182 protein-coding genes, 3 tRNA genes and 2 pseudogenes (1 of these 187 only partly in view) are annotated in these 230,686 nt (G+C 71.5%); 97 read left to right on the top strand and 90 right to left on the bottom strand.

Going from position 1 to position 230,686, the window contains the following annotated elements; all coding sequences use genetic code 11:
* Positions 1 to 170: 170 nt before the first annotated feature.
* The gene (locus tag ACN28A_RS25785) at positions 171 to 2,141 is read left to right on the top strand and encodes an ABC transporter ATP-binding protein (RefSeq protein WP_421398980.1); all 1,971 of its coding nucleotides are present in this window, start codon (positions 171 to 173) and stop codon (positions 2,139 to 2,141) included.
* Entirely contained in the window at positions 2,134 to 4,062 is a 1,929-nt protein-coding gene (locus ACN28A_RS25780; RefSeq protein WP_421398978.1) for an ABC transporter ATP-binding protein, read from the top strand. Before ACN28A_RS25785 ends, ACN28A_RS25780 begins: the two co-directional genes overlap by 8 nt.
* Here ACN28A_RS25780 and ACN28A_RS25775 read toward each other — a convergent pair.
* The 5 genes from ACN28A_RS25775 to ACN28A_RS25755 form a co-directional block, all read right to left on the bottom strand.
* On the bottom strand, positions 4,050 to 6,704 hold the full coding sequence (locus ACN28A_RS25775; protein ID WP_421398977.1) for a LuxR C-terminal-related transcriptional regulator: 2,655 nt from the start codon (positions 6,702 to 6,704) through the stop codon (positions 4,050 to 4,052). The two genes, ACN28A_RS25780 and ACN28A_RS25775, sit on opposite strands and share 13 nt — an antisense overlap.
* Positions 6,705 to 7,368: 664 nt before the next feature.
* Positions 7,369 to 8,685: an MFS transporter gene (locus ACN28A_RS25770; RefSeq protein WP_421398975.1), complete on the bottom strand. Its 1,317-nt coding sequence runs from the start codon at positions 8,683 to 8,685 to the stop codon at positions 7,369 to 7,371.
* Between the two features lie 58 nt (positions 8,686 to 8,743).
* Complete coding sequence (locus ACN28A_RS25765; protein ID WP_421398972.1) at positions 8,744 to 9,850, bottom strand: cellulose binding domain-containing protein; 1,107 nt, start codon at positions 9,848 to 9,850, stop codon at positions 8,744 to 8,746.
* Positions 9,851 to 9,987: 137 nt separating this feature from the next.
* Complete coding sequence (locus ACN28A_RS25760; RefSeq protein WP_421398970.1) at positions 9,988 to 10,515, bottom strand: DinB family protein; 528 nt, start codon at positions 10,513 to 10,515, stop codon at positions 9,988 to 9,990.
* Positions 10,516 to 11,258: 743 nt separating this feature from the next.
* On the bottom strand, positions 11,259 to 12,875 hold the full coding sequence (locus ACN28A_RS25755) for a sigma-70 family RNA polymerase sigma factor (RefSeq protein WP_421398967.1): 1,617 nt from the start codon (positions 12,873 to 12,875) through the stop codon (positions 11,259 to 11,261).
* A 716-nt stretch (positions 12,876 to 13,591) separates the two neighbouring features.
* Between ACN28A_RS25755 and ACN28A_RS25750 the strand changes: the two genes are divergently transcribed.
* Positions 13,592 to 14,452 (top strand): alpha/beta fold hydrolase, encoded by an 861-nt coding sequence (locus ACN28A_RS25750; RefSeq protein WP_421398964.1) that lies wholly within the window; start codon positions 13,592 to 13,594, stop codon positions 14,450 to 14,452.
* A gap of 26 nt (positions 14,453 to 14,478) precedes the next feature.
* Here the strand turns inward: ACN28A_RS25750 and ACN28A_RS25745 are convergent, their stop codons facing one another.
* Positions 14,479 to 15,915 (bottom strand): APC family permease, encoded by a 1,437-nt coding sequence (locus tag ACN28A_RS25745; RefSeq protein ID WP_421398963.1) that lies wholly within the window; start codon positions 15,913 to 15,915, stop codon positions 14,479 to 14,481.
* 217 nt (positions 15,916 to 16,132) lie between these two features.
* On the opposite strand from ACN28A_RS25745, the gene ACN28A_RS25740 reads away from it, so the two are divergent.
* From ACN28A_RS25740 to ACN28A_RS25705, 8 genes are all read left to right on the top strand, one after another.
* Positions 16,133 to 16,552, top strand: a complete 420-nt coding sequence (locus ACN28A_RS25740) for a universal stress protein (protein WP_421398960.1) — start codon at positions 16,133 to 16,135, stop codon at positions 16,550 to 16,552.
* Positions 16,553 to 16,645: 93 nt separating this feature from the next.
* On the top strand, positions 16,646 to 16,900 hold the full coding sequence (locus ACN28A_RS25735; RefSeq protein ID WP_421398957.1) for a hypothetical protein: 255 nt from the start codon (positions 16,646 to 16,648) through the stop codon (positions 16,898 to 16,900).
* 102 nt (positions 16,901 to 17,002) lie between these two features.
* A complete protein-coding gene (locus tag ACN28A_RS25730; RefSeq protein ID WP_421398954.1) occupies positions 17,003 to 17,455 on the top strand; it encodes a hypothetical protein in 453 nt (150 codons plus the stop codon).
* 223 nt (positions 17,456 to 17,678) lie between these two features.
* Positions 17,679 to 20,186, top strand: a complete 2,508-nt coding sequence (locus tag ACN28A_RS25725) for a hypothetical protein (RefSeq protein WP_421398951.1) — start codon at positions 17,679 to 17,681, stop codon at positions 20,184 to 20,186.
* 164 nt (positions 20,187 to 20,350) lie between these two features.
* The gene (locus tag ACN28A_RS25720) at positions 20,351 to 20,554 is read left to right on the top strand and encodes a hypothetical protein (protein ID WP_421398948.1); all 204 of its coding nucleotides are present in this window, start codon (positions 20,351 to 20,353) and stop codon (positions 20,552 to 20,554) included.
* Positions 20,555 to 20,828: 274 nt separating this feature from the next.
* Positions 20,829 to 21,578, top strand: coding sequence for a hypothetical protein (locus tag ACN28A_RS25715; RefSeq protein ID WP_421398946.1), 750 nt, complete (start codon positions 20,829 to 20,831; stop codon positions 21,576 to 21,578).
* Between the two features lie 63 nt (positions 21,579 to 21,641).
* Positions 21,642 to 22,853 carry a DUF2254 domain-containing protein gene (locus tag ACN28A_RS25710; RefSeq protein ID WP_421398943.1) on the top strand — a complete coding sequence of 404 codons (1,212 nt, stop codon included), beginning with the start codon at positions 21,642 to 21,644 and terminating at the stop codon, positions 22,851 to 22,853.
* Between the two features lie 52 nt (positions 22,854 to 22,905).
* Positions 22,906 to 23,421 (top strand): putative immunity protein, encoded by a 516-nt coding sequence (locus tag ACN28A_RS25705; RefSeq protein ID WP_421398941.1) that lies wholly within the window; start codon positions 22,906 to 22,908, stop codon positions 23,419 to 23,421.
* Between the two features lie 105 nt (positions 23,422 to 23,526).
* Here the strand turns inward: ACN28A_RS25705 and ACN28A_RS25700 are convergent, their stop codons facing one another.
* Both ACN28A_RS25700 and ACN28A_RS25695 read right to left on the bottom strand, forming a co-directional pair.
* A complete protein-coding gene (locus ACN28A_RS25700) occupies positions 23,527 to 25,236 on the bottom strand; it encodes a glycoside hydrolase family 5 protein (RefSeq protein ID WP_421398938.1) in 1,710 nt (569 codons plus the stop codon).
* A 39-nt stretch (positions 25,237 to 25,275) separates the two neighbouring features.
* On the bottom strand, positions 25,276 to 26,571 hold the full coding sequence (locus tag ACN28A_RS25695; protein ID WP_421398935.1) for a cellulose binding domain-containing protein: 1,296 nt from the start codon (positions 26,569 to 26,571) through the stop codon (positions 25,276 to 25,278).
* Between the two features lie 183 nt (positions 26,572 to 26,754).
* On the opposite strand from ACN28A_RS25695, the gene ACN28A_RS25690 reads away from it, so the two are divergent.
* Positions 26,755 to 27,345 (top strand): DinB family protein, encoded by a 591-nt coding sequence (locus ACN28A_RS25690; RefSeq protein ID WP_421398933.1) that lies wholly within the window; start codon positions 26,755 to 26,757, stop codon positions 27,343 to 27,345.
* Between the two features lie 143 nt (positions 27,346 to 27,488).
* Here ACN28A_RS25690 and ACN28A_RS25685 read toward each other — a convergent pair whose 3' ends face one another.
* The 5 genes from ACN28A_RS25685 to ACN28A_RS25665 form a co-directional block, all read right to left on the bottom strand.
* On the bottom strand, positions 27,489 to 28,067 hold the full coding sequence (locus tag ACN28A_RS25685) for a dihydrofolate reductase family protein (RefSeq protein ID WP_421398930.1): 579 nt from the start codon (positions 28,065 to 28,067) through the stop codon (positions 27,489 to 27,491).
* Positions 28,064 to 29,266: an RNA polymerase sigma factor gene (locus ACN28A_RS25680; RefSeq protein WP_421398928.1), complete on the bottom strand. Its 1,203-nt coding sequence runs from the start codon at positions 29,264 to 29,266 to the stop codon at positions 28,064 to 28,066. Before ACN28A_RS25680 ends, ACN28A_RS25685 begins: the two co-directional genes overlap by 4 nt.
* A 16-nt stretch (positions 29,267 to 29,282) precedes the next feature.
* Positions 29,283 to 29,636 carry a YciI family protein gene (locus tag ACN28A_RS25675; RefSeq protein ID WP_421398926.1) on the bottom strand — a complete coding sequence of 118 codons (354 nt, stop codon included), beginning with the start codon at positions 29,634 to 29,636 and terminating at the stop codon, positions 29,283 to 29,285.
* Between the two features lie 47 nt (positions 29,637 to 29,683).
* Positions 29,684 to 30,100: a DUF6069 family protein gene (locus ACN28A_RS25670; protein WP_421398923.1), complete on the bottom strand. Its 417-nt coding sequence runs from the start codon at positions 30,098 to 30,100 to the stop codon at positions 29,684 to 29,686.
* A 227-nt stretch (positions 30,101 to 30,327) separates the two neighbouring features.
* Positions 30,328 to 32,787, bottom strand: coding sequence for an ATP-binding protein (locus tag ACN28A_RS25665; protein ID WP_421398921.1), 2,460 nt, complete (start codon positions 32,785 to 32,787; stop codon positions 30,328 to 30,330).
* Between the two features lie 207 nt (positions 32,788 to 32,994).
* Between ACN28A_RS25665 and ACN28A_RS25660 the strand changes: the two genes are divergently transcribed.
* On the top strand, positions 32,995 to 33,498 hold the full coding sequence (locus tag ACN28A_RS25660; RefSeq protein ID WP_421398919.1) for a hypothetical protein: 504 nt from the start codon (positions 32,995 to 32,997) through the stop codon (positions 33,496 to 33,498).
* Between the two features lie 134 nt (positions 33,499 to 33,632).
* Here the strand turns inward: ACN28A_RS25660 and ACN28A_RS25655 are convergent, their stop codons facing one another.
* From ACN28A_RS25655 to ACN28A_RS25575, 17 genes are all read right to left on the bottom strand, one after another.
* Complete coding sequence (locus tag ACN28A_RS25655; protein WP_421398916.1) at positions 33,633 to 34,328, bottom strand: hypothetical protein; 696 nt, start codon at positions 34,326 to 34,328, stop codon at positions 33,633 to 33,635.
* Complete coding sequence (locus tag ACN28A_RS25650; RefSeq protein ID WP_421398914.1) at positions 34,325 to 35,293, bottom strand: NAD-dependent epimerase/dehydratase family protein; 969 nt, start codon at positions 35,291 to 35,293, stop codon at positions 34,325 to 34,327. Before ACN28A_RS25650 ends, ACN28A_RS25655 begins: the two co-directional genes overlap by 4 nt.
* Positions 35,290 to 36,714: a nucleotide sugar dehydrogenase gene (locus ACN28A_RS25645; protein ID WP_421398912.1), complete on the bottom strand. Its 1,425-nt coding sequence runs from the start codon at positions 36,712 to 36,714 to the stop codon at positions 35,290 to 35,292. Before ACN28A_RS25645 ends, ACN28A_RS25650 begins: the two co-directional genes overlap by 4 nt.
* A 118-nt stretch (positions 36,715 to 36,832) precedes the next feature.
* Positions 36,833 to 38,011 (bottom strand): endo alpha-1,4 polygalactosaminidase, encoded by a 1,179-nt coding sequence (locus ACN28A_RS25640; protein WP_421398909.1) that lies wholly within the window; start codon positions 38,009 to 38,011, stop codon positions 36,833 to 36,835.
* The gene (locus tag ACN28A_RS25635; protein ID WP_421398907.1) at positions 38,008 to 38,904 is read right to left on the bottom strand and encodes an NAD-dependent epimerase/dehydratase family protein; all 897 of its coding nucleotides are present in this window, start codon (positions 38,902 to 38,904) and stop codon (positions 38,008 to 38,010) included. The genes ACN28A_RS25640 and ACN28A_RS25635 overlap by 4 nt, the downstream gene beginning before the upstream one ends.
* The gene (locus ACN28A_RS25630) at positions 38,901 to 39,716 is read right to left on the bottom strand and encodes a sugar phosphate nucleotidyltransferase (RefSeq protein ID WP_421404648.1); all 816 of its coding nucleotides are present in this window, start codon (positions 39,714 to 39,716) and stop codon (positions 38,901 to 38,903) included. The genes ACN28A_RS25635 and ACN28A_RS25630 overlap by 4 nt, the downstream gene beginning before the upstream one ends.
* Positions 39,717 to 39,775: 59 nt before the next feature.
* Complete coding sequence (locus ACN28A_RS25625; RefSeq protein ID WP_421398904.1) at positions 39,776 to 41,320, bottom strand: hypothetical protein; 1,545 nt, start codon at positions 41,318 to 41,320, stop codon at positions 39,776 to 39,778.
* Positions 41,317 to 43,041 carry a GT4 family glycosyltransferase PelF gene (gene pelF / locus ACN28A_RS25620; RefSeq protein WP_421398901.1) on the bottom strand — a complete coding sequence of 575 codons (1,725 nt, stop codon included), beginning with the start codon at positions 43,039 to 43,041 and terminating at the stop codon, positions 41,317 to 41,319. The genes ACN28A_RS25625 and pelF overlap by 4 nt, the downstream gene beginning before the upstream one ends.
* 48 nt (positions 43,042 to 43,089) lie before the next feature.
* Complete coding sequence (locus ACN28A_RS25615) at positions 43,090 to 45,198, bottom strand: hypothetical protein (protein ID WP_421398899.1); 2,109 nt, start codon at positions 45,196 to 45,198, stop codon at positions 43,090 to 43,092.
* A gap of 621 nt (positions 45,199 to 45,819) precedes the next feature.
* The gene (locus tag ACN28A_RS25610; protein ID WP_421398897.1) at positions 45,820 to 46,701 is read right to left on the bottom strand and encodes a carbohydrate ABC transporter permease; all 882 of its coding nucleotides are present in this window, start codon (positions 46,699 to 46,701) and stop codon (positions 45,820 to 45,822) included.
* A complete protein-coding gene (locus tag ACN28A_RS25605) occupies positions 46,701 to 47,642 on the bottom strand; it encodes a carbohydrate ABC transporter permease (protein WP_421398895.1) in 942 nt (313 codons plus the stop codon). Before ACN28A_RS25605 ends, ACN28A_RS25610 begins: the two co-directional genes overlap by 1 nt.
* 72 nt (positions 47,643 to 47,714) lie before the next feature.
* On the bottom strand, positions 47,715 to 49,058 hold the full coding sequence (locus ACN28A_RS25600) for an ABC transporter substrate-binding protein (protein WP_421398893.1): 1,344 nt from the start codon (positions 49,056 to 49,058) through the stop codon (positions 47,715 to 47,717).
* A 204-nt stretch (positions 49,059 to 49,262) separates the two neighbouring features.
* Positions 49,263 to 51,446 (bottom strand): alpha/beta hydrolase, encoded by a 2,184-nt coding sequence (locus tag ACN28A_RS25595; protein ID WP_421398892.1) that lies wholly within the window; start codon positions 51,444 to 51,446, stop codon positions 49,263 to 49,265.
* A 165-nt stretch (positions 51,447 to 51,611) separates the two neighbouring features.
* The gene (locus ACN28A_RS25590) at positions 51,612 to 52,607 is read right to left on the bottom strand and encodes a LacI family DNA-binding transcriptional regulator (RefSeq protein WP_421398890.1); all 996 of its coding nucleotides are present in this window, start codon (positions 52,605 to 52,607) and stop codon (positions 51,612 to 51,614) included.
* 266 nt (positions 52,608 to 52,873) lie between these two features.
* Entirely contained in the window at positions 52,874 to 54,166 is a 1,293-nt protein-coding gene (locus ACN28A_RS25585) for a serpin family protein (protein ID WP_421398888.1), read from the bottom strand.
* A gap of 120 nt (positions 54,167 to 54,286) precedes the next feature.
* Positions 54,287 to 54,754 (bottom strand): hypothetical protein, encoded by a 468-nt coding sequence (locus tag ACN28A_RS25580; RefSeq protein ID WP_421398886.1) that lies wholly within the window; start codon positions 54,752 to 54,754, stop codon positions 54,287 to 54,289.
* A 51-nt stretch (positions 54,755 to 54,805) separates the two neighbouring features.
* Positions 54,806 to 55,510, bottom strand: a complete 705-nt coding sequence (locus tag ACN28A_RS25575; RefSeq protein ID WP_421398884.1) for an MFS transporter — start codon at positions 55,508 to 55,510, stop codon at positions 54,806 to 54,808.
* 150 nt (positions 55,511 to 55,660) lie between these two features.
* Between ACN28A_RS25575 and ACN28A_RS25570 the strand changes: the two genes are divergently transcribed.
* Together ACN28A_RS25570 and ACN28A_RS25565 are read left to right on the top strand one after the other, a co-directional pair.
* Positions 55,661 to 58,471: an AfsR/SARP family transcriptional regulator gene (locus ACN28A_RS25570; RefSeq protein WP_421398881.1), complete on the top strand. Its 2,811-nt coding sequence runs from the start codon at positions 55,661 to 55,663 to the stop codon at positions 58,469 to 58,471.
* Between the two features lie 131 nt (positions 58,472 to 58,602).
* Positions 58,603 to 59,499, top strand: a complete 897-nt coding sequence (locus ACN28A_RS25565; RefSeq protein ID WP_421398878.1) for a hypothetical protein — start codon at positions 58,603 to 58,605, stop codon at positions 59,497 to 59,499.
* Positions 59,500 to 59,614: 115 nt separating this feature from the next.
* On the opposite strand, the gene ACN28A_RS25560 is transcribed toward ACN28A_RS25565, so the two are convergent.
* Positions 59,615 to 59,833 (bottom strand): hypothetical protein, encoded by a 219-nt coding sequence (locus ACN28A_RS25560; RefSeq protein ID WP_421398876.1) that lies wholly within the window; start codon positions 59,831 to 59,833, stop codon positions 59,615 to 59,617.
* A 417-nt stretch (positions 59,834 to 60,250) separates the two neighbouring features.
* Here ACN28A_RS25560 and ACN28A_RS25555 point away from each other — a divergent pair, with 417 nt between their 5' ends.
* Together ACN28A_RS25555 and ACN28A_RS25550 are read left to right on the top strand one after the other, a co-directional pair.
* A complete protein-coding gene (locus ACN28A_RS25555) occupies positions 60,251 to 60,784 on the top strand; it encodes a SigE family RNA polymerase sigma factor (protein WP_421398874.1) in 534 nt (177 codons plus the stop codon).
* A complete protein-coding gene (locus tag ACN28A_RS25550; protein ID WP_421398871.1) occupies positions 60,774 to 62,183 on the top strand; it encodes a hypothetical protein in 1,410 nt (469 codons plus the stop codon). The genes ACN28A_RS25555 and ACN28A_RS25550 overlap by 11 nt, the downstream gene beginning before the upstream one ends.
* Positions 62,184 to 62,220: 37 nt before the next feature.
* On the opposite strand, the gene ACN28A_RS25545 is transcribed toward ACN28A_RS25550, so the two are convergent.
* Entirely contained in the window at positions 62,221 to 62,352 is a 132-nt protein-coding gene (locus ACN28A_RS25545) for a hypothetical protein (protein WP_421398868.1), read from the bottom strand.
* 608 nt (positions 62,353 to 62,960) lie between these two features.
* Positions 62,961 to 63,605: a GNAT family N-acetyltransferase gene (locus ACN28A_RS25540; protein WP_421398865.1), complete on the bottom strand. Its 645-nt coding sequence runs from the start codon at positions 63,603 to 63,605 to the stop codon at positions 62,961 to 62,963.
* Between the two features lie 243 nt (positions 63,606 to 63,848).
* Between ACN28A_RS25540 and ACN28A_RS25535 the strand changes: the two are divergent.
* Both ACN28A_RS25535 and ACN28A_RS25530 read left to right on the top strand, forming a co-directional pair.
* Positions 63,849 to 64,205, top strand: a pseudogene (locus ACN28A_RS25535) (DUF692 family multinuclear iron-containing protein); the annotation flags it as partial.
* A gap of 127 nt (positions 64,206 to 64,332) precedes the next feature.
* Positions 64,333 to 64,518 (top strand): hypothetical protein, encoded by a 186-nt coding sequence (locus ACN28A_RS25530; RefSeq protein WP_421404891.1) that lies wholly within the window; start codon positions 64,333 to 64,335, stop codon positions 64,516 to 64,518.
* Between the two features lie 87 nt (positions 64,519 to 64,605).
* Here the strand turns inward: ACN28A_RS25530 and ACN28A_RS25525 are convergent, their stop codons facing one another.
* From ACN28A_RS25525 to ACN28A_RS25500, 6 genes are read right to left on the bottom strand one after another with little or no spacing between them, the layout of a single operon-like run.
* Positions 64,606 to 66,423 (bottom strand): ABC transporter ATP-binding protein, encoded by a 1,818-nt coding sequence (locus ACN28A_RS25525; protein WP_421398862.1) that lies wholly within the window; start codon positions 66,421 to 66,423, stop codon positions 64,606 to 64,608.
* Positions 66,420 to 68,258 carry an ABC transporter ATP-binding protein gene (locus ACN28A_RS25520; protein WP_421398859.1) on the bottom strand — a complete coding sequence of 613 codons (1,839 nt, stop codon included), beginning with the start codon at positions 68,256 to 68,258 and terminating at the stop codon, positions 66,420 to 66,422. Before ACN28A_RS25520 ends, ACN28A_RS25525 begins: the two co-directional genes overlap by 4 nt.
* 27 nt (positions 68,259 to 68,285) lie before the next feature.
* Positions 68,286 to 69,614 carry a condensation domain-containing protein gene (locus tag ACN28A_RS25515; protein ID WP_421398857.1) on the bottom strand — a complete coding sequence of 443 codons (1,329 nt, stop codon included), beginning with the start codon at positions 69,612 to 69,614 and terminating at the stop codon, positions 68,286 to 68,288.
* 10 nt (positions 69,615 to 69,624) lie between these two features.
* A complete protein-coding gene (locus ACN28A_RS25510; RefSeq protein WP_421398855.1) occupies positions 69,625 to 69,891 on the bottom strand; it encodes a phosphopantetheine-binding protein in 267 nt (88 codons plus the stop codon).
* Positions 69,888 to 72,998 carry a non-ribosomal peptide synthetase gene (locus ACN28A_RS25505; RefSeq protein WP_421398853.1) on the bottom strand — a complete coding sequence of 1,037 codons (3,111 nt, stop codon included), beginning with the start codon at positions 72,996 to 72,998 and terminating at the stop codon, positions 69,888 to 69,890. The genes ACN28A_RS25510 and ACN28A_RS25505 overlap by 4 nt, the downstream gene beginning before the upstream one ends.
* Positions 72,995 to 74,485: a class I adenylate-forming enzyme family protein gene (locus ACN28A_RS25500; protein ID WP_421398851.1), complete on the bottom strand. Its 1,491-nt coding sequence runs from the start codon at positions 74,483 to 74,485 to the stop codon at positions 72,995 to 72,997. The genes ACN28A_RS25505 and ACN28A_RS25500 overlap by 4 nt, the downstream gene beginning before the upstream one ends.
* A 247-nt stretch (positions 74,486 to 74,732) precedes the next feature.
* Between ACN28A_RS25500 and ACN28A_RS25495 the strand changes: the two genes are divergently transcribed.
* Complete coding sequence (locus ACN28A_RS25495) at positions 74,733 to 75,422, top strand: class I SAM-dependent methyltransferase (protein WP_421398849.1); 690 nt, start codon at positions 74,733 to 74,735, stop codon at positions 75,420 to 75,422.
* A 13-nt stretch (positions 75,423 to 75,435) separates the two neighbouring features.
* Here ACN28A_RS25495 and ACN28A_RS25490 read toward each other — a convergent pair whose 3' ends face one another.
* From ACN28A_RS25490 to ACN28A_RS25475, 4 genes are all read right to left on the bottom strand, one after another.
* On the bottom strand, positions 75,436 to 76,830 hold the full coding sequence (locus ACN28A_RS25490) for a methylaspartate mutase (protein ID WP_421398846.1): 1,395 nt from the start codon (positions 76,828 to 76,830) through the stop codon (positions 75,436 to 75,438).
* Positions 76,827 to 77,240 (bottom strand): cobalamin B12-binding domain-containing protein, encoded by a 414-nt coding sequence (locus ACN28A_RS25485; protein WP_421398843.1) that lies wholly within the window; start codon positions 77,238 to 77,240, stop codon positions 76,827 to 76,829. Before ACN28A_RS25485 ends, ACN28A_RS25490 begins: the two co-directional genes overlap by 4 nt.
* Positions 77,241 to 77,281: 41 nt before the next feature.
* The gene (locus ACN28A_RS25480) at positions 77,282 to 78,574 is read right to left on the bottom strand and encodes a methylaspartate ammonia-lyase (RefSeq protein ID WP_421404646.1); all 1,293 of its coding nucleotides are present in this window, start codon (positions 78,572 to 78,574) and stop codon (positions 77,282 to 77,284) included.
* A gap of 147 nt (positions 78,575 to 78,721) precedes the next feature.
* Positions 78,722 to 81,910 carry a non-ribosomal peptide synthetase gene (locus tag ACN28A_RS25475; RefSeq protein ID WP_421398840.1) on the bottom strand — a complete coding sequence of 1,063 codons (3,189 nt, stop codon included), beginning with the start codon at positions 81,908 to 81,910 and terminating at the stop codon, positions 78,722 to 78,724.
* A gap of 140 nt (positions 81,911 to 82,050) precedes the next feature.
* Between ACN28A_RS25475 and ACN28A_RS25470 the strand changes: the two genes are divergently transcribed.
* From ACN28A_RS25470 to ACN28A_RS25455, 4 genes are read left to right on the top strand one after another with little or no spacing between them, the layout of a single operon-like run.
* On the top strand, positions 82,051 to 85,260 hold the full coding sequence (locus ACN28A_RS25470; RefSeq protein ID WP_421398838.1) for a non-ribosomal peptide synthetase: 3,210 nt from the start codon (positions 82,051 to 82,053) through the stop codon (positions 85,258 to 85,260).
* Positions 85,257 to 86,021, top strand: coding sequence for a thioesterase II family protein (locus ACN28A_RS25465; RefSeq protein WP_421398836.1), 765 nt, complete (start codon positions 85,257 to 85,259; stop codon positions 86,019 to 86,021). Before ACN28A_RS25470 ends, ACN28A_RS25465 begins: the two co-directional genes overlap by 4 nt.
* A gap of 11 nt (positions 86,022 to 86,032) precedes the next feature.
* Positions 86,033 to 86,383 (top strand): acyl carrier protein, encoded by a 351-nt coding sequence (locus tag ACN28A_RS25460; protein WP_421398834.1) that lies wholly within the window; start codon positions 86,033 to 86,035, stop codon positions 86,381 to 86,383.
* 4 nt (positions 86,384 to 86,387) lie between these two features.
* Entirely contained in the window at positions 86,388 to 91,979 is a 5,592-nt protein-coding gene (locus ACN28A_RS25455) for an SDR family NAD(P)-dependent oxidoreductase (RefSeq protein ID WP_421398832.1), read from the top strand.
* 176 nt (positions 91,980 to 92,155) lie between these two features.
* Here the strand turns inward: ACN28A_RS25455 and ACN28A_RS25450 are convergent, their stop codons facing one another.
* From ACN28A_RS25450 to ACN28A_RS25440, 3 genes are all read right to left on the bottom strand, one after another.
* Complete coding sequence (locus ACN28A_RS25450) at positions 92,156 to 93,559, bottom strand: AMP-binding protein (protein ID WP_421398830.1); 1,404 nt, start codon at positions 93,557 to 93,559, stop codon at positions 92,156 to 92,158.
* A gap of 3 nt (positions 93,560 to 93,562) precedes the next feature.
* The gene (locus tag ACN28A_RS25445) at positions 93,563 to 94,123 is read right to left on the bottom strand and encodes a phosphopantetheine-binding protein (RefSeq protein WP_421398828.1); all 561 of its coding nucleotides are present in this window, start codon (positions 94,121 to 94,123) and stop codon (positions 93,563 to 93,565) included.
* 115 nt (positions 94,124 to 94,238) lie between these two features.
* Positions 94,239 to 94,790, bottom strand: coding sequence for a response regulator transcription factor (locus ACN28A_RS25440; RefSeq protein ID WP_421398825.1), 552 nt, complete (start codon positions 94,788 to 94,790; stop codon positions 94,239 to 94,241).
* A 610-nt stretch (positions 94,791 to 95,400) separates the two neighbouring features.
* On the opposite strand from ACN28A_RS25440, the gene ACN28A_RS25435 reads away from it, so the two are divergent.
* The gene (locus ACN28A_RS25435; RefSeq protein ID WP_421398823.1) at positions 95,401 to 96,006 is read left to right on the top strand and encodes a 5' nucleotidase, NT5C type; all 606 of its coding nucleotides are present in this window, start codon (positions 95,401 to 95,403) and stop codon (positions 96,004 to 96,006) included.
* On the opposite strand, the gene ACN28A_RS25430 is transcribed toward ACN28A_RS25435, so the two are convergent.
* Positions 95,963 to 96,976 (bottom strand): GNAT family N-acetyltransferase, encoded by a 1,014-nt coding sequence (locus ACN28A_RS25430; protein WP_421398821.1) that lies wholly within the window; start codon positions 96,974 to 96,976, stop codon positions 95,963 to 95,965. The genes ACN28A_RS25435 and ACN28A_RS25430 overlap by 44 nt on opposite strands.
* 53 nt (positions 96,977 to 97,029) lie before the next feature.
* On the opposite strand from ACN28A_RS25430, the gene ACN28A_RS25425 reads away from it, so the two are divergent.
* Positions 97,030 to 97,980, top strand: coding sequence for a thioesterase domain-containing protein (locus ACN28A_RS25425; protein ID WP_421398818.1), 951 nt, complete (start codon positions 97,030 to 97,032; stop codon positions 97,978 to 97,980).
* Positions 97,981 to 98,026: 46 nt separating this feature from the next.
* Here the strand turns inward: ACN28A_RS25425 and ACN28A_RS25420 are convergent, their stop codons facing one another.
* The 4 genes from ACN28A_RS25420 to ACN28A_RS25405 are packed head-to-tail and all read right to left on the bottom strand — an operon-like array spanning position 98,027 to position 103,177.
* The gene (locus ACN28A_RS25420; RefSeq protein ID WP_421398816.1) at positions 98,027 to 99,718 is read right to left on the bottom strand and encodes a carbamoyltransferase; all 1,692 of its coding nucleotides are present in this window, start codon (positions 99,716 to 99,718) and stop codon (positions 98,027 to 98,029) included.
* Positions 99,708 to 100,595, bottom strand: coding sequence for a PIG-L deacetylase family protein (locus ACN28A_RS25415; RefSeq protein WP_421398814.1), 888 nt, complete (start codon positions 100,593 to 100,595; stop codon positions 99,708 to 99,710). Before ACN28A_RS25415 ends, ACN28A_RS25420 begins: the two co-directional genes overlap by 11 nt.
* Positions 100,592 to 101,818, bottom strand: a complete 1,227-nt coding sequence (locus ACN28A_RS25410; RefSeq protein ID WP_421398811.1) for a glycosyltransferase family 4 protein — start codon at positions 101,816 to 101,818, stop codon at positions 100,592 to 100,594. Before ACN28A_RS25410 ends, ACN28A_RS25415 begins: the two co-directional genes overlap by 4 nt.
* A 30-nt stretch (positions 101,819 to 101,848) precedes the next feature.
* Positions 101,849 to 103,177: a DegT/DnrJ/EryC1/StrS family aminotransferase gene (locus ACN28A_RS25405; protein WP_421398809.1), complete on the bottom strand. Its 1,329-nt coding sequence runs from the start codon at positions 103,175 to 103,177 to the stop codon at positions 101,849 to 101,851.
* A 165-nt stretch (positions 103,178 to 103,342) separates the two neighbouring features.
* Here ACN28A_RS25405 and ACN28A_RS25400 point away from each other — a divergent pair, with 165 nt between their 5' ends.
* Positions 103,343 to 104,533 (top strand): TRM11 family SAM-dependent methyltransferase, encoded by a 1,191-nt coding sequence (locus tag ACN28A_RS25400; RefSeq protein WP_421398807.1) that lies wholly within the window; start codon positions 103,343 to 103,345, stop codon positions 104,531 to 104,533.
* Positions 104,534 to 104,843: 310 nt separating this feature from the next.
* Positions 104,844 to 106,328 carry a GMC oxidoreductase gene (locus ACN28A_RS25395; RefSeq protein WP_421398805.1) on the top strand — a complete coding sequence of 495 codons (1,485 nt, stop codon included), beginning with the start codon at positions 104,844 to 104,846 and terminating at the stop codon, positions 106,326 to 106,328.
* 8 nt (positions 106,329 to 106,336) lie between these two features.
* Here the strand turns inward: ACN28A_RS25395 and ACN28A_RS25390 are convergent, their stop codons facing one another.
* From ACN28A_RS25390 to ACN28A_RS25375, 4 genes are all read right to left on the bottom strand, one after another.
* Positions 106,337 to 107,458 carry a glycosyltransferase gene (locus tag ACN28A_RS25390; RefSeq protein WP_421398802.1) on the bottom strand — a complete coding sequence of 374 codons (1,122 nt, stop codon included), beginning with the start codon at positions 107,456 to 107,458 and terminating at the stop codon, positions 106,337 to 106,339.
* A 2-nt stretch (positions 107,459 to 107,460) separates the two neighbouring features.
* Positions 107,461 to 108,366, bottom strand: coding sequence for an aldo/keto reductase (locus ACN28A_RS25385; RefSeq protein WP_421398801.1), 906 nt, complete (start codon positions 108,364 to 108,366; stop codon positions 107,461 to 107,463).
* Between the two features lie 106 nt (positions 108,367 to 108,472).
* Entirely contained in the window at positions 108,473 to 109,444 is a 972-nt protein-coding gene (locus ACN28A_RS25380; RefSeq protein ID WP_421398799.1) for a hypothetical protein, read from the bottom strand.
* 467 nt (positions 109,445 to 109,911) lie between these two features.
* Positions 109,912 to 110,073, bottom strand: coding sequence for a hypothetical protein (locus tag ACN28A_RS25375; protein WP_421398797.1), 162 nt, complete (start codon positions 110,071 to 110,073; stop codon positions 109,912 to 109,914).
* A gap of 120 nt (positions 110,074 to 110,193) precedes the next feature.
* On the opposite strand from ACN28A_RS25375, the gene ACN28A_RS25370 reads away from it, so the two are divergent.
* From ACN28A_RS25370 to ACN28A_RS25350, 5 genes are all read left to right on the top strand, one after another.
* On the top strand, positions 110,194 to 110,610 hold the full coding sequence (locus ACN28A_RS25370; protein WP_421398795.1) for an SDR family NAD(P)-dependent oxidoreductase: 417 nt from the start codon (positions 110,194 to 110,196) through the stop codon (positions 110,608 to 110,610).
* A gap of 25 nt (positions 110,611 to 110,635) precedes the next feature.
* Complete coding sequence (locus ACN28A_RS25365; RefSeq protein WP_421398793.1) at positions 110,636 to 111,376, top strand: SDR family oxidoreductase; 741 nt, start codon at positions 110,636 to 110,638, stop codon at positions 111,374 to 111,376.
* Positions 111,377 to 111,508: 132 nt separating this feature from the next.
* Positions 111,509 to 112,648, top strand: coding sequence for a PQQ-dependent sugar dehydrogenase (locus tag ACN28A_RS25360; protein WP_421398791.1), 1,140 nt, complete (start codon positions 111,509 to 111,511; stop codon positions 112,646 to 112,648).
* A 136-nt stretch (positions 112,649 to 112,784) separates the two neighbouring features.
* Positions 112,785 to 113,474, top strand: coding sequence for a TetR/AcrR family transcriptional regulator (locus ACN28A_RS25355; protein WP_421398789.1), 690 nt, complete (start codon positions 112,785 to 112,787; stop codon positions 113,472 to 113,474).
* Positions 113,475 to 113,660: 186 nt separating this feature from the next.
* Positions 113,661 to 114,509, top strand: coding sequence for an alpha/beta fold hydrolase (locus tag ACN28A_RS25350; protein ID WP_421398787.1), 849 nt, complete (start codon positions 113,661 to 113,663; stop codon positions 114,507 to 114,509).
* A 94-nt stretch (positions 114,510 to 114,603) separates the two neighbouring features.
* On the opposite strand, the gene ACN28A_RS25345 is transcribed toward ACN28A_RS25350, so the two are convergent.
* Both ACN28A_RS25345 and ACN28A_RS25340 read right to left on the bottom strand, forming a co-directional pair.
* Positions 114,604 to 115,497: a hypothetical protein gene (locus ACN28A_RS25345; RefSeq protein ID WP_421398784.1), complete on the bottom strand. Its 894-nt coding sequence runs from the start codon at positions 115,495 to 115,497 to the stop codon at positions 114,604 to 114,606.
* A 142-nt stretch (positions 115,498 to 115,639) separates the two neighbouring features.
* A complete protein-coding gene (locus ACN28A_RS25340) occupies positions 115,640 to 116,452 on the bottom strand; it encodes an endonuclease/exonuclease/phosphatase family protein (RefSeq protein ID WP_421398782.1) in 813 nt (270 codons plus the stop codon).
* Between the two features lie 318 nt (positions 116,453 to 116,770).
* On the opposite strand from ACN28A_RS25340, the gene ACN28A_RS25335 reads away from it, so the two are divergent.
* Positions 116,771 to 117,526 (top strand): ABC transporter ATP-binding protein, encoded by a 756-nt coding sequence (locus ACN28A_RS25335; RefSeq protein WP_421398780.1) that lies wholly within the window; start codon positions 116,771 to 116,773, stop codon positions 117,524 to 117,526.
* Positions 117,511 to 119,256 carry a hypothetical protein gene (locus ACN28A_RS25330; RefSeq protein WP_421398778.1) on the top strand — a complete coding sequence of 582 codons (1,746 nt, stop codon included), beginning with the start codon at positions 117,511 to 117,513 and terminating at the stop codon, positions 119,254 to 119,256. The genes ACN28A_RS25335 and ACN28A_RS25330 overlap by 16 nt, the downstream gene beginning before the upstream one ends.
* A 46-nt stretch (positions 119,257 to 119,302) precedes the next feature.
* On the opposite strand, the gene ACN28A_RS25325 is transcribed toward ACN28A_RS25330, so the two are convergent.
* Entirely contained in the window at positions 119,303 to 122,158 is a 2,856-nt protein-coding gene (locus tag ACN28A_RS25325; RefSeq protein WP_421398776.1) for a glycosyl hydrolase family 95 catalytic domain-containing protein, read from the bottom strand.
* Positions 122,159 to 122,991: 833 nt separating this feature from the next.
* Between ACN28A_RS25325 and ACN28A_RS25320 the strand changes: the two genes are divergently transcribed.
* From ACN28A_RS25320 to ACN28A_RS25310, 3 genes are all read left to right on the top strand, one after another.
* On the top strand, positions 122,992 to 124,461 hold the full coding sequence (locus tag ACN28A_RS25320; RefSeq protein WP_421398774.1) for an arabinofuranosidase catalytic domain-containing protein: 1,470 nt from the start codon (positions 122,992 to 122,994) through the stop codon (positions 124,459 to 124,461).
* Between the two features lie 117 nt (positions 124,462 to 124,578).
* Positions 124,579 to 126,033, top strand: a complete 1,455-nt coding sequence (locus tag ACN28A_RS25315) for a ricin-type beta-trefoil lectin domain protein (protein WP_421398771.1) — start codon at positions 124,579 to 124,581, stop codon at positions 126,031 to 126,033.
* A gap of 314 nt (positions 126,034 to 126,347) precedes the next feature.
* Positions 126,348 to 128,558 (top strand): alpha/beta hydrolase, encoded by a 2,211-nt coding sequence (locus ACN28A_RS25310; protein WP_421398769.1) that lies wholly within the window; start codon positions 126,348 to 126,350, stop codon positions 128,556 to 128,558.
* Positions 128,559 to 128,767: 209 nt separating this feature from the next.
* Here ACN28A_RS25310 and ACN28A_RS25305 read toward each other — a convergent pair whose 3' ends face one another.
* The 3 genes from ACN28A_RS25305 to ACN28A_RS25295 form a co-directional block, all read right to left on the bottom strand.
* Complete coding sequence (locus ACN28A_RS25305; RefSeq protein ID WP_421398767.1) at positions 128,768 to 131,188, bottom strand: excinuclease ABC subunit UvrA; 2,421 nt, start codon at positions 131,186 to 131,188, stop codon at positions 128,768 to 128,770.
* A gap of 496 nt (positions 131,189 to 131,684) precedes the next feature.
* Entirely contained in the window at positions 131,685 to 131,819 is a 135-nt protein-coding gene (locus tag ACN28A_RS25300) for a hypothetical protein (RefSeq protein ID WP_421398764.1), read from the bottom strand.
* 16 nt (positions 131,820 to 131,835) lie between these two features.
* Entirely contained in the window at positions 131,836 to 132,609 is a 774-nt protein-coding gene (locus ACN28A_RS25295) for an IclR family transcriptional regulator (RefSeq protein WP_421398761.1), read from the bottom strand.
* 175 nt (positions 132,610 to 132,784) lie between these two features.
* Here ACN28A_RS25295 and ACN28A_RS25290 point away from each other — a divergent pair, with 175 nt between their 5' ends.
* From ACN28A_RS25290 to ACN28A_RS25260, 7 genes are all read left to right on the top strand, one after another.
* Positions 132,785 to 133,786, top strand: a complete 1,002-nt coding sequence (locus ACN28A_RS25290) for an amidohydrolase family protein (protein ID WP_421398759.1) — start codon at positions 132,785 to 132,787, stop codon at positions 133,784 to 133,786.
* A gap of 12 nt (positions 133,787 to 133,798) precedes the next feature.
* Positions 133,799 to 134,545, top strand: a complete 747-nt coding sequence (locus ACN28A_RS25285) for an SDR family NAD(P)-dependent oxidoreductase (RefSeq protein ID WP_421398757.1) — start codon at positions 133,799 to 133,801, stop codon at positions 134,543 to 134,545.
* 2 nt (positions 134,546 to 134,547) lie between these two features.
* The gene (locus ACN28A_RS25280) at positions 134,548 to 136,062 is read left to right on the top strand and encodes a class I adenylate-forming enzyme family protein (RefSeq protein ID WP_421398755.1); all 1,515 of its coding nucleotides are present in this window, start codon (positions 134,548 to 134,550) and stop codon (positions 136,060 to 136,062) included.
* Entirely contained in the window at positions 136,029 to 137,171 is a 1,143-nt protein-coding gene (locus tag ACN28A_RS25275; RefSeq protein WP_421398753.1) for an acyl-CoA dehydrogenase family protein, read from the top strand. The genes ACN28A_RS25280 and ACN28A_RS25275 overlap by 34 nt, the downstream gene beginning before the upstream one ends.
* 136 nt (positions 137,172 to 137,307) lie before the next feature.
* Positions 137,308 to 138,627 carry an acyl-CoA dehydrogenase family protein gene (locus ACN28A_RS25270; protein ID WP_421398750.1) on the top strand — a complete coding sequence of 440 codons (1,320 nt, stop codon included), beginning with the start codon at positions 137,308 to 137,310 and terminating at the stop codon, positions 138,625 to 138,627.
* A 12-nt stretch (positions 138,628 to 138,639) separates the two neighbouring features.
* Positions 138,640 to 139,080, top strand: coding sequence for an FAS1-like dehydratase domain-containing protein (locus tag ACN28A_RS25265; RefSeq protein WP_421398748.1), 441 nt, complete (start codon positions 138,640 to 138,642; stop codon positions 139,078 to 139,080).
* On the top strand, positions 139,077 to 139,496 hold the full coding sequence (locus ACN28A_RS25260; RefSeq protein WP_421398746.1) for a MaoC family dehydratase: 420 nt from the start codon (positions 139,077 to 139,079) through the stop codon (positions 139,494 to 139,496). Before ACN28A_RS25265 ends, ACN28A_RS25260 begins: the two co-directional genes overlap by 4 nt.
* Before the next feature lie 103 nt (positions 139,497 to 139,599).
* On the opposite strand, the gene ACN28A_RS25255 is transcribed toward ACN28A_RS25260, so the two are convergent.
* Complete coding sequence (locus ACN28A_RS25255) at positions 139,600 to 141,087, bottom strand: MFS transporter (protein ID WP_421398743.1); 1,488 nt, start codon at positions 141,085 to 141,087, stop codon at positions 139,600 to 139,602.
* Positions 141,084 to 141,926, bottom strand: coding sequence for an IclR family transcriptional regulator (locus tag ACN28A_RS25250; RefSeq protein ID WP_421398740.1), 843 nt, complete (start codon positions 141,924 to 141,926; stop codon positions 141,084 to 141,086). Before ACN28A_RS25250 ends, ACN28A_RS25255 begins: the two co-directional genes overlap by 4 nt.
* A gap of 57 nt (positions 141,927 to 141,983) precedes the next feature.
* On the opposite strand from ACN28A_RS25250, the gene ACN28A_RS25245 reads away from it, so the two are divergent.
* The 13 genes from ACN28A_RS25245 to ACN28A_RS25185 all read left to right on the top strand — a co-directional run bounded on the left by ACN28A_RS25245 (position 141,984) and on the right by ACN28A_RS25185 (position 156,306).
* Entirely contained in the window at positions 141,984 to 143,318 is a 1,335-nt protein-coding gene (locus ACN28A_RS25245; protein WP_421398738.1) for an FAD-dependent oxidoreductase, read from the top strand.
* A gap of 61 nt (positions 143,319 to 143,379) precedes the next feature.
* Positions 143,380 to 144,507, top strand: coding sequence for a cupin domain-containing protein (locus tag ACN28A_RS25240; protein WP_421398736.1), 1,128 nt, complete (start codon positions 143,380 to 143,382; stop codon positions 144,505 to 144,507).
* A 22-nt stretch (positions 144,508 to 144,529) separates the two neighbouring features.
* Positions 144,530 to 145,396: a fumarylacetoacetate hydrolase family protein gene (locus tag ACN28A_RS25235; protein ID WP_421398734.1), complete on the top strand. Its 867-nt coding sequence runs from the start codon at positions 144,530 to 144,532 to the stop codon at positions 145,394 to 145,396.
* Positions 145,397 to 145,606: 210 nt separating this feature from the next.
* Entirely contained in the window at positions 145,607 to 146,563 is a 957-nt protein-coding gene (locus tag ACN28A_RS25230; protein WP_421398732.1) for an ABC transporter substrate-binding protein, read from the top strand.
* A gap of 46 nt (positions 146,564 to 146,609) precedes the next feature.
* Positions 146,610 to 148,112: an aldehyde dehydrogenase family protein gene (locus ACN28A_RS25225; RefSeq protein WP_421398731.1), complete on the top strand. Its 1,503-nt coding sequence runs from the start codon at positions 146,610 to 146,612 to the stop codon at positions 148,110 to 148,112.
* Between the two features lie 5 nt (positions 148,113 to 148,117).
* Positions 148,118 to 148,918: an ABC transporter permease gene (locus ACN28A_RS25220; RefSeq protein ID WP_421398729.1), complete on the top strand. Its 801-nt coding sequence runs from the start codon at positions 148,118 to 148,120 to the stop codon at positions 148,916 to 148,918.
* A gap of 1 nt (position 148,919) precedes the next feature.
* The gene (locus ACN28A_RS25215) at positions 148,920 to 149,870 is read left to right on the top strand and encodes an ABC transporter permease (protein ID WP_421398727.1); all 951 of its coding nucleotides are present in this window, start codon (positions 148,920 to 148,922) and stop codon (positions 149,868 to 149,870) included.
* Between the two features lie 4 nt (positions 149,871 to 149,874).
* Positions 149,875 to 150,684, top strand: a complete 810-nt coding sequence (locus tag ACN28A_RS25210; RefSeq protein ID WP_421398725.1) for an ABC transporter ATP-binding protein — start codon at positions 149,875 to 149,877, stop codon at positions 150,682 to 150,684.
* A 32-nt stretch (positions 150,685 to 150,716) separates the two neighbouring features.
* Entirely contained in the window at positions 150,717 to 152,390 is a 1,674-nt protein-coding gene (locus ACN28A_RS25205; RefSeq protein ID WP_421398724.1) for a thiamine pyrophosphate-binding protein, read from the top strand.
* Between the two features lie 118 nt (positions 152,391 to 152,508).
* On the top strand, positions 152,509 to 153,762 hold the full coding sequence (locus ACN28A_RS25200; protein ID WP_421398722.1) for a flavin-dependent oxidoreductase: 1,254 nt from the start codon (positions 152,509 to 152,511) through the stop codon (positions 153,760 to 153,762).
* Positions 153,759 to 154,892 carry a cupin domain-containing protein gene (locus ACN28A_RS25195; protein ID WP_421398720.1) on the top strand — a complete coding sequence of 378 codons (1,134 nt, stop codon included), beginning with the start codon at positions 153,759 to 153,761 and terminating at the stop codon, positions 154,890 to 154,892. Before ACN28A_RS25200 ends, ACN28A_RS25195 begins: the two co-directional genes overlap by 4 nt.
* On the top strand, positions 154,889 to 155,716 hold the full coding sequence (locus tag ACN28A_RS25190; protein WP_421398718.1) for a fumarylacetoacetate hydrolase family protein: 828 nt from the start codon (positions 154,889 to 154,891) through the stop codon (positions 155,714 to 155,716). Before ACN28A_RS25195 ends, ACN28A_RS25190 begins: the two co-directional genes overlap by 4 nt.
* The gene (locus ACN28A_RS25185; protein WP_421398715.1) at positions 155,713 to 156,306 is read left to right on the top strand and encodes a maleylpyruvate isomerase N-terminal domain-containing protein; all 594 of its coding nucleotides are present in this window, start codon (positions 155,713 to 155,715) and stop codon (positions 156,304 to 156,306) included. The genes ACN28A_RS25190 and ACN28A_RS25185 overlap by 4 nt, the downstream gene beginning before the upstream one ends.
* A 275-nt stretch (positions 156,307 to 156,581) precedes the next feature.
* On the opposite strand, the gene ACN28A_RS25180 is transcribed toward ACN28A_RS25185, so the two are convergent.
* Both ACN28A_RS25180 and ACN28A_RS25175 read right to left on the bottom strand, forming a co-directional pair.
* Positions 156,582 to 163,388 carry a hypothetical protein gene (locus ACN28A_RS25180; protein WP_421398713.1) on the bottom strand — a complete coding sequence of 2,269 codons (6,807 nt, stop codon included), beginning with the start codon at positions 163,386 to 163,388 and terminating at the stop codon, positions 156,582 to 156,584.
* A gap of 74 nt (positions 163,389 to 163,462) precedes the next feature.
* Positions 163,463 to 163,924 (bottom strand): hypothetical protein, encoded by a 462-nt coding sequence (locus ACN28A_RS25175; RefSeq protein ID WP_421398712.1) that lies wholly within the window; start codon positions 163,922 to 163,924, stop codon positions 163,463 to 163,465.
* 471 nt (positions 163,925 to 164,395) lie between these two features.
* Between ACN28A_RS25175 and ACN28A_RS25170 the strand changes: the two genes are divergently transcribed.
* Positions 164,396 to 165,079 carry a response regulator transcription factor gene (locus ACN28A_RS25170; RefSeq protein WP_421398709.1) on the top strand — a complete coding sequence of 228 codons (684 nt, stop codon included), beginning with the start codon at positions 164,396 to 164,398 and terminating at the stop codon, positions 165,077 to 165,079.
* Positions 165,076 to 166,527 carry a HAMP domain-containing sensor histidine kinase gene (locus ACN28A_RS25165; RefSeq protein ID WP_421398707.1) on the top strand — a complete coding sequence of 484 codons (1,452 nt, stop codon included), beginning with the start codon at positions 165,076 to 165,078 and terminating at the stop codon, positions 166,525 to 166,527. Before ACN28A_RS25170 ends, ACN28A_RS25165 begins: the two co-directional genes overlap by 4 nt.
* 320 nt (positions 166,528 to 166,847) lie before the next feature.
* Here ACN28A_RS25165 and ACN28A_RS25160 read toward each other — a convergent pair whose 3' ends face one another.
* Positions 166,848 to 168,998 carry an MMPL family transporter gene (locus ACN28A_RS25160; RefSeq protein ID WP_421398705.1) on the bottom strand — a complete coding sequence of 717 codons (2,151 nt, stop codon included), beginning with the start codon at positions 168,996 to 168,998 and terminating at the stop codon, positions 166,848 to 166,850.
* 259 nt (positions 168,999 to 169,257) lie between these two features.
* On the opposite strand from ACN28A_RS25160, the gene ACN28A_RS25155 reads away from it, so the two are divergent.
* Complete coding sequence (locus ACN28A_RS25155; protein WP_421398702.1) at positions 169,258 to 170,469, top strand: monooxygenase; 1,212 nt, start codon at positions 169,258 to 169,260, stop codon at positions 170,467 to 170,469.
* A gap of 160 nt (positions 170,470 to 170,629) precedes the next feature.
* Here the strand turns inward: ACN28A_RS25155 and ACN28A_RS25150 are convergent, their stop codons facing one another.
* Positions 170,630 to 171,295, bottom strand: a complete 666-nt coding sequence (locus ACN28A_RS25150; protein ID WP_421398700.1) for a response regulator — start codon at positions 171,293 to 171,295, stop codon at positions 170,630 to 170,632.
* Between the two features lie 627 nt (positions 171,296 to 171,922).
* Positions 171,923 to 172,312: a hypothetical protein gene (locus ACN28A_RS25145; protein ID WP_421398698.1), complete on the bottom strand. Its 390-nt coding sequence runs from the start codon at positions 172,310 to 172,312 to the stop codon at positions 171,923 to 171,925.
* A gap of 485 nt (positions 172,313 to 172,797) precedes the next feature.
* Here ACN28A_RS25145 and ACN28A_RS25140 point away from each other — a divergent pair, with 485 nt between their 5' ends.
* Positions 172,798 to 173,091 carry a transposase gene (locus tag ACN28A_RS25140; RefSeq protein ID WP_421404644.1) on the top strand — a complete coding sequence of 98 codons (294 nt, stop codon included), beginning with the start codon at positions 172,798 to 172,800 and terminating at the stop codon, positions 173,089 to 173,091.
* Between the two features lie 188 nt (positions 173,092 to 173,279).
* Here the strand turns inward: ACN28A_RS25140 and ACN28A_RS25135 are convergent, their stop codons facing one another.
* Complete coding sequence (locus ACN28A_RS25135; RefSeq protein WP_421398696.1) at positions 173,280 to 173,579, bottom strand: hypothetical protein; 300 nt, start codon at positions 173,577 to 173,579, stop codon at positions 173,280 to 173,282.
* Between the two features lie 181 nt (positions 173,580 to 173,760).
* On the bottom strand, positions 173,761 to 174,441 hold the full coding sequence (locus ACN28A_RS25130) for a hypothetical protein (protein WP_421398694.1): 681 nt from the start codon (positions 174,439 to 174,441) through the stop codon (positions 173,761 to 173,763).
* Between the two features lie 375 nt (positions 174,442 to 174,816).
* Between ACN28A_RS25130 and ACN28A_RS25125 the strand changes: the two genes are divergently transcribed.
* The 6 genes from ACN28A_RS25125 to ACN28A_RS25100 all read left to right on the top strand — a co-directional run bounded on the left by ACN28A_RS25125 (position 174,817) and on the right by ACN28A_RS25100 (position 180,706).
* Positions 174,817 to 175,308 (top strand): hypothetical protein, encoded by a 492-nt coding sequence (locus ACN28A_RS25125; RefSeq protein ID WP_421398692.1) that lies wholly within the window; start codon positions 174,817 to 174,819, stop codon positions 175,306 to 175,308.
* Positions 175,305 to 176,309, top strand: a complete 1,005-nt coding sequence (locus tag ACN28A_RS25120; protein WP_421398689.1) for a TrmH family RNA methyltransferase — start codon at positions 175,305 to 175,307, stop codon at positions 176,307 to 176,309. The genes ACN28A_RS25125 and ACN28A_RS25120 overlap by 4 nt, the downstream gene beginning before the upstream one ends.
* A gap of 1,318 nt (positions 176,310 to 177,627) precedes the next feature.
* Positions 177,628 to 178,554, top strand: coding sequence for a NucA/NucB deoxyribonuclease domain-containing protein (locus tag ACN28A_RS25115; RefSeq protein WP_421398686.1), 927 nt, complete (start codon positions 177,628 to 177,630; stop codon positions 178,552 to 178,554).
* A 31-nt stretch (positions 178,555 to 178,585) separates the two neighbouring features.
* Entirely contained in the window at positions 178,586 to 179,065 is a 480-nt protein-coding gene (locus tag ACN28A_RS25110; RefSeq protein ID WP_421398684.1) for a hypothetical protein, read from the top strand.
* A gap of 587 nt (positions 179,066 to 179,652) precedes the next feature.
* Positions 179,653 to 179,799: a hypothetical protein gene (locus ACN28A_RS25105; protein ID WP_421398683.1), complete on the top strand. Its 147-nt coding sequence runs from the start codon at positions 179,653 to 179,655 to the stop codon at positions 179,797 to 179,799.
* 463 nt (positions 179,800 to 180,262) lie between these two features.
* Positions 180,263 to 180,706: an integrase core domain-containing protein gene (locus ACN28A_RS25100; RefSeq protein ID WP_421398681.1), complete on the top strand. Its 444-nt coding sequence runs from the start codon at positions 180,263 to 180,265 to the stop codon at positions 180,704 to 180,706.
* A gap of 69 nt (positions 180,707 to 180,775) precedes the next feature.
* On the opposite strand, the gene ACN28A_RS25095 is transcribed toward ACN28A_RS25100, so the two are convergent.
* Entirely contained in the window at positions 180,776 to 181,138 is a 363-nt protein-coding gene (locus ACN28A_RS25095; RefSeq protein WP_421398679.1) for a hypothetical protein, read from the bottom strand.
* 293 nt (positions 181,139 to 181,431) lie between these two features.
* On the opposite strand from ACN28A_RS25095, the gene ACN28A_RS25090 reads away from it, so the two are divergent.
* The 4 genes and pseudogenes from ACN28A_RS25090 to ACN28A_RS25075 all read left to right on the top strand — a co-directional run bounded on the left by ACN28A_RS25090 (position 181,432) and on the right by ACN28A_RS25075 (position 185,638).
* The gene (locus ACN28A_RS25090; RefSeq protein WP_421398676.1) at positions 181,432 to 182,307 is read left to right on the top strand and encodes an NACHT domain-containing protein; all 876 of its coding nucleotides are present in this window, start codon (positions 181,432 to 181,434) and stop codon (positions 182,305 to 182,307) included.
* Positions 182,308 to 182,312: 5 nt separating this feature from the next.
* A pseudogene (locus ACN28A_RS25085) lies at positions 182,313 to 183,710 on the top strand (IS30 family transposase).
* Entirely contained in the window at positions 183,691 to 184,293 is a 603-nt protein-coding gene (locus ACN28A_RS25080; protein ID WP_421398673.1) for an integrase core domain-containing protein, read from the top strand. The pseudogene ACN28A_RS25085 and the gene ACN28A_RS25080 overlap by 20 nt, the downstream one beginning before the upstream one ends.
* Positions 184,294 to 184,468: 175 nt before the next feature.
* Positions 184,469 to 185,638, top strand: a complete 1,170-nt coding sequence (locus tag ACN28A_RS25075) for an epoxide hydrolase family protein (protein ID WP_421398671.1) — start codon at positions 184,469 to 184,471, stop codon at positions 185,636 to 185,638.
* 768 nt (positions 185,639 to 186,406) lie between these two features.
* Here ACN28A_RS25075 and ACN28A_RS25070 read toward each other — a convergent pair.
* The 6 genes from ACN28A_RS25070 to ACN28A_RS25045 all read right to left on the bottom strand — a co-directional run bounded on the left by ACN28A_RS25070 (position 186,407) and on the right by ACN28A_RS25045 (position 190,785).
* Complete coding sequence (locus ACN28A_RS25070; RefSeq protein ID WP_421398669.1) at positions 186,407 to 186,622, bottom strand: hypothetical protein; 216 nt, start codon at positions 186,620 to 186,622, stop codon at positions 186,407 to 186,409.
* A 352-nt stretch (positions 186,623 to 186,974) separates the two neighbouring features.
* Positions 186,975 to 187,049, bottom strand: a tRNA-Val gene (locus tag ACN28A_RS25065).
* 13 nt (positions 187,050 to 187,062) lie between these two features.
* Positions 187,063 to 187,133, bottom strand: a tRNA-Cys gene (locus ACN28A_RS25060).
* A 32-nt stretch (positions 187,134 to 187,165) separates the two neighbouring features.
* Positions 187,166 to 187,238: transfer RNA gene (locus ACN28A_RS25055), tRNA-Gly, on the bottom strand.
* A gap of 197 nt (positions 187,239 to 187,435) precedes the next feature.
* Entirely contained in the window at positions 187,436 to 188,455 is a 1,020-nt protein-coding gene (locus ACN28A_RS25050) for a TAXI family TRAP transporter solute-binding subunit (RefSeq protein ID WP_421398668.1), read from the bottom strand.
* Positions 188,452 to 190,785, bottom strand: a complete 2,334-nt coding sequence (locus ACN28A_RS25045; RefSeq protein ID WP_421398666.1) for a TRAP transporter permease — start codon at positions 190,783 to 190,785, stop codon at positions 188,452 to 188,454. Before ACN28A_RS25045 ends, ACN28A_RS25050 begins: the two co-directional genes overlap by 4 nt.
* 209 nt (positions 190,786 to 190,994) lie before the next feature.
* Here ACN28A_RS25045 and ACN28A_RS25040 point away from each other — a divergent pair, with 209 nt between their 5' ends.
* From ACN28A_RS25040 to ACN28A_RS25025, 4 genes are all read left to right on the top strand, one after another.
* The gene (locus tag ACN28A_RS25040; protein WP_421398665.1) at positions 190,995 to 191,597 is read left to right on the top strand and encodes a TetR/AcrR family transcriptional regulator; all 603 of its coding nucleotides are present in this window, start codon (positions 190,995 to 190,997) and stop codon (positions 191,595 to 191,597) included.
* 93 nt (positions 191,598 to 191,690) lie between these two features.
* Positions 191,691 to 192,272, top strand: a complete 582-nt coding sequence (locus ACN28A_RS25035; RefSeq protein ID WP_421398662.1) for a TIGR03086 family metal-binding protein — start codon at positions 191,691 to 191,693, stop codon at positions 192,270 to 192,272.
* A 241-nt stretch (positions 192,273 to 192,513) separates the two neighbouring features.
* On the top strand, positions 192,514 to 193,479 hold the full coding sequence (locus ACN28A_RS25030) for a carbohydrate ABC transporter permease (protein WP_421398660.1): 966 nt from the start codon (positions 192,514 to 192,516) through the stop codon (positions 193,477 to 193,479).
* The gene (locus ACN28A_RS25025) at positions 193,476 to 194,312 is read left to right on the top strand and encodes a carbohydrate ABC transporter permease (protein ID WP_421398658.1); all 837 of its coding nucleotides are present in this window, start codon (positions 193,476 to 193,478) and stop codon (positions 194,310 to 194,312) included. Before ACN28A_RS25030 ends, ACN28A_RS25025 begins: the two co-directional genes overlap by 4 nt.
* Positions 194,313 to 194,337: 25 nt before the next feature.
* Here the strand turns inward: ACN28A_RS25025 and ACN28A_RS25020 are convergent, their stop codons facing one another.
* Positions 194,338 to 195,300, bottom strand: coding sequence for a PmoA family protein (locus tag ACN28A_RS25020; RefSeq protein ID WP_421398656.1), 963 nt, complete (start codon positions 195,298 to 195,300; stop codon positions 194,338 to 194,340).
* A gap of 599 nt (positions 195,301 to 195,899) precedes the next feature.
* On the opposite strand from ACN28A_RS25020, the gene ACN28A_RS25015 reads away from it, so the two are divergent.
* The 6 genes from ACN28A_RS25015 (at position 195,900) to ACN28A_RS24990 (ending at position 204,495) form a co-directional block, all read left to right on the top strand.
* Positions 195,900 to 196,940: a LacI family DNA-binding transcriptional regulator gene (locus ACN28A_RS25015; protein WP_421398655.1), complete on the top strand. Its 1,041-nt coding sequence runs from the start codon at positions 195,900 to 195,902 to the stop codon at positions 196,938 to 196,940.
* Positions 196,941 to 197,027: 87 nt separating this feature from the next.
* Positions 197,028 to 197,381, top strand: a complete 354-nt coding sequence (locus ACN28A_RS25010; RefSeq protein WP_421398653.1) for an L-rhamnose mutarotase — start codon at positions 197,028 to 197,030, stop codon at positions 197,379 to 197,381.
* Between the two features lies 1 nt (position 197,382).
* Positions 197,383 to 198,546 (top strand): L-rhamnose isomerase, encoded by a 1,164-nt coding sequence (rhaI, locus tag ACN28A_RS25005; protein WP_421398651.1) that lies wholly within the window; start codon positions 197,383 to 197,385, stop codon positions 198,544 to 198,546.
* Between the two features lie 3 nt (positions 198,547 to 198,549).
* Positions 198,550 to 200,613, top strand: coding sequence for a bifunctional aldolase/short-chain dehydrogenase (locus tag ACN28A_RS25000; RefSeq protein ID WP_421398648.1), 2,064 nt, complete (start codon positions 198,550 to 198,552; stop codon positions 200,611 to 200,613).
* Entirely contained in the window at positions 200,610 to 202,109 is a 1,500-nt protein-coding gene (locus ACN28A_RS24995) for a rhamnulokinase (protein ID WP_421398645.1), read from the top strand. Before ACN28A_RS25000 ends, ACN28A_RS24995 begins: the two co-directional genes overlap by 4 nt.
* 166 nt (positions 202,110 to 202,275) lie before the next feature.
* Positions 202,276 to 204,495 (top strand): acyltransferase family protein, encoded by a 2,220-nt coding sequence (locus ACN28A_RS24990; protein WP_421398643.1) that lies wholly within the window; start codon positions 202,276 to 202,278, stop codon positions 204,493 to 204,495.
* A 97-nt stretch (positions 204,496 to 204,592) separates the two neighbouring features.
* Here the strand turns inward: ACN28A_RS24990 and ACN28A_RS24985 are convergent, their stop codons facing one another.
* Together ACN28A_RS24985 and ACN28A_RS24980 are read right to left on the bottom strand one after the other, a co-directional pair.
* Entirely contained in the window at positions 204,593 to 205,027 is a 435-nt protein-coding gene (locus ACN28A_RS24985) for a VOC family protein (RefSeq protein WP_421398641.1), read from the bottom strand.
* Between the two features lie 5 nt (positions 205,028 to 205,032).
* A complete protein-coding gene (locus tag ACN28A_RS24980) occupies positions 205,033 to 205,590 on the bottom strand; it encodes a DinB family protein (RefSeq protein ID WP_421398639.1) in 558 nt (185 codons plus the stop codon).
* 63 nt (positions 205,591 to 205,653) lie between these two features.
* On the opposite strand from ACN28A_RS24980, the gene ACN28A_RS24975 reads away from it, so the two are divergent.
* Together ACN28A_RS24975 and ACN28A_RS24970 are read left to right on the top strand one after the other, a co-directional pair.
* Positions 205,654 to 206,664, top strand: a complete 1,011-nt coding sequence (locus ACN28A_RS24975; protein ID WP_421398636.1) for a helix-turn-helix transcriptional regulator — start codon at positions 205,654 to 205,656, stop codon at positions 206,662 to 206,664.
* 229 nt (positions 206,665 to 206,893) lie between these two features.
* Positions 206,894 to 207,832: an IniB N-terminal domain-containing protein gene (locus ACN28A_RS24970; protein WP_421398633.1), complete on the top strand. Its 939-nt coding sequence runs from the start codon at positions 206,894 to 206,896 to the stop codon at positions 207,830 to 207,832.
* 197 nt (positions 207,833 to 208,029) lie between these two features.
* Here the strand turns inward: ACN28A_RS24970 and ACN28A_RS24965 are convergent, their stop codons facing one another.
* From ACN28A_RS24965 to ACN28A_RS24955, 3 genes are all read right to left on the bottom strand, one after another.
* Positions 208,030 to 209,325 carry an ABC transporter substrate-binding protein gene (locus ACN28A_RS24965; protein ID WP_421398630.1) on the bottom strand — a complete coding sequence of 432 codons (1,296 nt, stop codon included), beginning with the start codon at positions 209,323 to 209,325 and terminating at the stop codon, positions 208,030 to 208,032.
* Between the two features lie 414 nt (positions 209,326 to 209,739).
* On the bottom strand, positions 209,740 to 209,931 hold the full coding sequence (locus tag ACN28A_RS24960) for a VOC family protein (protein WP_421398628.1): 192 nt from the start codon (positions 209,929 to 209,931) through the stop codon (positions 209,740 to 209,742).
* A gap of 275 nt (positions 209,932 to 210,206) precedes the next feature.
* Positions 210,207 to 211,121, bottom strand: a complete 915-nt coding sequence (locus ACN28A_RS24955) for a hypothetical protein (RefSeq protein WP_421398626.1) — start codon at positions 211,119 to 211,121, stop codon at positions 210,207 to 210,209.
* Between the two features lie 221 nt (positions 211,122 to 211,342).
* Between ACN28A_RS24955 and ACN28A_RS24950 the strand changes: the two genes are divergently transcribed.
* Together ACN28A_RS24950 and ACN28A_RS24945 are read left to right on the top strand one after the other, a co-directional pair.
* Complete coding sequence (locus ACN28A_RS24950) at positions 211,343 to 211,999, top strand: class I SAM-dependent methyltransferase (protein ID WP_421398624.1); 657 nt, start codon at positions 211,343 to 211,345, stop codon at positions 211,997 to 211,999.
* Between the two features lie 82 nt (positions 212,000 to 212,081).
* Positions 212,082 to 213,311, top strand: a complete 1,230-nt coding sequence (locus tag ACN28A_RS24945) for a cytochrome P450 (protein ID WP_421398621.1) — start codon at positions 212,082 to 212,084, stop codon at positions 213,309 to 213,311.
* Positions 213,312 to 213,388: 77 nt separating this feature from the next.
* Here ACN28A_RS24945 and ACN28A_RS24940 read toward each other — a convergent pair whose 3' ends face one another.
* On the bottom strand, positions 213,389 to 213,967 hold the full coding sequence (locus ACN28A_RS24940) for a signal peptidase II (protein WP_421398619.1): 579 nt from the start codon (positions 213,965 to 213,967) through the stop codon (positions 213,389 to 213,391).
* 144 nt (positions 213,968 to 214,111) lie between these two features.
* Between ACN28A_RS24940 and ACN28A_RS24935 the strand changes: the two genes are divergently transcribed.
* Positions 214,112 to 215,113 carry an ABC transporter ATP-binding protein gene (locus ACN28A_RS24935; protein WP_421398616.1) on the top strand — a complete coding sequence of 334 codons (1,002 nt, stop codon included), beginning with the start codon at positions 214,112 to 214,114 and terminating at the stop codon, positions 215,111 to 215,113.
* The gene (locus tag ACN28A_RS24930) at positions 215,110 to 215,931 is read left to right on the top strand and encodes an ABC transporter permease (RefSeq protein WP_421398614.1); all 822 of its coding nucleotides are present in this window, start codon (positions 215,110 to 215,112) and stop codon (positions 215,929 to 215,931) included. The genes ACN28A_RS24935 and ACN28A_RS24930 overlap by 4 nt, the downstream gene beginning before the upstream one ends.
* A 43-nt stretch (positions 215,932 to 215,974) precedes the next feature.
* Here the strand turns inward: ACN28A_RS24930 and ACN28A_RS24925 are convergent, their stop codons facing one another.
* From ACN28A_RS24925 to ACN28A_RS24910, 4 genes are all read right to left on the bottom strand, one after another.
* A complete protein-coding gene (locus tag ACN28A_RS24925; protein ID WP_421398612.1) occupies positions 215,975 to 216,622 on the bottom strand; it encodes a response regulator in 648 nt (215 codons plus the stop codon).
* Positions 216,623 to 216,661: 39 nt separating this feature from the next.
* Positions 216,662 to 218,308, bottom strand: coding sequence for a histidine kinase (locus ACN28A_RS24920; RefSeq protein WP_421404642.1), 1,647 nt, complete (start codon positions 218,306 to 218,308; stop codon positions 216,662 to 216,664).
* Positions 218,309 to 218,470: 162 nt separating this feature from the next.
* A complete protein-coding gene (gene bioD, locus ACN28A_RS24915) occupies positions 218,471 to 219,175 on the bottom strand; it encodes a dethiobiotin synthase (RefSeq protein ID WP_421404640.1) in 705 nt (234 codons plus the stop codon).
* A gap of 76 nt (positions 219,176 to 219,251) precedes the next feature.
* Positions 219,252 to 220,388, bottom strand: a complete 1,137-nt coding sequence (locus ACN28A_RS24910) for an 8-amino-7-oxononanoate synthase (RefSeq protein ID WP_421398609.1) — start codon at positions 220,386 to 220,388, stop codon at positions 219,252 to 219,254.
* 332 nt (positions 220,389 to 220,720) lie between these two features.
* Here ACN28A_RS24910 and bioB point away from each other — a divergent pair, with 332 nt between their 5' ends.
* From bioB to ACN28A_RS24865, 9 genes are all read left to right on the top strand, one after another.
* Entirely contained in the window at positions 220,721 to 221,716 is a 996-nt protein-coding gene (gene bioB / locus ACN28A_RS24905) for a biotin synthase BioB (protein ID WP_421398607.1), read from the top strand.
* A 12-nt stretch (positions 221,717 to 221,728) separates the two neighbouring features.
* Positions 221,729 to 221,923 carry a hypothetical protein gene (locus tag ACN28A_RS24900; RefSeq protein WP_421398606.1) on the top strand — a complete coding sequence of 65 codons (195 nt, stop codon included), beginning with the start codon at positions 221,729 to 221,731 and terminating at the stop codon, positions 221,921 to 221,923.
* A gap of 200 nt (positions 221,924 to 222,123) precedes the next feature.
* Positions 222,124 to 223,338, top strand: coding sequence for an ROK family transcriptional regulator (locus ACN28A_RS24895; RefSeq protein ID WP_421398603.1), 1,215 nt, complete (start codon positions 222,124 to 222,126; stop codon positions 223,336 to 223,338).
* Positions 223,339 to 223,378: 40 nt separating this feature from the next.
* Positions 223,379 to 224,083, top strand: coding sequence for a PIG-L deacetylase family protein (locus tag ACN28A_RS24890; protein WP_421398601.1), 705 nt, complete (start codon positions 223,379 to 223,381; stop codon positions 224,081 to 224,083).
* A 32-nt stretch (positions 224,084 to 224,115) separates the two neighbouring features.
* On the top strand, positions 224,116 to 225,039 hold the full coding sequence (locus ACN28A_RS24885) for a hypothetical protein (protein WP_421398598.1): 924 nt from the start codon (positions 224,116 to 224,118) through the stop codon (positions 225,037 to 225,039).
* A gap of 54 nt (positions 225,040 to 225,093) precedes the next feature.
* Positions 225,094 to 226,689, top strand: coding sequence for a beta-N-acetylhexosaminidase (locus tag ACN28A_RS24880; RefSeq protein ID WP_421398595.1), 1,596 nt, complete (start codon positions 225,094 to 225,096; stop codon positions 226,687 to 226,689).
* Positions 226,690 to 226,750: 61 nt separating this feature from the next.
* Positions 226,751 to 228,034, top strand: a complete 1,284-nt coding sequence (locus ACN28A_RS24875; RefSeq protein ID WP_421398592.1) for an extracellular solute-binding protein — start codon at positions 226,751 to 226,753, stop codon at positions 228,032 to 228,034.
* Between the two features lie 9 nt (positions 228,035 to 228,043).
* Positions 228,044 to 229,030 (top strand): carbohydrate ABC transporter permease, encoded by a 987-nt coding sequence (locus ACN28A_RS24870; protein ID WP_421398590.1) that lies wholly within the window; start codon positions 228,044 to 228,046, stop codon positions 229,028 to 229,030.
* The gene (locus ACN28A_RS24865; RefSeq protein WP_421398588.1) at positions 229,027 to 229,899 is read left to right on the top strand and encodes a carbohydrate ABC transporter permease; all 873 of its coding nucleotides are present in this window, start codon (positions 229,027 to 229,029) and stop codon (positions 229,897 to 229,899) included. Before ACN28A_RS24870 ends, ACN28A_RS24865 begins: the two co-directional genes overlap by 4 nt.
* Positions 229,900 to 229,915: 16 nt before the next feature.
* Here ACN28A_RS24865 and ACN28A_RS24860 read toward each other — a convergent pair whose 3' ends face one another.
* Together ACN28A_RS24860 and ACN28A_RS24855 are read right to left on the bottom strand one after the other, a co-directional pair.
* Positions 229,916 to 230,308 carry an integrase gene (locus tag ACN28A_RS24860; RefSeq protein ID WP_421398585.1) on the bottom strand — a complete coding sequence of 131 codons (393 nt, stop codon included), beginning with the start codon at positions 230,306 to 230,308 and terminating at the stop codon, positions 229,916 to 229,918.
* Between the two features lie 264 nt (positions 230,309 to 230,572).
* Positions 230,573 to 230,686, bottom strand: the 3' end of a protein-coding gene (locus ACN28A_RS24855; RefSeq protein WP_421398583.1) for a hypothetical protein. The gene runs 537 nt beyond the window's last position; only the last 114 of its 651 coding nucleotides appear in the window; the start codon falls outside the window, past its right edge; its stop codon occupies positions 230,573 to 230,575.

Here is a 230,686-nt window from a genome sequence, read left to right as displayed (position 1 = left end):
TGTAAGGGGAACGTGCCTGATGGCGGTGGTCACCCCGGCGGGGTGACCACCGCGGCACCACGCGCCCTGCCCGGCAACCGCCGCGCCACCGCCGGCCGACCCGCCCCGGCAGCCGACGAGCCCGCGCCGGACGACCGGAACCGTCTACCTCGCCAAGGAGGGTGTCCCTCGTGTCGACCGCACCGCCCGCCGGCCTGAGTCGCCGCCCCGGCAGCGTCCTGGCGCTCGTCCGCGAGCTGCCGCGCGTGCACGCCCCGCTCACCGTGCTGCTCGGCGGGCTCGTCGCCGGACAGGTCGCCGGCGTCGTACTGCTGCCTCTGGCGATCGGCCGGCTGGTCACGGCGCTGACCGGCGACGGCGGCCCGGCAGCGGCCGAGCAGGCGTGGACCGGGCTCACCCTCCTCGCGTCGGCGCTGGTCCTGGACATCGCCCTGGAGCCGATCCGTGCGATGGTCACCGCGCGGCTGGCCACCGCCGTCGACGGCAGTCTGGCCCAACGCACCGTCGAGGGCGCGCTGCGCCCGGCCGGGATCGCGCACCTGGACGACCCCGGGGTCGCCGACCGGATCGAGCAGGCCCGCGGGGTCGGGATCGGCGCGCACGCTCCCGGGCAGGCCGTCAACGCGCTGGCCGCCCTGGTGCCGCTCCGGCTCACCGGGTTGGCCTCCGCGATCCTGCTGGGCTGGGCCGGGCAGTGGTGGATGCCCGTCGTACTCGGTGCCGCCTGGATCGTCGCCGGCCGCTGGCAGGAGAAGGAGATGGCCCGCGCCGTCGCCGCCAACACCGCCCGTACGGTCCAGCTGCGGCACGCCGCGTACCTGCGGGACCTCGCGGTGACCGCGCCGGCAGCCAAGGAGGTACGGCTGTTCGGCCTGCACCAGTGGCTCGCCGAGCGCTTCACCCGGCAGTGGTGGGACGGCATCGTGGAGATGCGCCGGATGAGCACCGACGGTCGGCGGCACCTGGCGGCCAGCGGACTGCTGCTGGCGGCACACCTGGTCGTGGTGGTGCCACTGGCATACGGGGCCGGCACCGGCGACCCGCCGGTCGGCCAGCTGACCGTCGCCCTCCAGGCGCTGCTGGGCCTGTTCGCCCTCGGGTTCACCGGTGACCTGCAACGGCGGTTGCACCTGGCCAGTGCGGCGGTGCCACCGGCGCTGGCCGTGAGCGCACTCGGCACCCCGGCCCACCCCGACGACGACCGGACCCGCGACGACCGGGCGCACGACGACCGGACCCGCGAGAAGCGGGCGCACGACGACCGGACCCGCGAGAAGCGGGCGCACGACGACCGGACCCGCGAGAAGCGGGCGCACGGCCGGAGACGCGGTGGAGCGGACGCGAGCGGGCTACCCCGCCGCGAGATCCGCTTCGCGGGAGTCTCCTTCGGTTATCCCGGCGACCGCCGCCCGGTCCTGGACGCTCTCGACCTCGTCATCCCGGCCGGGTCCTCGCTGGCGCTGGTCGGCGACAACGGCGCCGGCAAGAGCACCGTCACCAAGCTGCTGGCCGGGCTGTACCGGCCGGACGCCGGCCGGATCCAGCTGGACGGTCGGGACCTGCACGACCACGACCTGGCGAGCTGGCGCCGGCAACTGGCAGTGGTGCTCCAGGACTTCGGCCGGTACCCGTTCTCGGTGCGCGACAACATCGCCTTCGGCGCGGTCGAGGCGCCGGCCGACCAGGAGGCCGTGGTCGAGGCGGCCCGTCTCGGCGGCTTCCTCGGCGTCGAGCAGGGCCTGGCCGACGGCTGGGACACACCGCTGGGCAACGCCTACAAGGGCGGGACGGAGCTGTCCGGCGGGCAGTGGCAGCGGCTGGCGCTGAGCCGGGCACTCTACGCGGTGCGGCACGGTGCCCGGGTCCTCGTGCTGGACGAGCCCACCGCACACCTGGACATCGAGGCGGAGTACGAGCTCTACGCCCGGTTCCTGGAGATCACCGCCGGGATCACCACGATCCTGGTGTCACACCGGTTCGCCACCGTCCGGCTCGCCGAGCGGATCGCCGTACTGCGGGACGGCCGGGTCGGCGAGTACGGCAGCCACGACGAACTGCTGGCCGCCGACGGCCGGTACGCCCAGATGTTCCGGGTGCAGTCCGCGCCCTTCACCGACCCCGCGGGAGGCCGTCGTGGTTAGCTGGCTGGGCGCCGCCCGCCTGGTGGTGGGTGTCGCGGTCCGGGCGGATCCGCGCCGCGCGGTGGCGGTGCTGGTACTCATCCCACTGTTCAACATCGTCGCGGCGGCGCAGGCGCTCGGGCTGCGTGCCATGGTGGACGGCGCGGCCGGCCGCCAGGTCGCCGGGGCGCTGACCGGCGGGCTGGTCCTCGTCGGCGTCACCGTCTTCGTGCACCAGGCGAGCGCGGTCGCCACCGACCTGCGGCAGGTGCTCCAGCAGCGGGTCGGACTGGAGTTCGACCGCCGCCTGATGCGGCTCTGCTCCGGACCCGCCCACCTCGACCACTACCACGATCCGGAGTTCCTGGACACCGCCGAGCTGGTCCGCCAGCGCCGGACCGAGTTCGGCGGGGCGTTCGCGGCGTTGGTGGAGAACGCCGGCCTGTTGGCCCGGTTCGTCGGCGCGGTGACCCTGATGGCGTTCGTCAGTCCGCTGCTGGCCCTGCTGCCGTTGGCGATCGTGCCGCTGGCGCTGGCGATCCGCTGGCAGGCGAACGCCGTCGCCGCTGCCGAGGTGGCCGGTGCCGAGGCCGACCGGCAGCGTGCCGCCCTGCTCACCCTGGCCACCGAGCCGGCCGCCGCGGCCGAGGTCCGGCTGTACCGGCTGGGCGGCGAGATCGCCACCCGGCACCGGGCGGCCTTCGCGGTCTCGGCGCGACGCCGGGAGGCGGCCCGGACCCGGGGCGCCGTGGCGGTGGCCGCCGGTTGGCTGCTGTTCTGCGTCGCGCTGGTGGCCGGGCTCTACCTCGTCACCCGGTCCGTCCTCGCCGGCACCGCCTCGGCCGGCGAGGCCGTGCTGGTCCTGCTGCTCGGTACCCGGCTGGTCGGCGCCACCACCGGACTGAGCTGGCTGATCGGGTGGCTGCGCCGCTCGCTGCACACCGTCGCCCTCTACCAGCGTCTGGCCGGACATCAGCAGGACGGCGCGACCGGCAGACGCATCCCGACCGCGGCCCAACCCGACGACGCGACCGACAGACACGTACCGACCGCTGCCCAGCACGACGCCGCGACCGGCGGGCGGAGCGCGGAGCTGCCCGAGCGCGGTGACCTCGTCCTCGACGGCGTCAGCTTCCGGTACCCGGGCGAGCCGGCACCCGCGCTGGGCCCGATCGACCTGCGGCTGCCGGCCGGCGCCACCGTCGCCGTCGTCGGCGACAACGGTGCCGGCAAGTCGACCCTGGTCGCGCTGCTGGCCGGGCTCTACCCGCCGTCGACCGGGCGGATCAGCTTCGGCGGACGGGACCTGGCAGCGGTGGACCCGGACGTGTGGCGGGGCCGGATCACCGCCGTCTTCCAGGACTTCTGCCGGTTCGAGCTGCTGGCCCGGGAGACGGTCGGGGTCGGCCGGCTCGACGCGATCGACGACCGGGCGGCGGTGGGCAGCGCGCTGGCGGACGCGGGCGCGACCGGCATCGTGGCCGAGCTGCCCGCCGGGCTGGACAGCCGGCTCGGCCGGACCTTCCCGGACGGTACCGACCTGTCGTCCGGGCAGTGGCAGAAGCTCGCGCTCGCCCGGGGGCGGATGCGGACCTCGCCGGCGCTTGTGCTGCTCGACGAGCCGGCGGCCAGTCTCGACCCGGACAGTGAGGCGGAACTGCTGCACAGGTATCTCGCGCCGGCCCGGTCGGGCGCCGCCGCCCCGATCACGCTCGTCGTGTCGCACCGGCTGAGCACGGTACGCGACGCCGACCTGATCGTGGTCCTGCACGAGGGCCGGATCGTCGAGTACGGCACACACGCCGAACTGGTCGGGCAGGCCGGCCGCTACGCGCAGCTGTACGCCCTGCACGCCGCCGCGTACGCCGGCGAGCCGGCGGTGGTGCCGGCCCCGGCGACGCACCGGGACGAGGTGCCGGCCGCCTCGGGTCAGCCCAGGTAGCCCTCCGGGTCGGCCGGTGACTCCCCGACGCCCTCGACCGCTCGACTGAACCAGTCGGCCCGCAGTTCCCGACGGGAACCGATGCCGAGTTTCCGGTACACCCGGGCCAGATGGCTCTCCACGGTCCGCACCGACACGACCAGCCGGGTGGCGATCTCCCGGGTGGGCAGGCCGGCGGCGGCCAGGGCCGCGACCTCGTTCTCCCTGGCCGTGAGGGTCGGCGACGCCAGGTTCGGTGCGGGCAGGCCGAGCGCGGTGCGGAGCCGGCCGGCCAGCGCGACGGCCGCGGCGTAGTCCTGGTTCCGGCCGGGCGAGACCCGGGTGGCGGCCTCGGCCAACCGGCACGCCCGCCGGGGCAGCCCCATCGCGGCGAGCCGGTTGGCCTGGTCGAGCAGGCCCGCGCGGTCGCGCCGGAGCAGCGCCAGTTCGCCGCGCGCCTCGCTCACCAGCCGTCCCGCCTCGACCACCGGCAGGCAGTCGGTTATCCGGGCGGCCAGCCCGGGTGGATGGTCGGCGGGCGGCAACCTCGCCGTCCAGGTGAGGTACTGCAACTCGACGCTGCGGCAACCGGCCGCCCGGGCCGCGGCCGCCGCCTCGTCGAAACACCGGCCGGCGGACCGGGTGTCGCCCCGGGCGGCGGCCACCGCACCGGCTGCCCACGGCCCGAGGCCCGGCAGCACCGCAAGCCGGTCCGGCGGATCCGTCTCCAGCACCCGCTGCGCGTCGTCCGGCCGCCCGGCTCCGGCGAGCGCCACGGCGAGCCAGGCGGACGCCTCCGAGCGGAACGGCCGGAACCCTTCCGCCTGTTGCGCCAGCGCTTCGCGCAACGGTTCGACCGCGGCGGGGTACTCGGCGCGGAGCAGCCGTGCGTACCCGACCAGCAGCGGCCAGTCGACCGCCCGCAGCCGGGTCCCCGGGATCGTTCCCGGCGGCCTCGGCCAGCGCCCGAGGACCGGGTCGGTGAGCGGCGGCGGGGCGCTCCCGTCCCGCCAGAGCCCGATCAGGGACACTGCCGCCGCCGCCAGACCCGCCGGCTCCGCACCCCGGCCGCCGCCGGTGCCCGCCGGCACCGCCGCTGCGGCGGCGGCCGCCTCGTCGGTACGGCCGAGCAGGGCCAGCGCCACCGTCCGGACGATCCGGCACCGTGGTACGGCACAGCCGCCGGCCGGTCCGCGCCCGGGCGTCCGGTCCAGCACGCCGTCGGCGACCCGGAGCGCCTCGGCCGGACGCTGGCCGAGCAGCAGCACCAGCGCGTCGGCGCCGTCGACGACGTCGACCGCCTCGGGGGTGGCGAGCGCGGCGACGGCGCGCAGCGCCCGCAGGTCGGCATGGGCCGCCGCCGGGTCACGCTCGGCCGCGCACCGGTGCAGGGCGAGTGCCGTCGAGAGCAGCACGCGTCCGGTGGCCGACCGGTCGGACGCGGTCGCCTGGTGCAGTACCGACTGCGCCTCGCGGCCGGTGCCGAGCTCGGCGAGCGCGTCGGCGAGTACGACGGTGGCCCGGGCGGACCGGTCCGGCGTGGCGCGGGCCAGCCGCAGTGCCTGTTCAGGACTGTGCGGGAGTAGCCGTCGGGCGGCCTCGGCCAGCACGGCGGCGCTGACCGGCGCGCTGCCGGCGGCGAGTTGCCAGCGGGCCAGCGTCACCGGGTCCGGGCCCGTTCCGCCGACCTCGCGGGCCGTCTCGACGAGCGCCGCCGCGACCCGGCGCCGGCGGGCCGGTGACACCTGGGCCCAGACGACCGCCTGGAGCAGCGGGTGGGCGAACCCGACCCGGACCCCGTCCTCGGTGTCCGTCGTGCGCAACAGGCCCAGGTCCTCCAGTTCCTCGACGGCGTCCGGCGCGACCCGGTCGATCAGCTCGATCGGCAGCTCGTCGCTGACGGCGACCGCGGCCAGCGCGTCCCGGTGGATCGGGGTGAGCCGGTTCGGTTCGGGCAGGAACAGCTCGACCAGGTGCGGCGGCACGCTGAGCGGACCGCGCCACCACCACAGTCCCCGCTCCCGGACCAGCCGACCGCTGGCGGTGCCGTGCCGGACCAGTTCGGTGGCGAGTCGCGGGTTGCCGCCGGTCCACTGGTAGACCAGCTGCACGGTGGTGGTGGCGACCGGGTGCCCGAGCATCGCCCGCATCAGGGCCGCCGTCTCCGCCAGGTCCAGCGGTGGCAGGTCGATCCGGCGCAGGTGCCGGTCCTTCCAGAGCGCCACGACCGCGTCCGGGGTGGCCAGGTCCGTCCGGGCGGTGACCATCAGCCGGACGTGCCCGTCGTGGGCGAGGCTGAGCAGGGTACTCGCCGACCGGTCGTCCATCCACTGCGCGTCCTCCACCACCAGCAGCGGCGTGCGGGACTGTCCACGCCGGACCAGCTCGGCACGGATCCGGGTCGGCATCAGGGCCGGGTCCCCGACGACCGGGAACAGCTGGCAGAACGGCCCGAACGGAATCGGCCGACCCGCCTCGGTGGCGGTGGTACGGGTCACCGCGTACCGATCGGTCGACAGTTGCCGGGTCACGAGTTCGACGAGTGTGGTACGCCCGGTCCCGCGCTCCCCCACCAGCACCGCCCCCCGGTCGGTGGTCACCGCGGTGAGGATCTGCTGTACCAGCTCGGTTCGTGCGACCAGCGGCGTCCGGATGCGGTCCACGGATTGCCCCCTCCCTGCCGCGGACACCGACATCTGCGCGGATGTCGAGGAGTGCCGTCCGGAATGCGGTACGGCTAAGTCAGCTGGCAACACCTCCCGGACGTTCCGGTGCTCTTCCGACGGCGTACGGGAGTGGCGGTCGGGCCGGTGGTGTCGCCGGACCGACGCGTGCCCTCCGGCCGGCCACGCGGGATTGCCGCATTCGAATCTCTTGCCAGCGTCACGGGAAACTCACAGTGTCGTCGGATTCGGCCGACGATGCCAGGCGCGACTGGACCGCGACTGAACGTAGGCTGGACAAACCGGCACACCGGCCCGGTGCGGAGTTCGTGCAGGGTAGCCGGCGGTCCGCGCCCCGGACCCGGTGCCGCACGCGATCCCTCCCCCCGGTGGATCGACTGGTCGAGGACAGATCTGCGGCCGGGCAGGAACCGGCCGGATCCGCCGATGTGTGTCGGGCGCGCCCGGACCGGTCCTGTGGTCCGGTGGCACGGCTGGGCCGCGACCAGTTTCCAGGATTGGTGCCCGCCCGCCGCACCGTCCGGAATTCCGGCCGCGGATGCTGGCGTGCGTGCTGTCCGGCGCCGGGAAAGCGTAACGTCCTTCCTGACTATTGGGATGCTGTCTGTCGGATACCCACCGGCGCCAGCCGGGAGCCAGCGCGCTACCCGGGGGCGGCGGGGGTAGGAGACGCGCCGCTGGCGGTCGCCCGGGCCGCCCACTCCTCGTCGGCGGCCCGCTTCCGGGCCAGCCCGTCCCGGCCGTCGTAGCGGAGGAACGCCGGCAGTGCCGCCGCCAGCGCCACCGTGCCGACCACGCAGAGCAGGCCACCGGAGACGATCGATCCGCCGATGCCGAGGTAGCGGGCGGCGACGCCGGAGCGGAGCTGGCCGAGCAGCGGCCCGGTGAGGTAGGAGAGCATCTCGATGCCGGCCAGCCGGCCACGCAGGTGGTCGGGGATGGTCTGGTTCCAGATGGTCATCCGGAAGATGCCGGAGACCATGTCGGCCGCGCCGGCGAACGCGAGGAAGAGCAGCGCCAGCCAGAGCCAGTCACTCAGGCCGAAGCCGACGATCCCGACGCCCCACAGCCCGGCGGCGAGCACCACCATCAGGCCGTGCCGGTGCACCCGACCGGTCCAGCCGGAGGTCACCGTCGCCAGCAGGGAACCCGCGGCGGGCGCCGCGTAGAGCAACCCGAGCACGGCCGGGCCGCCGAGCTTGCCCGCCATGAACGGGTAGAGCGCCTGCGGCATGCCGAAGAACATGGCGTTGATGTCCACCAGGTAGGTGCCGAGCAGCTCCGGCCGGCTCCGCGCGTAACGCAGGCCGGTCAGCACCGAGCGCAGTGACGGGCGTTCGGCGGCCGGCGGGGGCGGAACGGCCCTGATCAGGTAGAGGCAGACCAGTGAGAACGCGAACGTGCCGAGGTCTATCGCGTACACCCACGGCATGCCTACCGAGGCGATCAGCACTCCGGCGACGGCGGGGCCGCCGAGCTGGGCGACCTGCATCCGCAGCGCGTTGAGCGCGCTGGCCGCCGGGATCTCGTCCAGGGTGACGATGCGCGGGGTGAGCCCTTCGAGCGCCGGGCGCGCGATGCCGTCGATCGCGGCGGTCAGCGCGGCGACCAGGTAGAGCAGCCAGAGGTGTGGCTGGTCGAAGAGCGAGTTGACCAGGAGTACGCCGGCGAGCGCGGTGAACCCGACCTCCGCGCCCAGCACCAGGGCGCGGCGGTCGAGGTAGTCGGCCAGGGCGCCGCCGACGAACGCCATCACCAGCAGGGGTACGAGTTCGCAGACGCCGAGCAGGCCGACCAGCAGCGGGTCGTCGGTGAGCGCGTACACCTGGAACGGGATCGTCACGTAGGTGATGAACGAGCCGAACCCCGAGACACCGCTGGCGGCGAAGAGCAGCCGGAAGTCCCGCGAGGTGCGTAACGGAGTGACGTCGAGCGCCATCCGGCGGAGCAGGCGGTTCACGACCGGTGATGGTGCCGCAGGGGTCCCGGGGTGTCGATCGGGTTTCCCGGCCGATGGATCAGCTGTACGACACCGAGAAGCTGTTAGTGGTGAAGTTCAGCCCGCCCGCCGAGGAGGTGATCTCGTAGCCGAACTGGACGTCACCGACCAGGACGTCGCCGTACCAGCCGGCGTTGCGGATCCAGTTCAGCACGGCGCGGATGTCGACGGTTCCCGAGTTGGTGTTGCCGGTGCGGATGAACGAGAAGACCTCGTTGGCGCCGTTGGAGCCGCGGTAGACCTGCCAGGTGTGTCCACCGACCGACGCGGTGGTCTGCAACGAGCCGAGCGGACCGACCGGGCCGGTCTTGTTCATCCACAGCATGATCTCGTACGCGTGGTTGTCGGCCCAGATGTCGTACGTGCTCGCGTACGCCCCACCGTTCGGTACGGTGACGTTGAAGCTGCTGGTGAGGCTGCCGATCGCGCTCAGGTTCCGGTTGACGTTCCGGGTGGCGTTCGGATAGGACTTCACCCCGCCGGTGTTCGGGTGGTTCGCGGTGACGCCCCAGTTGCTGTAGGAGTTGGCCCAGATGGTCTGGCTTCCCGCGCCGCTGCCCCAGATGTTGTTGTAGAGCGTGTAACCGCCGTTGGTCCAGGTCCCCCACTGCTCGGAGGAGCGCCAGGCGACCGCGCCGGGCTGCGAGGGGGTGGGCGCGGGAGTGCTGGTGGGCGGCTGTGTCGTGCCGGGTGCGCCGGTACAGGGCACCCCGTTGAGGCTGAACGAGGTGGGCGGGGAGTTCGTCCCGGTCCAGCTGCCGTTGAAGCCGGGGGTGACGGTGGCGTTGGTACCCAGTGCGGCGTTCCAGGACGCGTTGGTCACCGTCACCCTGGCACCACTCTGGCTGAACTCGCCACCCCAGCCCTGGGTGACGGTCTGGCCGCTCGGGAAGGTCCACTCCAGCCGCCACCCGTTGAGCGGGTCGCCGAGGTTGGTAAGGGCGACGTTGGCGCTGAAGCCGCCGGACCACTGGTTGACCGTGTAGTTCACCCGGCAGCCGGTGGCGGCGCTTGCCGGCGCGGTCGACACCACCGTCAGGCCGATGCCCAGCAGCGGCGTGGTGGCCAGCGCGAGGCCGGCACGGAGCCGGCGTCGTGGGTTCCCGGGCGAGCGGGTGGATCTCATCTGCGCCTCCTGGTCCTCTCGGGTCGCACCAACCGGCGACGGCCTCAGGAAGTTAGTTTGGTAATCCAACTAACTTCATCCTGCCACCCTTCGGGCGATTGCGACAACCGTCGATGGACCCGAGTCGCCGACCGGGTCTAGCCCATCGACCTGGCCCCGTCGATGGCCTCCCGGATGATGTCGGCATGCCCGGCGTGCTGCGCCGTCTCGCCGATCACGTGCTGGAGGACCCGTCGCGCGCTCCACCGGGTACCCGGCGCGAACCACGGGGCGGCCGGCAGCTCGTGACCGGCATCGAGGTCGGGCAGCGTACGCACCAGCTCGTCGGTGCGCCGCGCGATCTCCTCGTACTCCGCCAGTATGCCGGCCAGGGTCTCCCCGGGCAGCATGCGGAAGCTGGCCGCGTGCTGCGCGTGGGCGGCGGGGTCGTCAGCGGCCGGCATCCCCGACGGTCCCTCCACGATGAACCGGGCCCACTGGCGCTCCATCGCCGCGACGTGCTTGATCAGGCCGCCGACACAGAGTTCGCTGGTTGTGCTGCGGGTGGCGGCCTGCTCGTCGTCGAGCTCGCGGGCGGTGAACCGCAGGAAGAACCGCGCCTTGCCCAGGGCATCCAGCAGGTCGGCCCGCTCGCCGGTCAGGTTGTGCTCGATCGTCGTCACCATGGTCGTCATTCCTGCCTCGAAGTCACCTCGTCGAACTGTCACCTCACACGTTAGAGCCAATAGCGGCCAGTTCCTGGCCGCTATGCGCAGGGTCCCGAGAATCTGCCGACGAGCAGCACCGGATCGACCGCGGGCAGCCGGCCCGTTGACACCTCGCCGGCAGACTGTCGAGCTGGGTGCACAGACGGGGCGCGATCCGGACATTCACCAGATCGGCGGAGTGCGGACCGGGCAGGGCCACGGGATCAGCGGAGCACGCCGGGTGACCTGTCCTGATGCGTGCCGGGAGCCGTCGGGAGCCGGTCCGACCCACCTCGCACCGGCTCCCGACGCCCGCGCCACGGCGCCGACCGGTCCGACGCTCGACTGTAGGCCATCATGTGATCGCTAACATGCTCGTGACAGAATTTGCCACGGCGTCGAACGGAACCAGGTTGACCCGCCACGCGGATATACGGGATATTGCCAGACCTCTTTGAGGTATTCAAGTGCGTGCATCAATCTCCGGGCCTGCACCCGTCCCGGAACGGACAGGAAAGCGCTTTCGAATGCGACTTTCCAGGACCGGCGACGGCAACGCTTTTCACCGCTCCGGATCGCCTCGGCGGCTGGCAGGAATCTCACAATGGTTTTCTGTTATCGGCGAGACCACCGGAGAGTCGGGCTGGCGCCGGGCGCCGGTACGCAGGGAGAAGACCGACGAGGGAGCCGGGCCGGCGACGGCTCGACGGCCGGCGACGGGGTCACCCGGCCTGCGGCGGCCGGGGCCGGAACGAGGCGTCGGCGCGGAATCCGGGATCGTCTGTCGACCGGTCCACCCACAACTGGAAGTTCCGGTGCCGCAGGAACCAGCCGGGATAGTTGGACGACTCGAGCGACACGGAGCCCGGGGCCGTCCCCTCCCGTACGCAGAACGTCGCGTCCTGCCGGAACAGCGGGGTGCCGATGTCCTCGCTCAACCGCACCCGCCAGGACAGATGGCGCAGATAACGCCCGTCCTCGGCCCGGAAGGAGACGCACGTGTCGTCGGCCAGACCGGGGACGGCCTGGAACGTCGCCCGCTGCCGGGCGGCCGGATCGCTTTCGGCGCCGACCCTGGTCAGCGCCCCGAGGCCACCGTCGCCGGTCGTCAGGAAGAGTCCGACCTGGTTGACCGACTCCATCGACACGTTCCCCAGCGGCAGCCGGGGCAGTGCGGTGCCCGACGGCGCGGCGCCGGTCGGCTCCGGGCGAAGCGGGACCCGCGCGGTCGCGGGCGGCGCCGACCTGGGCGGGACGACGCTCGGAGCCGTCGAGGGGGCGACCGGGGGTGTCCTGGTCGGGGCGGCCACGGCCGGCGGCGGCGGGGACGGCGACGACGACCAGGGCGCGGTGCCGACCGTGGCACCGGCCACGACCGTGCCGGCGGCGACCACGGTCACGATGGGATGGCTCACGATCATCTGGCCGAGCTGGCTGAACAGCCCCGCCTTGAGGCCCGCACCGACCGCTCCGGAACCGCCGATCCCGCCGGCCCCGGCAGCCACCGTCGTGACACCGCCGAGCGCGGTGCCCGCCACCGTGCCCTTACCGGTCAGCGACACCGCCAGCGCCGCCGGAACGGGGAGCAGCACGAGACCCACGAGCAGGCGTTCCGGTGCGACCAGGCCGTCGGCGTGCCGTAGGCAGATCGGGCAGGACCGGACGTGCCGGCTGATCCGCTTGCGCCACAGTGGACTCGGCTCGCCGGTCCAGTCGGCCAGCACCTCGGCGAGACGGTCGCAGCCCGGTCTGGCGTCCATCGCGGCGACCAGCGTCCGGCTCAGTTCCAGCTGCTGGCGCATCCGCTGGACGCGTACGCCGGCGTGCGCAGTACCGACGCCGAGCGACGCCGCCAGCTCCGCCCTGCTCAGCCCGCCGTCGACCTCCAGCCACCAGAGCGAGAGCAGCGCCCGGTCCTCGGGGTCGAGCCAACGACTGGCACGTACCACCTGCCGGCGCTGGTCGGACAGGTCCAGGCGGAGCAGCGTCTGGTCTTCGATCCCGGCCGCCTCGTCCGGCTCGCCGATCACCTCGTCCAGGTCGGCCACGCGCTCCGCGGCAACCTGCTGCCGCTGTAGCTGCGAGCTGACCTGCCGCAGGGTGATCGCCACCAGCCAGGGCCGGAAGCTCTCCGGCTCCCGCAGCCCGCGCAGCTCCCGCAGGGCACGCAGCATCGTCTCCTGCACGACGTCGTCCACGTCCGGATGGCCGCTCAGCGCCCTGCGCACGATGGTGTACACCACCGGCAGATACGCCATCGTGAGCTCGTCGAGCGCCTGCCGGTCACCGGCCTGCGCGGCGACGACCAGGCTCGTCTCGTTCCTACGGGTAGCTCGCATGTCCCATCGCTGTCCCAGTTGCCCGCACGGTCGTCACAGCAGCCCGGACGGCACTGGGCCCGGTCGGCGCCACCGGCCGCGGGACGCCCCGGGCGGACGGCGAGGCGGTACCGACCGCGCCACGCGCCGAGCCTGCCCGAGCCGAGCGCCGACGGTGTGGTGGTTGACTGTGGTGGACGTCGGCGTCCCAGTCAAGAAGCAGCCGCGAATTCGGCGGCGACCGCTCGGGGGCCCGACTGGGCGACAGAATCGCGACAATGGGGCGGTCAGCCGCGATCGCCGCGACGGATATCGCACGTTGTCACCGTTCCGGTCGCCGCGAAGAACGGCGGGCGACACACACCTACGGGATGCGCGACACGCTTATCAGCCGCCCGACAATCCTCCTCTTGTGAGCGTCCTCGACCAGCGGCAATGTTATCGCTCACTCGGGCGGCCACCGGTCGGCAGGGATGTGTGACAGGTCCGGGGCTGTCGCCAGCCGGGCGCGAAGGCCCTGATCATGCCGAGCGTCCCCCGGAAATGGGTGTCCATCTCGCGCCGGACGGCGGCCGGGTCACCGGTGACGAGGTTGGTGACGGTGTGCAGGCCGGCATTGTCGACCAGCAGCGTGACGTCCGGGGCGGCGACGGCAGCGGGTCCCGACCCGCATCAGATGCAAGTACTGTGACGGGGGTCATCGCGGCATGCAGGCTCCGCCCGGGTAATGCTGCCGCATGTTCGAGGGTTTCGCCGACGAGCGGATCGACGTCGGAGAGGTGCGACTCCGGGTCCGGTACGCCGGGCAGGGACAGCCGGTGCTGCTCGTGCACGGCCATCCGCGTACCGGATCGACCTGGCACCGGGTCGCGCCGCAGCTGGTGGACCGGGGGTTCGCGGTCGTCTGTCCGGACATGCGCGGCTACGGGCAGTCAAGCAAGGCACCGGTGCTTCCGGACCACTCCCAGCAGTCCAAACGCGCGGTGGCCGGTGACCTGGTCCGGCTGATGGCCGCGTTGGGTCACCCGACGTTCGCCACTGTCGGGCACGACCGCGGCTGCTACGTGGCGCTGCGCCTGGCCCTGGACCATCCCGACGCGGTCAGCCGGCTGGTGGTGATGGACGGCGTACCCATCAGCGAGGCCCTGGCCAGGTGTGATGCCGCCTTCGCCCGGGACTGGTACCACTGGTTTTTCTTCGCCCAGCCGGACAAGCCGGAACGGGCTATCGCCGCCGATCCCGACGCCTGGTACGGCAGCGCCCGGCCGGAGACCATGGGGGTGGAGAACCATCGGGAACTCCGGCAGGCGATCCACGACGAGGCCACGGTGCGGGCGATGCTGGAGGACTACCGGGCCGGCCTCGGCGTCGACCGGGAACACGAGGAGGCCGACCGGCGGGCCGGTCGGGCCGTCGAGTGTCCGACACTCTTCCTCTGGTCGACCCGGGACGACATGGAAGCCCTCTACGGCGACCCGCTCGCCGTCTGGCGGCCCTGGGCGCGGGACCTGCGCGGCGAGCCGGTCGAGTCCGGACACCACGTCGCCGAGGAGAACCCGGACGACCTGGTGGCGGCGCTGCACCGGTTCCTCGGCTGACAACCGTCGACGCCGGACCGTGCCCGCTACGGCTCGCGCCCTGTCCCCCGCCGTGCCTCGTCACCGCGCTCGCCGCGGCCCTGTGCCGAGGACCGGTCCCGGCGCAGCACGAACCGGTCGGTCAGGTAGGTGGCGGCCCAGAGGAGCAGCCCGATGACGAGCAGTACGCCGGCCACCCGGTAGTCCTCGACGGCCCGGCCGGAGAACGGGCTGACCAGGTAGGCGCAGGCGAGCGCACCGATCACCGGGATGGCGGTGGGCGCCCGGAAGTGCGCGTGCTCCACCGGGTCGCGCCGCAGCACCAGTACGGCGACGTTGACGATGGTGAAGACGCTGAGCAGCAGCAGCGACGTCGTACCGCCCAGCGCGGCCAGGTCGGCGAACCAGATCAGTCCGAAGGCCACGAGCGTGGTGAAGACGATGCCGGCCCACGGCGTACGCCTGGTCCGGTGCACCCGGCCGAGGATCCGGGGCAGTACGCCCTCGTTCGCCATGCCGTAGAGCAACCGGCTGGCCATCATCATGTTGATCAGGGCGGAGTTCGCCACGGCGAACATGGTGACGAAGGCGAAGACGGTGAGCGGAAAGGCCGGTGCCCCGGCCGCGACGACCTTCAGCAACGGAGCGTCGCCCTCGCCGAGTTCCTCGGGTGGCACCAGCGCGACCGACGAGATCGACACCAGGATGTAGACCACCCCGGTGATGCAGAGCCCGGTCAGCATGACCTTCGGGAAGATCCGGGCCGGGTCCCTGGTCTCCTCGGCCATGTTCACCGAGTCCTCGAAGCCGACCATGGCGAAGAACGCCAGCGCGGTGGCCGCGGTGACCGCGAGGAATCCGCTCTCGCCCGGTGGCGAGTCGAACTCCAACAGCCGGGACATGTCCCCGTCGCCGCCGCCCAGCGCCCAGGCGCCGATGAAGATGACGATGAGCAGCCCGGTCAGCTCGACGCAGGTCAGCACCACGTTCAGCTTCACGCTCTCGGCGACGCCCCGGAAGTTCACCAGGGCGATCAGCGTCATGAAGGCGATGGCCACCGCCGTGAGCCCGAGACCCTCGCCGACCGACAGGTCGAACGCCTCGACGAAGTTGCTGGCGAACGCCTTCGACGCGCTGGACGCGGAGGTGAGGCCCGAGCACATCACGGTGAAGGTGACCATGAAGGTCAGCAGGTGGATGCCGAACGCCTTGTGCGTGTACAACGCCGCACCCGCCGCCCGGGGATACTTCGTCACCAGTTCCAGATAGCTGAACGCGGTGAGCAGGGCGACCACGAACGCCACCAGGAAGGGCAGCCAGACCGCTCCGCCCACCTCGGCGGCGACCTTACCGGTGAGCGCGTAGATCCCGGTGCCGAGGATGTCGCCGACCACGAACAGCAGCAGCAGGCCGGGGCCAATCACCCGGTTGAGGGTCGGTTCACCTGCCCTGCCGGTCTCCTCGGTCGTCCCGGCGTCCGCCACGGCCCCTCCCCTCGACGTCCGCGGCCGAGATGACGACCCGGTGCGCGGCGTGGTAACTCTCGTCGATGCGCAGAGCCACACGGTATTCGATGAATCGCGCCGGCGCCGTGCGGAGGCGGTCTTGTCCGCGGGCCCGGCGCGGCCCAGCATTGACCCGGGGCGTCGGGTGCGGGTCGGGACCCGCTGCCGTCGCCGAGCCCCGTCATCGGAGGACGACATGCACATCGTGCTAGGAGCCAATCCCGAGGCCGATCAGCCGTGGGTCGCGGACGCCGTCGCAGACCTGGTCCGGCAGAGCGGTGGGTCGGTCGCCGTGGTCGCCGTCGACGAGGTGGAACTCGAACGCCTGACCGCGGTGCCGCGCAGTGTCTTCGTCGAGCGGGCGGAACAGGCCGCTTCGGCTGCCGTGCGGCGGTTGGCCGCCGTCGGGATCGAGGCGAGTCAGACGGTACGCTCCGGCCGGCCGCTGCAACAGATCCTGCAGTTCGCCGACGAGGAGCAGGCGGACCTGATCGTGGTGGGGTCGAGCACCCGGCCGGCGGTGGCCGCACGACTGCTCGGCAGCCTGCCGCTGGCGCTGATCAGGAAGTCGCCCCGGCCGGTCCTGGTGGTCACCCACCCACGGGATCCGCACTGACGGTCCGCGGCGATCCGGTTGCCATCCCGGCCGGCTGGGTAGGAGGGCGTGGTCCGCCCGAACAGGCGGCCGGTCAAAGCGGAGGTGGAGGGCATGACCCAGCGGTCCGACGGAACGGCCGACGCGGAGCGGCAGGAGCACGAGGAGGCGGTCACGACCGACTCGGCCGGGCGGCAGCCGACCGGCGACGACCCGGCTGTCGAGGATCCCGGCGACAGCACCGGGCAGGTGCTCGGGCGGAGCGTGCCCATCCGGCGGGATGTCGCGCAGGCCCCTCCCGGCTCACCGGAGACCGGCGCGGTACGCAACGCGGACGGCAGCCCGAGCGCGGAGAAGCCGTACACCTGACCCCTCCGACCGGGCGCTCGCCGCCCGCACCGGCCGCTGGCTTGGGCCGGGGCAGGACGGGTAAGTGCGGCGGGTCAGCGGGGGCGATCCGACGGAGCAGGTATGGGCGGGCGAAACGCCAGGAACGAGGTCTACCGCGGTATCCGGGCCTCGATCCGCAACAACGGGCAGGCGTACGGCTACTCCGTCTCAATCACCGGCAGCTTCGGGCTTCTCACGACGACGACCGGTACGCCCAGCGGGATCGAGATCATGCTCTTCGGCTTCGGAGCCGCCGCCGCGTTCAGCCTCCTGGAGATCCTCGCCACCAGGGACTTCCACCGGTCCCTGGAGGAAGAATCCGTGATCGTCAGCGCATTCGGCGTCGCGCTGAGCTTCCTGTCCGTCGGCATCACCCTCGGAGTCGCCTGGCTGATCGGCGAACTGCTGCCCGGACCGGAGGCATGGCCGGTGGCCGGGGCGCTCGCCTCGGCGATCTACCTGCTGCTGGCGGGGGTGCAACTGGCCGTCGCGGAGTCCGCCTCCCGAGCGCGGCGGGGGAAGACCCGGGACTGAGGTACCGCACCGATCCGGACTCCGCAGCGCCCCGGGTCCGGTCCTGACACGGCGGGAAAGGGTTACCAGGACGCCGGGGTGTCGTACCAGTGCCACCCGGTGTGCAGGCCGCGCCGCATCCGGCCGGGAACCTTGACACAGGACGCTGCGTTCACCGACCGTTTCCGGCAGCCGCCGTGCACCTGCGCGGCAGCCGGTTGGTCGTACACGGGGGTGGCGAAGCATGCTGTTCGTCCGATCGGGACTGGTCCTGCGTGGCGTCGGCACCATCGGCGGAGGCGTCGCGTTGTTGCTGGTGGTCACCACCACCGGGACGGCCCTGGCCGGTGCCCAGGCCCCGGTGGTCCGCTCGGACGTCGCCGCGTCGAGCGTGTGGAGCGGACAGCGCTTGATCGGCAACGCCGGCTTCGAGGACGACGCCTCTGCCGTCCGTTGGTCGGCGAGCGGTCCGGCCAGCGCCGTCTCCGTGGTCGGCTCACCAGTGCGCAGCGGTGGACGCGCCGCCCGGATCGTGGACACCTCGACGAGCGGAGGCGTCAGCCTGCGCAGTGATCCGCTGACGACCATCCCCGGCGAGGAGGTGACCGCCAGCGGCTGGGCGCAGCGTACGTCCGGGGCCGGCGGATGGTTGTACCTGGAGTTCTGGCGGGCCGGCGGAAGCCGGATCAGCGCGACGGTGGTTCCGGTGCCCGGCGCGAGCGGTTGGCAACGGGTCAGCGCCAACGGGGTCGCCCCGGACGAGGCGACCACGCTCACCGTGCTCCTCTACAGTGCCCAGGCCGAGCAGAGCACGACGGTGTGGGACGACGTGACCGTCGCGAGCGCGGGACCGGTCCGGTCCCGGATCCCCGGCGCCGGTTTCGAGGAGGTCCGGGAGAACCCGGGGCCGACACAGTGGACGGCCGCCGCCCCCGGCGGCTCGGCGACCGTCGTGGCCTCGGGAGCCAGGACCGGAAAACGCGCCCTGCGGATCACCGACAACTCGACGAGCGAACCGGTGTCGGCCCTCAGCCGGCAGGTGCCGGTCGCCGCCGGCACGACAGTCACCGCCAGCGCCTGGGCACGCCGGGACAGCGGCACCGCCGGGGTGCTGTACCTCGAGTACCGCCGCGCCGACGGCAGCCGGATCGAACCGCCTGTCACCGCCTCGGGCGGCGCCGTCAGCGGATGGCAGCGGGTCAGGGTCTCGGCGGCGGCACCCTCCGGGGCGGTCGGCCTCACCGTGCGCCTCTACAGCCTGGCGGCGGCGACCGGCACCACCACCTGGGACGATGTGGAACTGCGGACGAGCGCCGACCCCGGTTACGCCGAGTCGGTCGGCACCGGCACCGTGCTCTTCGTCGGTGACCAGCGGGTCGAGTCCTACCAGGGTGTCACCCGGATGATCCATCCCGGGACGAAGACCGGCGACCCGGCGCTGGCCGGCACCGGCACCGGGGTCGTCCTCGCCGGCGGCACCTGGGACGCCAACCCGCGCGTCTCCGGCACGGTGCTGCCCGCGCCGGACGGTTCCGGCTACCGGATGTGGTACACCGCCGCCGACGCCAACGGTAGATGCGGGTACTGCACCGGTTACGCCGAGAGCGCCGACGGCCTCCGGTGGAACCGGAACGTGGCCAGTGGGCCGGTGCACACCTTCGCCCCGTCGGGGGTGGTGGAGAACCCGAACTACGCCCCCGGCCGGCCGCGCTACTTCATGTTGCACGCGCACGGGCCGGGTGCCCCGGTCGACCGCCACTACTACGCCGCCCAGTCCACCGACGGCATCAACTGGGTTCCGATGAACTCCGGCAATCCGGTGCTGCCCGGCTGGGACGTGGCGAACGTGTCGTACGACCCTGCCACGGCCCGGTTCGTCGCCATGACCAAGCAGTACCCGGTCGCCTACGCCGCATCGACCCGACCGGCCGGTCCCCGCACGGTCTGGGTCTCCACAAGCACGAACTTCGTGACCTGGACGCCACCCCGGCCGTCGTTCGCCACCGACCCGGGCGACGACGACGCCATCACCGACGCGGGTAGGTCCGGCAGCACACCCTGGGCCGAGGTCTACGGCATGCCAGCGGTCCGCTACGGCGAGCAGTACCTGGGGTTGCCGTGGATTTTCGACATCGTCGACAGCCCCTCACCACTGGCCGACCCCGGCCCGGACAAGGGACGGCAACACATCGGCCTGGCCGCCTCCGATGACCTGCTCGTCTGGAGCCGACCGGTGCGGGGCAGGCTGGTCCAGCCGGGCATCTCGGGTGCCTGGGACTGGGGGTACCAGCTGACCGCGAGCACGCTGCTCACCGTCGGCGACCAGGTGCGGCTCTATTACTCGGCGTTCGCCGGCGAGCACAGCTGTGCCGGGGCGGACGTGCCGGCCCGCTGCGGCGTGCCCATGGGGCGGTCCCGAGTCGGCCTGGCGACCTGGCAGCGCGATCGATTCGTCTCGTTCCGGGCACAGGCCGGGGGCGGCACGGTCACCACGAGGACCCTGAGCCCGGCCGGTGCCGCGCTGGCGGTGAACGTGGCCCCGGCCGGCGGAGCGCTGCGGGTCGAGGTGCTCGACGCGGCCGGCGTACCGGTGCCCGGTCACACCCTCGCCGACTCGACCCCGATCACCGCGAACAGCCTGGCCGCCCGCGTCTCCTGGGGGACGACCAGCACGCTGCCGACCGGGATCGGGCCGCTGCGGCTGCGCTTCCACCTCTCCGCCGGAGACCTCTACGCCTACACGATCAGCTGACAGCCACCGCCACAGCCCGGCAACCGACACCGGAGACCCACGGCCAGCTCGGCGGCAGGTCCGGCTACGACCAGAAGACACGGCGTGCCCGGTGGCGGACCGCGACGCTCAGCGGTTCCCGCTCCTCGGCCCGGCTGCGCGCGTTCCCCGTCGGCAGCCGGCTGGTGGTCGACGACCGGAGCGAAGGGGCTCTCTGCTCGATGAGGTCCTGCCCGACGGCAAACGTTCTCGATCCGGCCTCGGGGTCGGTGTACCGCGCTCTGACGGGCAGTCTCGTCACCGTCGACGCCGACATCGTGGTCACCGAGACCAACGGCGACGGAGCTGGCGCCGGAACCTCGAACTACCGCGCATACGTGATCAGGTGACCTGCCCGCGGCTCGGCGACCAGGTGCGCGGACCGGACCACTCCGTAGCCGTCTGCGAGGCCCGGTCGGATTCAGTGCCGGACGGCGTGACGGCCCAGCGCCGGACAACGGTCTTGGCCGTCGCCGCAGCCCTGCTGACGGGCGCGTGGTCGCGGTAGCGTGCTCGGTCTCGATCTGCACGAACTAGGAATTTTCTGCAAACTCGTGAAAATCAGGCGAAGCGCACCGCCGACGAGTCACACTGGTCGCACGGATCGAACGGGGACCGGTTCACGTGCCACCGGATGACGACCGCACCGCGCACCGGCGAGTCAGCGAGCGGCTCGACCGGCGGCTGGACCGAGCCATGGGGATCCTGGCGGTGGTCTTCCTCGTCGTCGTGCTGGTCGAGCCGTTCAGCCGGGACCGAACGCTGTCCCTGGTGCTGTCGGTCCTCGGATATCTGCTCTGGGCGGCCTTCGTGGCCGAGTTCGCCTTCCGCTGGTGGGTCGCGGCGGACCGTCGCCGGTTCCTCCGGCGGAACTGGTGGCGCCTGATCATCCTCGCGGTGCCGTTCCTCCGGCTCTTCGCGCTCCTGCGGGTACTCCGGGTCGCCGGTTTCGCGCAGCTGCTCAGCTCCGCCGTACGAGGCTCGCGGTCGGCCACCCACCTGCTGTCCGGACGGCTCATCCGGCTCGGTGCGTTCACCGCCATCGTCATCCTCGTCGGCACCCACCTGACCTATTTCTCCGGCGGCCACCCGTCCTACCCACGGGCGCTGCACGACGTCGCACTCACCACCATCGCCGGGCAACCCCTGAATGCCAGCAGCGGAGTCGGCCAGGTCATCGAGGTCTGCCTGGCCGCCTACTCGGTACTCGTCTTCGCCACCCTGGCCGGAAGCATCGGCGCGTTCTTCCTCGACGAGGACCGGGAGGAAGACGACCGTCGGGAGGAACCGACAGGCCGTTCCGGTTCCCGCCCGGCGGCCTCCGGACCGGGTCCGGCGGACAGCGCCGGTTCCTCGTCCGGTACGGGCCCCTGACGGGCGCCAGGAGCAACCGACGGGCCGGAGGCTTAAACCGGCCGTCCAAGGGGACTCCCTCGGGTGGCCCGTCCACAGACCCGTGCCAGCCGTGCCGCGTCGATCCGCGACAGCTTCTGGCTGATTCCCGCCTGCTTCACAGCCGGATCGGTCCTGCTGGCGATCGCCCTGTCGACGCTGGAACTGCGGCTCGTCGTACCGTTGGATGTCATCCTGCCCAGTGAATCCGCAGGTGCGCGGGCACTGCTGTCGGCGATCATCACCGCGATGATCTCCTTCACCGCCCTGGTCTTCTCGATCACCATGGTCGCCCTGCAGCTGACAGCGAGTCAGTACTCTCCCCGGGTTCTGCGCACCTTCCTGCAGGACCGCGTCATCCAGATCGCTCTGGGGCTGTTCATCGCCACGTTCCTGTTCGCCATCGTCGTCCTCGCCGCCCTGCCGGACACGGCGCGTGTCCCGGAGCTCTCCCTGGCCACCAGCCTGCTGCTGGTGCTGGCCAGCAGCAGCGTGTTCGTGTGGTACCTGCACCACGTGACCACGATCATGCGGGTGTCGCACATCATCGCCGCCATCGGCGCCCAGACCCGGCGCAGCCTGCAGGCCGACACGGACGCCGCACCGCCGGCCGACCCGGCCGCGCCGGCCGGGCCGCCGGCTCAGGTGCTCTCCGCCGGCACCGGCGGGCTGGTCACCGACGTTGACCTCGCACGGCTCGCCGCCAGGGCTGCCCTGCACGACTGCCTCGTGGTCGTGCTGCCCACCCCCGGGGACTTCGTCGCCGCCGGCCAGCCACTCCTGACCGTGTATCCCGCCGGAACCACCGCACCACGGCCGCTGCCCACGGACATCGCCGACGAAGTGGTGAGCCTCGCCCCCGAGCGCAGCCCGGGCCAGGACATCGGCTTCGGCTTCCGACAGCTCGCCGACATCGCCGAACGCGCTCTCTCTCCCGGCGTCAACGACCTGACCACGGCCGTCCGCGCCACGCAGGAGTCCCACGACCTGCTGCGCCGTCTCGCCACCCGCCCCGACCGACCCCGAACGGCGGTGGACGACCAGGGGCGGCTCCGCGCGCTCGCGCCCCGGCAGACCTTCGACAGCTTCCTCGCGGTGGCTGTCGACGACGTCGCGCACGCCGGCCGAGACCAGCCGCGGATCACCAGCCTGCTGCGGAGGATGCTGACCGACCTCGCCACGGTCGCCGCGGAGCAGCACCGGACCGCGATAGATCGACGCCGGAGAGCGCTCGGCGGCGACGGCCACCTCCGCTGAGCGCAGAGCTAGGGTCGACAGCGGTCGTCCCCGGCGGAAGGAGCACCCGACCATGATCCTGCCGAAGGTTCGGGACCTTCGCTTCGTCACGCTCCGGCGCGGTGGGAGCCTCACCGACCCGGATCATCATCTGCTCGCGCTCTGGGCGGCGGCCTGCGCCGAGCATGTCCTGCACCTGTTCGAGTCGGTTCGACCTGACGATCCGCGACCCCGTGCGGCGATCGAACACGCCCGCGCCTGGGTGCGGGGCGAGGTCGGGATGATGCAGGCCCGCGCGGCGGGCGGTCATGCGATGGGCGCGGCCAGAGATCTGCGTGGCGCGGCCCGGCACGCCGCGTACGCCGCCGGCCAGGCGGGAGTCGTCGCCCACGTCGCCGCACACGAACTCGGCGCCGCCGCCTACGCGATCAAGGCCGTGCGTGCTGCGGCGCCGGAAGGCGAGCGGGATGCCGCGGGCCGGCGGGAGTGCCGATGGCAGCGGGACCAGCTCCCGGCGGCGATCCGCGACCTCGTCCTCGACGACCAGCGGCTGCGCAACGACATCTGCTGGTCGGTCTTCGACTGCTGACCGGGTGTAGGGCAGCGGCACACCTGCACCGGCACCCGCAGCGGCAGCGGGCGACCCGGACCGCACCCGCCCGCTGCCGGGCCGGTGCTCGGCCGCCGCGCCCCGTCACGGTGCGAGCGATCCCCGGAACAGGTCGACGAGCACGTCGTTGGCGTTCGCCGGGTCCACGGGGTTCGGGTACTCGTCGTGGTAGATGCCGAACCCGCCGTCACCCCGGTAGGAGTGGTAGGTCCACGAGATCCCACGGGTGGCGAGCAGGTCGAGCATGTCGGCCACCCACCGCGCGCCGCCCCGGTCGAACGAGTCCCGGACGGTGCCGAACTCGCCGAGGTAGAGCGGCACGTCGTGGGCCCGGGCCCAGCTGGCGTACCTGTCGAGTTCGGCGGCGAGCAGCGCCTTCTCCCGGCCGATCACCGGCACGGAGCTGGTGAGGAACTCGAGCCGGCCGAGCGACGTCGAGCCGGCCGCGCTGTCCTGCCCCCGGGCCCAGTACGTGAGTTCGTAGGTGTGTCCGGCCCGCACCCGGAACCAGTACGCGTCCGAGGAGAGGGACGCGTCGGTGTTGGTCCCGGAGATCCCGACGGAACGGGTGCCCGCGTGGCCGTCCGGCCCGACGACCCGGGTGCCGGTGGCCTGCGGGGTGCTCTGGTCGAGCCACAGGTGCCAGGAGGCCGGATCCTCCAGCTCCCCCTTCGCCAGCTGCCGCACGAGGTCGCCCTGCGGGTCGTACTCGCGCACCTCGAAGTCGTCGAAGTACACAGTGCCGGCGTTGCGCTGCGACATGAAGGTGGGCCGCCCGACGTGCCAGGTCGGGTCGGTGACCGTGTAGCGCACCCGGTACGCCGTCCAGGGTGTGCTGCCGTCCGGGACGCGCAGCGCGCCGGCCGGCGGGGTGCCGTCGAAGGTCCAGTGTCGCCAGCTGAGGTGGTCCCAGGAGACGCTTATCGCCGACGGGTCCGGATACGAGGTCGGGGCCTGGCAGCACGGCATCCAGGACGCGAACTGGTGGGTGAACTCGATCGGCCGGTAGGTGTGGAACTCGTAGAGGATGTTCGGGTCGTCGACCGGGAAGAAGCCGAGGTCCGCGTCCTGCACCGGCTGGTAGGCGCCGCTGCCGTCGGCGTTACTGCCGTTCAGGCGCTCGACGGTGACGACGTGCCAGGGGTCGACCTCGCGGATGGCCCGGACGAGACGGTTGGCGAGCTGGACCCACTGCACCTTTTCACCGGCGGTGACCGGTTCGTTGAGCAGGTCGTAGCCGAGCACGACCGGCTCGGCGCGGTAACGCCGGGCGATCTCCCGCCACAGCGCGGTCAGCCGGTCCTGGTTGCGGAGGTCGTTCCAGAGCGCGACACCCCTACCCAGCGACTGGAAACCACCCTGCGGGACGTGCATGTTGAGCTGCAGGCGGATGCCGTACCTCCGGGCCCAGGCGACGTTCTGGTCGATCCACCGGAAACCGGCCTCCTTCCACACGCCGGGGTTGGCGTCGTCCTCGAACGTCCGGTAGTTCAGGTAGAACCGGACGAGGTTCATCCCCATGGCCCGTACCCGCCGGTAGTCGACCTCGCCGTGGTGCGCGGTGGGCAACTCCACGTCCGACCAGACGGCATTGCCGAAGGCGACCCCGCGCAGCGCGACCGGCCGGCCCGCATCGTCGACGATCTGCTGGCCGGCGGCGCGCAGGATGCCGGACGGGCGACCGCCGCCGCCGACGTCGCCGTCAGCAGCGGCCGGCCGCACCGGGCTGGTGAGCGCGGCCACCAGGACCAGCGCGCCCAGCGACGTGCGCAGCGTCCGGGACCGCCTGCTCATCCGGTACCTTCCGAGGTGGGCGGGGGCGCCGCCGGCCGGTCAGAGGGTCAGGTTCTTCTGCTGGACGGTCCACTGGGTGTTGCGGCACAGGCCGCAGTCGCTGCCGACGAAGGTCTGGCCGGCGGTGCGGTCGCCGAGCAGGCGCCACTTGAGGTAGAGCACCGCGACCCGGCCGAATTCGCCACCGTTGGTCTGGCTGTACGTCCCGCCGTGCCCGACGGGCAGGTTGCCCATGAAGGCAGGAAGGCCGCTCGGCAGCTTGCCCCAGTCGTCCATCGCGTTCGGGTAGGCGATGTCACTGGGACCACCGATGATGTACGCGATGGGCTTCGTCAGCCGGCGCAGCTGGAAGTCGTTGTTGTCGTCCAGCAGGCCGCTGCTGAAGATCATGGTCGTACTGACCCGGGCGTCGTTGGAGACCTCGTACGCCTCCAGTCCGCCGCAGGAGAAGCCGGCCACCGCGATCTTCGTGGTGTCGATCCGGCCCTGGTACCAGCTGCCCTGTCGGCTGTTCTCGGCGACGGCCCAGTTCATCGCCTGGGTCAGCAGCGCGGCGGTCGTGCTGCCGGAACCGTTCGGACGGCCGCTGGAGATCGCCAGGAAGCCGTGTGACGCGATCTCGCGCAGGAAGGGCAACGCGGACGTCCCGTTGGCCGAGCAGCCGCCGTTGCCCCATACGAAGACGGGTAGCGGCGTCGCCGGGAAGCTCGCCGGCCGGTAGATGGTGTGGTTGGTCAGGCCGCTCGACGTCTCGTAGCCCGCCGGGTAGGGGCCGGATCCGCCGACCGAGCTGACCGGCGGCGGGGTGGGCCCGCTCGGCGGCGGCGTGGAAGTGCTCGGCGGCGGCGTCGGGCTGCCGGGCGGCGACGTCGGGCTGCCGGGCGGCGACGGGGACGGTGAGGACGGGCTGACCGTGCCCGTACACAGGGTGCCGTTGAGGGTGAAGCTGCCGGGCCTCGGATTGCTGCCGTTCCACGCACCGTTGAAGCCGAACGAGACGGTGCCGCCGGTGGCGATCGTGCCGTTGTAGGAGGCGTTCGTGACGGTGACCTGTGATCCGGACTGGCTGACGGAACCGTTCCACAGCTGCGTGACGGTCTGTCCGGCACTGAACGACCAGCTCAGGTTCCAGCTGGTGAGCCGGTCGCCGAGGTTGGTGATGGTGACCGCCGCGGTGAAGCCGCCGTTCCACGAACTGGGGATCGTGTAGTCGACGCCGCAGCCGGGTGCGGCCTGGGCGGCGGTCGTGCCCAACAGGCCGGCTGCGGCGACCGTGGCGAGACCGACAGTGCTGGCGAGTACGACGCGGGGCAGCCGGTCGCGGGGCGGTGCCATCCTGTTCCTCCAGGGACGGTGGGGTGGCGCCAGGACGCGGAGCGCCGGTGTCACCGTCAGCTTGATCGCGACCAGATTCACTGTCAAGTGAAGTTCATCGATTGATTGCCCACTTCGGGCCGTCGATCCGCCAGTGCCCCCACCGACGCCACCCGCCGACGCCGGTACGGAAGACTGGCGGGCATGGCTGACTTGGGCGATCCGAAGACCGCGCTGCACCACTACCTCCAGGGACTGCGCGAGGACCTGGTCTGGAAACTCGACGGGCTCAGCGAACGCGAAGCCAGAATGCCGCGCACCGCGACCGGCAACAACCTCCTCGGACTCCTCAAGCACTGCCTCAATGTCGAGGCCGGCTACTTCGGGCCCACCTTCGGGCGCGAGTTCCCGACGCCCGAGGAACTGGTTTCCATGCAGGCGTACGAGGAGGACCCGCAGGCCGACTGGTACGCACGGGAGGACGAGACGAAGGACGGGCTGATCGACCTGTACCACCGGGTCGCGACCTTCGCGGACCAGACGATCGAACAGCTACCGCTGGACGCGCCGGGGCGGGTGCCGTGGTGGCGACCCGGCGGGCAGGAGGTGACGCTGCACAGGATCATCGTGCACGTGATCTGCGACCTGGCCCGGCACGCCGGCCACGCCGACATCATGCGCGAGCGGCACGACTCGGCGATCGGCCTGCGCCGGGAGAACACCAACATCCCCCAGGACCACGACTGGCCGGCGTACGTCGACAAGCTGACGAAGCTGGCCGACCGCTTCGGATAGTCACCGGCCGGCCGGTCCGCCGATGATCCGACTCCCCCGCCCGGCCGCGCCCCGTTCCCGCCGGGATGCGGGAGCGGGGCGGAGCGGTGGTTGCCGATCAGGTTCGACCGGGCGGCGGGGTGCGGATGCCGCCCCGACGGTCCTCAGGCATGCAGGGTGGGCCGGTAGACGAGCTGCTGGGTCCGACCGTCCAGGGTCCGGCTGTCGACAAGCTCCAGGTCGAAGTCGGCCGCCCCCTGGAAGACCGGCTCCGTCCCGGTCTGACCGGTGATCACCGGGAAGATCGTCACCTGCACGAAGTCGACCAGACCGGCGGCCATCAGTGCCCGGTTCAACGACAGGCTGCCGTGTGACCGCAGCGGCACCCCGGACTCCTTCTTCAGCCGGGCGACGACGTCGACGGCGTCACCGCTGGCGACTGTCGCGTCCGGCCAGTCGAGGGGACCCTCCAGGGTGCTCGACACCACCGTCGCCGGGAGCTCCCTCATCCGGGTCACCCAGGCGTCCCGGACCTCGGAGTCCTCGGTGCTCGCGGCAAGCATCCGGGCGAACACCCGGTACGTCTGCGCCCCGAAGACCATCCGCTGTTCCTCGCTGTACAGGGCGAGGCGGTGTTCGAGCAGCTCGGGACCCTGCTTGCCCCAGTATCCGCCCCAGTCGCCGCTTGTGGTGCCGAAGCCGTCGAGGCTGGCGAAGACGTCGAAGGTGTAGGTGGTGGTCATTGTTCGCTCCTTGTCCGGTTGAGTTCGGCACGGCGGCTCCGCAGGAAGGCACGCTCGGTCTCGTTGGTCGCCAGTGCCATCGCCTGGTCGTAGGCGGCTCGGGCCTCCGCGTCGCGGCCGAGCCGGGCCAACAGTTCGGCCCGGGTCGCGGGCAGCCGGTGGTAGCCCGGCAGGTCCACCTGCTCCAACGCGGCGAGGGCCACCGCCGGCCCGTGCACCTCGGCGACGGCGACCGCACGGTTGAGTGCGACGACCGGGGTCGGCGCGAGCGCGAGAAGCTGGTCGTAGAGCGCCAGGACCTGCGACCAGTCGGTGGTGCTGCCGTCGGTGTGCACCGCGCTGATCGCCGCCTGGATCTGGTACGGGCCGGGGCGGTTGCGCCGCAGGCAACGGCGGACCAGGTCGTGGCCCTCCGCGACCAGTGCCCGGTTCCACAACGACCGGTCCTGGTCGGCGAGCAGGACCAGTTCGCCGGCCCGGTCGAGCCGGGCCGGGCGGCGCGCCTCGGTCAGCAGCAGCAGCGCGAGCAGGCCGAGTACCTCGGGCTCGTCGGGCATCAACGCGGCGAGTTCGCGGGCCAGCCGGATCGCCTCGGCACAGAGGTCCGCGTCGATGAGCGGTCCGGCGGTGGCGGTGTAACCCTCGTTGAACATCAGGTAGAGCACGGTGAGCACGGGCGGCAGCCGGTCCGGCAGTTCGTGTTCGGCCGGTACCCGGTAGGGGATGCCGGCGTCGCGGATCTTCTTCTTGGCACGCACGATCCGCTGCGCGACGGTCGCCTCCTGGGTCAGGTAGGCCCGGGCGATCTGCGGTACCTCGAGACCGCCGAGCAGGCGCAGCGTGAGGGCGGTCCGCGCGTCCGGCGCGAGTGCCGGGTGGCAGCAGGTGAAGATGAGTCGCAGCTGGTCGTCCTTCACCGGTCCCACCTCCTGGGGCTCGTCGGGTTGCTGCAGCAGCAGGGCCTGGGCGTGCCGGGCCTGGCGGGTCGACTCCCGGCGGAGCCGGTCGACGGCCCGGTTGCGTGCGGTGGTCACGATCCAGGCGCCGGGGTTCGGCGGCGGGGTCTGCCACTTCTGCAACGCCGTGGTGAAGGCGTCCTGGACCGCCTCCTCGGCGAGGTTGATGTCGCCGAGGAGGCGGGTCAGGGTGGCGACGCAGCGGCCGTACTCCGCGCGGTAGATGCTTGCCAGGTCCGTCACTTCGACGACTCGGGGCTCAGGCTTCGGACAGGTCGTCAAAGGGCCGCACCTCGATCGGCCCGCAGACCGCCGCGCACTTCTCGGCCCAGGCCAACGCCTGGTCCAGGTCCGTGCACTTGATCACCCAGAATCCGGCGATGTGCTCCTTGGTCTCGGCGAACGGCCCGTCGCTCATCGTGGTGGTGCCGTTGTCGACCCGTACGACGGTGGCACTCTCCGGCGTGCGGAGTCCGCCGGCGAAGACCCAGGCGCCCGACGCCTGCATCTCCTCGTTGATCCGGTCGGTCTCCCTGAACATGGTCTGCATCTCCTCCTCGGACGGCTCCGGCGCGCCCTCGACGAAGTGCACGGACAGCAGGTACTGCTTCATGACGGTCCTCCGGTGGTTCGGTGTCGGGATGACAGCAGGTCGGGCGGTCAGGCGGCCAGGCGGCGCGCGACAGCGGGGATCACGATCGCGGCCGCGACCAGGTGGGTGAGCATCAGCAGTGCCTTGGTGGCGACGCCGGCGTCAACGATCACGTCCGGCACCAGCGACAGGACGGTCAAGATTACGGTCGTGCGGACGAACGTACGCCGCGGACGCCGGGCGAACCGGGACAGTAGCGCGGCGATCACCACGCCGACCAGCGAGAAGATCGCGGTCAGTACGCCGAAGCCCGTGGCCGGGATCGGGGCGCCGCCGACGTCGGGGCTGATCCCCGCCGCGTAGCCGGCGGCGGCGACGGCCATGGTGGCGACGCTCGCGGCAGCCGTGGCGACGAGACCGGTCCGGATCAGCCGACCGACGGTCGGAGTGCTGACGCGGGTGGTGGTGTCCAGGGTCGTGCTCATTTCTTTCCTCCGGTGGGCTGTGGACCGGCTCGGTGCCGGGCTCTCACCAGGGCTACGAAAACGACCGGGCCCGATCGACAACCTCACCCAGAATTTTTTCGAGAAGATTCGACTCCGCTCCACCGCCCGCCCAGCCACCGGGGCATAGCGGACGAATACTGACGATACGCCCTCACGCGGAGCCGAACCGTCGAGCGGACAGCCCGGCGCGCAGGCCGACGTGGCACTCAAGACGCGGACGACGGCGACGCGGACGACGGCGACGCGGACGACGGCAGCGGCGACGCGGACGGCGAGTCGTGGTGGTCCCGGCCGGCGTCGGCGGCGGCGAGCCTAGCCCGGAGCCCTTCCGCGTCGGGATGGTCGAGCTCGCCGAGGATCACCAGTGCCCGCCGCCACGCGGTCCGCGCCGCGCCCGGCCGACCCGCGAGCTGGTGGGTGTCGCCGAGATGGGTGAGCGTGCTCGCTTCCGGGTAGCGCGCGCCGAGGGCCCGTAGCCGGACGACCGCCTGACGGAAGCAGCTGACGGCGCGCGGGTAGTCACCGAGATGGTGGTACGCGTAGCCGAGGCTGTCCAGCGTGGCCGCCTCGCCGCCACGGTCGTCGAGTCCGCGGAGCAGGGTGAGGGCCTCCTGGCAGGCGGTGACGGCCTGGGCGTGGTCGCCGAGATGGACCTGGAACCATCCGACCGCGTTGAGGGCGGAGGCCTGACCGTGCCGGTGGTCCGCCCTGCGGTACAGCGCGAGGGCCTGCCGGGTGTGGTCGAGGGCGACGGCGTACCGGCCCTGCCGTTCGCCGAGGTAGGCGAGGAGGTGCTGGTCATGAGCCTGCGCGGTGAGGTCACCGGTGCCGGTGTCGAGGGCGAGGGCGCGTTCGAGGTGGGTGCGGGCGTCGGCGTGCCGACCGGTCTCGATGTACGGGCGGGCCAGGATCCGGTGCGCGACGGCCGACGCGCGCGGGTCGGCGAGCCGTCCGGCGGCCAGCGTCGCCGCGCCGCCGACGGCGAGCTGTTCGGGCCAGCGCCGGCTGTGTTCGAGGTACCCGGTCAGGATCCAGGCGAGCTGCCAGGCGTGCCTGTCGTACCCGGCGGTGCCGGCGTGCTCCACCGCCGCGAGCAGCACCGGAAGTTCGGCGGCGAGCCAGTCCCGGGCCGCGGTCGGGTCGCCGAGCGGTTCCGGCGCGACGCCCGGCCGGGGCGGTTCGAGGGTGACCGCGTCCCGGTTCGGGTGCAGCAGCCGGTCGGCGACGGCGGCGGTGTGCAGGTAGTGGTCGAGGATGCGGCCGGTCGCGGCCTCGCGGTCCGGCACGGACTCCAGGATGCCGCCCAGGTGGGTGGCGTAGCCGCGCAGCAGGTCGTGGCAGGCGTACCGGCCGGGCGCGGGTTCGCTGAGCAGGTTGGCGCGGGTCAGTCCGGCCAGCAGCGGCGGCACCTCCGGCAACGGCAGTGCGGCGAGACTGGCGACGGCGGGCGCGGTGGTGTCCGGACCGGGATGCAGGCCCAGCAGCCGGAACGTCCGCGCCACGGCCGGGGCCAGCGCCCGGTACGACCAGGCGAACACCGCGTGCACGTCGGTGCCCGGATCGCCGGTGTCGAGCAGCCCGAGCGGGTACCTGCCGTCGCGGAGCTGTTCGGCCAGCTCGGCCAGTGGCACCCGGCGGGTCGCGGCGTGCGCGGCGACGATCGCCAGTGGCAGCGGCAGCCGGGCGCAACGGGTGATGATCTCGTCCACCGCGTGCGGTTCGGCGGCGATCCGCGCACCGCCGAGCCGGCGGGCCAGCAACTGCCTCGCCTCGTCGCGGCCGAGCAGGTCGACGGTGACGGGTTGGGCGCCCTCGGCGGCGACCAGGCCGGTGAGCGGATCGCGGCTGGTGACCAGGACCAGGCAGCCGGCGGCACCGGGCAGCAACGGCCGGACCTGCGCGCCGTCGCGGGCGTTGTCCAGCAGGATCAGCAGTCGCCGACCGGCGAGTTCGCTCCGGTACACCGCGGCCAGCGCGTCCGGCTCCGGTGGGATCCGCCGGAGCGGCACTCCGAGAGCGTCGAGGAAGCGGCGGATCGCCTCACCCGGCTCCATCGCCGGCTCGGTCGGCCCGAAGCCGCGCAGGTCGACGTAGAGCTGCCCGTCCGGGAAGCGGTCGGCGACCCGGTGCGCCCAGTACACGGCGAGGGTCGTCTTGCCCACGCCCGCGGTACCGCCGATCGCCGAGATCAGCGCGGTGTTCGCGGTGGCGGCCTCGTCCAGCAGCGCGTCCAGCGCGGCGAGCGGGCCGGCCCGTCCGGCGAAGTGCCGGGTGACGGCCGGCAACTGCCGGGGTACCGGCAGCTGTCGCGTCCGGGGTGCCGGCCGGTACGGTGCCGGTGGCCGCTGCCGCGCGGCCTGCTGCAACGCGTGGTCCACCAGGGCGTACCTCGGGCGCCAGAACTCCTCGATCCCGGTGGCCACCGACAGCCGGTCCAGCCGGCCGTGCTCCTGGGCGTACTGGCGGCAGCCGTCGACGACGCCCCGGACGACCTCCCAGTCGGGCAGCCGTCCGATCCGGCCGTTGAAGATCGACCCCACCTGGCTCTTGCCCAGCCGTACCCGTGCGGCCAGGCCGCGCAGGCTCGGGCCGCCCGCCTGGAGCCGGAGCAGCCGCAGGTCGTCGCAGAGTTGCCGCAGCAGCAGGCGGCCGTCGTCAGCGGTCACCCGGTGATTCCCGGTCCAGCCCGGCGCTGCGCGATCCCCGGCGCTGTCCGGCACTGTCCAGCGCATCGGACGGCTACACCGTCGCTACCTGCCACGTCGGCCCCGGTCGTCCGCACCTGTCCGCACCACCCGCCGCCCACGCTATCCATTGAGGAGGATGCCCTCAAGCACCCGATGCGGAGTATCCCGCGAAAGGACGGTCGCGCGTTGATTGCTACCGGAAGACTGCGGCGAATCACGGCCACCCTCGGCCTGCTGGCGACTACCACCGTGGCGGCGGTCTCCGTCGCGCCGCCGCCGGCCCTGGCCGACGGCACCCGGATCGTCAGCGGAAGCACGACCTGCACGTCCGGGATCCCCCCGGTCGGGCCCTACGTGAGCCTGGGCGTCGGCGGTTGGCCCGGCTCACCCGGCTCCGGATGGCTTCCGGTGGACACCGTCTCCCCGTTCGACCCCAGCTCCTCGACCAGATTGTGGACCAAGGCGATCCCGGCCACCGCCACCACGATCGCGCTCGACGTGCGGTGCTACCAGAGCTGGAGCGAGTACTACGGGTACGTCTTCTTCCCGGAGGGGACCTGGCAGGGGTCGTACCACAGCCTGACCCCGGGCACCTCGGCGGTCAGCTCGACCTGGTCCTGCGCCCGCCAGCCGGTCGCCCCCGGTCCCTGGGTCCGCACCTGCAACCTGACCTCGATGTCGACCGGCTGACAGGTCGCGACCTGTCGGCCGGAGGCCCGCAGGCCGTGGGGGTCACGGCTTCCCCGCCGGGCGGAGCCGGTTCGCGTGGCGGGGAAGCCAGCCGCGCGAACCGGCCACCACCCGGCGGGGAAGCCGGGCCGGCGTCAGGTGCGGGACAGGGCGCGGTCGGCCACGAAGGACTGCAGGCCGAACTGGCGGGCCCGGCGCCCGGCGAAGTCGGCCAGCCCCGGGCTGTCGGCGTAGTCGAGGCTGTAGAGGTCGAGTTCCAGTTGCAGCAGCTGCTCGGCGATCTGGGCGTGGAACTCCAGCACGTCCGGCGGCCACGGGGCGTAGTAGCCGTCCTCGGTCCACCGGGCCGAGAACGACTCGAAGACGATCCCGTCGACGATCTCGGCCAGCCGGGGCAGCATGCCGAAGCCCCGGTTGGCCAGCAGGTACGCCGGGTTCGCCTCCTCGCGTACCGCCGCGACCAGGGTGAGCAGGTGCGGCACGTCCTCGGGATAGGTCAGCTCGACGTTGAGGGTGTCCAGGAAGAGCCCGGCGAAGCCCCGGGCGATCGCCTCCTTCGCCGCCCCGACGACGTGCGCCACCCAGAGCGGGTGGTCGACGTGGACGAACGCGCCGCCCCAGTCCGGGTTGCGCTCCTGGCGCTGCCAGGGCGCCGGCGGGCCCTGGTCCTCCGACAGCGAGAGGTAACCGAGGGTCTGGACGTTCCGCTCTGCCAGGTAGCGCAGCTCGGCGGGCTGGTAGAAGTCCGGCTGCAGCACCACCCGCAGATATCCGCTGAGCTCGTCCAGCCGCCCGTCACCGTAGTAGAAGCAGATCGGGCGGCGGCTCATCGCGGCCACCCGTGCTCGCGGTACCAGGAGAACGTGCCGCGTACCCCCTCCTCCAGGCTGACGGTGGGTTCGTAGCCGGTCAGCTCGCGCAGCCGGGACAGGTCCGGGCAGCGGCGGGCGACCGAACCCGGCGGTGCCGCCTGCGCCTCGATGGCGGGACTCACCCCGGCCACCCGCAGGACGAGTTTGGCCAGGTCACCGATGTTCGTCTCCTCGCGGTCGTTGCCGATGTGCACGATCTGCCCGCTGGCGGCCGGGGTTGCCATCAACCGCAGCATGGCCTCGACCGCGTCGTCGACGTGGCAGAACGCCCGGAACTGGTCGGCGCCGGGCACCGGGAACGGGTCGACCCCGCGGATGGCGCGCAGGGACATCTCCGGGACGACGTGGTCGGCGCCCATCCGTGGCCCGTACACGTTGTGGAAGCGGCCGACCACCGTCTCGAAGCCCCGGGCGCGGGCCGTGTGCAGGAAGGCGGCCTCGCCGAGCAGCTTGCTCACCGCGTACGCGAACCGGGGCTCGGTGATGTCGGAGATCATGGCCGGCACGGTCTCGGACGTCGGCACCGGGACCACCCCGGCCGTCACGCCGCCGGCGTACACCTCGCTGGTGGAGGCGAAGAAGACCCGCTCGCCGGGGCTGACCCAGTCGAGCAGGTGCAGCGCGGCGAGGGTGTTGACCCGGACCACCCGGGCCGGGTCCTGCTGCACGTTGCGGACGCCGACGACGGCGGCGAGCAGGTAGACCTGGTCCCAACCCGACGGCAGGGCGGCCCAGGTCGCCGCCGCGGTCAGGTCCCCGGAGACCACCCGCACCGCCGGGTCGTTCCGGAGGCGGTCGAGGTCGGCGTCGTCCCGGCCGCGCGAGAAGTCGTCCACGATCGTCACCTGGTGACCGTCGTCCACCAGGCGGCGGGCGAGGTGCAGGCCGATGAAGCCGGCCCCGCCGAGCAGCAGCGCCCTCATGCCGGCACCACCCCTCCGGCGGAAGCCGCCGGGGCGGCCGGAGCGACGGAAGCGGGCGACCCGGCCGACGCGGCGGGAACGGGCGACGCGCCGGCGGGGGCCGGTGCCGGGGCGCCCGGTTCGGGGGCCGGCGGCAGGTAGCCGAGGCCCGCGTAACGGATGCCGGCACCGGTCACCGCGTCGGCGTCCAGCACCCGCCAGGAGTCGTAGACGAAGGCCGGTCGGACCGTGTCGAGTACCTCCGAGATCCGGATCGCCCGGTAGTCCGGGTGGTCGTTGATGATCAGTACGCCGTCGACGTCGGTGAACGCCTTGTCCAGGCTGATCGGCTCGCCGCCGTACTGCCGGATCACGTCGTCGGTGACCATCGGGTCGTGCCCGAGCACGACGACCCCGGCGGCGGAGAAGACCCGCATCATGGTGGCGATCGGGGTGCCCCGCATGTCGTCGGTGGGCGGCCAGCCCTTGTACGCCCAGCCGAGCACCGCCAGCCGGCTGCCCAGACTGCCGCCACGCGCCTCGGCGAGCATCCGGACCACCGTCTCCCCCACGTGGATCGGCAGGTACTCGTTGAGCTCCCGGGCCTTGCCGACCAGGAACGGCCGCCGGTCCCCGGCGCTGTCGATCATGATGTACGGGTCCTTGGAGAGGCAGCCGCCGCCGACGTACCCGGGCTTCGCGAGGTCCGGACGCGGATAGTCGACGTTCGCCGCCCTGATCACCTCCAGCGGGTCGAGTCCGTGCCGCTCGGCGATCAGCGCGATCTCGTTGCCGAAGGAGTAGATCAGGTCGGTGTGGCAGTTGTTGGAGAGCTTGACCAGCTCGGCGGTCTCCAGCCCGCTGACCGGCACGATCGTCTGGGCCAGCCCGGTGAAGAACTCGACCCCGGCGGCCAGGCTCTCGGCGTCCAGGCCGCCGACCACCTGGGGCAGCTCGACGAGTTCGCGCAGCGCCTGGCCCTGGATGGTCCGTTCCGGTGCCATCACCAGCCGGACCCGGTCGCCCCAGGCAGCCCGCAGTTCGGGCAGCACCACCCGGCGGCTGGCGCCGACCGGCACGGTGCTGCGGACCACGACCAGGGTGTCCGGACGGCAGGTGGCGGCGACCGCGCGGGCGGCCGCGGCCAGGTTCGCCAGGTTCGGCCGGCGGGTGATGTCGTCGACCGGCGTCGACACGCTTATCACCGCCACGTCGACGGTGTCCCGGGGCAGTTCGGCACCCACCTGGATGTCGCGGCCGATCCGGGCGGCGAAGATCTCCTCGACGCCGGGCTCGAAGATGTGCGGCCGCCCCCGGGACAGCGCCCCCAGAACCGTCGGCGACACGTCCGCGCCGTACACCGGGAAGCCCTTGTCGGCGAGCGCCGCGGTAAGTGTGAGCCCCACGTAGCCCATCCCCACGACCCCGACTTTGCAGCCCATGCTGTTTCCTTTCCGTGCCACGGATGTCCTGTTCGAAAGGGCGGCGGTCCGCTGGGCGGACCGTCCGATGTCCGGCGCTCGCGGTCGCGACGGTGCGACCGCGCCGAAGGGGTACGACTCAGCCGCAGGGGGCGGTGAGCCGGTCGAGTTCCCGGACGGTGACCGTGCCGGCGAACCGTTCCGCGCGATAGCGGGCGCAGACCGCCCGCACGTGGTCGGCCCGTACGGCGTAGTCGACGGCGAGCACGAACTTGCCCGCGTCCCGCAGCGCCCGGGTGTGTGCCAGGTTCTCCGCACACCAGTCCCGGGTGCACGGCTCGTCCATGGCGAGGTAGAACAGTTCCTCCATCGCGATGCCGTCGATGGCGGCGGTGTAACCCCGCTGCCTACGCAGTTCCGGGGAGTTCTGCGGGACGATCAGGAAGCCGGGCCGGCGGGCCTTGGCGTACCTGCTGATCCGGACGACCAGGGCGGCCATCTCGACGGCGAGCCGCGCCCGGTCACGGCCCTGGGCCGCGTCGAGGGAGATCTCCTCGTACGCCAGCGGCGTGTCCAGGTAGACCCCGTCGAAGCCGGCCCGCAGCGCCCGGTCCACCCGGGGCCGTACGACCCGCTCCCACCAGCGGCCGTCCCAGTAGTGCACGAAGTACTCGCCGGGCCAGTCCGGCCACTCGTTGGCCAACAGGTCGGGGGCGTCGCGCCGGAGCACCGGGTACTCCGGGCGGAAGTCCTCGATGCTGCCGATCTCGAAGTACGCCAGCACCCGCTTGCCACTGCGGCGCAGCGCGCCGATCTCGGCCCGGGTGAAGTAGCCGGTGTGTGCGTCCCGGGCCAGGTCGACGACGGCGAGCTGGTACCGGCCCCGGGTCAGCGCGTCGAGACCGCCGCCGGAGTACCCCTGGAGCTGGTACGCCCAGTTGGTGATGGTCCGGGGTGCGGGCGGCCTGGCCGCGCCGGGTGTGCCGGTGGCCGGTCGGCTCGGCCGTGGCGTGGGGCTGGCACTCGGCGCCGCGCGGCCACCGCCCGGTCCGGTTGCCGTGCCGGTGGCCTCTGCCGGCGCCGACGTCGGTGCGGGACCGGACCGGCCGGCGACCAGTGCCCAGCCGGCGGCCACCGCCAGCACCGTCACCCCGGCGAGGCCGGCCACGAGCCACCGCCGTCGTCGCCGGCCGGCCACCAGCCACCGCCGGCCGGTCACCAGCCACCGGCGTCGCCGCCCCGGGCCGGGCCACCGGCGCCGGCCGGCGGCGGCGCGCGCCGCCTCGCCCGGCCGGCCGCCCGGGTTCCGCTGGCTCACCTCGGCTCCCCGGCGGTCCAGATGTCCTTCACCGACGTCGCCAGGTCGCGCACCGGCGACCAGCCCAGCTCGTGGGCCGCCCGGCTGACGTCGGCCCTGATCCAGCCGACCGCCGTCGAGCGCGGCGGCCCGGCGCCGACCTCCCGGATCCGGCCGTGGTAGCCGGCAGTGGCGGCCAGCAGCTCGACCGCCTCCCGCGCGGTGACCGACCGGCCGCTGCCCGCGTTGAAGACCCGGTGCCGCAGCTCGGGCGCGAGCAGCAGGGCGACGATCAGCGCGGCGAGGTCCCGCACGTCGACGAAGTCCCGGTACGCCGAGAGCGGCCCGAGGGTGAGCTCCGGAGCACCGTCGGCCAGTGCGGCGCGGATCCGGGCGGCGGCCCGGCCCAGCAGGTTCTCCTCGGACATGCCGGGGCCGATCGGGTTGAAGACCCGCACCGACACCGCGTCGGCCTGCCCGGATTCCCCGGCGAGCTGGAACAGCCGGGTCCCGGCCAGGTGGCTGAGGCCGTACTCGCTGACCGGGTGCGCCGGATCGGTCTCGGCGACCGAGGCACCGGACGGCACGACGCCGTACTCGCCGGCCGAGCCCAGCCGGACCAGCCGGGCCCGCGGCGCCGCCGTGCCGACGGCTTCGAGCAGCTTCGCCGCGACGAGCGTGTTCGCCCTGAGTAGCCCGGTGGCGGAACCGGTGAGCGCGCCGACACAGTTGACCACCGCGTCCGGGGCGACCTCGCGCAGCTTTTCCACCAGCAGCTCCGGTGCGCCGTCGAGCAGGTCGTAGGTCGTCCGGTCCGGACAGATCACCTCGGTGATCCTCGGGTCCGACTCCAGCGCGGCACGGGTGTGCCGGCCGATGAAGCCGGAGGCTCCGAAGAGGAGTACCCGGGTCACCCGCGCTCCCCCGAGCGCACGGCCTCGACCCGCTCGCCGACGGCGGACCCCGAACCGACCGGCGCCGGCACGGCAGACCCCGAACCGACCGGCGCCGGGACGGCAGACCCGGGCACCGCCGGACCGGGTTCCGGACGGCCCGGCAGCAGCAGCGGTTTGAGCTGCGCGAACGTCAGGTTCGCCTCGTCGTAGTCCTCCGGCCGGCCGATGTCCAGCCAGAAGCCGTCGAACGGGTACGTCGCCGGGTGCTCGCCGGCCGCGAGCAGGTCCAGCACCAACTGGTCGAAGCCGAGCGGAAGTCCCGGCGGGTACGGCCCGAGCGTCTTCCGCGACATCCCGTACACCCCCATGCTGACCGGGTAGCGCAGCGCCGGCTTCTCCCGGAACCCGACGATCCGGCCGGCGTCCACGTCCAGCACCCCGAAGTCGATCTGGTGCACCCGCTCGGAGGTCGCCAGCGTCAGCCCGGCGCCGGAGACCCGGTGGGTGTGCAGCAGGTCGGCGTAGTCCAGGTCGGTGAGGATGTCTCCGTTCATCACCAGGAACTCGTCGGGCAGCCGGTCCTTCAGCGCGAAGAGCGGGCCGACGGTGGAGAGCGGGCGGTCCTCCTCCACGTAGTCGATGTCGAGCCCCCACCGGCGGCCGTCCCCCACGAACGCCTGGATCAACGGGCCGAGATAGTTGATCGCCAGGGTCACCGAGGTGAACCCGCGCGACGCGAGCTGGTCGAGCACGATCTGCAGGATCGAGTGGCTGTCGCCGATCGGCATCAGGGGTTTGGGTAGCGTCGTCGTATACGGCCGCAACCGCACTCCCTTGCCGCCTGCGAGAATCACCGCGTGCAACCTGACCTCCCCATAGGCCGAGTGAACTACCGGTAGTGCCGGACCTGCCCGATCACCGGAAGCAGACCGAGCGCGAACAACGCCTGGAGCAGCACGACGCTGCCCAGGTAGAGCGAGGTGTCGACGAGCGCGGAGCCGTCCTGCCCGAGCAGCGGAGCGGCACCGAGCAGCGCGCCGCCCCCGACGTGCAGGGCCACCACGAGCGCGATGGACAGGCACAGCCAGCCGTACCGCCCCCGGCCGGTCAGCAGGAACGCCAGGTAGTAGGCGCCGGCGAGCGCGACGTGCGCGACAGTCATCACCGTGCCGGCCGCCGACAGCATCCCCGCGTGGGCGAGGCCGGCCAGCAGTGCCGCCCCGAGCACCGCCGGCACCGCGAGGCAGGCCGCGACGTCCCGGCCGACCGTGCGCCAGACCTCGGCGACGAACTCGTCCGGCCGGCGCGCCCGCCGGGTCGACGCGATCGCCACCGCCGGGAACCGGCTGGTCCGCCACTCCACGAATCCCATCGAGAGGAACAGCGGCACGGCACCCAGCACGACGTCCAACCGGTCCAGGTACGGCGCCTGCGCGTGGAAGAGCAGCCCGGCCGAGCAGAGCCCGTAGCCGGCGACGCCGAGCAGCACGGACGCCTCCGGCCAGAGCGGGTGCCGGGGCGCCGGTTCCTCGGCCCCGGGCCGGGCGGCCCAGAGGGCGGCGGCGAGCGTCGCGAGTACGCAGACCGCCGCCGCCGTCACCGCCGAGCGGCGCAACATCGGACCGCCGACGACCAGGTAGGCCAGGCCGGACAGCAGGGCGGGAAGCATCGCCACGGCCAGCCACGACTCGCGCCGGTAGAAGACCAGCAGCGTACTGGCCATCTGGTAGGCGAGCTGGCAGACCATCATCACCGCCAGCGGCAGGCCGTGGTACGGCAGCATCGCCGCGCCGAGGAGTACGCCGAGCAGTGGACCGGTGAGCGCCGCCATCCGGAGTACCCGGCTCGCCGAGCCCGGCCGGCGCAGGCCGAGCAGCCGGTACGCCGAGTACGCGGCCACGCCCGACCAGACCCAGCCGAGCGTTCCGGCCATGACCAGTCCGAGTACCAGGCCCGGCCGTCCGACGACGGCCAGCACGGCCGGGAACGCCGCACCCGGCAGCAGGTAGAGCGGCCCGTGTGCGATCGTGCGCAGGGCGTCCCACCGGTGCGGGCCGGTCGCCGCCGGGGGGCCCGCCTGGTCGTCGACCGGTGACGGCGGCCCCATCCGCCAGAACACCTCGGAGGCGAGCCGGAAGACGTCCGGGTAGCCGTACTCGACCTGCGACGTCCGGTCGGTGTGCCCGTCGGCCTCCAGCGCGGCGGCGACCTGCAACGCGTCGACCGCCCGGCCCAGCCGGGGCCGGACCCGCTCGACCAGGTCGTCGACCGGGTCGGTGGAGATCCTCGGCAGCAGGATCGTGCGTTCGGTCTCGCCCGGCTGGTCGGCATCCTGCTCCGGCACCGCCTCGGCGGTCACCGTGCCGCCGCGCTGCCGGGCCGGCTCGGCGTCGTCGTCCGGGGAGGGCGGCACGCTCTGGTCGCCGGGCGTCATCGCGGCTCGCCGACGAGTCGCGGAGTCTCGTCCGTCGGATCGTCGACCTGGCCCGCCGGTGCCGCCCGGCGCAGCCGGCCGGACGGGTCCGGCGCACGCCGCGGCACCTTCGCCGCGTTGGACCGGCCGGGCTCCTCCGGGTCGCGCTGCCGGGGTATCCGGGTGTTGACGGCGGCCACCCCGGGCTGGATCTTGTGGTCCGGCACCCTGACCCGGCCCTGGGCCCGGCCGCGCGGCTGGATCTGCGGCACCGACACCGTCGGTCGCGCGACGAGCCCCTCGTAGATGTCGCGGTACGCCTGGATCGAGCGCCGCAGCGTGAACCGCTCCAGCACCCGGGACCGGGCGACCGCGCCGAGCCGCAGCCGCAACTCCCGGTCGCGCAGCAGCTTCACGCAGGCGGCGGCGACGGCGGGCACGTCCCGGGGCGCGACGACGATCCCGGTGTCGCCGACCGCCTCGGCGACACCGCCGACGTTCGTGCAGACGGTCGGGCGCCCGCACGCCATCGCCTCCACCACCGTGTACGGGAAGCCCTCGGAGATGCTGGTGAGCGCGACCAGGTTGCCGGCGTGGTACGCCTCGACCGCGCTGCCGACCCGCCCCTCCAGGGTGGCGTGCCCGGTCAGCCCGAGTTCGTCGATCAGGGCCTGGCAGCTGGCGTGGTAGACCTGGTTGGCGGCCGGCGTACCGCCGAAGACGCGCAGCCGGGCGTTCGGGATCTCCGCGCGGACCAGCGCGAACGCCCGGATCAGCGTGTGCAGGTCCTTCAGCGGGTCGATGCGGCCCATGAACGAGATGGTCGGCGTCTCCGGTTCGCCGGCCGCCGGTGGGAACTCGTCCGGGTCGACGCCGTTGTACATCGTCCACATCCGCTCGGGGTCGGCCCCGTTGTGCAACTGCCAGCGCCGGTTGTACTGCGAGTGCGGCGCCAGCGCGTGGCTGATCAGGTAGGCCGCACCGGCCAGCGAGCGGAAGAAGCTCAGCACCAGCACCCGCACCGGGTGCGGCGCCTTGTCGTGCAGGTACGAGATGTAGCGTTCGCGCAGGTAGATGCCGTGCTCGGAGAGGACCAGCGGGGTTCCGTGTGCCCAGGTCGCCGCCATTGCGACGAGCATCGCGAGGCCGTTCATCGAGGAGTGCACGATGTCGGCCCGGACCGGCGGCGCGCTGAGCGGCCGCATCATGTGCGAGATGAGCCAGGCCGCCTCGAGCGCGTCGGCGACGGTGAGCGCGGGCCCGGCCTCGTCGACCCGCAGCGAGCGCCAGGCGTCCAGCATCATCCCCAGGGCCTGGTTGGAGAGCAGGCCCGCGCTCAGGTCACCGCCGTCGGCGGCGTACTCGAACATGCCGCGCAGGGCGAGCAGGAAGGTGCTCCGGTTGACCGCGCCCGCCTGGGAGCGGGTCGACTCCAGCGGGGTGACGAGCGCACGCAGGAACACCTCGTAGGACTCGACGAACCCGATGCCGGGTCGGCCCGCCCGGACCGGCAACCCCCGCTGGGGGCGGCGGCCCGGCGGCCGTCCGCCCCACAGCGGTATCGAGTGCACCCGGTCCAGGTTCGCCGGCCGGTCGAACACCGGCTGCTCGGTCCCGTCCACGGTGAGTGCCACGACCTCCCAGCGGTGGTCCGGCATGCCCCGGATGAGCTGCTCGCACCAGACGCTCACGCCGCCCATGGCGTACGGGTACGTGCCTTCCGAGACCAGTGCGATCCTCACCGAGTGCTCCCGTTGGAGTTGCGCGTCACCGGATGTCCCGCTCCGTCGTCAGGAGCGGGGGGCGGCGTCGAACGTCACGGCGGTGTTGGCCGTGAGGGTCACCGGGACGGTGACGTCGGTGCCGTAGCTGGTGGCGCCCGCGGTGGCCGCGGTCACCCCGCCCAGTTGGACCGTGCCGGCGGCCGGCGAGGTCACCGTGATGGTGCCGGTGCTCCGGTCGTAGACCGCGCCGACCCCGGCGTCGAGCGCGGCGAAGTGCGCCGTCCGCGCCCGGCCGTAGCCGGCGATGTCCACCCACGACGAGTTCAGCAGGGGCACCGAGTAGTAGGAGTCGTACTTGGTCAGCACCGCGTCCACCCAGTCGGTGAGCAGGGTGTCCCCGGCCCCGTAGTCGCGCACGTTGGCGATGTGGAAGGTGTGCGCGTAGATCGAGCCGGACGCCACGTGCTGGAGCGCCATCCCGGCCTCGTAGTCCAGCAGCTGGGCGTAGGTGCGGTCGGAGGGCCAGTACGGGAAGTGTCCGTTCGGGCCGTAGAAGGAGTTGTAGAAGACCGTCTGTTCGGCCGGGGTGGTGGTGTGGTAGGCGATGTTCGTCGGCCAGGCCGGCACCATCAGGATGCTCGGCTCCAGCGGGTGCACGATGCCGGCGTTGAAGTTCGCCGGCTTGTGGCTGGCGAACGACATGTTGCCCACCACGGTGGTGACGCCGAGGTCCTCCGCGGCCTGTAGCAGCGCCGGATTCGACCCTTCGAGCCCGTGGTCGGTCGGCGGGCCGGTGTCGTTCTCCGGGTCGTCGTTGTAGACGCCGAGGCCGGAGTACTCGGGGGTCTTCAGCACGCTGTCCGGTGCGTTCAGCCCGATCGCGTTGCCCGCGGTCCGGTTGTCGTTGATCTCGGCGTACGAGGTGGCGTAGTTCGTCGCGTTCAGCTCGGGGTGGTTCAGCGTGTGGTTGATCCACCGGAAGTTGCCCTTGAGGCACTTGGTGGTGGCGGTCAGCGTGCTGGCGTCGCCGTTGGGGCTGCACGTGCTGCCGGCGAACGGGTCGATGTCGGCGCCGTTGTACGCGATGTTGAAGGTGAACCCGGCCGCCAGCGGGTGCGCGGTGCGCAGCGCGGTCTGCTGCGCGTCGAGGTTCACCGTGTCGTGTCCGCTGACCTGGAATCCGGGGGTGTACTCGACGGTCCCGTTCTCCAGGTAGTGGTCGGAGGTGTTGAACCAGTCGTCGATGTCGACGTTCAGGTGGTGCTTCTGCTCGCCGAAGTACAGCCCCTTGGTCGCCCACCGGACCAGGCCGTAGACCAGCAGGTCGGAGTGGAGCAGGAACTGGTTCGAGGTGAACGTCAGCGCGATCCGCTCCCGGCCGTCGGTGGAGGTGGTGCGCACGCCGAGCACGTCGGAGCCGTTCGTCAGCAGGGCCTCGGCGGAGCAGCCGGGCCGGATGGCGGTGCGGTAGACGTACGACTGGGTCAGGGGGATCTGGGCGGCGCTGTCGAGGTAGTCGAAGACCGCGGCGCCGCCGCTGGTCAGCGAGGCCGGCAGGGGCGTGTCGCCGATCCCGCCCTCGCTGACGCCGGTCAGGCAGTGGTCCTCGGGCCAGGTGCCGTAGCTGGTGTACAGGGATGCCTGCCGGACCCCGAAGTTCCGCTCGTAAGCCCAGAGGGTGTTCCACTCGGTGCTGGTCAGCCCGCTGAGGTAGCTGCCGCCGGACTCGTAGAGCAGCATGCTGTTGGTGAGCAGGATCGCGTTGTAGTTGCCGACCCCGTCGGGCCGGACCAGCGTGCTCGGCGAGAGCGGGTCGGTGGCGGAGTAGAGGACGTCGTAGGAGGCACCGAGCCGGTCGAGGGTGGTGGTGAGGGTGGGTACGCCGAAGTCGTCGGTGTTCGTCGCCACGATCAGCGCCCGGAGCGCGACCTGGTCGTTGAGCCCCTGGACGCCGAGTCCACGGCTCTGGGCGGCCGTCTTGGACCGGTCGACCCGGACGGTGCCGGACTTCCTGGGCAGCGGGCCGGGGCGGGCCGGCTTCGGGCTCGCGACCTCGCCGAAGCCGGGAACGGAGGGCGGCTGGGCTGGCGTGGTCGTCGGTCGGGCGAACCCGGGAGTCTGGCCGCCGAGGACGACCGCGAGCGCGGTCACCCCGGCGAGGGCGAGTCGTGTCAAACGCTGGCGACTAGGCCCGGTGTGGACCATGTACTGACCTCCGATGAGGAGAAGACCGGGAAGCAGTCCATCGAGGACTATTTAGGTGCCAGCGAAGGCTATCAATGACGGCTGCACTCACCAAGAATTGCGGGTGTCGTCTCTCCAATTGACGCCCACGCGCCCGAATGCTAAAGCCACGCCTTTTTCGAAGGTCGCTTGCTGCGATATGTCCCAGTAGGAGTTTGAGCGCCTTTCGAGAGCTTCAACCGCAACTATTCAGATCCGCACGACCGACAGAATGCGCCTGACCTGCCCTTATTGGACGGCCAGCGAAAGATGATCCAGTTCGGGAGCCCAGTTTGGTTGGATTTTTCCCACCCGCGGGGCCCACATTACAATTGTTAATTGGCGATCAAGCTATGGCCTGCAAAACCTCATCCGTTCGCAGGGCTGCCGATAACCATCAGTTCCGCGATATGCGCTGTCCAGCGTTCGCCGTCACGCGGCGGTTCCGACATATTGAGCCGTTGGGGCCGGGGATCGCGACGTCGTGCGTGCCGGGAGGCGGACCAGCTGGCCCGAGCTACCGCCCTGGCCGGGCGGTAGCTCGCACTGGCACAGCCGTCACCTCTACCGGGTCTACCTGAGCCCTCCGACGGAGAGTCCGCCGCGCCAGTACCGCTGGAGGCTGAAGAACGCGATGACGAGCGGGATCACCGACACCAGCGCGCCGAGGATGATCAGGCTCCACAGCGAGGTACTGCCCGCGTTGTTCGCGGAGGCGACCCCCTGCCAGAGCCCGAGCCCGACCGTGACCGGGAAGAGGCGGTTGTCGGAGAGCATGGCCAGCGGCAGGAAGTAGTTGTTCCAGGACGCCACCGCCGACAGCAGCAGCACCGTCACCACCGCCGGGCGCATCAGCGGTAGGGCGATCTGGAGGAACGTACGCACCTCACCGGCGCCGTCGACCCGGGCGGCGTCCAGGATCTCGTCGGGCACCGCGTCGCGGGCGTACACGTGCATCAGGTAGACCCCGAACGGATTGAGCAGGGAGGGCAGGATGACCGCCCAGATCGTGTTCGTCAGGCCGAGCCGGGAGAACATGATGAAGGTCGGGATGACCAGGGCCGTCGCGGGCACCATGAGCGCGCCGAGCACGACCGCGAAGCTGAAGCGTCGGGCCGCGAACCGGTACTTCGCGAACCCGTAGCCGGCCATCACGGCCAGCAGCGTGGCGCCGACCCCACCGGCGATCGCGTAGAGGGTGGAGTTGAGGATCCACCTGCCGTAGATGCCGCCGTCGTAGCTGAACAGTTGCCGGAGGTTGCCGAGGTAGTCGACCTGGTCGGCGAACCACAGGGTGTTGCCGCCGCCGAAGAGGCCGGGGGCGTCCTTGGAACTGTTGACGATCACCCACCAGAACGGCACCAGGAAGTAGACCACCAGGAAGCCGAGGAGCAGCTGTAGCGGCAGGTAGCGCTGCGGCCGGCGGTGTGCGGTGGAGCTGTTGCGGTCGGACATCAGAGGAAGCTCCTCCGCTTGCGGGTGAAGAACAGGAAGGCGTACACGCAGACGAAGACGACCCCGCCGAGGGCGAACGAGATCGCCGACCCGTAGTTGAAGTTGGCCAGCGAGAAGGCCTGCTGGTACGCGTACATGTTGGGGGTGAAGTCGGCTCCGATCGTCCCGGCGGCGAGATAGCGGAGGATCTGCGGCTCGTTGAAGAACTGGAGCGTGCCGATGAGCGAGAAGACCAGGATCAGGATCAGCGCCGGAGCGATGAGCGGGATCTTGATCCGGACCGCGACCTGCCACCGTCCGGCGCCGTCCATCCGGGCGGCCTCGTAGAGCGTCGGGTCGATGCCCTGGAGCGCCGCGTACAGGATGATCATGTAATAGCCGGCCCACTGCCAGGTGACGATGTTGAGCAGGCCGTAGAAGATCAGGTTGCTGCTGAGGAAGTCGGGCGCGGTCGCCCCGAACAGCCCGAAGACGTCGGAGAACGGCCCGAAACTCCTGCTGTAGAGGAAGCCCCACATCACCGCCCCGATCACCGTCGGGATCGCGTAGGGCAGGAAGACCATGAGGCGGGAGAAGCGCGTGAACAGGGACGTCACCGCGTCGAGGATGAGGGCCATCGCGAGCGCGAGCACGATCTGCAGCGGAATGGCGACCAGCGCGAAGCGGATGACGAACCACGACCCGGACAGGAAGCTCGGGTCGGTGAACGCCTTCACGTAGTTGTCGAGGAAGACGAAGCTGGTGCCGCCGATCAGCTTCTTCTGGAAGAGACTGAGATAGAGCGCGTACCCCAGCGGCGCGATGAGGAAGGCGAGGAAGACGATTGCGAACGGTCCGACGAAGAACCACCCCATCAGGTGCTCACGGAGGTGTGCCTTGCCGCGGATCTTCTGCGTCTTCTCTTCGGCGCGTGGTGCGCGCTCTTCGGTCAGGAGGGTCATCTTGGGCTCCGGGACGTGGACGCTGCGGGTCGGGGGTGGGCCGGCCGGGGACGGCGCGGCCCACCCGGTCGGTCACTGAACGGTGAAACCCTGCTCCTTGGCGTACTTCGCCACGTCCTCCTGGAGCCGGTCGGCGGCCTGGGATCCGCTGACCGAGCCCTTGTGGATCTCACTCACCTGCTTCGTCATGGCGTCGAAGTAGTACTGGCCGAACGGGCTGTAGACCATGCCCTGGTAGGCGTTCGCGGCGGGCACGTACACCTCCTTGTTCGCCTGCTGGCCGTTGAAGAACGCCACCTTCAACTCCATGAACGCCGGGTCGTTGAGCGCCGTGAGGTTCAGCGGAAAGATGATCTGGTTGGTCCAGCCGTCGGTGAGCGACTCCTTGTCGGCGTAGAGGCCGTAGGCCGCCTTCGCCGCCAACTCCGGCTTCTTCGACTGGCGGGTCACCGAGAAGGCCGAACCGCCCCAGTTCACCTGGACCGGATTGTTCAGGTCCCACTGCGGCAGCGGGGCCACCGCGAACTTGCCGGTGTCCTGGCCCTTGCCGACGCCGGCCCCGGTGAGATAGCCGGGCGCCCAGGCCGCCGAGACGTACGTCGCGTACTGCCCGTTGATCACCCCGGAGATGTACTCCGGGGTGAACTGGTCCTGCTTGCCGACCAGGCCCTTGCGGACCAGGCCGCCCCAGTATTCGAGCACGTCCTTGGAGGCCTGGTCGTTCAGCTTCACGCCGATCGACTTCGGCTGCGCCGGGTCGTAGCTGAACGGCGTGGCGCCCTTCTGGATCTGGAGGGCCATCGTGAGCGCCGACACGTTCGCACCGAAGTCGCCGAAGAGCGGACCGCCGGCATCCTTCACCTTCTGCGCCGCCTGCTCGTACTCGGCCCAGGTCTTCGGCGGCGTGATGCCGTACTTGTCGAAGATGTCCTTCCGGTAGATCATCGCGAGCGGACCGCCGTCGACCGGTACGCCGTAGACCGCGTCACCGATCGACACGTCCTTCCACGCGCCCTCGCCGTAGTTCGCCTTGACCGCGTCGAAGCCGTACTTCTTGATGTCGACGAGGGCGTCCTGGATCTGGAAGGTCGGGATCCGGTCCATCTCGATCATGACGACGTCGGGTGCCCCGGTGCCGGCCGAGATGGCCGTCTGGAACTTGTCGTACTGGTCGTTGCCCTGGCCGACGTTCGTCCAGCAGACCTGCACCTCGCTGCTCTGCTTGTTGAAGTTGTCGACCACGAGCTGCATGTTCGGGTACCAGCCCCACATCGTGACGACCGGCAGCTCCTTCTTGGTGATGGTGTTCGTGCAGTTGCTCGCGTCATTGCCGCCGCCGGCGTCCGAGGAACAGGCGACGAGGCCACTCGCGGCCGCGAGCACGGCTGCGGTGACGAATATGCGTTTCGTCTTCATTGACGTGACTTCCCTTCGGGATCACCGCGCCCGGGTTCGGGCGCCGTCGCTGAGGGCCGGCGGCGGCCGGGGTGGAGCGTCCACCGCCGGTCCGCCGTCCGGCCGTCCCGCGCTGATGCGCGACAAACTCCCGCGGGCCGGCGGAGCGTCACCGGGGCGGAGAACTTCCGCCGTCCCGGTGACGACGCCGGCAGCGGGCCCTGACTAGCGCCTGAACAGCCGCGGCGCCAGGTCGATGAGGTTCTTCTGCCACACGTCCCAACCGTGCGGCCCGGGGGTGACCCCGTCGAACTCGTAACGGATACCGAGGTCGTCCAACGTGGTCAGCGAGGCCATGAAGGACGGGTACACGAAGTCGGTCCGGTCGCCGACGTACAGCCGCAGCATCCTGGTGCCGGCGTTTATCGCCGCGGCGTCGACGCCCGCGCCGCTGCCGAAGCCGGCCGAGAACGCCGCGACGTACGCGAACTCGCCCGGATGCGCCTTGAGCACCCCGAACGCGTGCCCACCGCCCATCGACAGCCCGGCGATCGCCTGTTGGGCCGGGTCGGCCGAGATGTGGTAGCGGGCGCGGGCCGCCGGCACGATGTTCCCCAGCAGCTCCTGGTTGAAGTTCGAGACGTTCCCGTTGCCCATCACGACCACCATGGGCACCAGGTCGCCGTCGAGGAACTGGTGGTCGAGGATCTGCTTGGCCCGCCCCATCTCCAGCCAGTCCGTGTAGCTCTGGCCGCCGCCGTGCTGGAGGTAGAGGACGGGGTACGGCTGCGCGCGCTCCGGGTCGTAGCCGGGCGGCGTCCACACCAGGGCGGTCCGGTCCTGGTTCACCACCGTGCTCCGGTAGGTCATGCTGGTGACCTCGCCGCCCTGCCCGGCCGGTACGTCGGTGAGCAGCCGGGCCTGCCGCCCCGGAACGAGGAAGGTGCTCCACATCGGCTCGGTGGTCACCTTCGTCGGGTTGGACACGTCCTTGACCGGCACCCGGTCCACGATCAACCGGTAGTAGTAGAACCACGGGTCCAGCGGACCCACGGTGGCCCGCCACCGGTCGCCGTCCCGGGACAGCGGAACGCGCAGCCAGCTTCCGCCGGGCGCCACGTTCGCCCACACCGTGACGTGCTGGGCGTCGGCGAACTCCGTCGTGGTCTCGAAGGTGACGAAACCGTCCCTGGTCACGAAGGGCGTCGGGGTGGTGCCGGCCGGCGGCGGTGTGAACTCCCGCCGCAACGGCAGGTGGCCGTCGCTCGGGCCGTGGTCGGACACCCTGCGGAACAGCCGCGGAACGAAGTCGACGAGATTCTCCTGCCAGGTGGTCCAGTTCGCGCCGCCGTCCGGGTTGACGCCGTCGAACTCGTACCTGACACCGGCCCGGTCGAGCAGCTTCGTCAACCGGTAGGTGGCGTTGTGCCCGGGGTCGGTGACGTTTCCGGTGTAGAGCCGCAGCAGCCTGAGGTTACGGTTGGCCGCCGCGGCACCCTTCCGGTCGACGTCCCGGGTCAGTGGGCCCGAGAAGGAGCCGACGTAGCCGTACCGGGTCGGGTGGGTGAATGCGGCCCGCAGCGCCTGGGTGCCGCCCTCGGAAATGCCGGCGATCGCCTGGTGCGCCGGGTCCCGGTGCACGCGGTAGTTGTCGGCCACCGCCCTGCCGAGGTCCCTCAGCTCCCGGTCGTCGCCCGACCCGCTGCCGTCGCCGATCACCACCACCATCGGCTCCATGGCATCCGCTGCCGACAGGTTGTCGAGGATCTGCCTGGTCCGACCGAGGTCGAGCCAGTCGGTCGCGGCCGCGCCGTCGGCGGACCGCAGGAACAGCACCGGATAACGTCCGGCGCCCTTGGCCCGGTAGCCCGGAGGCGTCCACACCAGGGCCGTCCGCTCCTCCCGGCCACTCGAATAGGTGAGCGGCGCAACCGCACCGCCCGTTCCCGGTGGCGCGTCGGCCAACAGGCGCGCCGACTCGCCGGGGACGAAGAAGGTGCTCAGCAGCGGCTCGGACGCCACCCGGGTGCCGTTCGTCGGATCCTTGAGACTCTTGGTGTCGTCGCCGGTGACCTGGTATCGGTACAGCCCTGGTTCGAGTGGGCCGAGAACTCCCGACCACGCGTCACCGCGGCGGGTCAACCCGAATTCCGCCCAGGTGGCGGAGGGGCCGAAGTTGCCCTCGATAACGACCTGCGACACCTGGCCGACCTGTTCCTGGAGATAGGCCGCCGGAACGGTGAACGAGGCGTACCGGTCCGCGGAAACGTCCAGCCACGGGGTGTCCGCCGCCGCCGGTTGCGGTGCGACCAGGGCCGCCGCGATCGCCAGAAGTCCGGCGGCGAAGGCCGCCGACAGTCGACGCGCGCCCGTACGGTGCAGGCGCCCATGATAAGGTGCTGTCGTCACGCTCCACTCCTTTCGTGCGTTGGCACGGATCCGAACCGTTGCCAGCTCAACTCATCGGTGGATATCGCCGAGGTTTCTGCGGCTCCCCTCCTTCCGGCTACGCCACTTACGCGTTCGGCCCGACTGTGCGGGTCCGCCCAGATCTCGTCGCCACCGGGCGTGGTTTCACAGATCCGGGATACTCTTCGGTGCCGCGGTCGTTCCGCGGACCTGGAGACTGGTCGGCAGCACTATCTGGCGCGGGCCCTCCCAATCACCGATCACCAGGGACTTCAGCATGCGCGCCGCCTCGTACCCGAGTTGGCACATCGATTGGTCCACTGTGGTCAGCGCCGGTTCGGCCAGCGCCGACTCCGGGATGTTGTCGAAGCCGACGACCGACAGATCGCCGGGGACGGCCAGCCCCAGTTGTCTCGCGACCTCCAGGACCTTCAGGGCCATCCCGTCACTGGCCGCGAAGATCGCCGTCGGCGGGTCGGCCCGTTCCAGCAGGTCCCGCGCCAGCGGAGCCGCGGACTCGGGATTGAAACTTCCCCGACAGACAAGTGTCGGATCGACTGGTACGCCGGCCGCGGCCAGCGCTTTCCGGTAGCCCTCCTCCCGCGACCAGGCGGCCGCCAGCCTGGACCGGCCCGCGATGAACCCGATGCGCCGATGGCCGAGGCGCAGCAGGTGTTCGACCGCGGTGATGGCGCCCGAGAGGTTGTCCGCGGTCACCGACGGCGTCGTCGAGTCCCTCGCCGGATCGATGGCCACGACCGGGGTACGACTCGTCACCCCGGCCCAGGGGGTGACGACGATGCACCCGTCGGTGAGCGTGCCGGACAGCCTGTTCAGGTGCCGTTGCTCCCAACCCTCCGAGTAGGTCTCGTAGAGGTCGCTGTTGGCGTAGACGATCAGGTCGAAGCCCGAGCGGCCGAGCGCCCGCATCACGCCCTTGAGCACCTCGGCGGTGTAGGACTGGAAACTGTGGGTCACCAGGCCCAGCACGTTCGTGCGGCTGCGGCGCAGGCTGCTGGCGACCAGGCTCGACTCGTAGCCGAGCCGCTCGATCGCCGAACGGACCTGGGCCGTGGTGCTGGCACTGACGCCGTAGTGCCCGTTGACAACCCTCGACACGGTGGCGGTGGAGACGCCCGCCGCACGAGCGACGTCACTCATGGTGATTGGCGCGCTGCCCTCGACCATGTCGCCTCTCGGACTGCAATCGTTATCGGTTACGTTTCCAAGGTGTTGCCAAGGTAGTTCACGAAGATCACGAGGACAAGAGTCCGCACAGCCCGACCTTGGCGGCACGTCCCAACCGGCGGTTTCCGCAGGCCACACCCGCCTGCGTGGCACGTGTGGATCACGCAGCCGGACGGACCGGGCGGAGGTGCGGTCGCGGCGGGCCGTGGACGGGGTGGCCGCGACGGAGTGCCGGCCGGTCAGGCAGGACCGGTGACCAGCGGGTCGTGGACCCGACCGAGGAACAGCGGTACGCCGGTGAACCGGTCGTGGATGACGTACAGGAACGGCCGGTCGACGAAGAACTGCGGCCCCTGCGGGATCGACGGCGGCCGGACGATGACGGCCGAGGCGGCTGCCGCCTCGGTGCCCTTCTCGTCCACCGCGATGAACGTCTCGTGCACCACGTCGTCGATGCGCAGGGCCGGTTCGGTGCTCATCGCGGCGAAGTCGGCGCGCGAACTGAACGCGGTGGGCATACCGAGGCCACTCAGCAGGGCACCCAGTTCGGCCGGCAGCCGGAACGTCCACCGGGGCAGGCGCAACTGGACGTCGGTGAAGCGGAACCCGGTCAACAGCGCGGCCAGCCACGTCGCGTCGAGACCCGCCTCGACCGCGGCGAGGTCGGCCCGGGTCGGCATGACGATGGCCATGGCCAGCCCGCCGCCCGCGTACGGCACGTCGACCGCACGCCACCCGTCCCCCTCGAGGTAGCCCATCGGGTCGAACGGCCCGCGCATCATCGGCACGTCGACGACGCTGCCGTCGTCCCGGGTGAACGGTGCCGGCGCCGTGGCCGTCGCGCCGAACGGATACGTCCAGGCCGCCTTCAGGTAGGTCGTGTTCGTCAGCATCAGACTGGTGTCGGGACTGACGACGCCGGACCGCAACAGCTCCGGGATCTTCGCGTTGGTCCGGTCGGAGACCCAGGTGTTGATCTCCTGACGGGCCGCCTCCGTCGCGTTCCGGAAGTCGACCGGGTGCGGCGCGGCACCGTAGTAGCCGGCCAGGGTGTCCCGGAACCCGGATCGCACGCCCAGGTCGAGCCGGGTCCACAGGGCGTTGGCGGTGGTCAGCCGGGGCTGCTTGATGCCGTCGCCGTCCCGGTAGCGGGTGGCGAGCATCTGGTCGACGGTGTTCAGCCCGGCGTCGAGCGCGCTGGGGCGCGGATGCGGCGCGTGCAGCACGGCATCCATCTCGTCCGCGGTGGTCGAGCCGGCGCCCGCCCTGGTCATCGCGAGCGCGATCCCGACCGAGTACGGCGCGCACACCACGTTGCCGCCCGGCCGGGTCGACGCCAGCGTGCGGTAGAGGTCGGCCGTGAAGCCGCGCACCGCGGTCGCACCGGCCTGCGCCGTGGCCGGATCCGGCGGTACGCGCACCGGATCGGTCGACGTGGACGATCCGCCGAGCGGACGGGAAGCTCCGGGGCCGGCGGTGAGGGCTGCGGCCGTGAGCGGCAACGCCCGCAGTACGGATCGACGCGAGACCATGTCCCGACGGTAGAACAGTCCTACCCGGACACGCCAGGTCGAGGTGCTGAATTGATTGAAGTTCAACAATACTTATCTGTGCATGGTTGTGGACGGTCGCGCACGGCTGTGCACGGTCGCTCACACCTGTGGTCGGTCGCGCACAGCCAGCCGGACCGCGAGTGGACCTCGACGTCCCAGCGCCCACACGGCGAGCGCGCAGCAGCAGAGCGACACCCCCGCGAGCGTCACCGCCGGCCAGCCGGCCGCGGCCCAGAGCACGGTCGCGGTGCCGGAGCCCACCGCACCGCCCAGGAAGTTGGCGGTGCCCAGCGCCGTGTTGAGCCGGCTGCGCGCCTCGGCCGAGATGGCGAACAGTCGCGCCCGGTTCAGCAGGGCCTGCCCCTGTACGGCGATGTCGACCATGATGATCACGACGACGACCAGTACGACGGACCGGCCGACGAACGCCGCGCCGACGAAGGCGCCGAGCGCCAGTAACCAGGCCGCGCCGGTGGCCGGAACCGACCAACCGCGGTCGTGCAGCCGACCGGCGTGCTGGACGACCAGGGCGCCAGCCAGGCCGGCCAACCCGAACAACCCGATCACCGACCCCGGGTATCCGAACGGCGGTCCGCTGAGCAGGAACGTCAACGCCGTCTAGAACAACGAGAACACGGCGAATCCGATGGCCGCGAGAACCAGCGTCCAACGGACCGCCCGCTCACGTACGACCACCACGCCGACCGAGCCGATCAGCGCCGGGTACGACATCCTCGTCCGCGGTGCCAGCGGCGGGATCGCGCGGTGCAGCAGGACCGCGAGCAGCACCGCGACGACCGCGGCGAGGACGAATATCGCACGCCATCCGGCGGCACCGGCGACGAGTCCACTTATGGTGCGGGAGGCGAGGATGCCGGTGAGGGTCCCGGACCCGACGGCGCCGACGACCCGGCCCCGGTGGGCGTCGCCGGCCAGATCCCCGGCCAGCGGAGTGAGAACCTGCCCGGAAACCGTCGTCACGCCGAGCGCGCCGAGGGCGAGGAGAAGCAGCCCGATCGACGGCGCGAACGCGCACAGCAGCAGCGCGGCGGCCGAGGCCGACAGCAGCACCGGGACGAACCGTCGGCGGTCGAGGACATCGCCGAGCGGGACCAGCAGGAGTACGCCGAGGGCGTACCCGACCTGGGTCGCGGTGACGAGCCAGCCGGCCGTCCCGGTGCCGACACGCAGGTCGGCCGCGATGAACCCGAGGATCGGCTGCGCCCAGTACAGGTTGCCGATCGCCGCTCCCGCCGCGACCGCGAACAGGAAGGTCAGCCGGGGGCTCAGCTCCGGCAGCGGTGCCACCCGGGGTGCTGCCACCCTGTCACGTTAGGGCGCGCAAGCAAGCAAGGTGCCGAGAGGACGGACGACCCACGGCGCCGGGGCCGCCGTGCGGGCATGCCTGGTATCAACTCGTCCGCGGGTCAGGTACGACCCGCGAGCGGGTCAGGTACAAATGGACGGGTGCTCATGCGCTTCGACCTTCTCGGTCCGCTGGTGGTCCGGCGTGCGGGCCGGCCGGTTCCGCTGGGCTCGGTGAAGCAGCGCCTGCTGCTGGCCGCCCTGCTGATGCGCCCGAACGAGGTCGTCGGCACCGACGAGCTGGCCGCGGTGTTGTGGGTCGACGAGTCACCGCCGTCGGCGGCGGCCAACCTGCGCACCTACGTGCGGGGATTGCGGCGGTCACTGGGCGGCGGCGAGTCGTGGCCGGGGATCTCCGCCGCGGCCGGTGGCTACCGGCTCCGGGTGGAGCCCGACGAGCGGGATCTGGACCGGTTCGACGCGGCCGCGGCCCGGGGCCGGGACGCCCTGGCCGCCGGCGACGCGGTCCGGGCCGAGGGTGAACTCTCCACCGCCGTCGCCATGTGGCGTGGGGCGGCGCTGTCCGACCTGCCGGCACCTCCCCTGCTGGCCCGGCGGGTCCGGCAACTGGAGGAGCGCCGGATGGTCGCCGAGGAGGACCTGGCCGAGGCGATGCTGGCGCTCGGCTCCTCGGCCGAGGTGGTCCAGCGGCTCCGCGCCCTGGTCGACAGGCACCCACTGCGGCAGCGCGCGTGGGGCCAGCTCATGCTCGGTCTGTACCGCATCGGCGACGTGGCCGCCGCACTCGACGCCTTCCGGCAGGCCCGGGAGGTACTCGCCGAGCAGACCGGTCTGGACCCGGCGCCGCAGCTCACCCGGCTGCACGACGACATCCTGCACCACCGCCCGCACCTGGCCGCCGGGTCGGCCACCGGCCCGAGCCGGTCGGTGCCCGGGGTCGCACCGCGCGACCCGCTCAGCGGCCGACCCGAGCAACTGCCGCTCGCGGTCTCCGGATTCGTCGGCCGCGGCGCCGAACTCGCCAGCCTCGACGCACTCCTCGACACGGCGGCGCGGGGGCCGACGACGGTGGCCATCTCCGCGTTGTCCGGCATGGCCGGGGTCGGCAAGACCGCCCTGACCCTGCACTGGGCACACCGGGTGGCCGGGCACTTCCCCGACGGCCAGCTCTACGCGAACCTCCGCGGCTACGACGACGCCGACCTGGTGTCCCCGGCCGACGCCCTGCTCGGCTTCCTCGAGGCGCTCGGCGTGCCGCACGACCGGATCCCGGCCAGCGTGGCGGCCCGGACCGGGCTCTACCGCGGGCTGTTGGCCTCCCGCCGGATGCTCGTGATCCTCGACAACGCCCGCGACTCCGCCCAGGTACGTCCCCTGCTGCCCGGTGCCGGCAGCTGCGTGGTGGTGGTCACCAGCCGGGACCAGCTCGGCGGTTTGGTCGCCGCCGAGTGCGCCGTGCCGCTGACGCTTGACGTACTCACCCCCGACGAGTCGATGAGCCTGCTCGCCAGCCGGCTCGGTGCCAACCGACTCGGCGCCGAGCCAGCCGCGGCCGCCGGCATCATCGCCGCCACCGGCCGGCTACCCCTCGCCCTGTCGATGGTGGCGGCCCGCATCGCCACGCACCCCTCGTTCCCGCTCGACGCCTTCGCCGCCGAACTGCACGGGGCCGAGGCGAGACTCGACGCCCTGGCCAACGGGGACGCCCGGCGTGTCTTCTCGTGGTCGTACCTGGCGCTCCGCGGCGACTCGGCACGACTGTTCAGGCTGCTGGGGTTGCATCCCGGTCCCGACCTGACCGCCGACGCCGCCGCGGCCCTCGCCGGAGTGCCGGTACCGGCCGTCGTACCAGCGCTGCGCGAGCTGACCCGGCTCCACCTGCTGACCGAACACGTGCCGGGCCGGTACGCCTTCCACGATCTCCTGCGCGGCTACGCGGCCGAACTCGCTGACTCGTCGGAGCACGCCGACGAGCAGGTGGCCACCAGGCACCGGTTGTACGACCACTACCTGCACAACGCCTATCCCGCCGCCCTGTTGCTCCAGCCGCAGTGGGCGCCCATCGACCCGGTGCCACGGCTGCCGACCTACGCGGGCCGGCCCGCGACCGCGCACGACGGCGCGCTCGCCTGGTTCGCGGCGGAGCAGCACGTGCTGTTCCGCCTGGTAGGCCAGGCCGCCGAGACGGGATTCGAGGCGTACGCCTGGCAGCTCGCCTGGACGCTCAACACCTTCCTCGCCCCGCGCGGTCTCTGGCAGGAGCAGCTCGCCACCCAGCAGGTCGGGCTGGTGGCCGCGGAGAAGATCGACGACGTCGCCGGGCAGGCCGCGACCAACCGGCTGCTGGCCCGCGCGTTCACCCGGCTCGGTCAGTACGACACCGCCGAGTACCGGCTCCGGTGCGCACTCGAACTGCACGAACGCCTCGGTGATCCGACCGGCCAGGCGCAGACCCTGCACAACTACTGCGAGCTCTGCTACCTGTGCGGCCGGCTGGACGAGGCACTCACGCACGGTCGCGAGGCGCTGCGGCTCTACCGGTTGGCCGGCAACGGCGCCGGGGAGGCCCGGACACTCAACGCGATCGGCTGGCTGCACGCCAGCAGCGGCGACTACGCCCAGGCCATCGCAAGCTGCACCGAGGCGCTCGCCCAGCAGCGGCGCAGCGGCGACCGTAACGGCCAGGCGGCGACGCTGGACAGTCTCGGCTTCGCGTACGACCGCCTCGGCGAGCCCGACCGGGCGGTGAGCTGTTACGAGCAGGCGGTCCAGCTCTTCCGCGACTCCGCGGACCGGTACCACGAGGCCGAGACCCTCATCCGGCTCGGCGAGACCCGGGAGGCGTTGACCGACCTGCCCGGGGCGGCGGCCGCATGGCGGCGGGCGGCGCAGATCTACGACGAGCTGGGCGATCCGGCCGCCGAGGAGACCCGCCGCCGTCTGGAACGCACCGGTTGATCCTCCGGCCGGCCCGTGCACGGGCGGGTCACCGACCGCGCTGTACGCGAGTTGTGCCCGGGATGTACGCACCCCACCGTACGGTTTCGCAGTCCGCACCGCCCCCGTTGGTAACTGGAGGATCTTCACTCATGCGTAAATCCATCGTGGCCACCGCGACGGCGCTGAGCGCTGTCGCGACGGGTCTCGCCGTGGCCGGAGTCGTCGGGCCCGTCGGGCCGGCGACCGCGGCGCTCAGCGACGTTCCGGCGGACTGCGGTGTCTCCACGGCGGCGTACCGATCCGACGGTCAGCGGCTCAGCTACGCCTACCGGGACAGGACGACCAGCACCAGTGCCTACCTCGACGACAATCTCGGCTGGGTGCCGTCGGCGCACCAGCAGATCGGCGGCGCCGGCGACGACACCTTCTTCCGCAGCACCGAGTACGCCGCGCACCCGACCGACGGCTGGGTCTACAAGGTGAGCCGGCAGGGCCAGCTGGTCGACGGCAGCTGGGAGATCACGGCGCAGACCGCCAGCCGGCTCAAGAGCGGGTTCGCCGACACCCGCGTCCTCGCCACGGCGTCGCCGTACCTCTACCGGGTGGCGGGTACGTCGCTCTACCGCTACACCGAAACCTACGTGGACGACGTGTTCACCCTGTCGTCGCCGGTGAAGCTGGCCGGCACCGGCTGGGACACCGTCAACACGCTCACCTACGAGCGCAGCGAGGGCACCGGCAGTGCCGCCGTGGACGTGCTGATCGGCACCAAGACCAACGGGCAGCTCAAGGAGTGGCGGATCAACCGGGCCACCCCGACGACGATCAGCTCGAAGGTGTTGCGGTCGAGCGGCTGGGCGGGCTTCACCAGCCTCAGCACGGGCTACTGCTCCGCGCACCCCGACGGCCGGGCGCTGCTCGGGATCAAGGCCACCGGCGCAGCCTCCGTGCACTTCGACGCGAACGCGAAGGACGGAGTCGGCACCGACATCAACGGCGGCTCCCTCGGCTCGCTCGGCTGGACCGCCAAGGCCTACGGTCAGTAGGGCGTAGACGCCGTAGAGCCTACGACCGGTGGCGGAAGGCGCCCGCCGAGTCCGTCCCGACACTGTCGGGCCCACGGACCCGTCGGGCGCTTCCGATCCGATGCCGTCCCGGCCACTAGTCGAAGACCTCGAACCGGTTCAGGAATACGCCGGTCTCGTCGGAGAGGACGGCGGCCTCCAGTTCGAGCAGCGGGATCGCGTCGTTCCCGCTGTCGTCCTGTTCGACGAACGGCCTGCCGACGTACGGGTTCCTGCTGGTGCCGGTGAGGTCGGGGGCGTACCGCCAGTGCGCGCCGCGGTGGCGCCTGGCGATCTCGCCGACGTACCAGATCACTCCCTGGACAAAAGTCGTCGTCCACCGGTTCTCGCAGCGCCTTCCTGGTCGGGATCCGACGTCGCACGATCTGTTCCAGAGTCGGCAACGACTCCGGGCTGAAGTCCAGGTCGGCGGCCCGGCCGGTGGCCGCGGCCCACTCGGGAAACTTCTGTGCCCGGCTGACCAGCCAGTTCGTCAGCCACGGGTCCGACGCGAGCATCGGCCCGAGCCGTTCGAGCCAGTCGTCGAGCCCGGCCCCGTCCACGTCGTGCCTGAGCGACACGGTAGCGACGAGTCCTCGCACGATCGTCGCGGGCCGCCCCGGGCTGAGCGGCTGTCCCGGCCGTCCCGGTGGACCGGAAAATCCGCCGCTTGCCGTCAACGTTTCCGCCCCCGACAGGGTCGTGTTGGGTAGCCGACGGAGATGGAGAGCAGATGGCATCGGACGACGACGGCGGCTTCCGGGAGTTCGTCGAAGCCCGTTACCCGGACCTGCTGCGGGTGGCCTACCACCTGACCGGGTCGGCGGACGATGCGGAGGACCTCGTCCAGGGCGCCCTGGTGAAGGTGCTACGCCGGTGGCGGCGGGTCGACGAGCCGATGGCGTACCTGCGGCGGGTCATGGTCAACCAGCACATCACCGGGTGGCGTCGCCACCGGGCCCGGGAGGTGCTTACCGCCCTGCTGCCGGAACGGCAGGTCCGGGACGTGGCGGACCGGGTCACCGAACGGGAGGCGCTCTGGCAGGCGATGCGGACGCTGGCGCCGCGGACCAGGGCGGTGATCGTACTCCGGTATGTCGCCGACCTGCCCGAGGCGGAGGTCGCCGAGACCCTGGGCTGCTCGGTCGGCTCGGTGAAGAGCCGCGCCTCCCGGGGACTGGCCCGGCTGCGGGCGGCCCTGGAAACCCAACCACGATCGGCCGCGTCCGGCGCCGTGACACCGACGAGGGGGCACCATGCGTTCTGACGAGCGGATCGGCCAGATCCTGACCGAGCTGGCCGAGGACCTGCGACCGCGGCCCGACCCGTACGGCCGGGTGCTCGCCCGGCGACGGCGGGGCAGACGGCGGGCACTCACCGCGACCCTGTGCGCGGTCGCCCTGCTGGCCGCCGTCGGGGTCGGCGTCAGCTCTCTCCGGCCGGGTGGCGGGGCCGTTCCGGAACCGGCGGCCAGCCGGGAGGCCGGAGCGGCGATGCTGGCCTGGGCGGACCGGCTGGCCCGGTCCGAACCACGCGGCCGAATCGGCGCCGACCAGGGGTACGTGACCGCCCTGGCCGACGCCCTGCTGGCCGATGCACAGGCCGGTCGGCTGCCGAGGCTGACCACGCCGGTCCGGGAGGTACGGGTGTTGTTCGTCGACGACGTGGGCCCGCACCGGATCGCGTTCGCCGCGTTCGTGCTCAGCCGACGTGACGCCCGGGGCTGGCCGAACGCCCGGGCCTGGATGGTGGCGGACAAGGGTTCCGGTCCGCAGGAGCTGGCCCGTACCGCCGTCGACGGGTTCGGCGACGGGTTGGAGCCGTACGACAGCCTGACCGTCGGGTCCCTCGACGAGCCGGAGCAGCTCGGCTACGTCGGCATCGCTCCGGATGGCTGCGAGTTCACCACCGCCGCGATGCCCGTGCCGCAGGTCTGGACGCCGGAACCGACCGGCTCCTACCTGCTCCGCCCGCCGGGCACGCTGCGGCCACAGTGGTTCCAGGTGAGCTGCGCGGGTGAGGTGCGGAAGCGGCTGCCCGGCCCCGGTTCGTGGGCGCCCGAGGGTGTGACGGACGCCCAGTTCGACGCCGCGGTGGCGCAGGCAAGGGGTCGGTCGCAGCCGACCGAGTCCCGCCGCGCGGTCAACACCGCGGCCGGCGGCTGGGGATACACCGTGACCGAACTGCCGACGGTGCTCTGGAGCGGCGAGACGACCGGCACGGGTGTCGGATTCGACGGACTGGCCACGGTGCTCACCGCACCGGCCGTCGACGGCGGATGGCTGGGCGAGGTGGCGGTCACGTACCACGGGCAACGGGCCGACGGGACCGTGGGGACGGCGAGTCAGTTCCTGACCCGTACCGACCCGGCGGCACCGGACCGGCTGCTGGCGATCCCGATCGGCCCGCTCGACGGCGCGCCCAGCCCACCGAGCCACCCAGTGCTGGTGGTCGTGCCCGTCGGTGCCGTGCAGGTGCGCGCGCTGCTCGGCGACCGTCCGGTGGCCCAGGGACAGGTGCGGGACTCCGCTCTGGTGCTGACGGTGCCGGCCACCGAGAACCTGCTCCTGCAAGCACTGGACCGGACGGGCGCGGTGCTCGGGACCGACCGGGTCGTCGAGCGCGTCGGAGCCGGCTATCAGCTCGACTCCTGGGACGTGGACTGACCGGAACGTCCGGGTCCGGCCGGCGTTCCGGGGGGGATCACCACCGTGGCCAGGCGCAGTGGATGTGCGTGGCGTGGTCGGCGTCGTCTCCCGGCCCCAGCACCTCGGTCGCACCGTAGGCCCGGCAGGCGTCCTTGAACGCCTGGTTGAACGGATTGCTCGGGTTCACCCTGGCGCCGTTGATGGTGTCGACGTCGAACGCCTTGCCGACGTAGTGCCGGGAGGTCGCTCTGCCCCAGCATCCCGACCAACGCGACCGCCGATGCCAGTACCCCGGCCGTCAACCGCCGACGGCGTGGTCTGACCGAGCCTCGTCGGCGGGATCCCACCGGCCTCCGCCCGGCACGGTCGATCCCGTATCCCGGACCGGCGGGCGCGGCCAGCCCGGACGTCGGGGCCGGCGACGGAGCGACCGCCGGGCATCCCCTCCGGGATCGGCAGCTCGTCCCGGGTTCTGCCTGTTCCTGTCATGTTTCCCTCCATCGGCGAGGCAGCTGTGCGGCCACGCTTTCAATCCGGGCTGAAGGGCAACTGGACGCTGGTTGGACGCGCCCGGCCGGTACGGTTCCGGTCTCGGTGCCGGTCTCGGTGCCGGGTTCCGCCCCGGAGGCTCGCGGCCCGCTCGATTTCACAGCCCCGGTGCGGCGCCGCGGGTAACGGACCGAGTTGTGTCGCCGGGCGCGGAGCGGCGCAGCGCCGACCGCGCCGTCGTGAGGTGGCCGCGGGTACCGCCGCCGGCCGGTGATCCCTACGGTGAGCCGGGGCGACCCCGATCGGTCAGGGCTGCCAGACCATCGTCTGCTGGTGCAGTGGCCTGCCGCCCCGCCTGGCACCGGGGACCGGCGGAGTCGGACCGTGTCGGGTGAAGCCGACGCGTTCGAAGAACCGCACCGCGCGGGTGTTCTCGGCCAGGGTCTGCAGATAGCACCCGGGTGAACCGGTCTCGACGAGCCGGTCGAGCCATCGCCGCATCAGGCCGTCGGCGGCACCGGTCCCCCGTGCCCGGGGCGTCACGTTTATGTGCAGATGGGCCGGCCAACGGGCATCGTCGAAGCCGCCTGCGGTCGGCTCTCGCCGGACGGCGGCCGTCGCCATGTCGACCATGCCACGGGCGAGGAAGGCCGCGGACCTGGGCCGGAATACCAGCCGATACTTCGCGATCGCCCGCTCCATGCGCTCTCGTTCGCTGGGAAAGGTCGAGCTGTCCAGGCACCCCGCCAGGTAGCCGACGACCTGGCCCTCCGCGACGGCCAGGAACAGCGAGTCCGGTTCCTGGCTCATGTACGGCTCCAGGTACATGGCCGCCTCCGACTCCTGGTGCCCCCAGAGCAGGGCAGCCGGCGACCCCTGTCCCGCCCGGCCGAAAAGCTCACGCAGGGCGGCACGGTCGGTCTCCGCGAAGCTACGGATTTCCGTGATCATCGTGCGCCATTCCCCGAAACCCTCCCCCAGCCGACCCGACCAGTCTGCCACGCCCCTGACCAGGGGATTCCGGAGAGGCAACTGTGCCGACGGGCGGTGCGTTCGCACCCTGACCCCCGGCCGCGTGCCTCGAACCCGAGGCGGTGTGCCCGGATTGCGCCGATCTGGCTCCCGCTATCGATCGGCTGACCCAGCTCCGCACGGAGGAGAAGGTCAGGACGATAGCCGCGAACGCGCAGCGGGGTGCAGGACCGGCTGGGGCGGCCGTTCCTGCTGGAGAACATCAGCTACTACCTCGACCTGCCCGGCGGCATGACGGAGGCCGAGTTCATCACCGCCGTCCTGGACCGCTGCGACTGCGGCCTGCTGCTCGACCTGAACAACGTGGTGGTCAACGCGACGAACCACGGGTTCGACCCCTACCACTTCCTCGACGCGCTGCCGCTCGACCGTGTCGTCCAGGTGCACCTGGCGGGCAACCTGGGCCAGGGTGGCGTACCACTCGTCGACGGCCACGACGCCCCGGTGGGAGACGACGTGTTCGCACTGCTCGAACACCTGGAGCGCCGCCAGCACGTCCGGGCCGCCATGATCGAGCGGGACGGAGACTTCCCCGACGACTTCACCGAACTCGTCGACGAGCTGGACCGGGCCCGGGCGGGCGGCCGGCGACCTACCGCGCGGCACCACCCACTACCTGCTGCACGCCACGAGCCGCTCCGGGCTGGTGCGGACGTACCGGCTGCCGTCGAGGCTGGCGGACCTGCTCGCCGCCTGCGACGGCGTCCGGACGACCAGTGCGGTCGCGCACCGGGCCGGGCTGGACACCGAAACCGCCGAACGCGGCCTACGCGGCATGGTGGCCAAGGGTTTCCTGGGCGGACTGGACGCCAGCGGCTCCGGAAGGGTCTAGGTGGGGCGCGTCCAGGTGGACCGTCGCAAGGTCGCCATGCATGATGACGCACTCGCAGAGGCTCCTACCCGATCGGCTGGTCAAGGCTCAGGGTCGGGCGGTGCCCGCCGTGGCGTACGCGTCGGCTTGCAGCCGGTACAGGGTGGCATAGTCGCCGTTGGCCGCCATCAGCTCGTCGTGGCGGCCGCACTCGACGAGCCGGCCGTCGGCGAGGACGAGAATCAGGTCCGCCGTGCGCACCGTCGAGAAGCGGTGCGAGACGAGCAGGGTAATGCCGCCCGTTTCGGCCGCCGAGCGCTTCGCCATCCTGGTGAAGTGCAGGTAGAGATCGTATTCGGCCTGTGGGTCGAGGGCGGCGGTGGGCTCGTCCAGTACGGTCAGCAGTGGAGCCGGGCGCATCAGGGCACGCGCGAGTGCCAGCTTCTGCCACTGGCCGACGGACGGTTCGACACCCTGCAGGGTCGCACCGAGCAGGGTGTCCAGGCCGTGCGGAAGGCCGGCGACGACGGCGTCCGCCCCCGCGTCGGTCACCGCCGCCGCCACGGCCCGCCGGTCGTGCAGGCACTCCAGGTGGCCGACACCCACGGTCTCCCGGGCACGGAACTGAAACCTTGCGAAGTCCTGGAGCACACCGGACATCCGGGCACGCCAGCGCTCCGGATCGATCGCACACAGTGGTTGGTCGTCGAGGCGGATCTCCCCACCGGTCGGCTGGTACATCCCGGTGAGAAGTTTGACGAGCGTGCTCTTGCCAGCGCCGTTGGCGCCGACGAGCGCGACGGTGCTGCCGGCCGCGAGCCGCACGTTGACGTCGCGGAGCGTGTCGACGACGGCGCCCGGATACCGAAAACACACACCATCGAGGGTGATGCCCCTGGCGAGAGCGTCCGGGGCGGGACGGACACCCCCTGGCTGCGCCTCCGCGTACTCGTGCAGCCAGTGGTAGTGGTCCAGGATGCGCCCCGCCTCCGCGACCCGGGTGGTACTCCAGACCACGATCCCGATCTGGAACTGCAGGTAGGTGGCGAGCGAGACGACGAGTACCACGTCGCCAACGGACGCCTGGCCGCGCCGGACCAGGCTGGCGGAGAAGAGCAGGGCGCCAAGATAGCCGGCGGCGAAGCAGCTCCAGCCGAGTACCCGCCAGGCGAGAGCCTTGAGCCGCCCGATCGCCTCGATCCTGACGATCTCCCGCCACAGCTCGTCTGCGCGCCGACCGATCTCCCGCGCCGAGCCGGCGACCAGCAGCTCCTTGGCGGGCTCCGGCCGCACGCAGAGCTGGTGCAGCTGTCGCTCGCGGCGGCGTCGCTCGGCACAGGCGTCCTGCGCGGCGGCCGTCGCCCGGACGGCCCACCGGCCGGCCAGCAGCGGCGGCACGGCCAGCAGTGCCAGCAGCGCCACCACCGGGCTCACACCGGCAAGCAGCAGGACGCTGGAGAGCAGGCTGATCGAGGCGGCCAGCGTTCCGGCGACCGACCACGGCAGCGTGGCCAGCGCCCAGGTGCCGGTACGTAGCCGCTCCAACCGGTCCAGGAATTCCCGGCTCTCCAGATGGGCAACCGTCGGGATGCGCGCGCCGGCGGCGAGGACCTCCTCGGCCAGGGTCACGTCCACCCGCTGCATCAGGTACACCCGCAGCGGTCCGACGAGTGCCCCGGAGCCGAACTGGACGGTGTACGCCAGCGCACCGACCGCCACCGCCACCGCCACCCCCAGCGCGGCACCGTGCACGTTGTCGACGAGCCAGCGCTGGCTCAGCGCGACGCCGGCCACGGTCGTCGACTCGGCCAGGAAGCAGCCGGCCAACAGCCACGTCGCCCGGCGGTCGGCGCGGCCGGTCAGCACCATCACGTGGCCCAGAAACCGCAGGAAGCGGACGCTCCTGCGGTTCGTGTCCGTCCTCATGCCGACTCCCCGCGAGCCGGGTCACCGAACCGCGCGGCCTGCAAGCTGAACAACCGGTGGTAGTCCCCGCGAAGGGCCATCAGGTCGTCGTGCCCGCCGGACTCCGTTATCCGGCCGTCGCGCAGCAGCAGGATCCGGTCGGCCGGACGCACCGTGGAGAGCCGGTGTGAGATCAGTACCGTGGTGGCGCGGTGCCGCACGGCGTCCACCACCCGCGCGTGGAAGGCCGCCTCCAACTCGACGTCCAGGTGCGCGGTGGGCTCGTCCAGCAGCAGCAGGCGACGGCCGTGGGCGACGGCGAATAGCGCCCGCGCGATGGCGATCCGCTGCCACTGTCCGCCCGACAGGTCCACGCCGTGCGCGCCTTCCCGCCACAGCGACGTCTCCAGGCCGTTCGGCAGCCGGCGGACGAGATCCTCGGCGTCGGCCAGGCGCGCGGCGTCCACGATCCCCTGGATGTCGTCGACCGCCTCGGGCGCGGACAGTGCGATGTTGTCGGCCGCGGTGGCCGGATACCGCACGAAGTCCTGGAACACCGCGGCGAGCCGCCCCTGCCAGCCGCCGGTGTCCAGGTCACGCAGGTCGGTTCCGTCGACCGTGATCCGGCCACTGGTCGGCTGGTACAACCCGGCCAGCAGCTTGACCAGGGTCGTCTTGCCGGCGCCGTTGACCCCCACCACCGCCACCGCCTCCCCGGGGCGGAGGGTGAACGTGACGCCCCGCAGCACCGCCGATCCGGCGTCTGCCGGGTACCCGAAACACACCTCGTCGAAGCAGATCACCGGCGGCCGGCCTGGCCGCCCGCCGGTCGGTCCTGGCGGCGACGGGTGGGCCCGGCCGACGGCGGTCGCCGGGGAGCGACTCTCGAGGGCCGCCAGGGCACGAACCGCACCCAGCCCGTACTCGACGTCGAACGCCTCGGCCTCCACCCTGCTCAAGGCGTAGACGGCCCAGGCTGCCACCAGGTACCGCATCATCTCGGCGACGCTTATGGCGTCCGCGGCGGCGGCGACCGCCGGTGCCCCGACGGTCACCGCCGCGGCGACGACGGTGACCGCGATGGTCGGTGTCTGCCGGCGGGCGATCCGCACCGCCGCCCGCCAGTGGGGTCCGTCGGCGTGTATCGCGGCCGCCCGCCGGCGAGCCAGCACCCAGTCGGCGAGGCCGAACAGTCGCAGTTCCGCCGGCACCGCCGGGCCGGCGAGATCGGACCAGTAACCGACCCGGCGCTCCTGGCCGGCCTGACCGTCGCGGACCGCCGCCGCCGCGGCGAACAGCCGGCGGTTGCGCCGTCTCGACAGGCACGCGGTGACGAACAGCAGGACCGCCAACCAGACCGAGAACCTGGCGACCACCGCACCGGCGAGAGCGGCGGCCACGAACTGGAACACCAGTGCCAGCTGGCCGGTCGCGGCCGTCCCCGGCGAGCGCACCCGGCCGAATCCGCGCCCGTCGTCGCTGCTGCGGCTGGCGTCGTCCTGGAAGCTCACGCTCTCCAGGGATTCGATCGGCTGTGTACGGGCGACACCACGCACCCGGTTCCGGACGAGGCCGTCGATCCTGCGGCTGAGCACCGTCGCCACGAGATCGAGGAGCTCGCCGATCGCCGCCCCGGCGAGCACCAGGCCGGCGAGCGCACCTACGAACCAGGCGACCCGCTCAGGGTCGTCGTGTGCCAGAGCGTCCACCAACCCGCCGGTGGAGAGCGCGGTCAAGGCCGGCACGCAGGCGAATACGACGCTCAGCACCACGACGCCGGCCGTGAACGCCCGGCCGCCGGAGGGCAGCAGGCGCAGCAACCCGGCCCGCTCCCGTGTGTCATGGACGCTGGCCACCAACCATCGCATCATCGCGGCCATCGGCTACCGCGCCCTTGTCGGCGACACGGCCGTCTCGACCAGCGACGCTTCCAGTTCCAGCAGGAAGCGTGGCATGTCGACCCGGCTCATGACCCGGGTGTCGGCGCCGAGACGAAGCTGTAGCCCGCCGGGTGCGGAATGCACCACCACGCAGAACCGGCAGTGGTGCCACGCGGCAGGTTCGAGCCAGGTCAGGTCACTTTCGTCCACCGTGCGGACCCCTGGCCGCCGCGGTGGCTGGAGCGGCCCGGCGACCTCGACCGTGGTCCGGACGTCGTTGAAGCAGCAGTACGGGTTGACGTCCACACCCCGGGCCAGGCGGACCTCGGTCAGCCCGCGGCGCACCGACACCTCGTCGTAGTAGGCGTGCCGGTAGGCGTCCAGGGCCACCGGGTGGTAGGTCGCAACCAACCGGTCCAGGTCCGGGTCGTCCGTGAGGTCCATGACGAACAGGCCGAACTGCGTCAGCGGGGCCACCATGTCCCGCAGACCCGGCCGGAACCTGTTGTCGACGAAGAGCTGCATTGCGGTCAACCGATGTCCGGTCCACCGCCCGACCAGCCGGGTGGCGGCGACGAGCAGCACCGTCGAGGTACTGACGTGGTGACGCGCCGCGATGACGGCGCTGGCATCGGCCGCGGCCGGGGAGACCAGGGCCAGCCGGTGGAACGGCGGCGTGCCGGCGGATCCGGTGGGCTCGAACATGGTCGGAGGGATGCGCCGGTAACGATCGCGCCAGTAGCGCAGGGCGCGGATGGTGGACCGGCCGTCGGCGTGCTGCCGCCTCGCGAGATCGACCGGTTGCAGGCCGGGTGCTCCCGGCAGCGCGCCACGCAGCAGCAGCAGCCGCAGGTCGCGGAGCAGCACGTCACACCCGTGGCTGTCGGCTGCCAGATGGTTGATCACGAGCACCACGCGGCGTACCTGACCGTCGGTGACGATGGCGCCCAACCGCAGCGGCAGCTCACGGAGGGAATCGAACCGGCGCTCGGCCAGCCGCCCGCGGCACTCCGTCGCCGCGGCGGACTCGTTCCCGCCGGACTCGACCACGGTGAGCGGCAGCCGGCCCCTGTCGGCCACCACCTGATACGGCTCGCCGTCGCGCAGCTCAACCGTGGAGCGCAGTGACTCGTGCCGGCGGACCAGCGCGCGCACCGCCTGGACGACGTCGTCGAGGCTGGCGCTGGCCCGGCGCGGCACGACGAGCTCGCGGTCGAGGTTGTAGAAGGCATTCGTGGCCGCCTGGGCGACGACCTCCCAGATCATCCGCTGGCCCCAGGTGAGCGGCCCGCTGCGCTGGCCGTACCCGTCGAACTCGATGAACGAATCCACGCCGGCCCGCCTACTCGTCGTCGAGGTGGGCGCCCCGGGCACGCAGCGCCACGGCGATCGCATCCACACTGTCCAGCGTGCCGGGCTGGGTGCCGATGTCGAACTCCACGCCGAACCTCGCCTCGATGGCGTCGATGAGCCGCAGGAAGCCGAGCGAGGAGACCCCCAGAGCGTTCAGCGTCTCTTCCGCTCGAAGCGCCTGCGACGCCGGGACCTCGCCGTCCGTCGCGGCCTCGACCAGGCTGGCCAGCTCCCGGCGAAGCACGTCGCCGGTCACCGGCCCGCCCCCGCCGTGACCCTGGCCCGGGCGACGAGGGCCGCGATGTCCGTGATCGTGGGAGCCGCGTAGAAGGCCTCCAGCGGCACCTCGACGCCGAGGGTCCGCTCGATCTGGTTGGTGATCCAGACAATCGTCAACGAGTGACCCCCCAGGTCGAACAGGTCGTCGTCCGGCCGCACCTGGTCGATCTGCAACGCCGCCTGCCAGATCGCCTGCAACTGCTCCACGACGCTCGGCTCGGCGTCCTCCGCCGCCCCGCCGGTATCCGCCTCCGGCGGGCGGACACCGGGTCGGTCCGGAGGCGGTGGCAGCGCCGCCCGGTCCAGCTTCCCGTTCCGGGTCGTCGGAAGCCGGTCCAGCGTCACCCATTCGGCCGGCACCATGACGGCCGGCAGTACCTCACCGAGGTATCGGCGCAGTTGCGCCGGCTCGGGCGCGGCGGTCTTTCCGGCTGGTACCAGGTAGCCCACCAGCCGCGGCTGCTGGTCCGCCGTGTGGTGCAGGCGCACCGCCGCCTGAGCCACCTGCGGATGCTCGAGCAGGCGTGCCTCGATCTCGCCGAGTTCCACCCGGTGTCCACGCACCTTCACCTGGTCGTCGAGGCGTCCCAGGAAGGCCACCTGGCCGTCCGGCAGCCACCTGACGCGGTCCCCGGTGCGATACAGCCGCGCGCCGGGCGGGCCGTAGGGATCCGGCAGGAAACGCTCCTCGGTCAGGTCGGGGCGGCGCAGGTAACCCTGGGCGACGCCAGCGCCTCCGATGTACAGCTCGCCCGCCACCCCGGCCGGCACGAGGCGCCGCCCGGGATCACAGACGTAGACCCGCGTGTTGGCGATCGGCCGCCCGATGGTCACCGACCCGACCGGCTCGGTCACCTCCGACATCATGGACCAGACGGTGGTCTCCGTCGGGCCGTACACATTGAACAGTCGTTGTACGCGAGGCCGGAGTACCCGGGCCAGCGCCGGCGGTAGCGCCTCTCCCCCGCTGAGCGCCACCACCGGTTCCCGGTCCGCGACGGACTCCGCCGGGCCGCCGTCGAGCAGCATGCGCCAGCCCGACGGCGTCGCCTGGACGTACCTGATCCGGTGGCGGCGGATCAGGTCCCACAATGCCGCCGGGTCCCGTGCCTGCGACTCGGCCGCGATGACGATCGGCGCGCCCACCGTCAGCGGCAGGAACAGCTCCAGCGCCGCGATGTCGAACGACAGCGACGTGTGGGCGAGCCATGCCCCGTCAGGGCCGGCCCCGAGAGTGTCACGCATCGCGAGTAACAGGTTGGCGAGGGCCGAGTGCGGCACGGACACGCCCTTCGGCTCCCCCGTCGATCCCGAGGTGTAGATGACGTAGGCGGTGTCGTGTGGCGCGGGCCGGGTCGCCTCGGTGCTGTCGTGCCGGCACCCGGCCAGGTCGGGACCGTCGACGGCGACGATCGCGCGAGCCGGTCCGAGGTCGGCGACGAGATTGGTCGTGGTGAGCACGACCGCCGGGTCGGCGTGGGCCACGATCGCGCGGACCCGCCGGGGCGGAAGCCCAGGGTCGATGGGCAGGTAGGCCGCTCCGGCCTTCGCCGCTGCCAGGACCGCCACCGGCGTCCGCCAGGACCGTTCGAGGAAGACACCGACAAGGTCGCCCCGGCCCACCCCCATGCCGCGCAGCCGGCCGGTCAGCTCGTCCACCGCGGCCGCCAGCTCGGCGTAGCCCAACCGGCGCTCGTCGGCCTGCACCGCCGGTGCGTACGGGCGCGCACGGACCTGGTAGTCGAAGAGGCTCACCACTGTCGCGTCCGAAGGGTACGTACGCGCGGTGTCGTTCCACTCCACGAGCATCCGCCGCCGCTCCTCCGCGCTGGGTGGCGGTAGCTGCGCGACAGGCAGATGCGGGTCCTCCCGCACGGTGCGGAGCAGCCCGCGCAGGTCGGGCACGAAACGCGCGAGCGCCGCCCGGTCGACCGCCCCGGGGCTGTACTCGAGGCTGCCGGTGATGGTGCTGCCGTGGTCGACAAGCAGGATACGCAGCGCGTTGCGGGCGACACCGTTGAAGACCTTCCAGTCCACCGTGGCGACGAGCCCGGCGAACTCGGGATCACTCGGTTGTTGGCGGTAGCTGACGGTGACGGGGGCCAGGGCCGTACGGGGCCGAAGTCCGGGTACGGCACTGGAGACCGGCGTCTGTCGGAACCGGTACACCTCGTGCAGCCGGCGCCGCGTCTCCCGGGCGTAGCCGGAGAACGTGGCACCGTCGGCGGCGGGCGCGCTCACCGGCAACGAGTTGACGAACGCGCCGATCGTGCGAGCGGTGAGCGCGGTGCGGGTGGACAGGTCGACCGCCACCACCGGGGCCGGGTCGCCGTAGCGGTGCAGGAGCGCCTGTAAGGCCGTGAACAGCAGCTCGAAACGGGTGATGCCGAGCTGGTGGGCGGTCTCCTCGACGTCACGGACCGTTTCCTCGGCCAGCTCGAAATGCTGAACCTCGCCGGGTTCCGCGGTGACCGGCACGTGCGCCAGACCGGGAAGGCACGGCGGGCCGGGCTCGGACCATCGTGCCGTCCAGTAGTCGACGGCCTGCGCGTGGCGGGCCGCCGTCTGCTCCCGTCCGGCGGTGTGCATGCCGACAGCGGGCGGAGGCAACGGACCCGGCCCGGCGGAGCCGGGCACCACGACGGCGTTGTAGATCGCGGCGAGTTCCGACACGAGGATGTCCTTCGACATCCCGTCGAACACCAGGTGGTGCCCGACCACGAGCAGCACGGCTCGCCGGGGGCCGTCGGTGGCGAGCACGAACCGGGCCAGCGGGCCGTGGCGCAGGTCGAACGGGCGGGTCATCTCCCGTTGCAGGAGTCCGTCGGAGAGTTCGGCGTCGACCACCCGCACCGGGCTGGCCGCCGGCACGAGACAGGGCTCGCCGGCACCGTCCTCGGCCACCGCCATACCGAGAATCCCGTGCCGGGCGACCGCGGCGGCGCACGCCTCGCCGAGCGCCGGGCGGTCGACCGGGCCGGCGAAAGTTATCGTCAACGGTACGTGGAACAGCGTCCCCGCGATCCCCATCCGCTCGGTCAGCCAGATGCCGCGCTGTATGTCGGACAGCGGTACCGTTTTCAACGCGCCCCCTTCGTGGCCACCGGCCGGAGCACGGTTGCCAACAGTTCGCTCTTGACGACCTTGCCCCCGGCGTTGCGCGGCAGCCGGTCGGCCAGGGCCACCCGGGACGGCAGCTCGTGATCGGCCAGCCGGCCGCTGAGGAAGGCGCGCACCGCGGCGAGGTCGAGCCGCGTCGCACCGTCCGCCCGGCGCGGCACGATCACCGCAGCCACCGAGGCGCCGAGCACGGGATGCGGTACGCCGACGACGGCGGTCTCGAGTACCTCCGGATGCTCGTGGAGCGCCGCCTCGACCTCGAGCGTCGAGACCTTGTGCGCCCCGCACTTGATCACGTCCTGGTGGCGGTCGACCAGGTACAGGTAGCCGTCGCCGTCCAACCTTCCCACGTCACCGGTGCGGACCCACCCGTCGCGGAAGGTCCGCCGGGACGCGGCTTCGTCGCCGAGGTAGCTGCGCGGGTGCGGCGAGCGCAGCCACACCTCGCCGACCGTGCCGGCGGGTACCGCCGCGCCGTGGGAGTCAACGATCATCACCTGGCCCCCGGCGGCTCGACCCAGGGCCGTCGGCCGGCTGGCGTCGAAGATCATGCTGATCTGTGCGGGGCTCGCCTCCGTGGAGGTGTAGTAGTTGACGAGCACGGCGTTGGTAAATGCGCTGACCAGTTCGTTGGCCACGGCGGGGGGCAGGGCGGCGGCGGTCGAGCCGACCAAGCGGATCCGCGATGTGTCGCACCGATCCAGGACGCCCGCCCGCAGCAGCTCGATCGCCATTGCCGGTACCAGGAACAGCGAGCCGACGCCGCAGCCGTCGAGCAGTCGCGCGAACCGTGCGGGCGTGAACCGCGGCAACGTCAGCGCGCTGGGATGGGCGTCGAGCGCGTTGAAGAGCATGACCTGGCCCGCGTTGGTCCCGATCGGGAACGCGTGCAGGAACCGCTCCGAGTGTGCCAACCGCCGCCGACGCGGATCGGTGGCCGCGCCGAACGTGAGGTTGGCATGGCTGGCGCCGACCGCCTTCGGCCTGCCGGTGGTGCCCGACGTGTACATGATCTGCGCAAGATCGCCGGGTCGGGTCTCGACGCCAGGCCGGTCGTCGACCGGGGCGGCCTCGATCTCGGCCAAGGTGGGTGTGGGCAGGTCCAGTCCTGCTGGCAGGCGCGGGTCACCGCCCCCGTGCAGCAGGGCGATCGGTGCGCAGTGCTCCAGCACGTACCGGAAGGCGTGCGACCCCATCCCGCTCAGGCACGGAACGGCGACACCACCCGCCCGCTGGACCGCGCAGTAGGCGACCGCGAACCCGGTCCAGTCCCGATTGTCGAACCTGAGCACCACCCGGTCGCCACGACGCAGCCCGCGCGCCAACAGGCCGGCCGCCACCGTGGACGCCCGCCGGTCCCACTCGCCGAACGAGAGACTGGCGACCCCGTAGGTCTCCAGAGCCGTGCGGGAGGGCTCCTGCCTGGCCCGCGCGGCCAGCAGCTGGGGCATCGTCCGAGGCGGGGCGGACCCCCGGGTGGTCACGTTGACGTCCCGCTCGGCGGGGTAGCGACGCACCCGGGCGTGTGGTTTTCCATCCCGAGCTTCCACCCCCCGATCGACGATTACCCGACCCTCTCAGCGGGTCGACCAGGAGAGCACGTCGCCAGAAGTGGGGACTACGGCCGCATCCGATAATCGCGATCCTTGACGGAAGGTACCAACGCTCGCCGTCTGACTTCAATTCGCGGAGTCCACCTTGACGATAACCCACAAAGCTCCAGAAAAATGGAGCGTCGGCGACACGATCGCGATGGCGGCACTCGCCTCGTTCGGTGTCGACTACGTTCCCTGGAATGCCTATTCGATGCGGCCGGCGGCACTGGCCACCGTGGTCAACGAGATGGAATCCCGGCAGCGGAAATCGGTGGTCGAAATCGGCGCCGGCGCGTCGACGGTGTACCTCGCCCACGCGGTCGCCCGAAACGGTGGCCGGCTGGTCAGCATCGAGCACGATCCCGTGTTCGGTGAATACGTGAGGGGCGTCATCGCACGAAACGGCCTCGCTTCCGTCGCCCGCGTCGAGGTCGTCCCGTTGGCGCCGTTGCCAGCCGGGTTACTCGAGGAAAGCCAGGAATGGGAACTTCCCGACCGGTGGTACGACGTGGAGCGGGTCCGTCTCGCCTGCCCTCCACGGATCGACACGCTGGTCGTGGACGGGCCGCCCGCCTTCGGCGACCTGAACGCGTTGTGCCGCGATCCTGCCGTGCCGGCTCTGGTCGACCAGCTGGCACCGTCGTACTCGCTGTTCCTCGACGACATCGACCGGCCCGCGGACGAGGAAACGGCCCGGCGTTGGGAACGCCGGCTGGGCATCACCATCAATCTGATCGAACGCATCTCGCTGGCCGTCGGCACACCTGACGAGGGGTTGATGCTGACGTTCTGAGGCCCGGGGCCGGTTACCGCCCGCCAACCGCATGCGCCTCGCCCACGAAGGGGTCGTCACAGCCTTCATCGGACCTGGCCATCGCCGTACCGTCACCCGGCCCGAGCGCGGACCCGGCCCCGGCACGGCCGGTTTCGGGTCCGTGGTCGAAGGTGCGGCGGACGTACGAGAGATCGGCGAGCAGGCGGTCGGAGGTGATCCGGTGATCGCCGCTCCGCGTAGGCCGGCGCACCGGCAGCGAGCCCGTGTCGGACCAGCGGAGCGAGCCGTCGTCTGCCACATAGCTACGGGTCCGGCCGCGGTTGTCGGGATGCAGGCAGTAGGGAACGTCAAGGTAGCCGCGGTCGAAGGCGAGCAACAGGGCCCGTCCGATGTCGGGAGCCAGGTTGAGCACGGCAGCGACCAGGTCCCGCGCTTCCTCGTACGTGGCGGAGTCCGCATCCGGTTCGGCGGGAACGACCTTGGTGGGTACGAACGAACCGGCGTACCGCAGCGCGGCCACGTTCTCCACCACCGTGGGTATGCCTCTGGACTCGGCCGCCGTCTTGACGATGAGTCGCTCCGAACCGCTGTAGACGGCCAGCCGCGCGGACTGACCCAGGAGTCGGAACGCCCCCCTGCTCGTTGTCGGATACAACCCCATGTAGGTGTAGACGACGACGTGCCAGTCGGTTACCGGTAGCAGCTCGGCGCAGAGGCGACGCAACGCCGCGACCGCCTCCAGGTCCTGGGCCAGCTGGGTCTGCTGCGCATAGCTCACCGAGACACTGCGCATCCCGTGCTGGCAGAAGAACAGCGCCTCCAGCACGCTGACCGCTACCAGGAGGCTGGGCGGGCAGAGTTGACCCAGCAGACAACCGCCGAAGGTCTCCAGGTGCGGTTCGGCTCCCCATTCCCGCAACGCCGTGAAGCGGCGCACGCAGTCCGCCCAGTTGCGCACGGACTCCGCCAGCGGGGTACGGCTGTACGGCAGGCAGTACGACACGGGGCCGCCCTCGCTCGCGGTCAGGCCCGCCGCGACGAGCGCGTCGAAGATCTTCCGGGGCGCCGCCGAGCCGTGTCTGACCTGCACAGGAAAGTCGGGACCGAGGATCCCGGCCAGCATTGCCCTGGTGATGGCGGGGTCGATGCTGGTGATCGGATACCCGTTGAGCGGTTGGCCGGTCTCCAGCGCCCGCGCGACCGCCGCGAGATCCCCGACACGCGTATAACTGTCCAGGGTGATGGTGCCGACGGTGGCGGCCCCGGCCCGCCGGGTCGCGGCCAGGCCGGCCCGCATCGCCGACGGCTCGCTGAATCCCATCCGCGGCTGCACCAGCAGCATGCCCCGATCCGCCGCGTCGCGGACGAACGCACCGAGGTCGACCGGTGGCCCGCCGAACTCCGGCCGACGCGCGAGCGGGGTCACCGCTCCGCCTCGATACTCGACATGGCGTCGGCCGTCGCGAGGAATTTGCGGAACTCGGCGATGCTGCCGTCGACGAAGACGGCGTCGAAACCTGCCGCCATCAGCCTGTCGGTGTACACCTCGGGGCGGTCGGCAGACAGACCGAGTTTGCCGCCGATGACGATCGGAGTGGTGGCAAGTCGCGCGCACCTCCGCAACAGCCGGATCACCCGTAGTCCGTCACACTGTCCGTGCCCGTTGACACTGCTCATCACGATCATCGCCGGTTCGAGGCGCTGGCATTCGGCGACCAGCAGATCGTCCGGTACGCAGGGGCCGAGGTTGACCACATCGTAGCCCAGTTCCTCGATGAGCAGCTGGAGGTAGACCAGGTTCCAGGTGTGCGAGTCCGAGGCGAGTCCGGTCACCACGACGCGAGGACGATCGGGTGCGGTCAGGTCGGTGTGACCTGTCAACGCACAGCCCCGCGCTCAACCGTGGATCGCCCGGTCGGGCCTTCGGGGACGGCAGTCCCGGCCGCACCGACCGACCGCCGCCGCGCCAGCACCGCGAGTAGCCGGGACTGCTCGTTGCGCGCGAGCATCAACCCCTCGTCGACACCCATGCCCGGCTTTGCCAGCTGCACGTCCGGCCTGCTCGCGAGCGCGACATGGACGGAGACACGGGCGGAGACCTCCGTCTCCGCACAGCTCCCACCGAGCATCACGCCAACTCCCGCACGCCTGCAGTGCAGCACGGCCAGCAGGCTGTCCTCGACGCTGCCCAGGTCGGGCATCTTGACCTGGAACATGTGCCCCGCCCCGGCCGCGACGAAGGCGCGAATGTCCTCGAGGGTGTTGCACCACTCGTCGGCGACCACGACGACCCCGCTCCCCCGGTGCCGCAGGATCCCGCACAAGCGCGCCAGTCCGTCGATCTGACGCTGCCGGCCGCCGAGGTCGACGGGTGACTCGACGAGCAACCTGTGCGGTCCGGCGATCCGCTCCAGCCGCAGCAGGTAGTCGGCAACCGCCTCGAGGTCGCCCGCGAAGGCCAGGCCGGCCGTGCCGTACAGATCCAGATGCAGGTCGGGCCGATAGTGCGGCCCGCCGAGACGTGCGATCCGGGAGACCAGCCACTCGACGTACCCCACGAGCGCCTCGCCCGCCGGACCGAATTTCTCGACGCTGTTGATAAGGCCGTGCGGCAGTGCGTCGACCTCTTTCAGGATCATCTTGTCGGCGCCGCCGTGGCGGTCGTCGCCGGACTGCGCGTAGATCGGCACCGGCCCGGTCGGCAGTGCCAGGTCGTATTCGTCGCAGAGCACCTCGCACATCGTGCGCCGCCCGGCTGCGGCAACCGCGGCCAGCCAGGCCTGGCTCAGGCCGTACCGCAGCGCGACGCTGTCCGCCCCGGCGGCCAGGAGCCGGGTGAGCCCGCTGCGGAATCCCTTGACCGGCATGCCGAGCAGGGCGGAGCGCAGCTCCGTCCCGACCTGTGCGCCGGCCTCTTCGGCGTGCAGCTCGCGGCCGCCGGCCGCGACGTACTGGACGGCGGCCGCGTCACCCCAGACCACCGTGCCGTCGTCGAGACACAGCCCGATCGCGAGGGCGCGCGCGGGATCCCGGATTGCCGCGAGGCCGGGGGTTACCGGCGGCCCAGGGTAGTGCTGGCCATCGCGACCCGCGCCCCGCCGTATCGCCGCCAGGTCGTCGTGGAAGAACCCGCCAGCGACCGGTGTCACAATGACGTCGGCGATGTTCATCGGCACCGTCCAACTCTCGAACAGGGAAAGCCGGCTTTCTGATCCTCCGCCGTGCGCGTGCCGGCCGTGACCGGGCGGGTGGGGATCGTCGACGAGCCCGTCGCTCGTCGCTGCGTCATCTGCTCGGGGAGCGCTGCGGGTAACGCCTCAGGCGGCACCGGCGGCGTCCCGGTGATTCGCCGTCGCGGCCTGGATCTGCCCGGTGAGCGCCGCCGGCGTCGGCGCCCGGAAGACCGTGGCGAGGGTGACGCGGATCCCGCAGGCCGTGCTGATGGCGGCGGCCAGTTGAGCGGCCTGGAGCGACGAGGCGCCGCTGAGGAAGAAGTTGGCGTCGGGATCCTGCGGTGCTGAGCCGAGCGTTCGCCGCCACGCTTCGACGACCCGCTCGTCGACGGCGTCGACCGGCGGCTCGGCAGGACCGCCTGGCGACCGTCGGGGGTGCCGCCCCACCTCGATCGGTACCGTGGGGTCGGCGGTCATCCCGACGCCGCCCGCGACCAGCGAGGATAGGTCGAGCTTCCCGTTGGGCGTCTGTGGCAGCTCGTCCATGACCACGAACTGGCTGGGCACACAGTAGCCGGGCAGCCGGGCCCGGCAGTGCTGCCACAGCGACGCGACGAGGTCTGGCCGGTCGTCAGCGGCGACGTACGCGGCGAGATGCCCGTCCCCGGTCGGGTCGCCCCGCAGCACGACGACGGCGGCCCGCACCCCCTGGTACTCCTCCAGGCAGTGCTCGACCTCCGCCGGCTCGATCCGGTGAGCCCGGAGCTTGATCTGCCGGTCGGACCGGCCGAGGAGTTCGATACGGCCATCCGGGAGGATCCGGGCCCGGTCGCCGGTACGGTAGTAGCGGCCCAGCACCGGATGCGTCGGGAACCGCTCGGCCGTGAGCTCCGGTTGCCGCAGGTAGCCGTCGGCGACACCGGCGCCCGCCAGGCACAGCTCTCCGGCAACCTCGACGGCGCGGGGTTTGCCCCGCTCGTCGAGGACGTATGCCTGGGTGTTGGCGATCGGCCGTCCGACCGTGATCCGGTCCGGGTCCTCGTCAGCGACAGACGCCAGCGTGGACCAGATCGTGGTCTCGGTGGGGCCGTAGGCGTTGTATGCGCGACAACCGGCCGCGACGAACGCCCGTGCGAGCTTCGGGGTCAGCGGCTCGCCGCCGCAGATCGCCGTCCGCGACGCGAGTCGCCGACCAGCGGCCGGCAGGATCAGGCGCCAGATGGTCGGGGTGGCCTGGATGACAGTGACCCCGGACCGATCGAGCAGATCGACGAGCTGGTCCGGTTGCATGCGCATCGCGTCCGCGACGACGACGCGACCCCCGACGGCCAGCGGGAGGAACAGCTCCAGCGCCGAGATGTCGAACGCGAACGTGGTCAGCCACGCCACCGTCGTCGTGCGGTCGGCCCCGACGAGGTCCATCCAGAACCGCACGACGTTGGCCAGGTTCGCGTGGGTCAGCCGAACGCCCTTCGGCCGGCCGGTGGATCCGGAGGTGTAGATCAGGTACGCGACGGCCGCCGGGTCGAAGTCGTCGGACAGCGCGGCTGCGGACGCGCCGCGAACGCGGCCGACGCGCAGTGCCGTTCTGCCGGCGTACAGCGCGGCGAGGACGTCGTCACGCTCTCCCGGCTGCTCCTCGGGCGACCGGTGATTCGTGTCGACGATGAACTCGCATCCGGCGTCGTCGAGCTGATAACGCAGGCGCTCCGCCGGATGCTCCGGGTCGAGCGGCAGGTAGGCGGCGCCGGCCGCCCAGATCCCGAGAACGGCGGCCGCCAACTCCGGCCCGCGTGGCCCCATCAGGGCCACCACCTGCCCGACTCCCGCGCCGGCCTCCCGCAGCGCCCGCTCCACCGCCCCGGCCGCTCCGATCAGCTCCCGGTAGCTGACCTCACCGCCGTCGTAGCAGATCGCGACCGCCTCCGGGTTTCGTCGCGCGGCGCCGAGAATCAACTCCGGAACCGTGGCCGGAGGGTCCCAGTGGCGGGCGGTGTCGTTCATCCGCCCGAGCAACTCGATCTCGGTGCGGGTCCGCAGATCGAGGTCTCCGACAGGTAGGCCGGGGCAGGCTCGCGCCTGCTCCAGGGTGAGGCGGACGCGGTCGAGCAGCCGCTCGGCGAACTCCCGGTCGTGGACCTCCGCGCTGTACGCGACGCGCATCACCAGGTGTGCTCCAGGGAGCGGCTCGACGATGAGTTCCAGATCGAACCGGCTCAGTCCGGTGTGCACCTGTCGCAGCGGGCGGTCGGCCGGGTCGTATTCCTCGACAGACATCCCGGGTGGCAGCGGTGGCAGGGGATGGTAGTTGAACAGGTGGCGCAGTGGTCCACCGCGCCACCACATCGGGTCGTCGACCGCTGCCACCTCCGACGCGAGCGCCTCGAACGGTGCGTCGGCATGGTTCATCGCCGACAACAGGTCGACGCTGACCCGCTTGGCCAACTCGTCGAACGTGGACTCCGGCGAGACCCGGACGCGCATCGGTAGCATGGCCACGCCGTACCCGACCCGGGGGACGTCCGCCACACCGCTGGCCATGACGCCGACCAGCAGGTCGTCGGCGGCGCCTTCGAACCGCAGGGCCAGCAGGTACGCCGTGAGCAGCACGGCGGCGTCCGTGACGCGACCGCGCCGACGGAGCTCGGCGACCGTGTCGCGGGTGTGCCCCGGCAGGATCACCGCCACCTCGTCCCCGACGAACGTGGGCGGCGCGGCGTACGGTCGGGCGGCGTCGAGGACCATTCCCGTGTTCCGGATCCCCCGGAGGCGTTCCCGCCAGAAACGCAGCGACTCCGCGCTGGGGAGCGTCGGCGGCGGAGGCGGCGCGGGCGGCCGGTGCGGTGGTTCACCGGTCTCGGCCAGGCAGAAGTACCCTCCGATCAGCTCGTCGTGCAGAATTGTCACACTCGTCGAGTCGACGACCAGGTGGTGCGCGGCGAGGCAGTACCACTGCTGCCCCGAGTCGGTCTGGAACAGTCCCAGCCGGATCAGGGGCGCCCGGTCGAGATCGAACGGAGCCGCCGCGTAGCGCCGGAGCGCCGCCGGCAGCTCCGGTTCGGCAACGTCGAAAACCTCCAACGCCACCGCGACCTCGTCGGCGGCACAGATCTCGCGCACGGGCGGGCCGGTGTCCCCGGCACGGAAGCGGCTCCGCAAGACGTCGTGCCGGCGCACCAGCCAACGGAACGACTCGTTCATCGGCCACCAACGCGACGGGGTCGGAGCCCTCAGCTGCACCGCGATGTTCGCGACGCCGAGATCCGGCGCGAGCTGGTGCAGGAGCCAGAGTGACTGCTCGCCCGGGGAGAGCGCCGCCGTCGATGTGGTCATCGTCCCAGCCAAGCAGCAGTGCCGGCGTCGGGCCTGTCGCGTGATCCAGCGACATGATCACGGCTCGGTGGACGTAACGCGAACCTGTGACAGGTCGGCGACGCGCCGCACTGCTTTGCTCGATGCGTGAGGACAGACACATGACGTCTGGGGTACGCACGAGCGACCCCGTGGAGTCCGGGCGGCCCGGCGCGGCTTCCCCGGAGGCCACCGCGCCCCGCGAGGAGAGCTCCGGGAGTCCACGGGACGTCGAGCTGTCCCCGAAGGAGCGGGCGCAGTGGATGCTGCACCAGCTGGTGCCGGGCCGGGGCGTGTGCAACCTCTCCGCCGCGGTCGAGGTCGACCGGCCGCTCCGGTGGTGGCCGCTCCAGGAGGCACTGAATCACCTGGTACGCCGCCACCCCGCGCTACGGATCGCGGTTCGCTCGGACGCTTCGGCCCTGCGCAAGCGGTTTCTGCCCGAGGACCAGGAAGTCCCACTCACCGTCGAGACGGCGACGGAGGACACCCTCGGCACGTCGCTCGTGGAGTTGGCGAGCGGGCCGTTCGACCTGGACGGCGGGATCCTGGTCCGGGCCCATCTGATCACCGTCGCCGACACTGGCGGCTGTGTGGTGAGCCTGGTACTGCACCATCTCGTCGGCGACCTGGTCACGTTGATCGTGCTGACCCGCGAGCTGTCGCGCCTGTACGACAGCTTCGCCGAGACCGGACAGCCGACGCCGGACCTGTCCGGACCGGTTCCCGCCCGCCTCGAACCGCCCCCCGACCCGGGCGCGCTCGAGTACTGGACGAGGCACCTGGACGGGGTCGACTCCACCGCGATGGCCATGGCCGGAGCTCGCCCCGTCGAAGGGCGTCCCACGTTCTCGGGTGGCCGGGTCGAGCGTGACCTGCCGGCCGCGGCCGTGGCCGCCGTGGCCCGGATCCGGGAACGCACCCGGATGACCCAGAACGTGGTGTTGATGACCGCCTTCTATCTCACCCTGGCCCGGCACGGAGCCGGCCCGGATCTGGTGATCGGGGTACCGGTGAGCGGGCGTACCGAGGATCGCGGCGAAGCCGTCGGCTTCCACAACGTCACCCTGCCGGTCAGGGTGTCCGTCGACGACCAGATGACCGTCGACGCACTGCTCAGACGGGTGGCCGTCGCGTTCCTCGAAGGCGTCGGGCATCGCAGCGTGTCCTTCGAGGCGGTACGGGACAGGCTGCCGGGGCGGTCCGGCGACTGGCGGGTCCCGTTGTTCCGCCACATGTTCAACTACCGGTCGGACCCGTCCGGGCACCAGGGTTCCACCGACGGGGCGCCGCTGGAGATGGCGGGCCGACCGGCCCGCCGGATCCTCGTCTCGAACGCGTTCAGCCGGCTCGACCTGGAGCTGTGCGTGTACCCGTCCGAATCGAAGATCTCCGTCGAGGTGGTCTACAGCGACGAGATCCACGACGCGGCGTTCGTGCGGCGCTGGATGGACCGCTACGAGGCGATCGTGCGCGAGATGGCCGATCGGCTCGACGAACCGGTCGGGGCGGTGTCCGGGTGGAGCCCCGCCGAACGGGCCGAGCAGGGTGGCGCCAGCGCAGGCGCCATGACACCGCCCGACCGGCACCTGCTGACAGTGATCCGTGAACGGGCCGAGGCGCTTCCCCTGGCACCGGCACTCCGGTGTTCCGGCCGGACGGTCAGCTACCGTGAGCTGGTCGCCACCGCCGACCTGGTGCGGCGTCGTCTGATGGATCTGGGGGTCGGTCGAGGCGACATCGTCGCGCTGCACGCCACCCGGGGACCGTCGTTGGCCGCGGCGACGCTCGGCGTGTGGGCGGCCGGCGCCGCGTACCTGCCGCTCGACCCCGCGCACCCCGCGACGCGGCTGGCCGACCAGATCGCCGACGCCGGTGCGGCGGCGGTCATCGCCGACGCCGCCCCGGACCCGGCCTGCCTCGTGGGCCGGCCGTGGCTTCCGCTGCCGGACGTGGTGCGGACGGCTGCGGCGGTTCAGGCGCCGACCGGTTCCGGGCTGGGCGAATGGCCGTCCCCGGAACTCGACAGTCCCGCCTACGTCATCTACACCTCCGGTTCGACCGGCAAGCCCAAGGGCGTCGTGGTCTCGCACGCGAACCTCGCGAACGTCGTGTTCGACTTCGTCGACCGGCTCCGGTTCGGTCCGGAGGACCGGATGCTGTGGCTGACCACGATGTCGTTCGACATCGCGGGCCTGGAGCTCTTCCTGCCGCTTGCCGCCGGGGGGACCGTCGTGGTGGGCTCGGACGTCGACCGGATGGATCCGGACCGCCTGCTCGACCTGATCGTCGACCAGGACGTGACGGTGGCACAGGCGACCCCCACCACCTGGCGACACGTCGGCGGCCGGCTGCGCGGCCAGCTCGACGGCCGCCGGGTGCTGTGCGGCGGCGAGCCGCTGAGCCCGGCCCTCGCGGAGCTGCTGCTGTCCGACGGCTGCCGGCTGTTCAACGTGTACGGGCCGACCGAGACCACGATCTGGTCCACCGCCGTCGAGCTGACCTCACCGGTGCCGAACCCCGTGCCGATCGGGTCCCCGATCGCGAACACGACGGTGCGCCTGCTCACTCCGGAAGGTCGCCCGGTGCTGCCCGGGGTACCGGGCGAGGTGTGCATCGGCGGGGCCGGGGTCGCGCGGGGCTACCACGGGTTGCCGGAGCTGACCGCCCAGCGGTTCTGCGTAGCGCCGGGCTTCGGCCGGTACTACCGCACCGGCGACCTCGCCCGGCTCACCGGGTCCGGGTTGGTCTTTCTCGGCCGGCTGGACCGGCAGGTGAAGGTCCGCGGACACCGGGTGGAACCGGTCGAGGTGGAGGCCGTGCTGGAGGAGCACCCGGCCGTGCGGACCGCCGCGGTCATCACGGAGCCCGACAGCGCCGGGCACCTGCGCCTGGTCGCAGCGATCGTGGCGGAACCAGCCGTCGAGGTGCAGTCCGGCGAGCTGCTGCGTGATCATGTCGCGGACCGGCTGCCGGCGGGCGCGGTTCCCGGCCGGTACGTCTTTCTCCCGGAACTGCCGCTGACCGGGAACGGCAAGGTCGATCACCGGGAGCTGGCCGCACGACTCGGTCGGCTGAGCGGGTCGGTGGAGCTGCCCGCCGACCCCCGGCTGCGCTCGCTGGTGCGGCTGTGGCGCGAGGCGCTCGGCGACGACCGGCTCGGCGCCGACGCGGACTTCTTCCTCAACGGCGGCCACTCGCTGCTCGCCGTGAACCTGGCAGCCCAGATCAGCGCCTTGTTCGGCGTACGGATCGAGTTCGACACGATCTTCGATACACCCTCGCCGGAGCGGCTGCTGCCCCGGCTCAGAACAGAAGGTGAGACTCGATGAGCGCGCGCGACTGGTATGTGCCGCTGAGCGGATCGGTCCGCGAATCCCGGCCCGACACCCTGCCCCGACTCTTCGTCTTCCCGCACTCCGGCGCGGGCTACGCGCGCTACAGCGAGTTCACGAAGGCCGTCGCGCCGGACCTCGACGTGTGGGCCGCCAATCTTCCCGGCCGGCAGGCCCGGCTGGACGAGCCGCCCATGGCGGACCTGTCCGCGCTCGTCGAGGAGCTCGCCGAGCGGTTGCCCAGGCACGCGACCGCACGCTACGGGCTGTTCGGGTACTGCGGCGGCGCGCTACTGGCGTTCCTCGTCGCGAGGGCGCTGCGCGATCGCGGTATGCCGCCCCCCGCAGCTCTGATCATCGCGTCGTACGAGGCGCCGGACATCGGGTTCGGGCTGCTCACCCGACGCCTCGCGACAATGCCGAGCGATCGCCTGTGGAAGTGGCTGATCGAGGAGGGGGGACTCTCACGGGAGCTGGCGGAGGAGGAGCGGCTCCGCAGGGCGGTCGAGCCGGCGGTCCGGGCGGACTTCTCGCTGCTCGCCCGGTACCGGTACAGACCGGCGCCTCCGCTCGAGACGCCGGTGACGGTGTGCTTCGGCGCGGGCGAGGACAGCCCGCGGGGAGCCTGGCTCGGTTGGCGGCGGCAGAGCGTTGCCCCGCTACGGCTCCGGGCGCTGTCCAGCGGCCACTGGTTACTCGACCAGGCGGTCGACGAACTCGCGAAGGTCGTCGTCGAGGCATTCGAGGAGACGCCGTGAGCGCGGGTCGGATGACCGAGGACGACCTGCGCCGACTACTCGACGAGATCGTCCGGGATGCGACCGGGGTTCGGGTCCCGCTCGACGACAACTTCTTCGACGCGGGCCTGACCTCGGAGTCGCTGGCCAGAGTCCATCACGCGCTGACGACCCGGCTCGGGCGGGAGCTGCCGATCGAGGCGCTGTTCAGGTATCCCAACCGCCGACTGCTGGCGCAGCATCTTGTCAGCGGCGCCGACGAGGCGAGCGGGTCGGTCCGCGGAGGCACACCCGATGGTCGGGGGCGGGCCGGCTCCGGCGCGCCGTCCGTCGCGCAGGCGCGTCGCGATCTGCGTGCGCGAATCCGAAACCGGGGAAGGTGACGTCGTGACGGCAGGTGCTCTCGAACCGATCGCCGTGGTGGGACTGGCATGCCGGATGCCCGGCGCGGTCGACGAGGAGCAGTTCTGGCAGAACCTCGCCGCCGGCGAGGAGTCGATCGAGTTCGACATCCCGGAGACGGTGCTCCACGAGGCCGGCGTCAGCGACGAGGAGCTGGCCAACCCGGACTACGTACGGGCCGCGTCCACCCTGTCCGACTTCGATCTGTTCGACGCCGGGCTGTTCCGGATGACGCGCCGCGAGGCCGAGATCTGCGACCCGCAGATCCGGCTGTTCCTGGAGACCTCCCACAGCGCGCTGGAGAACGCCGGCTACGACCCCTTCGACACCCCGGACAGCGTCGGAGTGTTCGGATCGGTCGGCGCGAGCGACTACCTCGCCTACTACGTGCGGCAGCGCCCCGACGTGATCGAATCGGCGCGGATGCTCGCGATGACCCTCAACCGGTCCGACTACCTCGCGACCCTGACGGCGTACAAGCTCAACCTGCGCGGGCCGGCGATGACCGTGCTCTGTGCCTGCTCCAGCTCACTGGTCTCGATCCACGTCGCCTGCCAGTCACTCAGGCTCGGTGAGTGCGACACCGCCCTCGCCGGTGGGTCGCACATCGGGTACCCGCCGCGACGCGGTCATCTGTGGACGCCGGGCGGCGTGTCCACGCATGACGGCCACTGCCGGCCGTTCGACGCCGACGCCACCGGGACGATCTTCGGCAGTGGAGTCGGCGTCGTCGTGCTCAAGCGCCTCGACGACGCGCTGTCCGACGGCGACAACGTCCGGGCGGTGGTCCTGGGCAGTGCGGTGAACAACGACGGTTCCCAGAAGGTGAGCTTCAGCGCGCCGTCGGTCTCCGGCCAGGTCGCCGCGATCACCGAGGCGATGGTGCTCGCGGGGGTGGCACCCACCGATGTCGGCTTCGTCGAGGCGCACGCCACCGGTACGGTGCTGGGCGACCCGGTCGAGGTGGCTGCGTTGACCGAGGCGTACACCAGTCTCAGCGAGGAACCGTTGCCCACCGGGTACTGCGCCCTCGGCTCGGTCAAGGGCAACATCGGCCACATGGACGATGTCGCCGGAGTCGCGGCATTCATCAAGACGGTCCTCGCCCTGGAGCGGGAAGCGATCCCCGGCACGGTCAACTTGAAGAACCCCAACCCTCGCCTCAATATCGAGCGGACGCCGTTCAAGCTCAACACCCGGCTCCAGCCGTGGCCCCGGTCGGACCGGCGCCGATTGGCGGGAGTGACCTCGCTGGGCATGGGTGGGACGAACGCGCACGTCGTCCTGGCAGAGGGGCCGGTACCCGTGCACGCGATCGAGGACGGACGCCTTCGCCTGGTTCCCTGGTCCGCCCGTAGCGAGGCGACCGAGCGCCAGCTGCGGGAACGCCTGTCGCTGTTCTTCGGCGGCCCCGGCCAGGGATGCTTCACCGACGCCGTCGGGACGCTCCAGCACGGTCGAACGGCGCATCCGGTACGCGCGGCGCTGGTGTGTGACTCCGCCGAAGCGGCCCGCGCCGGCCTGGCTGGGGAGCGAGGCGCGCCCGCCGTCATCACGGGTCAGGCGGTCGACGACTGCCGGGTGGCATATCTGCTGCCCGGCCAGGGCTCTCAGCACGTCCGGATGGCACATGGCCTCTACGGGACGGTCCGGGCGTTCACGGTGTCGATGGACGAGTGCCTCGAACTGTTCGAGGAGCGGGGCGTGCCGCTGTACAAGATCTGGAGCGAGACGACGGGCGAGGCGGAATTCGCCGATCCGGGCACCGCCCAGCCGCTGCTGTTCTCGGTGGAGTACGCGCTGGCCGAGATGTGGCGGCAGTGGGGAGTGCAGCCAGCGGCGGTGCTCGGCCACAGCCTCGGGGAACTGACGGCCGCCGCGGTGGCCCGGGTGTTCAGTCTCCCGGATGCCGTCGCCCTGGTCGCTGCGAGGGCCGCCGCGATGGCCGAGTTTCCGGTCCCCGGGAGCATGCTCGCCGTCGGCTGTGCCGAGCCCGACGTACTGCCGTACCTCGACGAGCCGCTCGTGCTGGCAGCGGTCAACGCCGAGCGCCAGGTGGTCGTCTCCGGTCCGGACGCCGAGCTGCGGGTGCTCGCGGATCGCCTGGGATCGAACGGGATCGCGACCCGGATGGTTTCGGCCGGAGCCGCCTTCCACCACCCCGGCTACGCCCGCGCCGCCGCCGCGTGGGCGGAGGCGTTCCGTGGAGTCAACGCCGAGCCCCCGCGGGTGCCGTTCTACTCGGCGCTCACCGGTGCCCGCGTGGAGGCCGATCGGCTCGCCGACCCGGAGCACTGGACCGGTCAGCTGGCCGCGCCGGTCAGGTTCCACGACGCTCTGGGTGCGCTGCTCGACTCGCGGCCGGATGCCCTGCTGGAGGTCGGTCCCCGCCGGGTGCTCAGCGATCTGGCCAGGAAGCACCCTCGGCGCGACGGAACGACCCGTACCGTCGCGAGCCTGCGCGACGGCCAGGACGACCACGCCGACGTGCTGGCAGCGCTGGGCCGGCTCTGGGTGGCCGGCGCGGAGGTCAACTGGACCGCGACCGGCCAGCTGGAACCGATGGTCCGGGTGACGATGCCGGGCTACCCCTACGACCGCAGCCGGTACTGGGTGGACCGGCCTCCGCTCGGGCGAGCCTGGCCAGAACCGGCCGCGCCGCGGCCGAATGCCACGGAACCGCCACTCCAGGTGGCGGATGCGCCGGCCGCGCCGGTGACACCTGTGGCACAGGAGGCCGCTGTCACGACACCCTTCACGGAGATCGGGTGGGTGGAGACGGTGCGGCCCCGACCGGACCGGCGTGAACGGTCCGAGCGGCGCGCGCTGGTCCTGCTGCCCGATGATCCGGCTGCCGCGTCGATGGTGCTGCTCGCGGTGCAGCGGGCCGGACTGCAGCCGGTACGCGTCCGGCGTGGTACGTCCTTCTCCGGCGGGCCGGTCGAGTTCCGGGTACGTCCGGGCGAACTCGACGACCTGGACCGCGTACTGGGGGTGCTCCGCGCGGCGGACACCCTGCCTGACGTGGTCATCCATGCGCTGGACGCCGGGGAGACGACGGCGGGCGGCGACACGACGGGCGCCGCGGTGACCGGTGACGGCGGTAGCAACAGCCTGGGCCGGGCAGCGGCCCGGCTCGGCTCCGGCTTCGCCGAGCTGCTCGCCACCTGCCGGCTGGTGCTGACATCCGGTCACTGGTCGGCCCCGCCCCGGTTGACCGTTGTGGCGAGCCGCTCGACCGACGTGTCTGGCGCAGATCCCGTCCAGCTGGATCGGGCCGCGCTGCACGGGCTGGTCCGCACCGTCCGTGCCGAGGACCCCGGCCTGCGCGTGAACGCGATCGACGTCGATCCACTCACGGCTCCGGGCGTGCTCGCCGACGAGCTTGCCGCACGGCCGCAGGCACCGCTCGTCGCTCTGCGCGGGCTGCGGCGGTGGGTCGCGGTGGAGCGACCGTTGCCGCTCCCGACCGAGGCCGGCGCGCTGCTGCGGGAACGTGGTGTCTATCTGATCACCGGTGGGCTCGGCGGTCTCGGTCTCGAGATGGCCAAGGGGCTCGCCGCCTCGGGTCTGCGACCGACGCTGGCACTGCTGAGCCGGCGGGCCGTCGACCAGACGCACGCCGCGGTCCTGGACGAGGTTCGGGCGCTGGGCGCCGACGTGGTGACGTACGCCTGCGACGTCACGGACGGCGCAGCGGTCGAGCGCGTCGTCACCGAGGTGACCGCCCGTTACGGTCCGGTCAACGGGTTGTTCCATCTCGCCGGGGTACCCGGTGACCGGATGACGGCGTTCCGGGAACCCGCCGACGCGCTTGCGGTGCTGGCGCCGAAGACGATCGGTACCGCTTGTCTGGAACGGGTCCTCGGCGGACGGCCGGGGCTCGACTTCGCCGTGTTCTTCTCGAGCCGGGCGGCAGCCGAGGGCCTGGTGGGAGGCGGCGACTACGCGGTGGCCAACGCCTTCCTCGACGCCGCCGCGCGGACGACGTCCCTCGCGGGCGGCCGGGTACTCAGCGTCGGCTGGCCCGTGTGGCGCGGAACGGGCATGGCGGTCCGGAGCGGCGTCGACATCAGCGGGCTCGGCCGGAGCGTGCGCGAGCTGTCCGACGGCCGACCGGAGACCGGAGACGCTCCCCCCGCGGCCGTCTCCGGCGCCGCCGGCCCGGCAGCCTCGCCTGCCGATCCGGTCGTGGTGTGGGAGCGCGAGATGAGTCCCGCGACGGACTGGGTACTCGACGAACACCGGATGGACCGGACGCCCCTGCTGGTGGGGACGGCGTATCTCGACCTAATCGTCCGGGTGTTTCGGGAGCGGGCAGGCGACGCCGCCGAGCCCGCTGTCGAGATCACGGACGTGTTGTTCCGCGCGCCCTTCCTCGACCAGCGGCGGCGGCTGCTCAGGCTCACGTTCCGACCGGCGGGTGACCGGTACGACGTCGTCGTCGACTCCCGCCTCGCGGGCGAGGCGGGTCCGTGGACCGTCCACGTGACGGCGCAGATCCGTGGACACTCCGGCGCGGCCGGCGCAGTGGCGCTCGGTGAGCTGCGGGATCGCTTCGTCGCGACGAGCCAGCCGACGCCGGGGCTGGCGTCCAGCGGCGGAACATTCGTGATTGTCACCGGGCCGAGATGGCGGAACATCCCGCAGTCGTGGACGGTGGGTTCGGAAAGCTTGCTGAGGGTGGAGTTGCGTCCGGCGTACCGGCCGGAGCTCGACCAGCATGCTCTGCACCCGGCGATGATGGACACCGTGACGGCGGCGGTTCGCGGTCCCGGGCAGGCGTCCTCGATACCGTTCATGTACCAGCGGCTGGTCGTGCACTCCGACCTGCCTGCACAGTTCTACGCCCACGTCAAGCGGGATGTCGCGGCTCCCGTGAGCACCCCGACCGGTGACGTCGACCTGATCGCCGACGACGGGACCCTCCTGGCGACCGTCGAGGGCTTCACGATGATGATGATCGATGATGATCAGGTGAAGGAGGCCGCCCGGAGTTCGGAGCCGGTCCGGGTGTCAGAGCCGGTTCGCGACATCGACGGGTTGGATCCGGAGACCGGTGTCGAGCTGATGCTGGGCCTGCTGGAAAGCGGAGTGACCGGGACGGTCCTGGTTCGACCATTTGCGGCAGGGCGGCCGGTGCCGCTGCCGGAGCGAGCCCCGGGCGACGAAGCATCGGTGCCCGCACCGCCGGCGACCGGATTCATCCCGGTCGGGGGTGCGCCCGCCGACGTTCCGCCTGCCCGGGGCGTGCTCGCCGACGTCCGGCCGGTGGGGGCGACCAACCCGGGCGACCCGGGGCATCGGGGGCCGTCCCCGGCCGGCCACGACGCCACGCCGCCGATGGCGCGGCCGTTGGAGGAGCGGGTGGGCGCGCTGTGGCGGCGGGCCCTCGGCACCGACGAGGTACTCGCCGATCAGGACTTCTTCGACGCGGGCGGCAACTCGCTGACGGCCGTGGAGCTGATGGCACGGATCCGCAGCGAGTTCGGGGTCCAACTCAACATCGGGTTGTTGCTGGAGACGAGGACGTTCGCCGAACTGGTTGAAGCGGTCCGCGAGCGAAGCGAGTCGTGAGGAGGAGTCCTCGGATCGACACCTGACCAACCGGGACGGCCTTGCCAGGGCCGTCCCGGCACATCCTCGCCGGTGCCGAACCCGGCGGCCCGTCGTGCGGGCCGTGTCCCGCAATCCCGAAGTGCGCCTCGCCGCAGGGCAGTCACGGCAAACTCGACCTGTGGGTCGGTACGCCGCTACAGCCCGTCGGCGAGGCGCCGGTAATCGGTCTTCCCCCGCTCGGTCAGGGGCAGCCGGTCGATCTTCCGCGTCCTGACCATCGCGGGCGAGATGCCGTGTGCCCGACAGGCGTGCGCCACCCGGGACGCGAGCCCGGCGTCGATGCCCTGGTGGAACACCACGATCCCGCCGCCGGTCTCGACGACGGCGACCTGCCCGTCGCCGGTGACGGTCTCTTCGAACTCGTCCAGACTGAGCCGGCGGCCACCGATCTTGCTGATGCGCTTCAGCCGGCCCCGCAGGTACAGGTATCCGTCGTCGAGGCACCCGAGGTCACCGGTGTGGAGCACGCCGCCCGACACATCGCCGAGCACGAGGTCCCGCCGCGATCCGGCGTATCCCAGCATGACGTTCGGGCCCTCGTAGACGACCTCGCCGATCCCGCTCCGACCCGTTCCGTCCGAGGTCCCGGCGATGCGGAACCGTCCGCCCGGCACTGCTCCGCCGACCGAGCCGATCCGCTGCGGAACGGCAACCAGATCCACGCACGCCATTCTCGCCGTCGCCTCCGTCTGCCCGTACATGGCGAAGAAGCTGGCGTCGGCAGCCGCCGCCAGACCGACGAAGCGGCGCGCGAGTTCGGGCGGCATCGCATCGCCCGACTGGGTCGCGATGCGCATACCCGTCGGCCATTCCCCGTCCAGGACTTCCCAGACCGCACGGTACGTGCTCGGCACGGCGGCGAAGAATGTCGATGCCGTCTCGACGAACATCCGCCAGAACGGTCGCGTACTCGGTGACATTTCCGACAGGACGACGCTCGCGCCGACGGCCAGATGGCTGTTCAGGACCGACAGTCCGTAGCCGTAGTGCAGAGGCAGCGCGGTGACGGCCCGATCGCTCTCCCGCATGCCGAGCGCCTGGACGATACTCGAGGCGTTGCTCCGCAGGTTTCCGGCGGACAGGCGGACCGCCCTCGGCGTGCCGGTGCTTCCCGACGTCAACAGCAGTAGCGCCAGATCCGGATGCGGCTCGTACTCGCCGGGCGTCCGCCTGATGAACGTCGTGGCCCCGAACGGCGCCGATGCCTCGTGTCGGTAGCCCGGCAACGGGCCGGCGGACCAGGTGCGTGCCGGGTGGACCACGATCTCCGGTTGGAAGGCGTCGACGAGGCGCGTCAGCGCCTCGTCGCCCACCAGGGGATCTGCGAGGAGGACCGCGTTGCCGGCCGCCAGGACGGCCAGATAGCACGAGACGGCCGCGAGGTCGGCGCCGCCCATGACCAGAACGAGGGACTTCCGCGAGCCGGCCCGGAAGATGGCCTCCCAATCGTCGATGAGTCTGCGCAACTCTGCATAAGTCACAGCCTCACGCCGGGACGACACGAGCGCGATCGCGTTCGGTTCACCACCCAGCAGCATCGATCACCTCCGGTCGCGTTGTTTCCGTTCCACGACGGCGGTCAGGGCACGAATCGTTCCGGCATCGAAAACGTCCTCCGGCGCCAACTGGATATCATACTTATCGCAGATTTTCGTGCTGAGTTCGAGGGCCAGTAACGAGGTCCGCCCCAGGTCCACCATGTGGTCGGTCATGCCGACCCTCGGTAGTTCGAGGAGATCCTGCACAAAATTCCGCAGGTCCTCTTCGAGAGGTGTGGCCGGGTCGACGAACCGTGACACCTGGGGTTCGGCCAGGCTCGACATCTCGCGTACGACGCCGTCGCCATCGGCCGATCCGTCCATGTCCAGCGGCAGTTGGGGGAGAAAACCGACGACGACCGGCACCTCGTCGCGCCCCAGCACCGACCAGACCCGCTCGCGAAGCTCCAGCGCGCTCGCATAACGCGTGGGCACGACGGCGACAAGCAGTTCGCGACGACCGCCCGGGTCCACGAAGAACGCCGCGTACCTATCCACTCCTGGATGATTCTTCAACACGACGTGGATATGATCGTACATATCCACGTCCAGCGCCTCCAGCATAGCCAACCCGATCCCTTCTCGAGCCACCCGGACCACTGAAAGCGGAACACGGTACCTCCGCGCTCGGCGCTTCGGCGGACGGTTGGACAGCCACCACGAACAGGGGCCACCTCACTCAGATAGGATTCATAACGTTTCCCAGCAGAGCAGCCCTGGTCAGCTCGGCCTTGTTGCCGGCACCGAGTTTGGCGCGGATCCGTTTCACGTAGGTGTCGACGGTGTGCTGGCTGATGCCCAGACGGGTGGCGATCTGCCCGTGGGTCAATCCCCGGGATATCTGCCGCAGCACCTGCTCCTCCCGCTCGGACAGTTGCTGGCAGCGCGCATCGGTACGCTCCCCCGCCGATACGCCGTCCTCGCCGTTGCGGGTGGCTGGCGAATTCGCGGTCACCGCCTTCACGGCATTCAGCAACACCTCGCCGGGCACCTGTTTACTGACCACCATCGCGACACCGACCCGCAGGTACCGAGCGGAACTCACCGAGTCACAGGAGGCGAGGACCAGCACCGACACCGTCCGGGCAAGCTGTGCGACATATTCCAGCTCATCCTGTGGCGACAGCACATCCGGATCGATCAGGACGGCGTCAGCCAGCCAGGACACCTGCTTGCCGGGCGACGTCCCGGCGCTCAACACTTTGATCCCACCACCCGAAAGGATCTGCATCAGACCAGTCAAGAATATCGGTGAACCAGCAATGACATCGACTCGTATCAACATGCCACCCCCGAATGGCGCCGTGACCAGTGTTCAACTACTTCCGCGAGTCAAGATGAGAACGAATTTTCCGAGCACCTTTAGGAAGATAGGTCTCCAGCCATCAATGCGAGCACACCTAAATTGACTTGGATCCACCCCCGAAACGTCCAACAAAAGGGTAATGATCAATTAATCTAGCATATGAACCCCGGAGACGAGTACCCACTTTTGGGGACACATGATCACAAAGCTGGGCCCGACGCCCGCGCAACACCGCTGGTCGGAGCGGCGCCACACCACTCGCCGACCCCGACGCCTCGCCCCGGCGCCGTTCCCCTGGTGACCACGATCTGTGGGATGCATTCGCGGCGGAGCCCACCGCCGGCCTTTCCAGGAGGACCGTCGGTGACGGGGCGGACACGGCAGTTGCGTCGTCACATGTTTACGCGACGCGCCTTGCGGCCGGCGCCCCTGCTTGACTCCAAGCTATGACCGTGTCGACGGCGGCCTGGCCGTCCGCCCTGATCAACGGTGCCAATGCCGCGATCCGGCCGGCGTCCCGGCCTGTCCTCCACCGATGACCGTGAGAAGGCCGCTCGTGGTAGCGGTCGACCTCGACGATGTCTGCGCCGACCGTCTTGGCATGATCGCCGACCTAATCCGGGCGCAGGGCGGACGGGTACGCCATCGTCAGCCCGCCGATTGGGACCTGCGCGACTGGGGGGTGGGGAGCAAGGAGTTGTTCGACCGGCTGCACTACACGGCGTTCGTGCGGCAGCCGGGCTACCGGACCATGGCCGCCCTTCCGGACAGCATCGGGGCGCTGCGAGCGTTGAGCGCGCGGGGCCACCGCATCCGGATCGTGACCGGCCGGCTCTGGACCGCGCAGGTGATCCGGCAGGCCGTGGCCGACACCGCCGTCTGGCTCGACCGGCACCAGGTCCCGGCCGACGACGTCGTGTTCGTCACCGACAAGACCGCGATCGCAGCGGATGTGTTCGTCGAGGACGCTCCTCACTTCGTGACTGCGCTCCGAGCGGCCGGACGGTCCGTCATCACGGTCGACACCCGCTACAACCGGCATCTCCCCGGTCCGCGGGCCAGCTCGTGGTCGCAGGTGCTGCGTCTGGTCGACGAGTTCAGTCCGCCCGCCCGACCGTCACGTCCGGCAGCTCGTACCTGACCGCGCCGACCGTGAACTTGTACCGCTCGACGCCGCGCCCCAGCTCGAACGCGCTACAGCCGCGCTCGGCCGCCTCCCGGGCGCACTCGGCCAGCAACAGGCGCCCCGGGCCGTACCGCGCGAGCGGCGGCGCGAAGGCGCACAACGGATACCAGAGGCGCCGCCCCACCAGCAGTTGCAGCGCGGCGGCGGCGACGACCGCTCCGGCCCGCAGCCGGGCGACCCGTAGCACGCCCGCGAGCAGCGGTTCGCGGGCCAGTTCCCGGAGAAAGGTCAACAGCTGATCACCCCTGACATGTTCGGCCAGCTCTCCGTACCGGCCGCGGGCCCGCCACGACGCCTCGCGCAGCCGCCAGAGTTCCTCGGCCGCCGTCACCACGTCACCGGGGTGGGTGACGAGGTCGAACCCGACGCTTCCGTGGTCACGTTCCAACGCGCGCCGCTCGGCCCGGATCCGCTTGCGGCGGCTGCTGGGAAGTGTCGCGAAGATCCGGTCCCAACCTCCGGTGAGATCGAGCCGGGCACCGGGATCGAGCCCCGTTACCCGCAACCGTCGGGGAGCGACGACACCGCGCAGCGCGGCGAGATCCGCCGACGCGAGGGTCGGGAGGTCGAGTCCGGTGCAGTCGCCGCGGCTGCCCAGCAGATCCGTCGCGGCGCCCCACAACGCCGGAAGTCCACCGTCGACGGCCAGTCCGGCCGCCTCGTCGTGCAGGTCGTACCCGGCGAAGCGGACCGTCCCGTCGGGGAAGCGCACCAGCGGCAGGATGCCGGTCAGGCGGTGCCGTGCGTCCCTGGCGGTGACTGCCCGCCACCGCAGGCCGGTCCGGTGCCGCTGGCGCCACCAGCTCAGTACCCATCCCGGGTGGTTGTACGGCGACGCCGCGGCGGCCGAGCGGCACAGCGACAGCCACTCCGGCGCCGTCGACGCCAGTTCCCGGTACCCGGTGAGCACGTCAACTCGCACCACGCCGTGTCCCTTCCCGCGCCACCCCGGCGACCCTCAGCGAGCGAGAGGTCCTGATGAACCCACCAGATCCCCAACCGTCGACTGCCGGCGACCCGCGACGGTGCTCGGCCGTCGTCGACGAAAGAGCTGTCGACGTCGACGAGAGCGCGGTCAGCGTCGACGAGAGCGCGGTGAGCATCGTGCCGATCTCGCACGCGCAGGGGCGTGCGCCGCTGTTCTTCTTCACCAACCCGCCGACCGCCGCCACCGTCGCCGCCGGCCTGTCACGACCGGTGTACGCGGTACCGCCGATCGGCATCGAGACCGCCACCCGGCTGGTCGACACGGCGACGCGGGCCGGGGAGATACTGGGACCCGCTCTCGCCCGCTGCCAGCCCGACGGCCCGCTGTACCTGCTGGGACACTGTTCCCACGGCATCATGGCGCTCGAGGCCGCCCAGTGGCTGAACCGCAACGGTCGCCAGGTGCGCTTCCTCGGGCTGGTCGACACCGTGCACCCCGGCCTCTTCGCCCGCCGACTGCCGTCCCTCGCATCGGTGATCGACCGGACGCTGCACGCCCATCCGGCCGTCGCCGCCGCCGCGGCCGCCCTGGACGAGCGGTGGCAGCACCGCGACCTCACCGCCACTGCCGTGCTGGCCGAACTGCGACCGGCGCTGCGGACCGCAGTGTTCGCCGGGCTCGACAGCGCCGGCCTGGTCGCCCCCCAGTTGCGGGAGGAACTGCTGGCCGGTCGGGAGGCGTTCCTGCACCTGACGCTCACGGCCTGGCGGCACCTGCCGACGCCGTATCCCGGCCCGCTCGGGTACGTGTACAACACCGTCGGACTGAACACCGCGGGGCTGGGTCTGCGGTCCCTGCTGGCCTCGGTCGACCGCTGGCGGGATACGGCGGGCCCGGGGTTCGAGGCGGTCGTCGTCGACGCGGCGGGGATGGCCGACCCGCACGACGACCTTCCCGGCCACCCCGACGTGCTCGGGTACCTGGCCCGGCGGGCGTGCTGACCGGCCGCCACCGCTGCCGGCCCGCCGACAGATGGTATCGGGGGAATCACCGGCGGGTCACGAGGTGTCCCCCGATGGCCAGCAGGTCCAGGTCGGTGTCGAGCAGCAGCGACACCGACTCGCGCGGGTGATTGGCCAGCGGCATGCCGGCGGTGTTCAGGGAGGTGTTGACGACCAGCGGCACCCCGGCCTCGACCGCGAACGCCGCGAGCAGCTGGGCGAACAGCGGGTTGTCGGCGCGCTCGACGGCCTGCGGGCGGGCCGAGCCGTCGACGTGGACGACGGCCGGGATCCGGGACCGGACCTCGGGGCGCACCTGGGCCGCCATGATCATGAACGGGTTGGGGGTGCCGACGAAGTAGCTGTCGAACTGGTCGGCCAGCACGCTCGGCGCCAGCGGCCGCCACATCTCCCGCCGTTTGAGATGGTTCAGCCGCACGAGCGTCGCCCGGGTGCGCGGGTCCCCCAGCAGGCTCCGCGCGCCGAGTGCCCGTGGCCCCACCTCGGCCCGCCCCTGGTGCCAGCCGACGATCGCGCCGCCGGCGATCGCCGCGGCCACCCGGCCGGTCAATCCCGCGGGAGACAGCCGCTGCGAGGCCAGCCCGAACTCCGCGAGCACCTTCGCGATCTCGTCGTCGTCGTAGGCCGGACCCCAGTACGCGTGGCGCATCGGCTCCGGCCGGAACCGTCGCGGATCGCTGCGGAAGCTCACCTCGAGGGCGGCGCCGAGCGCCACACCCGCGTCGTGCGCCATCGGCTGCACGTACACCCGCTCGAACGGCGTGTCCGCGGCCAGCCTGCCGTTGGCGGTGCAGTTGAGTCCGACGCCACCGGCGACGACCAGGTTCGCCGATCCGGTCCGCTCGTGCAGGTCGGCCGCCAGACCCAGCAGGGTCTCCTCCACCGCCCGTTGCACCGACGCGGCGAAGTCAGCGTAGGCCATGGTCTCTTCGCGCAGCCCGGCGAAGTGTGGAAAGCACTGCTGGGTGAAGTACCGCAACAGCTGCTCCGTGCGTTCCGGAGGCAGGTCGCGGCCGCTCGTGGTGGCCGGGGGAACACCGGTCCACCGCGGCCCGTCCGGAGTGTGCCGCAGCGCCACGTCGTGCACCGGACTGCCGTACGAGGCAAGGCCCATCAGCTTGCCGGCGTTCCCGTCCTTGCTGTACAGACCCGCGTACTGGGTGGCGATCCGGTAGTAGAGGCCGAGCGAGTGCTCGATCGGGTACGAGTCGAGCACCGTTATGCCCTCCGGTGTGCCGTATGCGAGGGTCGTAGCGCGGTCCTCGCCGCGGTTGTCCACCACGAGGATCGCCGCCTCCTCGAAGCCGCTGGGCCAGTAGGCGCTGGCGGCATGCGCGAGGTGGTGCCGCACCGGTACCAGGGGCGGGCGTGGCGCCGCGCCGAACACCGACGTCGGCAGCAGCCGGTCGGGGTCGTCCAGCGGCAGATCCACCCGCCGCCGGGCCGGTTCCATTCCCAGCCACTCCCCGAGAAGGTCCAGGTCGCTTCCGAGCCCGATCGCGTGCAGGTCGCCCAGCTCGACACCGGCCGACTCCAGGCACCACGCCAGCGCCTCGACAGGTGGCTGGTCGATCGCGCGCTTGCGCCGGGAGAACCGCTCCTGCTCCACCGCAGCGACGATCGTCCCGTTGCGGAGCAGGACCGCCGAGGAGTCGTGCGCGCCATGGTTGAGACCGGCGACCAGAAGGTCACCGGGCGTTCCACCGCTACCGGGCATTGAGCCACCTCCGCTGTGTCTGATCGGGTACGGGCCGACGGAGGCCCGCCACCGGCGGCGGATCGGGGACCGCCGGATGCTCGTCAGCGCCGCCGTCGGCGGTCCACAGCAGCTCGGCACCGGGCCACCGGCGCCGGGCATGTCGCAGCAGGTCGCGCCGCCAGCCGCCGTCGGGCCACAGCATCCCCAGCTGGGAGCGGTAGCACGCGATGGCGGCGAACTTGCGTGCCAGGTGGTGAACTCCGACGGGTGGCAGCGCGGGTGACCGGTCGGCCACCGCCGCCACCGGCTCCCAGATCCCGTACGGCAGGTCCTCCCAGAGCAGCAGGGCCACCGGGGCACCGGCTGTCGTCAGACCGGCCGCCACCCGCACCGCGGCCGCCCTCGTGATCAGGTGATCGACGTGGCCGCCGTACCCGGCGCAGGTCCACACCTGGCATGGCGCCAGGGCCGCGGTCAGCCTCGTCAGGTCGCCGACGAGCCGCTCGCCGAGGTCCCGCTCGGCGCGCGGATCGGCGTCGAACATCGCCTGCCCGTGACGGCACAGCCACCGGTCACCGACGCGGCGGTACACCGCATCGGCAAAGTCGAGATGCCGGTACTGCGCGCCGAGAGTCCGCACCGCCCGCGCGTCCTCGCCGCGCCGGACCGCCGCCGCGTCCGGAGGAAGGCCACAACTGCGGTGGAACTCCTCGGCGACCGGTGACAGCGTGCCGGCCGGCTGAGCCGCGAACACCGTACAGACGACCACCCGAGTCCCCGCGTCGACGCTTGCCGCGATGGTGGCGCCGGCCGAGAGCACCGCGTCGTCGAGGTGTGGCGACACCACCAGGATCGTCGCGTCCCGCGCGGACGACGTCTCCGGCGGCGATGTCACGACGTCGTCACCGCCGCATCGGCGGCCACGGAGGTCCACAGCGCGAGCACTCCGTTGGCAGCCTCGTCCCACGTCGGCAGTGCGCCGCGGGCAGCCGCTGTGCGCAGCCGTACCCGGTCACGCAGGGCGCGGTCGCGACAGAGCGCGGTCACCGCGGCCGCGAACTCGTCCGCGCGATCGGCGACGACGACCGCGTCCCGGACGGCGCCCGGCAGTCCCTCCACCCCGACGGAGGTGGAGACGATCGCGCAGCCGGCCCGGACCGCCTCGACCATCTTCACCTTCACACCGCCGCCGATCCGCAGCGGGCACACGACGACGTCGACCCGCGGCCAGAAGGTGGTGACATCGTCGACCCATCCGAGCGGCACGGTCCGCTCCGGCACGCCTCCGGCGAAGAGTCCCTCCATACCCGCGCCGGCCAACAGCAGTTCAGCCTCCGGCAACTGCGAGAGCACCCGCGGGAACACGTCGGCGACCAGCCAGTGCACGGCGTCGAGATTCGGCCCGTACCCGAAGTTGGCGAGAAAGCCGATCCGCGGTACGCGCCGCCCGTCGACCGACGGCACCGTGTCCCGCGGCGGCGCCGTGTCCAGCCGCTGTGGCTGGTCCAGCGGCACGTGATCGGCGCCGTTCGGCAGCAGGTGGACGGCCGCCGTCGGTACCCGCTGCCGGATCCGGTCGCGGTCCTCGGCGGACAACGCGATAACGGTCCGGACCTGCCGCCACACCGACTCCTCCTGGCGTCGAAGGGTGGGCAGGTCCGCCAGCAGGGCCGCGGCCTGCGGATGGCCGAGCGCGGCCCGCTGGGTGAGCAGATGGGACTCCACGTTGTGCTCGGCAACCACTGTCCTGTCCCGCCACGCCGCGGGAACCAGGTGGACCAGGTAGTGGCCTTCGACGTGGACCACGTCGAAGGGGCACGCGGACGTGGCCGCGCGCAGCCGTTCGCGAGCCGCCGCCGAGTCCCGCGTCGGGTAACTGCGCCTCGCCGCCTCGTCGGCGAACACCAGGATCCGCCGGCCCGGCACGTCCGACGCGCTCCGCCGGTCCAGCACCGGGGTCCGGGAGACCGCCCAGACGTCCAGCTCGGTCCGGTCCCCCAGCCGCTGGACCAGTTCCGCGTCGCGCCGGCGCCCACCGCTCGTCGTCGGCCATGGTGCGTGGTGCGTCAGGTACAACACCCGGATGTGCCGCTCCGGCACGACATCAACCTCAGTCACCGTCAGCTCCGACAGCCATCTCGACGACTCCTACCGCAGCGCCGGGAGCAGCTCGGCCGGCATCCCGAACAAGCGGGCGAGTTCGGCGGCGGCGGTTCGCACTGACTCCCTGCCCCGCGCGATCCGGTACGCCCGGGGCAGCGCCTCGATCATGTACTCGACCTGCCGGTCGCTGAGCATCGGATATATCGGCAAGTTGACCAGGCGGTGGAACCAGACGTCCTCGGTCACCGGACAGTCGCCGAGGCCGCTGCCCCCGAGCCGCCACTCCGGCAGCAGGTGCGCGGGAAAGTACCGCAGCTGCATCTCGATCCCGAGGGCGGCAAGGGCCCGGACGAACTCGTCGCGCTCGACGTCACGGTCGTCGAGGAGCAGCGCGTAGAGGTGATGGCTGGAGACCGAATCGGCCGGAACGCGCTGGGTCGAGGCCCAGCCGAGGCTACCGACGGCGGCGTCGAGCCGTTCAGCGATCTCCCGACGCCGGCCGTTGAACTCCTCGACCCGCGAGAGCTGCACGCCACCGGCCGCGCACGCGGGTTCGCCGAGCGACCCGTTGAAGCCGCTCCCCCGGAGGTTGACGCACTCGGCGGTGTATGCGTTCTTCTCGTGCCGCAGGATCCCGTCCGTCGGCGCGAGATGGCTGTCGAGGGGCGTCCCGGCGGCACCGCCATGATCAAGGTCACGAAAGTCGCAGTACGGTTCCAGGGAACGGAGCTGCTCGATGGCGACGAGCAGGGTCGGCGACGGGTCCCGCACGCAGATCGCACCCCCCTGACCAAGGGTGGTGAGGTTCTTCGACGAGCCGAAGCTGAAGCACCCGAGGCCCCAGGTGCCCGCCATGCGGCCAGCGCTGTGCGCGCCGAGGGCGTGTGCGGCGTCCTCGACGACGGGGATCCCGTGCCGTTGCGCGATCTCGGCGATCGCCGCCACCCCGGCCGGGTTGCCGCCGTAGTGGGTGACGAACACCGCCCTGGTCGCGGGGCCGATCTGCGCGGCGACGGAATCCGGGTCCAGGTTGAGGGTGCCCGGGTCGATGTCGGCGAACCGGACCCGGACGCCGATGCCCAGCAACGGCGCTACGGTCGCCTGGTAGGTCAGCGACGACGCCACGACCTCGTCGCCCGGCCGCAGGTCCAGCGTCTGGGTGGCCAGCCAGAGCGCGTACGTGCAGTTCGGTGTCGTCGCGACGCACCCGGCGTCGAGGTAATCCCGGAGTTGCTCCTCGAACCGGTCCCGGACCGGTCCACCGGCGAGCCGGTTGCCGCTGGTGAGCACGGCGGCGACCGCCGCCGTCTCGGCTTCTCCCTGGGGCGCGCCGAGCATCGGGTAGGGAACGGCCAGCGCTGTCGAGAGCGTCACGTCCGCCGGCACCTCTCCTTCTGTGGTGGCCCTCCGACCACGGCAATGCTGAGAGTCTTTGCCGTTCGGGGAGCCGCTGACCAGTAGCCGGAATTGGCCACAGCCCACCGGCCGCATCCGGCCCCTGCCCGGTGGTGGCGGCTTCCGAGCACCTATACTCCGGAGGTGGGCACCGATTCACCGGACTCCGTCGCTCGGGCACGAAGGGGTGGCGGCAAGCGGGACCGGCGGGGTGCGGCACCGAAGACCCAGGGCGGCGCCCGGCAGCGGGCACGCCGATCCGGCCCGGACCCGCAGGAGCAGCCCCGGCCAGGAGTGACCCGGATGTTCGCGGCCGTAGTGCCCGGTCTGGCCGCCCTCGTCGCGCGGGACCTGAGGCGGCTGCCCGGGATCACCGTCACCCAGCTCGGCTTCGACGGACGCTCCGATCTCGTGCTGTTCGACGTCGAGCGCGGTCATCGCGACGCGCTCTGGTCGCTACGGACCGTGGAGGACCTGTTCGTCGAGGTCGGGCAGGCTGTCCGGGCCGGTGGCGACCGACCGCGCTGGATCGCCGAGCGGCTCTGGCGTCCGGAGCGCGTCGAGAAGGCGCTGTCGGTGTGGTCCGCGGAGGTCCGTCCCCTTGCGGGATCGATGACCTTCCGCGTGATCTCCCGGGTCCTGCAGGAGAAGTCGTTCCTGCGGACCGACCTTCGCCGGGCGATCACCGAGGCGGTCGCCGCCGGCCGGCCGAAGTGGCGTTTCGCCGACCCGTCGCAGCTCGAGGTGTGGGTCAGCGAGTACCAGCCGGGCCGGCTGGTGGCCGGACTCCGGCTCTCCGACGCCTCGCTGCGCCAGCACGCCGGCCGCGAGGTCGAGCGCTCCGGCGCGCTGCGACCCACCGTCGCCGCGCAGATGGTGCTCCTGGCCGGGCAACCGGACGGTGTCCTGCTCGATCCGTGCTGCGGTTCCGGGACGATTCTCAGCGAGGCCGGCGCGACGGGCTGGCGCCAGGTCATGGGGGGCGACATCGACCCGGCCGCCGTGGAGATCGCGAGGAGCAACGCCCCCACGGCCGATGTCCGCCAGCACGATGTCCGGCATCTCGACCTGCCGGACGCGGCCGTTGCCGCGGTGGTCTCGAACCTCCCGTTCGGCCGGCAGTTCGACGTCGAGGGATCGATGTCGGCGTGGCTCACCGCCGCTCTCGCGGAGATGGCCCGGGTGACCCGGCCGGGCGGCCGGGTCGTACTCCTCGCCCCGGACATCCCCGGTCATGCGATACCGGCGCGGCTCCGCCCGCACGACAGGCGCGAGCTGCGGTTGCTCGGAACCAGAACGACGTTGTGGGTGTTCGAGCGGCTCACCGACAGGTAGCGGCGCCTCGTCGCCCGTCGCGGACGGCGCTGCCGGACACGGGGCCCGTGCCGTGAGGGCGTCTGTTGGCGACCATCGGCACAGGTGGACCGCATGGTGTGCGGGACCCGGCGGTCGCCGCCGGGTCCGCAACCCCGCGCCGGGTCGCGGCACCGCCGTCACGGCTTCCGGGGACGTGACACCGGAAACGGGCACTGCGGAGAATATGGTCACGCGGAGCCGGCGACACCCTTTCACCTCGGCTTCGACAATCTGCCGGCCCCCTCCGGCGACCGGGCCTCCACCCCCCGGCGAGACGAGGTGACGCGCGATGACGGTGGCGAGGGAGCGACAGAACCGGATCGAAGCCGACGTCGTCATCGTGGGAGCCGGCCCAGTGGGTCTCGCTCTGGCGTCCAGGCTCGCCGACACCGGCCGGCGTGTCGCGGTGCTCGACAGCGGCGGGCCGATCCCGGCGCCCGACCATGATCTCGGCACCGGGACGATCGACGGCCACATCCCGTACTTCGACCTCGCCGAGTGCCGGCCGCGCGGCCTCGGCGGCAGCACCGGGCTGTGGGGCGGCTGGTGTGAAGAGCTCGACGAGATCGATTTCGAGCCACGGCCGGAACTCGTCGACGACCGGATCGCCACCGGCTGGTGCCTGACCCGTAAGGACCTCGATCCCTACTACCGTGACGCGCGCGCCTTCTGTGGCATCCCGGACGTGGTGCCCGCACGTGACTGGCTCCGCGCGGGTGAGGTGTGTGTCCGCGACTGCCCGTTCGAGCTGCGCAGCTTCCCGGTACTCGGCCCTCGCCGGCCTGGGTACCGTGGCTGGGACCCGTGCGCGGACGAGCGCGTGGACCTGCTGCTGGGGGCGACCGTCACCCGAGTGGTCACCACCGACCGCGGAGACGCCGTGGACCACCTGCTCGTGCGGACGGCCGACCACGAACTGGTGGTGACGGGGCGTGCGGTGGTGCTGGCTGTCGGCGGGATCGAAACGGCCCGGCTGCTGCTGTCCAGCTCGAGCGCGGCGTGGCCGACCGGCATCGGCAACGGCAACGACCTGGTCGGGCGGTGCTTCATGGAGCACCCCCATATCGACGCCGTGCGGCTGCACGGCGACCCGGCGGCGCTCGACATCGAGTTCTTCCTCGAACGGGTGGGCGGGGTCACCGTCGACGGCGAGCGGATGGCGACCGCCGGTGCTCTCGTGCTGTCCGCTGCCGCATCGCGGGCGGCGGGAGTCGGCCGGATACAGCTGTTCATCGAGATGGCCGGTGATCATGCGAAACATCCACTGCCACGGCTACGGAACGGGCGGCGGGTGTCGGCCAGGTACGCCGCCCCGGGACCGCGGGAGCTGGCCGTCATCTCCTCGACCGAGCAGGTGCCCAACCGCGACAGCCGCATCACGCTGAGCTCGGACGTCGACCGGTACGGCGTGCCGCTACCAATCCTGAACTGGAGGCTCACCAGGACCGACCACCGCACCGCGATGTTCGGTATCGAGGCGGCCGGGCGACTGCTGCGGGAACTCGGCGCGACGAACGTGCGGCGCCGGCTGCCCCGCGACCGGTGGCCGCTGGACACCTTGGGCGGCCCCCATCACCTCGGTACGGCCCGGATGGCCGACTCCCCCGCCGACGGTGTCGTCGACGGCGACTGCCGGGTGCACGGCGTGACCAACCTCTACATCACCGGCGGCGCGGTGTTTCCGAGATCGGGTTACGCGCCACCGACCCTGACGATGATCGCGCTCGCGCTGCGGCTCGGAGACCATCTCTCGCCAGCCCCGGCGGGGCGGTGAGGGCACGGCTACCTGGCCCCCGCCCGCCTCACCGAACGGATCTCCTGGTAGAACTCCGTCACGCGCTGCCCCATGACCTCCACGGCGTACCGTTCCCGAGCTCGCCGCCGGGCCGGCCCGATGAACTGAGCTCGCGCGTCCAGCAGCTGGCGCAGACCCGCGTGCGCCCCGGCACGATCGCCGGGCGCCACGAGGGTCCCGACCGCACCGCCGGCAAGCAGCTCCGGCACGCCGCCGACGGCCGAAGCCAGCACGGGAACACCGCTGTGCATCGCCTCGATCACCACCCGGGACGTCGTTTCCGTGTCGGAGAGCAGCACCAGCGCATCCGTCGCGGCGTAGACGACGCCGACGTCGCGCACCAGGCCGGCGAAGGTCACCGCATCGGTGATACCGAGCGTCTCGGCCTGCCGGTGCAGGTGCGGACCGAGCCCACCCGCACCGGCGACGAGCGCGTGGACCGGCAGGCCGGCCGCCCGCGCGTCGGCGACCAGCGTCAGCACCCGGTCCGGCCGCTTCTCCGGGGAGAGACGTCCGACGTACGCGATCAGCAACGCTTCCGGCGGCACCCCCAACCGGTGACGGGCCTCCTGCCGCCCGACCAGCTCCGGCTCGCTGACCCCGTTGGGGATGTACCTGACCGGACCGGCGGGGCGCCAGCCCCGAACCCGCCCCGCCAGCCCGTCGGCGCAGACGATGACCCCGTCCGCCAGTCGGGTGCAGCCGGCGTCGAGCAGGGTCTTGGCTCGGTGCCAGCGGGTGTCCTCGACTATGCCGTGCTGGGTGAAGGCGAGCGCCCGCTCCCGGAACAGGTCGGCGCGTGCCAGCCGAACGACCGCCGCCCAGTAGTCGGCGTCGTATCCGTGGGCATGGACGATGTCCGGCCGGCGGGCCGCCATCTCCGCGGCCAGTACCCGGAGGGCGGCGTGCCACCGCATCCCTGACGCCGAGACGACCGGAACGCCGACGTCTCGCAGGCGGTTCGCGAACTCGGCCGACCCTCGCTCCACCACGACCGGCCTGAGGCCGGCGCGCAGCTGGTACCGAGCGAGATCCAGCACGTGCATGTCCGCCCCGCCGACCTCGCCGGGCGGTTCCGGAACCAGGACATGCAACACGTTGAGCGACATGATCACCCTGTGTTCTCGACGGCGGCTCGTCCGGCCGGTACGGCTGCCCCGTCACTCGCCGGTTCGGCTAGCCACCGCAGCGTCCCGGCGTCGAGAGGCAGCCTTGCCGCACGCAGCGACGTATCCAGCTCGGTGACCGAGCGCGGGCCGATGACCGCCCAGGTGGCAGGCTGGTGGAGCAGCCAGGCGAGGGCAACGGTCTCCGGGCGTTCGCCGCACCGGCGTGCGAGTTCACGGCAACGGCCACGGCGCGCCCGGTTCGGCGCGCTGTCGAACGGGTCGCCGCCGCCGGGGGTCGGCGGCTCCGTCGCGCCGGTGAAGAACCCTCTGGCGTGGGCGGCCCACGCCAGCAACGTCAACTCGTGCCGCGCGGCCACCGCCTGCACCGCGTCGTCGGTGTGTAGCGCACCCGGCCACAGCGGTGTGGTCGGCGCCGCGAGACTCCGCTGATAGCTGACCAGCGGCCGGTGGCCGTACCCGGCGAGCTCGTCGACGAGCTGTTCCAGACGGCTGGCGGGCCAGTTCGAGACGCCGATCCGGTGGGTGTGACCGTCCCGGACGAGACCGGCGAGGGACTCGGCCACCTCGGGCACGGCACGTTCGGGTTCGTCCCGGTGGAGCAGCACAGCCTCGACGCAGGCGACGCCGAGGCGCTCGCACGACTCGGTCAGCTCGCGCCGGAGGCGCGCCGCGCTCAGGTCGACGGCCCCGTTCGCCGGATGTCCAATCTTGTCGGCGACCGCGAGAACCGCAGGATTTGCCCGCATCCACTCGCCGATCACCCGCTCGGAACGACCGTCGGCGTAGCAGTGCGCGGTGTCCACCAGGCGGCCGCCGGACTCGGCGAAACGGTCCAGGCGTTGGAAGGACAGCCTGCGGGGCTCCTCGCCGAAACGTCCCCCGAGCACGATCCGCAGAGCCCGCGCCGACGGGTCCCACCGCCCCGCGGTGCTCCCGGTGCCGCTCCCCGCGGTGCTCCCGGTGCCGCTCCCCGCGGTGCTCCCGGTGCCGCTGTCAGCCGTCACCGGCGGGGACCCCGTCAACCGGCACCCGACCGAGCGGCATTCGATCGGTCGGTACCGGCTCGTTCCGGGTCACCTGGTCGGGCCAGCGGGCGCGGTCGAACCCGTGCTGGAAGAGGAAACCGATCACCAACCGGTTGAGCCCGACCCCGCAGCACCCACTCCACAACGGGCCCCCGTCCTCCCTGCCGATGTCGAAACTGGCGAGGTGGTGGTCGCCCTCGACGGTGCAGCCACCGATCTCGTCGAAGTCCTGCGCGGTGACGACGCCTGGCGTACGTTCGGACCGCACCCGCAGTTCGAGATCGACCACCGGCACCTCGTCGCCCGTGGCAGCCGCCTCCCTGCGGCGGTCGATCTCCTCGATCGGCATGCACGGCTCCCCGACGACGGTCTGTACCGACAGCCCGAGCTCGCCCATCAGGCACACCACCGAGTCGCGTACCGCGTTGCGGATCCTTACTGCCTGCTCCGGCGCCGCGATCCAGACATGCTCGATCCTCATGAACTCCCGAGCCCGGAACGCACCGTCCAGGTCGGCATCGTCCTCGCGTCGCCACGTCCAGCCACCGAGCGTCTCCACCGCCATCAGTGGGAGGCGCTCCGCCGGCAGACGGCGACCGCGCAGCACGTGGTAGAGCGAGAGGCACTGGACCGGGTCGAGCACCTTTTCGTCCTGTGCCCGCCACACCAGATCCGGCTTGTACTGGCTCAGCCTGAAGTCGTCGATCGCACGGGCCGGGATCAGCCGCGGGAAGAGGTACTCGCGGAAGCCGAGCGCCGCGGCCCGCGCGAGCAATATCCGTTGCAGACCGCGCAGCAGCTCCGTCCACTCAGGGCCGTAGATGTACTGCCCGGGCGCGAACGGCAGTAGCCAGCCCCGACGCACCGCCTCGGCGGTGATGTCGCCGCCCGCAGCCGGAGCGTCGACAATGCTCTCGTGAATCACTTCGGACAGCTTCATCGCACGTCGCTCCTACGGTCGCGGCCGCGATCCGTACCCCGCACGACGGACCTGGCCGTGAGCGTCCACACGCTCACCGGACCCAGCATGACCGCTGGCGAGCCCGGCGGCGGGCCTGGGGCGGTCACATGTTTCGGCTACTGGCCCACACCCAGGACCTGCAATAGCCTTCGATGGGTGGCCGTGGCGGTCGACGGCTGAGGAAGTGGTACCGCTGGAAGTGGTACCACTGTGGGGGTGGTACCCGACGGGCGGGTACGAGCGCCGGACGGACGAGCATGCGCACGCCCCCGGCAGATGCCCGCTCCCCTGCCGCGCAGCCCTCCTGCGACCTTGCACCGGCGCCATCTGACAGCTAGATCATTTGGTGTCGTCCTCAGGTCGGTCGGGCTCGGACAGCGACTCGGAGCCGCTGGCGAGCAGCTCATCGGTCCGGGCCCGCTGCGTCTGCAGCCACCTGGCGAGGGTCACTCCCGTTCCTGCTCGGCCTCGATCTCGTCCGCGACCCCGATGGGCTGGACGACGATTTCCTCGCGTTCACCATGGTGCCCGCCGTGGTCGCGCTGGCGGTTGATCCGCGCCGTCGCCGCACCACGAGCACCGAGCGCCCCGGACCGCGGCCGCGCCACGTCCCTGACTGCGAGCTGCTCGGTAGCGTCGATAACACGATCTTGGTAGCGTCTTGCATATATCGGCGATACCAAATATAGTGGTATCATCCCTACCAGGACATGAGGAGCATTGTTTCGATGTCTGTCGTCCTCGTCACCGGAGCCGCCACCGGAATCGGCGGCCTGGTCGCTCGCGCCCTGGCCCACGCCGGTCACACCGGCTACCCGAGCGTGCGGGACGTCGACGGTGGCAATGCCGCACACGCGGCCGAGTTGCGGGCAAACGCCCTGGAGTCCGGCGCCGACCTACACGTCGTCGGATTGGACGTGACCGCACAGGACTCCGCCGACGCGGCCGTACGCAGCGTCGAAGAACGACACGGCCGTCTCGACGCGCTGATCAACAATGCCGTCGGCGCACACCGGGGCAACCGTGTGGTGGGCAAGGCCACCATGGACGCCCTCGCCGTCACGACCGCCTACCAGGCCAACGCGTTCGGCATCGGGACGGTCATCGTCATCCCGGGCGCCATCACCGAGGGCACCGGCACCTGACGTGTCACAACCGGAGGAGGCCAACATGCTCACCGACAACCGGAGCCGGGTAGCCGTCGTCACCGGAGGATCCTGCGGTATCGGCCGCGCCGTCGCGCTGAGGCTCGCCGCGGACGGCCAGGACGTGGTCGTCTGTTACGCCCGCAACGAGACGGAGGCGGAGGCCACGGCGGCGGCGATCAGGACCACCGGCGGTCGCGCCGTGACAGCCCAGGTGGACGTGGCCGACGAGAACGGGGTAAGGGCACTGTTCGACACCGCGGAGCGGTCGTTCGGCCGCGTGGACGTCGTCGTGAACGCGGCGGGCGTCATGATCCTCCGGCCGGTCGCCCACCTTGACCTCGACGAGTTCGACCGGATGCAGCGCACCAACCTCCGTGGCACCTTCGTCGTCGCCCGCGAGGCCATCCGGCGGCTGTGTCCGGGCGGCGCGATCATCAATTTCGCTACCTCGCTCACCCGGCTCAACCTGCCCAGCTACGCCGCGTACGCGGCAAGTAAGGCAGCCGTGGGTGCCCTCAGCCCCATTCTGGCCAAGGAACTGCGCGGCCGGAACATCACCGTCAACGCCGTCGCTCCTGGGCCCACTGCGACCGCCCTGTTTCTCGAGGGCAAGAGCGACGACCTCATCCAGAGCATCGCGAAGCAGAACCCGATGGAACGGCTCGGCCGCCCGGACGACATCGCCGAAGTGGTGTCCCTGCTCGCCGGCCACGGCCGATGGATCAACGGGCAGACCATCTTCGTCAACGGCGGCGCCGCCTGACGAACGTGAGCGGGCTGCCCACGCTGGTCGCGGCCAGCGCCGTCAGGCGGCCGCAGCCCGCACCTGCCGGCACCGCAGCGGCGATCCGCCGCACTGCGTCGGATGACAAGACCTCACGAAGGAGGCAAAGCAATGTCCCATCGACCGCTTCGACGTGCCGCGACGGGCCCTAGCCTGATCGCAGCGCTCGCCCTGACGGCCTGCTCACCGGATCACCAGCCGACGACCAACACCGGCGACGGGCAGCCGGGCGCCGCGCGCGGTGGCGGCCCGGTCGCGACGCTCGGCGAACCCGCCGAGATCGCGGGCGGCCTCGACACCCCGTGGGGACTGACCTTCCTCCCCGATGGATCCGCGCTGGTGTCGCAGCGGATCAGCGGTGACATCGTCCGAGTCCCGGCTGGTGGCGGCACGCCACAGACAGTCGGCGCGGTACCCGGGGTGGTCGCCAGCTCCGAGGGCGGCCTGCTCGGTATCGCCGCCTCCCACGGCTTCGCCGCCGACCGAACGGTCTACGCCTCGGTTTCCGGTGCCCGGGAGAACGCCATCGTCGCCCTGAGGATCGCCGACGACTTCCGGTCGCTGCGGCGGGACCGAATACTGCTCGACGGCGTCCAAACCGCTGACCGCCACCACGGCGGACGCGTCGTCATCGGCCCGGACGGCAATCTGTGGATCGGCACCGGCGACGCGTTCGAGCCGGCGAACGCCGCCGACGACTCCACACTCAACGGCAAGATCCTGCGGATCCGCCCGGACGGCTCCATACCGCGGGACAACCCCTCGCCCGACTCCCCGATCTACTCTTCCGGGCACCGCAACGTCCAGGGGATCGCCTTCGGGTCCGACGGCACGGCATACGGATCCGAACTGGGCCACCGCACCTGGGACGAGGTGAACGTACTCCGACCGGGGCAGGATTACGGCTGGCCGGAAACCGAGGGTGTGGAGGGCAGTACCGGAGTGCCGCCGATCTTCACCGTGCACCCCGACGACGCCTCGCCTTCGGGCGTCGCCTACGCCGCCGGATCACTCTGGATCGGCGCGCTCGGCGGTCAACGTCTCTGGCAACTACCGGTCGCCGGCAACGCCCTGACCGGAGACGCGGTCGCACACTTCGAAGGCGACTACGGACGCATCCGTACCGTCGAGGTGGCCCCCGACGGGGCACTCTGGCTGGTCACCTCCAATACCGACCGCGCCACCTGGGGCGGAACCGACGCGCGCCCGGGTGACGACCGCATCCTGCGCGTCGAGGTGCGGCCTGGCTGAGCGCGGATGCCCGGCCCAACGGACCAGCGGTGTCGGTCGGTACGAACCCATCTCCGCCCGTGTGGCACGACCACGATCCCGGCGAACTCTGCGGCTCGTCGGCAGAAGGAGGCGACGGCCGATGTACATTACGGCCATGCCGGCCAAGGCCCCCCGTGAACGCATCATCGAGGCCACGGCGAGGTTACTCTCCGAGGGCGGACGTGACGCCGTCTCCACCCGCGCCGTCTGCGCGGCGGCCCGGGTGCAGGCACCGGCCATCTACCGGCTGTTCGGCGACATGCGGGGTCTGCTCGACGCCGTCGGCAGCCACGGTCTCGTGACCTACCTGGCCCAGAAGACCGCGATCACGGAGAGCGACGATCCTGTCGAGGATCTCCGCGCCGGATGGGACCTCCACGTCGAGTTCGGCCTCGCGCAGCCGGCGTTCTACGCCCTCATCTTCGGCGACGTGCGTCCCGGCCACGAACCCCCGGCCGCGGGGCAGGCCGCCGCCGTCCTCGCCCATCGGGTCAACCGCATCGCCCAGGCCGGCCGGCTGCGCGTCACCGAGGAACGCGCCGCCCAGCTCGTCCACTCCACCGGCAAGGGCGTGACGCTCACGCTCATCGCCACCCCACCGGAGAAACGCGACCTGGCGCTTTCCGCGATCGCCCGCGAGTCGATCCTGGCCGCCATCACCACCGACACAGTTGCCGAGGTCGCCCCCACCGGTCTGCTCAACGCCGCAGTCTCGCTACAGGCGCACCTCGACGAGGCTACCGTCCTTACCGAAGGTGAACGCCGGTTGCTCGGCGAATGGTTACACCGCATCGGCAGGCACTGAGTCACCGCCCCGGGCCAGCATCCGACGTAGCCTCCGTAACCTCTCCGGGCCGCCGACGGCCTGGTTCACGCCCGCTCGGTCGTCGTCCGCGACCGGCTCGACACCACGCTTCCACACCCCGGCGTACGCCGCCCCGTCCGCCGCGAACGGTTTCGACAACCGCAGCCCCACGTCAGAGGAGTGGCCATGTCCCCCGGCTCGACGCCGATTCTGCTCCTGCACGGCTCCTGGCACGCCGCCTGGTGCTGGAACGAGGTCATCGCCCACCTCGTGCCGTACGACCGTCAGACCCTGGCGGTCGACATGGTCGGGCACGGGATGCGCGCCCGACGGCCCGAGTGCCTGACCATGCGTCCGTTCGACCCGGATCGACTGGCCACCGAGGTATCTCCGGTAATGGACGTGGACCTCGACCGGGCGACCGAGCTGCTGGTCCGCCAGATCGAACGGCTCGGCCGGGGCAGCCGGGTCACCGTGCTGGCGCACAGCATGGGCGGTGTCGTCCTGACCCGGGCGGCGCAGCAGGTTCCCGAGCTGGTGGCACACGCGGTGTACCTGGCCGCGGTCATGCCCGCCTCTGGCGAGGCCGCCGACCGGTACTTCGCGCTGCCGGAGAACGCGGACGCGCTGGTCCTGTCCGCCCTGCGGGGCGATCCCGCCGTGACCGGAGCGCTGCGGCTCGACCTCGCCTCGAACGACCCCGTCTATCGCCAGCAGCTTCGCGAAGCGTTCTACGGCGACATCGCCCCGGTCGTCGCCGACGCCGCCCTGGGACTGCTGAGCCCGGACGCCCCGGTAGGCATGATGCGCGGCACCACCCGGCTGACGCGCGACGGCTGGGGCTCCGTTCCCCGCACGTACGTCGTCTGCACGCGGGACATGGCGATCCGCCCGGCCCTCCAACGCCGGTTCGTCGCGGAAGCCGACGCGGCCTTCCCGGAAAACCCCACCTCCGTCGTGATGCTGGACTCCTCACACGCGCCGTTCCTGTCCATGCCCGGGGAGATAGCGAAGATCCTCGGAGAGCTGGACTGAGCCGGACGTCCGTCGGGGCACGCATCCGGAGTTGCCCCTGCCTGCCGGGTAGCCGTCCCAAAGCCTCGCACGGCGCCACCTTGCCCGGGTTAGATCATTTGGTGTCGTCCTCAGGTCGGCCGGGCTCAGGCGGCGGCTCGGAGCCGTTCGCGGTCTCCACGGCCGTCGGAGTGGCCCGCGGGGGTGCCGGCGCACGGGGAGCGGGCAGCACCGGGTCGACCGGCGACCCCACCGGCACCGTCGCCGGCGGAAACGCCATCAGCTGGACCACGACCACCAGGCCGGGAAGCATGACCGACAGGAGGGCGGCGGCGATGAACACGCCTGGCGGGACACCGTCCAGCCAGTAGCTCCGGTCGACAGCGGTCAACAGACCGAAGATGAGGGCACAGCTGAGGACGTAGGAGATCCCGAGGTAGGCCGCGTGGCGCACCGCGCGATGCGCCCCGTAGCCAGGTCGGGGAGCGAACGCGTGCCCGATGACGACGACCGCGACCAGTACCGACCATGCCCGGACCAGCCAGTCGAGCCAGGGGTAGGTGCCCTCGGGTCGGACATCCCGCAGGTAGTCGTGCGCGGTAACCGTCAACTGTCCGACTGTCACCAGGGACAGGCCGTACGCGACCACCCGAATGAGCCGGAGCGGGGACTCGAACTCGCTGCGCCCGGCGATCAGCCACGCCAGGCCGGTGAACAGGGTGAGCGAGCCGACCCCGAGCATCCCGGCCGCCACCGTCGTCTGGGTCCAGACCCGGGGGCAGGTCCGTTCACCGGCGATGACACCGAAGAAGAAACTGTCCAGGGCGAACGTGACCAGGCCGGCGATGAACATGGTCAGCGCTTCGGCCGACGGCCGTCTCGGCGTCCCCCTGTCTATCAGCATTACTATGCCGGCGAAGACGAGACCGGCGACCACGCCGGCCAGCTGGGAGTGTGCCCCGGCCGAGCCGAGCGGGTTCCAGTCGACCGACTCGCACGCCTCACCCACCGGGACCTCGTTCAGGCCCTCGACGGTCGAACCACGCCCCCGACGCCATCGGCACGTGTTCCACTGTAGGGGCCGGAGGCCAGGATCTCCGGACACCTGACCGCCGGTCCCGGGGGCACGACAGTCGCCTCTCCGGCGACGGTCAGCCGGGCGGTTCCAGGTCCGCCAGCACACCGAAGTGGTCGCTGGCCCAGACGCCTCCCACGGGCTGGTCCAACACCACGGCGCACCCGGTCACGCCGAGCGTCGGCCCCCACTGATCGGCTCGGACGAAGACATAGTCGATACGTCGGCCGATCTCGAATCGGATCTGGCCACTTGCCCGGAGCGGGTTCTCCGCGGTGAAGGTCTGGCCGTTCTCGATCCCGTGGACGTCCTCCCAGGCATCCCGGTAGGCGACGCTGAGTCCGTCCAGGGACTGCCGTCCGGACCAGAAACGGATCATCGACGACTCCGGCCCGCTGTCGAGGTCGCCGGCCAGCACCACGTGCGCCGGTGCTTCAAGAGCCACGGCATCCTCCACCAGTTGAGCGACGATTCGAGCCTGGAGCTCTCGCTCGTACGTCAGGTGGAACTGCCACGACGGCTTGAAGTGCACCAGCAACGTGCGGCCGTAGGGCTCCGGCACCTGGACGTCGACCAGGGCGACGCTGCCGATCCACGGCTCTGCCGCGTCGACCCGGGTGGTGACGTGCAGGAGCCGCTGGCGCAGGTTTGTCATCGGCCAACGACTGGCGATCGAGGCTCCCACCCCGTCTGCCGTGCGACCGATCTGGTGCACGATTTCGTATCCGTGCCCCAGCAGATCGACGACCTGGTCGTATTCTTCCTGAACCACGGTCTCCTGGAAGACCGCGACATCGGGTTCGAGTCTCCGCAGTTCGGCCGCGATGACCGTACGTCGCGAGGGCCAGTCGCCGCGAACGCCCCAGAGGTTGTAGGTCAGTACCCGCATCGGGCGGACGTTCCCGCTCGCCCTTCCGGGCAAACTGGAGTACGGGCGCGGAAGACAGTTCGTTCGGCAGCTGGCCCACGCACCCGAGGCGGGCGTACGGCCGGCGCGTCACCGCCTCGACGACGGGCCGCCGACACGCACGCGCGACGGCCAACCCCCCGGTTCGCGCGGTGCACGGCCCGGTGCGGCTCTGTCGCGGGTCGATTCGCAGCCCTGCCGGAGGTGGGACAACTCCGACCGGACGGGTCTGGCGCACCGTCTCCATGATCAGGTAGAACATGGCGACGCCAAGCCGCACCGCGACGTTACGGGGAATCGATGACACCTGCGCTGGAGATCAACGGATTGACCAAACGGTTCGGCGAGAAGCTTGCCGTCGACGAGATCCACCTGAGCGTGCCGCGGGGCTCCTTCTACGGGCTGGTGGGGCAGAACGGCGCCGGCAAGACCACCACCATCTCGATGGCCGTCGGCCTGCTGCGGCCCGACCGCGGCACCGCCCGCATCTTCGGCGCCGACGTCTGGTCCGCCGTCGACGAGGCCAAGGCGCTGGTCGGGGTACTGCCGGACGGGCTCGCCATGCCGGAGCGGCTGACCGGTCGCGAGGTGCTCACGTTCCTCGGCCTGCTGCGTGGGATGCCGCGCGACGAGGTGCTGCGCCGGGCCGACGAGTTGCTCGACGTGCTCGAGCTGTCCGGAGCCGGCGGCACGTTGGTCATCGAATACTCGACCGGCATGCGCAAGAAGATCGGCCTGGCGACCGCGCTGCTGCACGCGCCCCGGCTGCTGGTGCTCGACGAACCGTTCGAGGCGGTCGACCCGGTCTCCGCCGCCACGATCAAGACGATCCTGCGCGGCTTCGTCCGCAGTGGTGGGTCCATCGTGCTCTCCAGCCACGTGATGGCGCTGGTCGAGCAGCTCTGTGACCACGTCGCCGTGGTCGACGCCGGGCGGGTGGCGGCGGCGGGCACGCTCGACGAGGTACGCGGGTCGCGGTCGCTGGAGGACACCTTCGTCGCCCTGGTCGGCGGCGAGGACGTCGGGATCAGGGAGCTGTCGTGGCTGTCGCGTTGACGATGGCCGCGATGAAGGTCGCGGCGCTGCGCCATGCCCTGCGCGGGGAACGGGCCCAGACCGCCGGCCTCGGTGCGGTACTGGGAATCCTGTTTGCCGGCGGCACGATCTACCTCGCGGTCCGCGACCTGGATCTCCTCGCCGCCGCGTACGCGGTCTGGTTGCTGGGCTGGCTGCTCGGCCCGGTCTTCATGGGCGGCGGTGACGAGACGCTCCGCCCGGAGTACTTCGCCCTGCTGGGCCTGCCGTCGCGGCGTCTCGCGGTCGGACTGCTGGCGGCGGCGTTCGTCGGGCTGCCGCCGCTGGTCAGCCTCACCGCGCTGCTCGGGCTGGTCGTCGCCGGTGCGCGGCTCGGCCCGGTCGCGGCACTCGTCGCGGTTCCCGCGATGCTGCTCCAGTTGGCCGTCTTCGTGCTGCTGTCCAAGGTGGCTGTCGGGCTGGTCGGGCTGGCGCTGCGCAGCCGGCTGGGCGCGATCGGCACCGGCCTGCTCAACGGCGCGATCCTGGCCGGGCTCGGACAGATCTGGGTCGTCTTCCTGGCCCTCGGGCAGACCGGGGTGCCGCCGGCCGTCCGCTACCTGCCGTCCGGCTGGGGGCTGCTGGCGGTGCGCGGGGCCTGGTGGGCCTTCGGCGCGCTGGCCGGGCTTATCGTGCTGCTGCTGTTCGCGTGGGCGGCGTTGCTCCGACGGCGGGTCGGGGTATCCCGGGCGTCCGGCCGGCCGCGGCGGCCCTTCCGCGCCCGTACCGCCGACGGGGCGATCGTGGCGAAGGAGCTGCGTACGTCGTCGCGTGACCTGGTGCGCACCTACCATTTCACGTTCGCGTTCACCTACGGCGTCTGCTTCGCCGCCAGCCCGCTGCTGGTGGGGTGGGACGGGATGCTGCCGTACGCGGGTCCGGTCTTCGTCGTGATGGCGGCCGCGATGGCGGCAAACGTCTACGGCACCGACGGTACGGCGCTGTGGTTGACGCTGATGACGCCCGGCGCCTCGGACGTACGCGGGCGGCAGCTTGCCTGGCTGGCGACGCACGCCCCGGTGGCGGTGCTGCTGACGGTGGTGTGCACGGCGATCACGGGTGGCCCGTGGCCGCTGGCCCTCGCCCTGCTGCCCGCGCTGCTCGGCGGTGCGGCGGGCCTGGTCCCGCTGATCTCCGTCTACGGTCTGGTGCCGGGCACCGACCCGCACAGGCGGGCGAACAATCCCCTGCGGACCAGCGAGGACGAGGGAGGTCTGACCGGCCAGGCGTACCTGACACTCGCCCTGGTCGCCGCGACCGGCCTGCCGGCCGGTTACCTGGCGATCCGGTTCGGCTGGGCCGGGGTGGTCGTCGGGGTCGTGACGGGCGTGCTCTGCTGGTGGGGCCTCGGGCGGCTGGCCGCGGTCCGGCTGCGGGAGCGCGGGCCGGAACTGCTGTCCACCATGCGGACCGGCCGCCCGGCCGGCGGCGGCGGGACGATGCGGTCGCGGTTCGCGGAGCTTTCCAAACCGCGCAAGGCGGTGGCGTGGTGGTGCTTCGGCTTCGCGGCGATCCCGCTGATTCCCCAGGGCATCCTGGCCACGGTGTTCGTGAGCCGTGGCACGCTGCGGCACAGCTGGTTCCTCGCCACCTACCTGCCGCCCGGCCTGCGCTACCCGGTGGCACTGGCGTTCGTCGTCCTCGGTCTCGCGATGTACGCGGTCGGCACGTGGATCGTCCTACCGCCCCGACGGGCCGCGACCACGGAATAGCCTGGTCGGCCGGCGGGTGGCAGTCCCCCACCGGCCGACGGAGGCCCTAGACCCGCTGGAGTTGGAATCGCTGGTTGGCGCCGGTGGAAGGGGTCCACTGGGAGATGCGTGCGCCGTCGGCTGTCGACGCCTGCCACACGTCCATGGCGAGGCCGCTCTGCCGGTTGACCAGCCTGACCACCCCACCGCCCTGGTCCTCGACCCGCCACTGCTGGCTGGCGGCGCCACTGTCGGGCTGCTGGGTGATGTCGGCGCCGGTGCTGGTGCCGGCGACCTGGAGGACCATACCGCTGTGCCGGGACCGGATCCGGTGGTAGCCGCCGTCCGAGGCGAGGAACTCGAACTGCTGGTTGAGACCGCTGCCGCTCTGCCACTGGATCAGCTGCGCACCGGCGGCGGTGGACGCACCGTTGATGTCGGCGGCCTTGCCGCTGTGCTGGGCCAGCAGCCGGTAGTACACGCCGTTCTCCACCGGCCCGGACCGCTCCGCGGACGCACGGTAGGTGTGGCCGGCCTGGCCGGCGAACTGGACGAGATCGGTCTCCAGCCGCGTCGGCTGGACCTGGACGCCGCTCGTCTCGTCGCGCAGTTCGAACGTGCCGGCGAAGACCCGGCTCCGCACCCGGACGGTGCCGGCACGGTCGGGAGTGACCGTGAGCTCGGTCCGGCTGCCGCTCCAGCTGGCGCCGACGGTGTATCCGCCTCGGCCGCGCAGGCCGGTGACGCTGCCGGTTGACCAGGCCGACGGCAGCGCCGGCAGCACGTGCAACTCGTCGTTGTGGCTGTGCAGCAACATCTCGGCGATCCCCGAGGTGGCCCCGAAGTTCCCGTCGATCTGGAACGGCGGATGCAGGTCGAACATGTTCGGTGCGAGCCGGTCCGTGCGTACCAGATCCCGGACGAGTTTGTGCGCGCGGGCGCCGTCCTCCAGCCGGGCCCAGAAGTTGATTTTCCAGGCCAGCGACCAGCCGGTTCCGTCGTCGCCGCGCAACTCCAGCGTCTGCCGCGCGGCCTGGTGCAGCTGCGGCGTGCCCCGCCTGGTGATCTGGTTGCTCGGATGCAGGCCGTACAGGTGGGAGACGTGCCGGTGGGTACGCTCGATCTCCACCCAGTCGGCGAGCCACTCCTGCACGTTGCCGCGCGAGCCGACCCGGGTCGGCGCCAGCCGGTCCCGGGCGGTGAGCACCTGGGTACGGAAGCTGGCGTCCACCCCGAGGACCTCGCTGGCCCGTGCGCAACCGTTGAACAGGTCCCGCAGGATCTGGTTGTCCATCGTCGGGCCCGCGCACACGCTGGCGTTGGCGTGGTGTGGCAGCTCCGGGGAGTTCGAGGGGTTGGTGACCAGGTATCCGAGCGTCGGATGGGCGACGAGGGTGTCGAGGAAGAACTGGGCGGCCCCCTTCATCGCCGGATAGTTGGCGCGCAGGAAGTCGGCGTTCCCGGTGAACCGGTAGTGATCCCAGATCAACGTGGCCAGCCAGGCGCCGCCGGTCTGCCACATGCCCCACAGGGCCCCGTCGACCACCGACGCGCCCCGCCACCCGTCGGTGTTGTGGTGCGCCACCCAGCCGCCGGCGCCGTACTGCACCGACGCCACCCGGGCACCGGTCACGGTCAGGTCTCTGATCATGTCGAAGACCGGCAGGAAGCACTCCGCCAGGTTGGTGGTGTCGGCGGGCCAGTAGTTCATCGGCAGGTTCGCGTTGATCGTGTACTTCGAATCCCAGGACGGGGACAACGAGTCGTTCCAGATGCCCTGTAGATTCGCCGGCTGGGTGCCCGGTCGTGAGGAGGAGATCAGCAGGTACCGGCCGAACTGGAACAGCAGCGCCGAGAACTGCGGGTCGTTCACGCTCGCGTGCTGCGCGATCCGCACGTCCGTCGTCTGGTCCGCCGCCGACGTGCGACCCAGGTCGATCGTCACCCGGTTGAACAGCGCCTGGTAGTCGGCGACGTGCCGGGCCCGCAGCTGGTCGAAGCCGACACCGCGGGCGGCGTTGAGATGGTTACGCGCGATGGCCTGGTAGTCGCCGTTGACGGTGCGGTAGTTGACGTAGCTGGTGCCGATTGACACCAGCAGCGTCACGCTGGTGGCGCCGCTCACCCGCAGGGTGCCACCCGAGCTGGTCACGGTGCCGCCGGTCGCCACGGCGTGCGCCATCGCCAGGAACCGGACCTGCCCGTTGAGGCCCTCCATGTTGCCGGAGATCCCGTCCAGGCCGATCGTCGCGCCGTCCGGGCTCGACACGGTCGTCCGTTGCGGACTGTCGAAGGTGGCGGTGAAGGTGACCGAGTTGGCCCGGTCGGCGGTCAGCCGGACCACGATCACCTGGTCCGGCGCGCTGGCGAACACCTCCCGCTGATACCGCACCCCGTTCAGGACGTACGTCGTCGAGGCGATCGCCGAGGTCAGGTCCAGCGTCCGGTTGTGCTGCGACGCCCCGCTGGCCGACCCGAACGCCAGCCGGAGGTTGCCCACCGTCTGGTACGCCAGCTGCCCCACGGGCCTGCTCAGCATCGTCTGGTTGATCAGGTCCTGGGCCGAGGTCCACTGGTCGGCGAAGACCCGCCGCCGGATCTCCGCGAGGTTGGCCGCCCCGGCGGGATTGCTGGAGTCGTGCGGCCCACCGGCCCAGACCGTGTCCTCGTTGAGCTGCAGCCGCTCGGTGTCGACGTTCCCGAACACCATCGCACCCAACCGACCGTTGCCGATCGGCAGCGCCCGCAGCCAGTCCGTGCCCGCGCCCTCGTCGTACCACAGCGCCATGTCACCCGCCGCCAGCACCTGCGGCGGCGCCACCGCGCCGGCCTTGGCCGTCGCGGTCCAGCCGGTCGGCATGAGTGCGGCTCCCGCGCCGGCCGCAGCGGCGGTGAGCAGTTTTCTTCGTGTCGTTTCTGTCATGGTGGTGTCTCCAGGTGGCGAGCGGTGGCGGTGCGAAGGGTTTCAGCGCTGGTCGGTACCGCCGGAACGGCTCCGGATCACCGATCGGGTCCCGTCGGCAGTGGTGATCGGGCCGGTTCCCGGCCCGGTGCCGGCCGCCGGGAGGACCGCCGCGGCTGTCGCCGCCAGCGCGCTTGGTGCCGTGGGACGGTCATACATCTGGTCGTCAGCTTTCGGCTCGAACGGGGGGCAAGGGGCTACCCGGGTGCCGCGGCGGCCACCGCAACCCCCGGGTACGCCACGCGGCCCGGCGCCGTCCGGTGCGCGCGATCCATCTGCGTCAGACGTCATACGTTAGGTCTCTCGATAGGGCCTAGTCAATACATTCGCTGGTCGCCGCAGCCGAGGTGGGCGGCCCGCGCTGTCCAGGGCACGCACTCGTCAAGACGTGCGTCGCCGGCAGCGACCGGTTCCGACGAACGCGACAAGCACCACGGAGCAGAGACGATATAGATCCGATGTATGTGGCCCTCCGCAGCGCACCGCGCCCAGCGCGCCACCTCGACCCTCCTCGAGTCCTCCGGGCTCGAACGGCGGAGACGGCGAGACGGCGACGCCGCCCAGCGGCGCCGACCCATTGACGGTTTCCTATCGAAGTCCTAACGTATGACGTCTGACGTCGGCGCGTCACCGGGACACCGTAACCGGGAGGAACTTCCTGTGGCCCGACCGTCCACGAGCTGCCACCGGAAACGGGCGCTGTGCGCTACGGAAAGTCTCTCTCGGCTGGTTCCACTGTCGACCACCGGAGCTCTGCACCACAGCCGGCCGGACCTCGTCACCGGAGGGAATCCATGAACGCGAGAAGTAGAAGCCGTCGCCTCATGGGCGCGGGGATCTCGTTGACTCTCCTCAGCACCGGGATCGGAATCGTCTCCACCGCACCGCCGGCGACAGCCGCCCTCGAGGGACCGTGCGACATCTACGCCTCGGGCGGTACGCCCTGCGTGGCCGCGCACAGCACCACCCGGGCACTGTACGGCGGCTACAGCGGCCCCCTCTACCAGGTTCGACGCTCCTCGGACAGCGCCACGCGGGACATCGGTGTGCGCAGCGTCGGTGGTTATGCCGACGCCGCCGCCCAGGACTCGTTCTGCGCCAACACGACCTGCCTCATCACGATCATCTACGACCAGTCCGGCCGGAACAACCGCCTCACCCAGGCACCACCCGGTCACTTCGTCGGCCCCGCCCCCGGCGGGTGGGACAACCTCGCCGACGCGAAGGCCGCGCCGGTCACCGTCGGCGGCCAGCAGGCGTACGGCGTCTACATCGCGCCCGGCACCGGCTACCGCAACAACAACACCAACGGTGTCGCGACCGGTGACCAGCCAGAGGGAATCTACGCGGTCGTCGACGGCACCCATTACAACCAGTGGTGCTGCTTCGACTACGGCAACGCCCAGACGAACAACCTGGCAGACGAGCGCGCCATCATGGAGACCGTCTACTTCGGCGCCAACAAGCAGTGGGGCTACGGCGCGGGCAGCGGCCCCTGGATCATGGCCGACCTGGAGTGGGGGCTCTTCTCCGGGGTGAACGCCGGCTACAACAACATCGCGTCCATCAACCACCGCTTCGTCACCGCCATGGTCAAGGGCGAGCCGAACCACTGGGCGATCCGGGGCGGCAACGCCCAGTCGGGCGGCCTGACCACCTACTTCGACGGGCCACGCCCTGCCGGCTACCACCCGATGAAGAAGGAGGGGGCCATCCTGCTCGGGATCGGCGGCGACAACAGCATCACCGGGCGCGGCACCTTCTTCGAGGGCGTGCTGACCGCCGGCTACCCGTCGGAGGCCACCGACAACGCCGTACAGGCCAACATCACCGCCGCCGGATACGCCCCGGCAGCCGGCGGCAGCCCGCGACAGAACGTGCAACTCCTGGGCGGCCAGTCCGGCCGCTGCGTCGACGTGCCCAACGCCAGCACGGCGAACGGCACCCAGGTACAACTCTGGGACTGCATCGGCAACAGCACCGCCCAGCGCTGGAGCCACACCGCCAGCCGGCAACTCCAGGTCTACGGCAACAAATGCCTCGACGCCAACGGCGCCGGCACCGGCAACGGCACCCAGGCGATCATCTGGGACTGCCACGGGGGCACCAACCAACAGTGGAACTTCAACGCCGACGGCACCATCACCGGCGTACAGTCCGGACTCTGCCTCGACGCGAACGGCGCCGCGACCGCGAACGGCACCAAACTCATCCTCTGGGCCTGCAACGGCGGCGCCAACCAACGATGGACCCCGCGTAGCTGAACCGGAACAGCGACAACCCCCGCCGCTGAACACCCGAGTCGAGCCGGAGATCTCCGCGCATCGACGTACTCGTCACCTCGACCCACAGTCGGACCTCATCCTCAAGGGGAACGCGCCATGCACGAATCCCGACCCAAACGGCTACTGGTCCGGGCAGTGGCCTGTGCGGTGGCCGCCGTCGGCGTCGCATCGATCACCGCGCTCGGCGGCGCCCCGCCGGCGGCCGCCGAGACCAGCCAGTTCCGTGGCGTCAACTGGGCGCGGCTCGGTGACAACTTCCACGCAGGGCCACTGGTCCTGCACGGGCTGAACAGCTACGACAGCTACAGCACGGTCGTGGCCAAGGCGACCGCCGTGTACACCGGCTTCCAGAACAATCTCGGTGCCAACACCGTGCGGCTTCCGATCAACACGTTCAGCGTGGGTACGAGTTGGTGGAACGCCTATACCGGCGCGATCGACGCCGCCACGGCGAAGGGTCTCAAGGTCGTGCTCTCCTACTGGGACGACGGCGTCGCCGCCAGCGGTGGCCGCATCGTCAACCCGACCGCCTTCGACAACATGTGGAACACGGTGATCGCCAGGTACGGCAGCAACGACCTGGTCTACTTCGAGCCGATGAACGAGCCGGGCGGGCACAGCGCCGCCGACTGGGCGAACGTGGTCAACAACTGGATCAGCGCCCGCCCCTCGATCCCGCGGGGCCGCATCTTCGTCAGCGGCGCAGGGTTGAACACCGACATCAGGTCGATGTGCGCCGACCGCCGGTTCGACGGGACGATCCTGTCACTGCACCACTACACGTTCTTCAGCGGCGCCAAGACGTACGACCAGTGGGTGTCGTTCCTGCGGGACGCGATCGGCTCCTGCGCCGAGCGCACGGTCATCGACGAGTTCGGCGCACCGATGGACACCGGCCTGAACTACCACGACGCCGCCAGCACCGACAACTTCGTGCGCTACTTCCGGGCGACGACCACGGTCCTCCGGGAACTGCGGATGGGATCCGTCTACTGGCCGGGCCTGGGCGGCAAGGTCACCGCCGGCCAGAGCGACGACTGGTACGCGATGCAGAAGCTGCACGGAACCGGCACCGCCCTCACCCTCAGCACGCCGAACGCCAGCGGGCTCGACCGCCTCCGGTACGGCTGGGGACTGGGCGACGGCCCCACACCGACGCCGACTCCGGCTCCGACGAGCCTGCTGCGCAACGTCGGCACCGGACGGTGCCTGGACATCCCGGGCGCCACGACGGCCAACACCCAGGTCCAGGTCACCACCTGCGCCGACTCGGCCGCCCAACGGTGGACCCGGACGGCAGGCGGTCAGCTCACCGCCCTCGGCGGGCAGAAGTGCCTGGACGCCTACAACGCCGGAACCACAAACGGCACCGTGGTCGGCACCTACACCTGCAACGGCGGCGCCAACCAGCGATGGACGGTCAACACCGACGGCACCATCCGCGGCGCCCAGTCCGGGTTGTGCCTGGACGTCAACACCAGCACGTCCAAGGTCCAGCTCTGGGCCTGCTGGGGCGGCGACAACCAGAAGTGGCAGACGCAGACCCCGTGATCCTCCGTGGCGGCCCCGCCCGGGCCCGGGCCGGGTCGACGACGCTCCGGTGCGCTGACCAGCGCACCGGAGCGATCGCCGGCCGAACTGGACTAGATTGACGCACTTGGATGTGCAGGGTATGTTACCGATCACAACCAACCGGGTGGCGGTGCTCGGAACGGACCACGTCATGCCGTAGTGCCTGGGCAACACGCAGAGCAAGGCGTCCTGTCGCAACCGACCTACCCGGCCGGAAAGCCGGCATCCGCTCCGCTGGACCACGTACCCGAAGCCGACCGTTGCCGCCCGTCTCAGCGCGAGGAGTTGAGGCAATGGCAGGCACATTCCAGCAGAGTTGGCGGGCACGCCGCACCGGTCTACGCCGCCGTCTGGCAGTGATCGGCACCCTCGTCCTGGCAGCGACGACGGTGCTGACCGGAGCCCAGCCGGCAACGGCGGCGGCGACCCCGTGGCTCACCGTGTCGGACGGTTTCGTCTCGATCCGGGTTCCGGCCGCCGACCTGGAAAGCGCGCTCGGCACGGTGTCGAGCGTCGTCGTCGAAGCGGACTTCGGTCCGTCCTTCGCCGTCGCGGACCTGGGCCTCGGACGTTCCGGGGACGCCTGGACCTCGGTCATCGGCCCGCTGCGGCCGGGCCTGTACCACTACCGGATCCGGGCCGACGGCAGCAAACTGCTCAAGGACCCGACCAACGCGAGCACGGTCACCTCGGACCCGACCTGGAGCACGTTCCTCGTCGCGGGTGACTCCGCGAGCCTGCTCGCGGACGTGCCCGCCGGTCAGGGCGGCACCCTCGGCACCGTCAGCTACCTGTCCGGGTCGCGGCAGGCGCGGTCCGCCACCGTGTGGACCCCACCCGGCTACGAGGCGCGCCGGAGCCGCCCCTACCCGGTGCTCTACCTCCAGCAGGGCGCGGACGGCAGCCGTACCGACTGGCTCGACCTCGGACGCGCCAAGCAGATTCTCGACAACCTCGCCGTGCAGCGGCGGATCGAACCCATGGTGGTCGTGCTGGGTGACGGCGACGCCCCCGACTTCCGACAGGAGCTACGCGCCCTCGCGCGGGCGGTCCGGCGCGGGTACAACATCGCCGACGACCCCGCGCGCCGGGCACTCGCGGGTGCCTCGGCCGGCGGGACCCAGGTGCTGCACTCCGCCCTCACCCATCCCGGCGAGTTCGGCTACGTGGGCTCGTTCGCCGGCCCGCTGACCGACGACCACCTCCGGATCGACAGCCGGGCCGTCAACGCCGGAACCCGGCTGCTGCGGCTCTACACCGGCAACATGACCGACCCCGCGTACAACCCGACCTACCGGACGCTGCGCAAGCTGGACCGGTCCGGGGTCCGGCACGACTTCGACGGGGTGAACCCGGACGACGGCCACACCTGGAACGCCTGGCGGGAGAATCTGGCGGACTTCCTGCCACGGTTGTTCCGGCCGGCGCACCACCACCGTCCGTCCGTCGGCCACCTGCCGCTGGGCCGGGAGTTCGCGACGCCGGCTCCGGGCAGCACGCCGACGCCGTGGCTCACCCGGGACGCCAACGGAGACACCTTCGTCACCGTCGAGACGGGCAGCGAGTTCGCGAACGCGGGCCGGGTGACCCTGTGGGGCAACTGGGCGCCGGGCGGAAGCTGGGTCGACGTCCCGCTCACCCGCGCCGGGGACCGGTGGCGGGGGACGGTGGGTCCGCTGAAGCCCTGGTTCTACTACTACAAGTTCATCGTGGACCTGGTGTCGAAGAAGGACACCGCGAACCCGACCCGCGTCACCACGGAACCGACCTGGAGCACGTTCCTCGCCCCGGGCCGGGCCGCCCGTCCGCTTACCGACGTGCCCGCCGGTCGGGGCGGCACGCTCACGACCCTGACCTACTCCAGCACCGTGGTCGGGGCCGAACGCAGCGCGTACGTCTGGACACCGCCCGGCTACGATCCCGCCCGCACGCAGCCGTACCCGGTGCTGTACCTGCAACACGGCGGCGGCCAGAACTACACCGACTGGGTGGAGATGGGCCGCGCCAAGCAGATCCTCGACAACGGCTTCCGCGACGGGAAGCTGGTGCCGATGGTGGTGGTGATGGGCAACGGCAACGTGCCGGACTTCGGGAGGGAGTTGCTGGACAACATCGTCCCGGCCACCCGGGCGGCGTACCACGTCTCGGACGACCCGGCGCGGCAGGCCCTCGCCGGCCTGTCGATGGGCGGGTTCCAGTCGCTGGACATCCTCAGGACGCATCCCGGTGAGTTCGCGTACGTCGGCGCGTTCTCCGCAGGAGTGTTCAACTCCACCGGCTTCGACGTCGCGGCCGTCAACGACGGCACCAAGATGCTGCGGATGTACACCGGCAACGTGACGGACTTCGTCTACCCACTCGTGCTCTCCACGATGGCGACCTTCGACAACCTCGGGATCCGGTACGAATTCGCCGGGGTGACCCCGGGCCCGCACGGCTGGGACGCCTGGCAGAAGAATCTCATCGACTTCGCACCGCGGCTGTTCCAGCCCGACCGGGGCTGACGGGGCAACATTCCGGGGCGCCGGCAGGCGCCCCGGAATGCGTGGCGGCCGTCGCCGGGCCGGGCGCCGATGATCGGGCCGACCAGACCGGCCCAGGTGTGGAAGTGACCCTCGTCCGGCGAGCCCTTCCAGAGGCTCCACAGATCTTCCTGCACCACGCTGAGGACCTGCGCCAAGGTCGCGTCGACGCCGCTACGCGTCCGACCTCCTCAGCAGCGCGGGTCGTTCCGCACCGCCAGGAGCGGCAGGCCAGCCGCGTACCGCCGGAAGAAGCCGGCGGTCGGAGTGTCCGCCGTCGCGACGGCGTCCGGGGTGCCTTCCGCGACCACCACGCCCCCGTGCGGCCCGGCTCCGGGCCCGAGGTCGATCACCCAGTCCGCCGACGCGGCGACGGGGATGTCATGTTCGGCCACGACGACGGTGTTGCCCGAGTCGAGCAACACATCGAGTGCGTCCACCACCCGCTGGATGTCCGACGGGTGCAGGCCCGAGACCGGTTCGTCGAGAACGACGAGGCCGGCTCTGCGGCTCGCGGCACCGCGCTGGATCGCGGATGCCAGCTTCAGACGCTGCGCCTCACCGCCGGACAACTCGGTGGCGCTCTGTCCGAGTTGGAGATAGCCGAGCCCGACCCGCTCCAGTGCCCCCAGGGTCTCGGCGAGCTGCCGGGGCTCGGAGAACCGCTGCACGGCTTCGGCGACGGTCAGGGCCAGCACCTCGTCGATGGCCAACCCGTCGTACCTGATGTCCAGAGCCTCCGGTCTGTAGCGGCGACCCTCGCACGCGTCGCAGACCACCCACACATCCGGCAGAAAGTGCATGTCGACCAGTTTGCGACCATAACCGGTGCAGCTCTCGCAGCGACCGCCGCCCGCGGTGTTGAAGCTGAACCAGGAGGCGTCGACCCCGCGCCCGCGCGCGACGTCGGTAGCGGCGAACAGCTTGCGGACGATGTCGAACGCCTTGCTGTACGTGGCCGGGTTGGACCGGGGCGTTCGCCCGAGCGGTTCCTGGTCGACGACGGCGACCCAACTGAACCCCTCGACGCCGGTGACCTCCCGCACCGTGTCCGCCACCGTCCCGTTCAGAGCGGCCTGCACACCCGATCCGAGCGCACCGAGCAAGCTGCTCTTGCCGCTGCCGCTCACCCCGGTCAGGCAGGTGAGCCGATTGGCCGGGAAACTCACCAAATCCGCGGTCACGTTGTGCGTACGCAGGCCGTGCAGCTTCACCCAGCCGGTGTCATCCCCTGCCGGGCGGCGGGTCCGGTGTAGCCGCGGCCCCTTACCGGCCAGATAACGCCCCGTCAACGACCTCGGGTGGACGGCCACGTCGGCGGGAGGCCCCGACACGAGGACCTCCCCGCCGAAACGGCCCGCACCGGGCCCCAGGTCGATCACCCAGTCGGCTCGGGCGATCAGCTCAGGGTCGTGCTCGACGAGGAGTACCGTGTTGCCGGCCTCGCGCAGCTCCAGCGCGATGTCGAGCAGGTGCGCCTTGTCCGCCGGATGCAGCCCGGTCCCGGGCTCGTCCAGGACGAAGATGATGCCGCTCAGCTCGGTGCTGAGCTGCGCGGCGAGCCGGGTCCGCTGCAACTCGCCCGCGGACAGCGTGGCCGCGCTCCGGGACAGCTGGAGGTGGGCCAGGCCGAGCCGGTCAAGGATTCCCAACCTGCGGCCCAGGTCATGCAGCAGCGGCTCACCCACCTCGCGCTGCCGGGCGCTCAGGTCGTCCGCCACGCGATCCGCCCAACCGCGCACCTCCCGTACTTCCACCTCGAGCAGGTCGGGGTACGTCAGCCCGCCCAGCCGCACGGAGCGGGCCACCTGGTCGTACCCGCTGCCCCCGCAGGTGCCGCAGGGCTGCTTGCGCATGTACGGCAGGTAGCGTTGCCTGGCGCTGGACGTCTGGGCGTTCACGAACACCCGCTCCACCTCGGCGAGCGCGCCCCGCAGCGGCTGGCTCGACGTGTAGGTCAACTGGACGGTCTCATTCCTGTTCGACATGTCGACGGTCGCCTCGATCTTCTCGTCGCCCGTGCCGTACAACACGCAGCGACGGAACTCCTCGGGCAGCGACCGCCACGACCGGCCGAGGTCCACGCCCCGCTTCTCGGCAAGCGCCGGTACGAACGCGTGCTCCCCCGACCGCCACTTCGCGTACCACGGCGAGGCCCCCTCGAAGAGAGGTAGCTCCGGGTGGGTGATGACCAGGTCCTCCTGCGCCTGCCAGTGTCCGCCCACCCCGTGGCACTTCACACAGCCCCCTTCCGCTGTGTTGCGGTCGAAGTGAGCGGTGGTCAGCCCGCCCCCGACCGCCGCCGCCGTGCCGACCCCCGGAAGACGCGAGTACAGCAGCCCCAGGTGTCCGTCGATGCCGGTGATCGTCGCGACCGTGGAACGGGGGTTGCGGTTCAGGCGGCGCTGGTCGACCGTGAGGGTCGCACCGAGTCCGAGGATGCGGTCGACCTTCGGCCGGTTGCGCTGGGTGATGTACTGCCGTACGAACGGCGAGAGCCCTTCGAGATAGCGCAACTGAGCTTCGTTGTGCAGGGTGTCGATGGCCAGCGAGGTCTTGCCGCTGCCACTCACTCCGGTGAAGGCGACGAGCTGTCCCTTGGGGATACTCACGGACACGTCCCGCAAGTTGTTGGTACGAGCCCCCACCACGTCGATCGTCTCGGCTCCCGTACCCGCGACGTCCCGTACGAATGCAGTCAACCTTCGTCCACCCTCCCGCAACGCGGCATGGCCCGGGCGCAGCGGCCCACCACCCGTGCCGAACACATCGATCACGCCACTACCCGACCGGCCGTCATCAGCGGCGCGGTCACTGCACCAGACCTCTCGGCCCGTCGCCCGGCCCCGGTGCGGCGTACTGCGGATCAGGTCTCGGAATCCGCAGTGAGCTTCGCGGTGTCGGAGGCGGCCGGTGGTAGACCACGTCGTAGTCCCGGTCGGAGAAGTCATGGAGTCGGTCCACCCCGGCGTCGACGCCGGCCCGACGAACCCCATCCTCGATCCAAATCCTGACGTCTAGTGTCAGATATCCTCGTCCATTCTGCGGACGCCACCGGAACGCCGCGGCAGGGGCGAGCGCCTATTGGCCGCCCACCCCTGCCGCGGCCTACTGGCCGCCACCTCCTGCGCGACCGGCCACGCACATGGTGTCCAGCAGTACGCCGAACGCCACCGCGAGTCCCAACTGCGCCGCGAAGACCAACGGCAGCGATCCCAGCGCCGCGAAGGTACCGGCCAGCACCAGACCCGCCGGGGGGTCATCCGCCGGCGATCAGCGCGGCCGTCCGGACGGCCGCCCGGCCGCAGCGCTCGATCTCCTCACTCGTCATCCGGCTGGCCGGCGCCGAGATGGCGATGCCCGCCTGCACGTGACCCGGGTCCTGCGGGATGCGGGCGCCGACCGCCACGATGTCCGGGTCGCTCTCGGTACGGGCCAGGGCGAAGCCGGTCTCGCGGACCGCGACCAGCGCCTGCTCGAGCTCTGTCCGGGTGGAGAGCGAGTCGTCGGTCATCACCGTCAGTTGCTCCTCGGGATAGATCGCGCGCAGTTCCCGGGATGACAGTGCCGCGAGGATGGCCTTGCCGGCGGAGGTGCAGTGCGCCGGCCGGCGCAGCCCGATCCGGCCGCCGACCCGGAGTGCCCGTGGCGTCTCGATCGCGTCGACGAACCGGACGCTGTCGCCTTCGAGCACGACGAGGTTCACCGTCTCGCCGATCTCGTCGCACAGCGCCTGCATGTGCGGCCGGGCCCGGGTGCGGATGTCGAGGCTGCGGATGGCTTTCAGGCCGATGGTCAGCAGTGCCTCACCCGTGCGGTAGGTGCGGGTCGCCGGGTCGCGCCGGAGGAATCCGTGGTGGTCGAGCATGGCGAGCAGCCGGTGCGCGGTCGACCGGGCCACGCCGAGTTCCGCCGCGCAGTCCATCACCCGCAACTCGTCGCGATCACGCAGCAGCAGCAACAGTCGGAGGACGTTGCTGACCGACTCGATCGGATAGGCGGGACCCTCGCGCGCCTTCTCGTCCTGCGTCACACAGCTCTCCGTTCCGTTGCCGCGACGTCCGCTCCAGGTCCGCGACGGCGGCGTCCGAGGCCCGCGAGGTGGTGAAACGTCCTCGGCCGGTCTTGACGGGCACGCCGACCGTATGGTCGCATGTTGTGTATAGCAGAACTCAGTTCTGCTAGCAAGAATTTGGAAGGAGCGGCAAGTGGTCCTCGAAGACGGTCCCGGTCGATTCGCGGCGCGATCCGCCATCGACATGCACGTGCACGTGACCGAGGGCACCGGCGAGGCCGGCCGGGACGCGGTCAGCCGCTCGTTCCAGCAGGCGGCGGCGTCGTACTTCGGCAGCGACGCGCAGACCACCGTCGACGCCATCGCCGACTACTACCGGGGCATCGACATCTCCTGCGTGGTGTTCGCGGTCGACAGCGAGAGCGCGACCGGCCGCACACCGGTGTCGAGCGAGGAGATCGCCGAACTCGCGGCCGCACACGCCGACGTGATGATCCCGTTCGGCAGCGTCGACCCGTGGCGCGGCGAGGTCGCCCGGCGGTCGATCCGGCGGCTCGTCGAGCAGTACGGCGTGAAGGGCTTCAAGTTCCACCCCTCGACCCAGGGATTCGCGCCGAACGACACCCGGTTCTACCCGCTGTACGAGGTGATCGAGTCGGCCGGCCTGCCCGTCGTGTTCCACACCGGACAGACCGGCATCGGGGCGAGGATGCGCGGCGGTGGCGGCATCCGGCTGAAGTACTCCAACCCGATGCTGCTCGACGACGTGGCCGCCGACTTCCCGGACCTGACGATCATCATGGCGCATCCCTCGGTGCCGTGGCAGGACGAGGGGCTCGCCGTCGCCCTGCACAAGCAGAACGTGTACATGGACCTGTCCGGCTGGTCGCCCAGGTACTTCGAGCCGAAGCTCGTCACGTACCTGAAGCGGATGCTGACCGACAAGGTGATGTTCGGCAGCGACTACCCGCTGATCACGCCACAGCGGTGGCTGGACGACTTTGCCGGCCTCGGCGTCGACGAGGCGACCACCCGCAAGGTGGTCAGGGAGAACGCGCTGCGGGTGCTCGGCCTCGCGGCGGGCAGCCCGAACCACGACGCCGTGGGCAGCCCGGACCAGGACGCCGTGGACAGCCCGGACCAGGAGGACGCCGTGGGCAGCCCGGACCAGGAACAGCCCAACCACCGACAGTGAGGACATGACCAGATGGGTCGTTTGGACAACGTGACAGTCATGGTGACCGGCGGCGGCAGCGGCATCGGCCGGGCCGGCGCGACAGCCATGGCCGCCGAGGGCGCCCGGGTCGCGGTACTCGACATCGACGGCAAGCTCGCGGAGGAGGTGGCCGGCGAGATCACCGGCGCCGGCGCCGAGGCGCGCGCCTGGCGGGCCGACATCACCTCGCCGGCGGAGATGGCGGCGGCCGTCGACGGCGCCCGGGACTGGGCCGGCAGCGTGGACGTGCTGTTCCACTCCGCCGGCATCGTCGCGCCGGCCATGCTCAAGGACATGACCGTGGAGTCCTTCGAACGGGTCGTCTCGGTGAACCTGACCGGCGCGTTCGTCTGCCTCAAAGCGGTCCTGCCGCACTGGATCGAGGCCGGACGCGGCAAGTTCATCGGGGTGACCTCCCCGGCCGGCGTACGCGGCCAGGTCGGCGGCGGCAACTACGCGGCGGCCAAGGGCGGCGTGATCGCGCTGGTCAAGACGGCCGCGGTCGAGCTGGCCCGGTACGGGATCACCGCAAACGCCCTGCTGCCGATCGCGGCGACCGCGATGTCGGCGAAGGTACGCGAGGACCCGAAACTGGAGGAACGGTTCCTCGGCATGATCCCGCTGCGCCGGTGGGCCTCCCCCGAGGACATCGCACCGAGCGTGGTCTACCTCGCCTCGTCCGACTCGGACTACATGACCGGCAGCATCCTCTCCGTCGACGGCGGACGGACGATCTAGGCATGTCCGGCACGCCGTTCACCTGGACCGTCGCCCGGCAGTTCGGCTGGGTGGCGAGCCGGCACCCCGACTCGACAGCCCTGGTCGACGACGCTGGCGTTCAGTCGTACCGGACGCTGGCCCGCCGGGTCGAGGCGCTCGCCGGCCACCTCGGCACGGCGGTCGGCGGCGGCCGGGTCGGCATCTACGTGTCGAACCGGCGGGAGTGGGCGGAGACGTTCCTCGCCGGGCAGCTCGCCGGGGTCGGCGTGGTGCCGGTGAACGAGCGGTACCAGAGCCAGGAACTGCGGCACATCGTCGAGGACGCGGAGATCGAGCTGCTGGTGTCGGACCTCGCCGGGCATCGCGGCGACGTGCTGGCCGGCCTACGCGGCGACGTCGGGATCCTCGCGGTCGGCCCGGACTACGAGCGGGCGCTGACCCGGTCGCCGGGCCCGGCGGCACGCCGGGACAACCCGGAGTCGTCGGTGCTCTACACCTCCGGCACCACCGCACTGCCCAAGGGCGTGTGGCTGAGCCAGGCCAACCAGGCGCTGGGCACCTGGCTCGGCCCGTCGGTGCTGCTCGGCCTGACCGCCGCCGACACAGTCCTGATCACCACCCCACTGGCGCACCGGGTCGGCCAGGTCCGGCTGCTCGGCGGAATCCTCACCGGCTGCCGCACGGTGTTGTGCGCCGACGCCCGCCCCGGCACGTTCGTGGACGCGGTGGAACGGCACCGGGCCACGGTCACCGGCATGGTGCCGACCATCGCCCGGGACATCGCCGTCTCCGGCCGGGCCGGTGACCGGCTCGCCTCGCTGCGGGTGTTCAGCGTCACCGGCGAGGCGATGACCGCAGACCTGCGCGAGACGGTGGCCCGGATGCTGCCGGACACCGAACTGTGGACGTTCTTCGCGTCGACCGAGACCGGGCTGGCCACGGCGTTGCCGCCGACCGAGTTCACCCGCCGGCCCGACTCGTCGGGCCGGTCACTGCCCGGCGTCGAGGTCGCGGTGCTCTCCCCGACCGGCACCGCCGTACCGGTCGGCGAGGGCGAGATCCTGGTGCGTTCCGGGCCACCCGGCAGCTTCGCCGTCTCCGGCGGATACGTCGGGCAGGCCGCCGGCGGCGCCTTCGTCGACCAGGCCGGGTGGTTCCACACCGGCGACACCGGCCGGCTCGACGAGGACGGCTGGCTGGCGGTGACCGGCCGGAGCAAGGACATGATCCTCTCCGGCGGGTTCAACATCGCCGCCCAGGAGGTGGAGGGCATCCTGCGCCAGCACCCCGCGGTGCGGGACGCCGCCGTGACCGGCGAACCGGACGAGCGGTTCGGCGAGCGGGTCGTCGCCTGGATCGTCACCGACCCGGCGTACGGGCGCGAGGTCAGCGGCGACGAACTGCGGGACTTCACCGCGAGCCGGGTCGCGTCGTTCAAGAAGCCGCGCGTCGTCCGCTTCGTGCCCGAACTGCCGCGCACCGCCACCGGCAAGGTGGCCAAGTGGCAACTGCCCGGCAGCGGGACCGCGCCGTGACCGGGCACGAGGAGTTCCGCCGGCAGGTCCGGGCCTGGCTGGCCGGCAACGTGCCGGCCGACGGTCTGCCGGACCCCGACACCGACGCCGGGTTCCGGGCACATCGGGACTGGGAACGGCGGCTGTACGACGCCGGCTACAGCGGGATCAGTTGGCCGGTCGAGTACGGCGGGCGCGGCGGCGACGTCCTGCACGAGGCGATCTTCGCCGAGGAGTACGAACGCGCCGCCGGCCCGGTGCGGATCACCCGGCCGGTGCAGCGGTTCCTCGGCCCCACCCTGATCCACTACGGCTCGGCCGAACAGCACCACAGCTGGCTGCCCGCGATGCTGCGCGCCGACGACATCTGGTGCCAGGGCTTCTCCGAGCCGGACGCCGGCAGTGACCTGGCCGGGGTGCGTACCCGGGCACGGTGCGACGGTACCCGGTACGTCGTCGACGGCCAGAAGACCTGGACGACGTACGGGCGGTTCGCGGACTGGATGTTCACGCTGGTCCGTACCGGTGAGCCGGGCGGCCGGCACCGTGGCCTGAGCTGTCTGGTGATCGACCTGCACAGCCCGGGGGTGCGGGTGCGCCCGGTGCGGCAACTGCACGGGCAGACCGGCTTCGCCGAGGTCTTCTTCGACTCGGTGGCGGTGCCGGCGGGCAACCTGGTCGGGCCACGGGACGAGGGCTGGCGGGTGGCGTTGACGCTGCTGTCGTTCGAACGGGGCCCGGACGCCGGTGCCCCGGAACGCACCCGGCGGCGACTCGACGCGCTCGCCGGCGACGTCCGGGAGGCGGGTGCCGCGCCCGGCGTGGTCCGCGAGCTCGGCGACGGGTACGCCCGGCTGGCGGCCCTGCGGGCGTACGTCCACCGGCGGGTCGGCACACGCCTGCACGGCGAGCCGGTCGGCGCGGAGTCGAGCCTGGTGAAGCTCTTCTCGGCCCGGCTCGACACCGACATCGTGCAGCTCGGCGTCGACCTGTTCGGCGACGAACGGCTCGCCGAGCGGGCGCCCGAGTTCCTCGACTACTGGCATTCCCGGGCGGGCTCCGTCTACGGCGGTACCACCGAGATCCAACGCAACGTCGTCGCCGACCGGATTCTCGGGCTGCCCCGATGAGGCGATCGTCGGTGGCGGCCCTGTCCGAGCCTGTCCGCGGTCCGGGGGCGATGCCGGGAAGTCGGGGTCCGGTAGGAACGGCGCGGGCGCCGGCCGGCCCGGCGCGACGGGGGTCCGGCTGCTCGGGGTGGGTACCGTGCGGGACCTGACTCTGGTGGCGGCCCGGCTGCTCGTGCCGACCGCCGAACAGCGCCAGCTCGCCGCCGCTGCCGCCACCGCGTTCGCCCGGTCGAACCCCGACGCGACGCGCACGGGCCTGTCCAGCACGGACCCGGCCAGCACGGACCCGGCCAGCACGGACCCGGCGCCTTCCGGCGATGCGGGTACCGGTGAGGGGCCGGACGCCGGTTCCGTCGGTGGATTCGACCGGGCCCGGTGGGCGGAGTTGGCCGGTACGGACCTGCTCGGCGCGGCGGTGCCGGAAGACCGCGGCGGGCTCGGACTTTCCGTGCCCGATCTCGTGGTGCTGACCGAACAGGCCGGCCGGGCGTTGCTGCCCGGCCCGGTCGTCGAGACGATCTGGGTCACCGCGCCCGCCCTCGCGGCGCTCGGCCGGCGGTGGGCACCGGCGCTGGCCGCGATGCTCCGGGCCGACCTGGTCGGTTCGGCGGTCGACGGTACGTTGCGCGGCCCGGACCTCGATGTCGCCTCGTACGTCGTGGTGCCGGGCGGCGGAGCCGACCGACTGTTCGGCGCCGACGGGATCGGTGGGGTCGCCCGGGTGCCCACCCAGGACCGGGCGGAGCGGTCCTTCCGGCTGACCGGCATCGGTGCGACCCACCACCGAGCGGCGCCGGCCGCCACCGGCACTGCGGGACCTGACGGCGACGGCGTCACCGGCACCCCAGGGCTGGACGGCGACGGCACCCCAGGGCTGGACGGCGACGGCGTCACCGGGCTGGACGGCGGCAGCGTCACCGGTCCGGACGGCGGTGCTCTGTCCACGCGCCAGGTGCTGCCGCTGGTGGACGGGCTGGGTGCGCTCGACCGTGGCCGGCTCGGCGCGGCCGCCTACCTGCTCGGCGTGGCGGACGGGCTGCTGGCGCAGGGTGTCGGGTACGCCCGGCTGCGTGAGCAGTTCGGTCAGCCGATCGGCGCGTTCCAGGCGGTCCGGCACCGGCTGGTCGACGCGTACGTCGAGCTGGAGTTCGCCCGTAGCGCGGTATGGAGTGCCGCCTGCGACGTGGCGACTGGCGATCCGGCCGCCCCGGTGGCGATCACCTGCGCGAGTGTGGCCGCGAAGCGGGCCTTCGCCGAGGTCGACCGGCACTGCCTCCAGGTGCACGGCGGCATCGGGTTCACCTGGGAGCACCCGTTGCACGGCTGGCTCAAGCGTGGCGCCACCTTCGCCGGACGGTACGGGCTGCGCCGCGACCTGGAGACCGACCTCGGCGAACTGCTGCTCGCCGAGGTCGCGGGCCGGCCACCCGGGCAACCACCGCGCCCACACATCTGAGAAAGGAACAGCGTGATCAACAAAGCCAGGGCCGGGCACCGCTATCCGAGTTACCGGTACGAGGTGAGCCGCGTCAAGATCGAGGAGTACGCCGCGGCCACCGGTTACCGGTTGCCGGTGGAGCCCGGCGCGACGCCTGTCGCCCCGAACATGTTCGCCGCCTGTTTCACCGTGATGTACGGGGCGCGACTGCTCCGGGAGGACCCCGAGCTGGGCGGGTCGGGGCCGGTCGTGCACGCCGGACAGGACTACGACTTCCACCGTCGGGTCGTCAGCGGTGACGTCGTCGAGTGCGTCCCGCACGTGTTGGAGATCCTCGACCGTGGCCGGCACACCTATCTCACCCTGGCGATCGACTGTGTCGACGCGACCTCGGGTGCACCGGTGGTGACCAGCCGGCAGACGATCGTCTACCTGAACGCGGCTCCCGCCACCGAGGAGGAGACCAGATGACCGCGAGCCCTACGCTTGTCGTCGGCGCCACGATGCCGCGCCACGAGCAGCGGATCGAACAGCTCGACCTGATCCGGTACGCCGGGGCGAGCGGTGACTTCAACCGGCTGCACTGGGACAGCGGGTACGCCGCGACGGCCAGCCCGACGTCCGGGGTGATCGTGCACGGCATGCTGAACATCGCGGTGTTGCTGCGGGTGGTCGGCGACTGGGTGGGTGGCGACGACCGGATCGCCTCGACCTCGGTGAGCATGCGCGCACCGTGCCCGGTCGGCGCGCTCGTCTCGTTCCAGGCCCGGGTGGTGGAGGTCGACGAGCAGGCCGGTCGGGCGGTGCTCGCGGTCGGCGCCGAACTGCCGGACGGTGCCCCGGTCGTCGACGCCAAACGGTCCAGGGTCACCGTCCGGCTCGGCTGAAACCGCGTCACCGACCTGCTCGGCCGAGTCACCGTCCGGCTCGGCCGACCGCGTCACCGTCCGGCTCGGCCGACCGCGTCACCGTCCGGCTCGGCCGACCGCGTCACCGTCCGGCTCGGCCGACCGCCGCTGCGGCGGCCTCGGGGCGGGGTGGGGCGGGATCGGTGCCCCGCCCGCCCCGCCTTGCCGGCATCACCAGGCTGAGTACCGTGGCCAGGGCGCAGACGCCCACGCCGACGGCGAACCCGACCGTGTACCCGGTTTCGGTCGGTAACGCCCGCCCCCGATCGGTGTACGCGTCGAGGATCACCGCGCTCACCGCGCTGCCGACCGAGTAACCGATGCTGCGCAGCACCTGGTTGAAGCTCGTCGCGCTGCCGGTTTCGGTGGCCGGGACGGCGCCGACCAGCAGCCCCAGGACGGCGGCGAAGGTGATGCCGACGCTGACGCCGGCCAGGCCCATCCCGGCGAAAGGCTGCCACAACTGGTCCCGGCGCACCAGCAGCAGGGCGGTCGCGGCGAGGAACACGAGTGTGCCGACGGTGATCGTGCGGATCGCACCGATCCGTCCGCGCAGCGCCGGGGTGAGCCGGTTGCCCAGTACGCTGCCGACCGAGAACGGGGTCAGGACGAGCCCGGCGACCACCACCGACGCGCCGAAGCCGTACCCGGTGGTCGTCGGTGTCTGGACGAACCTGATGACCAGCGACATCAGCAGGTAGATGCCGACCCCGGTGAGCAGGGTGGCGAGGTCGGCGGTCAGTACCGTCCGGTCGCGCAGCAGCCGCAGGTCGACCAGCGGGTACGGGCAGCGCAGTTGGTGCAGCACCCAGAGCGGGAAGACGGCGGCGGCTCCGGCCAACAGCCCGAGCACCGGCGCGGACGACCAGCCCCACCGCTCGCCCTGACCGAGCCCGATCAGCAGCAGAACAAGTGCGCAACTGAGTGTGGCGGTGCCGAGCAGGTCGAACCGGCGGCGCGCGCTGGCCGCGGGGCTGGGGACGACCAGCCAGGCGAGGACGAGCGCGGCGGCACTCATGCCGGCGCCGAACCAGAACCCGGCGTGCAGGCCGAAGTGGTCGGTGATCAGGCCGGTGACCGGGTAGCCGAGGCCCACACCGGTGACGGTGACCACCGACAGTGCGGCGATCGTGGTGCCGGCCCGCGCGACCGGCAGGTGCTCCCGGGCGACGGCGATGACCAGCGGGACCAGCCCGAGACCGACACCCTGCAGCGCCCGCCCGGCGAGGAGTTGGCCGAGCTGCGTGGCGGTGGCGGTGAGCAGGCCGCCGGTGAGGGTGAGCCCGAGGCAGCCGAGGATGACCTGGCGGCGCCGCCGGCCGTCGCCGAGCCGGCCCATCGCCGGGGTGGCGACCGCGCCGGCGAGCAGCGCGACGGTGAGCGACCACTGGGCGGTGCCGACCGGGACGGCGAAGACCTGCGCGACGGTGGGCACCAGCTGCGCGCCGAGGCTGCTGATGATGGCGGTGACCAGCCCGATGGCGACCAGGGCGCCGGGCAGCACGGCGAGGTGCCGCCGGGACAGCGGTCCCCGGCCGCCCCACGGCGCCCGGGGCACGGGGACCCTCACAGCTCGGCGCGCAGCAGCTCGGTGACCGCGGTCTGGGCCTGCTCCAGCGCCGGGGCGATCTGCCGGGCGGCGTCGGCCGTGGGCATCCGACTGGTCGGCACGGCGACGGCCAGCGCGGCCAGTGGCGCCCCGATGAGGTCGCGTACGGCGGTGCCGACGGCGCTGATGCCCTTCTCGCCCTCCTCGATGTTGACGGCGTACCCGGCCGCCCGGATGTCGGCGAGTTCCGTCTCCAGCTGCTCCCAGGTCTGGATCGACGACTGGGTACGGCTCTCCAGGGTGCGGTCGGGATAGCGGCGGAGCAGTTCGGTGCTCGGCAGCGCGGCGAGGATCGCCTTGCCGCCGGCGGTGCAGTGCGCGGGCAGCATCAGCCCGGTCCGGCTGCCGACCCGGACCGACCGGGGACTCTCGACGCAGTCCATGAACCGGACGTTCTGCCCTTCGAGCAGGAGCAGCGAGACGGTCTCCTGGGTCTGCTCGCGCAGTTGTTCGAGGATCGGTCGGGCCACCCGGCGGATGTCGATGCGTCCGATGGCGGCCAGTCCGATTTCGTTCAGCGCGGGACCGGGCCGGTAGACGCCGTTCGGTTTGTCCTGCATGACGAAGCCGCGGGCACGCAGGGCGGAGAGCAGGCGGTGTGCCGTGGACCGGGCGACGGCCAGTTCCTCGGCCGCCTCGGCGACGCGCAGCACCCGACGCTCGCCGATGAGCTGCAACAGGTGCAGTGCGTTGTCGACGGACGACAGTCCGCCATCGCTGGAGGTGCGCGGCGACGGCGGCGCGGTGTCGCCGGGAGGGCGGCCGGGGTTACCCCGTCGGATCGGCAGCGAATTCGACATGACGGAAGAGTTAACCAGACTCTTCTGCTCTGCGGAAGTTGTCTCTAGGGTGGCGACATGAGCGTCTCGCCTGGAGGAACCCGACTCCCCGTCGCCGTCGTGGGCGGTGGCCCGGTCGGAATGACGGCGGCAGTGGCCCTCGCGCAGCAGAACATCCCGGTGGTGCTCGTGGAGGCGGAGCCGGTCCCGAAGACGGACTGGCGCGCGTCGACGTTCCACCCGCCGACCCTGGAACTGCTCCGCGAGCTCGGGGTCGTCGACCAGATGCGCGCCGAGGGGCTGGCCGTGCCCCGCTACCAGTTCCGGGACCGCCGCGCCGGACTGGTCGCCGAGTTCGACTTCGGTCTGCTGCGGGACGAGACGGCGTACCCGTACCGGTTGCAGCTCAACCAGCAGCACCTGGTGCGGATGCTGGCGGCGCGGCTGGCCACGCTGCCCGCCGCGGACCTGCGGTTCGGGTGCCGGGCCGTCGCCGTCGAGCCGGAGCGCGACGGCGCGACCCTGACCGTCGAGACCGCCGGTGGCACCGAACGGCTGCGCTGCGCCTACCTGGTCGGCGCGGACGGGGCCAGCAGCACGGTACGCGGGCTGCTGGACATCCCCTTCGACGGCTTCACCTACCCCGAGCGGTTCCTCATCGTGAGCACCTCGGTGGACTTCCGCGCGTTGCTGCCCGACATCGCCGACGTCAACTACATCGCCGACCCCGAGGAGTGGCTGTTCCTGCTCCGGACCCCCGAGTCCTGGCGTGCGGTCTATCCGGTGCCGGCCGGGCAGAGCCGGGAGCAGGCCACCGACCCGGACGAGATGCAGGCGCACCTACAGGGCATCGCCGCCCACCCGCCGGGCTACCCGATCGAGGACCACCAGCTCTACAACGTGCACCAGCGGGTGGCGTCCACCTTCCGGCGCGGCGACTGCCTGCTGATCGGCGACGCGGCGCACATCAACAGCCCACTCGGCGGGGTCGGGCTCAACAGCGGCATCCACGACGCGATGGACCTGACCCGGCGGCTGGTCCGGATCCTGCGGCACGGCGCCGACCCGGGCCCGGAGCTGGACGCCTTCGCCGAGCTGCGCCGCCGGGTCGCCGTCGAGTACGTGCAGGCCGACACCCGGCGCAACACCGAGCGGCTCAACGAGCGCGACGAGGCCAGGCGGCAGGCGCACCACGACGAGCTGCGGTCGACAGCCGCCGACCCGGCCCGGGCGCGTGCCTGGTGCCGGCGGGCGTCCCTGCTGGAGTCCGTGCAGCAGTTCGGCATCGGCGACCCACCGGCCGCACCGGGCCGCCCCCCGGCCACCGACGACCGGCCCGGCGTGGAGATGCCGGCGACCGGGGCGGCACGGCCCAGCGCCGAAGTGCCGGCGACCGGCGCGGTGACGCCGTGAACCGGAGAAACCGTGAGCCGGCCGGAGCTGGGCGCCACCGACGAGCAGAGGAGAGGACACCATGACCGTTGAGCAGTCCGCACCCGTTGCCCCGACACCCGTTGCCCCGACCGTGGAGCCGGAGCTGGCCGCGCTCTACGCCGACCTGGCGGCGGTGCACCTGCACCCGCTGTGGACGATCACCAAGCAGCTGCTGACCCCGACTCCACAACCCCGATCGGTGCCGTGGCTCTGGTCGGCGGGGGTGCTCGCCCCGCTCGCCGACCGGGCGCTGCGGCTCGTACCGGTGGAGCGGGGCGGCGAGCGCCGGGTGCTGAGTTTCGGCAACCCCGGGCTCGGTGGCCTGCCGTACGCGGCGGGCACGCTGTGGGGAGCCGTCCAGTGTCTCGGTCCCGGGGAGACCGCCCCGGCGCACCGGCACTCCCCCGGCGCGATCCGGTTCGTGCTGGAGGGCAGCGGCGTCTGGACCACCGTCGACGGCGACCCGTGTGACATGTCACCCGGAGACCTCGTCCTCACTCCGGGCTGGAACTGGCACGAGCACACCAGCAACGGCAGCTCCCGGATGCTCTGGTTCGACGGGCTCGACCTGCCGATGGTGGAGGCGTTGGACGCCGTCTTCTTCGAGCCCTATCCGCAGGACCGGCAGCCGGACAGCGCCGAGCACAACCTCTCCGAGGCCCGGTACGCCGGAGCGGGACAGCGGCACGTCGAGGGGGCCGTCGGCACCGCGCTCGACCCTCGGCACTCGCCACTGCTGGTCTACCGCTGGACGGACACCGACGCCGAGCTGACCCGGCTCGCCGCGGCCCGGGACACCCCGATGGTCAGCCTGGAGTTCGTCAACCCGAACACCGGCGCGAGCGTGCTTCCGACGCTGAGCTGCGGCATGCACCGGATCGCACCGGGCCGGCGGACCGAGCCGGTACGGCGGACCGGGAACACGATCTTCGTGGTCTACCGGGGCAGTGGCAGCTCGGTCGTCGACGGCGTGCGGTTCGACTGGTCGGCGGGTGACGTCCTCGTCGCCCCGTCCTGGTCCGCCGTCGAGCACCTGGCGGAGGAGACCGCCGACCTGTTCAGCCTCGGCGACGCGCCCGTGCTGCGGGCGCTGAACCTCTACCGCGAGCAGGTGCTCGACGGTCCCCAGGACGTGCAGCGGGTCTTCGAGCCCGAGCGTGTGCCGTGACCCGCACCGGGAGGAAGAGCGGATGAGACTGGCGATATTCGACGACAACCGCCTGGGGGCGGTGGTGGCCGGCGGCGTCGTCGACGTCACCGACGCGCTGCCCTGGGCGTACGACCCGGATCCGTTGACCGCCGGATGGTGGCGGCGGCTGTGCGGCGAATTCGACCGGGTCCGGGACCGGCTGGCGGCTGCCGCCCGGGACGGTGAGCCGGTGCCGCTGGACCGGGTGCGGCTGCGTGCCCCGGTGCTCAACCCGTCCAAGCTGCTCGCGGCGGCGTCGAACTACGCCGACCATGTCGCGGAGATGCACGGGGTGCAGGAGCGCACGCTGGGCCGCGTCGAGCACTGGATGATGGACTTCGACGTGTTCCTCAAGTCGCCGTCCTCGGTGGTCGGCCCGGCCGACGAGATCGTGCTGCCGCCCGCCGTGGTCCAGGCCGGGCACGAGGTGCACCACGAGTCCGAGCTGGTCGTGGTGATCGGGCGCGGCGGTCGGGACATTCCGGAATCCGTGGCCCTGGAGCACGTATTCGGCTACGCGATCGGGCTGGACATCACGGTACGTAGTGACGGCGACCGATCGCGGCGCAAGAGCTACGACACGTTCAGCCCGATCGGCCCGTGGATAACCACCGGTGACGAGGCCGGCGATCCGGCCGATTTCACCATCGAGCTGACCTGCTCCGGTCAGCCCCGCCAGAAGGTCGACACCGCCGCCCTGATCACCCCGGTTCCGGCCATCATCGCGTACGCCTCGTCGGTGATGACCCTGGTCCCGGGCGATGTGATCTTCACCGGCGCACCACCCGGCGTCGGTCCGATCGTGGCCGGTGACGTACTCGACACCTCGATCAGCCGGCTCGGCGAAATGCGTATACGGGTCAAATAGCACAAATTTCCGGACCATTAATTCCGTGTTAAGGAATCGTTGCCCCAAAGAGTTCCACACACTGGACAGTCCCGAGAAGCCCTGCTTACCGTACGTCAACCGGACGACTGGTGATCACGACAGCGGACGGGCCGACCACGGCGGCGCCGGAGGGTCCCCGACTTCCACCACCCACGCCACACCGCATCGTCAACTCCACCGGAGGCTCCCATGCGAAAGATCGTTTCCGTCGTCGTCGCCACGGCGACGACAGTCGTGTTCGCCGCCGGCTGTGGCGGTGGCGACGACAGCGGCGGCGGCCTCACGAACGTCAAGGTCGGCATCGTGCCGTTCTCGCCCAACGCCGTCCTGTTCCACGCGATGGACGGCGGCATCTTCGAAAAGCACGGCCTCAAGGTCACCACCGTCTCCGCCGCCGCGCCCACCCCGATCGTCGCGGCCATGGTCAGCGGCCAGCAGCAGTTCGGCTTCGTCACCACCCCGGTGCTGTTGAACGTCAACGCCGAGGGCACCGCCGTCAAGTGCGTCAGCCCGGTCGACGGCCAGGTCAGCAAGGACCGCGACGCCAGCGGCCTGGTCGCCTCCGCCAACAGCGGCATCACCGATCTCAAGGGGCTCACCGGCAAGAAGGTGGCGGTCGTCCAGCTCTCCAGCATCAACCTGATCGGCGCGAAGAAGCTCGCCGAGGAGGCCGGGGCGACCGGCGTCGAGTGGGTCGCCATCCCGTTCCCACAGATGCCCCAGGCCCTGGCCGACGGCCGGGTGGACGCCGCGGTCATCACCGCCCCGTACCTGGACACGGCCGTGGCGGCCGGGGCGAAGACGCTCGCCTACCCCAGCTCGCAGCTGTGGCCGGAGGGCACCATCTACTGCTACGCCGCCACCGACAGGTACCTCCAGGAGCACCCGGACGTCGCCAGGAAGTTCCACGACGCGATGACCGAGGCGATCCAGTACGGCAAGGACCACGAGTCCGAGATCAAGAAGACCCTGGAGACGTACCTGAAGCTGTCGCCGGAGGAGGCGCAGAAGCAGGTCCTACCCACCAACTACGTACCCGAGATCAACGTGCCGTCCATCGCCGACATCCAGGACGTGATGGCACAGCAGGGCTCGGTCAAGAAGAAGGTCGACCCCGCCGACCTCGTCTGGACCCCACAGAGCTGAACCTGCCGGCGATCCTCACCGACCCGGCGGAAGTGGAGGGCAAGCCATGAGTCAACTGGTCAGCACGGACCGGGCCGGCGTCGTCGTCGCCGGTCGGGCGGTGGCCTCGGAGTTCCAGCCGGTGCACAACCCGGCCCGTACGGACGAGATCGTCGGCGAGGTCGCCGTCGGCACCCCGGAACACGTCGAACAGGCCGTCACGGCGGCGTCGGCAGCCTTCCGCACCTGGTCGGCGACCCCGGCGCCGCGCCGCGCCGCGCTGCTGCTGGCGGCGGCGGACGAACTCGCCGGCCACGTCGACGAGTTGGCCACCCTGCTCACCCGGGAGCAGGGCAAGGTGCGCTGGGAGTCGGTGATCGACGTCGGTGGGGCCAGCAAGATCCTGCGGTACTACACCGGCCTGGCCGACCGGCTCGCCGCCGACGAGCTGTTCCGGCAGGACGAACGCGGCACCGTACACCTCGGCCGTCGGCCGGTCGGCGTCACCGGCATCGTCGTCCCCTGGAACAGCCCGGTCTACCTGGCGTTCCTCGGCCTGGCGCCGGCCCTGCTGGCCGGCAACACGGTGGTCGTCAAGCCCTCCGAGTACGCCCCGCTCGCGCTCGGCCGGGTGCTGGACGTGCTGGGCCGGCACCTGCCGCCCGGTGTGGTGAACACCGTGCCGGGCGGGGCCGAGGCCGGCTCCGCCCTGGTGGCGCACCCCCGGGTCCGCAAGGTGTTCTTCACCGGCAGCACCGCGACCGGGCAACAGGTGATGCGGGGCGCCGCCGGCAACCTGAAGAACCTCAGCCTCGAACTCGGCGGCAACGACCCGGCGATCGTGCTGCCCAGCGCCCGGATCGACGACCGGCTCGTCGACGAACTCGTCCGCGCCGTGTTCACGCTCAGCGGCCAGATCTGCTTCGACGTCAAGCGGATCTACGTGCACCGGTCGCGGTACGCCGACTTCGTCGAGCGGTACGTCGACGCGGTCGACCGCATCGTGGTCGGCGACGGGCTCGACCCGGCCAGCACGATCGGCCCGGTCAACAACCGGCCGCAGTTCGAGCGGATCCAGGGCCTGATCGAGCGGACCCGGGCGTCGGGTGCCACGGTGCGTACCGTCGCCACGAAGCTCGACCCGGCCGGCTGGGACAACGGCCTGTTCCTGCTCCCCTCGGTGGTCACCGACGTCGAACCGGGCGCCGAGATCGTCGGCTGCGAACAGTTCGGCCCGGTCGTGCCGGTGCTGCCGTACGACACCGACGAGCAGGTGGTCGCGCTCGCCAACGACACCGAATTCGGCCTGAGCGCCTCGGTCTGGGGCGAGGACCGGGAGCACGCGCTGGCCGTGGCCCGGCAGCTGGAGTGCGGCAGCGTGTTCCTCAACGTGCACCGGCTGGGCGCCTCAGACATGACGATGCCGTTCGGTGGCTTCAAGGGCAGCGGGATCGGCCGGGGCCACGGGATGTACTCGCTGGACGCGTGCACCGAGTTGCAGGTCATCGCCGACTACGTCGACGTGTCGGGGTTCCCCGGCCCGGCGCCGAGCCGAGGACCGGGGAGGTAACCAGGATGCGGCTACTGGACGCCAGGTGGTTCCGGCTGCTGGCGAAGCTCGCCGTCTTCGCCGTCGCGCTCGGCGCGTGGCAGGTGCTGACCACCACCGGAGTGCTCTCCACCGACTCGTTCCCGACGATGGTCGACACGCTCACCGAACTGGGCCGTCAGCTCGGCGGGTCGGAGTTGTGGCTCGCGGTCGGGCAGACCCTCCGGGGCTGGGCGCTCGGCCTGCTGATCGGCGGTTCGCTGGCGATCGTCACCGGCACGCTGCTCGGCCTGAACGGCTTCGCCTACCGCAGCGTGATCCCGGTGATCGAGTTCCTCAAGACCGTACCGGCGATCGCGATCCTGCCGCTGGCCGTCGTCGTGTTCGGTCCGACGCCGGAGATGAAGGTGTTCATCGTCGCGTTCGGGATCTTCTGGCCGTTGACGATCCAGGCCATCTACGGCGCGCGGGCGGTGGACCCGGTGGTCCGGGACACCGCCACCGCCATGCAGCTGCGCGGCGTACGCCGGTTCACGACGGTGACCCTGCCCAGCGCCGCGCCGTTCCTGGCGACCGGAATCCGGGTCGCCGCGGCGGTGGGCCTGATCCTCGCGGTCATCGCCGAGCTGATCGGTGGCTCCACCGGGTTGGGCCTGAGCATCCTGACCGCCGAGAACGCCGGCCCGAGCCAGCTGCCCGTGATGTACGCGTTCATCCTCGTCACCGGCCTCACCGGTGTCGTCGTCACCGCGCTCTTCACCGCGATCGAACGGCGGTTGCTGCACTGGCACGAGAGCCAGCGCAACGCCGCAGGGAAGGCGGCCTGACATGACGACCAGCCAACGGCCCGACATGACGACCAGCCAGCGACCGGAACTCGTGGCCCCGGCCCGGTCCGGCCCACCGTCGGCCTCCCCGGCCGCCGTCGGCACGCCCGGCCCCGGACCGGCGGCCACCGAGACGGTGGACGGGCGACGCACCGGACGGTCCCCGGGCAGGTCGGCGGCGCGCCGGGTCTGGAACGTCCTGTCCCGGGTGTGGTTCTTCACCGCCGCCCTCGTGCTGTGGTGGGTGCTGTCGGCCGACAGCACCTCGACGTTCTTCCCGCCGTTGCGCGACATCGTGACCCGGCTGTACGAGCTGTGGATCGTCGGTGACACCAGGCGGATGCTCTGGCCCAGCCTGACCCACTTCGTCATCGGGTACGGCACCGCCGGGGTGCTGGGAGTGCTGCTCGGGGCGCTGCTGTGGCGGTTCCGCCGGACCAACGACGCCGTCTCGCCGCTGTTGTACTTCGTCTACGTCATCCCGGCCCCGGCGATCCTGCCGGCGGTCATCGCGGTGATGGGCATCGAGTCCGGGATGAAGATCACCATCATCGTCCTGGCGGCGATCTGGCCCACCCTGCTGAACACCGTCGACGGGATGCGCGGCATCGACCCGATCAAGCTGGACACCGCGAAGGTGCTGCACATGTCGGCGCTGCGTACCGTCCGCTCGGTGGTGCTGCCCGGCGCACTGCCACAGATCATGGCCGGTCTGCGGCACAGCCTGCAGATCTCCGTGATCATGATGGTGGTCAGCGAGCTGGTCGCGTCCACCTCGGGCATCGGCTTCTTCATCCTCGACGCCCAGCAGCGGTTCGCGTTCACCGACATGTGGACCGGCATCGTCGTGCTGGCCCTGATCGGAAGTGCCCTGACGTTCCTGTTCATCGCCGTCGAGCGGGTCGTGCTCGGCTGGTACATCGGCGCCCGCGCCGTCGAAGAGAAGGGGTGAGGAGATGTCGCAACCGGAGGTGACCACGGGCGGTGGCGCCGTCACCGACCAGCCCGTACTGGCGATCCAGGACCTGCGGAAGGTCTACAACCCCGGGCGCCCCGACGAGCGTGAGGCGGTCGCGCGGGTCTCGTTCGAGGTCTGCCGGGGAGACTTCGTCTGCGTGGTGGGACCCAGCGGGGCCGGCAAGACCACCCTGCTGCGCTGCCTCAGCGGCCTGCTGCCGGCCAGTTCCGGCGAGGTGCTGTTCGAGGGTACGCCGCTGCGCCGGGTTCCCGACCGGCTCAGCGTGGTCTTCCAGGACTACAGCCGTTCACTGTTCCCCTGGCTGACGGTGCCGGCCAACGTCGCCGTACCGCTCAAGGTCGCCGGCCACGACCGGCGGCGCCGCCAGCAGCGGGTCGACGAGGTGCTGCACGCGGTCGGGCTCGACGACGTCGGCCGGCGGTACCCGTGGCAGCTCTCCGGCGGCATGCAGCAGCGGGTCGCGATCGCCCGCGCGCTGGTGCAGCGGCCGGACCTGATCCTGATGGACGAACCGTTCGCCTCGGTCGACGCGCAGACCCGCTTCGACCTGGAGGACCTGATCCTGCGGGTACGCAACGAGTACGACATCACTGTCGTCCTGGTCACCCACGACATCGACGAGGCGGTCTATCTCGCCGACCGGGTGGTGGTGCTGTCCAGACCGCCGAGCGTGGTCAAGGAGATCGTCGACATTCCGCTGGACCGGCCGCGCAACCAGCTCAGCACCCGGTCCAGCGAACTCTTCGGCCAACTGCGCCGGCACCTGCTCGAACTGGTGACCGGATGACGAGGGCGCACGGCACGCCGGCGGGTCGTCAGATGACGACGGCGCCCGGAACACCGGCCGGTGACCGGACGACGGCGCACGGAACGCCGGCGGTGCCGCGGGCGGTGGCCGACGTCCTGCTCGACGTGCTCCGGGCCTGGGACGTCCGGCACATCTTCACCTGCCCCGGCAGCACCGAGGCCGCCGTCCTCGACGCGCTGGTGGTCCGGGACGATCTCGACCTGGTGCTGACCACCCAGGAGGGGGTCACGGTCTCCATCGCCGACGGACTCTCCCGGGCCACCCGGCGCCCCAGCGTGGCCTACCTGCACGCGAACGTCGGCCTGACCAACGGGCTGAGCAACCTGTACGCCGCGCAACTCGCCTATTCCCCGGTCGTCGTGCTCAACGGGTTGAAGGCCAGCTCGATCCAGGCGCGCGGCGGGTTCACCACCGGCCGGCGGATGCGGGAGCTGGTCCACCAGTACGTCAAGTCCGACTGGCAGTCGCTCACCGCCGACGCCATTCCGGAGGACGTCAACCGGGCGTTCCGGACCGCGGTGACCGAGCCGGCCGGCCCGGTCTGGGTCGGGCTCAGCCAGGACCTGACCGAGCAGGAGACCAGCGCGGCAGTTCCGTCGGTCGACGGATTCCGGTTCGACTCGCGGACCGCGCCGGCACCGGCCGGGCTGGCCGAGGCCGCCAAACTGCTCGCCGAGGCGCAGCGACCGGTGCTGGTCGCCGGCAGCGAACTGGCCCGGGTCGGCGCGATCGACGCCCTCGTGCGGCTGAGCGAGAAACTCGGCCTACCGGTGCTGCACGAGGACCGCCGTGGGCTGGAACGACCCGGCTTCCCCACCGACCATCCGCACTTCCACGGGCAGTACACCCCGCAGCACCCGCTGGTCGGCGAGGCGGACCTGCTGGTGTTCCTCGGCGCGCGGCTGTTCAACGAGTTCGAGCCGCCCCGGGTTCCCCAGCTTCCGCCGGGTGCCCGGGTCGTGCACAGCCACACCGACCCGCAGCACGTCGCCGCGATCCACGGCGTGGACGTCGGGCTGGTCGGCGACCAGCGGCTGCTGGTCGAGGCGCTGCTGGCAGGCGTCCCGCTGCCGGCGCGGCCCCGACCCGTGCCGCCGTCCCCGCCGGAGCCGGCGCCCAGTCGCGGCGGCGCCGGCGGCCGGCCCCGAGCCGCCGAGGTGGTGGACGTGCTGACCGACGCGTTGCGCGGGGCGGCCCTCGTCGGCGACGCCACCACGGCCGGCGGAGTGTTGCAGCAGCGGGCCGAGCAGCGCGGTGGCGACGACTACTTCGTCTCCACCTCCGGTTCGCTCGGCTGGGGAATGGGGGCGGCGCTGGGCGTCAAGCTCGGCCTGCCGCACCGGCGGGTGGCGGCGGTCCTCGGCGACGGCGTGTTCCAGTTCGGGATGCCGGCACTGTGGACGGCCGCCCACCGCAACATCCCGGTCAGCTACGTGGTGCTCAACAACGAGCGGTACGCCGCCGTCGGGGCCGCGCTGCGCCGGTTCGGCGGGCACGCCGTGCACCGTGACCGGTGGCCGGGCACCGACATCGCCGGCCCGAACATCGCCGAGATCAGCAGCGGCTTCGGCGTGCCCGGCCAGCGCGTCGACTCGCTGCGCGACCTGCGGGAACGCCTCGACGCGGCCGGCCGGGTCGAGCACCCCACGCTGATCGAGGTGATGACCGCCACCGACGAGTTCTGACCGTCGTGGCCGTCGAGTGCCGACCGTTGTCCGCACCGTTCCTGCCGCGGTCCGTTCGAAGCCGAGGCCGTGGCCCGTTTCGAAGTTCTGACCGTCGTCCGTTCGACCGGGGAGTGACATGTCGTATCGCGCAGCCGGCGAGGTCGCCGTCGTCGGTGCCGGAATCGGCGGGCTGGTGCTCGCCCTGGAACTGCACGACGCCGGGATTCCCTGCCGGATCTACGAGGCGGTGCCGGAGATCCGGCCGCTCGGCGTGGGCATCAACATTCTGCCGCACGCCACCCGGATCCTGGCCCGGCTCGGCCTGACCGACGCGCTGGCCCGGGTCGCGGTGACCACCCGGGAGTCGGTGTTCTTCAACCGGTTCGGCCAACTCATCCACCGGGAGCCGGCCGGCCGGTACGCGGGAAACGAGCACCCGCAGTTCTCCGTCCACCGGGGCGACCTGCAACAGGTGCTGCTCGACGCGGTACGCGAGCGGCTGGGCCCGGACGCGGTCCGGCTCGACCACCGCTGCACCGGGGTCAGCCAGGACCGGGGCGGCGTACGCCTGCACGTCCAACGGTCCAGCGACCGTACTCCGCTGCCCGACGTGCCGGCGGCGGTGGCGGTCGGCTGCGACGGCATCCACTCGGCCGTCCGGGCCCAACTGCACCCCGGGGAGGGCGAACCGCGCTACAGCGGGGTCAACATGTGGCGCGGGGTGACCGTGGCGCCGCCGGTGCTGACCGGGGCCAGCATGATCCGGGCCGGCTGGCTCAGCCACGGCAAACTTGTCGTCTATCCGATCCGCCGCGACGTCGACGGGCACGGCAACCAGCTCGTCAACTGGGTGGCCGAGCTGGAGACCCCCCGGCACAGCCGACGCGACTGGGGGCGCCGCGGCCGGATCGAGGATTTCGTCGGCGCCTTCGCCGACTGGCATTTCGACTGGCTGGACGTGCCGGCGCTGTTGCGCGGCACCGAGCAGGTGCTCGAATACCCGATGGTCGACCAGGATCCGCTTCCCCGGTGGACGTTCGGGCGGGTGACGTTGTTGGGTGACGCCGCCCATCCGATGGTGCCGCGCGGCTCCAACGGTGCCGGTCAGGCGATCCTCGACGCCGCCGCGTTGCGCCGCTGCCTGTGCGCCGACGACGATCCGGAGCGGGCGCTGCGGGCGTACGAGGAAGAGCGGCTGCCGGCCACCGCGCGGGTCGTGCACACCAACCGGAGTACCCCACCGGACATCATCCTCCGCGAGGTCTGGGCACGCACCGGCGACCGGCCGTTCGCGCGCGTCGAGGATGTCATCGGCCCGGATGAGCTGGCGGCCATCTCGCGGCGCTACGCCGAGGCCACCGGCCACACCTCAGGAAGGACAGGCAGTTGACCACGACCGACCCCCGGCCGGTGCGGATCGTCCCGACGGACGGTCCCGGCCAGCCGGACCGTACGCCCGAACTCGACGACCTCTACCTCGGCTTCGAGGCCGAGTCGCTGGTCCCGCTCTGGACCGAGATCGGTGACCTGATGCCGCCGCAACCGCGCTCGAAGGCGCTGCCGCACGCGTGGCGGTGGCGCCACCTGCTGCCGCTGGCGCAGCGGGCCGGTGAACTCGTCCCGGTGGGGCGCGGCGGTGAGCGTCGGGCGATCGCCCTGGCGAATCCGGGACTCGGTGGGGCGCCGTACGCCACCCCGACCCTGTGGGCCGCGATCCAGTACCTCGGGTCGCGGGAGGACGCGCCGGTGCACCGGCACACCCAGAACGCCTTCCGGTTCGTGGTGGAGGGCGAAGGGGTGTGGACGGTGGTCGACGGCGACCCGGTGGCGATGCGCCGTGGCGACTTCCTGCTCACCCCCGGCTGGCGGTTCCACGGGCACCACAACCAGAGCGACGCGCCGATGGCCTGGCTCGACGGGCTCGACATCCCGTTCGTGCACCTGACCGAGTCGGCGTTCTTCGAGTTCGGCCCGGACACGGTGCAGGACCGCAGCGCCCCCGCCCGGTCCCGGTCCGAAAAGCTGTGGGCACACCCGGGGATCGCCCCGGTCTCGCTGGCCGGTCGGCCGACGCCGAGTTCACCGATCGCCGCGTACCGCTGGGAGTTCACCGACCGCGCGCTGCGCGACCAGTTGGAGCTGGCCGACGACGGGCATCCCGGGGTGCTCGGGCCGGGCCACGCGGCGGTGCGGTTCACCAACCCGACCAACGGCGGCGACGTGATGCCGACGATCCGGGCGGAAATGCACCGGCTCCGCCCCGGCACCCGCACCCGGACCCGCCGGGAGGTCGGTTCCTCGGTGTACCAGGTCTTCACCGGCACCGGGCAGGTCCGGGTCGGCGACCGGGAGTGGACGGTCGAGCGTGGCGACCTGTTCGTGGTGCCGTCCTGGCAGCCGCTGACCGTCGGCTCGGAGACCGGCGTCGACCTGTTCCGGTTCGCCGACGCCCCGATCTTCGAACGGTTGCACCAGTACCGGCAACAGACCGACGACGACCTGGAAGGAGCCGGCCGGTGAGACTGGCGACGCTGCGTACCCCCGGTGGCAACCGCGCGGTGCGGGTGGACCCGGACGGCTGTGTCGACCTCGGCGCGGCCGACGTGGGCGAGCTGCTCGGCCGGGACGGCTGGGCCGGCATCGCCACGGCGGCGACCGGGCCGACGTACCCGCGCGACGGGGCGGAGTTCGCGCCGCTGGTACCGCGCCCCGGAAAAATCATCTGCGTCGGGCTCAACTACCGGAACCACATCCTGGAGATGGGGCGCCAGCTGCCCGACTTCCCGACCCTGTTCACCAAGTATCCCGAGGCGCTGGTGGGTGCCGGCGACCCGATCACCCTGCCGGCCGAGTCGCAGGCCGTCGACTGGGAGGCCGAACTGGCCGTCGTCGTCGGCGCCCCGGTCCGGCGCGCCACCGAGGAGGAGGCGACGGCGGCGATCGCGGGCTTCAGTGTGCTCAACGACGTGACCGCGCGGGACTGGCAGTACCGGACCACGCAGTGGTTGCCGGGCAAGACGTTCGAGGCGACCACGCCGTTCGGGCCGGTCCTGGTCACCCCCGACGAGCTGCCCGGCGGCGTACGTCCGACGCTGACGATGACCGCCTCGGTGGACGGCGAGGAGATGCAGCGCGCCGACACCGGGGACCTGGTCTTTCCGCCGGTCGACCTGGTCCGGTACGCCTCGACGCTGCTCACCCTGCGGCCCGGTGACGTGATCGCCACCGGCACCCCCGGCGGAGTCGGGCACGCCCGCAAACCGCCCCGGTATCTTACCGACGGGGCGCGGATGGTGACCGAGATCGCCGGCATCGGCCGGCTCGACAACGAGGCGGTGCGATGAGCGACGAAGTGCGGACCTGGCTGGCCGACGGGACCCGGCTGTTCCTGTCCGGTCTGGACAAGCTGACCGACGCCGAGTTCGACGCGCCCACCGGGTTGCCCGGCTGGACCCGGCGACACCTGGTGGCGCACGTGCACCACAACGCCGAGGCGCTGCGCCGGCTGGTCCGCTGGGCGCGCACCGGCGAGGAGACCCGGATGTACCTCGACCGGGCCCACCGCGACGCCGAGATCGAGCAGAGCGCTCGGCTGCCGGTACCCCGGTTGCGCGAACTCGTCCGTACCTCGGCCGCCGACCTCGCCGCCGACCTCGCCGGGTTACCGGCGCCGGCCTGGCACAACGAGGTCGTCACGGCGCAGGGACGTACCGTACCGGCCAGCGAGATCCCCTGGATGCGGGTCCGCGAGGTCACGGTGCACGCGGTGGACCTCGATGCCGGGATCGGCTTCGATGACCTGCCCGACGAGTTGAACCTGGCCCTCGCCCTCGACGTGCTGCGCAGGCGCTCGGCCAACGGTGAGGCCGCCGGACTGGTCGGCTGGCTGACCGGGCGGGCCGCCGAGCCGCCGACGATGGGGTCCTGGCTCTGAGCGGTCAGCAGTCGAGCGTGCGGCCGGGCCGGGCCACTTCCAGCCGGCCCCGGTATACGCGAGCAGCAGATCCGCGTGCCGGCCGCAAACCGGGCCAGGTTGGGCTCTGGGCCGCCGTCGCCGGTGTACACGACGCTGCCGCCGCCTTCGTCGAGCCGGGACCGCGACGTTGCCGAAGCCGGGTTCTCGAACGGCACAGGACGGCGATCAGCCGTTGATCCACGCCAGCTGAGGCTCTCCCCCCGGCCGCCTCGCCGGGCGGCGGCCGCACCCGCCTACCCTGCGGCGGTCGGTTCCAGATCGTCGGCCGCCATCCGCAACCACTCACGCCGGATCTCGCTGACCGCCGCCCGGTCGAGGGCGGCGAGTACGGTCATCGACTGCGGCCAGTCGCCATGGCTGAGCGCCTGGGCCATCAGGCGCCGAGCGGTGTCGGGGAGACCATGCCGGGTCGCGGTGCCGGCTGCCTCGTTCAGGACGCGAGCCTGGTCGGCCGGGTCGCCCAGCGCCGGCACCAGTCGCTCGAGCGAGGCGAGCACGACGTGGAACTGATCCGGTCCCCGGCACCAGCGCAGCAGGTCAGCCAGGGCCCCGGCCCGCTCGTCCGGTAGCCCGACGAGCATGGCGAGGCGTTGCCCGGGTTCCAGCATCCCGATCTCACCCAGCACCCTGGCCAGGGTTGCGTGGGCGCGCGCCCGTGCCGTTCGCTCGCTGATTGTCGCCACCTGTCGCTTCAACTCGGTCAGGACGTTTTCCACCGCGTCGGCGTCATGACCGGCGGGGATCCCACGCAGCAACGCGGCGAGCGCGCCTACCCGCTCGAACGGGTCGTCGATCCGGGCGGTGAAACGGCAGGCCCGCGCCAGGTCGCCGGAGGCGGCAAGGGCACGGGCCGCCGCGCTGAGCAGCCGGGTACGCACTCGCCGGTCGCTGATCCGCTGCGGAATCTGCTCGACCGCGTCGAGCGCGCCGCGGGCGATCGCCAGCCGCTCCGACACGAAACCCGGAATGGGGATCTCGGCCTGCAGCCGCTCGGCCTGCTCCAGCGCCCCCGCCGCGATCAGCGCCTCCAGGAGCCCCACCAGAACGGTGCCGCGCTTGGTCAGCTCGACGATCTCCCATGCGGTCGCCCGCGCCTCGTCGACCAGCGCGTCAACGGCGCCGGTGTCGCCGCGTCCCGCCGCCGCGCACGCCATCGCGGTCAAGGCCTGGACCCGGTGCTCCCCGAGGCCGATGTCGAGCACCAGCCGGCGGGCCCGGTCCAGGTCGTCCGCCCGCACCGCCGCCTCCACCACCAGCACCATGGCCCGGGACCGCTCGAACGGGTCGACGATGTCGGTGGCGAGGCTCTCGGCGCGGGCGAGGTTGCCGGCCCGGGCCGCCGACTGGGTGAGAGTGTGCATCAGGCGGGACCGGGTGAACGGGTCGTCGATCGACTCGGCGAACAGGTCGGCGGCAGCGGTGTCCCCGGTGGCGTCGAGGGCCTGGACGACGGCGATCCGCTCCCGGGTGTGACGCCGTTCGTCGCGGATCTCGCGGGCCACCTCCTCGGCCTGCTGCGCCGCCTCGGCGGCCCATCGCACGGCGTCGTCGTCCGGCGGTGGGCCGTCCTCGGCATTCGGCGTGAGAAGCCTCTCGGCCAGCGCGGTGAGGGCGTTGGCATGGCGCAGGCGGTCGGTCAGCAGGGGTGCGACGGCCTCGAAACTGTGGCGGTCGCCGAAATGCACCGCCTGGTCGATCACCACGGTCAATGCCTGAGCCCGCTCGGCACGGCCGATCGACCCGACGTACTCCGCCGCGGCCGGCAGGAGCCGGCGGGTCTGGGCGAGCCGGCGTACCAGGGCGACCCCGAGTTGGTCGCGCAGCTGCGGGTCGTCGATGGCCTGGATGACGGCGACCGCCTCCGACACGTCGCCGTGCTGCAGCAGGTTGTCGACGGTGGCGCGGAGCGCAGCGGCGCGTGCCGCCCGGTCGGCGCCGACCGGCGGCACCACGGGCGCCGGTGCGGGGCTCGTCGGTGCCGGCCGGGGGGCCACTGGTGCCGGTTGGCGCGGTGCCGCGGCGGCCTGCCGGGTCGCCAGGCGCAACGCGGTGGTCCGCTGCGTCGTACCGGTGATCCGGAGGGCGATCCGTTCCGCCGCCCGTCGGTCCCCCCGGTCCGCCGCGGACTGGGCGAGCACCAGGAGAGCCTGGTCGCGGTCGGCGAAGTCCGCCAGCAGCGGCAGAACCGTCTCGACGCCGTACGAAGTGATCAGTTCCTTGGCGACGGCGAGCAGGAAGCGTTCCCGGTCGTCGGGGTCGGCCAGCTCTACGACGAGTGCCCGGGCGCGGGGAACGTTGCCGGACGCGGCGACGAGCCGGAGCAGCGGTAGTAGGGCCGTCCGACGCGCCAACGGATTCTCCATCGCCCGGACGAAGGATTCGGCGTCGTCCGGGCGGCCCAGATCCCGCGCGAGTTGGGCGAGGGAGGAGAGCATCCGGTCCCGGACGGCCGGCGCGGTGGTGGTGGCAGCGAGGTCGAGAGCGCGGGCCGTGTCGCCGAGCCGCAGGGCCTCCTTCGCCTCCGCGTAGGACGCTGTCGCGGCGGAGCCCTCGATCGTTGCGATCGGGACCTCCCACTCCAGCGTCACCCGGTGCCGGGCGGCGGCCTCGCGGAGCCCTGCCATGGCCACGTACCGGCGGCGGGCGCTGCCGATGCGCGACGCCAGCGCGTACGACTGGCTCCAGTCGCCCCGGTCCCGCGCCGACTGACTGAGAAGCTCGAAGACCTGGTCCCGCGCGACCGGGTCGGTCACGTCGGCGAAGAGCTCCACCGCCTCGTCGAGCCGTCCTGCGCGCAACGCGTCCTTGACGACGGGGATCCGCTCGGCCAGGTTCTGGTCGACGGACCAGGCCGTCCCGCCGGTGGACTGCAATCGCAACGGGCCGTCGGTGAGCCGGGTCAGCTCCTCCTCGAACCGGTCGATGACGGCGGTCAGGATCTCCGCCTGCTCCATCGCCGCCCGGGCCACCGCGCGCAGCAGGCGTACCCGTCGGAGCGCGTCGCCGATCCTGGTCGCCGCATCGTACGCCAGCTCAAGGTGTCCCCCGTCCATGGCGGACTGGACGAGGTTCACCAGCTGCTCGTCGACGCGAGGCGCGGCGGGCTCGGCCGCATCGTCACCGCGCAGGGCCGCATCGTCACCGTGCAGGGCCGCATCGTCGGTGTGCAGGGCCGCAGCCTCCAGGAGGGCGGCCAGCGCCTCGGCGCGCAGCAGCGGGTCGTCGATCTCGGCACAGAACGCCCGGGCCTGCACCAGGTCGCCGGCCACGAGACCGTCCCGGACCGCCCGGAGGACCAGGTGCCGGGCGACGATCGGATCCCGGACGTCCCGGTAGATCCCACCCAGGTGCTGCCAGTCCCGTCGGTGCACCGCCGACTGCGCCAGTCGCAGCAGGGCCGTGTCCCGCTCGTACGGATCCTCGATCGCGACCGCGTTCTGCCAACTGACCAGAACGGCGGGGCGGGTGGCGGTGCGGTACCGGGCCGTCATCCGCGCCTGAGTGCTCAGAAATCGGGCGCGCAGGGCATCGTCGCGGATCTTGGTCCCGAGCCGTTCGGCGACGTCGAACTGCTTGCGCTTGCGGAGCTCCTGGCCGACCCGGAACAGCGTCTTGTCCCGATGGACCGGATCGGTAAGGTGATCGGCGGCGGCCAGCGCGACGTCGACGTCGCCCATGACGCCGGCCGTGCGGACCAGGTCGGTGAAGACCGCCCGGTCGGGTTCGTCCTCCGGGACCGAGCGCGCGATCGCGAGGGCGTCGGCCGGGTAACCGATGAGTGCCATGACCCGGACCCGCGCCCCGAACCCGCCGGCGACCTCGACCAGACGCCTGGCCTCCTCGGTGTGTCCCTGCGCCACGGCGAGCCGCCCCAGGCCGACCATGAGCCGTACCCGCTGGTCCTGGTCGTCAACGCCCACCGCCAGCCGCCGGGCCAGCGGATGGTCACCCCGGTCGGCGGTGAAGCGGGCGAACTCGGTGAGAATCAGGTACCGATCGGCCGGTTCCGACAGTCCGGCGACCACGGCGACGGCGGCGTCCCCGTCGCCGCGCCGCAGCGCCGACCAGGCTTCCCCAGCGGCGAGCCGGAGCGCCGGATCAGAGCTGTCAAGGACGATCGGGCGTGCCGGGAGGCTCTGCGGCAGTGGCTGTCGCACCGTGCTCGCCGCCGCCGGCGACGGTACGACCGGCTCGGCAACCGGCCGATCCGCCGGCTCGCCCGCCCGGTCGGCCGCTTCCTCGCCCGGATAGCCCGCAGGCCCCAACTCCGTGGGGCGCTCCGGTTGCTCCACCGTGGGGCGACTCCCGTCGTCGGCGGCGGACGGGATCTCTCCCGGCGGGCCGGCCTTCGCACCGTCGTCATGCAAGGCCGGCAGCTCGTCGTCCGACGGACCGACCAGCACTTCCTCCTCCGAGGCTCCGACCCCGGCGTTCGGTGCCGGAGCGGTCTCGGCCCGCCGCAGCGTTCGGGTGCGTACGCGCCGGTCGAGGATCAGCTCCGCATCCGCCCGGAAGCGCTCCGCGTCGCCGTCCTGCCAGGCCCGCACCGCCAGCGCGGCGCGGATCTGGTCCCGGGCGGCCGGATCGGTGACGCGGTCGAGGAGCCACTCGGCGCGCACCCGATCGCCGCTGACGGCGGCGCTGCGTGCGATCGACGCGATCCTGGTGACGGCGGCGGCCTCGTCCAACACACGGTTGACGAAGCGCGCCGCGAGGGCCAGCTCGCCGCGGTCCTGGGCCGAGTGGGCCAGGGTGAGCCACGCCTGGTCCCGGGCCGACTCCTGGTCGATGCCGCCGACGAGGGTGTCCACGGCAAGCAGGTCGCCGTGGACCGCCGCGGCCTTCGCCACCAGGATCGCGGCCTCGGCCCGCAGCGCCGGATCGGCGAGTTCGAGCGTCATCGCCATCGCCCGGCGCAGATCACCGATCATGGTGGTGGCCCGAATCCGCTCCAGCGACAGCGTGATCCGTTCCACGATCCGCTCGGCGGCCTCCACGTTTCCCTCGGCCATCAGGTCCCGGGCGGTGGCGGCGAGGGTACGGGCCCGCAGCCATTCGTCCTCGATGCCGAGCGCCAACTCCTCGGCACGCGCGTAGTCGCCGGCGTCGCGCGCCTCCTTGGCGGCGACGGCCAGCTCTCGCAGCGGCGGCGCGGGTTCCGGTACGACGGTGGGCGAGTCGAGGATCCGGCGCAGGTGCCGGGGAAGGACCACCCGCGGCCGGGACGGCTGCTCCGCCGGCGCCGCCCCGTCGCCGCCCGCCGCCGGCGCGGTGTCGGTCGGCTCGGCCGGATCCACCGGCTCAGCCCGATCGGGTTCCGTAATTTCCGGCTCCGGCTCGACCATTGTCGGCTCGGTCACCCTGGGCGAGCGGGCGGCCAGCAGCGCCAGAGCTCGGGTCGGCTCGGCGGGGCGAGCGGCCGCGATGCTGAGCATTTCAGCCGTGGCCGCGTCGCCGTGCCTGCGGGCGTACCCGGCGAGCATCGCGTACGCCTGTGCCCGGCCGAACCGGTCGACGATGTCGCCGGCCATCCGGATCGCCTGCGGCAGGTCCCCTCGCTCCGCAACCGTGTACGCCACGGCGGCCATCGCCTGACCCCGCCGCGTCGGGTCGTTGATGCTGCCAGCGAGCGACTCGGCCCGGTGGAGTTGGCCGAGCGCGGCCCAGAGCGCCGGCAGCCGGGTCGGCACGTTCGCGTTGCTGGCGGTCAGCAGGTCGTGGTGAACCGCGAGTCGCCCGCTGCGTGCCAGGTCGGGGGCGGGTGAGGCGACGAGGAGGCGGTGCGCCGCCTGAATCTCGGCCAGTGCCAGCGCGTCCCCGCCGGTACGTGCCCGCATCAACCGGTGCCGACCACTGTCCCCGGCCAGCAGGTCGAGCCGGTCGAGGTCGCCGCGGTCCTCCAGCAGTCGCGGGTAGCCGCGCAGCAGGTATGTCGGGGTGGCCGCCGGCCAGCCGTCCCCCTGGTAACGGGCGGCCCAGGCGTGCAGGGCGGCTCGGTGGCGGTCCAGGGTACGGGCTCCCAGGTGGTCCACGGTGGCAGCCAGCAGCGTCGCGTGGCCGAAAAGGTAGAGCTGCCGCTGCCGTTCGGCCACAGCCCAGCGGTCGGTACGGGTGCGCAGCAGCCGGGCCACCCGCTCGTCGAGAAGATGCTCGATCACGTACGGCGACTGCTCGGTCAGCTCCTCCAGGTCGAGGGGGCTGAGCCCGCCGCCGCTGGTGGCGAGGAGGCCGAGGACGTCGCGTTGCAGGTCGTCGCCGTCGAGCAGCAGTCGCCTGAGTTCCCGGTGCGCCCGCCGCTCGACCTCCTTGGCGTGCGGCGACCCCTTGAGGACGCGCACCCGGCAGCCGACGAGCGGATGATCGGGATATCGGTCCAGCAGATCGTCGGGGAGCGGCGTGTGTGGCCGCCCCGAAACGACGAGGCGCACCCAGGTGCCGGGACGACGGGGCAGCAGGGCGGCGATGCTCGCCAGTTCCCGCCCGCTCCGGCGGCTCTGGTCCTCGTCCAGACCGTCCACGACCAGCACCAGACGCCGGCGGGTACGGGCGGCGCGGGCAGCCGCCGAATCCAGCACGGTGCGGAAGAGCTGCGAGAGCATGGTGCCGCCCAGGCCGCCCGGCTGGTCGTCCCCGACGAGCGGCAGGAGCTGGCTCAGCATGGTGGTGACGAAGGCGGCGCTGTCCCGCTCCTCGTCGACCGTGCCGTTGACGAAGAACGAGACGACGTCGCAGTCGGCGGGCGGATGGAGCACGAACCAGGCGAGCAGGGCGGACTTGCCGGCCCACGGGTCGCCCTGCCACCAGACGTACGGCTCGTCACCGGCGCAGAACGCAGCCAGCTCGGCCAGCTCCTCCTCACGGTCGAGCAGGACGTCGGGAGCGCGCTCGCGGACGTTTGTCTCATGAGCCGACGGGGGCGGAAACGGACTGACGGCTGACTGGTAGACCAGTGTGTTGATGCTGTGTGCGGCGATCGAACGGTTGGTGGCCGTGGTGCTGACCGAAGCGTGGGGTGACGCTTCGACCGGATCGGGCCTCACCGGTGCGGCGGGGCGGGGTGTGGCACCTGGCTCGACGGCCGGGTCGTGGATGCCACCGACGGGGGAGCCGGGAGCTAGCTCGAGGGCTGTCCCGGCCGGGAAGGGTCCAGGTGGACACCGCCAAAGTCAACATTCCCCATCGTCATCGCGGCGGCGCTGCCCCGGTCGGCGACGACGACGGCGTCTCCGCCGACCACGATGGACGACTCGGCCGCCGGGCTGGCCAACGCCGCCGCGGTCACCAGCTTCTGCAGCTCACCCGCTGCCTCGGGGTGGTCCTCCAGCAGGTCGGCAAGGCGGCCCCGCCACTGCGAGGCGATCTCGTCCCGGGCCGCCTCCAGCTCGGCGCCGGAGCGACCAACCAGCTCGTTCTCGACCCGCTCCAGGCGGCGTTGCGCCACCGCCGTGCGTTCGGCGTCGCCCCGACCGAACAGCCGCGCGAATCCGGTCTTGACTCCGTCCCAGGCATCGGTGGCAACGGCGGTGACCAGCGCGGTCGCGCCCGCCGTGGCGAGCGTCATCCAGTCAGGTTCCACGGTCAGCGTCCTCTCCGACGTGTTGTCGTGATGCGCCGGACAACGGTCCGGCCGGGATCAGTCGCGTCCGGCCACGATGGACGGCCGCTCGTCGTCAGGTCATCCAATGTAGGCGTGATCGTGAACAAAGAAATCATCTGACGGGAATCCGTCACAGCCTGTCCGGCTCGCCGGCCAGCGGCCGCACCCCGGGCGCGAGCAGTTCCCCGCACGCCGCCGATACCGACAGCTGCTCACGCTGCCATAATCGCTGGTCAGACGAGCTCGGTCCATCTGTTTGGGTCGGTGACGCCGGCGGGGCGGATGTCGTTGATGATGCGTTGAGACCTCGGGGACCAGGAGGATGCGGGCGTCCGTAGGAGCACGGGCCGCGGGCACCACGGCGGCGCCGGCTCTAATCCTGGCCTCAGGTCGATCGGGAAGAGTAGGCGGCAAAGTACCGACTGGAGGGGGCGGGCCGGCGTGCGAATCATGATCGCGGATGATGACGCGGCCATCCGGGAGTCGCTGGAGCGAGTGCTCCAGGTCGAGGGATATGACACCAGCAGCGTCGCCAACGGCCTCGCTGTGCTCGACGTGGTCGGTGCGGCCGGCGGTGACGCGCTGGATCTGCTGATCCTCGACGTGATGATGCCCCGCCTCGGCGGGTTGGAGACCTGCCGGCGGTTGCGGGCCGCGGGCCGGGGTCTGCCGGTGCTGATGCTGACCGCCCGTGACCAGGTCTCCGACCGGGTCGCGGGGCTGGACGCGGGCGCCGACGACTACCTGCCCAAGCCGTTCGCCACCGAGGAGTTGCTGGCCCGGGTGCGGGCCCTGCTGCGCCGGCGCACGCCGACCGACGGGGAGCCGCAGATCCTGTCGTTCGCCGATGTCCGGCTCGATCCCGACAGGTTCGAGGCGTGGCGGGGCGGGCGGCCGCTGCGCCTGACACGGACCGAGTTCTCCCTCCTAGAGGTCCTCGTGCGCAACGCGACCCGGGTGTTGACCCGCGACGCGCTGTTCGAGGCGATCTGGGGCTTCGACATGAGCGCCACCGCCAACAACCTTCAGGTGTACGTGAGCTACCTGCGCCGCAAGATGGAGGCCGAGGGTGAGCCGCGATTGATCTACACGCTGCGCGGCCTGGGATACACGTTGCGGGAGACTCCTCCGTGAGCAGGCACGCCGGCCGGAACCCGCGCCGGCTGACCCGCTGGTGGCGCCGGCGGTCCCTGCGGACCAGGCTGACGGTGATCGCGGCGACGGCCATCGCGGTCAGCGTGTTCGTGTCCTTCCAGGTGGCCAGCGAGCTACTGGACTTGGAGCTGCGGAACACCGCCGAGAATCAGCTACGCGCCGACTCCCGCATCCTGGCGACGGACGCGGAGCGCGCCGGTCTGGCGCAGGTCCAGCTACCGCCGTACTCCGGATCCGGTCGGCTGGTGCGGGTCATCCTGCCCGACGGCTCGACCCGGACCCCGGCCGGCCAACCCGCGCTGCCCCCCGTCAGCGAGCGCGCCGGGCGCGTGGCGCAGGGCGGACAGGCCGACCTGATGGAGTCGAACGGCAGCGACGAGGACGGCTACCGCATCTACACGCTGCGGGCGGGCGACGGCGCGGTCCAGGTGGCCCGCGTCACCGACGACAGCCCGATCAACCAGTTCGGGTTTGGCATGTTGGTGATCGGGCTGCTCTGCGTGGTCGGCGGCGCCCTTGTCGGGCGGACTGTGGCGCGGACCGGGCTGGCACCGATCGACCGGCTGACCGCCGCCGCGGTACGTGTCGCGCACACCCGGGATCTCGACGCCGACATCCCGGATGAGGGCGGTGGGGAGATCCGACGACTGATCCAGGCGATCAACGGCATGCTCGCCGCGCTCCGGGACTCCCGGCGGGCCCAGCGGCTGCTCGCCGAGGACGCCGCCCACGAGCTCAAGACCCCGCTCACCAGCCTGCGCCTCAACGTCGAACTGCTGATCCGGCTCGACCGGCGCGGCACCCTCGACACCGCCCTCCCGGCGGAGGGCCGGACCCGGCTGCTCAATGATCTTGGCGCCCAGGTGGCCGAGTTGAGCACTCTTGCCGCCGAGCTGACCGACCTGGCGCGCGGTGACGTCAGCGACGAGAGCACCGAGCTGCTCGACCTCGCCGACGTGGTGGTGGCCGCCGCGACCCGGGCGCGTTCCCGCGTGCCCGACATCGAGGTCGCGCTCGACCTCACGTCCGTCTGGGTGAGCGGCCGTTCCGCTGCGCTCCAGCGGGCGGTGCTCAACCTCGTCGACAACGCCGGCAAGTGGTCCCCCCCGGACCAGCCGATCCAGGTCCGGCTCCGTGCCGAGGGCACGTCGGCGGTGCTCGAGGTCGACGACGCCGGGCCGGGCATCGACGCCGCCGACGTACCGCGGGTGTTCGACCGGTTCTACCGTGCCGACAGTGCCCGGGCGTTGCCGGGATCCGGTCTTGGGCTGTCGATCGTGCAGCGGGTCGTCGACGCCCACGGCGGCCGGACCACGGTCGGCCGCTCCGCACGCGGTGGCGCGCTGCTCCGGGTCGACCTTCCGACCGCGGCACCGACCGCCCGGATCGCGCGGCGCACCGCCGGGGAGGACACCTCGGCGTGCTGACCCGCCCGGCGGCGCAGCGCCGGACAACGCCCCACCCGGCGGCACGGCGCCGGACAACGCCCCACCCGGCGGCACGGCGCCGGACAACGCCCCACCCGGCGGCACGGCGCCGGACAACGCCCCACCCGGCGGCACGGCGCCGGACAACGCCCCACCCGGCGGCACGGCGCCGGACAAGGGCCCGCCACCGGGCAGGACACCACGGTGTGCCGCCTCCGGCCCGGCGCATGGCGCAGGACCGGAGGGCGGCGACCGCCGGGCCCATGAAGAGATCCGGGACGGGACCCAGCCCGTCCCGGATCTCGTCCGTGCCGCCCCGCTCACCGTTGCAGCGCGAGCTCCTCGTCGTCGGCGAGCGAGTGCCGCCCCTGCGGCGGCTCCGCCGTCGGACGGGACAGCCGGCTCGGCCACCACATTCGCCGGCCGATCAGCAGGGTGAGGGCAGGCACCAGGACCGACCGCACCAGCAGGGCGTCGAGCAGCACGCCGAAGGCGACCAGGAACCCGACCTCGATCAGCATCACCAGCGGAAGCGAGACGAGGACCGCGAACGTGGCCGCCAGGACCAGGCCCGCCGAGGTGATGACGCCACCGGTGGCCGACAGGGCTTTGAGCATGCCCTCTCTGGTGCCGAGACGCACGGTCTCCTCCCGGGCCCGGCTGGTCAGGAAGATGTTGTAGTCGACGCCGAGCGCCACCAGGAACAGGAATGCCAGCAGCGGCACCGAATAGTCGACACCCTTGAACCCGAGGATCGTGTCGAAGACGAACACGCTGCCGCCGAAGGCCGCCGCGAACGAGACGACCACGGTGGCCATCAGGACCAGCGGGGCAACGATCGCGCGCAGCAGCAGTCCGAGGACGATCAGGACGACGACGAGCACCAGCGGAATCACCAACTTCTCGTCACGGCTGGTGGTCACCTCGGTATCGAGGTTCTCCGCACTCGGCCCGCCGACGATCGCCTCCGCCCCGCTCACCGCGTGCACGGCGGTACGCACCCGCTTGATCGTGTCGTACTCCGCGGCGGTGTCCGGCGCGTCGGTCGGGAACACGGAGATGTCGGCCCAGCCTCCGCTGGTCTCACCCGGAATGGCCACCGCCACACCGCGAGTGCCCTCGACGACGTCGAGCACCCGGTCCTGGTACGCCGGCCGTGTGTAGATCGTCATCGGCTGGCCGCCGAGCTCCGGGAAGTGCTGGCGGAGAACGGTGAAACCGGTGACCGACTCCGGCGCGGACACGAACTGGTCCTGCTCCCGCAGTGCGCCGGTGTTGCCCGCCAGGCCGATGGCGAGCACGCCGAGGACTCCGAGCGAGCCGAGCGTCGCCACCCACCGGCGGCGGCTGATGGCGGTGCCGAGCCGTCCCCACAGCCCCGGCTTCTCCTGCACGGCCGTGCTGAACCGCGGGATGGCCGGCCAGAAGATCCGCCTGCCGAGCACCACGAGCACCGCCGGGAACAGCGTCAGCATGGCCACCAGCGCGCACAGGATGCCGGCCGCGCCGATCGGGCCCAACCCGCTGGTGCTGTTCAGGTCCGCGACGAGCAGGCAGAGCAGGCCGGCGACCACGGTGGCCGCGGACGCGACAATGGCCGGCGCCGCGCCGCGTAGCGCGTGGACCATCGCGACCCGGACGTTCTCGTGGTGGTGCAGAGTCTCCCGATATCGGGCGATGAGCAGCAGCGCGTAGTCCGTGCCGACGCCGAACACCAGGATCGTCAGCAGCGCCGAGTTCTGGTTGTTGACCACGATGCCGAAGCCCTTGACGAGCAGGTAGACGGTCGCCATCGCGGTCAGTGCGGCCGCGCCCACGGCCACCAGCGGGATGAACCACAACACCGGGCTGCGGTAGGTGAGGATGAGCAGGAGCGTGACGACGATGACGGTGGTGAGGAAGACCTGCAGGTCGATGCCGTCGAAGACGGCGTCCATGTCGCCGTCGATCGCGGCCGGGCCGGTCACCTCGAGTTCCAGGCCGGCGGGGCGGTCCTTCGCGGCGTCACGCAACGGGCCGACGAGGTCCTCCGGTGCGCCGTAGGTCGTACTCACGTCGAGGGTGAACATCATCGCCTTGCCGTCGGTGGAGCGGCTCGTCGGTGGGCCCTCGTCGTCCTCGTCGGCCGGGGCCGCCACCTTCGGCGGGTACCGCTTGGCAAGGGTTTCGTAGTGGCGCTCGACCGTCGCGCGGTCGGCGTCGGTCAAGCTGCCGGCGCGGTGGTACACGAAGACGAACGTGTTGTCCTCACCGCCGGGGAGACTGTCCTCCAGCACCGCCACCTTGGTCGACTCGGCGCTGGCCGGCAGGGTGTCCACGGCGCTGTCGGTGGTGACCGAGCTCAACTTCCCGCTCAACGGCACCATGACCGCCGCCAGCGCCACCCACAACCCGATCACCAACCACGGCACCCACCGGCCCGCCAACCGACCGGGCGGCGCTTCCCTGAGCGGCGCTGCGTTGACTGACATCAATAGCCTCCTGACGGGTTGCATCGCTTGTCTCAGGCCGACTTCGTACCGAGTGAATCTGAGACGAGCGTTAATCCGGTGATCAGGCCGGTTGGCAGGGCCCAGGCGACACAGCCGTCGGACCGGACGAGCAACGCGACACGGCTCAGGTGCGGGTGTCGAACGGCGCTCCGGGACTGGTACCGCGGTACCACCTCCTCCCGAGGATCACGACCGCGGTACGACGAGACATGACGGAATCGGTCCTAGCGTTCGGGCTATGAGGAAACCTGACAGTCCACGGTCGAAGCTCGCGGCGGGCGCCATGACGCTTGTGACAGCGCTCGCTGCTGTCGCCGCCTGCGGGTCGGACGCCGACAACGGTTCGGCGCCCCCAGCGACCGGCCCGCACAGCGCGCACGCGAGCGGGTCGTCGACTGCTCCACCGCAGCCGCTGCGCGCCGGCGAGCGGTTCCTGGACCTGAAGATGGCCGAGGCCTACACGCCCACGCCGCCGGAGGGCGGCGCGGACGAGTACCGGTGCCAGGTGCTCGATCCGGGCCTGACCAAGGGGGCGTTCCTGACCGGGACCCAGTTCACGCCGGAGAACGTCGCCATCGCGCACCACGCCATCGTGTACGCGGTGCCGCCGGGCGGCGCTGCCGCGGTGCGCGAGCAGGACGCGAAGACCCCCGGGCTCGGCTGGCAGTGTTTCGGGGGGACCGGCGTGCCCGGCGCCGAGGTGGAAGAGGGGGACGCGGCGTGGGTGGACACCTGGGCGCCGGGTGCCACGGAGACGCTGCTCGACCAGGACGCCGGCTACAAGTTGGAGCCGGGCAGCCTGGTCGTCCTGCAGATCCACTACAACCTGCTCGCGACCGACGGCAAGCCGACCGGGTCGGACCGCTCGGCGGTGCGGCTGCGGCTGACGGACGGCACGCCGCATACCCGGGAACTCGAGACGTGGTCGCTCGACGCGCCGACCGACCTGCCCTGCGCCGCCGAGGAGTCGGGTCCGCTCTGTGACCGGGCGGCCTCGATCGCGGACGTGACGAAGCGGTTCGGGCCGGAGGTCGGCGAGATGGCGGACCGTCAGGTGGAGGAGTGCAACCCGGACGGCGTGCCGAAGCCCGGTGACACCCAGTCCTGCGATCACGAGGTGGAGGAGCCGACGACGCTGTTCGCCGGTTTCGGCCACATGCACATGCTCGGGCGGGCCTTGAAGGTCGAACTCAACCCGGGCACACCGAAGGCCAAGGTCGTGCTGGACGTGCCGCAGTTCGACTTCGACAACCAGCGGCTGATGAAGCTGCCGTCGCCGGTGGAGGTCGGTCCGGGGGACACGCTGCGGGTGACGTGTACGCACGACGCGGGGCTGCGCAAACGAGTGCCGCAGCTGAAGAAGCTGCCGCCGCGCTACGTTGTGTGGGGCGACGGCACCGGCGACGAGATGTGCATCGGCATCATGGTGGTCTCCCCCCGCAAGTCCTGACGAGGCGTCGAACGTGTGTGAGCTCACCGAGGTCGACGAGCCGAATGGCGGCGCTGAGCTCACACACGTCCGCACTGGACGGGCGGTAACGTGGGTGGACCCGGCGGCGGAGCGGCTGGGAACTACGGTCGCGCCCTCGACGGACCCGCGAGATGAAGTGCTAGACCGGCCGGGTGAGTCTCAGGTTGTAGGCGAGGATGACGGCCTGGATCCGGTCCCGTGCGCCGATTTTGGCGAGGACCCGCCCGACGTGGGTCTTCACCGTCGACTCCGACAGCGTGAACCGTTGCGCGATCTCGGCGTTGGTGAGGCCGTGGCCGATGGCGACGAGGACCTCGCGCTCGCGGTCGGTCAGGAATTCCAGCCGGGGATCCTCCCGCACGGGCCCGCAGAGGTCATCGTCGAGCTGGTCGGCGAACGCGTCGAGCAGCCGCCGAGTCAGCGCCGGCGCGATCACCGGGTCCCCGGCGGCGACGGCCCGGATGCCGGCGAGCAGTTCCTCCGGGCGGATGTCCTTGAGCAGGAAGCCGCTCGCCCCGGCCCGCAGCGCGGCGAACGCGTACCGGTCCGAGTCGAACGTCGTCAGCACCAGGACCCGCGAACGCCCACCGGCAGCGACGATGCGCCGGGTGGCCTCGATCCCGTCGACGCCCGGCATGCGGATGTCCATCAGCACCACGTCGGGACGCAGCTCGGTGATCCGACGGACGGCCTCGGCGCCGTTCTCGGCCTCGCCGACGATCTCGGTGTCGGGGGTGTTCTCCAGCAGCATGCGAAAGCCGAAGCGCTGCAGCGGCTGGGCGTCCGCCACGAGTACAGAGATCATGAATGGCTTGCCTTTCAGGGTCGCGGCCGTTCGGTACGGGGCCGGCGCCGACCGTGCCGCCGTGCGGCGCGGCGCGTTCGGCCATGCCGACGAGGCCGAGACCCGCGTCGCCCGGCGATGCCTACTTCATACTGAGCGATCCTGAGACGACTGTTAAAGCGGCGTCCAGGTCGTTGGCCGAGGGCGCGGGTTCGTCGGCGGGCCGCTGCGTGCACGCGCAGCCCTCTGCGACCTCGCGCTCGACAAGATCGAAATCAACAGCTGGGTTTGAACCAGTGACCTCTTCCGTGTCAAGGAACGATTCACAACCCTTTGACCAGCACGAACACAACCACCCTGTGCGGCTCGGGCGACGATTAGCGCAGTTCACCCGGATTGAACGCCGTTCAGCGTGTTTGGAAGCGCCTCGCTGCTCCCAATCTGCTCCCCAACAGCGCGATCTTCAGCCCAGCACCAGTGTCCTATCTGGACATCGGAGACGCTCTAGCGTTGATCAGCATCTGTGCTGGAGCGCGTTCAATCAGGGCTCGAGCATCCTCTGCCCGCCCACCTAGGCGCGCTGCTTCCCGGATCTGGTCAGCAGACATCAGCGATGCAGTACGAACGGCTTCATCTACCCCGCGCGTGTCACCTCTGTCCAGCATGCGGAGATACCAACGAACCGCCTGCACCCGATCCACCGGTCCACCAATGCCGTCTCGAAATGATGAAGCTAGAGCATGCATGGCCGGAACCGAACCCGCCTCCGCGCCCCGGAGATTCCAATCTCGGGCCTTGCTCATGGGAGCCGTCGGCGGCAAGGTAGCCGGCAAACACCGCCGCACCCGCCCCCAACCCCAACCCACCTGCCAGCTGAAACATCGCCCTGGCCCGGGCCTCATCCGCCTCCACAAGTTCTCCCTTGCGGAACAGCACGCCGAGATTGTAGGCGGCGAACCCGTCCCCATCCTGCGCCGCAGACGTCAAGAGGGTCACCGCCCGGTCAATTTCACGTTTCTCACCACTGCCGAGGAGCATGAAGCCAAGGCCTCTACGCCCGGCAGTATCCCTTGCTCCGCCGCCATCTCAAAATAGCGGCGCGCCTCTGCCGGACGCTTGAGCTGTTCGGCGAACAGGCCTCCAGCCAGCGCTTGTGCGTGCATCGCCTTCGTCAGCCAGGGTCAGCAGTTCCGGAAGGCGTCGCTGCATCTCGGCACGAGCGGCAAGGTCGCCACTCGTCATGCGCCGATGGACAGCCTCGATTTCGGCGACCCGTGAATCCTTCGACCTCGCAGCCATCGGCTCTCTCCCCAACCCTCTCATCGGCCTACTTGCCGAATACGTACAACCCACTAGCTAGGGCCTCTGATCATAACCGGGACTGCGTAGATTTCCGTGTTTGACCTGGGTGTGGTCTTGGACAGGACGTTGATCCTGTCCGGGAAGGACCACGTCATGGCAGACAAGAAGAACGTTGCTCACCTACCGCAGCCGACGGCGGCGGAAATGGAGTTCGCCCAGCAATTGGTGGAGCGGGCCAAGGCCGACGGGGTGTCTCTGGTCGGGCCCGGTGGACTCCTCGCGGGATCACCCGCAGTGTCCTGGAATCGGCACTGGACGCCGAGCTCGGTGCTCATCTCGACGAGGCCGGTGTCGATGAGGCGACCGGTCGGCGGACGAACATCCGCAACGGTCACGGAGCGAAGACCGTCCAGACCGAGGTCGGACCGGTGCGCATCCAGGTCCCGCCCGTCCGCACTGCGCAAGATGAACCCACGGTGCCCGCCGCCGACGGTATCGCACGGTCCGGAAAGTAGATCAACCAGCGCTGCCCGACCCAGACGACGATCAAATGATCAACGAGTACCACCCAGCAGCTTGACACGATCTTCAAAGATTTGATCAATCCGTCGTGCTCGTTCTGGCACACTACACGCCACTCATCGATCCCCTGGCAAACCAAAACCGCACGTCAGCCTACGGCCGATTTCGGAACGGCACAAGCCTACCCTTGACGTTCTCGGCCGGTATCGAAAAAAGATGTGATGTATTGGTTCGGGGAAAGCCCGCTATCACGGAGCAGCGAATAGACCTCGTCACCTGATTGCGGTTGCCCATCACCGATCAAATAGCATTGAGCAAGGCCCAGGTAACGAAGCGTGTCGACGTCTTCCGCATATTCAATAGCCTCATCTTCAGCTAACTGTAAAGCTACTTCGAACGAGCTCGCTTCCCACAACGTTATTCGTTCTTCATAAGTGCCCGCCTCCCATTCGAAGACACACCGTACAGAATACCAGGACATTACCCCTCCTACGAGGATTTTTCCGGAACAGTACCGCACCGGACAGCCCGCGGCATGGGACAAACAAGACCGGGTTCACTCCTATGCCGCCGAGAGCGTGTCACAGGCCGTGGCCTACCGGGTCCTCAGCTTCCGATGCTGTCCCACCGGTACTGAGGAGACGGTCCAGACGGGCCGGACGTCACACCGCCGCCATCGGATACCCAATCGCAGCGATGTCCTCTTCCAGCCTGGCAACGGTTGTCTCTGGGTTGAGTGCCTGTACCACGACGTCGGTGAGCGGGCGGTGCGCGACGACGTGCTCGACCGCCGCCGGATCCAGTTCGATCTCGTAGTAGTCCTCGGCGAACGTGACGTACCGGTCGACGATGTCGTCGAGCAGGATCTTGAGCAGCCCAGAACCGTCTGGGGCATCGCCGTCGTACGGCCCCTCAAGCGGTGGAAAAATGATGCCTTCGCCGGCGTACCAGCGGTCGTCACCGGCGAGCCGCCACAGTACGGCGGTGGCGAGGAACTGTCCCTCCCCGTCGCCGAACGCTGGTTCCTCGATGTGCTGACGGAACACCAACGGAATGCCCTTGAGCAGCCCAGGCCACAGCTCGCGGTCCGGACCGCGAAAGGGCGTCATCGGCGACTCGTGGTCGAACACACGGATGAACGCACCCTCGGCGGTGAACACGACTGCCCACTCATCGCCGCTGTCGTTGCTCATCAGCGCCGCCTCGTCGTCACCCCACGCGCGGGTGTAGGCGTAGTAGGACCCACCGCCATCGAGGATGCACTCCAGCACGGCGAGTGCCTTGCAGCGGTCCCGCAGCATGCCGATGGAAGGCAGCCTGGCGGCGATATCGTACACAGTCACCTCGGTAACCTACCTACGCCGAGACAGCACCAACATCGTCGTACCTCCAGGCGTCCGCAAGACTTCACGGCGATGCGCGCTCATGCCGCGTCGTGCGCGCTGACCGGTCGTCGCTGGTGGTAGTGGGTGATCGTCGTCCGCGTCGTCGGCAGCCTGATATGGCGACGTCGCGCGGTAGCTGCCGCTTGGGGGTAGGGAGAACGTGCCGGGATGGGCCAGGTCTCGATGGCGCGGGCGTTGGCAGGTGTGGGGCTGACGGAAATCGGTGGTGTGCGGTGCGGTCGGACTGCTATCCAGTTCTGGTGAGTGCTGTTGAGCCGTAGTCTGCATACCGACCCGTACCCGATACGTGCCGCTCGCCGGGCTGGTGCATCCGTGCCCGTACGGGTCTGCCCGCCCCGCCGTGGGTTCGTACATCCGGCCGGTCCGGCCGATGTCGTTCGGGTCCTGACCTTCTTCGGGCCGGCTGCGGCGTACGGCCTTCGCGGTATCGAGCTGCGGCAGCAACCGGCGGCCGGCACCGGTATGGCCGTCGCGGCGCTGCGCGTTCCGGGGATCGTGCTGCTGTTCGAGCAGCCCGCGACGCCGTGGGAATTGTCCGGCCGGCTCACCGATGCGGCGATGGCGCGCCTGCAGCGCGCGGGTGCCCGGGTCGCGACCGGTCACGCCGGCACCCGGGTCGACTGGCCCGATACCACGCTGCGCGACTTCATGCTCTTCGACGGCCTCATGCACGAGATCGGCCACCACATGATTCAGCACGCGGCTCACAAGCGGCGCACCCGCGTCATGCGCACCGTGGACCACGAACGCCGCGCGGACGCGTACGCGATGCGAGCGCGGCACGCCTGGTCAACGCAGCGATGAGCCCGCCTGCCCGGCTGGTCGGTGACGGCGTGGAGAACCCCGCCAACGCGGAGGCGCTTGCCGAGGCCGCGCGGATGTTTGCGGTACCTTGCGGTTTCCGCGACAGCCGCGGCCTCGCCGCGCACCTTCCGGACCTGTCCACCGTGACCACCGCCGCGCTGCTCGGCGGCGCGGACCCGCTCATCGCCGTGGATAACACACCAGGGGCGGAGTCGGTGTACCGTGCTGGGCCGCTGCGCGGGAGGGCGTCCATCGTGGTCGGCAACGAGCGCCGCGGCATCCGGCCGGACGTCCTGCGCGCCGCGGCGAGAACGGTGCAGATCCCGATGCCGGGACGCGGCGTGAACACCCTCAACGTGGCCACCGCGGCCGCCGTCGCCCTCTACTACCTGCTCGACGCGCACGGCCGCCGCCAGGCACGCGCCCCGCGCCCGGAGTCGCACCGCCCGACCCTGTTGCTCGCCGCACCACGCGACCACGTCGAGGCCGGCAGTTCACTGCGTTCGGCGGCCGCGTTCGGCTGGCAGACCGTCATGGCCGACGACCGCGAGAAGGTGTGGTTCGGCACGCCGCGTCCGATCCGCGCCGAGGCCCGAGCCGCCGCGCGCAGCCACCGCAACCCGCTGCGCGTCGTACCCGCCGGCGACGCCTGGTCGTCGCGGGCCGGCAGCCGGGTCATCGTCTGCGCACCGGACGTCGACGGGCCGCCCCTGCACCACGCCAAGCTGACCGGCAGCAGCACCGTGCTCGTCATCCCAGACGGCGACGGCTGGGAACCACCGCCGGACGCCGAGTTCGCCCGCGTCACCGTGCCGGGCGAACCCGGCCGCTACCGCCTCGTCACCGGCATCGTCCTCGCCGAGACCGCCCGCCAACTCGGCACCCGAACCGTCACAGCACGCCGCCCACCACGCCGCGGCCTGTCATACAGCAGCATGCTCGGCCACACCGCCCTGCCGAACACTGACCTGGTCCACCCATGGGAACTCACCGCGTACTGAACACGATCACACCCCAGCGCAGCTCAGCCCACGTCCACCCGCCAGTCAGTATCCGGATCTGCCGGTGATCGTGTGCGGCCGGCGTCAGGTGCGGCGTGGCGGGCAGGACGATTCCAGGCCGGCAACCGATTGCCGGGGCGGGTTCGTAGCGGCGGTCCGGGAGCAGTTCGACCAACGTCGACTCCTCTATCTCCCACCCGGCCGGGGTGGTGAACACCGGGTACGTCACCACCTCACCCGTCTGCGGTAGGACGGCATGGACGGCGGCACCACCGCCCAGGTGGCGCCGCTGTCGCTGTCGTATACCGACAACCGGGCAATCTCGTCGTACCGGCAGAGGTAGACCACGACTTCCAGGACGTCACCAGTGCGGTGCAGCGCGACCGTCGGCCGGCGTTCCGGACCGCACCCGGGTCACGGTGCCGAGGAGCAGAAACGCAGCCAGCAGTACTCTCGCGCGTCGCCCACTCATCAGAGTCCGAACCTTCGAGACCTTCCATGCGGGGCGTCCGGAGTCCAGGCACGGAGTAGCCCCTGCTGTTCGACAACTCGGGTCCCGGCTACGCGGCCTGCTCATACTCGTTGATCAGCCGGTGAACCCTTTCCGCGTCGTAATCGGATGGCACAGGCGTGTATCGAAGTCGGTGCCAGGGCTTGAGTTGGCGTGAGGAGCGGCCCGGCCTTCCAGGCCCGGGGCATGCTTTCGCGTGTCGGTGGATCGCGATGCAGCGAGGTCTCCGGTAGATGGTTCAGCGAGCAAGCAGAACTTGACACCGGAGACCTCGTAGACACCCTAGCGGTGACGAGGCGGTTCGACCTGACCGCCGCCCAGTGGACGGTGCTGCGCCGCTGCTACTGGTACGGAACCGACCAGGCCGACTGCCGACGTGAAGCCGACGGGAGGGGATCAACGGGTCCGGCAATGGATGCATGCGTGTGAAATGCATCATACAGGACGATCCTTTCGACCAATCTATGCTCACCTATAAGCTGACACAAAGTAGGTGAGCGATTACGTGGAGCTAGCACGTAACCGCTGCCTCAATGTGAGCAATCACAAGGAGGACTTGTGGCACCAGCCTGGAAGCGACACGGCCTCGCCGCGACGGTGGCGATGCTCCTCACCATCGGGGCGGCATCGTGGTCACCAGTCGCATCCGCCAACCCTGCCCGCGCTAGCGCCCCTGCCCCTGCCCCTGCCCCTGGCGGGATGTTGACACCTCCGGCAGCACCCGGATCCACACCGACCCCCAGCTGCGCGAGCATCCAGGGCCGACTCACCGACCTGCGTGCCCAGGGCGTCATGCGCACTCTCTGTGTGGGAACGTCGACGAAGTCAACCACTGGGCCGAGTGTCAGCCTCGCCGCCGTTCCGGACTGGTGCACGGGAACGACGAACACCTGGCGCTGGAACCGCTTCGAGCACTGCGTCATCATCGAGAACTACGTGTCGATGGTCGACGTGGTCACCGGCGCGCAGATCGGCCGGACCGAGTTCACGCTGGGGCACCTGATCCGGGCGAATCGGGACAGCCTCCGGTTCACTGAGGAGATCTCCATACGGCGCGGCGAGTCGTACGGCGTCATGGAAAATGACGACGAGATGACAGCCCGAATGATTTCCTACTGCGCGACCGGCTGCAGTCGGGAACTGGACAGCGATTGGATTCCCTGGGACTACGAAGAGTCGGTAGAACTCGGCAATTCCTACGACTCGAACGTCGGTGACGGACAGATCGCGCTGTCGCGCATCACCTACGAGTTCTGGGTCGACCACGAGGACGCTGTGGGCGACGACGGCTGGCCGATGACCTACTCCAGCGGTGATGTGCGCTGCGACCGGGTCCCGTACCGCACGACCGCTGGGTGCGTCACCGGGTTCCACGTCCCTACCCTGTCGCACGCCGGCCTCGGGTCCATCACCCAGCACGTGATCTCCGCTCAGTCGGCGGGCAAGCCCGGACGCCCAAATCAGAGTACGTTGACCTACGATGAGGACGACGCACGGTCAATCCAGCGCCGCGCGGCCGCCTGCGCCTCCTTCACTCCCGCGCGACCAGGCGAGGAGTGCGACGAATACCCGTTCGCGCACACCACCCAGGGCGGGTCGAATTCCAGCACCGCGTCGGTCCCGTCCAGCGAGCAACGCGCCCAGGGTGGCAAGTTCAGCAGCTTCATCCAAAATCTGCGGGTGCTCAGCGGCGAGGGCTTCTACGTCGACCCATACGCAAACAGTCACTACTGACAAGGACACTATGGCCCGGCATCACGGATCTGTGTACGCCTACAAGCACCAGTACTACCTCAGCGAGGAAGGCCAAGACCCGTATCCGCCGTACCTCGGAGATCCCAACGGTCTTGTCTATCTCGCCGAGGGCGGCGGCATCCAGATCCTGACCGGCGCCAACACCGGGATGATCAATCTCACCGTCGACCTGCTCGACGCCGCACCACCTATGGCGGCCGCCGGCTGGGATGAAATCGTGGAGGTGAGCTATACCAGCCAGCAGGGAAGAGCCCTCGTTCTCGGATGGCCGGCGAAGCCCGTCAACGGACTACCTCCGGTCTCAGCCGGCGGCCCCGGCCACTACCGCATCCGGTTCCACGCGCGCCACCGCGACGACGCCCGCAATCTCGACCCACTCACCGTGGTGGAGGAGCACTACATCGCCGCATGGCCCGCCCGACGTGGCCCGGTAGAACTACACAAGCTCAGTGACGAGTTCGGCCAGCGCTACCGGGAATCGGGACTCTGAAGAAGACTCTGACCTGTCACACCAGCTCCCATGCCTGTTTGCCAACGGTGTTTGCGAGACACACTGCTAAACGTAGGCGAGCTTGACCACTTCCGACTCTGGGAAGAGGTCACCGCTGCGGCACGAGCCGGGCGGTGACCTCTACCGAGTCTCGGAAAGAGTCATGCCTCTCCGTTGCGCCTGACCAGAGCCTTGATCAAACGACCACCCTGATCTGCACCTTCGAATCGAAGGCGTCGGAGATCATCTCGACGGCTGCTCCCACATCTGCTCCCGATGAAACGTTCAGCAGGTCAACCGCTCGTTACCCACGACTCCCCCGCACCTCGCTCTGTCAGGGACGATAGACAGCGGTTGAGGTCTGTTCAGCGCCGTTGTGAGCAGTTGTGTCAAGGAACGACCCGCAATCCTCTGACCAGCAGGGATACAAGTGCCCCTGGTAGGTGCGGGGCGGATTAGAGCAGCTCAGATGGGTTGGGCGCGCTTCGGCGCCGTTGGGAGCGCCCTGTACGGTGCCATTACCTGTCGCACCTGCTGTGAGCTGGGCTTCGTGAGTTTGAGGCATCTTCCTGGTCATGGTGTTTCGATTGATCTATCTGGTCGCGATTCGCAGGTTCGACGCCCTGCTGCGCGCGGCCTATAGCGACAACGTCGTGCTCGCGGAACTGCTGGCCCTTCGCCATGAGGTCGCGGTGCTACGCCGTCAGGTCCACGGCCGACCAAGACTGTCCTGACCAGACCGGGCGATCCTGTCTGCGCTGGCCCGGCGGCTGCCCCACGCGGTCCGCGCCCACCGGATCGTGACCCCGGCGACCCTGCTGGCCTGGCACCGCCGGCTGGTCCAATGCCGCTGGACCTACCCCCACCGTGGCGGCCGACCGCCCGTCAGCGACGAGATCCGCGGCCTCATCTACCGGATGGCCCGGGACAACCCCCGCTGGGGACATAACAGAATCCAGGGCGAATTGCTCGGACTGGGCTACCACGTCGGCCTCGGCACCATCCGCCGAATCCTCACCGGTGGCCACCTCGGCCCCGCACCCCGCGACACCGACACCTCCCCTGGCGGACATTCCTGCGTACCCAGGCCACCGGACTGCTGGCCGCCGACTTCTTCCACGTCGATACCGTGTCGCTGCGCCGCTGTACGTACTGGTCGTCATGGAGATCGCCACCCGACGGGTCCACTTGCTCGGCGTGACCGACCGCCCGACCCAGGCGTGGGCGACCCAGCAGGCCCGCAACCTGCTCATGAACCTCGGCGAACGGGCCAACGACTTCCGGTTTCTGATCTGCGACCGCGACACCAAGTACGGCGCATCGTTCGACGCCGTACTCGCCGACGAGGGCGTACAGGTGGTGAAGACGCCGCCGCGCACGCCGAGGGCGAACTGTTTCGTGGAGCGGTGGGGTCGCAGCATGCGTGAGGAGTACACCGACTACGTCCTGCTCTACGGTGAGCGACATGCCAGGGTGGTACTGACCGAGTACATCCGACACTTCAACGATCACCGTCCGCACCAAGGGCGCGGACAGGTACCACCCAACCGTGAGCCGGGCACCGTGATACCGATCGACGGCGTCGTCCGACGCCGACGACGGCTCGGCGGGGTCATCAACGAGTACCACCGGGCCGCTTAACGGATCCACGAACTCGCAGGTCAGCAAACAGAAATCTGGTTTTGGCACCCTACAGCTCGCCGCCAACCGCTAGTCCAGGTTGGCCAACTCGCCCTGAATGCGCCGGCATCCCCAGGCGGGGTTGTCCCGGGCCAGCCGCAGCACCAACTGGCGCACCTCCGCCGTGACAGGTGGGCGACCCCGCCGCCGTCTCGGGTAGGTCCACCGCCGCGCGATCAGACTGCGGTGCCAGCGCAACAACGTGGCCGGGGTGACGAAGAACGCCGGCCACCGCGCCCGCGGCAGCAGCCTCGACAGGCCGGCCAGCACCGCCCGGTCGGCCGGTTCCAGATCCGGACGGCGCACCTGCCGACGCAGTATCGCGACCTGGTGCCGCAGCACAAGCACCCCAACCGCGTTGCCGTGCCCGCCACGGACCAACAGGATGACCAACCGCAGTGTCTGACGAAGAACCAGGCAGCCAAACGACATGACCATGACCGACAACATGACACCATTCGTCGATCCCACGGCGGACAAAGTCGCACGTCAGCGCCCACGGCCGAGTTTCCGAACGGTACAGGTCGGGTAGCCGATCTTCCAGAGCGTCAATGGCCTGCTACTCAAGGAGCGCCGACAGCGCAGCGGTCGTTCGGCATGTGCTGATCCGGCGCCCCAGGTAATCGCGCAAGCCGCAGCAAAATCGAAAACCGCGCTATGGGCTTTTCCCTTTCGCGGTGGCGTCCGTGGCCGTTGGTCTGTTCCGGCTGCTGCGTATCCCACGCAAGCTCCGCGACCAGGACGTCGTGCGGATCACCCGGTCGGCCGATGCGCTGTTGACTGTCCGGCACGGGATCGTCGGCCGCGACTACATCGTGCGAGGGCATGGCCGGCTCCGCAACCGTGGGAAGGAGCGCACCGGCAGCCTGCTACGGCTGCTGGGGCGTGCACTCGACGACCCGACTGCGTCCGTGGTGTTGTTGCAGGGTCAGACCGGCTCGGGCAAGACGACGGCGTTGCGGCGATGGGGCTGTACCAGGATGCCACGGGAGAAGCGCGCACACGGCGGTGTCGTGCTGCCCGTCTACGTCGACCTGAGCCGGTTCGCGGCCACGAACCGCCCGATCGACGCCGATACCTACCGCGAGCATATCGCCGAACTACTGGGACGCGACGACCGGTTCCTGCGTGGCAAGGTCATGGAATTCCTGCAGGAGAGACGCGACCACATCCGGTGGATCTTCCTGTTCGACGCCTTCGACGAGTTGCCGGAGCTCGCCGGGGCCGAGAATGTGAAACCGGTTATCGAGCGGCACCTCAACGCGATCCGCAGTCTCGTCGAGACCGCGCCGAACCTGCATGCGGTCATCGCCGCGCGCGACTTCGCCGGAGCCGACGCGCGACGTATCTGGCCGCTCGTTGACGTCCTGCCACTCCCGGTCGGCAGCCAGCGCGCTCTGGTCCGGCGGTTCGGGCTCGATGCGAACGACACGCGTTGGCTAACCGGGCTGATCGACGGCAACACGGACCTCCGGCTGCTGTCAGAGAACCCGCTGCTACTCACTCTACTGTGCTCGTTCGTCAGCGACGTGGGCACCAAAATCTACCACCGGTCACCGTGACCGCCATGCTCGAGCGCGCGATCCGGGCCCGGCTCGCTGCGGCGCTGCAACGGGAGACCGGCGGGACCCAACACGAGGACAGCCTGCGTGACACCGCCTACCTGGAGTGGCGGCGGATTGCTGAGGGTCTGTCGAGCGAGGAGGCCGCGGCGGCGTGTGGTGTGTCGCAGCCGGTGGGCTTTCGGTGGTTCCGTCAGGGTGGCGGTATGTCGCCTTTGTCGCTTGCTCCGTTGTCGGGCCGGTATCTGTCCTTCGCTGAGCGTGAGGAGATCGCCCTACTCAAAGCGGAGGGTAAAGGCGTGCGAGAGATCGGCCAGGCGGTAGGTCGTGATGCGTCGACCATCTCGCGGGACCTGCGCCGCAACGCCGCGACGCGGGGCGGTCGCATCGACTATCGGGCCGTGACGGCGCAGTGGCATGCCGAGCGCCGTGACCGACGTCCGAAGAGCGCCAAGCTCGCAGCGAATGAGCGGCTGCGTGACTACGTGCAAGACCGGCTCGCCGGCGCGATAACCGACGGCGAGGGCCGACCGATCCCGGGTCCGAACGTCCCGTGAGAAGGGCGCCGGCATGGGCGGCGCGCGGATCGGCGGTGGGGCATGGCGTGGAGTCCGGAGCAGATCAGCAGGCGGCTGCGGTTGGACTTCCCGGATGATGAGTCGATGCGGATTTCGCACGAGGCGATCTACCAGGCACTCTACGTCCAAGGTCGAGGCGCGTTGCGCCGGGAGTTGACGGCGTGTCTGCGGACCGGCCGCGCGTTACGGGTGCCGCAGGCGCGCACCCGCCGCCGCGGCAAGCACTTCGTCAGTCCGGAGGTGATGATCAGCCAACGGCCTCCTGAGGTCGCCGACCGGGCAGTACCCGGGCACTGGGAAGGTGACCTGATCATCGGACTCGAACGGTCCGCGATCGGCACGCTGGTCGAGCGCACCACCCGGTTCACCATGCTGCTGCACCTGCCCCGCATGGAAGGACACGGCCAGCAGCCCACGGTGAAGAACGGCCCACCGCTGGCCGGGCACGGCGCCGCAGCGGTCCGCGACGCGATCGCGGAACAGATCACCACCCTGCCCGAGCAGCTACGACGCTCGCTGACCTGGGACCAGGGCGCCGAGATGGCTCAACACCTCCAACTGCTACTGGACACCGGCCTCGACATCTACTTCTGCGACCCGCACAGCCCCTGGCAGCGCGGCACCAACGAGAACACCAACGGACTGCTACGCCAGTACTTCCCGAAGGGCACAGACCTATCACGACACACCGTCAGCGACCTCGACGCCATCGCCGCCGCCCTCAACAACCGCCCCCGCAAAACGCTGGAGTGGAAGACTCCCGCAGAAGCCCTGGCCGCATACCTAGAATCAGCCCAAGTAGCCAGTGTTGCAACGACCTCTTGAACCTAAGCAGTACACGTCGTTCCGGTTCACCACCCACCTGCTCGATGCCGGTATCGACGCCTCGATCGGCAGCGTCGGTGACGCCCTGGACAACGCGTTGATGGAATCCAGCATCGGCCTCTACAAGACCGAACTGATCGAACCCCGAGGTCCGTGGCGCAGCCTCGCCCAGGTCGAACTCGCCACCGCCGAGTGGTCGACTGGTACAACAACCAGCGCCTGCACTCCGCCATCGGGCACGTCCCACCGGCCGAATACGAATCGACGTTCCACGCTCAACCCCAGCCCCGCGAGGTGGTTGGAGCCAACAGCTGAGGTCTCCACAGAACCCGGGACGGTTCACCCGACCCTTCGGCAGCTCGGACGCCGACGACGCCCGACGCAGATCACAGACGGTGACACCCTCGACCCGGCGACGCGCGAAAAGCGGCAGATCCGTGCACATGCTGGTCTTCGATTCGAGGTCCGCACGAGGGCAGAATGTGCGCGTGTCCTTGAATCCGCAAGGCTGGTCGGACAATCATCTCCGTCGGCCAGCGGACTTGGCCAGCGACCTACCGCTTCGCCGGCGCGGAGTACGTGACTGATGGCCTAGCCACGTGGTGGTCGCCCGGAGCTCGGGAACCACTGCCGTGCTCGTGGCTGACGGCGCAGATGCGGTCGTCGGTACCGGGAACATCGACCTACGCCTCGAGTGGCCTCTGGGCGGCTACGGCCGGTCCGGGCATGATTCCGGGCGGCGGGGGTAGGACTCGATCATGCTTGAGTCGTTCCGGCTGCACGCCAGCGGGGCCGATCTGGCCGACCTGCGGGCCCGTCTGCGCGCGACCCGCTGGTCGGACGCACCTGAGGCCGCCGGCTGGTCATTGGGGGTCGATCTCAGCTACCTGCGGGATCTCGTCGGATACTGGGCCGAGGAGTTCGACTGGCCGGCCCAGGAGGAGGCGCTGGCCCGGTTGCCGCGCTTCCGGTCCACCGTCCACGGGCTGGGCATAGCGTTCTTGCATGCCCGGGCCGTCGCGCCGGGTGGACCTGCGTTGCCGCTGATCCTCTGCCACGGCTGGCCGGACTCTTCCTGGCGCTACGAGAAGGTGCTGCCGCTGCTGACCGATCCCGGGGCGCACGGTGGTGACCCGGCCGATGCGTTCGACGTAGTCGTGCCGGACATGCCGGGGTTCGGGCACTCGGACCGCCCGGCCGGCGCGCCGCTGGACTCCGTCGCGGTGGCCGGGCTGTTCGCCGAGCTGATGACCGTGGCCGGCTACCCGACGTTCGGGGTGGCCGGCGGCGACATCGGCAGCTCGGTCAGCCGCTACCTCGCCCTCGACCACGCCGACCGGGTGGTGGCCGTGCACCGCATGGAGGCCAGCCTCCCGGTCGACGTCGGGGCGGACTACACGCCTGAGGAACGCGCGTACCTGGACACTGCAGCCGAGTGGAAGGCCGCCGAGGGCGCGTACGCCGATCTGCACCGCACCAAACCGCAGACCGCGGCCGTCGGGCTGACCGACTCGCCGGCTGGTTTGGCCGCCTGGACCGTCGAGAAGCTGCGCTCGTGGAGCGACTGCGGCGGCGACGTCGAGCGCAGCTTCACCCGGGACGAGATCTGCGGGCTGCTCACCCGCTACTGGCTGACCGGGACCATCGGCTCGTCGATGCGCATGTACGCGGCCAACGCCGCCATCCCGATCGAGCAGCACGCGCGCCGGGTCGAGGTGCCGTCCGGTTTCGCGCTGTTCCCTGGTGACACGCTGCATCCGCCGCGCCGCTGGCTCGAACGGTTCGCGAACGTCGTGCGGGTCACCAAGATGCCCCGGGGCGGCCACTTCGCCCCGTTCGAGGAGCCCGAGCTGTACGCGCGGGAACTGCGCGACTTCTTCCGCCCCTACCGCGCCGCCGTCGACGCAAACCAGCGGCCAGCCCGGTAGAACATGACCCGGCCGAAGTAGGGTGGCCTCGCCCTGGTCGGTCATCCGGCGTTCACCACGCCGCCGCAGCCTATTGCACACTCGCTCATCGGCAGATCCGGACATCGATCGCTATGGGAACCACTCACGGAGCGCGACGGCTCGGGCCGCTGGTCACCGAGGTAGGGCAGCATGCGGGCGTACCGATTTTGATCATGGCACGGTGATCGATTTTCCGCGTTGGCAGCGTCGTGGGCGTCAGCCGGTGTGAGATTTGATCGGAGGTCGCCGCCGTCGTGGACGGGTCGTCAAGTGCAGTGGTGGCGCGGGCCGCGTGTTCGGTCACGTACAGGATGTTCCTGCGGCAGGACGGCTGTGCTACCAGACCTCGCAACCGTCGAGCCGGGATGAAGGCGGCGAGCCGGGCCACCATCAGCGGTTGTACCGCAGCCGACAGTCGGATCGAGTTCAACAGACCGAAGTTCGGTGAGTACCCGGCAACAACACGCCCGGCGCGTCGGTCAGCAGCTCATGGATTCCCGCGACCGGGCGTACACCGTGGCCGGTTGCTACGCCCGCGCGCACCGACACCAGCTGAAGTTCGGCCACCCCATGCTGAGAGACGGAGCAGGGCGTTCCCTCGCCGTCCAGGTTAAGCGCGTAGCAGTCGTAATCAGCGGCCGTTCCGCTGGTGTACCGCCGGGTTGTTGTGAGCCGGTCGTCGTAGCCTCATCGAGGTACCCCACCCAGCCCCCGGCCCGTCGGCGTGGCCCGCTGTGCGGAGTCACGTCAGAGGGCCGCGCGGTGCGCCAGCACCAAGTCGGCGGCCCAAGGCTGCGCGTTCGGCGACCAACCGCGCAGCCGGGCGGCAACCAGCAACAGGCTCCATGTCCAGACGGACAGTGGTTGCACGAACGACGGCGTCACCGCACCGTCGAACGCGATCTGCCGGACGCCGTCGGCGGTGGCAAGGAGCCTGCGGCCGTACCAGCGTCGCTCTGCCACGTGGGCTCCACACCGCCAGTGGACCATCGTCGGGGGCCTGCCCGACCTCGACCGCGCCCTGCGTCCGGGCAGGGTCGGCATTCGGGTACCGGCGTACTGCGGGGCGAACCAGGAACTGGAGCAGCGCGAGCGGCGCTCGAGGTCGGCGTCGTCGCGCTGCGCCTCGTCCGACGCCTCCACCACAGGCTGGGGGACCCCCTCCGTGGGCATCATCCATCGCTCGGGTTCAGAGGACCGCTGTGGGCACATCTAGATGATCATGTGCTCCCAGTTTGCTCCCACCGTAAGGAGCAGTAACAAAACGACCCGTTACCGATGATCTGGTAACGAGCCGTTGACCTGCTTATATAGCTGGTGGGCGATACTGGGTTTGAACCAGTGACCTCTTCCGTGTCAAGGAAGCGCGCTCCCACTGCGCCAATCGCCCTCGCTTGTAGCCGAGGTGGAGACGGGATTTGAACCCGTGTACACGGCTTTGCAGGCCGTTGCCTCGCCTCTCGGCCACTCCACCGAGGTAGCCCCCGACATGTGGCGGCATCTCCGAGCGGACGACGGGACTCGAACCCGCGACCCTCACCTTGGCAAGGTGATGCGCTACCAACTGCGCTACGTCCGCTTGTCTTCCGGCGTTTCCCGGTGACGGATGAGAACTTTAGCCGAGCCCGCGAACAGATGCCAACTCGGGGGGCCGCCCGGCGGGTCAGCAGGCCAGGAGCGCGGCCCGCGCCACCCCTCCTACAGCATCCTAGGAACCTGGAAAGTAGGGAGGGACGGCGCGGGGCGAACGGGACGGGTGGCTCCGGCGGTGGCCGGTTACTTCGCGGCGTTCAGGTCGTCCAGGGCCTTGCTGGCGCCGCGGTGCAGGGGTACCGGGTCGGTCTTCCGGGCGGTGTCCAGACTGATTTCCCTGGCCGCCGCGTTGGCCTGCTCCAGCTGGGGTTTCCGGTCGAAGAGCGCCTTGGTCAGCACGCAGACCAGGTTGGCGTCGAGGTCGTCCTTCACCAGCAGGACGTTCGGCACCACGATGGTCCTGACCTCGGCCGGTGTGCCGTAGGTGGCGGCCGGGATCGTGCCCTCCTCGTACACCGGGTTGATCTTCTTCAGTTCGGCCAGCAGGGGCGTGATGTCCAGGAAGGCGACCTGCCCCTTGGCGGTGGTGAGCAGATCGGTGATGCCGGGGGTGGGCAGTCCACCCGACCAGAACAGCGCGTCGATCGAGCCGTCCTTCATCCCGTCCACGGTCTTGGCCAGGTCCAGCCGCTGCGCCTGGACGTCCTTGGCCGGGTCGAGTCCGGCCGCCTGGAGCAGGCGGTTCGCGATGACCTCCGTACCCGACTTCGGCGACCCGGTCGAGACCCGTTTGCCCCGCATGTCGGCCACCGAGCTGATCCCGGCACCGTTGCGCACGATCACCTGGGTGTAGTTGGTGTGGATCCGGGCCAGCGCCTGCACCGGCTGCCGCTGCCCGTCGAAGCTGCCGGTTCCCTGCACCGCGTCGGCGGCGGTGTCGGCGAGCGAGAACGCCACCGCGTACGTGCCGGCGACGAGCTGCTGGATGTTCTGCACCGAGGCACCGGTCTCGGCGGCGGTCGCCTTCACCCTGCTGCCCGGAGCGTTGGAGACCTGCTCGGCGTACGCGTTCCCGAGCGCGAAGTAGACCCCTGTCGCGTTGCCGGTGGCGATCCCGATCCGGGTCTCCGTACCCACCTCGCAGCTGACCTCGCCACCCGCGTCGGTACTCGCCGTGTCCTGCCGGCCGCCGCAGCCGGCCAGCCCGGTCAGGCCCAGCCCGGTGGCGACGACCGCCGCCAGGATCCTCTTCGTACGCCTCATCTGGCATCCTCTCCCACACTCGAATCGATATCGGGGCTGTCCAGGCTGACGCCACCGCCCGCCCGACCGGCATCCCCGGCGCTGGGTTCCCGGTCCCGGCGTCGGCGGGCGAGTGCCGTCAGCACGGCGGCGACGGCCAGCCCGGCGCCGACCGCGATCGACACCGGGTGCAGGTAGAGCAGCAGCAGCCCGGCGAGGGCGCCGAGCACCCGCTCGACAGTTCCGGCCGGTCCGACGCCGAGCACCCAGCCGCCGGTCGCCACCGCCAGCGCCGCCACGCCGAGACAGCCGACCAGTCCGGCCCAGAGCACCTCGACCGGTGAGCCGCGGCCGAGCAGATACTCCCCCGGCCCGGTCAGCACGAAGGCGATCGGGGCGAGGAAGGCCGGCAGGGCGTACTTGAGCGCCTGCCACATGGTCGGTACGGTCCGGCCGCCGGTGATCGCCGCCGCGCCAACCGCCGCCAGTGCGGTCGGCGGGGTCACCTCGGAGAGCACCGAGTAGTAGAAGACGAACATCGCCGCGGCCGGGGCCGGTACGCCGAGCGCCAGCAGGGCCGGCCCGATGATCACCCAGCCGATGATGAACGAGGCGGTGACCGGTACGGCGAGCCCGAGCAGCGAGAGCGCCACCGCGGCGAGGAGGACGGTGAGCGCGAGTACCACCGTGGGGTTGTCGGTTACCGCCTCGGCGGCCCGGACCAGCAGCGAGGCGAACTGGGCGCCGAGCCCGGTCTTGGTGGTGGTGGCGGTGATGATGCCGGCCGCGCCGCAGACCGCCGCGACCGGGAGCACCCCGCGGACCCCGGCGGAGAGCGCGGTGTAGAGCCGCCCCGGGGTCAGCCGGTGCCGCCGGTCGAGGAAGCTGAGCAGCACCGCGAGCCCGGTGGCGTAGACGACCGCCCGGGTGGCGCTCAGCCCGACCGCAAGCAGCACGACGATGACCAGCAGCGAGGAGAAGTGGTAGCCGAACCGGGCCAGCAGTGGCCAGGCGGACTCGGTGGCCACCTCGACCGGGCGTACCTTGAACCGGCGGGCGTCGATCTCGACGGCGAGCAGGATGCCGAGGTAGTAGAGCAGGGTCGGGATCACCGCCCAGCCGAGCACGGTCAGGTAGGAGACCTCGAGGTACTCGGCGACGATGAAGGCCGCCGCGCCCAGGGTGGGCGGCGAGAGGATCGCGCCGACCCCGGCCGCCGCCAGCATCCCGCCGGCGTGTTCGGCGGGGTAGCCGGCGCGGCGCAGGATCGGCCAGGTGACCGCGCCGACGCTCACCGCCGTCGCGGTGCCGGAGCCGGAGACGGTGCCGAGCAGGAAGCCGGAGGCGACGGCGGTCCGGCCGGCGGCGCTGCGGGAGCGCCGGAACGCGGCCACCGACAGGTCGACGAAGAACCGGCCCGCGCCGGAGAGGTCGAGCACCGCGCCGTAGATCGTGAACAGCACGATGTAGGTGGCGGCGACGTCCAGCGGGGTGCCGTAGAAGCCGCTGCCGGAGTTGTAGAGCGCGTCGACGATCTGTCCGAAGTCGAGGCCGGCGTGCGCGATCGCCCAGCTCTGCGGCAGCAGCCCGCCGTAGTAGCCGTAGCCGAGGAAGAGCAGGCAGACCACCGGCAGGATCCAACCGGTGGTGCGTCGGCACGCCTCGACCAGCAGGACCAGCAGCAGCGCGCCCATCACCACGTCGACCGGGGCGAGCAGGCCCTGCCGGTCGAGGAAGGCGTCGTAACCGCCGCCGGCGTCGCCGATCGCCAGCGGCAGCACCGGATAGAGGCAGACCACCAGGGCCAGCCCGGCCAGCAGCCAGTCCGGCACCGTCGGCAGGTCCCGCCGCGCCGCACCCGGAGCATCCGGATCGGGTACCCGACCAGCGGCGCCCGCCGGCAGTCCGCGTGCCGCCCCGTCCGGCAGTCGGCGTGCCAGCGCGTCCGGCAGTCCGCGTGCCGCCCCGTCCGGCAGTTGGCGTGCCAGCGCGTCCGGCAGGCGGCGTGCCACCCCGTCCGGCAGGTGCAGGCCGGACCGGTAGCCGAGGAAGACCAGTGGCAGTACGCCGGTGAGGAAGACGATCAGATAGAACTGGCTGCCCTGGGCCAGCGGCCGGAAGACCTGCCAGAGCACCAGCAGCGCGACGGCGAAGGCGACGGCCGCCACCGCTGTCTCGACCGGTCCACTCAGCTGCCGGGCCGGCCGCTCCTCGTCGTCGTAGGTCACCGCGGCGGCGACGTCCGGGGCGGCCAGGGCGGGCGGCCCGGCCCGCCCGGTCGGGGCACCTCCCGGCGCCGGCCCAGCTCCGGCGGATGTCGGCGGAGGGACTTCGGCCACACCGTCTGGCATGAGCGGACCCTACTACGCGGTACCGACGGTTGCCGATCTTTCGTTGCCCCGCGATCAGCCTCCTCGTGCGGCAGTGCTGCGGCGATGGCCGGCGTACCGGTACCGGCGCGTGCGGCTTCTGATGCGCTAGTGGACAGTCTGACCCGCAAGTAACTTATCCGTCGTGTTGATAGCTTATTGTCTTCGCCGGAATGGGCTAACGTAACCGCGTGACGAGACGTGCGGCAGAGGTGCGCCTGGATGCGCTACTACGCACCGCCTGCGACGTGATCGCGACGCGGGGGCTGGCCAACACGCGTACGGCGGACGTGGCCCAGGCCGCCGGGGTGAGCCAGGCGTTGGTCTTCTACCACTTCGCCACGAAGGAGCGGCTGGTCGCCCAGGCGTTCGCGTACGCCGCCGAGCAGGACCTGGCCCGGGTCGAGGCGGTACTCCGCTCCCCCACCACCCCGCTGGCCAAGCTGAAGAAGCTGCTCCGCCTCTACGCCCCGCCGGGCCGGTCCCGGTCCTGGGCGATGTGGATCGACGGCTGGTCGGAGTCGCTGCGCACCCCCGAGCTGGAGAAGGTGTCGCGGCGGCTGGACCTGCGCCGCCGGGAGGGTCTCGGTGAGGTGATCGCGGCCGGGGTGGCCGACGGGGTGTTCAGCTGCGACGACCCGGCCGGGGCCGCGTGGCGGATCAACGCCCTGATCGACGGGCTCGCCGTGCAGCTCGCGGTGCACGACCGGGTGATACCCCGCCGGCAGCTCACCGAGTGGGTCCGGCTCTCGGTCGCCCGCGAGCTCGGGCTGCTCCCCGCCCAACTGGACTGAGGAGGGCCGGCCGTCCGGGCCGAGGCCCCCGGCGGTCCCGGCCCAGCCCGCGCTTCGGCGGCGGACGGGCGCGGCGCCGGGCAGAATCACAGCATGGACTTGCTGACGACGTACCGGCGGACGGTGACGGACTTCGCCGACCGGGCGGGCGAGGTCGGGCCGGACCGGTGGGACGCGGCCACCCCCTGTGCCGACTGGGACGTGCGAACTCTGCTGAACCACGTGGTCGGGGAGGAGCGCTGGTCGGTGCCGCTCTTCGGCGGCGCGTCGCTGGCCGAGGTCGGCGACCGGTTCTCCGGTGACCTGCTCGGCGACGACCCGGCCGGCTCGGCCCGGGACGCGGCCGAGCAGGCGTGCCGGGCGGTTTCCGAGCCGGGCGTACTGGACCGCACGGTGGAGTTGTCGGCCGGGCCGACGCCGGGTCGGGAGTACCTGTACCAGTTGCTGGCCGAGCATCTGGTGCACGGCTGGGACCTGGCGGTCGCCATCGGTGTCGAGCCCCGGCTCGATCCGGCCGGGGTGGACGAGTGTGCCCGCTGGTTCGCCGAGCACACCTCGATGTACCGGGACAGCGGGCTGACCGCGCCGGACGTACCGGTGCCGCCGGGGGCGAGCGCGCAGGACCGGCTGGTCGCGGCGTTCGGCCGGGATCCGGGATGGCGTCCGGGGTCCTGATCGACAACGATCCACCCATTGAATCGGTTCATATCTGATCGGACGATCGGCCGACCCGCACCGACCCGAAGCTGGTCACCGAAGCCTCTGTTGAGTCGCCGAAGCCGCCGTTGACAGGCCCCGCTCCCCGGCGGTACCTTCGGGCGGCTTGTTGAATGGTTTCATCACACCGCCTCGCCCCCGGCGTCCGCACCCCGCCCGGCGCGGGCGTGGCCGCCAGGAGCCGATGGGAAAGTCGACGATGACAACTGGGACCCTGCGCAGGCCGCCGCCCCGGCCCGCCGCGCCGGACGGCACCGCCGCCGGAGCCCGGCCCCGATACCGGCGCCACCGGCCCGGGATCGCGTACCTCTTCCTCTCTCCCTGGGTGCTCGGGGCGCTGCTGCTGACGGTGGGCCCGATGCTCGCCTCGCTCTACCTCTCCTTCACCGACTACGACCTGTTCACCTCGCCGGAGTGGGTAGGGCTGGAGAACTACCGGCGGCTCTTCGCCGACGACGCGCGGTTCCTCGCCTCGGCCAGGGTCACCGCGACGTACGTGCTGATCTCCGTACCGCTGAAGCTGGCCGCCGCCCTCGCCGTCGCCCTCCTGCTGAACCGCAGGCGGCGCGGACAGGGTTTCTACCGGTCGGCCTTCTACGCCCCGTCGCTGCTCGGCACCGGGGTGGCGATCGCGCTGGTCTGGCGGGCGATGTTCACCGACGCCGGTGTTGTCGACTCGGTCACCGGCAGCTTCGGCTGGGACACCGGCGGCTGGATCAACGAGCCGGACTACGCGCTCTATGTGCTGATCATCCTGGCCGTCTGGCAGTTCGGCGCCCCGATGGTGATCTTCCTGGCCGGGCTCAAGCAGATCCCGACCGAACTGTACGACGCGGCCGCCGTCGACGGCTCCGGCACCTGGCGAACCTTCCGCTCGGTGACCCTGCCGATGCTCTCCCCGATCATCCTGTTCAACCTGGTACTGGAGACGATCCACGCCTTCCAGGCGTTCACCCCGGCGTTCATCGTCAGCGGTGGCCGGGGCGGACCGAGCAACTCGACACTGTTCTACACGCTCTACCTCTACGAGCGCGGCTTCTCGCAGTTCCGGATGGGCTACGCCTCGGCGATGGCCTGGCTGCTGCTGCTCGTCATCGCGATCGTCACGGCACTGTTCTTCGGCACCTCGCGCCGCTGGGTGTTCTACTCGGGGGAGGACCGGTGAGCATCCGGCTGCGCACCGTCGGCTGGCACGCGCTGATCATCGGTGTACTGGCCCTGCTGCTGTATCCGGTGGTGTGGCTGCTGTCCACCTCGGTCAAGCCGACCGACGAGATCCTCTCCAGCCTGAGCCTGCTGCCGAGCCGGCTGGCACCGGAGAACTACTCCGCCGCCCTGGACGGGATCGCCGGGATCGGCGTCTGGCGGTTCTTCACCAACTCGGTGATCGTGGCGGTCGGCGCCGTGCTCGGCAACCTGGTCTCCTGCGCCCTGGCCGCGTACGCCTTCGCCCGGCTGCGCTTCAGACTGCGCGGGCCGCTGTTCGCGTTCACCCTGCTGACCATCATGCTGCCGTACCACGTGGTGCTGATCCCGCAGTACACGATCTTCCAGCAGCTCGACCTGGTCGGCACCTTCGTACCGCTGATCCTGCCCAAGCTGCTCGCCACCGACGCGTTCTTCGTCTTCCTGATGGTGCAGTTCATCCGGGGCCTGCCCCGGGAGCTGGACGACGCGGCCGAGATCGACGGCTGCGGCCCGGTGCTCACCTTCCGGTACGTGATCCTGCCGCTGCTCAAGCCGGCCCTGGTCACCACGGCGATCTTCACCTTCATCTGGACCTGGAACGACTTCTTCAGCCAGCTCGTCTACCTCAACGACCCGGAGTCCTACACCCTGCCGCTGGCGCTGCGGCTCTTCATCGACCAGACCAGCGAGTCGGCGTTCGGCCCGATGTTCGCGATGTCGGTGCTGAGCATCGTCCCGGTGCTGCTCTTCTTCCTCGCCTTCCAGCGCTATCTGGTGGAGGGGATCGCGACGTCCGGCCTGAAGGGCTGACCCGGCCCGGCCGGGCCGGCGCCGGTCAGCCGGCGAGGACCGGCGCCAGCCGCACGATCTCGTCGCGGGTCAACCAGCCGTCCGCGACCACGATCCGGTGCCGGCGCCGGACGGTGCTGCCGGCCGGCACCGGCAGGGTCCGCGCGAAGGCGAGCGCGACGCAGACCCCGGGATAGATCCCGGTCCGCACGAACCAGTGGTCACCGTCGGCCAGGCCGGCGAAGACCAGCGTGTACCGCCGGCCGTCGGCCGCCGCACCGGCCAGCGCGAGCCACGGCTCGGTACTGCCGTTGACCCGCTCCTCCCCCTCGGCAGCCGGACTGAACGCCCGGTGCCGGCCCGGGGCGACCCGCCAGAAGAACCCGCCGTAGCCGGCGCCGTCCGGCCGGCCGTTGGTGGCCGGGCTGCCGAGCACGACGTCCCGGTCGGCCGGCGCGGTCAGGGCGTAGCCGAAGTCGAGCAGCCAGGCGTCGTCCCGGCCGGTCAGCCCGGTGGCAGCCACCCGGCGCTCCTCGGTGAGCAGGGTGGCGCCGGACGGATCCAGCCAGCACAGCCGCTCCGCGAACCCGTCGTCGCGCCTGCCGGAAGCCGCACCATCGGGTGCCGGGCCGCCGAGCGCTGGACCACCGGAAGTCGTGCCGCCGGGAGTCGTGCCGCCGGGAGTCGTGCCGGCCGGGGCGTCGGGGAGCCAGTCGTCGTGCACGATCCGGCCGTGGTCGTCCCGCCAGGTGTAGCCGACGTCCCGCAGGTAGGTCCTGCCGCCCCAGAGGTTGCTGCCGGAGACGTCCTGCATGGCGACCGAGACCCCGAGGTGCCAGCGGTGGTCCTCGGGCAGCGTGTCGGTCAGCACGGCCCCGCCGAGGGTACGCACCGGATGCAGGTACGGCCGGCGTCCCCAGCGCGGGTCGACGAACGGGTCGTCGAGGACGTACTCCGCCACGGTCTCGCCACGCACTCGTAGCCGTACCCCGGTCAGGTCCTCGCCCATGCTCGCCGTCCTCGGTCCGTCGCTGGCGTCGACCCGGTGCCGTCGGGCGGCACCGGGCGGGAAAGCGCTTCCACTGATCCGAAAGGGTACCGACGGTGGCGCCCGCGGGAAACGGCGCTGCGCCGCCCGTCCGCCGACCCGCCACTGCCGACCGGCGCGTCGTCGCACCGGCCCTTCAGCGCCGACCGCCCGGCGGCTGCCTGATGGCGCGACTGTCGAGCTGCCCCGCCTGTGCACCCGTCCGGGGGATCGCGAGCGGGCCCGAGTGTCCCGTCCGTGCACCCAGCTCGACAGTCGGCGCTCGAGACATCCACCGGCGGCGGGCGTGGCCGACCGGATCGGACGGCCGAACCGGACCGCACGGCCGCACCGGACCGCACGGCCGAACCGGACCGCACGGCCGCACCGAACCCCGCACAGCCGGGCGGCGAGGTGCGCCCGGCGTGGTGCGCCGGAGGGTTACTGTCGGTCGCACGCGGATCCTCGCCAGCCGGCGGCCTGCCCCGCGAGCGCGGTCGGCTCTTGCCGGCGGGCGCAAACCGCCAGGTTAACCTTGGCACGTTTCAGCCCGACGGACCGGGCTGCGGGAGGAGACGGCGGTGCCGGGACCAGCGGTGAGCATCCGCGACGTGGCCAGCCAGGCGGGAGTGTCGGTGGGCACGGTCTCCAACGTGCTCAACCGGCCGGACATCGTGGCGGCGTCGACCCGCAACCGGGTACTCGCCGCGATCAGCGAGCTGGGGTTCGTGCCGAACGACGCCGCCCGGCAGTTGCGCCGGGGCCGGGGACGCACTCTCGGCCTGGTGGTGCTGGACGTGGCGAACCCGTTCTTCACAGATGTCGCCAAGGGAGTGGAGGACGCCACCGGCGCGGCCGGGATGGCGGTGATCTTCTGCAACAGCGACGGTGACCCGACCAAGGAGAGCAGATACCTGGACCTGCTGGAGGAGCAGCGGGTCCAGGGGGTGCTGATCACCCCGGTCGACGACGCCAACGAGCGGTTGGTCCGGCTCCGGGACCGGGGCGTGCTCGTGGTGCTGCTGGACCGCCGCTCCACCCGGCCGGACGTCTGCTCGGTGGCGGTCGACGACCGGCTCGGCGGCGAACTCGCGATGCGGCACCTGGTCGAGGCCGGGCACCGGCGGATCGCCTTCGTCGGCGGGCCGTGGCGGCTGGAGCAGGTGCGGGACCGCTACCACGGTGCCGTGCACGCGCTGCGCGAGGCGGGGCTGGCCGAGGCGGAGACCCTGCGCCGGTTCGACACGCCGAGCCCGACCGTGGCGGCCGGCCGGGACGCCGCGTCCAGGATTCTCGGGCTGCCCCGGTCCACCCGGGCCACCGCGGTCTTCTGCGCCAACGACCTGCTCGCGCTCGGCGTACTCCAGGAACTCACCCGGCAGCAGGTGCGGGTGCCGGAGGACATCGCGCTGGTGGGCTACGACGACATCGATTTCGCCGCCGCCGCGGCGGTGCCGCTCTCCTCGGTACGTCAGCCGCGGCAGCGGCTCGGGCAGACGGCGGCGCAGTTGATGCTGGACGAGGCGAACGACCCGGAGAACCACGAGCACAGACAGGTGGTCTTCGAACCGGAACTCGTCGTCCGGGAGTCCAGCCGGTATTCCCGGACTCCTCCCGGCTGAGCGTTCCGGTTTCTTGACAGTTCGGTGAGGGCGCTCGTATGTTGTCTGCGAGTTGTTGAAACGGTTCATTTGTTGGGAGGCCCGCCGATGCGGCGCGTGTGCTTCGTCCTCCGGGTCCGACCCGACCGGCTTGCCGAATACCGCGAACGGCACGCGGCCGTCTGGCCCGGGATACTCCGGGCGCTGCGCGCGGCCGGGTGGCACGACTACAGCCTCTTCCTGCACGACGACGGGCTGCTGGTCGGGCACTTCCGCACCGAGGACCTGGCCGCCTCGCTCGCCGCGATGGAGGCCACCGAGGTCAACGCCCGGTGGCAGGCCGAGATGGCCCCCTTCTTCGTCGGCCTGGCCGGCCGCCGCCCGGACGAGGGCTTCGTGGTCCTCGACGAGATCTTCAACCTGGACGCGCAACTCGCCGCACTGGACGACACGGAGGCCTGACATGACCGAGACCGACGTCCGGGCGGCGCTGCGGGCGCAACGGATCGAGGTGCCCTCCTGGGCGTACGGGAACTCGGGCACCCGGTTCAAGGTGTTCGCCCAGCCCGGGGTGCCGCGCAACCCCGAAGAGAAGATCGCCGACGCGGCACAGGTGCACGCCTGCACCGGAGTCGCCCCCGTGGTCTCGCTGCACATCCCCTGGGACCGGGTCGACGACTTCGGCAAGCTGGCGTCGTACGCGGCCGAGCGGGGGGTGCGGATCGGCACCATCAACGCGAACGTCTTCCAGGACGACGACTACCGGCTGGGCAGCGTCACCAACCCCGACCCGCGGATCCGGCGCAAGGCCCTCGGCCATCTGCTGGAGTGCGTCGACATCATGGACGCCACCGGCTCCCGGGACCTGAAGCTGTGGTTCTCCGACGGCACCAACTATCCGGGCCAGGACGACATCCGGGCCCGACAGGACCGGCTCGCCGAGGCACTGGCCGCCACCTACGCCCGGCTCGGCCCCGACCAGCGGATGCTGCTGGAGTACAAGTTCTTCGAGCCGGCGTTCTATCTGACCGACGTACCGGACTGGGGCACCGCGTACGCGCACTGCCTCAGGCTGGGCGAGCGGGCCCAGGTGGTGATCGACACCGGCCACCACGCCCCCGGCACGAACATCGAGTTCATCGTCGCCTTCCTGCTCCGGGAGGGAAAGCTCGGCGCCTTCGACTTCAACTCCCGGTTCTACGCCGACGACGACCTGATGGTCGGCGCCGCCGACCCGTTCCAGCTCTTCCGGATCATGCACGAGATCGTCCGGGCCGACGCGCTGCGCGCCGACTCCGGGGTCAACTTCATGCTCGACCAGTGCCACAACATCGAGCCGAAGATCCCGGCGCAGATCCGCTCGGTGATGAACGTGCAGGAGGCGACCGCCAAGGCGCTGCTCGTCGACGCCGGGGCCCTGGCCGCCGCGCAGGCCGCCGGGGACGTACTCGGTGCCAACCGGGTGCTGATGGACGCCTACGACACCGACGTACGGCCGCTGCTGGCCAGCGTGCGCGAGGAGCTGGGCCTCGACCCGGACCCGATGGCCGCGTACGCCCGCTCCGGTTACGCCCAGCGGATCGCCGCCGAGCGGGTCGGCGGGCAGCAGGCCGGTTGGGGGGCCTGAGGCGTGCGCACCGGACAGACCCACCCGGAGGTCGCCACGCTGCTGGCGCGCGGGCACCGGCTCGGCGCCGACCGGCGCAACACCAACTACGGCGGCGGGAACACCTCGGCGAAGGCGACCGGCACCGACCCTGTCACCGGCGGCCCGGTCGAGCTGCTCTGGGTCAAGGGCTCCGGCGGGGACATCGGCACGCTCACCGAGGCGGGCCTGGCGGTGCTCCGGCTGGACCGGCTGCGCTCGCTCGTCGACGTCTACCCCGGGGTGCACCGCGAGGACGAGATGGTCGCCGCCTTCGACTACTGCCTGCACGGCCGGGGCGGGGCGGCGCCGTCGATCGACACCGCGATGCACGGCCTGGTCGACGCGGCACACGTCGACCACCTGCACCCGGACGCCGGGATCGCGCTGGCCACCGCCGCCGACGGCCCCGAGCTGACCCGGCGCTGCTTCGGCGACCGGGTGCTCTGGGTGCCGTGGCGCCGGCCCGGCTTCCAGCTCGGCCTGGACATCGCCGCCATCGCCCGGGACAACCCGCAGGCGATCGGCGTGATCCTCGGCGGGCACGGGATCACCGCCTGGGGCGCCACAAGCGCCGAGTGCGAGGCCCGGTCGCTGGAGATCATCGAAACCGCCACCCGGTTCCTGGCCGAACACGGCCGGCCGGAGCCGCTCGGCCCGGTACTCGACGGGTACCGGCCGTTGCCGGCGGAACAGCGGCGGGACCGGGCCGCCGCGCTGGCCCCGACACTGCGCGGGCTGGCCAGCACGGACAGCCGGCGGCACGGGCGGTTCCAGGTCGGACACTTCACCGACGACGCGGACGTGCTGGACTTCCTCGCCCGCACCGAGCACCCCAGGCTGGCCGCGCTCGGCACCTCCTGCCCGGACCACTTCCTGCGGACCAAGGTCCGGCCGCTGGTGCTGGACCTGCCGCCGGACGCGCCGCTGCCGGACGTACTGGACCGGCTGCGGGAGCTGCACGAGGCGTACCGGAAGGACTACCGGGCCTACTACCAGCGGTACGCCGGGCCGGACTCGCCGCCGATCCGGGGTGCCGACCCGGCGATCGTGCTGGTGCCCGGGATCGGGATGTTCAGCTTCGGCCGGGACAGGCAGACCGCCCGGGTGGCCGCCGAGTACTACCGCAACGCGATACACGTGATGCGCGGCGCGGAGGCGGTCTCGACGTACGCCCCGATCGACGAGGCGGAGAAGTTCCGGATCGAGTACTGGCAGCTCGAGGAGGCGAAGCTGCGCCGGATGCCGGAGCCGAAGGCACTCGCCGGCCGGGTCGCGCTGGTCACCGGCGGCGGTTCCGGGATCGGCGCGGCGATCGCCCGGCGACTCGCCGCCGAGGGCGCCTGCGTGGTGGTGGCCGACCGGAACGTCCAGGGTGCCGCCTCGGTGGCCGACGGGATCGGCAGCGCCGACCGGGCGATCGCGGTCTCGGTGGACGTCACGGAGGCGGCCGGGGTGGAGGCGGCGTTCGCCGAGGCCGCGCTCGCGTTCGGCGGGGTCGACCTGGTGGTGAACAACGCCGGGCTCTCCATCTCGAAGTCGCTGCTGGAGACGACGGAGGCGGACTGGGACGTCCAGCACGACGTGCTGGCCAAAGGCTCCTTCCTGGTCTCCCGGGCCGCCGCCCGGCTGATGCTGGCCCAGGACCTCGGCGGGGACCTGGTCTACGTCTCCAGCAAGAACTCGGTGTTCGCCGGCCCGAACAACATCGCGTACGGCGCGGCAAAGGCCGACCAGGCACACCAGGTGCGCCTGCTCGCCGCCGAACTCGGCGAGCACGGCATCCGGGTCAACGGCGTCAACCCGGACGGCGTGGTACGCGGCTCCGGGATCTTCGCCAGCGGCTGGGGAGCCCAGCGCGCCGCCGTGTACGGGGTGCCGGAGGAGGAACTCGGCGCGTACTACGCCCGGCGTACCCTGCTGAAGCGGGAGGTGCTGCCGGAGCACGTCGCGAACGCGGTCTTCGCACTGACCGGCGGCGAACTGTCGCACACCACCGGACTGCACGTACCTGTCGACTCCGGCGTGGCCGCGGCCTTCCTTCGATGACCGACCCGACCTCCCCGACCCGCTCGACCGCCGTCGCGGCGGTCGACCTCGGGGCGGCGAGTGGCCGGGTGATGCTCGCCGAGGTCGCCCGGGACGGGGTGACGCTCAGCGAAGTGCACCGGTTCGGCAACGGGCCGGTCCGGTTGCTCGACACCCTGCACTGGGACGTGCTGCGGCTGCACGCCGAGACGCTGACCGGGCTGCGGGCGGCCCTGCACCGCCGGCCCGACCTGGCCAGCGTCGGCATCGACTCGTGGGCGGTGGACTACGGCCTGCTGGACTCGACCGGCGCGCTCGTCGGCAACCCGGTGCACTACCGGGACCGGCGCACCGACGGGGTGCCGGAGTCGGTGGTGGCCGCGCTCGGCGCCGACCACCTCTACCGGACGACCGGGCTGCAACTGCTGCCGTTCAACACGCTCTTCCAGCTCACCGCCGAGCTGGGCACCCCGGCGCTGGACCGGGCGCGGACGTTGCTGCTCGTGCCGGACCTGCTCGGCTACTGGCTGACCGGCCAGATCGGCAGCGAGGTGACGAACGCCTCGACCACGCAACTGCTGGACGTGCGTACCCGGGAATGGTCGACCGACCTGATCGGCCGGGCGAAGCTGCCGGCCCGGCTGTTCGGGCCGCTGCGCCGGCCGGGTGACCGGGTCGGCGAGCTGCGGCCGGAGGTACGGGAGGCGGTCGGCACCGACCGGCCGGTACCGGTGACCGCGGTCGGCTCGCACGACACCGCCTCGGCGGTCGTCGCGGTACCGGCCGAGCACGAGAGGTTCGCCTACGTCTCCTGTGGCACCTGGTCCCTGGTCGGCGTCGAGTTGCCGGTGCCGGTGCTGACCGAGCAGAGCCGGGCGGCCAACTTCAGCAACGAGGCCGGGGTGGACGGCACGGTCCGCTACCTGCGCAACGTGATGGGGCTCTGGCTGCTCCAGGAGTCGCTGCGGGTGTGGCGGGCGCAGGGGGTGGCCGACGACCTTACCGGGCTGCTCGCCGCCGCCGCCCGGCAGCCGTCGCTGGCCGCCGTGGTCGACCCGGACGACCCGGAGTTCCTGCCGCCGGGCGACATGCCGGCCAGGATCGCCCGGGTCTGCGCGCGGCGCGGCGAGCCGGTGCCGGACGGGCCGGCGGCGGTGACCCGGTGCATCCTGGACAGTCTCGCCCTCGCCCACCGGGTGGCGGTACGCCAGGCGCAACGGCTGTCCGGCCGGGACGTCGAGGTGGTGCACGTCGTCGGCGGCGGTGCCCGGAACGAGCTGCTCTGCCAGCTCACCGCCGACGCCTGTGGGCTGCCGGTGGTGGCCGGGCCGGTGGAGGCGACCGCGCTGGGCAACGCGCTGGTGCAGGCCCGGGCGCTCGGCGTACTCGACGGCGGGCTGGCGGAGCTGCGGGCGTTGCTGCGGCGCACCGGATCGACCCGGGCCTACCGGCCGCGTGCCGGTGGCGAGGCCGCCTGGCGGGCGGCGGCGGAGCGGGCCGGCCTGGCCGACGGCTAGTTTCTCCGCCGGCGGTCCTCGGCGGTCCTCGATCGTCGCCGCCCGTGCGGTGCAGGGAGCCCTGGAGAAGCTCGAAGGACCTTCATGAAGGACAAAGCACGTCTATTTCGGTCTTTATCTGTTAAGAAGGGGCTAACTGGACGGACGATCGGCCGGAGGTAGAGAGATGAAGACGCGGCCACGGCCAACCTCCGGGACGGCTGCCGTCCGACCGTCCGGGCAGCGGGCGGACCTCACCGGACTGCGCGCCCTGGCGGTCGGTTCCCTGCTGCTCGGTGCCACCGGCATCGGCATCGTCCCGGGTGGCTTCGTCGGCGTCGACGTCTTCCTCGTGGTCTCCGGTTTCCTGGTCACCGCCGCGCTACTCGGCGACCGGCGGCGGATCGGCCGGGTCGACCTGGTCGGCTTCCTCGCCCGGCGGGTCCGGCACGCACTGCCGGCCGGCACCCTGGTCCTCGCCGCGTCGCTGCCGCTGGCGCTCGCCTGCCTACCCCGGGACCGCTGGTCGGCGGCCGGCTGGGACGTGCTGGTCGGTGCCGGCCAGCTGCTGAACTGGCGACTCGCCGCGCAGGACGCCCAGGCGATGGTCCCGGACGCGGACAGCAGTCTGCTGGCCCACCTCTGGGCGGTCGGGGTCGCCGCGCAGTTCGTGCTGGTCTGGGCGCTGCTGGTGGCCGGCGTGACAGCGCTGGCGATACGCCGCCGACGGCCGCTGGGCAGTGGTCCGCTACTGCTCGTCGCCGGCCTGCTCGGGGGCGGCTCGTTCGCCTGGTCGGTCTGGTACACCACCGCCGAGCCGGGACGCGCCTTCCTGGTCACCACCACCCGGTTCTGGGAGCCGGCCGTCGGTGCCGCGCTCGCCCTGCTCGGAGCGCGGCTCGCCGGACTGCCCCGCTGGCTCGGCGCCCCGCTCGGCTGGGCCGGACTGGCCGCCGTCGTGACCGCCGTCCTCATCCTGCGGCCCGGGTCGGAGTTCCCCGGCTTCCTCGCCCTGCTCCCCGTGCTCGGCACGGCCGCGATAATCGCCAGCGGCGCTACCGGCCGCCCGGCCGCCACCGGCGGCAGCGGCCCGGACGGCAGGCCGGCAACGGTACGGTCGGCAACGGTACGGTCGGCAACGGTACGGCCGGGCACGCTGGGCCGGCTGCTCGGAGCCGCGCCGCTGCGCGCGGCCGGCGCGGTCAGCCATCCGCTCTACCTCTGGTACTGGCCGCTGCTGGTCGCCGCGCACGCCCGGTTCGGCGAGCTGCGTCCGGTGGCCGAGGTCGGGGTACTCGGCGGGGCGGTACTGCTCGCCGTCCTGACCCACCGGTACGTCGAGATCCCGGCCCGGACCGGCGTACCGAACCACTGGCCGCCGGGGCAGGTGCTGCGGATCGGCACGCTGCTGCCGGCCGTCGGCGTGGTCGCCGGGCTGCTGTTCCAGCTCACCGTCTGGCCACCCGTCCAGCCGGCCCCGCCGCCCGGGGCGTCCGGGGTGGCGCTGCCCGCACCGGCGCCGTCGGCCTCCTCGGGTGCCGCCGCACTGGGCCGCTCGCCGGCGACCAGCCGGGCGGGCCTGCCGGTCGACCGGGTACCGTCGGTCGACCCGAAGCCGGCCGAGGCCCGAGCGGACCTGCCCGACGTGTACCCGCACGGCTGCTTCCCCCCGGCGACCAGCGCCGAGGCCCGGGCCTGCCTGTACGGCGACCGGACCTCCTCGTTCACCGTCGCGCTGGTCGGGGACACCCACGCGGCCAACTGGGTACCGGCGCTCCAGGCGGTCGCGGTGGCGAAACGCTGGCGGCTGGTCACCTACCTGAAGGCGAGCTGTCCCTTCCTCCGGCTGGAGGTGTCGACCAGGACCGAGGCGCAGCGGAGCGCCTGTGCCGGGTGGTACCACAACGTGCACGCCGCCCTCACCGGGCCGGAACGGCCGCAGCTGCTGCTCACCACCAGTTCCCGGTACCGGCCATGGGTCGACGACCGGGCCCTGACCGGTAAGTCCGCCCACGACGCACTGGTCAGGGCCATGCGCCGGACCTGGTCCGAGCTGGCCTCGGCCCGGGTGCTCACGGTGGTGCTCCGGGACACCCCGATGCTCCCGGCCGACAACCCGAGGTGCGTGTCGGCCAACCCGGACAGGTTGACCCGGTGCGCACCGCAACGGCGGCCCGCGTTGTCGGCCAGCGCCGGGGAGGCGCAGCTCGCGGCGCTGGACGACCTCCCCGAGGTCGGCCTGATCGACCTGACCGGGGCGGTCTGCCCGGCCGCACGCTGCGCCCCGGTCATCGGCGGGGTACTCGTCTACCGGGACAACCAGCACCTCACCGCCACCTACGCCGCGACGCTCGCGCCCCGGCTGCACACCGCCCTCGACCGGATCGTCGCGTCGACCTCGCCCTGACCGCCGCTCCGCCTGCTCGTCGCCCCGCCGTCCTGATCACCACTCCCTCCTGATCACCACCCCCTGGTCGTTCCGCCCGGGGCGACGCGGGGACGTCTCAGCGGGAGACGCAGAACTCGTTGCCCTCCGGGTCGGCGAGGGTCGCCCAGCCGTGCGGGCCCTGCCGGCCGTGGTGCAGGAACGTCGCACCCCGGGCCACCAGCGCCTCGACCACCGGGGTGAGGTCGGCGGACCCGGTGCGGACGTCGAGATGCATCCGGTTCTTCACCGTCTTCGGCTCCGGCACGAGCTGGAACAGCACCCGGGGCGCCCGCCCCGTACCCTCCGGATGCCGGATCGCCGCCCCCGCCTTCCAGACCAGGATCCCCCGGTGCCGGTGGGTGTCGTCCTCGGTCGCGTGCCCCTCGTCGACCATCCGGCGGATGAACGCCTCGTCGGAGGGCTCCACCTGCCAGCCGAGCGTCTCGGCCCACCAGTCGGCGAGGGCGTGCGGGTCGGCGCTGTCCTGGGTCACCTGGAACTCGTACGTCATCGCCGTCACCTTCCGGCCCGGTAGAGGTCACGGAGCAGGCTGATCTCGGCGCCATGGTGGATGGTCTCGCGGTTGACGTGCAGCACCAGGGCGGCCAGCGGGTACCCGGCGTACGGCCCCTCGGCCGGGCCGCACGGCCGGGCCAGCCCCGCCGCACCGAGCCCGCGTACGCCGTCCCGCCAGGTCACGTACGCCGTGTCGAGCTGGCGCAGCGCCGCACCGGCGGTGCCGGCGAACTCGAAGCTGTCGTAGTCGACCGGCGGTGCCCCGAAGTGCGCCGCGCTGCGCTGCCCGAACACTCCGACCACCAGGTGTCCCAGCCGCCAGGCGATCGTGGTGACCGGTGGCGGCACCGGCGCGGGCATCGCGTACTCGATGACGTACCGGCCGGCGCCGTGCGCGCTGGCCGGCTCGACCTCGCCGCGCGGTCGTACGCCCCAGCCGCCGCCGGCCGGCTCCCAGTGGTATTCGTCGTCGGTCAGCCCGTCGAGCCGGGGGCGCAACTGGTGTTGCCAGTGCCAGTCCAGCTGGTCGACGAGTTGTCCGGTCCAGTCGATGTCCATGGCTGGCAGGCTAGCCCCGATTGCGGACAGGATCGGTCCTGGTTTGCTGGCAGACTCGCCGACATGCTGGAAACTTCGGCACGGCTGCTGCGGCTGCTCGCCATCCTGCCGACCCGGACGGAGTGGACCGGCCCGGAGCTGGCGCAACGGCTGGGCGTGACGGTGCGTACCCTGCGCCGGGACATGGTCCGGCTGCGCGACCTCGGCTACCCGGTCCGGGCCACCCCCGGTGTCGCCGGCGGCTACCGGCTCGGCGCGGGCTCGACGCTGCCACCGCTGCTGCTCGACGACGACGAGGCGGTGGCGGTGGTGCTGAGCCTGCGTACCGCGGCCAGCCAGAGCGTGACCGGGATCGCCGAGACCTCGCTGCGCGCGTTGGTCAAGCTGGAGCGGATCCTGCCGGCCCGGCTGCGCCGGCGCACCGCCGCGCTGCGGCGCAGCACCGTCGGGCTGGCCGGCACCGAACCCACAGTCGACCCCGACCTGCTGACCGTGCTCGCCGAGGCGTGCCAGAACCAGGAGCGGCTCGGCTTCGGGTACACCGGCCGGGACGGCACGGCGGGCCAGCGCCGGGTCGAGCCGCACCGGCTGGTGCACACCGGCCGCCGCTGGTATCTGGTCGCCCGGGACACCGACCGGAACGGCTGGCGGACGTTCCGGGTGGACCGGATCGGCACGATCGGACCGGCCGGACCGCGGTTCACCCCGGTCGATCCGCCCGATGCGGCGACCTTCGTCGCGGAATCGGTCGGGGCGGCACCGTACCGGTTCCGTGCCCGGGTCCTGGTGCACGCCCCGGCCCCGGTGGTCGCCGGGCTGGTTCCGCCGACCGCCGGGCTGGTCGAGGCGGTGGACCGGGAGAGCTGCCTGCTGCGCACCGGGGCGGACTCGCTCGGCTTCCTGGCCCTGCATCTCGCCCTGCTCGGCCCCGAGTTCACCGTCCTCGAACCGGCCGAACTAGCCGACGAACTCGGCGTACTGGCCGGCCGGCTGGACCGGGCACATGCCCGGTCCAGCCCCGGAGCGGAGCCGCGACCCCGGGCCGGCACCCGCCGGCACCCCCTATGCCCCTAACCCGGCAGGGGTTTCCACACCCACCCGGTTGGGGCGAGAACGGGGTGTCGTCCCCGATGTCCGGTACGTCGGCAGGCCCGTACGGTCGACGCCAGATCTGGAACGACATGCCCAGATCATCCCGCCCAACTCTGAGGAGATCGTCACCGTGGAATCGGCACCGACCGTGGAGACCCCCGCCCCGGCTCCGGCCCCCGCCCCGGCCCCCGCCACCGAGTCGGCTCCGGCCGTGGAAACGACCCAGACCCTGCACGAGTTCGTGGTCAGCCTGATGACCGACGTGGACCTGCGCGCGGCGTACGAACTCGACCCGACCGGCACGCTGGAGAGCGTCGGGCTCTGTGACGTGGTTCCCGGCGACGTCGCGGACGTCATCCCGCTGGTCGTCGACTCCGTACCGCTGGCCGGGCTGACCGACCTCGGCGCGGTGGAGAGCCTCGGCCTCGGCTCGGTCAGCCTCAGCCCGACCAGCGTCGTCGGCCAGGTGCAGACCGTCGCCAACCAGTTCACCGCCGGTGTCTACAGCACCGACGTCGACGTCGACCTGGCCGGCCTGGGTGCCGTCAGCGTGGACCCGAACGGCGTCGAGGTCGGCGTCAGCTCCACCCTGCCGGTGCTGGGCCTGGACAACGGCCTGAGCGTGGACCTGTCCGGTGTGCACGACCTGGCCGACAGCCTCGACTCGGCGGTGCTCGGCACCGCGGGCGGCGTCGACACCGTCGACGGTGTGCTCGGCACCGCCGACTTCGCCGCCACCACCGTGACCTCCACGGTCGCGGGCACCACCGGCCTGGTCGGGACCGGCGACCTGGGCAGCGTGACGGACCTGACCAACGTCACCGACCTGGCCGACCTGGGCACCATCACCGACCTGGGCAACGTGGCGGATCTCGGCAACGTGACCGACCTGGGCAACGTCGCCGACCTGGACGGCACCGTGGGCAGCGTCACCGGCACGGTCAGCGGGGTCACCGGGACCGTCGACGGCACGCTCGGCACCGTCGGCCTGGACGGCGTGACCGACACCGTCGGCGGCGTGACCGACGTGACCGGGACGGTCGGCGTCACCGGCGCCGTCGAGAGCACCGTGGGCAGCGTGACCGGGCTGGTCGGCGGCACCGCCGACCTGGGCGGCACCACCGACCTGCTCACTGACGGCCTGCTCTGAGCCGTAACCGCACAGTGACGGCGGTGCCCGGACCAGGAAGCGGCTGGTCCGGGCACCGCCGTCGGCAGTTCGGCCGTCGTCGGGCAGCTCGCCGCCGTCGGGCAGGGGGCCGTCGGTGGGCAGGTCGGTCGGCCCCGACCGCAGGACCGACCGTCCGGTGTGGCCGCGACCGACCGAGGACAGCCTGTTACCGACGCTCAGCCGAGCTGGCTCTTGGCCTCGTCGATGACCCGCTTCGCGCCCTCGGCAGCCGGGATCCGGCCGAAGATGACCTCGTCGTAGATCCGCTGGAACTCGGCCTTCACCGCGCCGCCACCCTTGGGCTGCGGCGGCGGGGTCGGCAGCAGCTTGTCGACGACCGACTGCTCGAACTCGTAGACCAGCTTGTCGTTCGGGGACAGGCTGGGTGCGATCGCGTCCCGCACCTTGGCGTTGGCCGGCATGCCCCGGGAGACCGCCAGCACCTTGCCGGCCTCGACGTCGTTGACCAGGAAGTCGACGAGCATCGTCGCCTCCTTCGGGTGCTCGCTACGCTGGGCCACGCTGTAGGCCATCGACATCGCCGCGATCATCCCCCGCTTCGGGGTGTCGCTCGGCATCGGCGCGAGAGCCAGCGGCGCGCCGTACGCGCTGACCATGCCGGTGAAGCCGGAGTCGTAGTTGACCTCGGCGGTGACGCCCTTCTTGATCAGCGAGGAGTTCTGCACCGAGCCGTCGAGCTGGGTGGTGAGCGCCGGCGGGGCCAACGCACCGGCGGCCCGCATCTGGCCGGTCATCGTCCAGAACTGGGTCAGTTCCGCCTCGGTGAAGCCGAGCTTGCCGTCGTCGGTGTAGATGGCTTTGTCCCGCTGGCGCAGCCAGATGTCGAACCAGTCGATGGCGAAGCCGAAGTCGCCAAAGCCGGCGACCTTGCCGCCGCTGGACTCGTTGAGCTTCTGCCCGGCCGTCTGGAGGTCGGCCCAGCTCCACTCGGGGCTCGGCGCCGGCACGCCGGCCCGCTGCCAGAGCGCCGGGTCGTAGACGACACCCTGGGTGTTCTGCGCGATCGGCACCGCGTAGGTCTCGTCGCCGACCTTGCCGGCCGGCAGCAGCGTCGGGGTGATGTCACCGACCTTCAGGGTGCCGTCCTCGATGTACTCGGTGAGGTCGCGCAGCGCGTTCCGGTCGGCGTACTCCCGCAGGTAGGCACGGTCCATCTGGACCACGTCGGGTGCGTCGCCACCGGCGATCTGGGTGGAGAGCTTCTGGAAGTACGCGTCGAAGGCGCCGAACGAGGTGTTCACCTTGATGTTCGGGTACTTCTTCTCGAACAGGTCGATGGCCTGCTCGGTCACCTCGGCCCGGTCCTCGTTGCCCCACCAGGTGAAGTCGAGGGTGACCGGGCCGTCCGAGGCGTCGTTCCCGCCACAGGCGGCGATCGGCAGGACCAGCAGGGCCGTCGCGGCGAGAGCTGCCGCCCTTCCGGCTCGGCGGGCCCGTCGGATGTGCACCATGGACATTCTCCTTCCAAGGGCGACCGGCGGTGCGGTGCTGCGGACGTCGGAGCAGGAAACCGCTTGCCCGAGCGGGCGCAGGGATGCCTGGGCGGGCAGCGGCGCGTCCTGGCTCGACGCCTGCCGGGTCGCGGGGCGGTAGTTGACGGTGGCGGGTCGTGCGGTACGGCAACGAGACGATCGATACGGCAATGAAACGATCCAACAGCACCGGACGCTAGGTGTGACGCCGGTCGCTTGTCAAGCGGGGTCACCGCGACGAGGAGCGACCGGGCCTGCGAGAACGTCGGGGAACGCAGCGGTCGCGCCGAACCGTTACCCGAACGGGACCTGTCCCGTGTCGGTACCCGACGCTTCCTTGCCCCGGACCGGACTATCCCCCGCCGAGCCGCGCGCCCGGATCCCGACGTGAGCTCAGCGCTTCTGTACGAACTTGACCTGGTGGCCGTCGGGATCGCGGACCCATGCATAGTGGAGCCGTCCGTCCGGCGAGTCCATCGGGGCCACGACGCTCGTCGCGCCTGCCGTCATGGCCTGGCGGTAGAACGCGCCGGAGTCTTCGCACCACAGCACGAGCTCGGTCGACGGGCTGCTGTCAGGATCCACGCCGAGACCCACAAGCGCGTTGGCGACCGGCGCCGACGTCAGGCCTATCCGGAGCCAGCAGCCTCGACCTCGACATGCCCAAGACGATGGGTTTGCTGACGCGTTCATCGCGACGAGCCGGGCCGCGCAGGCCACCCATGCACAGGAGAAGCTCGCGGCCTTGCGGAACGGGGTGCTCAACACCCTGAGCTCGGACGCGCCGACCCTCGACGAGCAGACCCGGTCCTTCCGGCTGGTCGATCAGTTCAGTCCGGCGGGGCCTCGACGTACCGGGGTCACCAGTCGGAGTAGTGGCGGGCGGCGCTGTCCCGGCGGCGTACCGCCTCGGGGTCGCCCCGCCGGACCGCCGGCCGGCTCCGCCGCGACGGCGACGCCGACGCCGTCGCCGGCTCCGGCAAACGGTTGCGGAAGTGCAGCCGGAGCAGCAGGCCGGCGCCGAGGAAGAGCAGCAGGGCACCGAAGCCGAAGCCGAGCTGGGTCAGCCCGGCACCGCCCCGGCCGGCGGCAGCGGCCGGCTCGCCTCCACCCGAGCCGCCGTCGGCCGCCCCGGTGGAGCCATCCGCTCCCTCCGCGAGCACCGGTGCGTCGCCGTCGACCGGTTCGGTCGGGCGCACCGCCTCGGTGGGGGTGGGTCGGGCCTGCTCGGACGGGGTCGGCGCACGGCGCCGGGACGCCGGCCCGCCGCTGCGCCCGCTGACCACCTCGCGGGTGGCGCTGGCCCGGTCGAGCAGCCGGGACTGGGCGTCGAACGCCTCGACCGTCAACTCGATCCGCCCGTCCGTCACCGCCGCGTCGACAGCCAGCCGGTACTGCGCGGTGACCGTGCGGTTCCGGCACAGCGTGCCGGGGTCCAGTTCCCGGTCGGTGAGCCGGGCTCCGCCGTTCGCACCCCGGACCTCCATTCCGACGACGCCGTTCTGCTCGATCCGGTCGATCCCGACCTGGTCGAGCCGCAGGCCGTCCGCCCGCAGCACCAGCGACCAGCGGACCTTGCGGCAGCCGTCGTCCCGGCTGGTGGAGATCACCGCGGTGATCGTCTCGGCGCCGGCGCCGGCGACGAACCGTCCGGGTAGCCGGGTCAGCGAGGTCTCGAAGCCGGGCGCCGCCTCGGCCGACGGCACCGGCAGCAGGACCCAACCCGTCGTGGCACAGACCACCGTGAACCCGAGCCGGATCGCGAGCCGCCGCACCGTCACCACCACCCCATTCGCGCCGATCCCGACCTGATCAACGGTATGGGGCCGGTTGACCGGACGGAAGACTGGCGTATCAGCACCATCCAGTAATGAAAAGGGCACTTTTGACGCGGTGTACTGAACCAGTTACGAACCCGTCGCGACACGCCCGAGCGCGGGTATCGGGACCGGGCCGGCGCTGCCGAGCCGGTCGGGAACCGGCACAATCGGCGGTTGTGTCCGAGAGCCCTGCCGAGTTCGTCCGAACGTACGCCCAACTGACCCCCGTGTCGGCGGTGCCGGAGATCCGGCTGCACCAGGCGGCCGAACCGATCGGCCTGTGGGAGCTGACCGAGGGCGAGTTCCGCAGCGAGCAGCCGCCACCGTTCTGGGCCTTCGCCTGGGCCGGCGGTCAGGCGCTGGCCCGCTATCTGCTCGACCACCCGGAGACGGTCGCCGGGCGGCGGGTGCTGGACCTCGCCTGCGGTTCGGGGCTGGTGGCGATCGCCGCCGCCCGAGCCGGTGCCGCAGCCGTGCGAGCCGTCGACGTCGACCGGATGGCGGTGGCCGCCGTAGGGGTGAACGCCGAGGCCAACGGGGTGGCGGTGGCCGGCGAAGTCGGCGACGTACTGGACGGCGACGCCGGGAACGCCGAGGTGGTACTGGCCGGCGACGTCTTCTACAGCCAGGCGATGGCGAACCGGATGCTGCGGTTCCTGCTCCGGGCCAGCCGGGCCGGCGCCCGGGTGCTGGTCGGCGACCCGGAGCGGGCGTACCTGCCACGGGAGCGGTTCCGGCCGCTGGCCGGATACGACATCCCGGTCACCGTCGCCCTGGAGAGCGTCAGCGTGAAGCACAGCCGGGTCTGGGAACTGAGCGGGTCCGGGCGCTGACGAGCGGGTCCGGGAGCTGACGAAGGTCACCCCGGCGACCGGCGGCACCGGCCGGCGGGACAGCACTGGTTAGCGTGGTCGGGTGCTGTTCCGTAGCTGGCAGGAGCCGGTCGAGCGAAGCTGGCCGGACCTGGTCGCCGTGCCGGACCACCTCGGCGTCGAGCATCTGGTGGTGACCCGGCACGAGTTGGTGCGCCGGGTACTCGCCGACCCGGAGACGTTCCGCCCGGACAACGCGCTGGACGCGATGACCCCGATCCCGGTCGGCGCGCTGCGGATCCTCGCCCGGCACGGCTTCCGGCTGCCGGCGACGCTTGCCAACAACGGTGGGCCGAGCCATCCGCAGATCCGGGGCACCGTGGCCGGGGCGCTGCATCCGCACCGGGTCGCCGCCCAACGGCCGTGGCTGACCACCGTCGTGCGGGAGCGGGTCGGCCGGCTGCGCGGCACCCTCGACGCCGGGCATCCCGTCGACCTGTACGCGGAACTCGCCGCCGACCTGCCGCTGCTGGTGCTGGCCCGGCTGGTGGAGCTGCCGGAGGCACCCGCCGAGGTGGTCAAGGAGTTCACCCGGGCCGCCCTGGAACTGTTCTGGGCCCCGGTCGACCCGGACCGGCAGCGGGTACTCGCCGAGGTGGTGGGTCGGTTCCACGCCGTACTGCGGGAGTTCGCCGCCACCGGCGCCGGGCTGGCCGGTGAGCTGCGTTCCGCCGGGCACCCGCCGGACGTGGTGATCGGGGCGCTGTTCTTCCTGCTGGTCGCCGGGCAGGAGACCACCTCGCAGTTCCTCACCCTGCTGCTGCACCGGCTCACCGGCACCCCGGAGGTGCTCGCCGGCCTGCGCGCCGGCACGGTCGAGGTGGCGGACGTGGTCGAGGAGGGGCTGCGGCTGGACCCGCCGATCGTCACCTGGCGTCGGGTGGCCGCCCGGGACACCGAGCTGGCCGGCACCGCCGTACCGGCGGGAAGCAGCCTGGTGCTCTGGCTGGCCCGCGCCGGCCGGGACCCGGCGGTGGTGGCCGCCCCGGAGCGGTTCCTGCCGGGGCAGCGCGGCTCCCGCCGGCACCTGGCGTTCGGGGCCGGCGCACACCGATGCGTCGGCGCGCAGCTCTCCCGGCTGGAGGCTGCGGTGGTGGTGGCCGAGACGGCTGCGCTGCTGGCCGACGTGACAGTGCTGCGCGCACCCTGGTGCCCGGACAACCTGTCGTTCCGGATGCCGGACGCACTTGTCGTGACGCGCCGGCCAGGCAGGCCGGGTGAGGTCCGCCGCGACGGCCCGGACCGACCGTCCGCTGACGGTCCCGGCCGCTGACGATCCCGGCCGCTGACGATCCCGGCCGCTGACGATCCCGGCCGCTGGCGGTTCCGGCCGCTGACGGTTCCGGCCGGTCAGGTCCGGTCGCGCCGGCCGTCGATGTCGATCCCGCGCAGGTACAGCAGCACGATGAGCACGCCGCCCAGCACCAGGCTGATGTCGGCGACGTTCCCGACGAAGAAGCCGGCGTAGTCGATGAAGTCGACCACGTGTCCCCGGGCGAACCCGGGCTCCCGGAACAGCCGGTCCAGCAGGTGGGTGGTGGCGCCGCCGAGCACCAGGCCGAGGGCGATCGCCCAGGCCCGGTTGCGGACCTTCCAGGCGGCCCGGGTGATCGCCAGCACCGCGACGGCGGCGATGATCGTGAAGACCCAGGTGACGCCGGTGCCGATCGAGAACGCCGCCCCCGGGTTGTAGAGCAACCGCAGGCTGAGCAGGTCGCCGAGGACCGGTACGACACCGCCGTCGGAGAGTGCGGCCACCGCCAGGTATTTGGTGACCTGGTCCACCAGCACGATCACGACGGCCAGGGTGAGCACCTGCGGGTACCACCGCACGGCGCCGACGGCGCGGCCCGTTTCCGGCATCGAGGAACCCGCCTCGACGTGCTGCATGACGAAGACCTCCAGCGCCGACGGCTGCCCGGACGGCACCCAGCCTACGTCGCCGGCTGGCCCGGAGCACCAGCCGGCATTCCCGACGAAAGTCGACCCCGCCGGCCATCCATCGTCCGCTGTGTGACCGCCGTCCGGATTCCTAGCCTCGCTGCGGAACTGCTGCGAGCACCGGAAGGATCCATGATCACGTTAACCGAACTGACCAAGCGCTTCGGCGCGACCACGGCGGTCGACCGGCTCTCGCTGTCGATCATGCCAGGCCGGGTCACCGGCTTCCTCGGGCCGAACGGCGCCGGCAAGTCCACCACGATCCGGATGATCCTCGGCCTGGACCGCCCCGACTCGGGTAGCGCGCTGATCGGCGGCCGGTCGTACCGGAGCTTCCGGCACCCGTTGCGGGAGGTCGGCGCACTGCTCGACGCCCGGGCGGTGCATCCCGGCCGGACCGCCCGGGCCCACCTGACCGCGATGGCCCGGAGCAACGGCATCCCGGTACGCCGGGTCGACGAGGTTCTCGGCAGCGTCGGCCTGACCGAGGTGGCCGGAAAGCGGACCGGCACCCTCTCGCTGGGCATGAGCCAGCGGCTGGGCATCGCCGGAGCGCTGCTCGGTGACCCGGGGGTGCTGATCTTCGACGAGCCGGTGAACGGGCTGGACCCGGACGGGGTGCGCTGGATCCGCGAACTGATGCGGTCGCTCGCCGGGCACGGGCGGACGGTCTTCGTCTCCAGCCACCTGATGAGCGAGGTACAACTCACCGCCGACCAGCTCGTGGTGATCGGCCGGGGACGGCTGCTCGCCGACGCGCCCGTCGCCGAGGTGATCGCGGGCAGTTCGCGGGCCACGGTCCGGGTGGTCAGCCCCGAGCCCGGCGCCCTGGCCCGGCTCCGGGACGGGCTGCTCGGCCGGCACGCCAGGGTCGAGCGGGTCGGCAACGACGAGCTGGTGGTCACCGGGAGCAGCGTCGCCCAGGTCGGTGACCTGGCCCACGAACTCCGGGTACGGCTGCACGGGCTGAGCGCCGAGGCGGCCTCCCTCGAACAGGCCTACCTCGAACTCACCGGCGGCGACGTGCAGTTCGCCGCCCCGGCACCCGCCAACGGCGACCTCGGCCACCCCGACGGTGCCTCGCGCACCGCCGGCGTCCGGTCCGGGGCACAGGATCGGGAAGAGGCACGATGAGCAGCGGTACCCTTCCGCAGACCGGCCGGCAGACCACCGGCCACCCGCCGACCGGCGGTGGACTTCCGGGCGCGATCGCCAGCGAGTGGACGAAACTCTGGTCGGTGCGGTCCATCTGGTGGTGCCTGCTCGCAAGCATGCTGCTGATGGCCGCCACGGCCGGGCAACTCGCGATCTACGTGGCGAACGGCAACACCGACGACGATCCGACCAACGACCGGGGCGTACTCGCGGTCGGCCGGATCGCCGTCGACGCCGTCGAGCTGACCCAGTTCGCGGTGATCGCACTCGCCCTGCTCGCCATCACCAGCGAGTACGGCACCGGCACGATCCGGACCACCCTGCAGTGGATCCCGTCCCGGGCCCGGCTGCTGCTCGCCAAGAGCACGGTGGTCGCCGGGGTCACCTTCGGCATCGGCGTCCTGCTCGGCGGGCTCGGTGCCGCCGTCGCCGCTCCGGTGCTCGGCGAGTGGGGCCGGTTCGACCTGGGCGGGACCGTGCGGGACAGCCTCGGGCTGGCCGGGTACCTGGCGCTGATCAGCCTCTGCACCCTCGGACTCGGCGCCGCGCTGCGCAGCGCGGTAGGCACCCTCGTCACGGTCTTCCTGCTGCTCGCGATCGTGCCGACCACGCTGCGGCTGCCCGACATCGGAGCCCTGAACGCGATCGCCGACGCGCTGCCCGGCAGCGCCGGCCTGCACTTCCTGCGCGGCGAGACCGATGCCTATCCGCCGGCCGTCGGGCTGGTGATCGTCGTCTGTTGGGCGGTCGCGGCCCTGCTCGCCGGGCTCGTCGTGCTGCGTCGCCGGGACGCCTGAACCGGGGCGGGGCGCTCACCGGGAGCGCCCCGCCCCGGACGGCTCAGTCCGGCAGGCCCGCCTCGTACGCGATGATCGCCGCCTGCACCCGGTTGCGTACCCCGAGCCGGGTGAAGATGCTGCTCAGATAGCTTTTCACCGTTCCCTCGACCAGGAACAGCCGCTGGCCGATCTCGGCGTTGGAGAGCCCGGCACCGACAAGCGCCAGCACCTCCCGTTCCCGCTCGGTGAGCCCCTCGATCCGCTCCCGGGCGGCCGGTGCCCGGGCCAGCAGCCCGCCGCCGAGCTCGATCACCCGGCGCGCCACCTCCGGCGACAGGTACGCCGCACCGTCCGCCACGGCCCGCACCCCGGCGATCAGCTCCCGGGGGTCGCCGGACTTGAGCAGGAAGCCGCTCATCCCCTCACCGAGTGCCCGGGCGATGTAGTCGTCCTCGCCGAACGTGGTCAGCATGACCACCCCGGTCTCCGGTACCAGCCGGCGGATCTCCACCCCGGCGGCCAGCCCGTCGAGTCGGGGCATCCGGATGTCCAGCAGCGCCACCCGGGGCCGGTGGGCCCGGACCAGTTCGACCGCGTCGCGCCCGTCGGCGGCCTCGGCCACCACCTCGATCTCCGGGTCGGCGGCGAGGATCGCCCGGACCCCGGCCCGGATCATCGCCTCGTCGTCGGCCAGCAGGACGGGGATCACGGCACTCCTCTCGATAACTGTCGGTCTGGCTCGGCCGGGTCAGTCGCCGAGGTGGTCCTTGAGCACCAGCCGCCCGTGCAGGAAACAGACCTGGTAGACCGCCTCGCGGGACGGGAAGGCCCCGTCGGAGTAGAACTCGCAGGTGGCGCCGCTCGGCACCGACCTGCCGGCGTCGGGCGGCGCGTCGACCTGCCGGTCCGGCAGCAGGTCGCGCAGCTCGGCCCGGTCCTGGCCGACCCGGAGCTGCGCGTACCGGTCGGAGTCGAGCACCGTCCCGAACGTCGCGATCGGGTAGTAGGCGAGTACCAGCAGGGCGCCGATCGCCACCGGGACGGTGACCGCGGCCAGCAGGCTGCGCCGGACCCGCTGCCGGGCCGAACGCAGCCGGTGCGCGGTGGCCACCCCGGGCGGCCCGTACGGCGGCACGGTCGCCTCCGCCGGTGCCCCCCACTCCGGGTCCGCCGTCCCGGCCGGTCGCTCCGGGTCCGCCGTCCGGGCCGGTGCGGCCGGGCCGCTGACCGGGCGGGGGGCGGCCGGCAGTTCGGCGTACACCTCGAAGCCGGTGCCGTCCGGGCCGGCCCGCAGGGTGCCGCCGGCTAGGCGTACCCGCTCGCCGAGCCCGACCAGGCCGGAGCCGGCGCCCCGGATCCCGGGCAGCGGCCCGGCCGGCCGGCCGTTGCCGACCCGCACCGAGATCCGGTCGGCGGTGCGGCGCACCCTCACCGTCACCGCTGCCCCGGGCGCGTGCCGGGTGGCGTTGGTGAGCCCCTCCTGCACCACCGAGCAGACCGCCTGGCGCACCATCGGCGGTACGCCGGCATCCGGTGCACCGGGCGTGCCGTCCTCCTGGACCAGCAGGCGTACCGCCATCCCGGCGGCCCGGGCCCGCTCGACCAGGTCCTCGACCCGCTCCCCCGCCGGTCGGGTCGGCGCCGGCTCGCCGTCTTCGCGCAGTACGCCGATGACCTGGCGGAGCCGGTCGGTGGCCGACGCCACGCTGGTCCGCAGCTCACCGGCGGCCCGTCGGTGCCGCTCGTCGAGGTCGGCCGCCATCTCCAGGGCACCGGCGCGCAGCGCGATCAGGCTCAGGTCGTGGCCGAGCGAGTCGTGCATGTCCTGGGCGATCCGGGCCCGCTCGCGCAGCCGGATCCGTTCGGCGGCGCTGCGCTGCTCCCGCTCCAGCAGGTCGGCCTGCTCCCAGCCGGCCAGCACCAGCGCCCGGTGCTGCCGGTGGTAACGACCGACCAGCCAGGGCAGGACCCCGCCGAACAGCAGCGTGCTGGCCAGCAGGAACCACACCTCGGCGGCGGTACCGAGCAGGCCGAGGTTGATCACCGTGCCACCGAGGCCGATCCCGGCGAAGACGGCGGTGGCCGGGCCGGAGCGACGCTCACGCAGCCCGACGAGATAGCTCAGCACGGGAATGGCGAACATGAAGTTGCCGTCCCAGGCGGTCGGCAGCACCACCAGGACGAGGCCGAGCAGCGGCGCCCGCCGGCTGGCCAGCACCGCCAGCCCGGTGACCAGCAGCGACCCGACCAGCCGGGCGGGATACCAGGGCCCGTGCGGCGGGGTGAGCAGCGCCAACGTCACCGGGGCCGAGATGACGCCCCAGAGGGTCAGGTCGAGCAGCAGGTCACGCCGGCGCGGGCGGCGCCGGAGCCGTACGTCGCGGAGCCCGGCCATCACCCGGCCAGGCTACAAGCCCCGGCACCCGCCGGTTACCGCCGAAAGTAAGCAACCGCCCGTGCGGTGCCGGGTGCTGGCGCGATGGTGGCGAGCTGCTGCCGGGTCGGTGGCCGGGACGCTGGCGCGAGGTGCCGGGATGCCGGCGCGACGGTCGGACCGTCAACTGACGTCTTCGGCCCAGGCCCGCCAGTCGTCGAGTACGCCGTAGAGCGCCGGGGTGAGCCAGCCCGGGGCGGAGCGGCGGAACACCCCGGGTTCGAGAGTGCCCGCCCCGTCCGGCAGCGCGCCGACCATGTTGGGGACCAGGTCCCGCAGGTTGGCCCAGTGCACCAGCTCGGGCTCGGCCGGCCAGGCGCCGAGCACCACACCGCAGGGCACCGCCCGCCGGTCCAGCGCCTCCAGGGTGAGCGCGGTGTGGTTCAGCGTGCCGAGCCCGGCCCGGGTGACCACCACCGCCGGGGCGCCGATCGACACCGCCAGGTCGGCCAGGGTCCACGCCTCGCCGGACGGGCGCAGCCCCATCGGGACCAGCAGCCCGCCGGCGCCCTCGACGAGTACCAGGTCGTGTTTTTCCGCGTCGGCCCTGATCTCGTCGGCGACCGCGTACAGCTCCAGCGGCTCGGCCTGGGCGACCCGGGCCGCCGCCAGCGGTGCCAGCGGATCGGGGTAGCTGACCAGGGTGCGTGCGGTCATCGGCGCGGCGAGCCGGTTCACGGTGTCGACGTCGGATTCCGCGCCGGTCGCCGTACCGGTCTGTCCGGGTTTGATGACCGCGACCCGCAGGCCGGCGGCCTGGGCGGCGGCGGTGACGGCAGCGGTGACCACCGTCTTGCCCACGTCGGTGTCGGTGCCGGTGACCAGGATCGGCCCCCGCCACGCCAGGCCGGTCACGACGCGTCTCCGGTCGCGGTCCCGCTCACGACACGCCTGGCGGTCCTGGTCACGGCGCACACTCCACGATCACCTCGATGGCCCGGTCGAAGTCGGCCCGGTCGACGCCGACGTTGATGGTCAGCCGCAGCCGCGAGCGGTTGTCCGGGGTCGACGGCGGCCGGAAGCAGCCGACCGCGACTCCCCGGTCACGGCAGTCGGCCGCCCAGGCCACCGCGGTCTCCGGGCCGGGCGCGGTCACCGAGACCACCCCGGCGGCCGGTGCGGAGACCTCCAACCCGGCCGCGCCGAGCCGGCGGGTCACCGTGCCGGCCCGGTCGGCCAGCTCGGCCCGGAGCGCGTCGCCGGAGCGGGCCAGCCCGGCTGCGGCGAGCACCCCGGCCACCACCGCCGGGGGCGGGGCGGTGTCGTAGATGAAGGTCCGCCCGGTGTCGATCAGGTGCCGGACGAGTTCGGCCGGCCCGGCCACCACCCCGCCGGCACCGCCGAGCGCCTTGGAGAGCGTCGCGGTGACCACCACGTCCGGCTCGCCGGCCAGTTCGGCGTGGGCCACCGCGCCCGCACCGGCCGGCCCGAGTACGCCGAGGGCGTGCGCGTCGTCGACAAGCAGCAGGGCGCCGTACCGGCGGGCCACGGCGTGCAGTTCGGCGAGCGGGGCGAGGTCGCCGTCGACCGAGAAGACCGACTCGGTGACCACCACCGCCGGCCGGCCCGGCGCACCGGCCAGCGCGGCCGAGACGGCGGGGACGTCCAGGTGTGGGGTGACCCGGGTCTCGGCGCCGGAGAGCTTGCAGCCGTCGATCAGCGAGGCGTGGTTGTGCGCGTCGGAGACCAGCAGGGTGCGGGGCTGCACCAGGGCGCGTACCGCCCCGAGGTTGGCGAGGTAGCCGGAGGAGTAGACCAGGGCCCGCCCGGTGCCGAGCCAGTCGGCCAGACAGGACTCCAGCGCGTGGTGGGCCTCGGTGGAGCCGCGTACCAGCCGGGAGCCGGTGGCGCCCAGCCCGTACCCGGCCAGCGCGTCGGCCGCGGCGGCGACCACCGCCGGATGCCGGGCGAGCCCCAGGTAGTCGTTGCCGGCGAGGTCGACCAGGTCCTCGGTGCTGCTTCTCGGCCGCAGCCGCCGGGTGAGCCCGGCCTTGGCGCGCAGCCGCGCCCGCCGGTCCAGCCCGTCCAGCCAGCTTGGCACCGCCACTCCCCACACTGGTCAGCGTCCGCCCCCGGGCGCTGTCGGAAACCCGATCGCCGCAGGCCGCACGGCTTCCGGCCCGGGGCACCCTCGGCGCGCATCCGCCCCGGGTCGGCCGGTCCGCGGCGCCGCCCCGCACCACAGCCCTCGACCGGCGAAACACCCCCGACCGGCGAAAATACCACCCGGAGCGGTCCGGCGGCGGCTCGCCGGGCCGGGAGAACCGGCGGCCGATCCGCCGGTCGCGCGGCCGGTCGGCCGGGCCCGGGGTGTCCGGGCGGCCCGGCCGGGTGGCCCACATCGACCGACGGTGCGCTTGTAGGGTACGACCCATGCCAGAAATCCTCGACCGGGCCCGTACCCAGGTACTCGACGGCGGTGTCGGTCTCGACGAGGCCGGCGTGCTCGCCGTGCTGCGGCTGCCCGACGAGCACCTCTCGGCGGCGCTCCAGCTCGCCCACGAGGTGCGGATGCGCTGGTGCGGCCCGGAGGTCGAGGTCGAGGGGATCGTGTCGCTGAAGACCGGCGGCTGCCCGGAGGACTGCCACTTCTGCTCGCAGTCCGGGCTGTTCGCCTCGCCGGTCCGGTCGGTCTGGTTGGACATCCCGTCCCTGGTCGAGGCGGCGAGGCAGACCGCCGCCACCGGGGCCACCGAGTTCTGCATCGTCGCCGCCGTCCGGGGCCCGGACGAGCGGCTGATGAGGCAGATGCGCGAGGGTGTCGCGGCGATCCGGGCCGAGGTGGACATCCAGGTGGCCGCCTCGCTCGGGATGCTGACCCAGGCCCAGGTCGACGAGCTGGTCGCCATGGGTGTGCACCGGTACAACCACAACCTGGAGACCTGCCGCTCCTTCTTCCCGAACGTGGTCAGCACGCACAGCTGGGAGGAGCGCTGGGAGACGCTGCGGATGGTCCGCGCCTCCGGCATGGAGGTCTGCTGCGGCGGCATCCTCGGGCTGGGCGAGACGGTCGAGCAGCGCGCCGAGTTCGCCGGGCAGCTGGCCGAGCTGGATCCGCACGAGGTGCCGCTGAACTTCCTCAACCCCCGGCCGGGTACCCCGCTGGGCGAGCAGCCGGTGGTCGCGCCACGCGACGCGCTGCGGGCCATCGCCGCGTTCCGGCTGGCCATGCCGCGCACCATCCTGCGGTACGCGGGCGGCCGGGAGATCACCCTCGGCGACCTCGGTACCCGGGACGGCCTGCTCGGCGGGATCAACGCGGTGATCGTCGGCAACTACCTGACCACGTTGGGCCGTCCGGCCGACGAGGACCTGGCACTGCTGGACGAGCTGAAGATGCCGGTCAAGGCGCTCTCGGCCACGCTGTGACCCGGTGACCCGGTGACTTCCGACAACTGGTGCGACAGGTGCGGTGAAGCCGCCACCGGCGGGGGTCACGACGCCTGCCGGGTGGCCCGGACGCTGGAGCCGCCGCGCTACTGCCCGCACTGCCGGCGCCGGATGAAGGTGCAGGTGCTGCCCGGGGGTTGGTCGGCAACCTGCGTCGAGCACGGCGGGACGGCTTCCACCCGCTGAACGCCGCGGCGCCTCGATCACCGACACCACCACGCACCCGTACCGGGGCGGATCGATCGGTGCGGCCGTCCGGAACGCGGACCTTGCTCGGCCCGCCGGTTGCGGCGGACCTTGCTCGGCCCGCCGCTCGCGGCGTAAGGTAAGTAATCCTTACTTACCTTCGAGGATGCGGTCCCACCTTGACCAGCAGCGTGCCAGCCATGCCCCGAAAGGGGTCCCCGGCCCTGATGCGAGTGATCAACGCAGCCGGCGTGATCCGGGAGCTTCGCGCCAGGGGGCCGATGACCCGGGCGGATCTCGTCCGCGTGACCGGCCTGTCGAAACCCACCGTCACGAGCGTCGTCGCACACCTGGAGAGCCTCGGATGCATCGGTCTGGTCCCACCCGACGCGCGGGCGGTCCCGGCCCGGGCCCCCGTCTACGAATACCGCGCCGACCGCGGCCAGGTCCTCGGGATCGACATCGGCGCCGGCAAGACCCTGCTGATCCTCGCCGACCTCTCGGGCAGGACACTCGCCTCCACCAGGTTGGCGACCCTGGCGGCCGCGCCCGACCAGCCCGAGCGGTTCTTCGGCACGGTCCGGAGCGCGACCGACGCCCTGCTGGACCAGGCCGCGCCGCAGACCCGCAACCTGATGGCCGTCGTGGCGGGGACACCCGGTGTCGTCTCCCCTGACGGCGTCGTCACGATGGCACCCCAGTTGCCGGGCTGGGACGGCCTGCACCTCGTCGAGCGGCTGCGTGCCGCGTTCGACTGCCTCGTCGTCGCCGAGACCGAAGCCACCCTCTCCCTGGAGGCCGAGCGATCCGGCGGCGTCGCGCAGGGCGTCGAGGACGCGCTCTTCGTGCACCTGGGCATCGGCATCGGGGCCGGCCTGCTGCTCGACGGGCGCGTGCACCGCGGTGCGCACGGCGGTGCCGGGGAGATCGGCCAGATGCCGTACCGGCAGTCGTCCTCCGGGCGTGAGCCGGATGTCGTCCCGCTCGAGGCCGTGGCCGGTGGCGGGGCCATCCGGCTCAGCGGACGCGCGGCGGCCGGTACGGCCGAGGGCGCTGCCATTCTCGAACTCGCCGGCGGGGACGTCGACCGGGTCGAGGCGGCGACCGTCTTCGCCGCCTGCCGCGCCGGTGACCCGGTGGCCCGAGCCGTCGTCGACGCGGCCGTCGACGCGCTGGCCTGGGGAATCGCCACGATCGGAAGTGCGGTCGACCCCCGTACGGTCATCCTGGGCGGCGGCATGTCGCGCTCCGCCGACCTCTTCCTCGACCGGCTCGCCGACCGGGTACGCGAGTGGGCCCCGTTCAGCCCCGAGTGGGCCGTCTCGAACCTCGGCGACGAAGCCGTCGCCCTCGGCGCCGTCAACCACGCGGCGAACCTCGTCGAGCAGGAGTTGGTCCGTGCGCTGAGCAACTGAGAGTCCGACCGGACAGGTGGACAGGAGAGGGGACGGTGCCGTGCGCGTACTGGCTGTTGCCGCGCATCCGGACGACCTGGAGCAGTTGTGCGGCGGCACTCTGGCAAGGTTCGCCGCCGAGGGCCACGAGGTGACGATGTGCCACGTCTCGCGCGGCGACCGTGGCTCGTACGTCAACACGATGGAGGAGATCGCGGCGATCAGGTTCGCCGAGGCCGGGCGGGCGGCTGCGATCATCGGCGCGACCCACGTCACCATGGGCGTCTCCGACGGGGAGGTCAACGCGGCCGATCCCGCCCAGCGGGCGCAGGCGGTCGAGATCGTCCGGCGGGCCAGGCCCGACCTGCTCCTCACCCACCACCCGCACGACTACATGCCCGACCATGTCGAGACCGGGCGGCTGTTCGAGGAAGCCAGTTTCATCGCGACCCTTCCGCTGTACGAGACGGCCGCCCCACACCACCCGGTCGTGCCGGCTGTGTACTACATGGACACCCTCGCCAGTGTGAACTTCGTGCCCACCGAGTACGTCGACGTCTCGTCGGTGATCCAGCTGAAGCTCGACGCGCTCGCCGAGCACCGCAGCCAGGTGGAGTGGCTTCGGGACCACGACGGCGTCGACGTGATCGAGCAGACCCGCACCCTCACCGCGGCCCGCGGCTACCAGTGCGGCGTCGCCTACGCCGAGGGCTTCCTCCCGTCACTTCGCTGGCTGCGCCCCCGCACCGTACGGATGCTCCCGTGAACAGCCGGGCCACCACCAGAAAGGACCGACCGGTGACTGTCGACTTCTCTCCCGGGCTCGCCTCGATCAGCACGTTCCGGGACGCCGAGGCGTGTGCGCGGGCCCGCCGGATTCCCCGGTCACGGATCACCGAACATCCGAATCCCGACTTCCGGATCAGGGTGATCGAGAGTCCGTCCGAGTTCTACCAGGCCTTCGCGGCCGACCTCGTCGGCGAGATCAGGCGCAGCCGGGACGCCGGGCAGGGCCTGGTGCTGATCCTGCCGGTCGGCCCGGTGCCCCAGTTCGAGATCGCCGCCCGCCAGATCAACCGGGAGCGCCTCAGCCTCGCGCACGTGACGACCTTCAACATGGACGAGTACGCGGACTCCTCGGGCACCACCGCCCCGATCACCTGGGCGGGGTCGTTCCAGCGTGCGATGTGGGATTCGTTCTTCTCCCGGATCGACGAGGAGCTCCGGCCGCCCGAGACCCAGATCCACTTCCCCACCAGCGAGATCGTCGCCGACTACAGCACGATGGTCGAGGACGCCGGAGGCGCGGACGTCGTCTACGGCGGGATCGGCTGGGGCGGGCACATCGCCTTCTGGGAACCACACCTCGCGGACGAGTTCCGGGACGACCCGGCCGGCTACCGCGCCGCGGGCGCCCGGACCGTCGAACTGCATCCCATCACGATCATGCAGAACGCCCTGCACTCGTTCGGCGGCGACTGGTCCTGGGTGCCACCGTTCGCCTGCACGATCGGGCCGAGGGAGATCCTCGGCGCCCGCCGCCGGAGCTTCTGGCTCGACGGGGATCTCGGCAACGGTTACTCGTGGCAGCGGTTCATCGCCCGACTCGTCGCCCACGGGCCGGTCACCGAATACGTTCCGGGGAGTCTGCTCCAGGAGGCCGGTGCCGACTACACCCTCCTCGGCAGCGTCGCCGACGATCTCGTCATCTCGATGGCCTGAGCGGAGCCGTACCCGGGACCTGCCGACCCAGTTAGGTGTGAAGGAGCGCGTCGCGTGGCCGCCGGAATCATCCCCCGTCCCGAGTCAGTCACCGAACTTCCGACGGCGTTCCGGATCGACGCCGGGACCGTGATCGGGGCCTCGGCGGAATGCCGCAGGACCGCCGAGTTGCTCGCCGCGAGGTTGCGGGCCTCGACCGGCCACCCCGTTCCGGTCGTGGTCGGGCCGGCCGCCGACAGTGCCGCCATCTCGCTGTCGACCTCGCCCGGGTTGGCGGAGTCCGCGTACACGGTCGTGGTCGAGGAGTCGGGCGTACGACTGACCGGGGGCGACCCGGCGGGTGCGTTCCACGCGACGCAGACCTTCCTCCAGCTGTGCCCGCCCCAGGTGTTCCGGCGGGTGCCCCTGGCCGGCGTCGACTGGACCATCGGCGGGATACGCGTCGCCGACCGTCCCCGCTTCGGCTGGCGCGGCATGCTCGTCGACGTGGCGCGGCACTTCTTCGGCCGCGACGCGATCTTCAAGCTCGTCGACGCGCTCGCCCTGCACCACATGAACGTGCTGCACCTGCACCTGACCGACGACCAGGGTTGGCGCGTACAGATCGACCGCTATCCGGAACTCACCCGGGTCGGCTCCTGGCGGGAGTGCTCCACGGCCGACAGTCAGTACATCCGCCCCGATGGTGCCGAGCCGGTACGCGACCACGCTCCGCACAACGGGTACTTCACGAAGGAGGATCTCCGCGAGATCGTCGCGTACGCCGCGGACCGTTTCGTCACCGTCGTTCCGGAGATCGACCTACCCGGCCACTCGCAGGCGGCGATCGCCGCCCATCCCGAGCTCGGCAACCTCTCCCAGCCGCTCGACGTCTGGACGGACTGGGGTGTCAGCAGGCACGTGCTCAACGTCGAGGAGTCGACGATGCGCTTCTACGAGCACGTGCTCGACGAGGTACTCGAGATCTTCCCCGGCCCGTTCGTGCACATCGGCGGCGACGAGGTCCCGACGGACGAGTGGCGGGCGAGTGCCGCGGCCCAGGCCCGGATCCGCCAGCTCGGGCTGCACGACGAGTCCGAGTTGCAGGGCTGGGTGACGGACCGGTTCGCGACCTTCCTGGAGAAACGTGGGCGACGGGCCGTCGGATGGGACGAGATCCTCGACCACCGCATCCCGGTGCGAACGGTCGTCATGTCGTGGCGCGGCACGGCGGGCGGGATCGCGGCCGCGCGGGCGGGTCACGACGTCGTGATGACCCCCGACAACCCGACGTACCTCTACCACCCGCAGACGGAGGACCGTGGCGAGCAACCGCTCGCCGCGGAGCCCCCGGTCACCCTCCGGCAGGTCTACGGGTACGACCCGATTCCGCCCGGCCTTCCGCCGGCGGACCGGGCGCGGATCCTCGGTGCGCAGTGCCAGATGTGGACCGAGTTCGTGGTGTCGGAGCGTCAGATGCACCAACTCGTTTTCCCGCGCTTCTGCGCCTTCGCCGAGGCGGTGTGGCGGACGGGACCGGGAGACTTCGACGACTTCTCGGACCGGCTCGCGGGGCACGCCGCGCGGCTGCACGCCCTGGATATCGACGGCTTCGAGCGGCGACCGTCGCCGAGGCCGGCCGGGCCGACGGGGTCCCGGCCGGCGCCCTGATCGCGGCCACCCGTCGCCGGAAGTGTCGGTCGGTCGAGTGTCCACACCAGAAGGAGTGACCTTGAGAATCGAGCGATCCTCAACCGTCGTGGCCGCCGCGCTCGCCGTGTCGCTCACGCTCGCGGGCTGCTCGTCGCCCGCCGGCAGCGACGACCGGAGCATCACCGTCTGGTCGATGAACGGCGATCTCTCGAAGGCCACGCTCGACGCGATAAACGAGAGGTTCACCGCCCGGACCGGAGTCACGGTCGACCTCCAGATCCAGCAGTGGGACAACATCATCACGAAGATCACCACAGCTCTGGCCACGGCGGACGCACCTGACGTGCTCGACCTCGGGAACACCCAGGTGCCCATCTACGCCGCCAACGGCGGACTGGCCGACCTCACGGGATACCGGGCGGACCTCCAGCAGGGTCGGACCTGGCTCGCCGGGCTGGAGGAGCCGGCGACCCAGGACGGACGCCTCTACGGCGTTCCGTCGTTCGCCGGGAACCGCACCGTCATCTACAACAGGACGATCTGGGCCGGTGCCGGTGTGACCGAGCCGCCGAGCACCTTCGAGGAGCTGACCGAGGCGCTGGACGCGGTGCGGGCCGCCAGGCCCGATCCCGGCTTCTCGCCGTTCTACTACCCGGGCCGGTACGCCTTCGGCCCGCTCGGCTTCGTCTGGGACGCCGGTGGCGAGATCGCGACCGTGGCGGACGGGGCCTGGAAGGCGGGATTCTCCTCGCCCGAGGCCCAGCGCGGGCTGGTCGAGTTCAGGGACTTCCAGAACAGGTACTCGACGCCGTCGTCGCAGAGCGCGCACGTGGACAGCCCGGAGCAGTCCCAGATCTTCGCCGACGGTCTGGCCAGCGCGATCCTCGGCGTCAGCTCCGACATCGACAAGATCAAGGCGGCCAATCCGAAGCTCAAGGACGCGGACCTCGGCACCTTCCCGTTTCCGGGGACCTCCGGCCGGAACCAGCCCGTCATGCTCGGCGGTTCGGTCTGGGGCGTCTCCGCCGCCAGCCGGAAGCTCGACCGGGCCGTCGAATGGATCAGGATCGCGACGAGCCCCGAGATCCAGGCCGAGTACGTCTACGCCAACGACCTGTGGATCCCGAACAACACCGCGGCGGTCACCGCGGCGCTCGAGTCGGGCACGATGTCGCCGCTGATCGCCGGCTTCTTCAGGGCGGCGACCAACTCCAAGGCGACTCCGTCGGCGGCGAACTGGGCGACGATCGAGAACGACCAGTCGCTGCCGAACTTCTTCAGCACCGTCGCCTCCGGCGCGAAGTCGCCCGAGCAGGCCGCGCGGGAGTTCGACGACCACATCGAGTCGGTACTCAACGACTAGGCGGTCACCGTGCAGACCCAGCTGACCACCGGCCGCCCCACCCCGCCCGTCCCGGGCGGGCGGCGCCGCGACCGTGGCGACCACCTCACGTCTCGGCGCGAGACCGTTCGGGACCGGCTGACCCCGCTCTGGCTCCTCTCGCCGGCCATGATCGTGATCGGCACGCTCACGATCGTCCCCGTCCTGCTGCTCGTGGCGAGTTCGTTCACCGACTACGACCAGCGGTCGCTGTTCACCGGCGCCTTCGACCTCGTCGGCCTCCGGCAGTACCTGGAGGTGTTCTCCGACGCCGAGTTCTGGTGGGCGACGATCCTGACGGTCGCCTTCACGGTGGCGATGGTGGCCGCCACGATCATCGTCGGGATGGCGGTGGCCCAGCTGCTGACCCGATGCTCCCGCCCGGTGCGACACGTGGTCACCGTCGTACTCGTGCTGGCCTGGGCGATGCCGAACGTCGCGTCGTCCGTCGTCTGGACCTGGCTGTTCCAGCCGGGGTACGGCGTCGTCAACTGGCTGCTCGAGCAGCTCGTCGTGTTCGGCGACACCAGCTACCTGGACTGGCGGCAGTCACCGGTCCTCGCGTTCCTCAGCGTCTGGCTGCTGGTCGTCTGGCAGGCCGTGCCGTTCGTCGCACTCACCCTCTACGCCGCGCAGACCCAGATCCCCGCCGAGCTGCTCGAGGCCGCCCGGCTCGACGGGGCGGGCGAATGGCGGATGTACCGGTCGATCGTGCTCCGCATCCTCCGCCCCACGCTGCTGCTGCTCGTGGTCCTGTCGACGATCTGGGACTTCAACGTCTTCAACCAGATCTGGCTCGTCACCCAGGGCGGGCCGGACGGCGCGACGACGACGCTCGGCGTCTACACCTACCGGACCGCGTTCGTGAGTTTCGGCATCGGCAAGGGGGCGGCGATCTCCACGGTCACGACCGTTCTGCTGCTGATCCTGACGATGATCTACGTACGCCGACTGGTGCGTTCCGGGGAGGAGCTGTGAGCAGGGTGGCGGCACGACGACCCGCAACCGGCGCCGGGCGTCGTCGGCGCGGATCGCGTCGGCGGGCCGACGCCGTCGGCCTGCTCTTCGCGCTCGTCTGGGTGTTCCCGGTCTACTGGATGATCAACACCGCGTTCAAACCGCGATCCGAGGCGCTGAGCCGGACCCCGGCCTTCGTGCCCGCGCATCCGACCGCCGAGAACTTCGTCGCGGTGCTCACCCAGCCGGTCTTCCTCGCCAACCTACGGAACAGCCTGATCGTGGTCAGCGGGTCCGTCCTGCTCTCCCTCGCCCTCGGCCTCTTCGCCGCCACCGCGCTCGCCCGGTTCCGGTTCCGCGGCCGACGCGTCGTCATGACCACGATCCTGGTGATCCAGATGCTTCCCGCGACCGCCCTGCTGATCCCGACCTTCCTGGTGTTCAACTCGCTCGGCCTGCTCGGTACCTACGCCGGGCTCATCCTCAGCTATGTCGCGTCGGTGCTGCCGATCACGATCTGGCTGCTCCGCGGATTCCTGCTGGCGATTCCGAAGGAGGTCGAGGAGGCCGCGATGGTGGACGGCGCGAGCGACTGGCGGATCATCTGGCGCATCCTGTTCCCGCTGGTGACCCCGGGGATCGTCGCGACGAGCGTCTTCGCGTTCGTCTCCGCCTGGAACGACTTCATCGTCGCCTACACGTTCACCAAGGACCAGTCGAGGTACACCCTGCCGGTGTGGCTCGCGTCGTTCGCGACCCAGCAGACCGGCATCGACTACTCCGGTCTGATGGCCGCGTCCGCACTGTTCTCGGTACCCGTCATGGTGTTCTTCCTGATCGTGCAGCGCAACCTCGTGCGCGGAGTCGCCGCGGGTGCGGTGAAGGGATGACCACGGCCTCGTCGGGCTATCCTCCGGCGCCTTCCCGTTCGGCGAGCAGCAGCAGGTCGGTGAGGACGAAGCCGGGCAGCGGCAGCGCCTCGGCGTGCCCGGCACCGGTCAGCAGGAAGGTGCCGCCGATCTCGTCCGGCTGCCAACCGTGCCCGAGAGCGTGGTCGATCACCGCCCGGACGTGCTTCGGCTCCGGGTACGCGCCGTCGGTGGCCGCCGGGTCGCCCCAGGCCGAGCGGGGCGCCGGGGAGAGCAGGTCCACCTGGAGCGCCCGGCTGTTCTTGCCGGCGCCCCAGACGCGTACCCGGACGCACCGGCGCCAGCCCTCGCCGGTCCGGACCCGGTCGATCCGGGCCGTCCAGGTGAACTGCCGGTCGTGTGCGTGCAGCCGGCGCAGTCTGGACCTCAACGATGGTCATCCTCTCGGCGATTTCGGGCCGCCCCGGCGCGGCTACCACCCCGGCGGCGGCCCGTCCGCTTGACTTGCCGAGAGTACGGCGTCCACCGGTCCGGGGAGCCGCGCAGCCGGTGATCGGTCGGGGCAGGTCCGGCGCCGGTCGCCGGGCGCGGCCGGCGGGTCTGCGAAGCTGCGGGGCAGACCCGCCGGCTCCGGCCGGGAACCCGCCGTAGGTCCAGTCGCCCGCGCGGCCCGGACGTACGGCGGGTCGGCCGGTCAGCCGCCGGTCGGCGCGGGCAACAGGTCCTGGTGCCGGACGGTGTAGTCACCCCGGACGACCGGCGCGAACGGGCCGGGCCCCAGGCAGGTGCCGACGTCCGCCCGGCCCCA

Origin of the sequence: Plantactinospora sp. WMMB782, from assembly GCF_049179135.1 — a bacterium.
In the GTDB taxonomy this organism is placed as follows: Bacteria; Actinomycetota; Actinomycetes; order Mycobacteriales; family Micromonosporaceae; genus Plantactinospora.
This window is presented reverse-complemented; position numbering and strand designations above follow the sequence as displayed.

Bases quoted from the DNA above. Each gene is read 5' to 3' on its own strand.
- ACN28A_RS25765 (WP_421398972.1), bottom strand. From the start codon at position 9,850: ATGAGATCCACCCGCTCGCCCGGGAACCCACGACGCCGGCTCCGTGCC.
- ACN28A_RS25760 (WP_421398970.1), bottom strand. From the start codon at position 10,515: ATGGTGACGACGATCGAGCACAACCTGACCGGCGAGCGGGCCGACCTG.
- ACN28A_RS25755 (WP_421398967.1), bottom strand. From the start codon at position 12,875: ATGCGAGCTACCCGTAGGAACGAGACGAGCCTGGTCGTCGCCGCGCAG.
- ACN28A_RS25750 (WP_421398964.1), top strand. From the start codon at position 13,592: ATGTTCGAGGGTTTCGCCGACGAGCGGATCGACGTCGGAGAGGTGCGA.
- ACN28A_RS25740 (WP_421398960.1), top strand. From the start codon at position 16,133: ATGCACATCGTGCTAGGAGCCAATCCCGAGGCCGATCAGCCGTGGGTC.
- ACN28A_RS25735 (WP_421398957.1), top strand. From the start codon at position 16,646: ATGACCCAGCGGTCCGACGGAACGGCCGACGCGGAGCGGCAGGAGCAC.
- ACN28A_RS25730 (WP_421398954.1), top strand. From the start codon at position 17,003: ATGGGCGGGCGAAACGCCAGGAACGAGGTCTACCGCGGTATCCGGGCC.
- ACN28A_RS25725 (WP_421398951.1), top strand. From the start codon at position 17,679: ATGCTGTTCGTCCGATCGGGACTGGTCCTGCGTGGCGTCGGCACCATC.
- ACN28A_RS25705 (WP_421398941.1), top strand. From the start codon at position 22,906: ATGATCCTGCCGAAGGTTCGGGACCTTCGCTTCGTCACGCTCCGGCGC.
- ACN28A_RS25700 (WP_421398938.1), bottom strand. From the start codon at position 25,236: ATGAGCAGGCGGTCCCGGACGCTGCGCACGTCGCTGGGCGCGCTGGTC.
- ACN28A_RS25695 (WP_421398935.1), bottom strand. From the start codon at position 26,571: ATGGCACCGCCCCGCGACCGGCTGCCCCGCGTCGTACTCGCCAGCACT.
- ACN28A_RS25690 (WP_421398933.1), top strand. From the start codon at position 26,755: ATGGCTGACTTGGGCGATCCGAAGACCGCGCTGCACCACTACCTCCAG.
- ACN28A_RS25685 (WP_421398930.1), bottom strand. From the start codon at position 28,067: ATGACCACCACCTACACCTTCGACGTCTTCGCCAGCCTCGACGGCTTC.
- ACN28A_RS25675 (WP_421398926.1), bottom strand. From the start codon at position 29,636: ATGAAGCAGTACCTGCTGTCCGTGCACTTCGTCGAGGGCGCGCCGGAG.
- ACN28A_RS25670 (WP_421398923.1), bottom strand. From the start codon at position 30,100: ATGAGCACGACCCTGGACACCACCACCCGCGTCAGCACTCCGACCGTC.
- ACN28A_RS25655 (WP_421398916.1), bottom strand. From the start codon at position 34,328: ATGAGCCGCCGCCCGATCTGCTTCTACTACGGTGACGGGCGGCTGGAC.
- ACN28A_RS25650 (WP_421398914.1), bottom strand. From the start codon at position 35,293: ATGAGGGCGCTGCTGCTCGGCGGGGCCGGCTTCATCGGCCTGCACCTC.
- ACN28A_RS25645 (WP_421398912.1), bottom strand. From the start codon at position 36,714: ATGGGCTGCAAAGTCGGGGTCGTGGGGATGGGCTACGTGGGGCTCACA.
- ACN28A_RS25625 (WP_421398904.1), bottom strand. From the start codon at position 41,320: ATGACGCCCGGCGACCAGAGCGTGCCGCCCTCCCCGGACGACGACGCC.
- ACN28A_RS25610 (WP_421398897.1), bottom strand. From the start codon at position 46,701: ATGTCCGACCGCAACAGCTCCACCGCACACCGCCGGCCGCAGCGCTAC.
- ACN28A_RS25605 (WP_421398895.1), bottom strand. From the start codon at position 47,642: ATGACCCTCCTGACCGAAGAGCGCGCACCACGCGCCGAAGAGAAGACG.
- ACN28A_RS25600 (WP_421398893.1), bottom strand. From the start codon at position 49,058: ATGAAGACGAAACGCATATTCGTCACCGCAGCCGTGCTCGCGGCCGCG.
- ACN28A_RS25590 (WP_421398890.1), bottom strand. From the start codon at position 52,607: ATGAGTGACGTCGCTCGTGCGGCGGGCGTCTCCACCGCCACCGTGTCG.
- ACN28A_RS25585 (WP_421398888.1), bottom strand. From the start codon at position 54,166: ATGGTCTCGCGTCGATCCGTACTGCGGGCGTTGCCGCTCACGGCCGCA.
- ACN28A_RS25570 (WP_421398881.1), top strand. From the start codon at position 55,661: ATGCGCTTCGACCTTCTCGGTCCGCTGGTGGTCCGGCGTGCGGGCCGG.
- ACN28A_RS25565 (WP_421398878.1), top strand. From the start codon at position 58,603: ATGCGTAAATCCATCGTGGCCACCGCGACGGCGCTGAGCGCTGTCGCG.
- ACN28A_RS25555 (WP_421398874.1), top strand. From the start codon at position 60,251: ATGGCATCGGACGACGACGGCGGCTTCCGGGAGTTCGTCGAAGCCCGT.
- ACN28A_RS25550 (WP_421398871.1), top strand. From the start codon at position 60,774: ATGCGTTCTGACGAGCGGATCGGCCAGATCCTGACCGAGCTGGCCGAG.
- ACN28A_RS25540 (WP_421398865.1), bottom strand. From the start codon at position 63,605: ATGATCACGGAAATCCGTAGCTTCGCGGAGACCGACCGTGCCGCCCTG.
- ACN28A_RS25525 (WP_421398862.1), bottom strand. From the start codon at position 66,423: ATGAGGACGGACACGAACCGCAGGAGCGTCCGCTTCCTGCGGTTTCTG.
- ACN28A_RS25500 (WP_421398851.1), bottom strand. From the start codon at position 74,485: ATGCCCCAGCTGCTGGCCGCGCGGGCCAGGCAGGAGCCCTCCCGCACG.
- ACN28A_RS25480 (WP_421404646.1), bottom strand. From the start codon at position 78,574: ATGAACATCGCCGACGTCATTGTGACACCGGTCGCTGGCGGGTTCTTC.
- ACN28A_RS25475 (WP_421398840.1), bottom strand. From the start codon at position 81,910: ATGACCACATCGACGGCGGCGCTCTCCCCGGGCGAGCAGTCACTCTGG.
- ACN28A_RS25470 (WP_421398838.1), top strand. From the start codon at position 82,051: ATGACGTCTGGGGTACGCACGAGCGACCCCGTGGAGTCCGGGCGGCCC.
- ACN28A_RS25465 (WP_421398836.1), top strand. From the start codon at position 85,257: ATGAGCGCGCGCGACTGGTATGTGCCGCTGAGCGGATCGGTCCGCGAA.
- ACN28A_RS25460 (WP_421398834.1), top strand. From the start codon at position 86,033: ATGACCGAGGACGACCTGCGCCGACTACTCGACGAGATCGTCCGGGAT.
- ACN28A_RS25450 (WP_421398830.1), bottom strand. From the start codon at position 93,559: ATGCTGCTGGGTGGTGAACCGAACGCGATCGCGCTCGTGTCGTCCCGG.
- ACN28A_RS25445 (WP_421398828.1), bottom strand. From the start codon at position 94,123: ATGCTGGAGGCGCTGGACGTGGATATGTACGATCATATCCACGTCGTG.
- ACN28A_RS25440 (WP_421398825.1), bottom strand. From the start codon at position 94,790: ATGCAGATCCTTTCGGGTGGTGGGATCAAAGTGTTGAGCGCCGGGACG.
- ACN28A_RS25435 (WP_421398823.1), top strand. From the start codon at position 95,401: ATGACCGTGAGAAGGCCGCTCGTGGTAGCGGTCGACCTCGACGATGTC.
- ACN28A_RS25425 (WP_421398818.1), top strand. From the start codon at position 97,030: ATGAACCCACCAGATCCCCAACCGTCGACTGCCGGCGACCCGCGACGG.
- ACN28A_RS25420 (WP_421398816.1), bottom strand. From the start codon at position 99,718: ATGCCCGGTAGCGGTGGAACGCCCGGTGACCTTCTGGTCGCCGGTCTC.
- ACN28A_RS25395 (WP_421398805.1), top strand. From the start codon at position 104,844: ATGACGGTGGCGAGGGAGCGACAGAACCGGATCGAAGCCGACGTCGTC.
- ACN28A_RS25390 (WP_421398802.1), bottom strand. From the start codon at position 107,458: ATGTCGCTCAACGTGTTGCATGTCCTGGTTCCGGAACCGCCCGGCGAG.
- ACN28A_RS25380 (WP_421398799.1), bottom strand. From the start codon at position 109,444: ATGAAGCTGTCCGAAGTGATTCACGAGAGCATTGTCGACGCTCCGGCT.
- ACN28A_RS25370 (WP_421398795.1), top strand. From the start codon at position 110,194: ATGTCTGTCGTCCTCGTCACCGGAGCCGCCACCGGAATCGGCGGCCTG.
- ACN28A_RS25365 (WP_421398793.1), top strand. From the start codon at position 110,636: ATGCTCACCGACAACCGGAGCCGGGTAGCCGTCGTCACCGGAGGATCC.
- ACN28A_RS25360 (WP_421398791.1), top strand. From the start codon at position 111,509: ATGTCCCATCGACCGCTTCGACGTGCCGCGACGGGCCCTAGCCTGATC.
- ACN28A_RS25355 (WP_421398789.1), top strand. From the start codon at position 112,785: ATGCCGGCCAAGGCCCCCCGTGAACGCATCATCGAGGCCACGGCGAGG.
- ACN28A_RS25350 (WP_421398787.1), top strand. From the start codon at position 113,661: ATGTCCCCCGGCTCGACGCCGATTCTGCTCCTGCACGGCTCCTGGCAC.
- ACN28A_RS25340 (WP_421398782.1), bottom strand. From the start codon at position 116,452: ATGCGGGTACTGACCTACAACCTCTGGGGCGTTCGCGGCGACTGGCCC.
- ACN28A_RS25335 (WP_421398780.1), top strand. From the start codon at position 116,771: ATGACACCTGCGCTGGAGATCAACGGATTGACCAAACGGTTCGGCGAG.
- ACN28A_RS25325 (WP_421398776.1), bottom strand. From the start codon at position 122,158: ATGACAGAAACGACACGAAGAAAACTGCTCACCGCCGCTGCGGCCGGC.
- ACN28A_RS25320 (WP_421398774.1), top strand. From the start codon at position 122,992: ATGAACGCGAGAAGTAGAAGCCGTCGCCTCATGGGCGCGGGGATCTCG.
- ACN28A_RS25315 (WP_421398771.1), top strand. From the start codon at position 124,579: ATGCACGAATCCCGACCCAAACGGCTACTGGTCCGGGCAGTGGCCTGT.
- ACN28A_RS25310 (WP_421398769.1), top strand. From the start codon at position 126,348: ATGGCAGGCACATTCCAGCAGAGTTGGCGGGCACGCCGCACCGGTCTA.
- ACN28A_RS25285 (WP_421398757.1), top strand. From the start codon at position 133,799: ATGGGTCGTTTGGACAACGTGACAGTCATGGTGACCGGCGGCGGCAGC.
- ACN28A_RS25280 (WP_421398755.1), top strand. From the start codon at position 134,548: ATGTCCGGCACGCCGTTCACCTGGACCGTCGCCCGGCAGTTCGGCTGG.
- ACN28A_RS25260 (WP_421398746.1), top strand. From the start codon at position 139,077: ATGACCGCGAGCCCTACGCTTGTCGTCGGCGCCACGATGCCGCGCCAC.
- ACN28A_RS25250 (WP_421398740.1), bottom strand. From the start codon at position 141,926: ATGTCGAATTCGCTGCCGATCCGACGGGGTAACCCCGGCCGCCCTCCC.
- ACN28A_RS25245 (WP_421398738.1), top strand. From the start codon at position 141,984: ATGAGCGTCTCGCCTGGAGGAACCCGACTCCCCGTCGCCGTCGTGGGC.
- ACN28A_RS25240 (WP_421398736.1), top strand. From the start codon at position 143,380: ATGACCGTTGAGCAGTCCGCACCCGTTGCCCCGACACCCGTTGCCCCG.
- ACN28A_RS25235 (WP_421398734.1), top strand. From the start codon at position 144,530: ATGAGACTGGCGATATTCGACGACAACCGCCTGGGGGCGGTGGTGGCC.
- ACN28A_RS25230 (WP_421398732.1), top strand. From the start codon at position 145,607: ATGCGAAAGATCGTTTCCGTCGTCGTCGCCACGGCGACGACAGTCGTG.
- ACN28A_RS25225 (WP_421398731.1), top strand. From the start codon at position 146,610: ATGAGTCAACTGGTCAGCACGGACCGGGCCGGCGTCGTCGTCGCCGGT.
- ACN28A_RS25220 (WP_421398729.1), top strand. From the start codon at position 148,118: ATGCGGCTACTGGACGCCAGGTGGTTCCGGCTGCTGGCGAAGCTCGCC.
- ACN28A_RS25215 (WP_421398727.1), top strand. From the start codon at position 148,920: ATGACGACCAGCCAACGGCCCGACATGACGACCAGCCAGCGACCGGAA.
- ACN28A_RS25210 (WP_421398725.1), top strand. From the start codon at position 149,875: ATGTCGCAACCGGAGGTGACCACGGGCGGTGGCGCCGTCACCGACCAG.
- ACN28A_RS25205 (WP_421398724.1), top strand. From the start codon at position 150,717: ATGACGACGGCGCCCGGAACACCGGCCGGTGACCGGACGACGGCGCAC.
- ACN28A_RS25200 (WP_421398722.1), top strand. From the start codon at position 152,509: ATGTCGTATCGCGCAGCCGGCGAGGTCGCCGTCGTCGGTGCCGGAATC.
- ACN28A_RS25185 (WP_421398715.1), top strand. From the start codon at position 155,713: ATGAGCGACGAAGTGCGGACCTGGCTGGCCGACGGGACCCGGCTGTTC.
- ACN28A_RS25170 (WP_421398709.1), top strand. From the start codon at position 164,396: ATGATCGCGGATGATGACGCGGCCATCCGGGAGTCGCTGGAGCGAGTG.
- ACN28A_RS25160 (WP_421398705.1), bottom strand. From the start codon at position 168,998: ATGTCAGTCAACGCAGCGCCGCTCAGGGAAGCGCCGCCCGGTCGGTTG.
- ACN28A_RS25155 (WP_421398702.1), top strand. From the start codon at position 169,258: ATGAGGAAACCTGACAGTCCACGGTCGAAGCTCGCGGCGGGCGCCATG.
- ACN28A_RS25150 (WP_421398700.1), bottom strand. From the start codon at position 171,295: ATGATCTCTGTACTCGTGGCGGACGCCCAGCCGCTGCAGCGCTTCGGC.
- ACN28A_RS25145 (WP_421398698.1), bottom strand. From the start codon at position 172,312: ATGCTCCTCGGCAGTGGTGAGAAACGTGAAATTGACCGGGCGGTGACC.
- ACN28A_RS25135 (WP_421398696.1), bottom strand. From the start codon at position 173,579: ATGTCCTGGTATTCTGTACGGTGTGTCTTCGAATGGGAGGCGGGCACT.
- ACN28A_RS25120 (WP_421398689.1), top strand. From the start codon at position 175,305: ATGAGCCCGCCTGCCCGGCTGGTCGGTGACGGCGTGGAGAACCCCGCC.
- ACN28A_RS25075 (WP_421398671.1), top strand. From the start codon at position 184,469: ATGCTTGAGTCGTTCCGGCTGCACGCCAGCGGGGCCGATCTGGCCGAC.
- ACN28A_RS25050 (WP_421398668.1), bottom strand. From the start codon at position 188,455: ATGAGGCGTACGAAGAGGATCCTGGCGGCGGTCGTCGCCACCGGGCTG.
- ACN28A_RS25045 (WP_421398666.1), bottom strand. From the start codon at position 190,785: ATGCCAGACGGTGTGGCCGAAGTCCCTCCGCCGACATCCGCCGGAGCT.
- ACN28A_RS25035 (WP_421398662.1), top strand. From the start codon at position 191,691: ATGGACTTGCTGACGACGTACCGGCGGACGGTGACGGACTTCGCCGAC.
- ACN28A_RS25030 (WP_421398660.1), top strand. From the start codon at position 192,514: ATGACAACTGGGACCCTGCGCAGGCCGCCGCCCCGGCCCGCCGCGCCG.
- ACN28A_RS25020 (WP_421398656.1), bottom strand. From the start codon at position 195,300: ATGGGCGAGGACCTGACCGGGGTACGGCTACGAGTGCGTGGCGAGACC.
- ACN28A_RS25010 (WP_421398653.1), top strand. From the start codon at position 197,028: ATGCGGCGCGTGTGCTTCGTCCTCCGGGTCCGACCCGACCGGCTTGCC.
- rhaI (WP_421398651.1), top strand. From the start codon at position 197,383: ATGACCGAGACCGACGTCCGGGCGGCGCTGCGGGCGCAACGGATCGAG.
- ACN28A_RS24995 (WP_421398645.1), top strand. From the start codon at position 200,610: ATGACCGACCCGACCTCCCCGACCCGCTCGACCGCCGTCGCGGCGGTC.
- ACN28A_RS24990 (WP_421398643.1), top strand. From the start codon at position 202,276: ATGAAGACGCGGCCACGGCCAACCTCCGGGACGGCTGCCGTCCGACCG.
- ACN28A_RS24985 (WP_421398641.1), bottom strand. From the start codon at position 205,027: ATGACGTACGAGTTCCAGGTGACCCAGGACAGCGCCGACCCGCACGCC.
- ACN28A_RS24980 (WP_421398639.1), bottom strand. From the start codon at position 205,590: ATGGACATCGACTGGACCGGACAACTCGTCGACCAGCTGGACTGGCAC.
- ACN28A_RS24975 (WP_421398636.1), top strand. From the start codon at position 205,654: ATGCTGGAAACTTCGGCACGGCTGCTGCGGCTGCTCGCCATCCTGCCG.
- ACN28A_RS24965 (WP_421398630.1), bottom strand. From the start codon at position 209,325: ATGGTGCACATCCGACGGGCCCGCCGAGCCGGAAGGGCGGCAGCTCTC.
- ACN28A_RS24935 (WP_421398616.1), top strand. From the start codon at position 214,112: ATGATCACGTTAACCGAACTGACCAAGCGCTTCGGCGCGACCACGGCG.
- ACN28A_RS24930 (WP_421398614.1), top strand. From the start codon at position 215,110: ATGAGCAGCGGTACCCTTCCGCAGACCGGCCGGCAGACCACCGGCCAC.
- ACN28A_RS24920 (WP_421404642.1), bottom strand. From the start codon at position 218,308: ATGGCCGGGCTCCGCGACGTACGGCTCCGGCGCCGCCCGCGCCGGCGT.
- bioB (WP_421398607.1), top strand. From the start codon at position 220,721: ATGCCAGAAATCCTCGACCGGGCCCGTACCCAGGTACTCGACGGCGGT.
- ACN28A_RS24895 (WP_421398603.1), top strand. From the start codon at position 222,124: ATGCCCCGAAAGGGGTCCCCGGCCCTGATGCGAGTGATCAACGCAGCC.